Consider the following 230,686-nt stretch of genomic DNA (forward strand, 5'->3'; position numbering starts at 1 on the left):
AGCTGGGGAGCGCTCCGGCGGGAAGCGGCTGCCGTTCTCGCAGGCATCGGCGTGACGAAGCTGTCCGTCGACAAGCCGGCAGGCGAGCTGCCGATCTCTCAGAAGCAGCTCGTTCTGATCGCGCGAGCTTTGGCGCAGAAAGCAAAATACATCATCCTGGACGAGCCGACGGCCCCTCTCAGCCTGGAGGAAACCGAGAGCCTGTTCCGTACGATGAGAACGTTAAAGTCGGAAGGTGTCGGCCTGATCTTCATCTCCCACCGGCTCCCGGAAGTATTCGAAATCTGCGACCGGATCACTGTGATGAGGGACGGAACACGTGTATCGACCGTAGAAGCGTCCGCGACGTCCGCACCGCAGGTTGTAGAGACGATGCTCGGCAAATCGCTGGAGGAGGAGTTTCCGAAGCTTCAGGCGGATATCGGGAGCGTGTTGTTCCAGGCGGACAACGTACACGGATCGGGCAAAGTGCACGGCGTTGATCTGGAAGTACGCAGCGGGGAAATCGTCGGGATCGTCGGACTTGTCGGAGCGGGCAAGACGGAACTATCCCGCTTGCTGTTCGCCGCGGACCGGATCGATCAGGGGACGCTCCGTATGAACGGAACGGCGTTGAAGCTCAAGGAACCGCAGGATGCGATCCGCGCCGGAATCGTGCTTGTCCCCGAAGAGCGCAGACAGCAGGGGGTGCTGATCGGGGAGTCGGTCAAAGTCAACTTGACGCTGCCGATTCTGAAACGTCTTGCGCCGTCGGGCTGGATTCGGGGCAGAGCCGAATCGAAACATTCGGCACAGCTCGTCGAACAGCTCGGTGTGAAAACGCCGCATATCGAGCAGACGGTCGGTTACTTGAGCGGAGGGAATCAGCAGAAGGTCGCGATCGGCAAATGGCTGCCGACCGAGGCGAAGCTGTATATGTTCGACGAACCGACCAAAGGGATCGACATCGGCGCGAAAAGCGATATTTTCCGCTTGATCGGGCAGTTGGCCCAGCAAGGGAAAGGCGTGCTGTATCTGTCTTCGGAAATGAACGAAATCATCGGCATCTCGGACCGCATACTCGTCATGTGCGACGGCCGGATCGTCAAGGAGTTTAACCGAGGCGAGGCGACGGAAGAGCAAATTCTGCTGTTCGCAAGCGCCGGAAAGGAGCAGGAGGATGAAAAGTAAGTTATTGGATTTGTCTTTCAAGTACGGCGCTCTGGTCGTCATAGCCGGTGTATTCCTCTTTTTCTCGATAGCGAACGAAAACTTTTTAACCTACGGCAATATCGCCGATATATTGCGTTCGATCTCGATCGTGACGTTTATTGCGATCGGTGTGACGTTATCACAAATCGTAGACGGCTTCGACTTGTCGGTCGGCTCGACCGTCTCGCTGACGACTGTTGCGGCCGCGACGATGATGGTCTGGTTCGAGCAGCCGCTGATCGTCGTCATTCTCGTTCCCATCTTAATCGGCGCGGTCATCGGACTGCTTAACTCGCTGCTCATAATCCGCTTCCGGATTCCCGACCTGCTGGCCACTTTAGCGGTGATGTATATGGTCGGAGGCATTCAGAAGACGTATACGAAGGGATACGCGATCTACAACAACATGCAGATGACCGACGGGACCAAAGCGCCCGGGCAGTTTCTCGAATCGTTCAAGTGGATCGGCCAGGGAGAGCTGCTCGGCGTGCCGGTACCGGTCGTGCTGATGCTGCTGGCGGTGGCGCTCGTTCATATCTTCCTGAAATACACCCGCTGGGGCCGTCAACTGTACATTACGGGCGGCAACCGCGAAGCCGCGAGGCTGTCCGGCATTCCTGTGAACCGTGTCCGGATGATCGCTTATGTGCTGTCCGGCTGCTTTGCCGCCATTGGCGGGCTGCTGTACGCGGCCCGGGTCGGTTCCGGTCAAATCGATGCAGGCGCTCCGCTCCTGATGGAATCGGTAGCGGCGGTGTTCGTCGGATTCTCGGTGCTCGGCGCCGGCAAACCGAACGTCATCGGCACGTTCCTCGGAGCGGTGCTGATTGGCGTGCTGCTGAACGGGCTGACGATGCTGAACATGCCTTATTACGCGTTTGATATTATTAAAGGCGGCGTGCTGGTGCTTGCGCTCGCTATTACGTTTGTCCATCTGAATCGCCGCAGGGTGTAGAAGTTTACATGTTCTATATAAAGCGAGGAGCCGCCGCAAGCTGCGGCTTTTTGTGTTTGGGAAGACGCGAGAGCGCAGCCATTACCGAAAATAATCGTAGGCGTCCGCCGGGTGCGGTGTTACAATGGGGATGGATTATAACGGAAGACAGCGGTTACTACGAAAGGGGGACTCCCGTGGATCGACAAACGGTTCGGGCATGGGTGATGTACGACTGGGCCAACTCCGCATTCGCCACGACGATGATGGCCGCGGTGCTGCCGATCTTCTACAGCAGCGTAGCTGCGTCGACACTGCAGAACGAACAGCTGGCCACCTCGTATTGGGGGCTTACGCAATCGATCGCGATGCTGTTTGTCGCGGTGCTGACGCCTATATTGGGAGCGGTTGCGGACTATTCGGGCTACAAGATCCGATTTTTACGGATGTTTTCGTATTTGGGAATAGTGGCTTCGCTTTGCTTCGTATTTGTAGGCAACGGCGACTACGTATTGGCTTCGTTCTTATTTATTCTCGGAACGATCGGATTTACCGGAGGCAATTCGTTTTACGATGCGTTGTTAAACGATCTGGTCGTACCGGAGAAGCGGGATTACATATCGTCCAAAGGTTATGCGTTCGGTTATATCGGCGGGGGGATTCTTCTTGTGATCAACCTGCTGTTAATTGAAAAGTATCAATGGTTCGGACTGCCGGATAAAACGACGGGTACTTATATCTCCTTCGCTTCGGTCGCTTTGTGGTGGTATTTGTTCTCGCTGCCTCTGTTCCGCAAAGTAAAGGATAAAAAAACCGGAGGCAGTCACACGATCGGCCAATATACGGCAATCGGATTTACCCGCATCCGGGATACGTTTAAGCGGATCAGACGGTATCCGGAGCTGCTTAAATATTTGATCGCTTACTGGTTTTTCAATGACGGCATCAGCACGATTATTACGATGGCCACGATTTACGGTACGGAAATCGGCTTGGGTACGGGTCATCTGATCGGCGCGCTTGTCATTACGCAGTTTGTCGGCATCCCGTTCACGCTGCTGTTCGGTAAAATCGCGGAGCGGCTCGGCTCGAAGCGGTCGTTATATATTTCGTTAAGCGTTTACGTGCTGATTGTCTTGTTTGGTTACTTTATGAGTGAGACCTGGCATTTCTACGCGCTAGCGTTTATTGTCGGGATGGTGCAGGGCGGCAGTCAGTCGATCGCCCGTTCGATCTACAGCCGGCTCGTGCCGCAGGACCGTCCGGCGGAATTTTTCGGATTTCTTACGGTGTCCAGCAAATTTTCCGCGATTGTCGGACCGTTTGTCTTTTCGGTAGTCGGTTTGATGACAGGTTCGAGTCGGCTTGGCATACTGGCGCTGGCTGTCTTTTTCATCGTCGGAATCGCGATGCTGATGAAAGTGAATTTGCAAAAAGGCGCGGCAGAGGCGGCTACGGCGGAGGTTTGACGCTTGCAGCTTCGCTTCTTGTATAGCACCGCAACAGCAATCGGCCGATGTCCCTCCGGGGCATCGGTTTTTCGATTCGTTCAGACACTTATAAGCTCGTCACCTGTCAACCAGCGGAGATTGATCCGAGCCATAGCACGGGGAGAAGCCATAGGTAGCGGCGGGGGCATGAGCAAGCGCAAAGCCAAAAGCCAAAAGCCAAAAGCCAAAAGCCAAAAGCCAAAAGCCAAAAGCCAAAAGCCAAAAGCCAAAAGCCAAAAGCCAAAAGCCAAAAGCCAAAAGCCAAAAGCCAAAAGCCCAAACCCAAAACCGAATAAGAGCGGTTTGCAATCGGTTTATACCCTCTATTTTGTCCAAAACCCGCTTTTGGCGGAGAAATATAAGCGATCTGTACCCTCTATCTATTATGCCCGAAAATGGTACTCCCCTGCTAATTGGTTGAAATAAGGGTGCAAACCGCCTATATTAGCTGCTGCCCTCCGAAAAAGGCAAAATAGTGGATGCTAAAAACTCCTATTTGTTAAGGGTCAGCGGATTTACGTTTTCGCGAAGCTGGCCCCTAACGATTTTTGCTAGATGCGGTTGTTGGGTGAGACGAATTCGAATTTGGTTGTTTTGTAGCGAAGCGAAGCGATGCTTCTAATCCGGCAGTGAAGTGGGGAACAGGCGAATACATCCGCGATGCCGATCCTTCCTTGGGCAAGCAGCTCCGCCAGGATGCGGCTTTTATCATCTAGCCGTATTCCGGTGTTTATTGATCCACCCCAGCAATCCCATGGCGACGACGGCTCCGGCCAATCCAAGCGCCATATCTTTCTGGCTGTCGAACAGATCGCCTTGCATGCCCATGTAATCTTCGCCGGTTTGACCGCCGATCAGCGCGACGATCATCTCCAGTATTTCGAATAAAGCGCTGCAGCCGAAAACGATCGACACCGGAACGGCATACGACCACAATCCGCGCAGGTTCGCCTTCCGGACAAGCAGCTCGCGCACCGGATACGCCCACAGCAACCCGAAAGTAAAATGGACGACTCGGTCGAAGTAGCTGCGCTTCGTATGAAAAGCCGATTTCAGCCAAACGTCGAACGGGGTGTTCTGATACGTATAATGAGCCGCGTACGTATGGAGACAAAAAAAACCAAACAGCAGCAAATAAGAGAGGGTGCTCAGACGATACTTCCGGTAGGTGAACGCTAAAGCGAGCACGGCTGCGACGGGGAGCAAGTTTTCCATCAACCACTGCATCCGGTTCGTCGGTGAAAAGGCCATATATATCCAAAAAGCGGCGAAAACGGCAATGAGAAGCTGCAGCACCCGGTTTCGCAAAAACGGCAAATGCGGATTAAGCAGCAGAGGCGTGGAGCTGGGTCGTGCGTCTTTCGAACGAGGTGCGGTAAAATCCCGATCCATGGCTTAGGCTGCTCCTTCCTCCTGTGTTTTATTAGGTTAGGGAATCGCCGATCTGCTTTAGTGTGAACGATTGCGTGTAATTCATACATCCGCAACGGGACGGACTTTCATTCGTCATGAATCCAGCATATGCGGCAAAAAGAAAACCCCCTGTTGTCCGCCAAAGGGCCGATAACAGGAGGCTGATTCGATTCGTTTTTCGTTCCGCTGGGGCTGGGAAGTCAAAGCATCGGGCTTGCATGAACGATCTTATGGCCTTCGGAGCAAGGCTTGCCGGTCTCGTACGAGATATCGCCAAGCAGGGCTTCCAGCCTGACGCGAGCATGCACACGATCCGAAACTGCTGATCCCGCCGATCCGTCCTTTGCGATTGCCGATTCAGGCGCAATATAGTCCAGCGCCGCTTTCATCAGCGGCTCGCCGTCCTGGATCGCCAGCTCCCACAAGTCCCAGAAGCTTTCGGTATGACGCTCCTCCAGAATGGAGGGATGCCGCCATTCCTTCCGCGATTCGTTTAGAAAGTCGAGTAGGGGCACTTCCTTCTTGAACAGAAACGGTTCGATCTGACCGAATGTAATCTTCCGTTTGATCGCGGCCGGGTCGTGGAACAGCTTCTGGGCGCGAATCATATCGCGGTATGCATCGTCCCAGTCCCTGGCGGTGAACCGTCTGCCAAGCTCCGGATAGTGCAGCCGCGTCAATCGCTCGAACACTGCAGCAATCCCGCCGGGAAGTGCGCCGCCGGCGTCGATCTCTTTCCAAACGGGAGTGTTCCACGTCTCGATCCCGAGCCGTTGACGAGCGACCAGGGTATCGATAAAAATCTCGAACCGTTGATGGTCCCACTTCTTGAAGCCCGACAAATAAAACACGTACGGGTGCGCATTACGATCGAGAATATGATGGGTCAAAAAGCCAAGCGCGAACACCGTGTCCGGAGCGTTAAGCGGCATGCCCCTTACCGCTTCTAGCAGATCGAGCAGGAAAGGGCCGCATTGTCTGCTGTGCATGGCGCTTCCGAGCTCGGGCATGCCGGCCGTTTTCTGCCATGGGAGGAAGCGGTGATAAAATAAAAAGTCGGGTCCCTGGCAGCCCATATTGTAGACGCGTCGGAGCTCCGGAGAGGCGGATGCCGCCAGAAATCCGACAAGGTCCGCCAGCTCGCGGCCGAATATGAAATGAGTCCAAATGTTAGGCATAGGGAACGCTCCTTTGTTCCCTTATTGTATCAGTCGAGCGGAACGAGCTTCAAGGCGTTGCCGGAGTAAATTTTCCCGAGCACGTCGGCCGGCAGATCCAGGCTGTTCAGCACTTCCTGGTGGACGTTGTCGAAATAGTCCCGTCCGTACAGGATGCGGTCCTGGAACTCGGTCAGGAACGTTTTGGCGAATTCGGGATCGCGGCTGAACGCATTGGCCCCAGAACCGGCGGAGATGTCGCAGTACAGGTTCGGGTATTTGCGAAGCATCTCGCCCACTTTGCCGCCTTCGACTACTTTGCCTTTCGGATAAGCGACCTTGTCGAATTGATCGTCGCCGGAAATATGCGCCCAGAAGCCGGGAGCGTGTCCGAGGAAGGTCGTATCCGGGCATGCTTTGACCGCGCGCTCAAATGCGTCGATACCGCCGCCGTACCACCAGTTCGGACGCGGGTACTTGGAGCCGTGGTCGAATTCGTAGTCGATATGGACGATAACCGGAAGCCCTTTCTCCCCGCAGAAACGGAATAGGCGGATCGCATCCGGATTGTCGTACATCATCCGCAGCTTAATCTCGCCGTACACGCGGACGCCGTACAGCTTGATCGCATGATCGAGCTTGTCGATCGCATCCGGTCTTCGCGGGTCGGGAGCGTAGCCGAGAATGAACTTGTCGGGATATTGCTCGGCGTAAGAGACGCAGCGGCGGAACGAGATCGGACCGTCGGGCAGCCCGGCGTCGGGAATGCTTTTGTTGTAGGCGGGATTGTACTCGTCCGCCGGGCACTCCCAGCTAATCAGCCATGTTTTGTCGATGTTGTACTGCTTCATGTTGTCCAGAAAGCGGGTGACGTTGTACCCGTACCAGTCCGGATGGTTGTGGCAGTCGATAATCATAATCGAGCCCCTCGATTCTTATGTATTCGGAAAATGAATGTGGATCGGTATCATTGTAACAAGCCATATACAGGTATTCAACACTTATTCCAATTAAGTGCGCGATTAAAGACAGCTCCGCGATGCAACAGAGGCGGACAGAGTGGAGAAATCAAGCGTATAAAGATGGAAAGCAAGGGCAAAAGTGCAGTATAATGAGAGCGTTCTGAACGTACGTAAATTTCCGAAAGGTTGGTCGCACTCATGGCATTTATGCAATGCACCTTCTCTTCCGATACGCTTAGCATCGGCGTATCAATGAACGTCATTCTTCCCGATCCGAAACCCGGCCTGACGGACCGCAAAATTCCGACGATTTATTTGCTGCACGGACTGTCGGACGATCACACGGCTTGGACGCGTTATACCGCGATCGAGCGGTATGCGAGAACCAAAAACGTTGCCATCGTCATGCCTGCCGTCAACCGCAGCTTCTACACGGATATGGCAAGCGGGTATCCGTACTGGACGTTCGTCAGCGAGGAGCTCCCGGCCAAAGCAAGAGCGTTCTTCCCGTTGTCGGACAAGCGGGAGGATACGTTTGTGGCCGGTTTGTCTATGGGCGGTTATGGCGCCTTTAAGCTGGCGCTTCGCAGGCCGGATCTGTTTGCCGCCGCTGCGAGCTTATCCGGAGCTTTGGATCTCGCAGACGGACCTGAGCGCTGGAGCCGGGATTTCGGCTATATTTTCGGACAAGTGGACCGCATTCCCGAACAGGATGATCTATTTCGTCTCGCCGAGAAGGTAGCCTTGTCAGATGGACCTAAGCCCAAGCTGTACCAGGCCTGCGGGACGGAAGATTACTTGTATCCGCACAACCAGCGGTTTCTGGCCCATGCGCGGAACGTCGGACTCGATGTCACATACGAGGAAGGTCCCGGGCTACACGAATGGAGCTTCTGGGATTCGTACATCGGCCGCGTGCTGAATTGGCTTCCGATCCGTTCGGACTAAAGGCGCAACCGTTTTGGAAAGAGGAGGGGTTATCCCAAAGGGCTTGCTTGACAGGGAACGCCTATTCTTCAAACGAGAGGAACTCAAATTCCATTGTAAAGTGGAGATGGAGTTCCTTTTTCTCTGTGGAAATCAGTTCTAAGTGAGGTGTGAAAACCGCAAAATGACTTCCGAGGCAGCCCATTGCCATAGTAGATCAGAATAGGCAGGCTCAGATCTTCATCGTACTAAAGCGGAGAAGGGTCTCTTTCTCTTTCCTAGTCGAGTCAGCAAGCGTGTAAGTGCCGCGGGACGCTTTTCGGGCCATTCGACTTCCTGCCTTGCTTGAAACGGGGTAGAAACGCAATAGGAGCGGTTTGTGAGCCTGTCGATTAACTGTGGACAACCAAGTGGAAAGGGAAAAGATGACCTTCTGGCGAGTTTTGTCTGGAATCCCCTACCTTACAATCCTTATTCAATCAAGGGGTTCAGGTCAACCTGTTTGAGCAGAAGAAGGTAACTTTTCACTTGGAACGGCCTGCTATCACTTCTATACAATGAATCGACAGCCTCATTGGAGTCGAATTGTTCCCGCAGAACCTTATCAATGAGCAGTTGGAGCGATGGCCCATTCCTTTTACGCACAAACAAACGTGTGGGTTTGCACGTCAAGGAACCGCCCGGATCATATAATACCGGACGGTTTTTTCTTTCAGGCTGGCTTTTACCGTAAAGCGCGGACTACTCGTAACCGGGATCGGTTTTATCGCCAATTATTGCGTGTAACGCGTCTTGTCTTTGCGTTCCTTTTCGTTTTCCGGTTTCTCGGTCAAATCCAAGGCGAATTCCTCGCGATACTGGTCGAGTTGCGAAGGATGTCCAGCCGGGCCGTTCTTTTTCGGCCGATTGTTCCGTCCTGCCATCGGTGTTCACCTCCCGGTTTATGAGATGTTCCCGCTTCAGGCGGGAACTCTTATAGTGTCTCTTGCCGCTCCGATCTCATACGATCGGCGGATGTCCGCAAGTTTCCGGGAGAGGGATAATCCGGTATACTGGACGTAGATACGGAATCGGGAGAGGAAGGTAATAAGCATGGCGATAAGAATCGATCGTGAATATATAAATGACGTCCTGCTCAGGCTGTTGGCGGTGCCGAGTCCGTCCGGATTTTGCGGCCGCATTATCGGGCTCGTCGAAGAGGAAGCGAAGGCTCTCGGCTGTCTGGTCGAGCGGACCCCGAAGGGCTGTTCGATCCTTACCGTTCCCGGCAAAAGCGATGAAGTGCTCGGCATCTCCGCCCATGTCGATACGCTCGGAGCGATGGTCCGGTCCGTCAAGCCAAACGGAACGCTCCGGTTCACTCCGGTAGGCGGTTATATGATACAGTCGGTTGAGAACGAATATTGCCTCGTGCATACGCGCGACGGGCGGGAGTATGAAGGCACGGTATTGTCCGTAAAGCCTTCGGTTCACGTACACGGGGATGCCAGAGAGTTGAAACGGGAAGAGGCGAATATGGAAATTCGGCTCGACGAGCGTGTAGCAAGCAAAGAAGACGTAGCGCAGCTCGGGATTCAAACAGGCGATTACATCTCGTGGGACCCTCGCACGCGCAAGCTGGCGAACGGATACATCAAGTCGCGTCATCTGGACGACAAGGCGGGCGTGGCGGCCGTGCTGGCCATGCTGAAGGCGCTGAACAATTCGGGAACCGTCCCGGAGCGGACCGTGAAAGTGTTTATCTCGGTGTATGAAGAGGTCGGGCACGGATCGTCATCTTTGCCTGCGGATATCCGGGAGCTGATCGCCGTCGATATGGGGGCGATGGGGGACGATCTGGAATGCAAGGAAACCGACGTATCGATCTGTGCCAAAGATTCGTCCGGCCCGTACGATTACGAGATGACTACGCGGCTTATCGAACTGGCCAAGAAGGAGCGGATTCCGTTTGCCGTCGACATCTACCCCCATTACAGCTCGGACGCGACAGCGGCGCTTCGTGGCGGCAGCAACATCCGGGCAGCGTTAATCGGTCCGGGCGTACACGCCTCCCACGGCATGGAGCGGACCCACGAAGACGCAATTGCGAATACGGCCGTTTTGCTGCTCGCTTATTTAGCGCAGTAACGGCCGGTCGAACGGAAGAAGCGCTAATGCTTGTCAAGTAACTCCGGTGAAAGAACCACACTTCCGCAGCAATCCGTAATCCGATACTTTCTTCGCAATTTCTCCATAATTGTGCAAAATTTTCAGAACAAGCACAACCAGACCAGCCTCCAGCTGCCGCAAACTAAGCGGAGTTGGAGGCTGGTGATGTTTCCGCATACCGGCTGCATTACTCTTGTGTTACTTTTTGCAGCTTGGCCGGATTGTTGATCTTATACGGTACCGGATGTTTGGTCAGCTTCTTCGCTACGATCTTGCCTTCGAAGGTGAGAACGTCTCCGACTGCAAGGTCCAGCTTTTTCAGAGTGGCGCTGTGGCTGGACCAGGCGGAACCGAGCTCGATCTCGGGTTCGGTGATGGCTACCGCTTCATAAATGATAACTTCGTCGTCCGTATCGGAGAAATGGTTCGGCACCGTCGTAAACTCCATCACGGTGGCTTTCATTTTCACTTTTTCTTCCGGAAGTTGAATCTTTTCCTTTTTGCCTTTTCCTTTGGCTGCCGGCGCGGGCTTCGATTCCGGAACGGAAGCCGCCGGTTCTTCGGCCGCAGGCTCGTCCGGCGTTGACGCCTGAGCTTGTTGAACCTCCTGAGCTACCTGAGTTTCCTGAGCCTCCTGCACTTCCGCGGGCGCCGCCGCTGCCGGTTCTGCATCCTCGGCCTCGGTAGAGTCGTCCGACAAAGCCGTAACCCTCCGGCCGAACGTAGAAGCTTGCATTTCTTTCAGATACGAAGGGTGGATGCAATGCCGCTGCTTGTTGTCGAATTCGATGACGGCGGTAATCGGATCGGCCAATCCGATAATGCTGCAAGGGACATTCAGTCCGTTCCCTTTGTAATAAAATGTTTTGGCTTTCGCCGCTTTCTCCGAAAGCAATCCCCATGCCTTGCATTGCTCCACTAAAGCGGCTTCGTCCTCGAACGAATTAAAAGAACCGGGTTCGATTGTGAACGTATATCCTTGTCCCATCCTAAAACGCTCCTTTCTGTTAGGCCCGACGAATCGTCGGCATCTGACCGTCTGGTCGGGTCTGATCCGGTCCTACCGTCCCGGCTTTATTGGTCCGCTTCAAACGCTAAGCGAATCCGCTCCAGCATGCCCGGAGTCGCCACCGCATCGCAAGCGGCGCCTGCAAGCGCCTTGGCGCCGAGGATCATCCCGTCCAGCGCGCGGTTCATCATCGCGTGATCGCGAAATTCCGGCGTGTGCAGCATGAACGGCTCATCAACGACCTGCACGAACGGGTGGATCGCCGGACAGCGGCGGGATACGTTGCCCAGATCAAGCGAACCGTGGTCCTGTCCGGAAAATACGCGGTCGGCCCCAATTCCGAGCTCGTGCAGATTGGCGGTGAACGCCTCCGACAATGGTTCGTTCGTCCGCAGCTCGTCGTACGAATATTCGTAATTGCTCGTCTTGAGCGTGCACCCCGTCTGCAGCGCAGCGCCTTCGGCGCACCGGATCACTTTGCGCACGGTCTCGTCGGTGTAACGACGGTTCGCCGACCGTACGTAAAATTGGGCGCATGCATAGTCGGGTATGATGTTCGGGGCTTTGCCGCCGTCCGTGATGACGCCGTGGATGCGGGTATGGCTCTCGAGCTGCTGCCGGAGCGCGTTCAGGCTGTTGAACAGAAGGAGCACGGCGTCGAGCGCGTTTACTCCGTCCTGGGGATTGGCGGCGGCGTGCGCCGACTTGCCGTAATATTCGAACTGAAGCGCGTCCATCGCCAAAGAGGAGCCCGATTGCTCGTAGCGGTGGAACGGATGCGCCATCAGCGCCAGATCGACATCGTCGAACAGCCCGGCTTCGGCCATCGGCACTTTGGCGCCTTTGGTCTCCTCCGCAGGCGTGCCGTAGACGCGTATGGTGCCGCCGGTCGTATCGATCGCCGATTTCAGCCCGATCGCCGCCCCGATTCCCATCGTGCAAATCAGGTGATGGCCGCATGCATGTCCAAGTCCGGGTAGTGCATCGTATTCGCACAGAAAGGCGACGGTCGGTCCGGGCTTGTCCGATTCGTACGTAGCGATGAAGGCGGTATCCAGGCCGAGTATTCCGGTCTCGACGCGGAAGCCGTGCTGTCTGAGCGTATCTGTCAATTTCCCGCACGCCAGCACTTCCTCGTGGCCGAGTTCGGGATGTTCGCCGATGAACAGAGCGATTTCCTTAAGCGCGTCCGCGTGATGGTCGATCGTGTTCCAGATGGTCTGTTTCATCCTGGCTCCCCCGTTTCCAAAGCGTTATATCCCCATTGTAACAGGAAAGAGCGGCGCAGTGCGAACCGGGAGCCAGTCTCCGGGAAGAAAACTTTGCTTGGCGTCGGGGCCCAATCGGCGTTTCTTGAATATGGTATAGCAATGACGAAGTGTGGAGGTAGGTTTCATGAAGCGGGAGCTTGCGTATTTGGCGATTGGCGATTCATTGACGGCAGGAGTGGGAGCACTTCCGGAGCACAGCTTCGTACACCGGTATGCCCGGCTTCTTGAGACCGGCTACGGGCGGCAGGTGCGGACGGAAAATGCGGGGGTTAGCGGTGCGACGACCAGCGCAGTGCTCGAATTAGTCCGGACGAACGGGCAGGTGCGAGCCGCCGCGGAGCGGTCAACGATCATTACGCTGACCGCCGGCGGCAACGATCTGATTCAGGCGGCAAAGCATTATTTTTTCGATAGCGATACGCGGCATCTGATGTCTGCTTTAAAGACATATCAGCGCAATATCGACTCGATCCTGGAAACGATCCAAGCGATAAAAGCCGGAGGCGATCCTTACTTCGTCCGCGTGCTGGGGCTGTACAATCCGCTTCCGGAATTTGCCGAGGCGGCGTTTTGGGTCAATAAATTCAATGAGCATCTGCGTTCGTTTCATGCGGGCGACATTCATATTATCGAAGTGTACGATCAGTTTCTCGGCAAGGAAGACAACCTGCTCGCGGACGACCGGTTTCATCCGAATGCGGAAGGGTATCGGATTATTGCGGAAAAGGTGCATGCGGCCGGATATCCGCTTATCCCGGGGGTAACTGACGTTTGAACTCCTCGGTCAGCAGAGGTACGACCTCGAATAGATCCCCGACAATTCCGTAATCGGCGATTTTAAATATCGGCGCTTCCGGATCTTTGTTGATCGCGACGATGACCCGCGAACCGCTCATCCCGGCTACGTGCTGAATCGCTCCGCTGATCCCGCAAGCGATGTACAGCTCGGGCGTCACGACCTTGCCCGTCTGGCCGATCTGCAGCGCATAATCGCAGTAGCCGGCGTCGCATGCTCCGCGCGAAGCGCCTACAGCTCCGCCGAGCACATCCGCCAGCTCCGCCAGCGGCCGGAAGCCGTCTGCGCTTTTTACCCCGCGCCCGCCGGAGACGATCATTTTCGCCTCCGCAAGATCGGTTTTGCCCGCCGTTCGGCGGACGACCTCCCGGATGACGGTGCGCAGACCGACGCTGACCGGAGCTGGGACCGCTTCGACTGCGCAGCTGGCCGATTCCGGCTCCTCGGCGGCGCTTCGTTCCGTCTTGCATGGGAAATTGTTCGGCCGGATCGTGACGACCCATGGCTCGCGGAGAAAGATCCGTTTCTCGAAAGCTTTCCCGGCGTAGATCGGACGGGTAAAGGCGAGCGTGCCTTGCTCCGGCGTAATCGCGATGACGTCTGATATTTGCCCGGCGTCGAGCCGGGCGGCCAGCCGGGGGGCTAGATCTCTGCCCGCGGCGGTATGTCCGAGCACGACCGCGGCGGGCGGGTTCGCGCCGGCGATCTTCACTAGCGACTGCAGCAGCCGTTCGGAATGGACCGTCTCTCCTGCGGCCAGTTCCTCGGCGAAGATCCGGTCCGCACCGGCAAGGTGCAGCTCGCCGGTATGCGCTTGCGGGTGATGACCCGCCAAATAAACGGCAACGGTGCCGTCATCGCCTGCAACCATCCGGGCTGCGGCGACCGCTTCGAGCGATACTTGGCGAAGTGCGCCTTCACGCAGCTCGGCTACAACGAGTACATAACGGCTCACGGGGACACCTCCTTTTCGGATTCATAACACTTTGGCATCTTCGCGCAATGCCTGGAGAAGCGACCGGACGCGGTCGGGCGTCTCTCCGCCCAGCAGGCGGCCGGCCTGACGGGGAGCCGGGAGCCGGATTCCGATCGTTTGCGTATAAGGCGCCAGCTCGTTTTCGGATAAGCCCAGATCCGCAGCGGATAATCGCGAGAACGGTTTTTTCTTCGCTTTCATAATGCCTGGAAGCGTCGGATATCGCGGTTCGTTCAGTCCTTGCTGGGCGGTGATCAGAGCAGGCAGGGACAGCTCCACCGTCTCGTCGTCACCTTCCGCGTCGCGGACCGCGACCGCTCTCCCGCCGGGAGCCGGGTCGACCGTCAGCTTCGTGATTGCGCCGGCGTGGGGGAGATCCAGCAGCTCGGCGACGCGCAGCGCCACTTGGCCGGAGCCGCGGTCGACGGAGAAATGTCCAGCGATCACGAGGTCGAACGGCCTGCTGCGCAAATAGGCGGCGAGCAGCTTGGCGATCACCGCCTCGTCCGCACCGTCCGGCTCCCCGATCAGCACCGCTTCGTCGGCTCCCATCGCAAGTGCCGTCCGAAGCGCCTCCGCACACCGCTCGGTTCCGACGGACACGACCGTCACTTGGCCGCTGTGCGCGTCCCGCAGCCGGATCGCCTCTTCTACCGCATATTCGTCGTAAGGATTAATGACGAACTTGACGCCGTCCTCATCCACCGCATCGTCACGGACCCGCACTTTCTCCTCCGTATCGAACGTTTGTTTCAGCAATACAACCACATTCATCGGCTTACCCCTTTCCGTATGGGCTGCTGCGGCCGGCTGGCGGATTTGCGGCTGCGGAGCAGACGAGTATTGTTGTCATGGGACCAGCCCGGCCGAACATACATTGCAAGTAACGCGAATTCGCGTTTTGCGCTTCCTGCCTACCTGATTTATATGAAGCGAAGCCCGGGAATAATCCGGCCGGCAGGGCGAAAGCGGAAAGGAGCGTATGTATCTGTGGTCTGGAAAGTCGTCCATTTCGCTTTGTTTCTAGCTGCGACCGGTTATGGCGCGTTGCTGTTCGGGAAGGCGGTATCCCGCCGGATCGCTTACATGAAGCTGGGGCAGCCCGAGAGTCCGGCCCGCCTCGACCGCCGTCGTGCGCGCGAATGGGTCGCCCAGTTATTCGGACACCGCAAGCTGATGAAAGATCGCCGAAGCGGGATCATGCATCTCCTTGTTTTTTACGGCTTCATCGTCCTTCAGTTCGGGGCGGCCGACATCGTGCTGAAAGGGTTGTTCGGCATCCGGCTGCCTGTGCCCGCCTACGACCTGTTTGTGCTCTCTCAAGAGATTACCGTCGTGGCGGTCCTTGCGGCGATCGGTTATGCGGGGTATCGCAGGTACGGGGAAAAGCTGGCGAGGCTGAAGCGAGACTGGAAGCCGAGTATCGTTTTGTATTTTATCGGAGCCTTGCTGCTGTCGGTGCTGCTCGTATCCGCTTTCGAAAGGCTGTGGCACGACCTGCCCGCTTCGCCGCTCGCGCCGGTGGCATCGCTGCTTGCCGCAGCGATGAGCGGCCTGGCCGGGAGCGTAACCGCAGCGGTGCTTTATTACGCCGCCTGGTGGGCGCATTTGCTCATTTTGCTCGCCTTTCTTGTATATGTCCCCCAATCCAAACATTTTCATCTGCTAACGGCTCCGGTGAATCTGGCTTTGGCCCGCTCGTCTCCGCCGGGGAAGCTGCGGACGCTCGATTTGGAGGACGAGAATGCGGAGTCGTTCGGCGCGGGAGCGGTGGAGCAGTTTACGAGCAAGCAGCTGCTCGATCTGTACGCTTGCGTAGAGTGCGGCCGCTGTACGAACGTCTGCCCGGCTTCGGGGACCGGGAAATTGTTATCTCCGATGCATCTGATCGTCAAGCTGCGCGATCATCTGACCGAGAAGGGGGCGGCGGTTACTTCGAAATCGCCCTGGGTGCCCGCATTCGCTTTCCCCGGCCCCGCAGGTTCGGCCTCCGTGTTTCGGCCGGAAGAGCCGGACGGCCGGGCATGGAGCGGCGGCGGAATTACGGATATCGGCCCGACGATGGAGCTGCAGAAGAAAAGCTGGATCAAGGCGGGCAGCGGCGCGGAGGGAGAAAGCGCCGGGTCCGGGACGGCGGCTGCGATCGCTGATGTAAACTTGGTCGGCGACATCATGAGCCCGGAAGAGCTGTGGTCCTGCACGACGTGCCGCAATTGCGAAGACCAGTGCCCGGTCGGCAACGAGCATGTCGATAAAATTATCGATATGCGCCGGTATCTGGTGCTGACGGAAGGAAGCATGCCTCACGACGGCCAGCGCGCCTTGCAAAATATCGAACGCCAAAGCAACCCCTGGGGGATCAGCCGCGGCGACCGCGCCAAATGGCTGGAGGAAGTGAAAGGAATATGGGTTCCGACAGTCCGGGATTTGCCGGATTTCGACTATTTGCTGTTCGTCGGGTCGATGGGATCTTACGATAACCGGACCAAAAAGGTGACCGTCGCGCTCGTCAAGCTGCTGGCCCATGCCGGCGTCCGGTTCGCGATTCTCGGTGCCGAGGAGCGCAATTCCGGCGATACGCCGAGGCGGATGGGCAACGAGCTGTTGTTTCAGCAGCTGTGCCAAGAAAATATTGCGGTGTTCCAAACGTACAATGTGCGCAAAATTGTAACCGCCTGTCCGCATACGTACAATACGCTGAAGCACGAGTATCCCGAGTTCGGCCTGGATGACGGCGTCGAAGTGTTCCATCACACCGAGCTGCTCGCCCGGCTGCTGGAGGAAGGGAAGCTCGTACCGCAGCATGCGGTCCGGCAGCGGACGACGTATCACGATTCCTGCTACTTGGGGCGGTACAACGGCACCTACGAAGCTCCGCGGGATATATTAAGAGCGATACCGGGCTTGACTCTCGCCGAAATGGACAGATCCGGAGCTAACGCGATGTGCTGCGGGGCCGGCGGCGGTCTGATGTGGCTGGAGGAAAGCAGGGGCAAGCGGATCAACGTGGCCCGGACCGAGCAGGCGCTCGCCGTAGAGCCGGCCGTGATCGCCAGCGCTTGTCCGTATTGCCTGACGATGATGGAGGACGGTACGAAGCAGCTGTCCGCGGAGGATCGTGTCGCGGCGAAAGACGTCGCCGAGTTGCTGGCGGAATCGGTGTTCGGGCTGCGGAGTTAACAACGGGCGGCGTTACGGCGGCACGCGCCTTGGCGTTCCGGGAGAATCGCATCAAGCGTCCAAGAAGGAGGGACTTACCGTATGAGAACGATCCGAACGGTCGCCGTTATCGGCTCCGGCGTGATGGGGGCGGGGATCGCGGCGCATCTGGCGAATGCGGGCATCCATGTATGGCTGCTCGACTGCGTACCGGAACGGCTTACGCCGGAAGAGGAAGCGGCCGGACGAACGATCCGGCATCCGGACGTGCGCAACCGGCTGGCGAGAGAAGCGATCATCCGGCTGAAGAAGACGAATCCGGCTGTTTTTTTCGAAGAACGGTGTGCGGAACTGATCCGTATAGGCAACGTGGAGGACGATCTGCACCGGCTGAAGGAAGCGGACTGGATTATTGAGGCGATCACCGAACGGCTGGATGAGAAGCGGGAGCTGCTGAGACGGATCGAACCGGTTTGGACGCCGGGAACGGTCGTCAGCTCGAATACGTCGGGCATCTCGATCGCCGCGATGGCGGAAGCGGTCGGGCCGGAGCTGCGCTCCTATTTTCTCGGCACTCATTTCTTCAACCCTCCCCGGTATATGCCGCTCGTCGAAGTCATTCCGGGACCCGCGACGAAGCTCGACGTATTGTCCGGGATGAAGCAGTTTCTCGGCCACCGGCTCGGCAAAGGCGTCGTATTCGCCAAGGACACGCCGAATTTTATCGCCAACCGGATCGGCACCTACGGTTTGCTCGTCACGCTGCGGCTCATGGCTGAGCGGGGTTATACGGTCGGGGAGATCGACGCCGTAACGGGCCCTGCGCTCGGCAGGCCCAAAAGCGCGACGTTCCGCACGCTTGATCTGGTCGGCCTGGATACGTTCGTCCATGTAGCCAAAAACGTGTACGACCATGCCTCCGATCCGGCGGAGAAGGCGACGTTCGACACCCCGGAGCTGCTGGCGGACATGACCCGTCTCGGATGGCTTGGCGAGAAGGCGGGGCAAGGGTTTTACAAAAAAGTGAAGACTGAGGCGGGTTCCCGGATCTTGGAGCTGAATCCGGTGACTATGCAGTATGCGGAGGCTTCGCCGGTGAAGGCGGCGTCGCTGGAAGCGGCCAAAGCGGCCAAAGGGGCAGCGGCGAAGTGCAGGGCACTGCTCGGAGGCGAAGACCGGTATGCCGAGCTGGCCTGGGAAGTCGTTAAGCCGGTTCTCCTCTATGCGGCCGACAAAGCGGATGAAATCGCAGACACGATCGCCGATGTGGACAAAGCGATGCGGCTCGGCTTCAACTGGGAGCTCGGCCCGTTCGAGCTGTGGGACGCGATCGGGCTTGCCCGGTCAGCAGCGCGCATGGAAGCCGAAGGTGCGATCGTCCCGGACTGGGTGAAGCGGTGGATCGAGGCCGGCAACTCGACGTTTTACAAGCGGGAGAACGGCAGCAGGCGGTATGCCCACGCCGGGCAGTACGTACAGCTCGTGGACGATATCGAGCATCTTTCCCTCCGGGGCTTGAAGGACAAAGGGCGCACCGTGCTTTCCAATGGCGGCGCGAGCCTGATCGACATCGGCGAAGAGGTCGCTTGTCTGGAGTTCCATTCGCCGAGTAATGCGATCGGCAGCGATATTTTGACGATGATCCGCAAAAGCGTGGAAGAGGTGCGCCGCAATTACCGCGGACTTATAATTGCGAACGAAGGCCGCAACTTTTGCGTCGGGGCCAATCTGATGCTGCTCTTGATGGAAGCGCAGGAAGAAGAATGGGACGAAGTGGACCGGATTATTCGCGTGTTCCAGGAGGCGATGATGGAGCTGAAGACGGCCGGACGCCCGGTGGTCGCAGCGCCGCATCGGATGACGCTGGGCGGGGGAGTCGAAGTGTGCATGGCCGCAGACCGGGTGACGGCTTACGCGGAAACTTACTACGGCCTTGTAGAGGCCGGAGTCGGCCTGATCCCGGCGGGCGGAGGAACGAAGGAAATGGCGCTCCGTGCGGCGGAATTGACAGCGGCTGACGGCGACGATCTGCAGCCGGCCGTCAACCGCGCATTCGAAGTGATCGGGATGGCAAAAGTGTCCACGAGCGCTCCGGAAGCTGTACGTCTCGGGCTTATGCGAAGCGCGGACCGGACGGTGATGAACCGCGACCGGCTCGTGCACGAGGCGCGGCGCACCGTGCTGGAGCTGCACCGCGACGGTTATGCCCGCCGAAGCGGCGAGCCGGTCCGGGTCGTCGGCCGTGAAGGGAAAGCGGTGCTGCTGGCCGGAGCGCAGTCGATGCGGGAAGGCGGATACATCTCGGAGCACGACTTCAAAATTGCGCGAAAGCTGGCCCATGTGCTGGGCGGAGGAGACGTACCCTCGGGTACGCAGGTGACGGAAGCGTATATGCTCGATCTGGAGCGCGAAGCGTTTCTGAGCTTGTGCGGCGAACCGAAGACGCAGGCGCGTATGAAGCATATGCTGTCGGCAGGCAAACCGCTGAGAAACTGACGGGAGGTGGCTTCTATGGAGGAGGCGGTTATCGTATCGGCTGTCCGGACAGCCGTCGGCCGGGGACGCAAAGGCTCGCTTGCCCAGACGCGGCCCGAGGATATGGGCAAAACCGTGCTGCAGGCCGCTGTGGAGAGGGTTCCCGGTCTGACGAAAGAGCAGGTGGACGATATCGTGATCGGCTGCGCCATGCCCGAGGGCGAGCAGGGGCTTAATTTCGCCAGGGCGATGGCTTTGTATTCCGGGTTTCCGGTTACGGTGCCGGCGATTACGATCAACCGGTTCTGCTCGTCCGGCTTGCAGGCGATTGCGTATGCGGCCGAACGGATTCAGCTGGGGTATGCGGATACAATTATTGCCGGAGGGGTGGAGAGCATGAGTCGCGTCCCGATGACGGGCTTCAAGCCGTCTCCGCATCCGGAGCTGATCGCAAGTATGCCCGAAGCGTATATGGGCATGGGTCATACGGCCGAACGGGTGGCGGCCAGATACGGCATCACCCGGGAAGAGCAGGACCGGTTTGCCTGCGCCAGCCACGCGAAGGCGGCGGACGCACAAGCGGCGGGAACATTTAAAGACGAGATCGTCCCGGTCGATACGGCGGTTCGCGGATTCGATCTCGAACGGGGCGCATGGACGAAGCCGCTCCGCTTCGAGACGGACGAGTGCATTCGGGCGGATACGTCCATGGAGGTGCTGGCCTCTTTGAAACCGGCTTTCTCGGCCAAAGGAACGGTAACGGCGGGCAATGCGTCGCCGTTCAGCGACGGCGCGAGCTCCTTGACCGTGATGAGCAGGCGCAAAGCCGAGGCGCTCGGCCTGAAGCCGCTCGCGGCGTTCCGTTCCTTTGCGGTCGCCGGGGTGGCGCCGGAGCTGATGGGAATCGGGCCGGTCGAAGCGATTCCGAAAGCATTGCGACTCGCCGGTATTGGCCGGGACGAGGTGCGTTTATTCGAAATAAATGAAGCTTTCGCCTCGCAATGCATTCAGGTGATCCGTCAGCTCGAGCTGGACGAGGCGAAGGTGAATGTCAACGGCGGCGCGATCGCGCTCGGCCATCCGCTGGGCTGTACGGGCGCCAAGCTGTCGACGTCGTTAATCCGCGAGCTGGGAAGGCGCGGCGGCGGTTACGGCGTCGTCTCGATGTGTATCGGCGGCGGCATGGGGGCCGCAGGCGTATTTGAAGTTTATGAAGGCTGAAGGAGGAGCGGCGCATATGGCTACGGTGAAGGGCGGAAGCTTTGTCATCGAATCGGCGGACTGGAACAGCGTAACGACGCCCGAGGATCTGAGCGGGGAGCAGATGATGATCGCAGGAACGACCGAGCATTTTATCGAGAACGAGGTGCTGCCGCACGACGAGGCGCTGGAGAAGCTGGACTACGGCTTGACCGTCCGGCTGATCCGCAAAGCCGGGGAGCTGGGCTTGCTTGGCGTCGATATTCCCGAGCCATACGGAGGGCTCGGCCTGGATAAAGTGAGCTCGACGCTGATCAGCGAGAAGCTGGCGAGAGGATCTTCGTTCGCGTTGTCGGTCGGCGCGCATGTGGGGATCGGCACGCTGCCGATCGTGTTTTTCGGCACCCCGGAGCAGAAGAAGCGGTATTTGCCGGACTTGGCCGACGGTTCCAAGATCGCCGCTTACTGCTTGACAGAGCCTTCGTCCGGCTCGGACGCCCTGGGGGCGAGGACGACGGCGAAACTGTCGGAGGACGGGACGTATTACGAGCTGAACGGAACGAAGCAGTTTATTACGAACGCAGGCTTCGCCGATGTGTTTATCGTATATGCGAAAATAGACGGTAAGCAGTTCTCAGCGTTTATCGTCGAGCGTTCGATGGAAGGAGTCAGCATAGGACCCGAGGAGAAAAAGATGGGCATCAAAGGGTCGTCGACCTGTCCGCTTATTCTGGAGGGAGTTCGCGTCCCGGTAACCAATCTGCTCGGGGAGCCGGGCAAGGGTCATCTTATCGCCTTTAATATTCTGAATATCGGCAGGTTCAAGCTCGGCGCCGGCTGCGTCGGAGGAGCCAAGGAGGCGATCGCGCTAAGCGCGTCCTATGCGAACGAGCGGACCCAATTCGGCAAGCCGATATCGTCCTTTCCGCTGATCGGCCAGAAGCTCGCGGAGATGAATATCGTCACCTATGTGCTCGAAAGCATGGTATACCGTACGGCCGGGCTGATCGACGGGATTTTGCAGGACATCGATCTGAGCAGCGAGCAGGCCGGCGTACAGTCTGCCAAAGGTATAGCCGAATATGCCCTGGAATGCTCGATCATTAAAGTGTTCGGTACGGAGGCGCTGGACCGTGTGGCCGACGAAGGGGTGCAAATTCACGGAGGCTACGGGTTTATCCAGGAGTACAAAATTGAGCGTATCTACCGCGATTCGAGGATCAACCGGATCTTCGAAGGGACGAATGAAATCAACCGGCTGCTTATTCCTGGAACACTGCTGAAAAAGGCGATGAAAGGCGAGCTGCCGCTGATGGAGCGTGCCCAAAGCGTGCAGGAGAGCATGCTGGAGCCGGCCTCCACGCGGAGCGAGACGGACGACAGGCTCGGCGAAGAGAAGCGGCTGCTCGCGACGGCGAAGCAAATCTTTCTGCTGATCGGCGGGCAGGCCGTTCAGACGTACGGGACGGGACTGGAGGAGCAGCAGGAGGTGCTGTCGCGGCTGGCCGACATGATGATCCGGATCTATGCGATGGAAAGCGCGCTGCTGCGTGCGGAGAAAATAACGGCGAGATCCGGCGCGGTCAAAGGCGAGCTGGCGGAAGCGATGGCGAAGGTGTACGTCTGCGAAGCGTTCGCCGAGATCGAGCAGGCGGCCAAACAAAACGTCGCGGCGATGGCCTCGGGCGATCTGCTGTCGCTGCAGCTGTCGGTGCTGCGCAAATGGACCCGGCATACTCCGGTCGATACGATCTCGCTCAAGCGCCGGATTGCGGAAAGCGTCAAAACGGAGCAAAGGTATACGGTCATCCGCTAGGCGAGCAGGACGGGAGGGCCTGGATGCAAGAGGAACGGGATGCGTCCGGCGAGGCGGTTCTTCCGTCAAGTCTGCTTCGGAAGGAGACGGCATCATGAACGGCAACGTGGAGGAGTTGATCCGCAAGCTGGAGGAAGCGGCCAGAGGTACGTTTTGGGACGATATCGGGTGTGTTCTCGAGTTTGTGGCGCCGGGTAAAACAATCGTGTCACTGGAGGTACAGAGCCGGCATCTGAACGGCATCGGCATCTTGCACGGAGGCGTGCACGCTTCGCTGCTGGATAATGCGATGGGCATTACCGCGATAGTCGCCAGGCCGGGAGAAAAGGTGGTGACGACGAATCTGAATCTGCATTACTTATCGCCTCTCCGGCCGGGCAAAGTAACAGTTACCGCCGAACTGATCCATCAGTCGCGCAAAATTTTGACCGTTCAGGGGAAAATCGAGGACGCACAAGGGAATCTCGGCTCATGGGGAGTCGGTTCGTTCCGCGCGTCGGGCGGTACCGCTCCGGGTCAGGGCTGACGGGTGATCCTGCAAGGAGAAGCGAGCTGGAGCTTGGGCGATGCCAAGGAATTAGGCGTGCTTCTCCCCGTTTGCATGGCGCTGACCTTTCAACGGCGTTTTCCCTTGGCGGGACAGAAAGGTTGTACATGCGCACGAAAATTCCGTATATTCGTACATAAGACATCACTTTGCAGCGGCGAGTGCCGGACTTGCTTTCAACCAGCATAACGGCACAGAGAGGAATATACGGATGAAGAACATTCTGGTTACGGGCTACCGGGCGCACGAGCTTAACATATTCGATCAGAAAAACAAAGGGATCGCTTATATTAAAAAGGCGATCGAAGGAAGAATCCTTCCTTTAATCGAGGAAGGATTGGAGTGGGTGCTTACGCCGGGCCAATACGGCGTCGATCTTTGGGCGTGCGAGACCGTTATCGAACTGAAGAAACGGTATCCGCACTTGAAGCTGTCGATCATCGCGGCTTATCAAAATCCGGAAGAAAAGTGGAAAGAGGAGAAGCAGCAGTATTTTCACGATATCCTCAACAAAGTCGATTATTACGGGACGGTGAGCAACCAGCCTTACAACGGCGTTTGGCAGCTGACGGCGAGAGACGATTTGCTGCTTCGCAAAACGGACGGCATCCTGTTGTTCTACGACGAGGACGCAGCGGAAGGCAGTCCCCGATTTTACAAGCAAAAAGCGATGAAAAAACACGAAAAGGACGGGTACCGGATTTTGACGATCCGTTCGGACGATATTCAGAGTATCGCAGACGAGGAAAGATACAGCGGGTTTGATTCGTAGTTGACGGGAAGCAGAAGAAAAGCGGGCAAGTAAGCGGGGTTCTTTGGCCGACAGGCCGGGAAGCCCGTTTTTGTATTGTCAAAATATTCTTTCTCGCAATTACGCATAGAGTGTTATATAATAAAATCACATTAAATACAATCTGTATTAGTACAATTATTCCGAAAGGTGTGAAGGTCTCGAATGCTGCCATCCGTCAACCAGTTTTTCGATTCGCTGCCCAAAAAGCAATGTGCCAAATGCGGTACCGTCATGGAGGAACAATCGGAATGTTACATGCACGTCTGTACCGAATGCAGCGGGGAGAAAACGTATCCGCTTTCCTTTCAGCCCGATTCGAAAAAAGCGATTTAGTCCGTTCTGGGGTGGGTTGCCCTTGATCCGCCGATCAGGTAGGTTTGTTTTGCGTTTTGGATTTTTGAATGAATCATGAACGCGCCGCTTCTGTTTGCCGGCGCGAATGTGCAGATGAATATCCAACGGCCGAAAAAGCTTGAGAAATCAAGCTTTTTCCTTGTTCTCACACTGGTTTGAACCGCAAAAAAATCAACTTTGATCCATTGTGCCAAAACTTCTTCATTGCCGATCGGCGTTTCATATGATACATTTTTAATGTTTTTATGATTAATTAAATACAGGTAATATACAGATTTGAAATGTGTCTGGGATCAGGAACAAGATGGGTCTGACTAACCGAGGGGAGAGAAGTGGAATGACAAAAGCAGCCAAAATTGCGGTGTTGCGCGACCGGAATGCCATGCTTCTGCGGAACCAATATGGACAGAACGCGTTCGGATCGTTTGCCGGTGAAGTTTTGTCGCATGCAGGGATCGGTTATACGGAGCTTCATGAAGCGGCAGAAGCCGAAGCTTGCGATTGCGATGTAATTATTGCCGCCGTTTGCGCGGAGGACGACCTTACTGCAGCCGCGCTGACGGCGTATATGGAGCGGGGCGGCGTCGTGATCACGTGCGCAGGCTTGAATAAGCTGGGTACGACACTGGGCTATGCCAAAGAGGAGATCGGCGTCGGTTACGCAAACCTGAATACGCAAGCCGCCGGGCAGACGCCTCTGCGTTTTCTGGAAGCCGTTCCGTGGCGTGAGTTCAAGGAGAACAGTGCCGCTCCGGCCGAACAGACAGGATCGATCGTGAAGGAGCGTCCGGACGGAGCGGAGGCAGGTGCCGCTCTGCAGGTGTTCTCCATCGGAGCGGGCCGGCTGTACCGCTGGTCGGTCGACATCTGGGATACGATCGTCCGGCTGCAGCAGGGGAAAGCGCCTGTACTCGAAGACGGCGTTCCTGCGAGCGACGGGACCGGCGCGGTGAACGACAACATTTTGAAAGCCGACGATCAGATGGCTGTGGACTGGGAGCTGGACAGAGTCGTAACGGAAACGGGCATGCCGTATTTCCCTTACCCGTATGCCGATTTGTGGAAGGAAGCGTTCATCGGATCGATGCTGGAGGCGCTGGTCCAAGACGGGAAAACGATCCCTCTCATCGGTTATTACCCGGACGGCATCTCGCAGGTGCTCATGATATCCCATGACAGTGACCATAATAAGGACGAACACGCGGAAGCGACGATGGAGCTGCTGGCCGAAGTCGGCGTCCAGACGACCTGGTGCATGCTGGAGTCGGGGTATAGCGGACACATTTACGACAAGGTGAAAGCGGCCGGCCATGAGCTCGCTTTCCACTACAACGCGCTGGACAGCCAAGGCGGCAAATGGTCGGAGGAAGAGTTCGTCCGCCAGCTCGGATGGCTCAAGGAAGCAACGGGTATGGACCGGATTACGTCGAACAAAAACCACTACACCCGCTTCGAAGGCTGGGGGGAGCTGTTCGAATGGTGCGAGCGGCACGGGATCGCGGCCGATCAGACTCGCGGCCCGAGCAAAAAAGGCAATGTGGGCATGCTGTTCGGCACCTGTCACCCTTACTTCCCGATCGCATGGGCGAACGACGGCAATCGACATTACGACGTGCTCGAGATGAGCTTCTTAACCCAGGATCTGGAGCTTTCGAATCTGTCCGACAATTCCGTCATCCGTCCGTTTCTGGAGCAGGTGAAACGGGTAGGCGGAGTGGCGCATTTCCTGTACCATCAGATCCATATTTACAACTGGGAAGCCGTGCGAAATTCGATCCGCAAGCTGGTGTCGGAAGCGCGTCAACTTCAGTTTGAATTATGGACAGGAAAAAAAGTGAACGACTGGGAACGATATCGCCGCACCTTAAAGGCCGACTTAAGCGATGACGGAAAAGTCAGTCTCGAAGGGGCAGCGTCGGAGTGGGACATCGTCGTATACGTGCCCGTTACCGCAAGCGGCACAGGCGATCTCGGCGACGGGACGGTCGAGCGGTTCGGCGTTCCTTGCAGGAAAGAGGTAATCCGAATTTGAGCTTACCGGGTCTTTCGCTGCTTGTACAATAAAGACCTTTTAAAGACATATTTTGCGTCACGCAAACCTTGTAATCAGAATCCCGAACGAATATTATTAATGTATGGGATAGCTTTGTAAACGCTTTACCGTTTCGACACGAAACGCAATTCAAACAGGAGGAATGCAGGAGTGAAGACAGACCATGTTGCGGCAGGAAATTCGGACGGACCTGTGAGCTTAGCGCAAAAGTTCCGCTTCATTGGCAGAACAATCGTCCGTTACCGTTGGTTTTACCTGATGATGCTTCCAGGCATACTGTATTACATCATCTACCACTATATACCAATGGGCGGCCTGCTGATCGCATTTAAGAAGTACAACCTGGTCAAAGGGATTTGGGGCAGTGATTGGGCCGGATTCGACAATTTCCGAACCGTGTTCACGTCTCCGGACTTTTGGGATCTACTTCGAAACACATTAGTAATCAGCGTGTACAGAATCGTATTCAACATGCTGCCGGACTTATTGTTTGCGCTGATTTTGAACGAAATTCGACTGCAGTGGTTTAAGCGGGTCGTTCAAACGATCACTTACGGCCCTTACTTTTTGTCGTGGATAATCGTATACGGACTCGTATTCTCCTTCCTGGCTCCGGACGCCGGTCTGATCAGCACCTGGTGGAGAGATAATACGGGCGAGACACTGAATTTGTTAACAGACAAAGACTGGTTTAGGCCTATACTGATCATAACAGATATTTGGAAAAGTACCGGTTATGGCGCCATTATCTACCTTGCGGCTCTGGCTACGATCAATAACGAGCTGTATGAAGCGGCCGTCGTTGACGGAGCGGGACGCTGGCGACAGATCTGGCACATTACTCTGCCGGGTATCCGCGAAGTATTTGTATTGCTGCTTATTTTGCGTATCGGTCATATTTTGGACGCAGGCTTCGAGCAAGTGTATATCTTCTTGAACGCCCGTGTATACGAGGTTGGGGACATCATTGACACCTGGGTATTCCGGCGAGGGATCGAGCAACTGGATTTCAGCGTGGCGGCCGCGGTCGGTTTCTTCAAATCGATTATCGGATTTGTGCTCGTCGTCACTGCGAACAAGGTTGCGAAAAAACTCGGCGGGTCCGGGATCTGGTAGGAGGTCAAAACGATGTCATTCATACTCAAAAAGACAAAATCCGATTACGTTGTCGACTTTGTTATCTACTTGTCCATGACCTTGTTCGGTCTTGCTACGTTGTTCCCTCTATACTACGTAGTCGTAATGTCGATTACTCCGATCGCGGAAGTTTTGCGTAACGGCGGATTCGTCATCTGGCCGAATGAAGTAACCTTCGAAGCCTACAAATACATTTTCGAGAGCAACAGGATTCCGAACGCGTTGAAGATTACGGTAATCGTAACGGTAATCGGAACGTTCTGTAACTTGCTCGTTACGACGTTCCTGGCTTACCCGCTCTCGAAAAGGTTTCTGCCGGGGCGTAACTTCGTTCTCGTCGGAATCGTGTTTACGATGCTGTTCTCCGGCGGTCTGATTCCGCTGTACATCATCGTCCGGGCGACAGGCTTGCTTAACACAATATGGGCCCTTATTATTCCGGGACTCGTCTCGTCGTTTAACTTGCTGATCATGAAGACGTATTTCGAGAACTTGCCGGCCGAGGTGGAAGAAGCGGCCAAGGTCGACGGCTGCAGCGACATGCAGACGCTCTTCCGGATCGTCCTTCCGCTGTCGATGCCGATTATGGCGACGCTCGGCTTGTTCTACGGGGTTTCCCACTGGAACGCATACTTTGGCGGTATTATGTACTTGACCGACAAAGATCTGATGCCGATCCAGGTCGTGCTGCGGAATATGATCGTATCGCCAAGCGTCAGCTCGGAGCTGAACGTCAATGCGAGCGACCTGCAGACGCTGCCGCCGGAGACGATCAAGATGGCCACCGTCGTTGTGGCGATCATTCCGATTCTCATTATTTATCCGTTTCTGCAGAAATATTTCGTCAAAGGGATGCTGCTCGGTTCGATCAAAGGTTAATCGCCGGCAGCCGCTGCGACTTTACGGGGGAGGGGCTTCTAGCTCCTTTTTCCCGTTTCGGGACACAGCACCACGGACACCGGAACAGACTTGCGGTTCCGCAATGTTGACCAAACCGGACTCTTATCGGACTTTATGTTCGACAAGAGTCTTTTTTTCTATTTGGGAAAAGTTTTTCTTGATGGGAAATTGGCGCTGTGATACGATGATCGCGAAAACACTTTTTCCGGTCCGTCCGGCACCGGAATCTAACTATACCTTTCGGGGAGAGGATTCGAATGAGCACTATGGAGCAATGGGAGTCTCCAACCGTTCTGATCGATCTGGATATACTGGACAAAAATTTACGAGATACCGCAAATAACGCCTCCAGAGCCGGCGTGAAGCTGCGTCCTCACACGAAAACTCATAAAAGCGTCTGGCTGGCGAAGGAGCAAATCCGTTACGGAGCGGCGGGCATTACGGTCGCCAAGCTCGGGGAAGCGGAAGTGATGGCGGAAGGCGGCATCGACGATATTCTGATTGCGTTCCCGGTCATCGGGGCTTCGAAGCTGGAGCGGCTCGGCCGGTTGATGGAGAAGGCGAAAATTACGCTCAGCACCGATGATGAAGACGTCGCCAGACAGCTGTCGGAATTCGGCAAAAGCTTGAACCGGGACGTGCTTCTTTATGTCGATGTGAACACAGGTCTCAACCGCTGCGGTCGGGAGCCGGGCGAAGAGACGGCCGAGCTGGTCAAGCGGATCTCGCAGCTGCCGTACATACGCGTGACCGGCCTGATGACGCACTCCGGCCATGCGTACGGCCACAATACTCCGGATGCGATTCGTGAAGCGGCCAAGCAAGAAGCGGAAGCGCTGCTGATGACGAAACAGCTTCTGGAGAAGGACGGCATCGGAATCGAGAACATCAGCGTAGGTTCGACTCCGACTTCCAAATTCATCACTGACGTTGCCGGGATCGGCGTGACGGAGACGCGTCCGGGCGCTTACGTATTCGGCGACGGAGGCCAGTGGAAGATGGGGCTGATCTCCGAGGAGCAATGCGCGATGACGGTGGTTGCTACGGTGGTCGGGCGTCCGCGTCCGGGTACGATCATTATCGACGCGGGCTCGAAGACGTTAAGCAGCGACGTGAGCAAGTATCATCCCGGTTATGGCGTTATCCTCGGTCATGAGGGAGCCGTCATCGAACGGCTGAGCGAGGAGCACGGCATCGTTTCGGTTCCGGACCGGGATCAGTTCCAGGTCGGACAGCAGCTCCGGATCGTGCCGAACCACTGCTGTGTCGTGACGAATCTGCATGACCGGCTTGCCGGCGTACGCGGCGGCCGCTTCGAGAAATGGCTGACGGTAGATGCCCGAGGCAAAGTTCAGTAAGTCCAGGCAATGCGCGCACATTTTATTCTAAACTTTATACATTTGAAGGGATGATCCGTACCATGTCTATCGAAATTAAAGCTCCTAACGCTCCCCAGTTCCCGCTGCCGTTCTCCCATGCGCTCCGCGCCGGAGATTTCGTATACGTGTCCGGCCAAGTAGGCGTATACCCGGATACGAGGGAGCTTGTCGGAGACACGATCGAAGCCCAGACGGAGCAAAGCGTCCGCAACATCGAGACGATTCTTCAAGCGGCCGGCCTTACGCTCGATCATGTCATTAAAGTGAACGCTCATCTTACGAGCCTGGCTGATTCGCCGGCTTACAATAAAGTGTACGAAACGTTGTTCAGCAAGCCGTACCCGACCCGTACGACAGTGCAAAGCGGCCTGGGCAATTATAAAATCGAAATCGACGTCATCGCCTATGCGCCGACTCGTAGAGGGGAAAACGCCTGATGAAACGAAGCCTGTTATCCGAGAAGATCGGGCAATGGGTGGAGAGGAACAAGGCGGCATCCGCCGCCTTGGCTTCCGAGCTCGTCCGGATCCCGAGCGTTAATCATCCGCCATATGGAAATGAAGCCGCTTACCAGTCGTTTTTTGCAGATCGCCTTCGTTCGATCGGAGCGGAAGTATCGCAATACGAACTCGATACGGTACCGGGACTGCAGGAGCACCCCGCGTATATGAAAGGCAGGCAATATGCGAACCGCCCGAACGTTCACGGCAAGTTTTCCGGCACGGGAGGCGGCAGATCGCTTGTGTTCTCCGGTCATGCAGATACGGTATATGAAGGGGTCGAGCCTTGGGAGGACGGTCCGTTCTCCGGAGCGATCCGCGACGGCAAGCTGTTCGGACGCGGCTCTTACGATATGAAGGGCGGCATGGCGGCGGCACTCGAAGCAGTACGATGCTTGCAGGAATTGGATATACGGTTGGGTGGTACGGTATATATTGAAAGTGTCGTCGACGAAGAGCATGGAGGAGCCAACGGCACGTTAGCAGGCCGGCTGATGGGGATTAACCCCGATATGGCGATCATCCCCGAGCCGACGAATCTGATTCCGTACCCCGCGCATCTCGGCGGAGGAATCTGGAAGGCGGAATTTTCCGGCAAAAGCGGCATCGGCTTTAACGGGGAAGAGCTCATCAGCGCCCTGGACGCGACCGTATCCTTCGCCATGCTGCTCCAGAAGTTCAAGAAGCGGCTTAACGAACTTATCCAGCCTCATCCGTTGTGGAGCCATACCGACAGAGGCATCGACGTCGTCGTGCTGACGATCGTGTCCGGCGATACGAACCGGGAGCTTCAGGAGAAGCTGCCGGCCGACGGCAGGCTGAACTTCTGGATCGAAGGGTATCCGGGTATGACCGACACGCATATTCTCGACATGCTGTGGGAGTTTTACGAGAGCGAGCTGCCTAACTTCCCGATTTTGGCCAAATGCAGGCCGCAAGTGACTCCGCTTATCCGGTATTTGTCCGGCAGCGAGATGGCGGAGGGAGAGCAAACGGAGCGGTTTCTCGCCGCTGTCAGGCAGGCGGGGGCGATCGCTTTGGGACAGGAGCCCGGGCCTTCCCAAGGTTCTCCGTTCGCTTGCGACGGATTTATGTTTAACCTGCACAGTCCGACGCCGGCGCTGGTGCTCGGTCCTTCAGGGGCGAACGCGCATGCGGCCGACGAACAGATGGATCTGGACAGTTATTACAAGCTGATCCGCTGGTTCGCGGAAATCATGATCGACTGGTGCGAAGCGGAAGGGGAATAAAACGATGGCACATACAGGGAACAACGGACCGAAGAAGATCGGAGTCATCGGCGTCGTTCACGAAACGAATACATTTGCGCCCGGCACGACCGGGCTGGACTCGTTCGCCGGCGACTGGATTCAAGGGAAAGAAGCGTTTCTCGAACGGTATACCGGGACGAAAACGTCAATGGGCGGCGTCATCGACGCGGCTGCGGCGTTGGGACTGGAGCTGCTGCCGGGTTTGTACACCCAGGCTACTCCGAGCGGCATGGTGACCGACGAAGCTTTCGATGCGATCGCGAACGGCATGGCCGATTCGGTGCAGCCGGAGATCGACGGACTCGTCGTCATTTTGCACGGTGCGATGGTCGCCGTGTCGTATCCGGATGCGGAAGGCGAAATATTGCGGCGGCTTCGCACGAAGCTCGGCAGCAGCCTTCCGATCGCCGTAACGTTGGATCTGCACGCGAATATAAGCGGGACGATGGTCGCTCTGTCGAATATAATCGTCGCCTACGATACGTACCCGCATGTGGATATTTATGACCGGGCCGTGGAAGCGACCGGACTGCTGAAGCGCCGGCTCGACGGGGAGATCGAGCCCGTTCAGAAGCTGATTCATACGCGGATGCTCGTCGCTCCGCAAGCGATGCTGACCGATGCCGGGGCGATGAAGGAACTGATGGACCTCGCCTTCGAGCTGGAGAAGTCGCCTGGCATTCTCAATATATCGGTGGCTGGCGGTTTCCCCTACAGCGATGTGGCGGATGCGGGGATGACGTTCGTCGTAACGGCGGATAAGGACATCGCGGCGGCCGAACAGTGCGCCGAGCGGCTGCGGGCGGCGGCGTGGGAGCGTCGGGAACGGTTCCTCGTCCGGCAGACGGGCCCAGCCGAAGCGGTCGAACGGGCCGCCCGTCATCCGGAAGGGCCGGTTATATTGACGGAAAGCTCCGACAACGTCGGCGGAGGCTCTCCGGCCGATTCCACGACGCTGCTGCCACATCTGCTGGCCGCCTCGAAGAAAAGCCTGATCGTTCTCTGCGATCCGGAAGCGGTACGGATGGCGGCGAAGCTCGGCATCGGCAGCGAACTGAGCTGCAGCGTAGGCGGCAAGACGGACGACAAGCACGGCGAGCCGGTGCCGATTACCGGTACGGTCCGTATGTTGTTTGACGGAAATTACCGTCATGTCGGGGCTTATATGACCGGGCAGCATGCGCGCATGGGGCTGACCGCCGTCGTGCAATGCGGCAGCGTCACTGTGATGCTGACCGAGAAGCGGGTAGCCCCCTGGGACCCCGGACATGTCCGCTCCGTCGGACTCGATCCCGAGTCGTTCCAGATCATCGTAGTCAAATCGGCGCTCGCATGGAAAACGGCATTCGGCGACGTTGCCAAGCTGGCGATCGACGTCGACACGCCGGGATGCTGCACGGCGAACCTGCACCGCTTCCAGTTCGAAGCTTTGTACCGGCCTATATACCCGCTTGACGAGCTCGGATAACCGATAACCGGAGAGGAGAACGAACATGAAAACCTATGAGAAATCCCGTGCAAAACTGGCGGATGCGAAACAAGTGCTGGCAGGAGGAGTGGCGAGTACGCTGCGCGGCTCGATGAAGCCGACCCCGTTGTATGTGGAATCCGCATCGGGAGTTATCGTGAAAGATGTGGACGGCAATGAATATATCGACTATCAGCTCGCCTACGGACCGCTTATTTTAGGGCATGCCCATACAGGCTTTAACGCCAAAGTAAGTGAAGCCCTGGCTAAAGGAATCACCTACGGACTGCAGCACGACGGCGAGATCGAGCTGGCCCGCCGCTTGACGGAAGTGCTGCCGTGCGCGGACAAAGTGGTGCTGAGCGGCTCCGGCACGGAAGCGGTCATGCTGGCGCTTCGCCTGTCCCGCGCTTATACCGGGAAAAGCAAAGTCGTCCGTTTCCACGGCCATTACCACGGCTGGTCCGACTCGATCTTTACATCGTTCCCTAGCCCCGATATGATGCAGAAGGCGACTTCCGCCGCCGCGAACAGCGTGCCTCCCGGCACGAAAGGACAAAGCGAGCTTAGCTTGCAGGACGTTATCCTCCTGCCGTGGAACGATCCGGAGCAACTGGAGTCCACGCTGCGCGAGCATGCAGGCTCGATCGCCGCGGTTATTACGGAGCCGGTCATGTGCAACTCGGGCTGTATCCTGCCGCAGCCGGGTTACCTGGAGAAAATGCGAGAGCTGACCCGCGAGCTGAACATCGTTCTTATTTTCGACGAGGTCATCACCGGATTCCGGTTAAGTCCCGGCGGAGCTCATGGCCGGTTCGGCATGACGCCTGACCTGGTGACAGTCGGCAAAGCGCTTGGCGGCGGTATCGCGGTAAGCGCGGTCGGCGGCCGCAAGGAGATTTTCGAGCTGATCGACTCGGAGCAGGTCAGCCATCTCGGAACGCTTAACGGCAACGGCGTCGCCACTTCCGCCGCGCTTGCGGTGCTTGAGCTGCTGACGCAGAACGACGCGGCCGTTTATGGTACAATGGAGGGACATGCGGTTCAGCTCGCTTCCGGAATCCGTTCCTTGTTCGGCAAGCACGGGATGAGAGGAGTCGTCAACCAGATCGGACCGGTATTCCATATGATGTTTATCGACGAAGACGTCGTGACCCACTTCGATACGTTCCAGAAACGCAATGCCGCGCGTTATGCCAAGTTCGCGGAGCTGATGCTGGAGGAAGGCGTTCTGGTTCGTCCTAACGGCTTGTGGTATTTGTCCACCGTTCACGAAGCCGGGCATATCGAAGCGACGCTCGCGGCGATCGATCGCGTCTTCGCGAGACTGACGGAGGGGAACTGAAGATGAGACTATCCGGCAAAGTGGCGATCGTGACCGGCGGATCGCACGGGATTGGTCAGGCGGTTGCGATCCGGTTCGCGCGCGAAGGCGCGAAGGTTGCGTTATGCGGCAGAGGCAAAGCCGCTTTGGATGAGACGGTCGCGCTCATTCGCGAAGCGGGAGGAGAAGCGATCGCGTATGAGACCGACGTATCGAACAAGGCTCAGGTGGACCGCTTCATCGACGGAGTGATTGCCGAATGGGGCAAGGTCGACGTAGCCGTCAATAACGCCGGCATTTGCGAAGTCTCGCCTTTTCTGGACATTACGGAAGAGCAGTGGGACCGTCATCTGGCGATTAATCTCAAGGGCGCTTTCCTGGTCAGCCAGCGTGCCGCCCGCGAGATGGTCCGCCAAGGGACCGGCGGCTCGATCATCCAGATGTCCAGCGTCAACGGCATTCAGGCGGAATCGGATCAGGTGCACTACAACACGACTAAGGGCGGCATGATTAATTTGTCCATGTCGATGGCGCTGGAGCTTGCCGAGCGAGGCATTCGCGTCAACGCGCTGTGCCCGGGCTTTATCGAGACACGGCTGACCAAGCCGCTGATCGACAACCCGCCGGCCATCGCGGACTATTTGCGGACGGTACCGATGAAGCGGGTAGGGCAGCCTGAGGAGATTGCGGCGGCCGCCGTATTCCTCGCTTCAGACGAATCTTCCTATATGACCGGAACGAATATGGTTGTCGATGGAGGCCAGCTGATCAAGCTGTCTTAACCCGATAGCCGGCCGATATTCGGCGGACAAACCGGAATAGCGACTGATCCCAGCACCGGAAAGGGGCAACTATGAAAGACAACGAAAAGCAAACCGCTACCGTCAAATCCGCCGACCGGGTGCTCGATATTCTCGAACTGTTCGCCGAGCGGCAGGAGCCGATCAATTTATCCGAGCTATCCCGGGAGCTGGATCTCCCTGCGAGCAGCGCGCACAAGCTGCTGCAAAACTTGCTGGCGCGCGGTTATTTGGAGACGGAGAGCCAGGGCAAGACGTTCCGGCTCGGCTACAAGCTGTTCGAGATCGGCAGCAGGTACGCCCAGCGGACCGATCTGTCCGGCGAGTTTCAATATGCCGCGCAAAAAATCGTCGACGAGCTGAACGAATCGGTGTTTCTCACAATCCGCAATCACGACAAAGCGTTGTATGTAGCGGAGAAGCAAAGCACGCATCCGGTACGGTTCGTCTCCCATCTCGGCATGCAGCTGCCGCTTCACGCGACGGCGATGGGCAAGACGCTGCTGAGCGGAATGAACGACGAGGAGATCGGGAAGCTGTATCCGGATAAGCAGCTGGGACGGCTGACGGAGACGACGATTACCGATTTCGGCGAACTGATGAAGCAGATTGCCGCCATCCGTACCGAAGGCGTAGGAACGAGTTATGGAGAGTCGGTGCACGGCATCCGCTGTGTGGCGGCTCCGGTCTTCGGCACCGCCCAGAAGGTAACGGCGTCGCTCGGGGTATCGATCCCGGAAGCGAGATGGGAGCCGGAGCTGTGGGAGCGCATCGTGCAAGCCGTCCGTCAAGGCGCGAAAGAGATGAGCACCAGGCTGTATTATGTGCCGTAAACCGATGCGTATTGGCGGTTTAAAGACATGTTTCAGAACGTGTCTGTATAAAAGACTGAATTATGTCGTTTACTTGCCGCCCCGATTCCGCTACGATGGATATAGCCGATTTCTGTTGGCGATAGCCCGGGAGGAACAACAACGATGATTATCGACATGCATACTCATGTATGGGGCGGCCGGTACGATCTGCATACCCGGGAACTGCTCGAGAACTGCGAACGGTACAATATCGCGAAGATTTTCGTCTCCGGAATCGCGAGACAATACCCGGACGAATCCGAAGTCCGGCAGCATAATGCGGACGTGGTCAGATTCAAGCGCGAGCAGCCCGGCTTGGTGGAAGGGTATGTCTACGCGAATCCGCGCAATGCCGACGCATCGGAAGTTGTGCGCCGCGGCATCGAGAATGACGGGATGATCGGACTGAAGCTGTGGATTGCCGCTTATTGCGACGATCCGCTTGTATATCCGCTGGTAGAGCTTTGCATCGATTACAAGGTCCCGATCTTGCTGCACGCTTTTCATAAAGCGGTGAACCAGTATCCGGACGAATCTACCGGCGTGCACGTAGCCGAGCTCGCCAAGCGTTACCCCGAAGCGAAGCTGATTATGGCGCATCTGGGCGGCAATGCGTATCACGGGATCAAGGCGGTTCGCGATTATCCGAACGTGTGGACCGATTTTTCAGGATCGTTATTCGGACGCGAAGATATCGATTATGCGGTGGATCAAGTCGGCACGGACCGCATTTTATTCGGTTCGGACATGCCGGGCTGCTCGTTTCTGACGAATTACGCCCAGATGATGGAAGCGGATTTGACTGCAGAGCAGCGGGAAGACATTTTTGCAAACAATACGGTTCGTCTGTTCAACCTAAACGTCTGACTAGCCTCCCGCCTTCGAGCGGGACATGCCCGGTTTGTACGGACGGCCGCTACCAAAGGGGAGGAATTACGTTGAAACTCGTCACCATCCAGATCGACAACCAGAATCAATTGGGAGTAAAAACCGCGCGCGGCATTCTGAACATTACGGCTGCCGCCCGTTCGGGGACAAGCGGCTCCCTTCCGGCTACGATTCATGAATTGATCGAAGGCGGAGCGTCTGCCCGCCAGGCGGTCGAATCGTACGTTAGCGCAGCGGAAGCGGATTCCGGTGCGGAATGGTTCGATGCGGCATCGGTTTCTTACGGACCGTGCGTGACCCGTCCGGAGAAAATCATTTGCGTCGGTTTAAACTACCGGAAACACGCCGAGGAAACGAACGCCAAAATTCCGGAATTCCCGATTTTGTTCAACAAGTTCAACAATACGCTGAACGGCCACGGCCACGACGTCGAATTGCCCGTTACTTCGAAAGAAGTCGATTATGAAGCCGAGCTGGCGATCGTTATCGGACGCCGTACGAAACATGTGAGCGAGGAGCAAGCGCTGGACAGCGTGTTCGGTTATGCTTCCGCCAACGACATATCCGCGCGCGATCTGCAGCTGCGTACGAACCAGTGGATGCTCGGCAAAGTGTGCGACGGCTTTACGCCGATCGGGCCGGAGCTTGTAACCGCCGACGAGATCGCCGATCCGAACAATTTGAACATCCGGACGGTCGTGAACGGCGAGGAGCGCCAAAACTCCAATACGTCCGACATGATCTTCAACTGCAAGCAAATTATCAGCTACATTTCCCGCCACTTTACGCTGGAGCCGGGCGATATCATTTTGACCGGAACGCCGGAAGGCGTCGTGCTCGGATATCCTCCGGAGAAGCGCGTCTACTTGCAGCCGGGCGATGTCGTCACGGTCGAGATCGAGAACCTCGGCAGCGTGACGAACAAGATGGTGGCCGAGAACGTGTAACTCGGAACGTATAGAATAGATAGACGACAAGGGACCTTTACGGGTCCCTTTTTCGATAGCTCCGGATACCGCCTGCTCCATGATGGAAAGCGCCTTCAACCGAGGGTGCTTTTTTGGTTGCGGTGGACATATAAATGATAGCAATCGACGGAATCCGGGGAGGAGGCGTCGTCCTGATGGGCGCGTTCATCGTCATTATGCTGGGCTGCTTCGCGTGTTTCGGCGCAGTTTTTGGGATCGTATACCGATGGATCGGCAAGGACACTTACGAATACGACCACGAGTTCGTCTGGGACCGTCACCATGCCACGCTCGAACAGATGGAATTTGCCAGGAAGAACCACAAGCCGGAGCAGGAGGATCAGGCTGGTGGCGATACTAAGTGAAATGGAGGGGATACGTTGCTGCACATCGTAGTATGCATCAAGCAGGTGCCCGACAGCCGGGAAATCCGGATCGATCCGAAGACGAACACGCTCATCCGCCAAGGGGTGCCGAGTATCGTTAATTTCTACGACATGCACGGACTGGAGGAAGCGCTGCGGATCAAGGACGAACAGGGCGCCCGCGTTACGGTCGTGACGATGGGACCGCCGCCGGCGGAGAAAGGGTTGAAGGAATGCATCTCCCTCGGGGCGGACGAGGCGGTGCTTGTCACCGACCGCGGGTTCGCCGGGGCGGATACGCTCGCGACCTCGTATGTCGTCGCCAAGACGATCCGCAAAATCGAGGAGACGTGGGGGCCTGCCGATATCGTCTTTTGCGGCAAGCAAACGCTTGACGGCGATACGGGTCAAGTCGGTCCAGGCGTTGCGTGCAGACTCGATTTGGAGCAGCTCACCTATGTTGGTCATGTGGTCGATGTTAACCCGACGGACCGGACGGTAACGGTAAACCGGAATTTGGAGGACGGGGTGGAGACGGTCCGCACGAGGATGCCTGTGCTTATAACGGCGCTTAAGGAGCTGAACAAAGTGAGGCGGGCTTCGCTGCCGGGGATGATCCGGGCGGCTCGTTACAAGCCGGTCGTCTGGACGACCGCCGATTTCCCGGATTTGGACAAAACGAAGATCGGACTGAAAGGCTCGCCTACAATCGTATCCAAGACGTGGGTTCCGGAAGTGAAAGCCGTGCAGACGACGATAGTCGAAGGTGACGGGGAAGCGCAAATGGCCGAGCGGCTGGCGGATCTGCTCTGGGACAAGGCGCTCCCGGAGAAGCTGGGCTGGACGGCCGCCGGCCGATAGACGCAATAGTGGGTTAAACCTGTATTCGATAGGGAAAGGGGCAAAGTGCCATGTCAACGGAGCGGGCGGAAGAACAAATGCCCGATTGGTCCGCTTACCGCGGCGTCCTGATCGTCGTAGAGCAGCGGGACGGCGAAGCGAAGCCGGTCTCCTGGCAACTGCTCGGGGAAGGGAAAAAGCTGGCGGCGAAGCTGGACGTTCCGGTCAAAGCGCTCGTCATCGGTCACGGAGTCGGCCATCTCGCCCGCGAAGCCGGGTATTACGGAGCCGATGACGTCTATTGGTGCGATCATCCGGAATTGGCGAATTATCGGACACGCCCGTACAGCCGAGTCGTGCTGCAGCTGATCGAGGATGCCAAGCCGGAGATCGTCTTGTTCGGAGCGACGGCGACCGGCAGAGATTTGGCGGGCGCGATCGCGACTCATCTGCCGACCGGGCTGACGGCGGACACGACGGAGCTGGACGTTGAGCCGCCGCCGTCCCGTCTGCTGCTGGCGAGCCGTCCGGCCTTCTCCGAGAAAATGATGGCGACCATCTTGTGCAAGCAGTATCGTCCGCAGATGGCGACCGCCCGCGCAGGCGTATTCCAGGCGCTGCCCCGGGACGTCTCGCGCGAGGCGGCGATCGAGGAGATCGCGTTCCGGATGGAGCCTGGGGACATTGCCGCGGAAGTGCTCGATTTCGTCCGCGAAACGGGGAGAATCAATCTGGAGGAAGCGGAGATTATCGTAGCGGGCGGGCGCGGACTGGGAGGCCCGGAGCCGTTCGCGATGCTCCGGGAGCTGGCCGATACGCTCGGCGGAGTCGTCGGCGCCTCCCGGGCCGCCGTCGATGCCGGCTGGATCAAGCATGAGCATCAGGTGGGGCAGACCGGGCAGACCGTGCGGCCCAAGCTGTATTTTGCAATCGGCATATCGGGTGCGGTCCAGCATACGGTCGGCATGAGCAATTCCGAGGTCGTTATCGCGATCAACAAGGATGCGGAGGCGCCGATTTTCCAATTCGCCCATTACGGGATCGTAGGCGATCTATTCAAAATCGTACCGGCTATAACCGAGGAAATGAAGCGGCGCAAACAGTCGGTGCCGGCAATAACGGATCACACATCGCCGAATACGGGAAGGGGGAGCGGCTCATGACCGAAAAATTTAACGCCGTCGTCGTTGGCGCCGGCCCTGCAGGCGCGGCGGCGGCTCTGACGATGGCCCGTGCGGGATTGTCCGTCGTTTTGCTGGAGAGAGGCGAATTTCCGGGTGCCAAAAACTTGTTCGGAGGCGTATTATACAGGAAGCAGATCGAGGAGCTGGTTCCCGAATTCTGGAAGGAGCGGAACGCTCCCATCGAGCGGCATATCGTGGAACAGCGGCTGTGGCTGATGGGCGAGCAATCGGTCGTCACGCTTGGACATCGTAACGAAGCGTTCAAAGATCCGTACAACTGCTTCACGGGACTGCGGGTCCGGTTCGATCCGTGGTTTGCCGACAAAGCCGTGCAGGCGGGAGCGATCCCGGTGTATGAGACGGTGGCGACCGAGCTGCTGATCGAAGGGGGGCGCGTGGTCGGCGTCCGGACGGACCGCGACCAGGGCGACCTGTATGCCGATGTCGTCGTCATAGCCGACGGAGTCAACTCGCTGCTCGGCAAGCAGCTGGGCATTCATAAGGAATGGGCTCCCGACGAGGTGTCGCTGGCGGTCAAAGAAGTGATCGCGCTTCCCAAAGAAAAAATCGAGGACCGTTTCGGACTGGAGGGCGACGAAGGCGTCACGATCGAGTTTGTCGGACAAACGTCGCTTGGCATGGCCGGGATGGGCTTCCTGTATACGAATAAGGATACGATCTCGCTCGGGATCGGCGTGATGGTGAATCATCTGCGCGATAAGAAAGTGAAGCCGTACGCGCTGCTGGATGCGGTGAAGCAGCACCCGATGATCCGCAAATTGATTCAAGGCGGAGAGATGAAGGAATATTCCGGCCATCTTATTCCCGAGGGCGGTTATCATTCGATTCCGAAGTTGTCGGGAGACGGCTGGTGCGTAGCCGGCGATGCCGCCCAGCTGGTCAACTTCGTACACCGCGAGGGGACGAATCTGGCGATGACATCGGGCCGTTTGGTGGCGGAAGCGATCATCGAGGCGCACCATAGAGGCGATTATTCTGCAGCGTCGCTCAAACGGTACGACGAGCTGATCCGGGAAACGTTTGTCATGAAGGATCTGCGCAAATACCGGGGGATGCATCGTCTGCTGAAGGAGCAAAACCCCGAGCTTCTGTTCGACAAGCTGCCGAAAGCGGTAAACGAGGCGGCGTTCGAGATGCTGAGCATCGATGGGACATCAAAGGCGGATAAGCAGAAAAAAGCGGTCCGTCTGATCCGCGAAGCGGCGGGCGGCTCGATGAACCTGCTCAAGCTCGGCTACAAAGGATGGAGGGCGATGAACGGATGAGCGAATGCGGGGTTTCCGACCGGTTGTTTACAATCCGTTACAAGTGCGACGACAAATCGCATCTGATCATCAAGGAGAGGGACACGTGCCTGTCCTGCAAGACGAAGGACTGCAACTACTTTTGTCCGTCCGATGTGTACGAATGGGACAAAAAGCAGAAAATCACTACGGTGGCGTACGAGAATTGCATCGAATGCGGCACTTGCAGACTGGCTTGCCCTTCGCACAACATTCATTGGGTGTATCCGAAAGGCGGTTATGGTATCACCTATAAATACGGCTAGACAGCGGCAAGCAGCGGAACCCGAGCGGTTCCTTTTTTGTTTGGATCTCATTGGATCTCATTGGATCTCATTGGATCTCAAAAGCCCCCGGCACCGGCGGGACCGGCTGGATGCGGGTCCGCGTAGTGTCAGGGGCTGCGAGACGGCTATACGGATCAGGCGGCTGCACCCGGCATAGGCAGCACGTAAAACAGGATGGCGATAAAATGGCAGACGCTTCCTCCGATGACGAACGTGTGCCAGATGGCGTGATGGTACGGAACTTTGCGCCATACGTAAAAGATCGTTCCGACCGTATAAAAGATCCCTCCGCCGACCAGCCAGAGCAGCCCGTTCCAGGGAAGCTGCTCATACAGCGGCTTGATCGCAAATACGATGAGCCAACCCATGCCGATGTAAAACAGGGTGGACAGCATAATGAACTTTTTGACGAAAAACGCCTTAAAGACGATTCCCGCGACAGCGAGTCCCCAGACGATCCCGAGAATCGTCCAGCCGAGCGGGCCGCGAAGCGTGACGAGCAGAAACGGCGTATATGTGCCGGCGATCAGCAAATAAATCGCGGAATGATCGAGAAACTCGAAAATATCTTTTGTTTTGCCTTCCCGGAAGCTGTGGAGCAAGGTGGAGCATGTATACAGCAGGACAAGCGTCGTTCCGAAAATACTGAAGCTGACGATATGCCATACGGTGCCGTGCAGGCTGGCGAACACGACCAGCACAGCCAGAGCGGCTGCGCTTAGCAGCGCTCCGATGCCATGACTGATCGCATTGGCGATTTCTTCCTTAAGCGAATATTGCATGTCTGGACTCCCCGCTTCCGTTATTGATCTGGTATTCATTGTAACATGGCGGGCACCCGGATGGAAACCGGAGGAAGAAGGAACACCTCCAGTTAAGGCCCGAAACCGGAACAGTCTTGATGCGTATGAGATAAGGAATACCGAATTGTTGAAGACAAGGATGAGGAAAACGTGCGAGTATATGAAAATATGGACGGCGCTCCAAATAAACCGACTTTCCGCGATCTCCGCTTATGGCAGAAGGAACGGAAAGGAAAAGTGAAAGATTTGTCCTATCAGGTTCCGCATGCCGCCGTGTTGCCCGCAGAACTCCTTGCGCCGCCGGATCACGGACGGTTTTTCTGGATCGGACATTCGACGTTTTTGCTGCAGCTGGGCGGATTGAATATCGTTACCGATCCGGTCTGGGCGTCGCGGATGGGATTCGAGCGGAGATTGACGGAACCGGGCATCCCCCTGGCGGATACGCCCCCTGTAGATATCGTGCTGCTGTCACACAGCCATTACGATCATCTGCACATCCCATCGCTTCGCAAGCTGAAAGGAAACCCGATTCACCTGGTGCCCGAAGGAACCGAAGTGCTGCTTCGGCGCAAAGGATTATCCAACGTCAAACCGTTCGCATGGTGGGACAGCTGGAAGGCGGGAGCGGTCAGCTTTACGTTTGTGCCGGCCGAGCATTGGACAAGAAGAACGCTGTGGGACATGAACCGGACGCACTGGGGCGGATGGGTGATCGAAGCGGACAAGCGGGAGCAGGATGAGGAAGCGGTCGGCGGTCCGACCAAAACTACGATTTATTTTGCGGGAGATTCCGGATATTTCCGCGGTTTCGCCGAGATCGGCCGCCGTTTCCGGAACATCGATATCGCACTTATGCCGATCGGTGCCTACGAGCCGGAATGGTTCATGTCGCCGCAGCACGTTACGCCCGAGGAAGCGGTCCAGGCGTTCCGGGACGTAGGAGCCGATACGTTCGTGCCGATGCATTACGGAGCGTTCCGGCTTGCGGACGATACCCCCAAGGAAGCGCTGGACAGGCTGTACGCCTCCTGGAGGTCAAGCGGCTTGCATCCGGACAAGCTGCTCGTACCGAAGCTGGGAGAGCTCGTTCGCGTATAGGAAGCGTACGTCGCTCCGTGCGTTTAAGGGACCTGCTTGCGTGGGGCGGCCATCTTTTTGACGGTTTGATCTTTCGGAATCCGGTCCTTTTGGGAATCGGCCAATACCGTTTCTTCCAGAGCAGGAGTTTCCGCAGCTTGATCGATCGGGGCAAGGCTCGCTTGAACGGGGCTTTCCTCGGAAAGCTGCCGGACGGCCTGTTTTTTTATCTTTTGTCGCTTTTTTAACCAAGCCCAGCCGATGGCGAGTACGACGGCGATCCCGAGAAATACGTAAGTGAGGTAGCTGTTGATCAGCTGTTCCGCCGCTTTGCCGTAATAATAAAACAGGATGCCGACGATATAAAACTTGGCGGCACGCCCGATTGCGGCAAATGCCAGCAGGCGCCAAATCGAAAAATGGAGGGCGCCGGACAAAATCGTAAACACTTTGAACGGAATCGGCGTAAAGGAGCCGATCAGAATCGCGGCTTCGCCGTTTTTCTTGAACATGACGGTCGCTTTTTCGACCCATTCCTTTTTGACGAGTTTGGTCAGCACCGATTTGCCCAGCAATCTGCCGATCAAATACCCGATCGGGGTTCCGAGCAGACAGGCGATATAACCGACGGTCGCAAGCCATAGGGCGGAGGAAGGGTTCAATATGCTTAAGGAGACCTGGAGAAAAAACGCGGGGATCGGGAAAATGATCGCATCGATAAACGAATGGATAAACATTCCCCATATTCCGAAAGTCGATAAAAATTCAGTAATTCCATGCAGCATAAAGTAGTCTCCCATACTTTGAGTATCCAAACTCTATCATACGATAACGCTGGTCCGAACAAAAGAAGGCGTTCATATTCTTGCCGATTCTATAGATTGTACTGTACTTATTGTACTATAGTTCTCCAGTTACGAAACCGACTTTTGACGAGACGAAACCTGGACTTTAGTCGATAAAGCGCCCGGACCTATCACCGCAGGCAACGCGAATACCCGCTCCGCGGCTTGTTTCATCGGTAACAAAAGACACCGCCCTATACTTCTACGTTGGGCGGTGTCTTTTGTTTCATGTCATTTGTAAAAATGTGTGCAGATGTTTCCTTATACAGGCGAATATTTCGAATATTCATCGTCCATGCCGGCAATCAGCGGGGTCGGTTCTCCGGCGTGCAGCACCCACAACTCGTGGAGAGCGCGCGTGCAGCCCACATAAAGCAGTTTGGCGTCGTGCTCGTTGCCGCCGTAATGCGTCTCATCCGCGTCGATCAGAATAACGGCGTCGAATTCGAGTCCTTTGGCAAGATACACCGGGACGACGGATAAGCCGCCTTCGTACTTGTTCCGCTGCGAATCGATCAGTGTGGCCGAGATGTCCTCGCGAAGCAGCATCGTATGCACGTCCTTGCATTCGGCCTCGGTTCGGCCGATCACCGCCACGGTCGAGGCGGTTCCGCTCATCAGCTTGCGGACGGCGCGTACGATCGTCGAGGTCCGGGCTTCCGGCGCATGCCGCAGCACCTTGACCTTCTCGCCGCTGCGGAATACCGGGACCGCCTGCATAGCGTTCGGGATGCCGCCGGACAGGACGAGGTTGGCGAAGCGGATAATTTCCATCGTCGACCGGTAGCTTCGCTCCAGTGTGAAGTAGCCGCTTGCGCCGGAGTCGAACAAGCTGACGAACTCTTCCCAGGAACGGATGCCCTTGTAAGCATGTATCCCTTGGGACAGATCGCCGAGTATCGTAAAGGAGCTGTTACGGACATACCGGTTCAACACGGCAACCTGGAGGGGCGAGAAGTCCTGCGCTTCGTCGACGACGACGTGGTCGAAGGTGCGGTTTCCGTCGATGCCGTACAGCCGCTCGCTGATGTACAGCATCGGGGCGAGATCCTCCGGAAATACCCGGCGGCTCCGGTAAGCGCGCTCGGATTCGTCGGCCACCGGCGCCGGGATATCCAGACCGGGGAGGTTCCGGCGAACCGTTTTGTCGGCGGATTTGTCGGAGCCAGGCTGCAGGAACAGCGACCGGTAAAACGTAAAGGCGGTGTCATCCGGCCACAGCTTCAAGTACGTCTTCAGCTTTTGCGAACCTTTTTTCTTGCGGTCCTTGCGCACGTTCGGGTCGCGAGTCTCGTTCAGCTCCATTTCGAGCCAGCGCTTGATCCGGCCTTCGAGCCGTTCCTTCCGTTTCATAAGCGGATAATGCTTATATTCCTCGAAAAACCATTCCTTGATCTTCGCTCTGGGCAACCTGGCCCCCGGCCACGGATCGAAATCCCCGTCCGGCACGAAGCCGGTCTCGAATTCGTCCAGAGCGGCGCCGATCGCCTGCATGAAGCGGACCGAGCCCTTGAACCGGCCCGGCGCTTCGTCGTTTAATTCGGGTTTGTCGCCGCCGTAAGCGAACCAGCGCTCCAGCCGCTTGGCTTCGTCCGCCAGCGACAGCCGGTCGTCGAGCGTCTCGAGCGCCCAATCCTCGAACGTCGTCTGCTGAATATGTCCGACTCCGAGTTCCGGAAGAACCGAGGATATATAGTCCAGGAACATCCGGTTGGGCGCCAAAATAATCATGCGTTCCGCGCGGATCTGATCGCGGTATTGATACAGCAAATAAGCCAGCCGGTGAAGCGCGACGGTCGTTTTGCCGCTGCCGGCGACTCCCTGGATAATAAGCGCCGTATTTTTGACGGAACGGATAATCTGGTCCTGCTCCGCCTGGATCGTGGAGACGATATCCCGCAGCTTGTTGTCCTTGTTCTCACCGAGCCGGTACAATAAAAACTCGTCGGTGACGGCAGGATTGTCGCTGCTGCGGTCGTACGTGTCGACAACCCGCTGCAAAATTTGTTTGCGGATCACCAGATTTCGCTTCAAATAAACAAGCCCTTCGATCAGGCCGTCCGGCGCCTCGTACGAGGCGTTTCCTTCGCCGCCGTTAAACGAATAAAAGAGGCTCGCCACCGGCGCCCGCCAGTCGACGACCAGCGGCTGTCCGGACTTGTCGTCCTCCATCCCGAGCTTTCCGATATACAGGGGACGGGCATCCCGCTCCTTATCTTCCTGAAAGTCCAGCCTGCCGAAGTAAGGTTCGTCCGATGCGCCGGACATCGCTTTAATTTTGTCCTGCCGGATCGCGTCCAGAATCTGTTCGTTCACATCGTCGCCGGCATACCTCGGGACCGACTGAAGAGCCTGCAGTCTGCGATTGATCATACTTGAGGCTTGCTCCAGCTTATCCAATTCCTCTTGATAGGCACTTTGAATATCCAATTCAGTTACCTCCAACAATGGGTTTGCGTTCTTGAAAAAATAGAACTTCATACTACCATATCGCCGGACAAAAAGAAAATCCGGATTCGGTTATAACGATTCTTTCCGGCATTCATCCGGGCTCGGCAGGACTGCGGCTCTTAAAATCGTTTCCTATATTAATGAAGGGGCTGTGCGCCGCCATCCCGTGAACTTCCGGTGAAAACGGCCGCTTCTGCGGAAAAAAAGGCAGACAACCCGCTCCGGTTCGGCTACAATGGATGGGTAGATTGAAAATAGGGTAAATTTCATTAATCGGAGGGAATCCAACATGAAAATCGGATTAAGCACTTATAGCTTGGCAAGAGCGATCTCGGCGGGAGAAATGGACGTATTGGGCGCGATTCAATGGATCGCCGATAACGGAGGACAGCACGTGGAGATCGTGCCGGTCGGATTTACGCTGGAGAACAATTCCGAGCTGATCGACGCGATCGTGAACAAGGCGGCGGAAGTCGGCATCGACATTTCCAACTACGCGATCGGCGCCAAATTCGTTGATTTGGACGAAGCCGGCTACCGTGCGGAGATCGAGCGCGTGAAGAAGCATGTCGATATCGCGGCACGGCTCGGCGTCAAGCGGATGCGTCATGACGTAGCGTCGCGTCCGATTCCGGAGACGGGCACGGCGAAGTTCGAAGCCGATTTCGACACAATCGTGAAAGCATCCATCGAAATCGCAGACTATGCGAACCAATTCGGCATCGTTACCAGCATCGAAAATCACGGGTTTTTCGTACAAGCGACGGAACGCGTTCACCGGATTATCGAAGCGGTCAACCGTCCGAACTTCCGTCATACGATCGATATCGGCAACTTCCTGTGCGTCGACGAAGATCCGGTTGCGGCGGTCAAGAAAAGCCTGCCTTATGCTTCGATGGTTCATTTCAAAGACTTTTATGTCCGTCCGTCGTATCGCAATCCGGGTGAAGGCTGGTTATGCTCCACAAGCGGCAACTACTTGCGCGGCGCCGTCGTCGGCCAAGGCGATATCGACATCTATGAAGTGGTCCGCCTCGTGAAAGAGTCCGGCTACGATGGATACATCTCGATCGAATTCGAAGGCAAAGAGGAGTGCAAGTGGGGGGCCAAGGCAGCGATGGACAACACGTTCCGCATCTGGAACGAAGTATAAGCCGCGCGGGCAGCCTTGCCTGAATCTATGAAACATACCAAAATACCGGATTTGAACAATACCTTGTTAAAAATATCAAGCGTGTATTCCTCCCTGACGAAGTCGGAGCAAAAAGTGGCCGACGTCGTCATGAAGGAGCCGGAAGCGGCCGTCTTTTTCACGATAACCGATCTGTCGGAGAAGGCGAACGTGGGGGAAACCTCGGTCATCCGGTTTTGCCGGAAGCTCGGGTTTCGCGGTTATCAGGAGTTTAAGCTGTCCGTCGCCCAAAACTTGTCGACGCCTTCCCAGAATATCCACGGAGATATTGAAGACGACGACGAGATGAGCATCATCGTCAAGAAGATTAGCGCGATTAACGTGCAAAATATTCATAATACGACGACGCTGCTCGACGAGGACAGCTTGCGGCAGGCGATCGCGATTCTGAGCGAGGCGAGGAAGCTGTATTTCTTCGGCGTCGGCTCCTCCGGAATCACCGCGATCGACGCAAAGCACAGATTCATGCGGATCGGATACGAATGCGCGGCTGAGAACGATGCGCACATTATCGCGATGAACGCAGCGTTGACGAAGCCCGGCGACGTCGTGATCGGCATCTCCACCTCCGGCAGCACCAAAGATTTGGTCGATGCGATGGAAATCGCGAAGGGGCGCGGCGCAAACATCATTTGCCTGACGAGCCACGCCCGCTCGCCGATCACCCATTTTGCGGACGTGGTGCTGCTGACCGCATCCAAAGAAAGCCCGCTCCAGGGCGGATCGTTCTCCTCGAAGCTGTCCCAGATCCATGCGCTGGACGTGCTCTGCACGGCGCTTGCGATCGGTCACAAGGAGCGGACGTACGAGTCGCTGGAGCGGACGGCCAAGGCCGTTTTGAATAAGCTATATTAGACTGCAGACGGTTTTAACGCACTGCTGTGGCCAACATAAGCGATTTGAAGGACGGGGACTTTTTCCCGTCCTTTTTGCCGTTTCAGGAAAGCCGGACTACCGCCAGCCGGGTATGAGAACCCGTTATATGATCAAACTAATGGAAACGGTTTTACCCGATGGAGGAGGTCCATGATGAGTCGCCGGCATATGCAGGATAGACTGAGATTACGACAAGTGGAACCGAGACACGGCGAGCAGTTTAACGACTTGCTCCGTTACGTGTTCCAGGTGACCGACCGCGATTTGCAAACATTCGGATGGGAAAACCGGGAGATTGCGCAGTCGAAGCTGCCGATTCTCCGGCATGCGGATGTGCTCGGCTGGTTCGACGGGGACAAGCTGATTTCGCAGCTGGCCGTATACCCGTTTCAGGTGAACGTGTTCGGCCATATATACGAGATGGGCGGATTGACCGGGGTCGGGACGTATCCCGAATACGCCAACCGGGGGCTGATGAACAAACTGATGCTCCATGCGCTGAGCCATATGCGCGACCGGAAACAGTCGATCTCCTATTTGTACCCGTATTCGATCCCTTATTACCGGCGCAAGGGCTGGGAGATCATCTCGGACAAGCTGACCTTCGAGGTTCAGGACACCCAGCTGCCGAAGCTGAGGAGCGTGCCGGGCAATGTGGAGCGGACGCCGATCGAACATCCGGACATCAAGACCATCTACGATCATTTTGCGCTGCAGACCCACGGGGCGATGCTGCGCAACGAGCTGGCCTGGGAAGAGTATTTGCGCTGGGATCTGGACGATATGACCGCGGCGATCTACTTCGACGGCAATGACCAGCCGACCGGCTATTTGTTGTATTGGGTGGCGGAGGAAGTGTTCTATATAAAGGAAATGATCTTCCTGAACGAGGAGGCGAGGACGGGGCTGTGGAACTTCATAAGCGCGCATTTCTCGATGATTACTCGGGTGAAGGGGAGTATTTTCAAGGATGAGCCGCTCGCCTTTTTGCTGGACGACGGGGATATCAAGGAGACGATTGCTCCTTATTATATGGCGCGGATTGTCGACATCCGGATGTTCGTCGAGCAGTATCCGTTTCAGTTTCAGGAGAGGGACAGCACGCTTGTGTTCAAGCTGCACGACCCGATGCTGGAATGGAACCAGGGAACGTTTACGCTCACGGTCGATTGTTCGGGTAAAGGACGGCTGGACGAAGGAGGGACGAACCCGTCTGTCTCGTTCGACATCCCGACGCTGACGACGATGCTGATGGGGTACAAGCGGCCTACCTACTTATCGAAAATCGGGCGGTTCCAATCGGATCAGGCGAGCGTACATTTGCTGGAAAAGCTGATTATCCGGGAACGTCCGTACTTTTCCGATTATTTTTAAGAAATTTCCGAATCGATTGCGTCGCCAATAATACGCCGGAGCTTGCTCCGGTTATTTGCGCTGCATGAACCGCGTACAGTTTCCTACATCCGGTGGTGTCCCGCTCTAACAGCCTCCCGGTATTCGCTCGCTGTCTGTCCCTTAATATCGCGGAAGACACGGGCGAAGGTGCGGAACGAGTCGAAGCCGACCGAAGCGGCAATATCGGTAATGCTCATATTCGTATGGAGCAGCATCGTAACGGCGCTTTCGATACGAAGCTGGCGGACATATTCGAGAAACCCTTTGCCCGTATGCTCCTTGAACGAACGGCTGATGTGAGGCGCGCTCTGGCGGAAAGTCGAGGCCAGTTCTTCGAGCGTCAACCTCTCCGTGTAATGCATATGCACGTATTGCAGGATCGGAGACAGCTTTACTTTCTCCGTCTCGCTTCCGGAACCGGCAATCCGCTGGCCCGAGCTTTCCCGGACGAATAAGAGCAGAGCTTCGCTCAGCTTCAGCCGGATCATGTGACGCCGCCCGGGATAGTCCGGCTTGCCGTATTCCTCCAGGAGCTGCTCCATCGTAGTGCGCATCCGTTCGGCCGAAGAGCCGTCAAAATCGACGAACGAAGGCGAGGAGATTCCGATTCCGTATACGAGTCTGGAAAATTCGGGGTCCTCATGGACGCCGAACAAGATCGGCATATCGAACATGCAGCGGTATTTCGTAAAGGTCCGGTCCGGGTCGCTGTCCAGCTTGTGCATATGGTTGGGAAGCAAAAACGAAGCGGTGCCCGGACGAATCCGGTGCTCGACGCCATTGATCGACTCGGCGCCCGAGCCCTCCACGAAAAAAGACAATTCCGCGAAATCGTGATGGTGCAGGTGCGAATGGGCGACGGAACCGACGTTGATAAAAAACCGCTGCTGGCCGTCCGGAGTCATCGCAAGCCCGCCGATATGGTCCTGATATTCGGGAAGGATCGTCTTTCTCATGATGGCGCCTCCATAGGTTAAAAAGTGTCACGTGACGGTGACGATTCTGTCATACGTCCATTCAAGTTCTATTATATATTTACTTTGAAAAAAGGAAAGCGATTGCCTGAGACAACATTCGGTCGAAGCAAGCGTGCCGAATGGCGGCTCTGCGGATGGGGTGAACCGGTATGAAGATGATCATCATGACCGACATGGAAGGCGTAGCGGGAATTGTGAATCATGACCACTGGGTCGTCCCCGGGGGAACGTATTACGAAGACGGCAAGAAGCTGCTCACGCTGGAGACGAACGCCGCCATCGAAGGGTTCGCCGCGGGCGGAGCGACCGAATTTCTCGTCGTGGACGGACACGGCTACGGCGGGATCAATCATCTGCTGCTCGACCCGCGAGCCGAATATATGCGGGGGCCGTACCACGGCAACTACTTCTCGATGCTGGATTCTTCCTTTGACGCAATCGCCTGGATCGGGCAGCATGCCAAGGCGGGAACGCCCTTCGCGCAGATGGCCCATACCGGCTGGTTCAACGTCATCGATTACCGGATCAATGACGTATCGGTCGGAGAATTCGGCCAGCTTGCGATGTGCGGAGCTACGCTCGGCATCCGTTCGATCTTCGGTGCGGGCGACGAAGCGTTTGCGGCGGAGGCGGCGGCACTCGTCGGCGGGATCGAGACCGTATCGGTCAAGCGGGGGCTCATGCCGGGCAGCGGCGACGAATTTAATACCGAGGGGTACAAAGAACGCAACAACGGGGCGATACACGTCCATCCCGAAATCGCCCGTGACCGGATTCGTGCCGGAGCGGAACGGGCGGCACGCCGGTTTCTGGAAGATCCCGGGCAGTTTGCCTTGCTGCGAGTGGAGCCTCCGTACCGGCGGGAGATCCGGTTTCGCAGCGATGGTACGAAGGCAGCCTACACGCTGCGCGACGAGCATCCGGCCAGCTTGATCAGCCTGCTCGGCGGGAAATCTATGGGTCTGGACAGCTGAAAAGGGTTTGATCGTGCTTGTAAAGCTTTCACTACATTATAAGGAGTGTTTATACCATGAGCGAATTGAAACAGCTTGCGATTTTGGGCGGACCGAAGGCAGTGCCGCAGCCGACACAAAGTATGTTTAAGTGGCCGATCATTACCGAGGAGGACGAGGCGGCTGCCGTACAGGTGCTGCGCGACGGCGCGATGTCCGGTACCGATATTACGAAAAAGTTCGAGCGTGAATTCGCCGACTGGCTCGGTACGAAATACGCTCTCGGCTTCAACAACGGTACGAGCTCCTTGCTTGGCGCTTTTTACGGCTGCGGCATCGGCGTAGGCGACGAGGTCATCTGTCCGAGCGTCACGTATTGGGCGTCCGCGCTCCCGGCTTATTCGCTGGGCGCATCCGTCGTGTTCGCGGAGATCGATCCGGTTACGCTGTGTCTGGACCCGAACGATATCGAGCACCGGATTACCGAACGGACGAAAGCGATCGTCGTCGTTCATTACCTCGGCTACCCGGCCGATATGGATGCGATTATGGCGGTTGCCAAAAAGCACAACCTGAAAGTCATCGAGGACGTATCCCATGCCCAAGGCGGCTACTACAAAGGCCGCCGGGTCGGAACGATCGGCGACGTCGGGGCGATGTCCCTGATGGCGGGCAAATCGTTTGCGATCGGCGAAGGCGGCATTTTCGTTACGAACGATCTGGAAATTTACGAGCGTGCGATCGCGTTCGGCCATTACGAGCGGAACAACGCGGAGATTCAAACTCCGTACCTGCAGCCGAATATCGGTCTGCCGCTCGGCGGCTACAAGTTCCGGATGCACCAGGTCAGCTCCGCTGTCGGCCGCGTTCAATTGAAGTATTATGACGAGCGGATCGGCGAAATCGACAAGGCGATGAACTATTTCTGGGACCAGCTGGAAGGCGTTCCGGGGCTTAGAGCGCATCGTCCGGAGAAAGGTTCGAACAGCACGATGGGCGGCTGGTACGCGACGCACGGACATTATGTGCCGGAGGAGCTCGGCGGACTGTCGGTAACGCGATTCTGTCAGGCGGTTAGCGCCGAAGGCGTGCCGATCGGACCGGGCTGCAACCTGCCGCTGCACTTGCATCCGCTGCAGCATACGGCGGACGTATACGGTCACGGCAAGCCGACGATTATTGCGAACGCAAACCGCGACCTGCGTCAGCCGAAAGGCAGCTTGCCGGTATCGGAGACGATCGCAACCCGCGTCTACTCGTTGCCTTGGTTCAAACATTTCCGTCCGGAAGAAATTGACGGTTATGTCGAAGCGTTCCGCAAAGTTGCGCTTCAATATGAAGCTTTGCTTGCGAGCGACGAAGGCAATCCGGCGACGATCGGCGGCTGGAACTTCTTCCGCCAGCGCGCATAATATCTTCGTATACCGAAAAGCTTCCGCCCCGAGCTCGGGGAAGGGAGCTTTTTCGGCATTTCTTCGGCTGAAGCCCGCTTGCTCGAAATGGCAGCTTGGACGTGTCGGTTTTACTTTCGTTCTGGATACACTAAGGGCGTGTTCTTATTCCTGTAGGGATACAATTCATCCGTAACGCCGAGGAGGAATCGAATGTGGACGATACGCAATCGTACTTAGACAAGCTTCACGATACGCAGCGTAAGGACGAACGCAACCGGCGGACTCAGGGCAAAGGCAAGGCCGATCAGCGGCTGCCCGGCAAGCAGAAGAGCAAGGACAATTAACAGGCAGCAGGCAAGCAGGAACGACCGGCAGTTTCCGGTACATGTATGAGCCGACTATCATCTGACGGAGGTGACCCGCATCGTGCCCTATCATCGCCGCAAAGCTTATAAGGAACAGCAAAATATGTCGAGTATGAAGGAAGAAGCCCGCACGCTTCATGCCGATAAGGCGAAAGCTTTCCCGCCATCCGCGAACGGAATCGGCAAGCAGGAGTCCTAGAAACCGGAACAGACCGGCAAATGAGATCAACCCCGTATTTGACGAGCGACGCAAGTCCGCCCGCAGGTACGGGGTTTTGTTGGCGGCGATGCTTACTGATCGATAGAAGAAGGAGAAGTCTGATCAGCCAATTCCTTTAGCGACGTAATTTTGCCGTGAGGCTGCTGGTTCTGCTTGCGCATTTTCCATGCATTTTCTTTGCGCCGTTTGGATGTAGACATCGGAATATGCACCTCCACCCGTATCGTTGGCTTCTCCGGGCGATTTTATGTACAATGGGGGGGAAGCCAACAATTGGACGAAGGATGGTGAATTCGCGTGAACATTACATACTTGGGACATTCCTGCCTGTACGTGGAGAGCGGCGGGAAAAAGGTTATTATCGATCCGTTTTTGTCGGGTAATCCGTCTTCCGGAGTCTCGCCCAGGGAGATCGAGGTTGATGCCGTACTGCTCACCCATGCGCACGACGACCATTTCGGAGACAGTATCGAGATCGCGAAGCGCAACGACTGTCCGATTGTAGCCGTTTTTGAGCTGGCGATGCACTGTACGCGGCTCGGGGCAAAGGCCCATGCGATGAACATCGGCGGGTCGTATACGTTCGACGGCTTCACGGTCAAGTATACGCAGGCGTTTCACGGTTCCTCGCTTCGCGAAGGCGACAACTACTTATACGCCGGCCAACCGGCGGGCATTCTTTTGACGATGGGCGACAAAACCTTGTACCATGCCGGAGATACTTCGCTGTTCGGGGACATGAAGCTGATCGGGGAAATGAACCGGATCTCGCTTGCGGCGCTGCCGATCGGGGACAATTATACGATGGGACCGGACGATGCCGTATATGCGGCGCGCTGGCTGAATACGAAGCGGGTTATTCCGCTGCATTACAATACGTTTCCGGTGATCGAGCAGGATGCGGGACGGTTCGCCGCGATGCTGAAAGAGCACGGGATCGAATGTTATCCGTTGAAGAGCAAGGAAAGCATTTCGCTGTAAGTTAGCTTGATGATTGCTGTGGATGGAAGGTCTTTTGTCATCCCTTTGACGAAAGGCCTTTTCGCTTCCATGTACCGGGGCGGGAAAACGGTTCCGCAACCGCTGGGCGCCTGTGATATAATGAAGCGTAAATGCCTGTGCAACCGCTACTGGAACGGCAGCCGCCGAGGCAAAGGAGTCCTGATATTTCAATGATCATCGTACGCAATCTAACCCGAACATTACCCGAAGGCCAGACGATTTTGTCTAAAGTGAGCTTTCAGGTCGACAAAGGCGAATTCGTCGGCTTGATCGGAGCGAGCGGAAGCGGCAAATCGACGCTGCTCAGCTGTATCGCCCTCCAGCAAAGATGGACGGAAGGGCAGCTGATCGTAGATGGAACGGAGCTGTCCGACAAAAATGTGATGGACAAGCTCAAGCTGCGCAAGGACTGGGCGTACCTCGAGGAGCGTCCGGCCCTCAATCTCAAAAAGAACGCGCTCAAAAACGTATTCAGCGGGCGGTTTTTCCAGCTGCCGTTATGGCGCAAACTAACCGGTACGGTGTCTACCGAGGAGCATATCCGGGCGATGGACTACCTGGAGCGGGTCGGACTGATCGATAAAGCGAAGATGCTTCCCGCCGAGAAGCTTAGCGGGGGCGAACAGCAGCGTGTGGCAATCGCACGGGCGCTGGCGCAAGGCGCGAAAGTCATCCTTGCTGACGAGCCGACCAAGGGGCTGGACCCGGAATCGGCGGGTAAAGTGCTGCAGGATCTGCGCGCGCTGTGCAAGGATCAGGACTTGATCGTCATCTGCGCCATGCAGAATCTGGAGATGGCCGAGAGAAACGCCACCCGGCTGTGGGGCTTGTCGGGCGGGCGGCTCGTGCTGGACATCCCGGCCCGCAAATTGACGCAAAGAGAAAAAGACATGATCCTGTAACCTTCAAAAAACAGACATCGGAAAGGAAGCGACCAGATCAAGATGAATATGCTGCTGGATGGAAAAACGGCGCTCGTTACGGCGGGCAGCAAAGGACTTGGCAAAGCGAGCGCGCTTGAATTCGCCCGGGAAGGGGCGAACGTCGTCATCTCGAGCCGCAGCTCCGACCATTTGCGGCAAGCCAAGGAAGAGATCGAGCGGGAGACAGGCCGTGAAGTGCTGACGGTAGCGGCCGACGTTAACCGGAAGGAAGATATAGCGAAGACGGTTCAGGCTGCTATCGATTGGACGGGGCGGCTGGATGTGCTCGTGACGAACGCAGGCGGGCCTCCGGGAGGCGGCTTCGACCAGTTCGCGGACGAAGCGTGGGAAGCGGCATTCCAGCAAAACCTGATGAGCGTCGTCAGGCTGATCCGCGAAGCGCTGCCGCATATGAGACGGCAAGGGAGCGGACGGATCGTCAACCTGACTTCGGTGTCCGTCAAGCAGCCGATCCCGGATCTGATCTTGTCCAACGTCTTTCGCGCAGGCGTGTACGCCTTGACGAAAAGTTTGTCGGCCGAGCTCGGTCCGGATTCGATTCTCGTCAATACGGTCGGCCCCGGACGGATCGAGACGGACCGGATCGTGGAGCTGGACCGTCTGGCTGCACAGAAAAAAGGGACGTCCGAGGAAGAGGTTCGTGCGTTGCTGATGGGCCAAATTCCGCTGGGCCGTTACGGAACGCCGGAAGAATTTGCGAAAGCGATCGTATTTTTGGGATCATTCGCCAATACGTATGTGACCGGTCAAGCCGTGCTTGTCGACGGCGGTATGATTCGCGCGTTGTGATCGGAAAAGGCGTATCAAATATGGATTCAAGCAGAAATCCGCACGATTTTGCGGATTTTTTTTGCGTGGAACGGCTGTTTTTTGTAGAGAAGACGCGTCTGACAACTTGCCCGAAGCGGGTGCGCCGCATATAGATGGGGTATGCGATTGTGATCGACATCCAGGAGGTCGTTATCCCCATGAAGGTTTTGCAGCGAGTGGAAAAGGCGCTGGCAGCTCTGCGGCAGCCGACTGTCCGCGAATTGCGGGAAATGCTGTTGTCCTTGGCGTGTACGAAGGAGGAACTTGCCCCCTATGTAACGGAACCGGCCCAGCTCCTCTACGGCCGTAATGTCATAGGCCGGACGGAAGAGGCGGAAGTGATCGTGATCCATATTCCGGCTCGCACCGCAACGCGCATTCACGATCACGGCTGTTCCGCCGGCTGCGCGTTGGTGATCGAAGGAACGCTGCGGAATACGATCTACCGGAATGAAGGGCGGGGTGAGGCCGTCTGCGCGTCCTCCGAGGCGATTCTGCGCGAAGGTCAACTAATGGATGCTCCGCACGGTCAAATCCATCAGATGGCCAATCCGGCGTCCGGACGAACCGTATCCTTACATGTGTATGCTCCGCCGCTGTCGGGGACGAAAACGTATCGCGCCGCTGAGGAATACGTCCTGGATTATGTTATTTAATGGCGCTAATTATCCGAATCATATAGGCAGGAGTTTTCCGCAGACGCCGCGGAAGATGCTCCTGCCTTTCCCATTCTTGATTAATTTGTCCCGAGAAGATCCATTTTCACTAGTTTTTTGCAAAAGCGCGAGGCAGGGCAAACGAGGAGATGTGACGAAAATTTTTTGAAGTCGGGAATCTCAATCCCCATGCGAGATTGACGTTTTTCCTCTCTCCGTTTTCATATTTTCATACTTAAATAGGCGGCTGAACCGATTGACAAACACAATATCTTGATATAAATTAAATTCCATGAACTACATATTGTTCGTTCGGGTGCTTCACGCCCAACTGGGCGCGATAGCTTAATAGGGAAGTCCGGTGAGAAGCCGGCACGGTCCCGCCACTGTAAGGGAGTAGCTTCAGTCCTTGGCCACTGGCACATCTAGTGCCGGGAAGGCGGACTTGAAGTGCCGATCCCCGAGTCAGGAGACCTGCCCGATATCTTAGACACGTTACCTACGGTCGATAGGAAAGTGTCCGCATCGTCCTTGTGCTTGCAGGCGTTCTTTGGCATGCGCGCAAAAGGCGCATCCGGCACCGGGCTGTCGCAGATGCGTCTTTTTTAACAGAATCGGTGCGGAGCCGCTGCCTGCGGCAAGCGGATCTTCCCATCCGCAGAGACACTCGCGGGTCTAGGGTACATAGAGAGGAGAATCCAGATGTTGATCGCTTACGACTCCAGAACGGGAAATGTGAAACGGTTCGTCAGCAAGCTGAATTTGCCGGCAGTCAAGATTGACGAAGAAATGACTGTCGACGAGCCGTTCGTCCTCGTTACCTATACAACCGGATTCGGGCAGGCTCCGGAGAAAACGCTGAACTTCCTGAAACGGAACTCGGCCAAGATGATTGGCGTATGCGCGAGCGGCAACCGTAATTGGGGAGAAGGCTTCGCGCGGAGCGCGGACCGGATCTCCGACTTGTACGGCGTGCCGGTGCTGGCCAAGTTCGAACTGGCCGGAACGTCGCAGGATGTAGAGAAGTTCGTACGGGAGGTGAACGCAGTTGCGGCATATTGAGTTGAACAACATGTTGATGCAGCGCGATCAGGACGGCTTTTTCAGCCTGGATAAAGACCAGGAGGCGGTCGTGGCGTTTATGGAGGAAGTCGGCCGCAAAAGCGTTCGTTTTGCTTCGACGGCTGAGAAAATCCGTCATATGATCGACAACGACTTTTACGAAAATGTACTGGATACATACACGATGGAACAGGTTGAAGAAATCTATAACATCGCGCATCAATACCAGTTCGAATTCCCGTCCTACATGGCGGCATCGAAGTTTTACACGGATTACGCTTTAAAAAGCGACGACCGTTCCCTATATATGGAGCATTTCCCGGACCGTGTGGCGATCGTTGCGCTCCATCTGGCGCGCGGCGATATGGACGCGGCCCGCTCACTGACCGAATCGATGATGGAGCGCAGGCTGCAGCCGGCTACGCCGACCTTCCTGAACGCAGGCAAGAGCAGGCGCGGCGAAATGGTATCGTGCTTCCTGCTCGAGCTCGACGATTCGCTGAATTCGATCAATTACGGCATCGGCACGTGCATGCAGCTGTCCAAGATCGGGGGCGGCGTAGCTGTCAACTTGTCGAAGCTGCGCGGCCGCGGCGAGCCGATCAAGGGCGTCGAAGGCGCAGCCAAAGGCATCATGCCGGTGCTCAAGCTGATGGAGGACGCGTTCTCCTATGCCGACCAGATGGGGCAGCGCAAAGGCTCCGGAGCGGCGTACTACAACATTTTCGGCTGGGACGTCATCGAGTTTCTGGACAGCAAAAAAATTAACGCGGACGAGAAATCCCGCCTGAAGACGTTATCGATCGGCTTGATCGTGCCGGATAAATTTTATAAGCTGGCCGAGCAAAACGAGCCGCTTCACGTATTCGCGCCATACTCGGTATACCGGGCTTACGGCACCCATTTGGACGATATGGATATGGACGATATGTACGACGTGCTGATGGCCGACGGCCGCATACGTAAAAAAGCGGTTATGGGAGCCAGAGACATGCTCGTCAAAATCGCCACGATCCAGCTCGAATCGGGATATCCCTACATGATGAACCGCAGCAACGCCAGCCGCGCTCACGCGCTTAAAGATATCGGATCGATCAAAATGTCGAACCTGTGCACGGAAATATTCCAATTGCAGGAAACGTCGGAGATCGGCGACTACGGTCAAGCCGATATCATCCGGCGCGACATCAGCTGCAACCTGGCGTCTCTCAATATCGCCAATGTGATGGAACGGAAAAAGATCCGCGAGTCGGTGCATGAAGGGATGATCGCACTCACCGCGGTTAGCGATATGACTTTTATTTCGAATGCACCTGGCGTCGCGAAGGCGAACCGCGAGCTGCATTCGGTCGGGCTCGGAGCGATGAATCTGCACGGTTTCCTGGCCAAGAACAGCATTGCGTACGACAGCGTGGAGGCGATTGAATTTGCCCGGACGTTTTTCATGGCGATGAACTTTTATTCCATCGAGAAAAGCATGGATATCGCCCGCGAGAAAGGAATCGTGTTCGAGGGCTTTGAACGGTCCGAATATGCGAAAGGCACTTACTTCGACCGTTATGTGGAGAACGACTTCCGTCCCGTATCGGATAAGATCAAGCAGTTGTTCGAAGGGATCGCCCTTCCGTCGCCTCAAGATTGGCACAAGCTGAAGGAAGACGTAAGGAAGCACGGTTTGTACCACGCCTACCGTTTGGCGATTGCGCCGACGCAAAGCATCTCATATATCCAGAACGCGACATCGAGCGTTATGCCGATCGTCGAGCCGATCGAGACGCGCACGTATGCCAACTCGACTACGTATTATCCGATGCCGTATTTGAATCGGGATAATTTCTTCTTCTATAAATCGGCTTACAACATGGACCAGTTTAAGGTCATCGATCTGATCGCCGAGATTCAGACGCATGTCGACCAGGGCATCTCCACGGTTCTGCATGTGAACAGCGACGTGACGACGAGACAGCTTGCCCGTTACTATATATATGCCGCCAAAAAAGGGCTGAAGTCGCTGTATTACACCCGGACGAATCGTTTGTCCGTCGAAGAATGCGTCAGCTGCTCCGTGTAACAACGGGGTGGATGGACGGAAGGAGATCATGGGCTCATGAAAGAGGCAAAGGCGCATAAAGCCGTCAACTGGAACCGTCCGGACGACGATTTTACCAATACCTTTTGGAATCAGAACATTATGCAGTTTTGGACGGACGAGGAAATTCCGCTTTCCGACGACAAAATGTCGTGGATTACGCTGAATGAAGACGAACGCGAGCTGTATATGAAGGTGCTTGGCGGACTGACGCTGCTCGATACGGTGCAGGGCGGAGTCGGCATGCCGAAGATCATGGAGCATGTGGACGGCCTGCAGCGCAAAGCGGTGCTCGGATTTATGGGCATGATGGAGCAGATCCACGCCAAGTCATACAGCAGCATCTTCACGACGCTGGCGACGACCGAAGAGATCGACGGGGTGTTCCGCTGGGTGGAGAATAACCGCTTCTTGCAAACGAAAGCGGAGACGATCTCGCAATATTACCGCTCGATTGAGACGCGCAAAGATTTGTACTTGGCGATGGCGGCTTCGGTGCTGCTCGAGAGCTACTTGTTTTACAGCGGATTTTTCTACCCGTTGTATTTGGCCGGGCAAGGCAAAATGACGAGCAGCGGCGAAGTGATCGACCTGATTTTGCGAGACGAGAGTATTCACGGGTTATACGTAGGCGTACTGGCTCAAGAGGTATTCGCAGAGCTGGATGAAGACGAGCAGAAGGACGCGCTGGAGACGTTCCAAGGGCTGCTTCACTACTTGCACCGCAACGAGGAGCTGTATACGGAGCAGTTGTACGATGCGGTCGGACTAACTGAGGAAGTGAAGAAGTTTGTCCGGTACAACGCGAACAAAGCGCTGATGAACTTGGGACAGGAACCGGCCTTCCCCGAGGAGGAAGTGAATCCGATCGTCTTCAACGGAATCAGCACTCGCACGAAGCAGCATGATTTCTTCTCCAAGAAGGGCAACGGTTACGTGCGCACCATTCACGTCGAGCCGCTGTCGGACGACGATTTTAAGTTTTAATCCGGGAGCGGGACCGCCGGGAATGTGTCATCATCTTTCATCTTGATATACAAGGGCTGTTCGCATCGATTTGGATGTGGACAGCTTTTTTTATACGTATAATTTATAAAATTTCGTGGGTAGAAAGGCTTTTTTATCTGCCAGGAAGTTTAAGCTCTTTACCGTGCTAAATGAAGGGAAGGGGTTTCCTTCCTTGGCGTTAGAGAACGTAAACTCAGGTCCGATGACTAACGAATTGGATCACGCTTATGACTGAAAAACGACGTTTTTCCAGACGTAACGAATCCAGGGATCGTTATTGAACCGAAAGTGGCAAAAAACGAATCTGATTTGCGGAAATAACCATACTAGAGTTCGTTACAAATTCAAACGCCCCCATTCGGCTCTGATAACGGTTGCTGGGTTCGTTAGCGATACCACCGCAAAAAGACAACACGACTGAGGGCGAGCGGCTGGAGCAAAAGAAGGTGGTACCCATTCTCTTTCACGCGTTAGCGTATGGGTTTGTACGTCAAAGGACCGTCCGGAAGCTCACCGTACGTTTTTTTTTAATTGGCTCAGCATGGGATAACTATATTCGCCAAAGTGTTTAAGGCGCTAAAGCGAACCGGAACAATCTGAACCCAGAAAAGCTACCTCTTATGCCGGGGGATTCATCGTGGCAGGAACCGAATGAGAGCGGTTTGTACCCTGTAAAAATCGGTGAGAAGGGCGAATCCCCCGCCAGTTGGTGGAAATAAGGGGTGCAAACCGCCTCTATTTGTGTTAGTTTTTGGAAAAGGGGCTGAAAATTCTACGATGAAAACAACCCTCTACTTAACCCGTCACGGAGAAACGGAATGGAATGTGGAAGGACGGCTGCAGGGTCATCGGGATTCTGCGCTCACTCAGCTGGGAAAGCAGCAGGCGGAATGGCTGGGTGCGAAGCTGGAAAAGGTGCCGATCGATGCGATTTATTGCAGTTCGAGCAAACGGGCATCGGATACGGCCGATCGCATCCGAGGAACTCGCAATATCCTGTTAATCCCGATGGATTCTTTGAAAGAAATTCATTTAGGAGGCTGGGAGGGACAAAAACGGATCGATTTGGATCGTACGGATTCTGCGAGGCATTTTGCATTTTGGAACAAGCCGCATACTTATGTTCCTTTAACCGGGGGAGAAACGTTTGTTCAGTTATCCGAAAGGATTATTCCGGCTTTAACGGAACTTATTGCTGCCCACCAGGGCGGAACTATATTGATTGTTACGCATGCGGTCGCCTTAAAGATGATGATGGCTTACTTTCGAGGTGATCCGCTGGAGAAGCTGTGGCAGCCGCCATTCATCCACCCGACAGCCTTAAGCAAGGTCGTCCTCGATTCGGATCGCGGTGATACCGCAATAGAAATGCTGGGGGATACGTCTCATTACAGGGCAGTCCGTAAAGCGGTCGGTGCGGTTGTCTTTCAAGGGAATAAAGTCATGCTCGTTCATAAAGTAGCAAGCAGTTACGGTAAAATGGACGGAGTATGGGATTTTCCCAAGGGCGGAATCGAGGATTCCGATTCGAGTCTGGAGCAGGCGGTCCTAAGAGAACTGCAGGAGGAAACGGGCTCCGACTGTTTTAGGGTGGTCCAGCGGCTTCCGGAGCCTTTTACGTTTACGTTCGGAGAAGAAATTTGCGCTAAAATAGGTTATGAGCGTCAAGAAACGATCATGTTTATAGTGGAGTACTTGGGGAACGGTGACGATTGGAAGTTAACCGGCGGCGAGATTGACAATATAGCAATGGTGGACTTGGCTGATGTAGAGAGCCGACTATCCCATAAGGAGACGAGAGACTACTTTCGGAAATATGTCAAAGCCTCAACAAGCAATTCCGTCCAACCGAACCAGGTGGAGGTGAGGCCTGAATGTTGAAGTGGGAGCCGATAATGGTGTAGACGAAGCAGGGAACGTTTGAATTATTTTCCGCCGGGCAGGGGAAACCTTTGTGTGTCACTCATTTCTACTCGGCTTTTACAGACAAAGGTAATTATTTGGCCGATCTGTTCGCAGAACGCTCGTCTCTGCGGCAAATATGACGCTCACGTGATCCGCCGGTTTTACGCCAAATGTTTTACCGGCTGACGACAGGCAAGAGGGGAGACACCCACAACGGGTAACGATAGGAGCTGAGACATTTGAATCCGAAAGTCCGGAAAATCATCGACCGTGTCTTATGGGGGCTGCTTTTCCTATTAATCGTTTATTTGCTGGCCGTGATATGGGTTCAGACGAAGCCGATCGAAACGCTTCAGCGGACTAGCAGCTCCAAGTCGTTTATAAAACAGATGGTCGCCGGGCATTACGAGAAAGCGTTCGACGTCGCCTACGACCGAAAAGCGGTCCGACCCTCAACGGGCAGTGAATACGAGACGTCTCGTGCTGCATGGGCGGCTACGATCGAACTCACCTTGGTCTCATGAAATCCGTTCAGCGCAAATTCCTTCGCCGCCGCATGCAGCAGCCGGCTCCGGCTTTCTTTACCTTTATGACCTTTTTCTCGCGTCATACCGTGTTCTGCTCCTTTTCTTACCGTGATTATCGTTTAGGGTCGAAATAAGTTACTTCAAAGTAATGTTACTAATGAGTAAGTTATTAGATGGGATCTTTCCCTGTCAAGTAAAAAGTTGGAGGGGAGAGTCGGACGGGAGCCGGTCCTGTTGGGATAGGGGACAACAAACACCAAGGGCCGCGTGAACGGCATCATGCCGGCGCAGCCCTTGGCGGGAACGATTGATTATATGGTTCGTTTCGAGCTCGCAGCGGCGGTAAACAATTGCTGCGCGCAGTATTCGATAATATCGCTCCGGCGGACAATTCCGATAAAGTGCTCCCGGTCGTCAATCACCGGTACGAAGTTTTGCGCTTTAGCCTTCGATATCAAATCTTCCATGTTAGCCCCGATATACACCGGCTGGTTATGCATCCGCATCGGAATGGACGAGATCAGGTGGCGGTGCGCGTTATCGAACGTGACACCCTCGGTGTTCTTAAGAAACCAGAGCAGGTCCCCTTCTGTAATCGTCCCTATATAACGGCCTTCCTCGGACAAAACCGGCACCGCAGTATACCGGTGATACTCCATCCGCTCCAGCGCCTGCCGGAGTGTAGATTGGGCGGTCAAACAAATGACTTCGAGCTTCGGCACGAGAAAAAATGCAATATTCATTCGGATATCCCTCATTTGAAATGCCGATGTATGCACGAAAAACAGCGTGCAATAATGGCGGATTAATAGTCTTCCATGTTCTATTATATAAGACGATCGACCAAATCCCAAGGTTCGGCTTTCGAATAACCGGGAAGTCGGCTGGACAACCTACTACCTGAGGTGATCAGTATGGCCCGAAGAAGATCCAGACGGACGCCGATCGTGCCCGAGGCCGGGAAGAGCCTGGACGCATTCAAAGTAGCGGTAATGAAGAAGGAAGGGTATGCGGTCAGCCCGGAGCAGCCGGATCATGTGAAATTTGAGGTAGCCCGAACGTTAGGAATTCCGCTTACGTCCGGAGACAACGGACAATTGACGACCGAGGATGCTGGCAAGATCGGCGGACAAATCGGCGGCGCGATGGTTCGCGAGATGATTAAGATGGCCCGGGAGCAATTGAAGAAGCAATAGCCGCATCAATATAACGTTCCCCGCCAACCGGCGGGTTTTTGTTGTTGTGCAGGAAATGATTGACGCTCCGGAAGGTAACATTCCAGCCTACGCGCTCGTTTCCGGCCCATGCAGAGGAAAATTTCTGCAGCTGAGCAGGAATTTGTTTTTGCGCCTTTGCGAGGACAGGACCGTCATGCCTTCATTTTCCGTGCAGAGGAATCAAAAAATGTCCAGTAGGCTCTTTGAAATGGCATACGTCCGTTCCCGAAACCTCTTACACTGGTGTTGCAGAGGATCGACACCGCAATGGAAAGGGGATTGGATATGAATAATAAGCTTGCTATCGATGGAGGCGAGCGGGTTCGGAAGGAACCGTTCGCTTCGTGGCCCATTTATGGAGATTTGGAGCTGGAGCTGCTGAAGGAAGTGCTGGAGTCCGGCAAATGGGGAGGAGCCGGCGGCGCTGGCAAGCCGAATTACTCGCCGAAACTGCCCGAGATGGAGCGCAAATTTGCCGAGCTGCAAGGCTCCCGATACGCCGTCAGCGTCGTGAACGGTACCGTAGCGATTACGGTAGCGCTGCAAGCGGCCGGCCTTAAGCCGGGAGACGAAGTGATCGTCCCGCCGTATACGTTCATTGCTACCGCATCGGCTGCGCTTGCGTACGGGATCATCCCGGTGTTCGCGGATATCGAGGAGGATACGCTGCTCATCGACCCGGAACGGATCGAGCCGTTAATTACGCCGAAGACGAAAGCGATTATCGCCGTTCATATCGCCGGCGCTCCGGCTAATATGACCCGGTTGAAGGAGATCGCAGCCAAGCACAGCCTCGCATTGATCGAAGACGCCGCTCAAGCGGTAGGCGCGACGTGGGAAGGGCAAGGCGTCGGCGCGATCGGCGATGCCGGGACGTTCAGCCTGCAGTCGAGTAAAAACTTAAACGCCGGCGAAGGCGGAATCCTTACAACCAACAGCGCGGAGCTGTGGGAAAACGCGTGGTCGATCTGCAACGTCGGACGCGTGCCGAACGGAGGCTGGTATCAACACGACCGGTTTGGGCAAAATTACCGGATGACCGAGTTTCAAGCGGCTGTGGTGCTGGCCCAAATGACCCGTCTCGAGGAGCAGATGCGTACGCGCGAGAAAAATGCTTCGCTGTTAAACGGCCTACTCTCGCAAATTCCGGGTTTGCGGCTGCTCAAGCAGGATGCCCGAATTACCCGGCACGCCTATCATCTCTATATGTTCAAGCTGGATTCGGCGTTCGCCGAGCAGGCGGACAAAAACGAGTTTATCAAGCGGGTCAACGCAGAAGGCATTCCGCTCGCCGCCGGCTACATTCCGCTGAACCGCAATATTTCCATTTTGGAGATGACGGAGATGTGGACCGGACAAAAACGCGAATACGACTGCCCGGTCTGCGAACGCCTCTGCGCCAAGGAAGCGCTGTGGCTGGGTCAAAACGTGCTGCTGTCGGACGACAAAGCGATGCATGATGTAGCGGAAGCGATTGAAAAAGTGGTCCGTTCGTTTTAATCCTGCCGGGAAGAATGCCGAAAGCGGATGCGCCGAGTAAATGGGACTGGTGTTTGTAGGCCGAAATCTAGTACAATGAAGGAAAGCTCCTTTTGATATGATACAATTAGGAGACTTTTGCCGGATATCGGCTCCGTGCCGGTATGCCGCCTTATGAGAGAGAATGAATTACGATTAAGGGAGAGATTTCGGTTGAAACTGACGAACAAAATCGGCGTAATCGTTGACAGCTTCGGCATTGGCGTCCGCGAAGGCTTGAAAAAGGCGAAAGAGGTTGGCGCGGAAGGCGTCCAAATTTACGCGGTTAAAGGTGAAATGGACCCGGAGAATTTGTCTCCGGCGGCCAGACGCGAGCTGAAAAGCTACATCGATTCGCTCGGACTTGAAATATCCGCGCTGTGCGGCGACTTGGGCGGACACGGCTTTCAGGATAAAGAGGCCAACCCGGCCAAGGTGGAAAAATCGAAACGGATCTTGGATCTGGCTCAAGATCTTGGCACGAACATCGTCACCACGCATATCGGCATCGTGCCTCACGATCATAGCGGAGAAATATTCGACACGATGCAAGCGGCTTGCGAAGAACTCAGCCAATATGCGAGCAGCATGGGCGGTTATTTCGCGATCGAAACCGGACCGGAGACATCGGCTCATCTGAAAAGCTTCCTGGACACGCTGTCGAGCAAAGGCGTATCCGTCAACTTCGACCCGGCGAACATGGTCATGGTTACCGGCGACGATCCGGTGCAAGGAGTATATACGCTGAAAGATTATATCGTCCATACGCACGTGAAAGACGGCGTCCGCTATAAAGAAGTCGACCCTCGCGAGATCTATGGGGCAATCGGCTACGAGCCAATGGATCACGGCAAAATCGCCGAGATGGTCCGCTCCGGGGAAATCTTTAAGGAAGTTCCGCTCGGAGAAGGCAAAGTCGACTTCGACGCTTATTTCAAAGCGCTTGTTGATATTGGCTACACCGGATACCTGACGATTGAACGCGAAGTCGGCGACCAGCCGGAAGTGGATATCCGCAAAGCGGTAGACTTTATCAAACGTTTTAAATAAACAACGAAGAAGCTGGTTCCGGGTCAAGCCGGGATGCAGCTTCTTTTCGTTTCCGGCAGAAGGACAAACCGCTCCGGTTGTCGAACCTAGTAGACGTACAGAGAAAGGATGGTTTCATATGGGGAATGTATACCACGCGTTTGACCTGGATTATGAACTTTACGTTGAAGAGTCGTCAGCCCGGAGCTATCATGTAGTCATGAAAGTGTATGCCGAGGAACAACCGGTCGTCCTCCACGCCTACTCCGCCAAAGAGGCGGCGATCGCGGCTGCCCAAACGTTTCCGAAGCTGTACCGGACGGCTAGGCAGAAAGGGTTTGAGCTGAACGGGCAATATTTCGAGCATCCGTCAGGGAAATCGGTACATGTTTCATTTGCGATGGAACCCGGCGCGTCTGCCGATAAATTTATGAAAATATTGATCTGAACCGGTTTTGTCCGCCGAGCGGGAAGAGGATGCCGGTTTGGTAATCGATTCTTAATAACATTAAACATTAATGCAATTAAGGAAATGACGAACCGTCTTCGAGGCGGTTCTTTTTTGTTGTTTGGGAAATGGCGTGCTCCATGCAACGGTGTGCGTCCGAACTGGACTGAATGAATAGGATGTTGTTCTAGTGAATAGATAACCACGCTTAATTGGATGGTTGATATAGCGGTCCAATTGGCTCTTTTCAAAGCGTTTTACTATGATAAACTAAATTGGAGCGAACCATTATCGGAATATTTCGAGGGGGTGCCCGTATTCCATGAATATTATCATTGACCGGGCTAGCCCGATTCCTATTTATTTGCAGATCAAGCAGCAGATCCGCGACCGGATCGTGACTGGGCTGCTGCCCCCGGGATATCGGCTCCCTCCTGAACGGAAGCTTGCGGAGCGGCTGGACCTCAATCGCAGCACGGTATTGAATGCGTATCACGAATTAAAGGCGGCCGGACTGGTTGAATCGTTTGTCGGGCGCGGCACGATTGTCCTGGATACCGAGGAAACGGACGAAGGGGCCGGTGAAGTAACGGACTCCGCCTCGGCTCCGGCTTCGCTGTACTGGAAACCGATGCTGACCGCCAAGGCGGCTGCCGAAAGTTCATCGCTCATTCGCGACTTGCTGGCGCTCCCGAAGAGACAGGACGCAGTATCGTTCGGCGTCGGCGTTCCTTTGCCCGAACCCGAACTGCTGGAGGAGCTGCAGCAGATGGCGGGCCGGCTGTTCACCGAGGACGGCGGGGAGGTTATGCTGCATAGTCCCGTCGAGGGAAGGGCGTCGCTGCGCCAGGCGTTATGCGACCGGATGCGGGATCGCGGCATCCGTTGCTCGAAGGAGGAAGTGATCGTCTTATCAGGGGCTCAGCAGGGACTGGATCTGATCGCGCGGACGCTGCTCTCGCCGGGCGATTGCGTGCTGGCGGAGGAGCCGACCTACTTCAGCGCGCTTCAGACGTTTCGCGCTGCTGGAGCGACCGTGATCGGAGTACCTGTCGACGAGGACGGAAGGCTGCGACTGGATGCGATGGAATCGCTGCTTAGAAGCTACAGGCCGAAATTTATTTACGTCATCCCCTCGTATCAGAATCCGTCCGGTCGGCTCATGGATACATCCGTCCGAGAATCGCTTCTGCACCTCGCATATAGATACCGTACGCCGATCGTGGAGGAAGATCCGTATGGCGAGCTTGCTTACGGGGAGAAAAGCCCGCTGCCGATCAAAGCGATGGATGAGCATGCGCACGTGTTGTATATCGGCACGTTTTCCAAGCTGCTGGGGCCGGGCATGAGGATCGGATGGATCGCGGCGCCGAAGCCGATCCTGAAAGTGATGGGTCGAATGAAGCAACTGAACGACCTTCATACGAACTCGGTTGCTCAAAAGCTGCTGGAGGCGGCACTTCGCGAAGGCGCGGTCGATCGTCATCTCGCCCGAATCCGGACGCTGTACCGGGCAAGACGCGACGAGATGTGCGACGCTCTGAAGCGTTATGCGGTACCGGGGATGCAGTGGGATGTTCCGATGGGCGGTTTGTTTTTGTGGCTGCGGCTGCCGGGCTGTGTTAACGTTCAGGAGCTGGCGGTGCGGGCCGCGGATCGCGGGGTCGATTATATCCCGGGCGCGCCTTTTTTTGCCGAACAACCTAAAGGGTCCTATATCCGGTTAAACTTCGCACGTGCGGACATAGAACGGATCGGCGAAGGCATCCGGCGGTTATGCGCCGCGGTGGAAGACGCGACGGAAGGTCCGGAAGTTACCGGAGAGCGCGAACAGGAAGGAACGATACCGATCGTTTGAATCACTATACATGCGAGTTCAAAAAGTCCGGTTTTCAGCACCGAGAAGATGGGATGAAGCTAGGAAATGAGGAGCGGAGCGTAGTGGCAGCTACGTGAGCACCGGAGGTTCCGGCTGAATTCCATATTCGATGTCGAGCAGGCTTCCTGATCGGCTTCGTGATCAAAAGCGGACTTTTTGAACATTCTCTTATAATGCGAGTTCAAAAAGTCCGGTTTTCAGCACCGAGAAGATGGGATGAAGCTAGGAAATGAGGAGCGGAGCGTAGTGGCAGCTACGTGAGCACTGGAGGTTCCGGCTGAATTCCATATTCGATGTCGAGCGGGCTTCCTGATCGGCTTCGTGATCAAAAGCGGACTTTTTGAACATCCACCGGAATTGAATTTTCATAAATGGCAGGAGGCCCTTCATATGACTACGTCTTTACGATATGCAACCCGGATGGCTTCGATCAAAGCATCCGACATTCGCGAGCTACTGAAACTGACGGAACAACCGGAGATGATCTCATTTGCGGGCGGACTGCCTGCTCCCGAATTGTTCCCGCTCCAACGAATCGAGAAAATCGCTGCCCGTGTCATCCGCGAGCAAGGGATGCAGGCTCTGCAATATTCCACGACCGAAGGATATACGCCGCTGCGCGAGAAGATCGCCCGCCGGATGAACGGCAAGTTCGGCGTTTCCATGACAGCCGCAAATATTCTGATTACAGGCGGATCGCAGCAGGGACTGGATTTGACAGGGAAACTGTTTCTGGACGAAGGGGACGTCGTCTTGTGCGAAAGTCCTACATATTTGGGAGCGATTCAAGCGTTTACGACGTATCGCCCCAAGTTTGTGGAGGTGCAGACGGACGAGTTCGGGATGGACCCGGATCATCTGCGCAAGCTGCTACAGACGGTAGCGAAGATCAAGCTGATTTATGTCGTCCCGGATTTTCAAAATCCGACCGGCCGTTGCTGGTCATTGGAGCGGAGAGAGCAGCTCGTGCGACTTGCCGACGAGTTCGGGGTGGCCGTGATCGAGGATCATCCTTACGGCGATCTGCGGTTCGAAGGCGACCCTGTGCCCACCGTGTTGTCGCTCGATCGCGAAGGCCGGGTGATTCATCTCGGCACATTTTCCAAAACGTTCTGCCCGGGGTACCGGATCGGCTGGGTTGCGGGAGAACAAGAGGTGATAACCAAATATGTGCTGCTCAAGCAGGCGACGGATTTGCAATCCTCCACCGTCGTTCAGCGCGAGCTCGATCTGTATTTGAACGAATACGATCTTGATAAGGATATCGAAGGGATCGTGGACGTCTATCGAAAACGCAGGGACGTCATGATCGATACGTTGCGCGAGGAAATGCCGGAGGAAGTCCGGTTCTCGAAGCCGGCCGGAGGGTTGTTCGCTTGGGTCGAGCTGCCGGAGCGTCTTAACGCGAGGGATTTGCTGGAGCGCAGCTTGAAGCAGATGGTCGCATTCGTACCGGGCGGGTCCTGCTTCCCGAACGGCGGTCACGAAAATACGATGAGGCTCAACTTCTCCAATATGGACGAGGTACGAATCCGTGAAGGGGTCCGGCGACTCGGTCAAGTGATCCGGGAAGCGCTGGCGGTCGGGGTCGGCCGGTAACAGGCGGAAACCTAGGTTGCGATGAAGGTTTACGTGTAGCTGAGAGTAGCGTATGATAGGAATCAGGAATTAGAAGCTAACCGAAAGCATCGGGAGGATTCCGGGTCTTTGTAGACTCGGCATGCCTCCCTTTTTTGTTATCGATTCAGAATGTTTAAGTTCGCTAAAGCGTTAAAGCGAACCCAGACATTTTGAACCAAGATAAGTTACCGCTAACGCAGGGTCTTTCTTCATGGGAAAGGCTTGGTTTAGAAGCTTTTCTTATCGACGTTCTGGAATAATGTTACAATGGAGGGGTGAGCCTCTTGGAAATTTCCGTATTCATCCGAAATGATGCAACGCTCGCTGTGAAGTTCCTTGTTTTTGACAAGGAAGGGATCGGCCGGATCAGATCCATCCCCGGAAGACGATGGCACCCGGAAGAAACCGTATGGTCGATTCCGTATACGCTTCTGGCGGCCGAACAGCTTCTCGCCGCATTCGCCGGCTGCCGGATTCATATTGAAGACCGGTTGCTGGAGGAGTGTTATGTGCTTCAGGATTGGCTTGGTTCATAGGGACAAACTGTCCAACATCACTGTAGGCGGATTTCAAGAAGTAGCATTGGAAGGGGCAGCAGTCACTATGAAAGTGGAATTATAACGGTTCATGCATAAGGAGCGTTGACTTGAGAATGGAAGACCAATGGATAATCGCCAAGTACAAAATTTATAGAGATCGGTACAAGGTTGAGAAACGCTTGCAACAGACCGCGCTTCGAATCGATCATGTAGGCTCCACCTCAATACCGGGTTTGGATGCGAAGCCCATCCTCGACATCCAAATCTCAATCGGTAACTTAGGGGATACGGCGAAGTATGTGACTCCAATCGAGGAGGCCGGGTTCGTATTCAGAAGCGAAAATGCGGATTTGACGAAACGGTATTTTCGGGAAAGGCCGGGACACGTCAGAATGCACCTCCATGTAAGACAGGCCGGTAGTTTCGCGGAACAGATGACTTTACTGTTCAGAGACTATTTAAGACAACATCCGGAAGATTGCGTGCGGTATGCCGAGGAAAAACACCGGTTGATGCAGCTCTATAAGCATGAGCGGTCAAAGTATGTGGAAGGGAAAGGGCCGGTCGTATGGGAGATTTTGCAGAAGGCTCATCTCTGGTCGCAAACAACAGGATGGGAACCGGGGGAATCGGATATTGGAGAACGGTCTCTGGTCTCCCAGCCCGGAGACTGAACGTGCAGACGAGAAGCTGTCTCCATAAACTGGCGAACCGTATGAACTGGAACAAGTACAACCCGTCTATCCCATACGAGAAGGAGATCCCATGGACGACCAACAACTGCTGCAATTTTATTTGAACATGCGGGAACCGGAGGCGTACCAATGGAACATGTCGCCGAAGAGTCTGTATTTGGAGATGGAGACGCGGGATTTTTTGTTGAGACAGTTTGAGGCGGCTCCAGGTATGAAAGCTTGCAATATCGGAATCGGAGTTGGCGAATGGGACGATTATTTAGGATACTTCCTGCAAGGCAACGGGCAGTTGACGAGCATCGATATCGATCCGGGCATATGCGAGAGCTTTTCTTACAGGCAAAAGCGGGAGGGGCATCCGAATCCGTCGGCCGTTCGGTGTGATGACTTTTTAACTTGCCCGCTGCCAAGTATGGAGTATGACCTGGTAACGATGATCGGATCGGCCCTTAACGAGATCGGAGCATACCGGAAAACGTTCACTGCCATTTCCGCTATGTTGAAGCCGGGCGGACATTTGATGTATATGGATATGGTGAAGTATCACTGGAAAGAAGAGTTGCTCGATATCCTCGGCGAGTTGAAATGGAGACTGGAGACGATCGAGGAATACGATCGTTATCCGAGTATCCGCTTTTACTGTATGAAGCTTGTGAGAACGGAGTAAGGAAGATGATCAAATAACTCATGTAAGTGAACATGTAACTAACAATGACCGAAAGGAGGTGATCTGACTGATGTCTCATGTCATTGTAGCGGAATCCGGCCGAATACGATTTAGAAAAACAAACGAGGACGATTTGGACTTTGTTCAACAAACCGAACAACATCCGGAGAACCGCCCCTACGTTATTACCTGGCCGCGGGAGAAACATCTTGAAGCGATTAATAGCGAGAACCATCTTCATATGGTGATTACGGACCCGGAAGGCCGGTCGGTCGGTTATATCATAGCTGCAGGAATAACCAACCCGAATAACTGTGTAGAACTGACGCGAATCGCAATAACTCAAAAAGGGAACGGGTATGGTAAAGAAGCGATCCGCCTCTTTCAAACGTATGTGTTCGAGACTATCCGCGCACATCGGTTATGGCTGGACGTCAAAGCGCATAACCGCATAGCAAGGCTGCTCTACGAGAAAACGGGATTCGTGGTCGAGGGAGTGCTGCGAGATTGTGTTCAGGTTCAAGGTACTTATGAGTCGCTAGTTATTATGGGAATTCTCGAAAACGAATACATACGCCGCACCTAATTTCTTCAAGTTGGACCTTGTTGCCGATACAGGTTCAACTTATGTATATAGTTCATCATTTCCGCGATTCCTTGATATTGTGCGGTTAACCGGACATTCAGTTTGTCTAGAGCCAGCTGGAACGATTTTTCTACGCTCGCCAAGTTTTCCGTATCCAGGTCATGAAGCAGCTGTTTCATGCTGTCGATAAAAAAGACGGTTTTTCTCAAGCTGCTGATTACTATAAGTTTCCTTATTTCGCTGGAAGAGAACACCCGATATCCGTTTTGCATGTTTCTCTCCGACCGGATCAAGCCCTCCTTTTCCCAATGCCGGATCGCGGACGTCCGGACTCCGCAGATCTCCGCCACTTCCCCGATCGTCATCGCATCAGTAAGCGGTTTATTCCGATACTCGGAAAAATCGGTTTGCCTGAACAGGGTCAAGGTCGATTCCACTCGTTGTTTCTCGACATGGCTGTCATGCAGCTGCTGGTTGAGTAACCACAGACCTTCCACTTTACGGTCTACCTTCACTTCCCTCATCACTTCATAAACAACAGGAATGCCAAACCCTTTCAGCAGCGCCCGAATGGCGACGAAAGCTTGAATGTGAACAGCCCGATACCCTCTACGGTTGCTGTCCGTTCTCGGGACGTCGGGGATCAAGTCTTGATCCTCATACCTTCGTAAAGTTGTCGTGCTTACCTTTAATTGATCGGCAAGTTGCTTCGGCGTACAGACCGGTTCCATTCGCGGCTCACATCCTTCAAGTATAACCTTCAACTCCTACAACAATATTAAACGGGAACATTGCAGGCAAATCAAGTGGCCGGCCGAGCTAAACCGAAAGATTGCATCAATGTTATATGATAGGGGTGAGAAGTAGCAGAGGGAGTGGTGAAGGTGATCAAGCGGGTACAGCTGACGGACGGATCGGAGATTGAAGTCGGCCTGACGGGTAATGCTGCGGGCAGGACGGTGATGCTGCCTGTCGCCAAAAAAACGGTGACCGGCCAGGAAGCCGAACGATTGGCGATGTGGGGGATCGATCCGGAGTTCGGGCAACACTTTGTCGAAGGGCTTAACGATTCCTTTCGCGTGTTATATTTGGATTACGAAGGTCATTTGTTTTCCCATCCGAATCCGGAAGCTTTGACGGCGGAACTTATCGTGAAAGATTTATTGCGCATCGCCGACAGCATGAAGGTTGACCGCTTCAGCTACTATGGTTATTCCTGGCTCGCGCTTGTTGGCTTGCAGCTAGCCCTCCGGACCGATCGGCTCGATAGTTTCATCATGGGCGGTTTCCCGCCGTATGAAGGTCCGTACCGCGAAATGACGACGGTAACTGTCAAAACGTACGAACAGGCGCTGAGTAGCGAGCGGCAACATGCCGGGAGTCGGCCTGACGAACCGGCAAACGAGTCCTGGGATCCGGACCATATCGACTGGGATAACGTCCCCATTACGATCGATCCGAATGTTTTGAAGCAATTTATGACTTTGTACCAAAGCTTGGCTGATTTTGACGATCGGACCGTTCAGCACAAGCTGACCATTCCAAGGCTGGCCTTCGCGGGAGAACAGGATACGATCGTATACGGGAGCCGATTCGGTAATGTGACGGTGGATATCGCCGGACGGCTGGCCAAAAACAAAGAGCGTCTGGTAGAGCTGGGCTGGGAGATCGAGAGGATCGAGGGAAGCGGCATGGATCATTCCAAAGCGATGCAGCCGGCTGCCGTTTTGCCTTTGATCAAGCCATGGTTAATCGAAAAAGTAAGCAAATTCAGCAATCCGTAAGAAACGGACGAGCCGGAATCGGGTTATGATAAAAGGCGGAAAAATGCCGGAAGCGTGGCTGGGAAAAACTTGCGGATGAAAATGATCGATAATTGAAGTTTAATGGGAAGAGTCGAAAGTCCGAGTTCATCTTAAATAGGCAATTTCAGCGCTTGTCCGATGAGCGTATGAGGGAAAGAGGCAAGGCCGGCGGCCGATGCCCTATTGCGGGTTGCCTTTTTTGCCTTAAAGGAGTATCAAATTCATGATCAATTACGGGCTGCCGGATCGGCGGCTTTAGAGGAGTGTGGAACGTTTGGTTTCGGAACAAGGTGCCGGAAAAGCGCCGGGGTTGCTTAGCAACCGGTTTATACAAACTATTATTTTATCGAATGTGCTTCTGCAGATTGGCATATGGGTGCGGAACTTCGCCATATTGCTGTACGTTGCGGAGCGAACGAACAACGATCCGTACGCGATATCGCTGATCAGCGTGGCGGAATTTGCGCCGATTTTCGTCTTTTCCTTCATTGGCGGAACGTTCGCAGACCGCTGGCTGCCGAGAAGGACGATGATTTGGTGCGACTTGCTGTCGGCCGTATCCGTGTTCGTCGTCCTGTTTGCGATCCATTTCGGCTCTTGGCAGTCGGTGTACTTCGTGACATTCATTTCGGCGATTTTGTCGCAATTCTCCCAGCCGTCGGGCATGCGTCTGTTCAAGGAGCATGTCCCCGAGCAGCAGCTGCAGCAGGGAATGGCGCTGTTCCAATCGCTGATGGCGATATTTCTCGTGCTTGGGCCGATGCTGGGAACGTTTTTTTACAGCAGCTTCGGACTGGAAGTATCCGTCGCGGTGATGGGTTTCGTATTTTTGCTGTCGGCGCTGGTGCTCGTTCGGTTGCCTAAAGACAAGGTCAAGCCTGCGGCGGAAGCGGGAAAAGGACAGTTTCGCAAAGAGTTTGTGGAAGGGTTCAGCTATGTGTGGAAAAGCCGGGTGCTGCGGATGCTCGGAGTATCGTTTCTGCTCGCAGGGCTTGCCGTCGGTCTCGCTCAGGCGCTCAACCTGTTCATCGTAACGGAGCGGCTGGGCAAGCCGGAGAAATTTCTGCAGTACATGCTGATGGTAAACGGCGGAGCGATGCTGATCGGAGGCGGGGTCATCGCGGCGGTCTCCAAACGCGTCCAGCCGCAAGTCTTGCTGGCGATCGGTATGACGGCCAGTGCGCTGTGTACGGTGATCGTCGGATTTTCGACCAGCGTGCCGGTAACGCTGACTACCCAATTCGTGAACGGGCTCGTGTTCCCGTGTATCCATATCGGGATTAGTACGATGATCCTCAAATGGTCTCACGCCTCGATCGTCGGCCGGGTGAACGGGGTGCTCAATCCGCTGTTCATGGGGATGATGGTACTGTCGATGTCGTTTGCCGGCGCTTTGAAAAACGCGTACCCGCTCGTCTCGATTTTTACAGTTGCCGGGATCTTGTTTCTGATCGGCGCATTGGCGATGATTCCGATTATGAAATACAAGTCCTCCGAGTCCTCCGCGGAATCGCTCGACACGGCTTCCAGCGGTGCCTAAACGTTAACAAAAACCAGGTCGTAACGCTGGCGAATGCCAGAAACGGCCTGGTTTTTTATGATTTAACGCATAGTCATACGAGAGAGCATAGCTCGGAAGTCATCCGGTCGATCGGCTTGCCGGTCAGAGGGGACAGCTCGTACATAAACGATGGCCGGGGCTGTTCGGTAACATGTCTGCGGATCAGCTCGGCGCCGTGCAGCTCGTCCAGTCGAGCGGACAACATGCGGGGCGTGACGGCTTGCAGGGCGCGGCGGATATCCTGAAACCGGTCGTGCTGGTAATGGAGCGCGATCAGCACCGGCACGTTCCACGCTTTGGCGGACAAATCGTGCCCGATCTGCCTATCGGCCATCCGGATCGCTTGGGCCGCTTCCCGGTACAGCTTGCCTTTTTCCGTCAACCGGTATTCCGGCAGTAAAGGATGGCGTCGCTCATAGGGGGATAAATGATCGATGAGGCTCGCTTCGCTCATCTGCTTCAAATTGTCGCTGAGCCGCGCAGGTGTTATTTGCAGCTTGTTCTGAAGTGGCGTGAACCGCCCTCCGCTGCTTTCGAGGGAGAGCAGGATCGGGATGACCCATCGCCCCGACAGCTCCTGCGACAATTCGATTACTTTCCGTTCCTTGCTCAAAGCTCGACGAGCTGCTCCGAAAGCATCAGTGAATGTCCGTCCGGATCGGTAAACGTCGCCAGCTTGACGAAGTCCGGAATCGTCTCGATATCCCCGATAAACGTCACGCCTTGTTGCTTCAAGGTATGTACGGCGTCTTCCATGTTGCTGACGTCAAACACCGTCGACGAGGTGGAAGGAACGACTTCCTCCGCCTGGGAAAATCCGATTACGCATTGGTCGGTGTTCGTCTTGACCATAGCCATGCCGGAATCGGGATCGTGGAAAAGCAGTTCAAAACCAAGCTTCCCGGTATAAAACGCCAAGCTTTGCCCAATGTCTCTGACGTTATACCAGACCGTAAATCCTGGAACAAACATGAAATCATCCTCCTTTTCATATCGATAGTATATCAAGTATATTTTCGATAGTAAAGGAATTTTATAGAAGTTTTTTAGGTGGAACGTTCATCAGAGGTTTAGAAGGAACACTGCCCATACGGCGTTCTGTAGACGTGGAAAAGGTTATGCTACAATAAAGCTATGAACGCCGTGACGGCTGGAAGAACCGGAAGAAAAACTGGCTTTTTTTCGGAGATTCCGGCTTGAGCCGGACTGTTTAACGTTAATTATGGTAAGAGGTGTATAAAGATAGAGACGAAACTATACTCGGAAGCGATCCGAAACCATTGTCCCGGACTGAGCCTGGAGTCCGTAGAAGTGTTCGGTTCCGGGCAAAACAGCGACATTGTGCTGGTCAATTCACAGATGATATTCCGCTTTCCGAAATATGCGGAAGGAATTCGACAGCTGAAGCGGGAAGCGGCATTTTTGAACCGGATCGCGGGCCGGGTGCCGATCGAAGTGCCACGTCCGATCTATTCCAGCTTTGCTTCGCTAGAACCGGGACGCGCCTTTATCGGATACCGGAAACTGTCCGGCAAGCCGCTTGAAGCGGAAGTTTTGATGTCGGATTTGGATGAGCGGGGATGGCGGCAATTAGCGGGTCAATTGGGCGGGTTTTTAAAAGCGTTGCATGGGATAGAAACGGAAAAAATGAACGATGGGAGAAGTGACGATAACCTCTATTCGGAATGGTCGGAGCTTTATGATCGCATTCGAACGAAGCTGTATCGGTATATGAAGCCGGAGGCGAGGCTATGGACGGACCGTCACTTTACGGGATATCTTGGCGAGAAGAAGAACTTCGAGATTCGCCTGGCGGCCGTGCATGGCGATTTCGGCACTTCGAATATATTATACGATTCCGATAAACGGCGGATCAGCGGCATTATCGATTTCGGTTCGGCAGGGATCGGCGATCCGGCTGTAGACTGTGCGGCGCTGCTGGCCTCCTATGGAGAACAATTTCTCCAATTTGCGGCGGCCGTATATCCTGAAATCGACGGGATGATGGATCGTATCACGTTTTATCGCGGCACTTTTGCTTTGCAGGAAGCGTTGTTCGGACTGGAGCATGAAGATTCCGAAGCGTTTCACAGCGGACTTGCCGGCTATCGATAAGATGCGGGAAGATCCTGATTGATTCGAGATAACAAGGAAAGAACGAGCACCGGGAAGGGGTACCCGCCCGAGAGGCATGGCCAGCACGATAGCCGGCTTGCCGCCGTACGATCCGCTCCCGTATACTGATGGAAGTTAAGATGAGGAATACGTAGCTGCCGCTTGCACATAGATGGGGGAGAACACGTTGACCGCACGACTGCCAATCGAATCGGTACTGCCGGACGTTATAACACAATTGAATGAACGAGCAAGCGCCGTGCTGGTCGCTTTGCCGGGAGCGGGCAAGACGACCCGCGTGCCGTTAGCTTTGCTGGAAGCCGGTCCGGCGTGGCTGAAGGGCAAGCGGATTCTTATGCTGGAGCCGAGACGAATCGCGGCCAGATCGGCGGCGGCTTACATGGCCGCCTCATTGGGCGAGCCGGTCGGGCGCACGGTAGGCTACCGGGTGAGAATGGATACCCGCGTCGGACCCGGGACGCGGATCGAGGTCATTACCGAAGGGGTATTAACCCGGATGCTGCAGTCGGACCCGTCGCTTGCCGGGGTCGGGCTCGTTATTTTCGATGAATTTCATGAACGGAGCCTGCAGGCGGACCTTGGACTCGCCTTATGCTTGCAGACCCGCGCTTTGTTTCGGGAAGATCTGCGGCTGCTCGTCATGTCTGCGACGATTGACGCCCGGCCGGTCGCGACGCTGCTCGGCGATGCGCCGGTCCTCGCAAGCGAAGGGCGCGTCTACCCGGTACGAACCGAATATTTGAACCGTAAACCGGAAGGCAGACTGGAGGAGCTTGTAGTACGCACGGTATTGCGCGCGATGGCGGAGGAGTCCGGTGATCTGCTGGTCTTTTTGCCGGGAGCCGGAGAAATCCGCAGAGTCGAGCAGCTGCTCGGGCAGCAGCGTCTGGATTCGGCTGTGACGGTACTGCCGCTTCACGGCAATTTGCCGCAGGAAGCCCAGGATCGGGCGATTGCTCCGGGGAAGCCCGGCGTTCGTAAAATCGTGCTGTCCACCTCCATCGCCGAAACGAGCTTGACGATCGAAGGGACGCGTCTCGTCATTGACGGTGGTCTAATGCGGGTTCCGAGGTTTTCGCCGCAAACGGGAATGTCCAGGCTGGAAACGGTACGCGTATCGAAAGATTCGGCCGACCAGAGGCGGGGAAGAGCGGGGCGGCTTAGTCCGGGCGTCTGTTACCGGCTGTGGACGGAGCAGGAGGAACTATACTTCGACCCGCATCGCGTTCCGGAAATCGAACAGGCCGACCTCGCCCAGCTGGCGCTGGATCTCGCCGAATGGGGGACGACCGACCCCGGGGAACTGAGCTGGCTGAGCGAACCGCCGGCGGCCGCTTACCGGCAAGCTTGCGAGCTGCTCGCCCAATTCGGCGCGCTGGACCGCAACGGGGCGATTACCGCTCATGGCAGAAGAATGTCGGAAGCCGGTCTGCATCCCCGTCTCGCCCATATGACGATCCGCGCGATGTCGCTCGGCCTCGGGTCTACCGCGTGCGCCCTTGCCGCGCTTTTGCACGAACGGGACTTGTTCCGCAGAGGGGCAAGCGGCACGGCGTCGGCCGATCTCCGGCTCCGGCTGGACGCTCTGGAGCGGGCGAGAAACGGCGGCAAGCCGGATGAGGCGATGGCCCTGTTCGGTCTGCAGGCCGATTATGCGGCCGTCAAACGAGCGCTTGCAGAGGCGGACAACTGGAGCCGGGCGCTTGGCATAACCGGACGCGGACGAATCGACAGCGACGCGTGCGGTCTGCTGCTCGCGCTCGCTTATCCCGACCGGATCGGCCAAAGCCGGGGAGGGGGGAAATATGTGCTCAGCAGCGGTAGAGGCGCCGCTTTTGCCGAAGTTCAGGAACTATCGAATGCTTCGTACATCGTGGCGGCCGAGCTGGACGATAAAGGACCGGAGAGCCGGATTCAACTGGCGGCGCCCGTACAGCTAACCGAGCTGCTGCAGCGGTTCGGAGAGGATATCGCCGATGAGTCTGTCGTAGCATGGGACCAGACCGTACAAGCGGTGCGATCCCGCGTCAGGAAACGGCTCGGGGCGCTCGTGCTGAGCGATGCTCCTCAGTCCGGACCCGATTCGGAAGAAACGGTTCGCGCGATGCTCGAAGGGGTCCGGATCGAGGGATTAGGCATTTTGCCTTGGACGAAGACGGCAAGAGCTTTGCAGCAGCGAATTCTGTTCCTCAGACGGCACGACGAAGCTTGGCCGGACTTGTCGGACGAAGCGCTGGCGGAGTCGCTGCCGGAATGGCTGGCGCCTCACCTGGAAGGAATCCGGAGCCGCAGCGAATTGCAGCGGCTGAACTTGGCCGCCGTGTTCGAAGCGGTGCTGCCTTGGGAGAAGCGGAGGAAAATGGACGAGCTGGCACCGACTCACTTGATCGTCCCGAGCGGCTCGCGTCTGCCGATCGATTACGGAGATCCGGAAGCGCCTTTTTTGTCCGCGCGGCTTCAGGAGATGTTCGGCCTGACCGATACGCCCCGTATCGCGGGCGGGAGAGTAGCGGTGACGATTCATCTGCTGTCGCCCGCCCAGCGGCCCGTGCAGGTGACGCGGGATTTGTCCAGCTTTTGGAGGGAAACATATTTTGAGGTGAAAAAAGATTTAAAGGGCCGCTATCCGAAACATTATTGGCCAGACGATCCGATGTCGGCCGTTCCGACGAACCGTGTGCGTCCCAAAACGTAGAAACGCGGCGCAGCGCCGGGAAAGCCCGGTTTTCCTGTTATGCCCGTGGCAACGGATATTTATTCGAACATAACGAATCGGCTCTCCCGGCAGAGAGGGCCGATTTTTTGGGTCGTACGGGAATACAAGAGCTTCCATAATGCCGGTTCGCATGTCCGGATGCGGCGAGCAGCGAATCGTCAAACGGAACCGCGAGGATGCATTCATCGCATTCATCCTGCCGGAATCCATTCAGGGCTGTCTGCGGCAACTTCTCCCCAGTCTTTCAGGGAAGCGTAATCCCGCAAGCTTCCGGTGTAAATCAGCCGGACGTGTTCGGAGCTGCCCAGATCCCCCGGCGTGGTGAACTCCGGGCATTTCGGTACCAGCGACACCCCGCCGGCGCGAAACATCTCGGATACGAACTGGGAGCAGAAGTAAGCGTTGTCCCGGTTAAGCTTGATGTTGAATACGACCCCGAGCAGTCCCAAGGCGTTATATTTATAATCATCTCCACGCTTTTCCAGCTCGAGGACGGACTCGCGGATCCGTTCGTACGCTTCTGGACTTACTTCGCATACGTACACGGCACACGTCGTATTGCGCTGTTCGTCGAGGAATAGCGGGCTGCGTATGTTCTCTTTGACGAACCCGCCGAGAAACGGATTCGATTCATATTTCCGGCCAAAGCTGAATACATCCCGGAGCTCGGCGTCAAACGCCAGCGAAGCGTGATTAAACGGCTCCTTGGTATAGGATTTGATCAGCCGGGAAAACCAAGTTCCGGTATCGCTCAGAAGAATGTACAATCTCTTCTTGTCCTGCATCGATTATCGCACCTCTTAATTCTTTGTTGTATTCATTGTATGAGAGTGACCGGTTTTGCAAAACGGACTATTGACGGAAATCCATCTGGACTCAGGTCGGGGACGGACTCGGCCTGCTGTCTGCGGTCGACTCGTAGCCGGAGCATGAAAATCAAGTAAGAAACTGTATAAGGATGCGCTTACAGGCTGGAAAAAGCGAGTTGTCTTCTAAGATGACGGAACAAGCGGCTTGCGAAATGTAAGGCCATGAACGACGATTTCATGATATAGTAAAGGGTAGTCTGCATCATCGAGTAAACTCATAAGCTAAGGTAGACTTGCACTCCAATTGAAAACGGGCGGTGGTCCATATGAACGATCGAATCAACCCGGTCGGCTCAGAGCATGCTGCGTCCAGAGAAGCTTCCCAGCCCTCCGATTGGACGAAAGAAATCGAACTGCTGCAAGCCCGTCTCAAGGAGATTCGCAGAGCGGCCGCATCGGCGCCGTCCAATAGGGCGGGCGATCGTCCGGACGCCGGGCATCACCGGGCAGCGGAAGCGGGAGCGGGCAAATCGCTGCTCGAGAGTCTGGCCTACGCGCAAGCGGTCACGATCCGGCAGGAGCGTCCGAAAAAAAACGCCCGCAAGCCGTGGCGCACAGAGAGCGTCTACGAGCCGACGCTGGGCTCCGACATATTTCCCGACGGAGGCTGGAAGAACCGGGAAGATCGCGGCGACCGGTAAACGTCTTACCTTTAGTTTAAAAGCGAGGAACCGTCATGAAAATCGTTTTTTTCGATTCCGGCGTTGGAGGGCTTACCGTACTCCACGAAGCACGGCGCAAGCTTCCTGCGGAATCTTATTTGTACTATGCGGACACGAAAAACGTCCCTTATGGGATTCATACGAAAGAAGAAGTGTTCGGTTTCGTAAGAGCGTGCATCGACGACATTTTACGGACGGACGACGTCCGGGCGATCGTGATCGCCTGCAACACGGCGACGAGCGCGGCAGTCGACGACCTGCGCAAACGTTACGCGTTTCCGGTTATAGGGATGGAGCCGGCCGTAAAACCGGCTTTGCAGCTTGTACGCGATTCCGGAGCAAAAGTTTTGGTGACGGCGACGCCTTTGACCTTGAAAGAGGACAAATTTCAAAAGCTGCTGGGAACTTTGGAGGCGCAGGGCCGGGTCGATCCGCTCGGGCTGCCCGGACTGGTCCAGTTTGCCGAAGATGGTGTTTTCGACGGGCCGGAAGTTCGCCGTTATTTGCAGCAGCAGCTGTCCGGTTTCGATATGGAGCAGTATGGAGCGATCGTGCTCGGGTGTACGCATTTCGTCTTTTTTCGGCAAGCGATCGAAGCGCTCGTTCCGAGTCATGTAACGCTGATGGACGGCAATGCCGGGACCGTTAATCAATTAATCCGTGTGCTGGGGCTGGACGTTCTGCCGGACCGGACGAACGGAGAGTCGCAGGACATCGTCTTCCTGTCTTCCAAAGGAACGGAAGAAGAACGAAACCGCCTGGAGCGCTGCTTCAGAAGGCTGACCTGACTGGCAGCCTGCGTTTTTCCCGCCCGTAACCGGGCATGTTATCCGGCAGCCGGCAGCCTTATCCCCGCATCTCCGAGGTGGAATGCGGGGTTTTTGTACATGGCGGCTGTAAACCAAAAAGGGCTGCTTCCATTCGTTATATGGATGAATCCGTTTATTATCGCCAGAATGTTTAAGTTTACTAAAGTGGTAAAGCTTAAAAGCGTTGCTTCAAAAAAGCAAAATACGAGTTTCTGTACCAAGAATAGCTACCGCTTACGCAGGGTCATACATCGTGGAAAAGGCTTCGTTTAGAAGCTTTTCTTATTCGCTTATCCAGTTTAAAGCCGCCTGTCTTCTCCGGGCGGCTTTTCGTGTTTATTGAATTTAATCTAGACAAAATTAATGTTTGAATATAACATTATATATGTTAATAACGAACATTAAAGAAGGAAGCCGTTTTTTATTTGTGGATTCTTCTTCCAGGAGGTTACTATGTCTATACAATTGAAAAAGAAAGGTTTATTTGTCCGGGACGGTTTATGCTGCACCGCGGCCCGGGATTCGAGCGAGTGGAAGGGAGCGTGCCGGATATGACGAAGACGATTATACGTTTCGGGGTTATCGGCTGCGGTTTGATGGGCAAAGAGTTTGCAAGCGCGGCCGCCCGCTGGTGCCATCTGACGGGCGTCGAGTACGAGCCGCGGATTACGGCCGTCTGCGACGCCAATCCGGAAGCGACGAAGTGGTTCCGGGAGCTCGTTCCGAGCGTAACGAAAGCATACTCGGATTACCGGGAACTGCTCGCCGATCCGGATGTCGATGCCGTGTATTGCGCCGTTCCGCATAACCTGCATGCCGAACTGTACATCGATATTATTCGTTCAGGCAAACATCTGCTTGGAGAAAAACCGTTCGGAATCGACCGTGAAGCGAACCGGAGAATTGTGGCCGAGATGGCGGCGAGACCGGACGTCCTCGTCCGCTGTTCCTCGGAGTTTCCTTTTTTCCCGGGAGCATACCGGATCGGACAGTGGGTAAGGGAAGGCCGGTTCGGCAAAATCATCGAGGTGGAAGCGGGCTTCTGGCACAGCAGCGATCTCGATCCCTTAAAGGTGATCAATTGGAAGCGCCGCATCGCGACCAACGGCGAATACGGCTGTATGGGCGACCTGGGCATGCACGTCCTGCACTTGCCCTTGCGCTTCGGCTGGCGTCCGAACAGCGTCCGTGCCCTGCTGCAAAAAGTGGTCGAGACGCGTCCCGACGGCAAGGGCGGGTCTGCGCCTTGCGAAACGTGGGATAATGCGATCCTGGCGTGCGATGTAAAAACGGAAGACCAGCGTTTTCCGATGGTATTGTCGATGAAACGGATCGCGCCGGGTCACGCAAATACATGGTTCATCCGCATTAACGGAACCGAGCTGTCCGCCGAGTATTCGACGAAAAATCCGAAGCAGATCCGCTCTCTTCCTTATCAGCCGGGCGGCGAGCAGGCTTGGCACGAACTGGACGTTCCTTACCAATCCGCATACCCGACGATAACCGGAGGGATTTTCGAATTCGGATTCTCGGACTCGATTTTGCAGATGTGGTCGGCGTTTTGCGATGAGCTCGTTAACCGCGGCGGGATGAAGCAGCCGCTCTATTGCGCCACTCCGGAGGAGGCGGCGGAAAGCCATGAGTTGTTTACAGCCGCGCTGGAATCGGATCGCACCGGTCAGACGGTGTACATCGGCGGGAGGGATTCACTTGAAGCAGCCGGACAATCAGCGGGATAAAGGGCTTGCAGCTCCAAACGGTGCTTTAGCCTTTGAAGCGATCGTAGCCGGGCACATATGCCTCGATATGATTCCCGACATGGGCAATGCCGGGCTGGCCGCAATCAGCATACCCGGAGCTCTTGTTAATGTAGGGGAAGCGGTTATCTCGACAGGAGGGACGGTAGCCAACTCCGGGCTCGCCTTGAACCGGCTCGGCATCCGGACCGGTCTGATGGGCAAGGTGGGCGACGACCCGTTTGGCCGCCTCATTCTGGAGACGTTGCGGGAGCATGGGGAGAGCGTTACCGATGGGATGATCGTCAGCGCTGGCGAGCAGAGCTCTTACAGCGTGGTGATCAGCCCGCGGGGCTCGGACCGGATCTTCCTCCATTGTCCGGGAACCAACGATACGTTTACTGCGGAAGATGTGCCGCCGGATAAGCTGGAGGGTGCCCGACTGTTCCATTTTGGCTATCCGCCGCTGATGAAGAGAATGTATGAGGACGACGGAAGAGAACTGGAGAAGCTGCTTGCGAAGGTAAAGGCGAAAGGATTGACCGTATCGCTGGATATGTCCCGCCCCGATCCGGATTCACCGGCCGGCAAGGTGGATTGGAGCTCGATCCTGCGGCGGATTCTTCCTCATGTGGACTTGTTCATGCCCAGCTGGGAAGAGATCGTGTTTATGGTGGAAGGAGCGGAGAGCGGCGGCGGGGAGCTGGAGATGAATGCGGCGTCGCTGTCGTCCATTTCGGAGCGTCTGCTTGGCATGGGAGCCGCTGTCGTCGGGATTAAGCTGGGCGAGGAAGGGCTCTATGTCCGGACGTCCGGCAGCGCCGAGCGTTTGCAGCAATTCGGAGCGTGCCGCTTGAGCGATCATGCCGCATGGGCGGGAAGGGAATTGTTGTCCCCGTGCTTCCAGGCGACCGTGGTCGGTACGACCGGAGCGGGAGACTGTACGATTGCCGGTATGATCTGCGGGCTGTTGAACGGGCTGCCGATCGAATCGGCAATGACGGCGGCGACGGCCGTAGGAGCTTGCAGCGTGGAAGCTCTGGACGCATGCGGCGGCATCGTGCCGTGGCCGGAAGTGAAAGCTCGAATCGACGCCGGTTGGCAGCGGCGGTCTGTAGAGCTGACGCTCGACGGGTGGGGGATCGACCCTGTGCACGGGCTGTGGAACGGACCGCATGACAGACGCCGTGAAAGTTCGCTATAATAAGGGTGAAGCGACAATAACCGGTCCTTGGCGGACCGGCCTGACGGAGTGAAGCAGCATCCATGCGTCCGAACTTAAACGAACGGCAAAACGAAATTTGGAACGCGATCCAAAGGGATGGCGAAGTAAAAATAAGCGATCTGAAAGAAAAGTATGCCGTCACCGAGATGACGATCCGCCGCGATCTGGAGAAGCTTGAGCAGATCGGCCTTGTGCGCCGAACGTTCGGTGGAGCGATTCCGCTGACGCTTGACGTATCGCTGAAGGAGCGCGATACGGTGCACACCGACGAGAAGATCCGCGTCGGCCAAACGGCTGCAGAGCTGATCTTGCCGGGGCAGGCGGTATTTATCGACGCCGGCACGACAACGCTGCAGATCGCGAGGCATATGCGGCCGGACAGCTCGGTAACGGTGGTGACGAATGCGCTGAACGTGGCGTCCGTGCTGCTGGACAAAGGCATTCATACGATCGTAGCCGGCGGCATGCTGCTTGAGAAGACCGGCTCGATGGTCGGACCGATCGCGATCGGTACGCTCGGCTCGATGGCGTTCGATCAAGTGTTTCTCGGCACGACCGGCATTACGGTGGAGCACGGATTCAGCAACTCCAATTCGTTCGAGGCCGAGCTGAAGCGTCATGCGATGCGAAGGTCGTCGTGTATTAACATCGTAACCGATGCGAGCAAGTTCGGGGAACGGTACCTGCATTCGTTCGCCGCCCTCCTAGACGTGCACCGCATCGTTACGGATCAAGCTCCTCCGCCGCATATCGGAGAAGCAGCCGTTTCGGGCGGGGTAGAACTGGTCGTGGCTGCTCCGGAAGGGGGAGGGGCGAAGTGACGATGAACAGACGATGGATTACGAACGTGCGGATCGCCACGGAGTCCGCCATCCTGGAACGCGGGTCCGTTCTTATCGAGGACGGGCATATCGTTTCCGTGGCGGAGGGCCAGCCGGATTCATTCCACGGGGCGGACGGAACGGAACTGACGGACGGCAACGGGCTGCTCCTCATTCCGGGCATGATCGATGTGCATATTCACGGAGCGTCCGGTTACGACATGATGGATGGCACAAAACGCAGCGTCGAGGCGGTGTCCTCGGCTTGCGCGGCTGCCGGCTGTACTTCCTTTTTGGCGACTTCGGTCAGTTCGAGCCTCGAAGATCTGCTGAGCATGATCGGTAAGGTCAAGGAGGCTGCCGGTCATGAGCCGGGAGCCCGGATTGTCGGTATCCATGCAGAAGGCCCGTACTTAAACGTCAAGCGCAAAGGCATGCAAAACGAAGCGTTTCTGCGCCACCCCGATATGGCGGAGATGGAGCGGATAATCGGCCATGCGGACGGCCTGATGAAAATGGTGACCGTCGCACCGGAGCTGCCGGGCGGCATGGAGATGGTAGAGGAACTTCACCGCCGCGGCATCGTCGTGGCGCTCGCCCACTCCGACGCCACTTATGACGAAGCAAGCGAGGCGTTTCGCCGCGGGGCGAGCCACGTAACCCACTGCTTCAACGGGATGCGGCCGATTCATCACCGCGACCCGGGGCTTGTCGCCGCAGCGTTCGATCAGCCCCACGTCAGCTTGCAGGCGATCGTGGACAACGTTCATCTGCACCCGGCGGTCGTGCGGCTCATGCACCGGGTCAAAGGCGCGGAAGGAGTCGTGCTGATCACCGACGCTTTGCAGGCGATGGGTTTGGGAGACGGCACCTATACGTTCGGCGGTCATGAGGTGACGGTTGCCGGCGGCGTCGCTACGCTGCAGGACGGAACGCTCGCCTCCAGCACGGTGACGATGAACGAGGCGCTGCGCAACACGGTACAGCTGGGTATCCCGCTGCACGATGCCGTCGCGATGGCGTCCCGGACGCCGGCCGTCATACTCGGCCTGACCCGCAAAGGCATTATAGCGCCAGGGGCCGATGCCGATCTCGCGCTGCTGGACGAACAGTTTGGCGTCGTCTGGACGATGGTCGGTGGCCGGTTCGTCTACGAGTCGGGGGCGAGGTAATCCGAGTCCGAGTTGCGATTCTCTATTGTCCGATACAGATATGCTCACGAAAAGCGTCAGGGGACACGGTTCCCTGGCGTTTTTTTTGAAATAATTGGTGCATTCCGCAGACCGGTTTGAGATAATGAAGCTGACAAATTCCGGAATAGGCGGTGACGGGTGTGGAAGGGAATACAGAAGCGGTGTTGTTCGATCTGTTTGAAACTCTCATCTCCGAATATGAAGGAGGCGTCCGGAAGGTCGACCGGACAGGCCGGAACGACGCGGCCCGGCTCGGGCTGGAGCACGACGTTTACCGCAGGGAATGGGGCGCCAGGCACCGCGGGAGAATGACGGGCGAGTTCGCCGATTACAAGGCTGTGATGAGACATATTCTGGAGGGGCAGCATGTAGCGATTAACGAGCAAGTTATGCAAGAGATGTATGAGGAGCGAGTTGCGGAGAAGAAGGCTGCCTTCACCGGTATCGATCCAGAAGTGATCGCCCTACTGGACAAGCTGAAGCGCGAAGGGATCGCGACCGGACTCGTCAGCAACTGTACGGAGGAGGAAGTGCGCGGTTGGCAGACGAGCGGACTGGCCCCCTATTTCGACACCGTTCTGTTCTCTTACGAGGTTGGATATGCCAAGCCCGATCCGGCGATTTACCGGCTGGCTTGTGAGCGGCTGAACGTCAAGCCGGAGCAGTGTCTATTTATCGGCGACGGGGGTTCCGACGAATTAAACGGTGCGAGCCGCGCCGGGATGAGAGCTTGTCAGGCCGTATGGTACTTGCCGGAGTCGATGCGGGAGAAAACTTATGGCAGCCCGCAGCTGGTACGGCCGATGCAGGTTTTGCAAGCGGTTGCCGGACAACTGGAGTAATCCTGGCAACAGCGGTTCAGGCGTGACGCCGGCTTTCGACCGGCCTGTATATCCGGCAGCATGAGAAGAAATCCCGATTTACAGTTTCAGTAACGGGGAGGAATGGGTTGTGGAGTGTGAATTACTGATTGAAAACGGGATTCTTATCGACGGAACCGGAAGCCGTCAATATGCGGGCGGCATAGCTGTAGATCAGGGGAAAATTGTCGCGGTAGGGGATACGGCAGGAATTCAGGCGGCGGAGCGGCTCGATGCGCAAGGTTGTGCGATAGCGCCGGGGTTTATCGACGTACATGTCCATTCCGAGAAGGAGCTCGTAGGCGGGCCGGACCGGTGGGCAGGCATCCGGCAGGGGGTAACGACGCAGTTGATCGCCCCTGACGGCTTCTCCTGGAGCCATTTGGACGGAGCGCTTCGGAAAGAAATGCGTCAATATTTGGAAGTGTTTTACGGCGATACGCCGGCCGAATGGGGCGGGGCGACGGTTTCCGAGTTTTTGACGCTGTTCGCCGGGAAGCTTCCGAGCCATCTGGCGCTGCAAGTGCCGCATGGAGCGATCCGGGCGTCGGTCATGGGCTGGTCGACCGCGACGGCGGATGACGGTCAGCTGGCCGGAATGAAGAAGCTGGTGAAGGAATGGATGGAAGCGGGGGCCAAGTCGTTTTGCACCGGACTAGAATATGAGCCGACGGTCCATGCGGATCTGCGGGAGCTGGTGGAGCTGTCCAAGGTGACCGCAGAGTACGGCGGCGTGTATGTTGCCCATCAGCGCGGCAATTCCGGCCATACCCCGTTCGGGACGGACGAAACGATCGAGATCGGCAAGCGGGCGGGCATTCCGGTTCATATATCGCACTTTACGGTGGACGATGTCCAAGCGGGGAACGTCCGCCGGGCGGAAGCCGAAGGGGTCGATCTTTCATTCGATATGTATCCGTATCCTGCGGGATGTACGCACCTGCTCTATTATTTGCCGCCGTGGGCGCAGGCCGGTTCGCCGTCGCAGGTTAAGGAACGGCTGGCCAGCGGCCGGGACCGCGAGCGGATGTCCGGCTATTTAAGTCAAGCGTTCCCTCCCGAGCGGCTCCGCTGCGCTACTGTAAAGGCGGAACGGTATAAGCCGTATACCGGCATGATGCTGGCGGATATTGTTAAACAGACCGGCATGCCGCTGCCGGAGCTGATCTGCGACATGCTGCTGGAATCGGATTTGCAGGCGCTGTTCATTTATCACTGGGACCCGGTCCGCGAACCGTTTCTGGAGCACACCTACAAGCATCCCCGCCATATGGTGTCGACCGACGGCATCTTTGTCAGCGGATCGCCTCATCCGCGGGGGTACGGCACTTATCCGCGCATTCTCGGCTCGTTCGTCAGGGAGAAAGGCTGGCTCTCTATGGAAGAGGCGGTCCGGAAAATGTCCGGGTATCCGGCGGAACGATTCGGCTTGCATGACCGGGGGAGACTGGCGCCCGGCAAAGCCGCCGATCTGGTCATCTTCGACCCGGCCGTCATTCGCAGCGACGCTACGTTCGAGAACCCGCGCATAGCCCCGGAAGGCATCGCTCATGTGCTGGTGGCCGGAACATTTGTCGTCCGGAACGGAGCGGTGACCGGAGCGCTGCCAGGGCAAGTAATCGGCAGCTGATTCCGGAGGAACGCTAATAAGTATGGAGTTACCGTCATCCATCAACAGGCATAGCCCCTGATCGGTCAAATCTTCAAAAAAGCTCCGAATGCCGGCGGGTCCGGTATTCGGAGCTTCTGACGGTTGCCCGTTTTACAGACAATCCGTATAATGGCACAACAGGATGCCTAATTCGTCCGTGCCGGTGTCTTCGTCTTCATGCCTGCTGGTGCAGCTGCAGGTTCATGCGGACCGTCAGCACCTCGACACATCCCATAGCTTCAGGATCGCATGGTCCATTATGGTAACCGGCTCGCTAGGCACTTTGGCGAGATCGAAGCCGGGTATTAACTCGGCCGGTTTGACCGGTTCCGGCCGGTCGACAAGTCCGCTCCAGAAGGCCAGCCAACCGACGAGCCGCTCGGGCGGAATGCCGGCTGAACGCATGCGGGCGATCACCATCGTATCGTCCCGCTTGGCCAGCCTGCGGCCGTCCGGTCCGAACAGCAAGGGCACGTGGGCGAATTTCGGCGCGGTCCAGCCCATTGCCTCGTATAACAACAATTGTCGAGGCGTGGAATCAAGCAGATCGTCTCCCCGCAACACATCGGTGATCCGCATGGCCGCGTCGTCGACGACGACGGCGAGCTGGTAACTGAATATGCCGTCGGCCCGCTTCACGACGAAATCGCCCCCGGCGCCGGGCGGATAGAAGCGCGGCCCTGCGATCGCATCGACGAAATCGACCGGTTTGTCCGGCAGGGCGAAGCGGAGAGAGGGCGGCTTGCGCGCGGCTCTCGCTTCGCGCTCCTCCCCGGTCCGCTGGCGGCATATGCCCGGGTAGGCCGGGCCTTCCGAGTCCAGGCCGTGCGGCGCGCTGGCGATCGCCGCCAGCTCCGCTCGGCTGCACGTGCACGGGTACAACCAGCCGCCGCGCTCCAGCCGCTCCACCGCCTGCTCGTAAAGCTCCGCGCGAAGGCTTTGCTCGTACGGTCCGTACGGTCCGCCGCTGCCCGGCCCTTCATCCCAATCGAGGCCAAGCCAGCGCAGGTCGTCCTGGATGGCGCGGGCCAGCTCGGGCCGGGACCGCGGCTTGTCGATATCTTCCATCCGCAGCACGAATTGTCCGCCTGCGGCCCGCATTTGCAGCCAGGCCAGCAAGGCGGTACGGGCATTTCCGATATGCATAAGGCCGGAAGGAGTCGGGGCGAAGCGTCCACGTCTCAATGTCTCGTCACCTTCATTCATCGATTGGAATAATCGGCCGGATCGATGCAGCTGCCCGATCTTCGGTCGGCCCAGATATACGAATCAGAACGGTTGAAAGTTTATACGCAGATCGAGAGATACGTTAGTTTGGTATAATAGTTTGAGCATACCTCGCGTCATATGCACAGTCAAGCTCGGCTCGGTACTCATTTGCTCCGGGGTCCGACACTCGACTATAGCTGAGCATAACCGTTTCAAGATAACGAGTAGCAAGAGGGAATGATGATTAAAAAAAGCTCGCTTAGGACTTTTGCGGTATTGCTGATCCTGGTAACGATCAGTTGCGGTGCGACGATCCGGAATTCCGAGATAACCCCGGCTGCAATCGGCGGTCAAACGGAATTTTTGTCGGACGGATATTTTTATGAACTTGATGTCAGGTTCGAACAAATCAAAGCGGAACACCGCAAATGGTATCTGTTCGATCGGTCCGGGAAAATAGCCGCACAGGCCGTTGCCGCTCAAATGATGGACGACTTGAAAAACGACCCCGACGCTTTGCGTAAACATAAAAACTTCATACGTTACTTTGAAACAATCGACCGTATGGCTAGAAAAATAGGCCAAATTTCGGAAGAACTGCACTATTTTCGAAATACGTTGAACGCATACAGCGATGCGCCTTTCAAACTGGACGATATGATTACGCTTGCCGCCGAAGGGGAATGGAGGCTCTTTAGCGCGAAGTACCACAAGTACGATTTTGGCGGCTTAAACGGTGCCTATAACGTGAAGTTCGTCTCGGCGGACGGCCGGTTCGAGGCCGTGTATAATGCGGAGAACGGAGAAATCGTCGCAGATCCGGTTAATATGGGGACCTACAACTATGCGCCCGGTTCTATACACCCGGTGAAGTATTACCGGCACTATACACTGGATAAAACTCCATGGACGAAGTGGGGAAATACGAAAGAAATGGCGTACCGGGACATCGCCGCCTTGGAGTCCAAGCATGGAACGAAAATTTCCAATCAGAATGACAAAACGGTAGAAAGCCGGATACAAGACAGAAAATCAAGCCGATCAGACGGAAACCGCTGAAGGAATCGGAACGCCGTCTCCTCCTCTCGGTAGATACAAAACAACTGGAAGCTTGTGGAATGGAGGTTCGTTATGCCTTTTTTGAAACGTATCGTCTTGGACTGGGACCGGCTGGAAGAAAGCGAGAAGCGCGGATTTCCTTTCGATTTGCCTGCGATCCGATCCTTAAGCGGGTTGGACTTTCCGTCCAATGTTACGTTTTTTGTCGGGGACAACGGTTCCGGCAAGTCGACGCTGCTGGAGGCGATCGGCGCCGCTTGCGGCTTCAGCGTAGTTGGCGGGAAGGACCTGGTTATCGGCAAGGAGAAGGACGATTTGTCGCTGTCGTCGATCCTGAAGCTAATCTGGCAGCCGAAGGTGACTAGCGGCTTTTATTTCCGTGCAGAGACGTTTGATACGTTTGCGGCTTATATCGACGAATTGTCCAAGGAGCCGTTCGGTTCCAGAGCCTACGAGCCGTACGGAGGGAAGTCGCTTAACGAACGATCGCACGGTCAAGGTTTCCTCACCTTTTTCGAAAACCGGATGACCGGCAGGGGACTTTATGTGCTGGACGAGCCGGAGTCGGCCTTGTCTCCGCAAAACCAGCTCGCTTTTATGAGGATACTATGGGAGCTGGCCAGCGTAGACCGGGGGCAGTTTATTATCGCTACGCATTCTCCGATTTTGTTGTCGTTTCCGGGAGCGAGGCTGCTGCATTTTACGGATCGTTCGGTTGCCGACATTGATTACGAACAGACCGAACATTACCGGCTGACGCGCGACTTTTTGAATAACCGGGAGAGATACTTTCGCCTTCTGTTCGAAGAATAGAACCGTTGGCGATACAAGCAGATCGAGATTAGAGAAAGGGGAGTGCGGGACCACATGCGGGTCATGAGCTATAATGTGCACGGTGGAATCGGGATGGACGGCCTATACGACTTGGAGCGGATCGCAAGGACGATCGCGCAGGCGGATGCGGATATCGTCGGACTGCAGGAGGTTGACGTTCACTTCGGACAGCGGAGCCGGTTCGAGCATATGGCGGACCTTCTTGCGGATCGGCTGGGCATGTCGGTTTATTTTGCCCCGATCTACGTATTGCCGCCTTCCGAAGGCCGGGAGGAGGAGCGCCAGTTCGGAGTCGCTCTGCTCAGCCGGCTGCCGATCCGGAAGACGGCCAATCATAAGCTGACGCGTCTGTCGACCCAGGAGGCGTCCGCTCTGCCGGAGCCGATGCCGGGGCTGCTTGAGGCGGTGCTCGGCGCGGCCGAAAGGCAGCTGCGCGTGTACGTCACCCACCTGGATTATCGCGCCGATCCGGCGATCCGCAGGATGCAGATCGGGGAAATGCTTCAGCTTGCCGGCGTCCATACGGACCCTGTGCTGGTGCTTGGCGATTTTAATGCGCGACCGGATGCGCCGGAGCTTGCCCCGCTGTTCTCGGCGTTTCCAGACAGCTGGACGGCAGTCCGGGCAGATGTGGGACATACGTTCCCTGCAGATCAGCCGGATCGGAAGATTGATTATATTCTGGCCAGCGTTCATATGCGGACGATACGGACGTACACGATCCCGGGAACGGCTTCCGATCATTTGCCGATTGTTGCGGATATGGAGTTTGCGGACAGGGCGGACGAAGAAACCGTAGAGACCGAGGAGGTGAAAGGCTGATGAATGTGACGTTTCTTTCTTCGGAATTATACCGGGTGGATGGACTCCGGATCAGCGGGCTGCAAGACCGGACCTACTGCGTCTTTGATCTGGAAGGAACGGGCATCGATTATACGAAGGAATATATTACGCAGATCGGCGCGATTCGAATCGAACGGGGGACGACCCTGGAGGGAGGCCGCTTCTCTTCGCTCGTCCGCTCGCCGAAGCCGATTCCTCCTGCAATCGAACGTCTTACCGGTATAACGAACGCCGATATGGCTCGTGCGCCCGGGTTTCCGGAAGTGTATGCGGATTTTGTCCGCTTTGCGGAGGACGCCGTGCTTGTCACCCAAGCGGGTTACGAATACGACATGAATCTGCTGCAAAAACAGTGCGGCATGAGCGGCTTGCCCATGGCCGATAATCCGGTTATCGATACGAAAGCGATGTTCACCCATATTCATCCCGAGATCGATGCCGTCGTATCCACCGATTTCCTGCTGAACTATTACAGCATCGACGCCGATGACGTTCCCCGGCATGACGCGTTGGGCGACAGCGTCCTGATCGGCCGGATTCTGCTCCGGATTCTTGAAGAGTACCGGGAACGCGGCCTGGACGAGCTCGACCTGACCCGGGGGTTGACGGTCAGAAGGTTCCGGCTTCCGCCTTTTGCGACGGCAGATACGGATCAAGCCGGGGCGGCTAACGGATAGCCGCTAACGGTAAACGGTTAAAGACTAGCGGCGGACGATTGACGACTGACGCTAACAGCTACCGGCTAGCAGCTCAACGGCTGATGGCTAACAGCTACCGGCTGACGATTGACGATTGACGACTGACGACTGACGGTGCGCCGGGGGAGCGGCAGCCTCCGGCTTTGGCCGGGTGGGTTCGCCCCTAAGGTGTGACTCCTAAGGGACACGATTAGCGGGAAACGGTTCGTTATTCCGGACCAGGACGGACATTCCGGTTGATCTTAACTTTATTGCTTGAAATGGTCGGACGGTTCGGCCTTTACCTGATAATCGGGTAAAGGCTTTTTTCGTTTAATAAATCACGCTAGAAAGTCAATCTCCTCACCGTGGTAAAGCGGGAAAGCAATCCGTTTGCTTTTCGAGTCAGCAAATGCTGCAAGCCGCTTTGGGTCGATGTTACCCTGCTTCAGCGGGGAGGAAAGGAATCGATTAGAAGCGGTTTGTAGCCTTTATTTTTTGCGTATCCGCCAGGATGGAGGAAATAAGAGCGTTTTTTTTGGAGCTTCTAAAATCGGCAAAAAGGGTGCATCCCCCACCAGTGGGTTGAAATAAGGGGTACAAACCGCTTTTATTCGTTTCGTTTTTTGGAAAAGGCCGAAAAAAAAGAGTGCATAAGACTCTTATATAGTTTAGAGCCCGCGTGCGCATACGTTTTGGCGAAAGGGAACACATCCTTCCCGCAAGCAAGATGTTTTCGGGCCGCATCCAGAGCCTGGCGGGTCCTCCCCTAAACCTCATCAACCAGCGGCTGAAGCGAAGGTACTCATTCCCTCCGATATACAAGCGTACGGGTTTGCACGTCAATGGACCATCGGGGTGAATCTCTGACGGTTTTACTTATCGTTACAGAAATTTTGCTAGAGAGGTAAAGCTTTAAAGCGTTGTTTCAAAAAAGTAAATGTGAGTTTATGTACCAGAATAGCTGCCGCTTACTCAGAGTCATTCATAGTTATTCATCGTAATAAAGGCTTCGTTAAAATGAACCGGCATCGGCGGCCAAGGAGCGGCTTTCGTAGAACGTGCCCAATTATCGGGGAAAAAAGAAAAGAAAAAAGAACGCGGATACGAGGAGCAAGGAGCAGAGCGGTAAGGAGCATTCTTCCAGTAATTTGACTCGTAAAATTACAAGTTGTTGTCCATCTAACTCGTTAAATAACAATTGACAGCGCTTTACTTCCCTTATACACTCAAATTATAGAGAAAATATAACAGAAAAACCATATTGTGACTCATAAAATAATTGATTTTATGAGTCGGTATAAAATGCGCAGGAACTCCTGCAACAGCGGAGGTGATCGCAGGCTGAGCTGAAGCGAATCGATGGTTGACTATACAGAGCCGGGGTGCATCACGTTGAGAAAAAGACCGACCAAGGAACAATTCGGACAACAGCTGGAACAGTTCGCAAAGGAATTGCGTGAAGAAATGATAACGGGAAAGTGGGCTCCTGGAAGCTTCCTGCCGCCGGAGAAATCGCTGGAAATCCGGTTCGGGCTGAGCAATCACTCGATCCGGCTCGGGCTGGAGCAGCTGGTGCAGGAAGGGTGGATCGAGAAAATTCCGAGTGTAGGGAACCGGGTCGTCGCCGACCGCCCTCCTGTCCATCTGACGGTGGCCTGCAACCACGTCATGCTGCGGAATTTGAAGCTAGCCGGGCTGATTGAGCAATTTCGGCGTTTGTATCCGTGGATAACGGTGGAAGTCCGGTCCTGGAGCGGTTCGGTCCCCGGAGTGGATCTGACGGAGCGCGTGCTCACGGACGATCTGGCCCTGATGGATAACTTTCAGTTTCAGCAGCTATTGGAGCGCAAGCTCACTCACGTCTTCGAGCCTTTTGCGGGCTCCTATGATTTATATCCGCAATTCGCAGCCCATTTCAGCGCGGAAGACCGGCTGCTGCTGCTGCCGATCGTATTGTCGCCGCTCGTGCTTTGCTACAATAAAGCGCATTTCCGGGATAGCGGCTTGGCGGAGCCGAACGGCAGCTGGACCTGGGACGATCTGATCCGGCATGCGGAGCTGCTGTACGACGGCAGGGGGCGGTACGGGTTCGCCTTCCATATCCAATCGATGTACAGGTGGCCGCTGTTTCTGATGCAGAGCGGCGAGAGGTTCGAGTGGGACGGGGCGCAGCTCAGGGATATACGCGGCTCCCGGCTGCTGGACGGCTTGAAGCGGTGCAAGGACATTTTGCATAACCGGAAGGCAGTCCCGCTATATTTATCGGAAAACAACGACGATATCGACCGGATGTTCATGGAAGGGAAGCTGTCCATGGCGCTAAACACTTACATGGGTTTGAACGGCTGGACCGAGAGGCAGATCGAATACGATATATCGCCAGTCCCTTATATGGACAGTCTGAGAACGCTTCTGATTACGCTTGGGGTTGGGGTAAACGGCAGTTCCGCGCACAAAGCGGAGGCGAAGCTGTTCGCGGATTATCTGGCATCGCCGGAGGCGCAGTCTTACCTGTATCAGCACACGCTGAGCGTGCCCGGGCTGGCGACTTTGCCGATGAAGCAGACGGAACGGTCGGTTTATTCCCCGGACCGGTATATGCTGTTCCGCGAAACGATGGGGTCGTTTCGAACGCATGCGGAGCTGAACATCTCGTCCGCCGCTTTTGTATCGCTGGCCAATCTGCTCAAGCCTTACTGGGCGAATATGATCGATGAGGACGAGTTGTGCGACAGGTTAAGCGAAGCATTGCGTACGGAAGCTTACTGAATGGAGGAGAAGAAAATGGGAGTCCGAAAAAAGGTTGCCTCGCTTGCGGCTGTTTTAGTCGTAGGTTGCTCCAGTTTAATTGTAAGCGCTTGCTCTAATGACAAGGTAGCCCCCTCTGCCGCAGGCCCGGAGGCAAGCAAGCCGCCGGAGAAAAAAGAGCCGGTGGAGCTCGTGTTTTACTCCCAGGTCCCGGACTACGACGAGTCGTTCATGGAGACGTTCGGAAACAAAATCCAGGCCAAGTTCCCTCATATGACCGTCAAACATCTGAAGGCAGGGAGCAATAAGATTGACAGTCTGATTACGAATGGCGATACGATCGATGTCATGTTCATGTCGATCGGCCAGGCCGATACACTCATTCAATACGGTTTGCAGAACGATATTTCGGATATGATCTCCAGTCAAAAATTCGATCTGAATCGGCTGGAGACGACGGCGGTCGAGCTGCAGCGCTCCTTCGCAAGCGGCGGCATGTACGGGTTGCCGGTATTTACGAATACGCTGGGGCTGTTCTACAACAAAGACCTGTTCGCCAAATTCGGCGTAACCCCGCCGAAGGACGGCATGAACTGGGACGAAGTGTATGATCTGGCGAAACGGATGTCCCGCACGGACGGGGGGGTCCAATATTACGGCCTCGCGATGTCGTCGTCGGCGAACTTCGCCTTGAACCAGTTCGGCGCTTCGTATATCGATCCGAAAACGAGGAAGGCGGCCTTTACGTCCGAGCCGTTCCGGAAAACGATGGAGCTGCTGGCGGGCGTCTCGAATATTCCGGGCAATGGACTGACCGCGCAAAACTGGGCGCTGGGCAATCAGCAGAAGCTGTTCCCGGAAGGCAAGGCGGCGATGTTCCTGCATTTCGTCGTATACGGACTGTCGTTTTACAAAGATACGCTGAACTGGGACGTCGTCTCGTATCCGCAGCTCAAGGATAAGCCGGGCATGGGTGCGCAGACTTATCCGACATATTTCTACGTCACCAAAACGAGCAAGCATAAGGAGCAGGCTTTCGAGGCGATCGCTTATTTGACGTCGGAGGAGTTCCAAAATCATCTGGCCCGCAAAGGGATGCTGCCGGTGCTCAAAAACCGCGTGGCCGGGATGGCCGAGTTCGGTCAAGAGGTGCCCTACCTGAAAGACAAAAACGTAAAGGCGCTGCTTCCGGAGAAGTTCGCTCCGTCGCAATTTACGTCCGTGGATGTGGTGAGGTCGCAGTCTCCGGGCCATGCGTTCTTTTTCAATGCGTACCAGAAAGCCGTTCTCGGGCTGGAGGATATGAACACGGCTCTGCGGAGCGAAGGGGAGAAGCTCGATCAGAAGCTGGCGGAGCTGTTCAAGTAATGTGAGCGGTCAGCACTACCGCACTTTCCTAAATTAGGAATGAAAGAAGGATGAGGCATGGGAAAACGGTTTAAAGTCCAAACCTTGGTCTGTCTCGTAATCGCTCTTTTTCTGTCATCGGTGGTGTTCCCCGCTCCGGCCGCGCATGCAGATTCGTCAGGCGGAGGCCAAAGCGCCGCAGTCCCCCAGCCGATTCGTTACGACTCCGACAAGTGGGCTGTGCTGCCGGAGTGGAATTCGGCTCCTGTGATCGACGGCCAGATGAACGAATGGATGTGGGGGCTCGCCCCAAGCCTCAAAGATTTCAAGACGGCTTATTACGGCCATTTCTTGTCGCAGGATGCGGAATACCGGGTCGCGTACGACGATAACCAGCTGTATATCGGCGGAAGTATCGCCCGCACGGAAGCGGATACGCTGGCGTTTATCGAGGTTCTTCTTCGTCCGGCCGCTGGTGGTAACGATTTTTATACGGTGAAAATTCCGCTCCCGACCGCGCAGGCTCCCGTCTTGACGACGATCTGGAATCCGTCGCCCGACGTGACCAATTTATCGGCGGATGAGGGCAAGCACGTGATCCAGTCGTTTACGCACGCTACGTCGATGCAGGAGGACAGACGAGTCGTCGAAGCGGCCGTTCCGCTCTCCTCGATCGTGCCGGAGGGCGTGTCCGCAGGCGACGAGTGGCAAATGAACATTATGCATGTGCACAATCTGTACACGCAGCCGCTTAGCTCCTGGGTGGGGGTCCGGCAGTCCGACCATTGGCATGAGAGCGGTCCTGGTGCGAGGATTCGCGCAAGTGTAATCGATCAGGACCGGATGGGAAGCATTTATTTCTCAAGTTTTCCGAGGGTGATCGTGGAGGCTGGAAAGGTGATGCTACCCTGGCATCCGAAGGAAGCGAATACGGAGCTGCTGTACCTCGGGTATACGGAGAAAAGGCTGGTCTTGACGCTGCCCGCGCTTCAAAGCGGAGGACTCGGCCAACTAGGCAGCCAGGCGCTGAAAACGTCCACGGTCGAGCTGATGTGGAAGGAGCCCGGCAAGTCTTGGCAAAGTCTGGGCGATCATACGTGGAGTGAGGACGGAAGCTCCTTCCTCCTGGATTTCCAGCATCCGGCTCCGCTGGCTAGCGGAACGTACCAGCTGAGAATGGTGCTCTCGCCCAAGCTGGCGTTTCTAAAAGGAATCGCCACGCTGACGTTCGACCGGGATGCGCTCGTATCGGCGGGCACAGCCGCGTTCGCCGCCGGCGGAACGCCGGGACCGGAAAATCGTGCCGTCAACGTCCCGTGGAGCGAGCCGTCGGCCGAGGTTCAGCGCATTAAGGCGCTTATTCCGCCGCAGCCCGGATTCGTCTTCGTCGGCTTGCCGGAGATGCCGGAATTGTATCCGGGCGGCGGACTGTACCAGCTCTCTGCAGACGGACTCAGACTGACGGCTCCGCGAACCGGGACCGTGTACCCGAACGACCAGTTTAAGGAAGACAAGGAGCTAGTGCTCACGAACGCGAAAGGCGAAACCGTCTCGATCCCGTACTACGAGGATGCCACCGGCAAACGTTATTTCATAACGGCGCATCTGTGGTATTTGCAAAAATCCCGGGCGATCAGCCAGGCGGCCGCCCTTGCGAAGGTGGACCCTTTGGGCGGAGCGCGTCTGCTGTACGAATTCGCCAAAGCGTACGAAGGCTACAATCCGACCGTCGACCGGGTGGCGGGCAATCTGCACGCGAACCTGTCGGCGGACAAACGGTCAGGTCCGCCGTACGCCTACTGGGGCGGCATATGGGACCGTTGGTGGTACAACGATCTGCCCCAACTGACTCCGCTGATTAAAGCTTACGCAGAGCTGAAGCAAACGAATGTGTTCGATCTGCTCGAGGCGGAAATCGGGGAAGATGTGGAAGAACGGGTCGTACAGGGTCTGATCGTTCCGTCGGCGGATTTCGTGCTGACGTATCCGGACTATCTGGGCAATATGTCGTTTCAGCCTTGGAAAGGGCTGATCGAGGTAGGCAAGGCGCTCGGGGAGCCGGACTATATCCACCGGGTTGTCGAGCTGATCGAAAGTCTCGTGACCCGGATGTTCCTGTCGGACGGCTACTGGCAGGAAGTGACGCCGAGCTACCACCTGCAGACCGTGAACGGCTTGAAGCAGGTGGCGGATCAATTAAAGGGCTGGAGCGATCCGACGGGTTATGTGTCGCCTCGCACCGGCATCCGGTTCGACAATCTCGACATGGAGCAGCAGTACCCAATCATCCGGCGGGCGGTGGAAAACGGCAACAAGCTCGTCTATCCGGACGGGAAAGTGCTGCCGGTTACCGATACGTGGGCAAACGGCAAGCCGGCCGATCCGATAATCAACGGAGGCTCCTTCCTGCTGCCGGCGGCAAAAATCGGCCGACTGACCGGGGGAACGGGTCCGGGGCAAACGCAGCTGTACATGGGCTTTCAGCCGAAATACGGTCATGCGCATCTCGATCCGCTCAATCTGAGCTTGTACGCGCAAGGCCAGGAGCTGCTGCCCGATCTCGGCTATACGCACAATACGTTTTACCGCTGGTTCGCGCTATCCACGATGGGACATAACACGGTCGTAGTTGACAGCGCGAATATGGTGAACGGCGCCCAGGCGAAGCAAGGCGGCAACGTCGAGGCTTTTGTAACGGAGGGCGGCTTATTCCAGGCGATGCGCGCCGATTACGCTTCGGCGTATGGTGTGACGGAGGAGTACAGCCGGGAGCCGTGGTTCGTGCCGTTCGCGGACGGAAGCGGGGAGCAGGGCTACGTGCTGGATCTGTTCCGCGTCAAAGGAGGAAGCCGTCACGAATATACGCTGCAAGGAGACGCTAATCGCGATGCGGAATTTGCGACGGATTTGCCGCTTACCGATTACGGCCCGTATTTGCTGCCTCCGGGAACGAATGTGGTGCAACCGGTAAGCAACAGCGACAGCGGTAGCGCGGAAGGCCATTATCCGGGTTATATATACGTCCGTGACGTGAAGCAGGCGCAGCTGGATGAAGACCGGTATGAACTGACGATGGTGACGAATACCGGCGGCGAGGAGCAGGCGAAGCTGAACATAACCGGATTGCTCGAGCCGGGCAGCAACGAGCTGTATTTGGGACGGTCCCCGTCGCTCCGCTCGATTCGTCTTGGAGGCAGCGGCAGGGACAACAACGACGAAGCGGTGAAGTACACGATGCCGAAGCTGGTGCTGAGGCGGGACGGAACGAATCTGCAAAGCACATTTATGACCGTGATGGAGCCTTACCGCGGGAAACAAGCCCGGATCGAAGCGATCGACCGGCTTTCTCTGGATCAGGCGCCTGAAGGCGCGGCGGCGGTTCGTGTCACCTACGGGGATACGACGGACATCCTGCTGAGCAATCCGAATCATCCGGAGCAGCCGCTCTCGAGCGGCGATGTGACGATGGTCGGGGAGATGGGCTTAATCCGGCTTATCAACGGGGAAGTGCGGGAGATGTCGCTAGTGGGCGGCACGCTGCTTAAGAAGGGCGATCAGCAAATCGCCGGATCGGGTTTGGCTATGACGGGCAACGTCAGCGGTACGAAACGGATGGCGAAGGGCGACGCCTACGATGCGCTCGTAGTGGACGCCGCTGTACCGGAATCGGCGGCAGGCCAAACGGTCATCGTGAACCACCCCGACCAAAGCGCTACCGGATTTAAAGTCCGGCAGGTGCTGCGGGAAGGATCGCAGTCGGTCGTTGTGCTCGCCGAGCACGACCCGGGTTTCGAAATAATGGCGGACGGTTCGTCCCGGCAAGCCTTTTATCCCGGCCGCACCTGGACCGCGAATCATACGTTTTCCTTGACCGGCACGGTAAGCGCCCAAGTTTACGGGGGGCCGCCTGCGTTGACCAGCTCGGTCACCGGCGCGGTATACGGAATGGACGGCAGACCGGTGGCGGGGGCGACGGTTCATGTGACTGGTTATACGAACCTTGCGGCGGTTACGGATGCCGGCGGAGCGTTCACGATCCCCCATATTCCATCCGGAACTCAGCGGGTGACGGCGTTCGGGGGCGGGTATGCCAAGACGGTATCGGATGCGATCGTTGCGGCTCCCGGTCAGACGGCTCATGTTACTCTTTTTATGGAGAGTCTGTCACCGGAGCTGATTGAAGTTACGCCTGCTTTGCTGTTGGAAGGTGATCCGGTGCAGGCGACAGGCAACAGCAACGGGTACGTCCATCTGGTGCCTGCGGATACGCCGCCGACCAAGGAAGCGATCGAAACGGTGACTGCGAGCGTGTACGGGACGAGGGCGCTGTCGTCGGCGAACGTGCCGGCAGTTCTAAGCACGGGAGCGATAAGCGGCGGCAAATACAAAGTGTACCTGATCAACGACAGCGGTCTGGTGTCTCCGGGCCGAGAAATTATCGTCCTGCCCTTCAATCTGGCGAGGATGGAAGACACAAGCCCGTACATCTCTTATGTCGGCAAATGGGAACGGTTCAACTTGTCCAGCTATTCCGGCGGTACCATGATGCTGGGCCGGGAGAAGGGAGCCTATATGGATATTCCTTTCTACGGGTCATCGGCTAAGCTAATAGCTGATCTGCATACCGCCAGAGGCAAAGGAAACATATACGTAGACGGCGAATATGCCGCCACGATTGATTTCTACAGCTCTCCGATCCGCTATAAGCAGGAAGTGTTCGATACCGGACCGCTGGAGGAAGGCATTCACACGATCCGCGTTGAGGCGCTATGGGAGAAGCATCCGAGCTCGACCGGCTACAACGTTTCCTTTGATGCGCTGCAAGTCACCCAGTCGGAATTCCAGCTTACGGGAGTAACGGCAGGACCGCTCGTACAAGGCGAGCAGGTAGCTGCAACGAGCTCAAGGAACGGTTCGTTGTATCTGGTGCCGGCCGATACGGCAGCCGCTCGCAGCGCGATCGAACAGGCGGGTGCGGGTACGGCCGGGCGGACGTCCCCGGCGGCGGCAGGCATTCCGGGATCGCTGAATACGAGCGGATTACCTGCCGGCTGGTATAAGGTGTATGCGATCGATGCGCACGGCAAAGTATCCCTCGGATCGGCAGCGATCGCCATCGTAGATTCGCAGCTGCAAGCTTCCGTTATGGAAGATCATGATCCGATGGTGAGGTATACGGGAGATTGGAGAACGTACACCTACGCGGCTTATTCGGGCGGTACGATGAAGCTTGCTTTCGAGAAAAACGCTTATGTGGAAATTCCGTTTTACGGCACATCGGCTGTACTGGTCACCGATCTTCATACGGCGCGCGGCAAAGGCGCGGTGTACGTTGACGGCGTATTTGCAGGGAATATCGACTTTTACGGCTCGCCGATCCGCTACAAGCAGGACGTGTTCCAGACGGGGGCGCTGGCGGAAGGGGCGCATGTTTTGCGGATCGAGGCGTTGTGGCAGCACCATGCCAGTTCGACGGGTTATACGATACCGTTTGACGCGTTAAAGGTATCGGCGAACTAGAAAACGGCGCAGCCTGTTTTGCGGCTTTGTGTGAGACAGGTTGAAGCCTCCCCCAAAAGCAGGTCGGCCGGCTGCCGCAACGAACTTGCTTTTGGGGGAATTTCAGACAGGAGAGGATCGGGATGTCGAAGAGATTGCTCTCCGCAATCGGGGGATGGCTCATGATCGGTATCATTCTCGCAACAGCGATCGGATCGTATAGCGACCGTACGGACGGCAGACGGCTGCCGGACGGCGCCTTCCAACCTTACACGGATAAATGGGCGATCGTTCCCCCGGCGGGGCAAGCTCCGTCGATAGACGGAAACCGGGACGATCCGGCCTGGAGCGGGGCGGCCGTGCTCGGAGACTTCAGGACCGCCTACTATGCCCGCTCGCTGTCCCGTGCCGTAGAGTACCGGGCTGTTTACGACAAAGACTATTTGTACATCGGCGGATGGGTTGCCCGTTCGGAAGCGGATACGCTGTCGCATATCGAAGTCATCGTCCGGCCTGCTGGCCGGGATGACGGTTTTTATGTCGCGCGTATACCGGTGGCTGCCAATGCGCCGGTCGCTTTATCCACGATCTGGAATCCGTCTCCGGATGTCACGAACCTTTCCGCCGATACGGGCAAGCGGATGATCCGCTCGTTCCGCTACGCCGTATCGGGGCAAGAAAGCGGCGGAAGCGGCGCCGGACCAACGGCGGACCGGGGGCCGGCCGCAAGCGATCTGTTGATCGTGGAGACGGCGATCCCGTTCTCCGAATTGCTGCCTGCCGGCGGCCAGTTTGCCGAAGGCGACGAATGGCAGCTGAACATCGTGCATGTGCACAATCTGTACACGCAGCCGCTCAGCTCCTGGGTGCCGGTCCGTCAGTCGGATCATTGGCATCAGAACGGGGCGACGGCCAATCTGCGCGTCAGTCTGATGGACCAGGATCGGCTGGGCAGCATCTTCCTGGGCCGGCTGCCGGATCGACTGGCTGCTGAGCCGGGAAGTATCGCCGCATGGCGTCCGGAGGATGCGCTGTTGGTGGATAACGGTTTTACCGCCAAACAGTTGAGGTTCACATGGAAGGAGGCGAAGCTGTCCGCATCCGACATGCAGCTGTACTGGAAAGAGCCCGGAGGCTCGTGGCGGCAGTTGACTGACGCGGATGTCAGCCGAAAAGGCTCTGCGTATACGGTGGACTTCCGGCATCCGGCTCCGAAGAACAGCGGACTGTATCATCTGCAGCTCGTACTGGCGCCTGCCGCGTCCTCCGGCCGGACGGCGGTGCTGACCTTCGACCGCGACATGCTGGCCGCCTCCGGCGATGCGAAGTATGCCGCTTCCGCTCCGGCGAACGGCGCGGCGAAGGATTCATCGGCCGAGCCCGTCCCGTGGAGCGAGCCGTCGGCGGAGGTTCAGCGGATTAAGAGGCTGATACCGCCGCAGCCGGGGTTTATCTTCGTCGGTTTGCCGGAGATGCCGGATTTGTATCCGGGCGGCGGACTGTACCAGTTATCTGCGGACGGGCTCAAGCTGACGGCGCCCCGCACCGGTACGGTCTATCCGAACGACCGGTTTAAGGAAGACAAGGAGCTTGTACTCACGAATGCGAAAGGCGAAACCGTCTCGATCCCGTACTACGAAGACGCTTCCGGCAAACGTTACTATATAACGGCGCATCTGTGGTATTTGCAAAAATCCCGGGCGATCAGCCAGACGGCGGCGCTCGTGAGGACCGACCCGCTGGGCGCGGCGCGTCTGCTGTACGAATTCGCCAAGGCGTACGAAGGCTACAATCCGACCGTCGACCGGGTGGCGGGCAATCTGCATGCGAACTTGTCGGCGGACAAACGGTCGGGTCCCCCGTACGCGTACTGGGGCGGCATATGGGACCGCTGGTGGTACAACGATCTGACCCAGCTCACTCCGCTCATTAAGGCGTATGGACAGTTGAAGCGTACGAATGTGTTTACTCTTCTAAACGAGGAAGCCGGAGAAGACGTAGAAGAACGAATCGTGCAGGGCCTGATCGTTCCGTCCGCGGATTTCGTACTGACGTATCCGGACTATCTGGGCAATATGTCGTTTCAGCCTTGGAAAGGGCTGATCGAGGTAGGCAAGGCGCTCGGGAAGCCGGACTATATCCACCGGGTCGTCGAGCTGATCGAAAGCCTCGTGACCCGCATGTTCCTGTCGGACGGCTACTGGCAGGAGGTGACTCCGAGTTACCACCTGCAGACGGTGAACGGCTTGAAGCAGGTGGCGGATCAGCTCAAAGGCTGGAGCGATCCGCCGGGTTACGTATCGCCACGTACCGGCATCCGGTTCGACAATCTCGATATGGAGCAGCAGTTCCCGATCATCCGCCGGGCGGTGGAGAACGGCAACAAGCTCGTCTATCCGGACGGGAACGTACTGCCGGTCACCGATACGTGGGCAAACGGCAAGCCGGCCGATCCGATAATCAATGGCGGCTCGTTCCTGCTGCCGGCTGGCAAAATCGGCCGTCTGGCCGGAGGCGAAGGACCGGGTCAAACCCAGCTGTACATGGGCTTTCAGCCGAAATACGGTCATGCGCATCTCGATCCGCTTAATCTGAGCTTGTATGCGCAAGGCCAGGAGCTGCTGCCCGACCTCGGCTATACGCACAATACGTTTTACCGCTGGTTCGCGCTATCCACGATGGGTCATAACACGGTTGTGGTCGACAGCGCGAATATGGTGAACGGCGCACAGGCGAAGCAAGGCGGCAACGTCGAGGCTTTTGTAACGGAGGGCGGCTTATTCCAGGCGATGCGCGCCGATTACGCTTCGGCGTATGGGGTGACGGAGGCGTACAGCCGGGAGCCGTGGTTCGTGCCGTTCGCGGACGGAAGCGGGGAGCAGGGCTACGTGCTGGATCTGTTCCGCGTCAAGGGGGGAAGCCGCCACGAGTATACGCTGCAGGGGGACGCAAACCGCGATGCGGAATTTGCGACGGATATGCCGCTTACCGATTACGGTACGTATTTGCTGCCTCCGGGAACGAAAGTCGTGCAGCCGGTGAGCAACAGCGACAGCGGCAGCGCGGAAGGCTTCTACCCCGGTTATATCTATATCCGGGATGTGAAGCAGGCGCAGTTGGACGGCGATCAATACGCGGTGACCCTCGTAACGGAACGTAACGGGATTCCGCAATCGAAGCTGAACATTTTCGGGCTGCTGGAACCGGGGGATAACGAGCTGTATCTTGGGCGTTCCCCTTCGCTTCGGTCCATCCGCATGCTTGGCAGCAGCAAGGACAATAACGACGAAGCGGTGAAGTACACGATGCCGAAGCTGGTGCTGCGGCGCGAAGGCGTGAACTTGAGCAGCACCTTTACGACCGTGATGGAGCCGTACAGCGATCGGGCTGCCCGGATCGAGACAGTCGAGCGGCTGCCGCTGGACGGGGCGCCCGAGGGCGCTGTAGCGGTCCGAGTCACCTACGGGGATACGACAGACATCCTGCTGAGCAATCCGAATCACCCGGAGCAGCCTCTGACGACCGGCGATGTGACGATGGTTGGAGAGATGGGCCTGATCCGGCTGACGGGCGGAGAAGTGCGGGATATGTCTCTTGCAGGCGGCACGCTGCTTCAAAAAGGCGATCGGAAAATGACAGGTCCGGGCACCGTATCCGGCACGATCCGCGATACATGGCGCAAGGCGAAGGGCGATCCGTTCGATGCGTTTGTGACTGATCAAGATGTACCGGAACAGGCGAAAGGCCGCTATATCCTTATCCGTCATCCGGAGGGGAACAAAACCGGCTTTAAAATCGGGGACGTGCGCCGCCAGGACGGGAAGACGCTGATTGTTCCGGCGGAGCACGACCCGGGGTTCGAGATGGCGGAGGACGGCTCGTCGCGTCAAATGTTTTATCCCGGACAGTCGTGGACGGGGCCGGGAATGCATACGTTTGCCATACCGAATATCGAGCGGTTGAATCGCTGATAGGAAGTTCGGCGGTTCGCCTCTGCACAGAACCGTCTTCACTGGATCGGCCGGGGGAGTCAGCGCTGCTGGCGGCTTCCGGCCGTTCTCAACACTACTGGGAGAGAGGGAGCGAGATTATGAGACCCTACCGGGCAGTCGTCATTGGAGCGGGAAAAATTGCGGGCATTCATTTGCAGACGCTGCAAGAAAACGGAAGAACCGAGCTTGCGGCCGTAGCGGACATCGACCCCCGCAAGGCGGAGTCGGTCGCTTCCGCGTACGGAATTCCCGTGTATACAGATTATAAAGAGATGGTGCTGACGGAGAAGCCGGATATTGCGGTCATCACGCTGCCTCATTTCCTGCACAAGGAATCTGCCATATGGTGCGCCTCTTACGGATGTCATGTGCTGGTCGAGAAGCCGATGGCGATGAATGTCCGGGAATGCATCGAGATGAACGAAGCGGCGCGCGCCAGCGGCATTATGCTCGCGGTCGGACATATGCAGCATTATTATCCGGTGAACCGGAAAGCGAAGGAGATTATCGAGTCGGGGAGGCTCGGAAAGCTCGTGATGATGATCGACCGGAGATGGAGCGATTATTTTACCGAAGACCGCCCGTCCTGGTTTCTGAACAAAGCGCAGTCCGGAGGCGGGATCGTCATCAATATCGGCAGCCATTCGATCGACAAGCTGCAATGGTTGACCGGCAGCCGGGTAACGAGCGTTAAGGCGAGCCTGACGTATCTCGGAGACCGGGGAGATGTGGAGGGAAGCGCCAGTCTCCAGATGAAGACCGATTCGGGCGTTGCCGCGAACCTATCGCTGAGCGGTTACCGCAACGTGATGACGAACGAAACGGAGCTGCTGTTTACGGACGGTCAATTAAAAATTGAGGGCAGCCGCAAACTGTGGATCAGCGACAAAGACAACAAATCGTTTGAACTGATCGTTACAGATCATCAGCCCGGCGCGTTCCAGGCTCAATGGGACGACCTGCTGGATGCGATCGATAACGGTCATGAGCCGGGAATATCCGGCCGATACGGCCAAAGCGTCGCTGCCGCGGTCGCCGCGGTGTACCGCTCTCACGAGACCGGCACGGAGCAAGCCGTCGAGGAGGCAGAAGCACGGATCGTTTAGATCCGTGCGGATTTGCCTGCGATCGTTGCGGCCCCAATCGAGACGACCGCACTAGAATCAGCCTTCTGAACAATTTGCAACGCATTCGAACGCCATCCCCTCTCTATACTTCCTCCCCTCCCTTGTGCTAATGTAGTAGCTAACTTACAGCAAGGGAGGTCCGCCATGTCCGTACGCTCCAAAATTATCGTATCCTATACGCTCGTGCTCGTCGTGACGATCCTGATTTTTATTACGACGGCTTTTTTGGTCGCCTTGGCGGTCACGGGCGACGCGAGAAGCTTCAAGCCGTTTTATACGATCCATTTTACGCTGCAGCCTTTAACCCCGGAGCAGGAAAGCTTGTACATGGATTTAAAATATATCGCGAAGACGAGCCCCGAGAAGTTGTACGATGACAGTCTTCAGAAAGATTACGAGTTTCAGCTCCGCGTAGCGAAATCGACGCTGCTGATCCGCAAGGAAGGCGATGTCGACTTCGCCTCACCGCAGCTGGAAGGAACCGGCGTGGAGCGGGTGCTGCCCGATTACGAGCTGGACAATATCCGGATCCGCAGCTCGGTCAACATCGGAGACCGGTTTTACGGCTACGCCAAATACGACTTCGTCCTGCCCGATCAGTCCCGGGGGAGCTTGTTCGTGATCCGCGAGCTCAGCCCGTTTGCGGCTTTGACCAGCAAATTGCTGCCTTTGCTTATCTCGCTGCTGTTTGTCGTATTGGTGCTGGCGAATGTGATGCTGTATTTCTTCATCACCAGGCGGATCATCAAGCCGCTCGATACGCTGCGTATGTCCGCCGCCCGGATCAAGGAGGGCGACCTGGATTTTCGGGTCGAGGCCCAGTCCCTGGACGAGATTGGCCAGCTCAGCCAGCAATTCGAAGATATGCGCCGCAAGTTGAAGGAATCGGTCGATTTGCAGCTCCAGTACGAGGCCAACCGCAAAGAATTGATCTCCAACATTTCCCACGATCTGAAAACGCCGATTACGACGATCAAAGGGTACATTGAAGGGATACGCGACGGCGTGCCGAACACGAAAGAAAAGATGGACAAATACGTCGATACGATCTACACGAAGGCGGTAGCGATGGACCGGCTGATCGACGAACTGTTTCTGTACTCGAAGCTTGATTTGAAAAAGGTGCCGTTCGATTTCGTCCGGACCGACCTGCGGGCGTTTATCGACGGTCTCGTGGGAGAGCTGCGTTTCGAACTGGAGCAGCAAGGGTTTCAGGTGGAATGGGCAGGCAAGGGCGGTGCTCCGGCATTCGTCCTGCTCGATCCGGACAAGATGAAGCGCGCCATTGTGAATATTGTCGAGAACAGCATCAAATTCTGTGATAAGCCGGACAAAAAAATTCGGTTTACGTTGACGGAGGAAGCCGGCAAGCTCAAGCTGACGATCGAGGATAACGGGCCGGGCATAGCTGAAGATGCGGTCCGCTCCGTATTCGACCGGTTTTATCGAGCCGATTCGTCTCGCAATATGCGGACCGGGGGAAGCGGTCTCGGGTTGTCGATCGCCAAGCAAATCGTGGAGGGCCATCAAGGTTCGATCGGCGTGGAAAGCGAACCCGGTGAAGGCACGGTTGTTTCAATCACATTTCATGTTTGCGAAGAAACGTAGGAGTCGATCACGATGAAGCACATATTGATCATTGAGGACGAGACGAGCATAGCTGAGCTTCAGAAAGACTATTTCGAATTAAACGGTTTTCGCGTCGACATGTGCCATACCGGCCGCGAAGGGCTGGAGAAGGCGCTGCAAGGGGATTACGATCTGATCGTGCTCGACTTGATGCTGCCGGGGATCGACGGTTTTGAAATATGCCGGAGCATCAGAAGCGCCAAAGAAGTTCCGATCGTCATCGTGTCGGCGAGGAAAGAGGAAATCGATAAAATACGCGGCTTCGGCACGGGCGCCGACGACTACATGACCAAGCCGTTCAGCCCGGGCGAGCTCGTCGCCCGCGTCAAAGCCCATCTGTCCCGTTACGAAAGACTGGTCGGCAAAAAACGGGCGGACGACGAGATCCGTATCCGCAATCTGACGATTCAGACGGCGTCGCGCCGCGTGTTCGTAGCGGAACGGGAAGTAACCTTTACGGCCAAGGAGTTCGATCTGCTTACGTTTCTCGCCGTTCATCCGGATCGGGTGTTCAGCAAGGACGAGTTGTTCGAGCGAATATGGGGGGCCGATTCGCTGGGCGACAACAACACGGTAACAGTCCATATCCGCCGCATCCGCGAAAAAATCGAGTCCGACCCGTCCGCGCCGCAGTTCATCGAGACTGTATGGGGCGCGGGTTACCGGTTCTCCGTCTGACAGAGGTTGTTCAAAAAGTCCACTTTTGATCACGAAGCAGATCAGGAAGCCTAATCGACATCGAGTTTTGAACTCGTACTAACAGTTAATAAATATTTAATCTCCGGTTTCTTTCGAGTTTAGAATTGTCCGTTATGATGAATGCATGAAGTCGCAATCATTATAAACCGGGAGGAATTCGAAATGAAGAAACCGCTTATGACTCTTTTCGCGGCCGCTGTCATCGGCTCCGCGTCGCTTATTCCATATCATGCCCAAGCTGCAGCTGTTGACACGACAATCGTGGCCGCGCTCAGCGATTTGTCCGAAGCAGGCTCCTACCGCAGCGCGATCGAAGGGTTAATCAAGCTGAACGTGCTGTCCGGCTACGAGGACGGAACCCTGAGACCGAACCGCGAGCTGAGCGGCGCCGAGATCGCCAAAATGGCGGTAACCGCGTTCGGCCTGCAGCCGAAGCCAGACGGAGCTCCGCTGCCTTCCGACATTGCCGAATCGGACTGGTACGCGTCGTATGTACAGGCGTTTCTCCATAACGGACTGAAGCTCGGCACGAACGGCAAGTTCGCGCCTGCAGCGCAAGTGACTCAGCAGGATCTCGTATCGATTGTGGCGGCATCGCTTAATAAAAAACCGTCGATCGTCCAACAATGGGTGACCGATTATACCCCGGGCAAGGCGGTAACCCGCGGGGAAGCGGCGCAGCTGATCTGGAAGTCGATCCCGCACCTTCCTTCCGCGAATGCGGAAGTGACGAGCGTGAAGGCGCTCAACCCGGTAACGCTTGAGGTTACGTTCTCCGCGCCGCTTACGGCGGCTGACGTTAACCTGGATCAGGCGAAGAAAAACTTCAACTTCGACAACGATATGGCGCTTCTGAATGTGCCGCAATTAAAAAACGGAGCCGTCTCCACGTATATCGTTCCCGTCACGGTACAAGCGCCAGGGAAAACGTATACGATGTCGTATAAAGGCAAAACCGCCGGTACGTTCGAAGCGGTAACGAACAAAATTCCGACCGGTACGGCCCGTCAGGTGACCAGCGATACGTTCGAGATCGAAACCTTGCTAAAAGACGGAACGGCGGACTATGGTTATGTGGTGGAAGCTTACTACGGCAGCCGCAACGGCCAAGAGCTTACTCTAGACGAAAATAACCGGGCGAACGGCAAAACGTATGCGATCATCTCCTCGCTGCGGGACAAAACTGTAACGATCACGCCGGAGGGCGGACAACCGATCGAGGCGAAGTACGTGCCGTTTACGCAGGCGACCGACGGACGTCAAGCTCCGAAATACCGGCTGCCAGCCGGCGAAACATTAAAACCCGGCGTAACCTATACGGTATCGTCCGACTGGTCGACGATTGCAGAGCCGACTTTCAAGGCCGAATCGGCGGCTCCGCTAGTGATCCAGTCGGCAACCGCGATAAACGAGACGTCGGTCGAGATCGTGCTGAGCGCCGATCCGCAGGACGAGCTGTTCGCGCTTCGCAGCGTGACACTTACCGCCGAAGACGGAACCGCGGTTACCGCGATGTACAAGTTCCAAAGCCGTAAAGGTGCGGCGGGTACATTCGATTTGACGAACGGAGCAAAGCTTGCGCCGAACACGACTTATAAAGTGACGGCTTCGGGCGATTGGGCTTCCGCCGATCAGGTGACCGTTACAACGAAGTAAGGATAAGCATACAACCGACCGGACAACGTTCGGGAAGAAGGATCTCCTCGGAGGTCCTTTTTCAACAGAATGAGGAGGCGGGTCAGTTGGACATCTGGCATAAAATAGGGATTATTACGCTGCTATCCGTCATGCTGGCGGGTTGTCAGACAGCTCCGGCACCAAGCGGACCGGGCGGCGGGGAGCGGATTGAGGCGGAAGCTCCGCAGCCGCCGAATGAAACGCCAACGCTGCAACAGCCAAACGAAACGCCCGCACCGCCTGTGGCGGCACCACAAGACGAAAGGAGCGCCGGCGAAATGAGCAAACAGCTGATCGAAGCGGCGGAACGCGGGGAAACCGGCGTTGTCAAAACATTACTCTTGCAAGGCGCGGCGATCGACGCCCGGGACGACAGAGGCCGCACCGCCGTTATGGCGGCTACGCACGGCAATAAGCCGGAGACGGTAAAAGCGCTGATCGGGGCTGGAGCGAACATCCATATTCAGGACGACCGGCAGGACAATCCGTTTCTGTACGCCGGAGCCGAAGGGCTTCTGGAAATTTTGAAGCTGACGATCGAGGCGGGGGCGGATACGAAACTGACTAACCGGTACGGCGGCACAGCCTTGATTCCGGCGGCCGAACGCGGCCATGTGGACATCGTGAAGGAGCTGTTGACGATGACGGATGTGGACGTCAATCATATCAACCGGCTCGGCTGGACGGCTCTGATGGAAGCCGTCGTGCTGGGCAGCGGGGGCGTCAAGCACCAGCAGATTGTGCAGCTGCTGGTCGATTATAAAGCGGACGTGAACATTCCCGACAAAGACGGAGTAACCGCTCTGGAACACGCCGCCAAACGGAAGTATAAGGAAATCGAGCGTATTCTGATCGGGGCCGGGGCGAAGAAGTAATCATTCGGGTCGATCACTGTCGGAACGGACGCGGCAAAATAAAGACGCAGCCATCATCGCTTGCGAGAAGCGGTGGTAGCTGCGTCTTTTGTCGGTTAGGCCGTCGTTGACGGTATTTTTATACGGCCGGCAGGGTGTTGCGTCTATTCGTTTCTGGTGTTGATTCTCTTCCTCAGTTTGTTTGCGATTCCGTCTATGCCCCATCCGGCAATCAGCCAGAACAGCAGTGTAATCAAGTAATAACCGGCCAGCGGAATTCGGACGTACGATCGTACCGTTACGCTTGCTTCATGCAACCAAAGCGGCGGACTTGTCAGAAATAACACGATGTTGTAATCGTCGGCACCCGATAGATTAAACAAAATGACAGCGGCGTACACGACCGGAAGCCAAAACTTCGCTTGCTTGAGCATGTTTGGGCCCTCCCCGAAAACCGGTATTCGATCAAGGCAGGTCCGGAAGCAGCCGGGCGACCAGCGCGTCGCCGTTGCTAGCGACTTTCACTTCCGCATATTTCGCCGTCCGTTCCACGTCCATGCCCGTTCCTTCCGGAACGAAGAAATGCTCGATGCCGTATTCGATCGTCCGCCAGCTTCTCCATTTGCCGTTCAGCACCACTTCGCCCGGCTGGAGCGCATAGGACTTGTCGTACAGCTGTTTGAACTGATGCGCGCCGGAAGGCGACTTGGCCAGCACAACGGATACTTTGCCGCTTTCCTCCGGCGTATTGCCGGTCCAATCTCTTCCGAACGGCTCGGAAACGGTATACCGCAGCTGTACATAGTCTCCTTGCAGCAAAGAGCGCGGGTCCAGAGGAAGGAGCTCCAGATAAACGGTCTCTCCACGCGCCAGTATCGTTTCGCTCCGGCCGATCTGGACCGACAACAGCATCAGGCAGGCGACGACTACAGCCGCCATCCAGAACGAGCGGACACGCGGTCGGATATCAGACAACCGTTCCTCGGGAGCGTTCCGGAATTTCCGTTCCAGCCAGTAGGTGACCAGCAGGAGGAGGCAGCCGATGAGCGCGAGGCTCCACGACTTATGCAGCAGCTTCCACGCGGTATCGTAATATTTCCAGAAGACGAACAACGTCCAAAATCCGAAGGTGACCCGGTATGCCGCCCTTTCGCCCAACCGATGCGCACCGACGATACAGGCGAGCAGAACGATAAAATAGAGCAGATCGTACTCGTAACGTTGTGAAGCAAAAGTCAGCAGCAGGAACAAGGTCAAAAACGAGTAATACCCGCACCAGCGCATGGCGGACCGGAACGTGCCGACCGGTACGAAGCGATGCAGCCAGGAGATAACCGGCATGACGCAAGTCAGGAGAAGCAGCACCTGCACGGTATCGTCAAGCAGCATAAACAGCCATAGTCCCGCGATCGTAACGGCTGCCGCAAAAAACATCGAACGTTCTGCCAGTCCTGTCGCGAATGTGAACATCAGAGCGCAAACAACCAGGTAGACGAGAAGGAGCAGCGTAAATTCGTCGAACAGGGCGGAGCCTACGCCGATGCATAATCCGATCGAAAATAACGAGTAGCGGATTACCGGATTCAGCTTGCGCGCGGCCATCATGGCGATCGTCAGAAACAACCCGGCGCTGTTTAATACGTTTAACGGCTCATCGAGATCGAAGACGAGGATCAGAAAACCGATCAGGCTGACGGCCCCGATCACCGTTCCGACGAAAATAGCGGTTATCGAAAGCACTCTGACGATCCAATGCCGGAGCGCTTTGCCGTTTTCCTTCTGTTCCTCATCGCCCTCGGCATCGTCCGGAGGAACGAGTGATTTGACGTATTGTATCCATTTCGCGCTGCCCCATATAAACAGCCCGGCGAACAGAAGCGACAGGATGAAAAACGATTCGCCGGCTTCGAAATGAAGAAGCAGCTCGATATATTTCATAATGAGATACACCGACACGAACAATCCGGTTCCGAGCAAATACGGCTGGTTCGCTTCCCGGATGAAAAGCCGGACCCATACGGCGAACAAAACAACCGCCGCAACATTGAATATCTGTGCGTAATCCTCGAACGCAAACGAGTTGGAGAGCAGGATGACGATCCCGTTTAATACCGTAAAAGCGGTCGCTGCCAGAAATGCGCCCCGGAGCCGGTTCGTCCGGACGAGATAGTAAAGCAGTCCGTTAATGAAAGCGAGCAGAGACAAGATGCCGATCGCTTCAACGTCCTCGTAATCGACAAAACCGGTATTCGGAAAAAAGTACAGCCAGTAGGCCAGCGTACCGAGAATATAAGCGAGTACGGTGAATGGTTGCCAATTGACCTGTAAGGCGAATACGATCGATGCTGCGCACCAGACGGCGTACAGGGCGTAACTGTCGGCATGCGAATTGTACGTTTGCCCGATGACCAAAAGCGCGACGCCGAACGTGATGCAGCAGGAGAACAGGGAGAGCCGGCTTAGAAACTGCCGTCCCGGACGTCCGGCCAAATAGACGGACAAGCCGTACAAGGCCGCAAGCAGAATCATGATCGGGGCAAACTTTTGCCAGCGGTCCAGCGAGCCCCAATTGGAGGCGAAGAAATAGACGAGAGAAGCGAGCAGCGAGCTGCAGCCGAGCGTGTATCCTGCATTGTAGCCGAAGGATTGGGTTTTCATGGCGATTCCTCCCTGAAGCTTTAGTGGAGTAACATATCAAGTCCTCTTGATCTTATTGTATCCGCTTGGCTCCGGATTTCTAAGTACTAACTTTCCCTAGTACCTGGTCATAATCGATGCTTATAAATTACCCGGAAACAGCAGTTTGACACAAGGCGCGAAGCAATTTCCGCCGCTTTCGGCCGATAGGCAGTCACCCTTGGGCGATTAGCGTAATATGATGGTTGTAGAATAAAAACGTCTGCGAGGTGTACGAATGGCTGTCGTCAAAGCAAGGGCCAACGATATCGATCTGCTTGCAAGACTTCTGCGCGCCGAAGCGGAAGGGGAAGGCGAGCAAGGCATGATGCTGGTCGGCAATGTGGGCATCAACCGGATCCGGGCGAACTGTTCCGATTTTAAAGGGCTGCGGACGATCCCGCAAATGATTTACCAGCCCCACGCCTTTGAAGCGGTTCAGCACGGATATTTTTATCAGCGGGCGAGAGACCGCGAGAAACGGCTGGCGCAACGGTCGGTTAACGGGGAGCGGAGCTGGCCGGGCAAGTTCAGCTTGTGGTACTTCAGACCGGAGGGCGATTGCCCGCCTACGTGGTACAATCAGCCTCTTGTCGGCCGGTTTAAGCTGCACTGCTTCTACGAGCCCAAGCCGGGCGAATGCGATAATATTTACAATACGTTCTAGTTACCGGCAGGGTTCTCGGCCGGCTGGTATGCCGCCTTTGCTGACAAGGGCGGCTTTTTTGCGTCCGCATGCAGCCGGCGGCAGGGAAGTCGGCCGCTCGTGAAGAATACCAAAGATGTCCGTAATGGAACAAAACAGGATCAAAGGTGGATCGGAATGAAAAACAAGCTGCAAGGAATCGCAATCGGCATTATCATCGGCGTCGTATTCTCCCTCACTTTCGTATCGGCGTCCGGAACGAGCACATCGATCGACGTGTATTTTAAAAATTTGCGTTTTTTGTTTGACGGCGTCGAGAAGAAAACGGAGCAAAGCAGCTTTATCTACGAGGGGACGACTTATGTGCCGATCCGTTTCGTCAGCGAAGCGCTGGGCTTGCCTGTCAAATACTTCGGCGAGACGGAAACGATCCGGATCGGGCGAATTTACGACGCTCCTCCGGCAATGACAATCGATCAAGAGCAAACGTACGAGGCGACGATCACAACGACCAAAGGGAGCTTCAAGGTGGAGCTGTTTGCGAAAGACGCCCCGAAAACGGTCAATAACTTCGTTTTCCTGGCCAAGGACGGATTTTACGACAATGTCTTGTTCCATCGCATTATCCAATCGTTCGTCATTCAGACCGGCGACCCGACCGGAACCGGAAGAGGCGGACCGGGGTACGAGTTCGAGGACGAGCTGGACAACGGCCACAAATATGAGATCGGGACCGTCGCGATGGCGAACGCCGGAGAGGATACGAACGGCAGCCAGTTTTTCGTCTGTTCGGGGGCGAACTGCGATAATTTGAATAAAAATCCGAACTATTCGATCTTCGGCAAGGTGTCGGAAGGCATGGAAGTCGTTACGGCCATCGCCGCCACGCCGGTTGAACTGTCGGCATACGGTGCCAGCAAGCCTACGGAAGAGGTTCGCATCGAGAAAATCGAAATCGCGGTAAAACCGCAGTAGACGTCTTGTTGAAAATGAATATCATTGTCATTATAATAGAAAAGAAGCAAGCTGACTTGGGTGAGGAGTGAAGCCATGTTTTTTGAGACGATAACCATTACGGTGAAAGAAGGGACGTCAGGGCTGGTCGTCGACCGTTTCAGCGGACCGGGACATATCGAGAAGTCGGAAGGTTTTATCGATATGAGCATTACGGTGAAGAAGACCCGGCGAGGCGACGAGGAAGTCATGATATTGATCCGCTGGGAGTCTGAAGCGGCGTGGAAAGGCTGGGAGACGAGCGAGGTTCATATCGAGGGCCACCGTCAGAGCAGAGGCCAGCCGAAGCCGGACCACATTATCGACCGGACCCATAGCCTGTATGAGGTAAAGGCGGTAAAGGGCTACGCAGGCGGCCAATAAAACGGAGTCTCCTCCGTTGCCGCACTGCACGGCATATATAACGTATAAGAGGAAATCCTTGCTGAGCCGCTGTAACGCGCGCCAAGCAAGGACTTTTTTATATCCGGAAAACGTGCCTGTTCATAAGTTCTATTGTAGGATGACTGTCCATATAGTAAAATAGTAGCAGGACCTTTTACTTATTGATAAGGGAATGATGCCGGGTGAGTGTACAAGTGGATCATTGTCCGAACTGCGGCTCCGTCTACCGGAAAAATTTCCGCAACATATGCAGCGATTGCAGCGCCGCTCAAGATTCGTATTTGAGCCGCTGTCTCGATTATTTATGGAAATATCCCGATTCGGCAACCGAAGAAGTAAGCCGCATGGCGAAGGTTCCTTTGGCGTCCGTTCATAGCTTTATTAAAGAAGGCCGGATCTCGTGGTTTTACCGCAAGCTTACCTATCCGTGCGAATGCTGCGGCGCCCCGGTGCGGGAACGCAGGTTATGCGGATCGTGCAGCGCTCCTTTGCAGGAGATCGCGCGCCAGCTGCAAGCGAGAGTCATTCCGCTGCAGCCGGGAAGCGGCTATATGATGAACAATCGGAGAAAATAACGGAAACAAGTGTCACTTTGAACAAGCGGGCCCTCATATGATGGTTAATATTCGGTATGAGGGGGAAGAACTGCGATGGCATCTTGTCTTCCATGGAAATACAAAAACGTGACGCCTGCTGTGTTCCGCTCGCTCCAGACGCTGGGGAAACAAAAAGGCATTACGATTCCGAGCACGCCCTCGGGAACGTTTACGGTAAAGGTTGCAGGGATGCAGGTTAGCTTCCAATACGCCTGGGACGGAAAAACCGGTCAGCTTATGCTGAAGTGCGTATCCAAGCCTCCCCTGCTGGGCTGTTCGACAATCAAAGGGTTTGCCGATAAAATCGTTGCCGAAAGCGGCGGGAAATCGGAATAATCCAAAAGTGATGGAACGTGCGCAGGAAGCGAAGCTCAACCGTAACCATCTTGTATGGTTATGGTTTTTTTGTTTTTCATCGCAGAAACGATTTCGACTTGAAGCTTTTCATAAGGAAAGACAAGCTGTGAATCGGATTGAGCCCGTTTTCGATTTGTGAAATAGAGGGAACCGGCAGCTAAAAGGCATCTAAAAAAGCCTCCCTCCTGCAACAGGAAGAAGGCTGAAAGTTTGTGGTTGATTTCGATTGGAAACTATGTTATTATCGAGGGTATAGCTGATTGGGATCATCAAATTTTCATTACTGTTCTACTTTACAGTACCATATGCTAAATTAATTGTCAATACCGGAAATGGAGAACGATCCCAGTTCCTAGTTGACAAGATGAACTATCCAGGTTGGGGGGAGCCGTATGACAGACAACGATCGTCAACCGGGACCGGAGACAGCGATTACGCTGGAACAGGTGAAAGAGGGATTTGCTTCTTCCGGGGAAGAGACGAACTTCGCAGACGACCTGACACTGCCGCCGGGCACGAATATCAACGATCCTGTTCGTATGTATCTGAAAGAAATCGGGCGCGTTCAGCTCCTTTCTGCCGAAGCGGAAATCGACCTTGCCCAAAGAATCGTCCAAGGCGACGAAGAAGCGAAGCAAAAGCTGGCCGAAGCGAATCTTAGACTCGTAGTCAGCATCGCCAGACGGTATGTCGGCCGGGGCATGCTGTTTCTCGACTTGATTCAGGAAGGCAACATGGGGCTTATGAAAGCGGTCGAGAAATTCGACTATTCTAAAGGATTCAAATTCAGCACTTATGCCACATGGTGGATTCGTCAGGCCATTACCCGCGCTATTGCCGATCAGGCCCGAACGATCCGGATCCCGGTACATATGGTCGAGACGATCCATAAGTTTATCCGGGTGTCCAAGCAGTTGCTCCAGGAGCTCGGCCGCGAGCCGACGCCCGAGGAAGTGGCGAAAGCTATGGATCTTACGGCCGAAAAGGTCAGGGAGATTATGAAGATCGCCCAGGAGCCGGTTTCTCTGGAAACGCCGATCGGCGAAGAAAACGATTCAAACTTAGGGGACTTTATCGAAGATCATGATGCGCTGGCACCGCCGGATGCGGCTGCCTTCGAATTGCTGAAGGAGCAGCTGGAAGACGTGCTCGATACGCTCACCGAGCGGGAGGAGAACGTGCTTCGTCTGCGCTTCGGCCTGGATGACGGGCGGACCCGTACGCTGGAGGAAGTGGGGCAGGTGTTCGGCGTTACCCGCGAGCGGATTCGCCAGATCGAGGCGAAGGCGCTGCGCAAGCTAAGACATCCGAGTCGCAGCAAGCGTCTGAAAGATTTTTTGGAATAAAGGATATGCTTGTATAAATAGGTAGGCGACCCGCACATTGGTGCGGGTTTATTTAATTAGGGTGCAGGAGAACGTAGGAGTGTACATAAGTGTACATAAGAGCGGTTTGTAGCGTTTATTTCGCCCGAAATCGGCTTGGCTGGGGAAATAAGAGCGGTTTGTTTGGGACTGCTAAAATCCGCGAAACGGGTGCATTAACCATCCGTTGGTTGAAATAAGGGGTGCAAACCGTGTGCAAACCGCCTCTATTCGTCCCGGACATCCCCAGATGCCGACAATAGAGGGTCCCATCGACTCTTATTTTGCTCCCCTTGGGGCCCGGATCGAAGTATCGGCTTCGCCCGCGAAGTGGACGATGCGCATCTCGGAATGCCCGGAGGAAACGGCATTTACGCGGCGCAGGTGAAAGCGGCGATCCGGCGGATGATAGGCCGCGAATAACAACGAAGTGGGGAGAACCTCCAAAACCTTAGGCATTGGCCGGGATTGGAGGTTTTTTTGTGCTGCCGGAATGACTGGTATTACGGGAAAAGAAAAAATGTTGCAATGAGCGGGTTCGGATGATTGACAACTGCCGAACTGTGATGTACTGTGTATATAGATATAAACACATGTACACATACACAGTATATCACTTACGTGAACCGAGGAGGATTTTCGCATGATTATGGAGTATTTGGATAAGTGGTCTTATTTGGCAGTATTCGTCCTGTCGGCCCTGCCCTGGGTTGAATCGGCGATCGTCGCGTTTTTCGCCGTTATGTTGGGGCTTAACCCTGTAGCATCCGGAATTCTTGCGTTTTTGGGCAATTGGCTCGTCGTCGTTCTGGTCGTGTTTCTATTCGACAAGCTGAACGTATGGCGCAACCGCAGAAAGGGAGCCGCTCTGAATGAAGAGGCCGACAGCAAGAAGAGAAAACGCGCCTATCATATTTTCGTTAAGTACGGTCTGCCCGGACTTGCCGTTATCGGTCCGCTGTTTATCGGAACGGAGATTGCCGCCGCTTTCGCTATGGCGTTTAAAGCCCCGCGTGGAGCCGTCATGTTCTGGATGACGATCGCTTTGGTGTTCTGGACTGTGGTTGCCTGTGTTGCCGCTTATTTCGGGATCGATGCGGTCGGCTTTATCCGCGGAACCGTTTAATTGGAGGGATAGTCATGTTGCGCGATGCTTGGCCGATAGCCTGGTATGAATTCAAGCAGCGTTATCTTTCGCTGGCGATGAATATGTTTGCTTCCCTGCTGATTGCGCTTGTGGCGGTAGAGGCGCTGATGCGGTTTGAAAGGGACGACTTGTCACTGGATAACGTTCTGACGTTTTTGAATGTCGCAGATTTGCTGCTGCTTGCCGCTCTTCCGGCGCTCGGAGCGCTTTCGTTCTCCAGAGAATACATGTCCTGGAATTCGCTGACGGATGAACCGTTTCTGAAAAGGCTGCGGTTTTATCGGATGTGGGCGATCCCGCTGCCGGTTATTGCCTGGAGCCGCATGCTGTATATGCTGCTTTGTTTTGTAGTCTCGATGGCCGTATTTGTTATCGTATTCGTTGCCGTGGGCTGGACGGTGCTATCGGATACTAGACCGATTGTTCATTTGTTGTCGTTCGCGCTTGTCTGGACCGGTTATGCGGCCGCGATTTGCGGCTTGCATCCTTTTCTGGAGTACGGGGCGAAGGCCAAGATGATCCACCTGGTCTCCATTGGAATGGTCATAGTCATTATCGGAGCGGATCTGCTGCTGAACTACTTGCTGAATAAGCCGGTTTTTTTACACGTGCTCGAAATGGTGAACGGGAATCCGTTCTGGTCTGCCGTTATCTCCCTGTGCGCGGGCGTTATCGGCATCATCGCATTTCAGCGGGGTCTTGTTCGGCGGCTGGAACGTATCGATCTTCCCTGAGAAAGGAGGCGACGGGCCATCCGACTGCCGATACAAATATCCGAACAAAGCCGGGAGCCGATTTATCATCAGATCGAGCAGCAGCTCCTTTCGTTTATCGTCAGCGGTCAGCTAAGGCCGGGCACGCTGCTTCCTTCGATCCGGGCGCTCGCAGGCGATCTGGCCTGCAGCGTCATTACCGTCAGCAGAGCCTACCAGAACCTGGAGCAGCAGCGGTACATCCAGACAATACAAGGCAAGGGGACGTTTGTCGCGGAGATGGAGGCTAAGCAGCAAAGGCAGGTGGCGGATGCCAGCTTGTACCAGGCGTTCCGGACCGCCGTCGAGATGAGCTTCAGGCTGCAAATGGACCCGGATACGACCCGCAAAACGTTTGAGCAGGTGCTGGAAGATATGTTGAAGGAAAGGGGGAAGCAAGGATGAACTCGACGATTGCGCTCCGGACGGAGCGGCTGGTGAAGCGGCGTGCCGATTACTGTCTTGGACCGGTCGATCTGACGCTGGAGCATGGATACACCTACGCGCTGGTAGGCCCGAACGGAACCGGCAAGACGACCTTGCTGACTTGCTGCATGAACTTGACGCGGCCAACTTCCGGTAAGGTAGAGCTGTTTGGACGCTCCTACGAGACCGGGGAAGCGGAGAGCCGAACCTATGCCGCATTCGTCCCGGACCCTCTCGAAGGATGCGAATCGTTTACACTGCTGGAGATGGAGAAGTTTATCGGCAGGTGGTACGAGCGGTGGGACGGGGAGGACTACCGCAGACGTGCGGAACGGTTTCGAATCCCGCTTCACAAACCGTACGGCCGGTTGTCGCAAGGAGACCGCAAGAAGGCGGCCTTGACGCTTGCGCTCAGCACGAGAGCGCCGCTGCTGCTGCTGGACGAACCAACGAACGGGCTCGATCTGGCAAGCCGCAGCCAGTTGAAGCAAATGCTCGTAGAAGATTCCGAGACGATGGAACGCACCGTCCTGATGTCTACGCATTCCGTAGAGGATATCCGCCAGTTTGCCGATTATATATTGCTGCTAAAAGAGGGGCGGGTAGAAGGGCCGTACGACAAGGACAGCTTGTCAATGTCCTGGCGGAGATTGTGGCTAGCCGGCACGGCGCCTCTCGATATGTCGGCGGTACCGGGGGCGGTAGAGTGGGTTGAGGCCCCCGTACCGTACTTGATCACCCGGGACCGGGATGCTGCGCTGACCTATTTGGAGGAGAAGGGCGTTCAAGTGACAAGCGAACAACCGCTGCCTTTGGACGAACTGCTGGAACGGCTGCTCAGCTGTAAAATCAGCTTGTAAAATCTATGAAAACAGCTTCCAAAACTTGCTTTCGCGGTTTTCGTATGGTATAGATGGATACGAGACCAACTGGGAGGCTAAGGATGCAAAGCTGGATTACGGACTTTATGAGCGAGTACGGTTATATCGGCATTTTTCTGATGATAGCGCTGGAAAATTTGTTTCCTCCGATTCCGTCCGAGGTAATTCTGACCTTCGGCGGATTCATGACCACTTATTCGGAGCTTACGGTAACAGGCGTTGTCGTAGCGGCAACGGCAGGAAGCATCGCGGGAGCTATTGCTCTTTACGGCATCGGGCGCCTGCTGCACGTAGATCGGCTGGAAGCGATCATTGACCGCTGGGGACGGCTGCTTCGCGTGAAGAAGGAAGATTTGCATAAATCGGCCGCCTGGTTCGACAAATACGGGTACCGCACGGTATTTTTCTGCCGGATGATTCCTCTGATCCGCAGTCTCATCTCGGTTCCGGCCGGTATGGCCAAGATGAAGTTCGGTCTGTTCCTGCTGTTCACCACGATCGGGACCTTGATCTGGAACGTGGTGCTCGTCTCGGTAGGTGCTGCCGTCGGGGAATCGTGGGGAGATATCGTCGGTTTCATGGACGTATACTCTAATGTCGCTTATGCACTGATTGCCGTCGCGGGTCTGACGGTCATCTACTTCTGGATTCGCAGAATGAGGAAGAAAACTTCATAGAATGATATAGGATCACAAAAGCAGAGAACCGCCGGTGTTAACAGCCGGGCGGTTTTTTTGCTTAGAGTTTGGGGGTAAGAAAAAATAATCCGCTCGCATGAAAAGCTGCCTCTTACAAGGGGCACTCGTTGTAGAAAAGGCTTTGTTTAGAAGCTTTTCTCAGTTAGCGGACACGTTTTGACCCGCAGGAATCGTTCCGTAACGAACAGTGGAATATCGCCGAATTATTAGCCATACATCAGTTTGAGAACATTGATGAGCTCCATAATGTAGATTACTATAATCTTAATTTGTAAAGAAGCGGGGACATTGGAAGGGGGCGGTGGGAAGTTGGTTTACGTGATAGTTAACTTGTTTCTCGTTTCGGCTTTCACCTTGTCGATTCGGAGAGCCGGTGTTTCCAGACCTTGTTCGAAAGCAATTGCCGCAGCGCTCGGGCTTTCGATAGTGGCGGTTGTCTGTCTAGCGCAAAACTATATGAACAATCAAGTTCCCGGAGCGCAAGACGGGATCGGCATTACAAATCCGGTCGCTTATTGGATCATCGGCGAGGATCGTTGGTCGATAGAAAAATTCAGGTTGGCGCTCGTACATTCCGTTGGCTTGATGCTGCTGCTCATTGCTGCTTATCCAGCGGTTTCTTGGAGAGAAGCGCGCATGAACCGGAAATAGGTAAAAAACGCTGCTGGCAAGTCGGTAGTTCGGAACCGACCGCCCTTGCGGCGTTTTTGTATGTTTGTATAGGATAGTTTGAGGACGGAGCAGCGTATAAGATATGTTTACAGCCTTTATTTTGTCCGAAACCCGCTTGAATGGGGAAATAGGAGCGGTTTGGAACTGTTAAAATCGGTGAAAAGCGTGCAGCCTGCCTGCCCTCACATCGTCACGTTGCGAAACAACGGGCTGGAAATGACGTGCAGTAATAAACAATTACACAATCCGTAATCGGGTCGCACACGTCACTCCCAGCGAAGGCTGAACACAAACCGCCCGCAAGAAAGCTGTTCGGGCTGCAAAGGAAGTCGCGGCAGTAGCTGCTGCTGCCGCCCAAACGATCCACATAAGGAGAGAGCGTCCGCAGCAAAAGCATTCCATTCTTTCCCGCACATCCTCGTATGAATTAGCGCGCACCGTTAAAGGACCGTCCCGGCCGTGTTCCTTGACCGGCTAAAACGGACCGGCGCAAAGAAATTACCGCAGCAGAGCCGGATCGATCTCCGGCACGAGCCCTTCCTTGGCGGCCCGTGTAAGCAAAGCGATAATGGCGGCATACCCGTCTTCCCCTAAATTGGCCGTAAACTCGTTTACATACAGCTCGATATGCGCCTGCGCGACTTCCGGCGACATCTCCTGGGCATGCTGCATGACGTAACTCCGCGACGCGTCCGGGTTCGCCCACGCGTATTCGACCGAAGCGCGGGTCCAGCGCGCGATCGCATCCAGATCGAGCGAACGGCGGGCGATAATCGCTCCGAGCGGGATCGGAAGCCCCGTATCGGTCTCCCACCAGCTGCCGAGATCGCTCAGCATGTTTAACCCATAGGACGGATACGTAAAGCGGGCCTCGTGAATGACCAGACCGGCATCGATCCGGCCGTCGCGGACCGCCGGCATAATCTCGTGAAACGGCATTACGACAATGTCCTTGACGCCGCCGGGCACTTGCTGGGCCGCCCACAAGCGGAACAGTAAATACGCGGTGGACCGTTCGCTCGGCACGGCTACTCGCCGGCCGGCGAGTTCGGCCGGAGCCGTAATGCCGCGATCGCCTCCGGCGGATAATACGAGAGGGCCGCAGCCTCTGCCGAGCGCGCCTCCGCAAGGCAGCAAAGCGTAGTCGTTCAGCACCCAGGGGAGGGCGGCGTACGATATTTTAAGCACCTCCGGTCCGCTCGAAGCGGCGGCCAGATTGTTGGTGATGTCGATATCCGCATAGGTGACATCGAGCGCGGGCGCTCCGGGCAGCAAACCGTGTGCCCATGCGTGAAAGACGAATGTATCGTTCGGGCAAGGCGAATAAGCGATCTTCATGGCAGTACCTCCGTTAGTAGGGCGCCGGCAGACTCCAGCGCCTTCATGGCGTCTTTGATATTCCAGGCGGAGCGGTCGCGGGGCCCGACCGGATTGGAGATGGCACGGATCTCCAGCACAGGCAGTCCGCGGCCGGCAGCCGCGACCGCGACGCCGTAACCTTCCATCGCTTCGGCAGCCGCCCCGGGGATGCGGCGGACGAGTCTGTCCGCCGTCTCGGCCGTACCGGTAACGGTGCTCACAGTCAGGACCGCACCTGTCGTTACCCGATGTCCGGCGGCGTGCAATGCTTCGGCTAGGCGTGCGGATAATTCGGGTTCCGCAGCAATATGCGAGGAACCGAATCCTAGCTCGTCCACGCTGATAAAACCGTCGGGCGTCTCGGCGCCGAGATCGGCGGCAATCAGAGCGTCGGCTATGACGAGCGACCCGACAGGCGCCCGCCCGGCAAAACCGCCGCCGATTCCGGCGCTGATGACCAGACGATAGTCAGCCGCTGCAAGCGCTGCTGCCGTTCCCGCTGCTGCGGAAGCCGGTCCGACGCCCGCCGCGGCCAGAACGAACCGGTTGTCGCCGCCCAGTCCGCGCTGCAGCGCTTCTTTTTCCGCCTCGACGGCGGTTATGATCAGATAAGGCTTTTCGGTGCTGGAATTAAAATAAAAATTCGGAGCTTGGCTCATCCGGTAACCTCCTTGACTTGCGGATACAACCCTGTCCTATACAAACTTATCCCGAATAGGCCGCTGTTGTAAAGAGGCGCCGGGATTTCCCGGACCTGCATAACCGTCCGCCCTGCGACAAACACTACCTTTAATTCTACAGGTTTGGCAAGGAAAAGGAGGCCGCTTCGTGAAAGGTGCAATACGTTACTGCTTGGGTGTGGGACTGGTGGCAGCTGCATTGACGGTATCCGGCTGCGCGAACCAGAAAACGCTGAAGGTTGGAATCGAAAGCGATTTTCGCCCGTTCACTTATACGGAAGGCGGGGAAAACAAAGGGTTCGAGGTCGAACTGTGGGAAGAGATTGCGAAGAAGGGAAATATCAAATACGAGCTTGTCCCGATGGAGATGGGGAATATGTCCACAGCGCTCAAATCCGGTGACGTTGACCTCGTCATTGCCGGCATGACCGTTAATAAAGCGCGCAAAGACAATTTGGCTTTTTCCGATCCGTATTTTCAGACCGGGCTCGTAATGCTGACGGCGCAGGATAATACGGACATAACAGGCAAAGATAAACTGAAAGACAAGACGGTGGCGACGAGAATCGGCTCCACGGCTTATACGTACGCAGGCATGCTGCCGAAACTGAAGGAGGTTCGGGGTTATCCCGATATCAATCAGGCGTATGAGGATTTGGCCAACAAAAAAGTCGACTGCGTCATTTTCGACGAGCGGAACGCTCACGATTATATCCAAACCAAAGGCCAGGGCAAAATCAAAATCGTCGGTGACGTTCTGAACAAAGAAAGCTATGCGATCGCCGCCAAGAAACGTAACAAATATATCGGCAACATTAATAGCGCCATCGAACAAGTATCCAAAAACGGCACCTACGAAACGTTATATATGAAATGGTTCGGCAGCAAGCCGAAAAAGCTGCCCGGCCAATAGCCGCAGCCGGCAATCGGCGGCCCGCTCTTCGCAGAGACGGGCTGTTTGTGTTGTCGAGATCCACTTGTCAACTAATGCTCACATTTGCAGGCCATTTATAGCCCGTTATAGTCATTTTAAAATCGCCCTGCTCGGATATGATAGATAGGTAAGCAGCAAATAAGACTAGCCCGAAGGAGTCGGCCGACATGACAATCAAAGGGTCTGTAAAGATGACGGCGTTGATGCTCGTATTTCTCGTTGGCGTATTAACCGCCTGTTCGGGAAGCGATATCCGTTCTGTCGATCCGGCGGATGTGGAAGTGGGATTAAAGTCCGATCCGTCGCCTGCAAAAGCGTCCCAGCCGGTAACGCTGACCGCGACGTTCGGCGGTGTGGAGCCGGCCGAATGGGCGAAGGCGGTGCTCGAAATCCGGGTCGACGGCAGCATGAAGCTGGTGGATGCGCCGAAGACGCCCGAAGGGGGCTACTCCGCCAAGTTCACGTTCCCGAAGGCGGGGACCTATGAAATCTACGTGCATCTGTATCAGGGAGATTTTCACGTAACGAAACTGAAAAAGCTGGAAGTATCATGAGGATATCCGCAATTGGCAAAGTTCTTGCGATTGTATGCCTGTCGGTTGGACTCGGAATCGCTTCCGGGGAGCGGACAAGGGCAGCCGACGCGGCGATGGAAGCAGCGAATATCCAGAGGCTGCTGGACGAGGCGCGTGCCGGAGAGACGGTGCGGATTCCGCCGGGCACGTACGAAGGCTCGATCGTCATCGGCAAGCCGCTTCGCATCGAGGCGGACGGGGACGTAACGATCGTCGCGAGGTCCGGCAAGCCGGCCGTGCATATAACTGCCGACGGCGTTCAGATCGACGAGTTGAAGCTGGTCAACGAATCGTCCCGTGATTCGTCCGCCGTACTCGTGACAGCCAATGACGCCAAGCTGTACGGGCTAAAAATCCGGACATCGGCTTTTGGCATCAAGCTGGAGGGAGCGAACCGCTCCGAGATCCGCAATGCGGATATTACATGGGGCGGCCCGGAATCGGCGAAGCTGACCGAGAAGCGGAACGGAATCGACTTATACAAGTCGGACGACAATGTAATGACAGGCAACACGATATCCTCGATGCATGACGCGATCTACTTGGAGAGCAGCAACGGCAACAAGATCGAGAGCAATCAATTGGAAAAGTCCCGCTACGGGGTTCACTGCATGTATGCGGACCGTACGACGATACGCGGCAATACGGGAATCTACAATGTAACCGGCGCGATGATCATGAGCGTCAAAAACTCCGAGCTGTCCGGCAACTCGTTCGCGAAGCAAAGCGAAAACGTTCACTCGCAAGGCATATTGATGTTCGACGTGCAATCGACGCGCGTAGTTGACAACGCGGCGGAAGGGAACCGCGTCGGGATTTATGTCGAACAGTCGCAGCACAACGAGTTGTCCGACAATGTGCTTACAGGCAATTTTATCGGCTTTCAATTGCTAGACTCCGAGAATAACCGGATTAGCGGAAACGAGCTGATCGGCAGCGTGGTGGATGCAGAGGCGAGGGACAGCCGGAACAATGTAGTGTCGGGCAATTACTGGGATTCGTTCCGCGGAATCGATACGGACGGGGACGGGCGCAGCGATACAGCGTATGCAATCAATCCGTTTTTTCAGGCATTGGCGAAGGCTAAGCCAGCGTATCAATTGTTTTTTCAGTCGCCGGGAATGACATTTCTCGAAAGTTTGTTTCAGGGCGGCCGCCAGGAGTGGACGACGGATCCCGCACCGCTTATGAAGCCGCCTTCTTACGGAACGAAGGCAGGCGAAGCGCCGTCTGCGGCGGCCACGGGCATTCTGGCGTCGTTATTGCTGGCCGCGTCGGTGGTAATCATTTATTATACGGGGGTTAGACGATCATGATTATGAACAAAAAAACCGGAATTACGGCGCTTGCGATCATTCTAGCAATGCTGATGCTTGCCGCTTGCGGAGGGAAAACCTATGAAGCGGTCCCGATTCAAGAAGGGGTCGACAAATGCGAGATTTGCAACATGCTGATCAAGGACGACGAATTCGCGGTGCAACTGCTGACCAAGGAAGGGAAAGTTTACAAGTTCGATGATATCGGCTGCATGAACGAATGGAAGACGAAAAACGCCTCCGAACCGATCACGATTGAGTTCGTGCGGGATCATACCAGCAAAATGTGGATCGATCTGGAGAAAGCGTATTTCGCCTATGACGCTTCGTTCAAGACGCCGATGGCATACGGGCTCGTCTCGTTCAAGGACAAGGCTTCGGCCGAGAAGTATATCAGCGAGCAGGGCAAAGGCAAACTGCTGAGCGCGGCGGATCTGAAATCGCATGCTTGGGAACGGAACAAGGCGGGCATGGACATGCATCGTGGCGAAGGACATGAGCAGAAAGCCCATACCGAAACGGATAAGAAAGGAAGCTCGCATTGAGCCACGCCATCCATGTTGCGCTGCGGGAAGTCAAGATCGGATTCCGCAATCCTTGGGCCTATTCCTTCATGGCCCTTTTTACCGTATTCAGCCTCGCGCTGCTGCTCATCCAGGCGCAAAACGTTGTACGCGGATACTCCGCTGCGACGGGGACGATGCTGAGTCTGATTTTGTACTTGCTGCCGCTAATGACGCTGCTGCTCGGCTCGTTCTCCCTGACGGCGGAGAAGGAGGAAGGGAGCTGGCAGCTGCTGTCTACGTATCCGATGAGCACGTTCTCGTTCATCTCCGGCAAATATGCCGGCCTTGCCGTCGTCCTGCTGACGATCGTCGCCTTCGGCTTCGGGGTTACCGGCTTGCTCGGCGCGATAGCCGGCCAAAGTTTCGACGCCGGCACGTACGCGCTGTTCCTCGTGTTCTCCGCCGGGCTTATCTTGCTCTTTTTGGCTGTCGCTCTGGGGATCGGGACGATTGCGGGCAACCGTTGGCAGGCGCTTACGTATGCGGTGGCGATCTGGTTTTTCGCGATAATCGGCTGGCAGGCGCTGCTGATTGCCGGACTCGGCATGCTCCCCTATATGTGGATCAAACCTGCGGTTACGGTGCTGACCTTCCTGAATCCGGCCGAGCTCGTCCGTCTGTTCGTCGTCGTCAAGCTGGGCGGCGGAGCGGTGCTCGGACCGGAGTATTATAATTGGGTGCAGTGGATTCGGGAGCCATCCGGCACATGGGCATTCCTTGGCATATGCCTCGTCTGGATCGTGATCTCGATCGGACTTGCGAACCGGATCTGGGAAAGGGGGCGTGCACGTGGATAAGCCGATGGTCGTATTGACAGATGTGGCGAAAACGATTGGCAAGCAGACGATCGTGCAGCAAGTCCAGCTGAGTGTGCAGCCCGGTCAGGTGCTCGCGTTATGCGGCGGGAACGGAGCCGGCAAAAGCACGATTCTCCGGATGGTGGCGGGAATGATGCAGCCCACCTCCGGGACGATCGAAGTGAACGGGATCAAGTGGAAGGAGAACCGGAGACGATACGCCGAGCAGATCGGTTATATGCCGGACGATTACCGGTTCGGTCCCGGGCTGACCGCCATGGAGACGCTGACGTTCTGGGCGTCGCTGCGCGGACTGCCGAAGAGCAGGGCGGAGGAAGTGCTCGCCGACGTCGGATTAACCGATACGGGACGCAAGCCGGTCGCATCGTTCTCCAAAGGGATGCGGCAAAGGGTGTTGTTCGCGCAAGCGCTGCTGGTGCGCCCGCCCGTGCTGATCATGGACGAGCCGACCAACGGGCTGGACCCGTACTGGATGGATTCGTTCGTCAAGCTCGTGCAGGCGGCGGGAGAGGCTGGCCAAGCGGTTATTTTCTCGACGCACCAGCTGGAGATTGCCGAGGCGTTAGCCCAGCGGGTAGCTTTCCTGCGTCAAGGCCAGATCGAGCTGGAGGGAGCGGTGGAGGACATCCGTACACGGCTCGGATCGAAGGGGCTTCACGACGCGTTCGCTTCCATGTTCGGCATTCAGAGGGCGGCGAATTGACCGCTGGCTTGCTCCGCACGTAGCGCGGCCCGGCATCTGCGATACCGGGCTGCCGTTGGTTTCCTCGATTTATTTATGTTCGGCCAGCCATAACGACAGGTTGGCAATCTCCTCTTCCTTCAAGGAGCTTTTGAATGCGGGCATTCCGCCTTTGCCGTTCAGGATCAGCTTGTACAGCTGCTGCTCGGTAAATTTGGTTCCCGCCTTCTGCAGGTTCGGGCCGATCTTGCCCTGGAGCTGGTCGCCGTGGCACGATAGGCACGATTGCTTATACACCGTCTCGGCAGCGACTTTGTCCAGCGTAACGGCAGGTGCGGCGATTTGCGGTTCCGGCTCCGCTTCGGGTTTCGGCTGGGCCGACGTTACGATCAGCAAAACGAGCCCGAAGGTGCAGGCACCGAAAAACAGTACGGCCATAATCCATTTTTGCATGTAGACAACCTCCTTTCAACCGTACAATACCAGAGCGGACCTCCGCTTGTATATAGCTCCAAATAGTCATGCCCGGCGCGGAAGGCATGGCGGTTTACATTTAACGAATCCCTTCCAAGGAGAGACGGGCCTATGTCCTATAAGCAAATCAAATGGCTGATTCTGATTTTGCCTACCGTCACGATCGGGCTGTGGGAATATATCCGGCACCAGTTTCTGCTGCCGTATATTTCGATGGATCTGGGCAATCTGCTCGCTCCGGTGATCGTATTTCTGGTGACGATGATTTTCCTGACGCAGCTATTCTCGATGCTGGAGGATATGCAGGAGGAGCTGAAGGAAGCCCGCGCCGCCAAAGCTGCGCTCGAGGAACGCGAGAAAATCGCACGCGAGCTGCACGACGGGATCGCCCAGTCGCTGTTTCTGCTATCGGTCAAGGCGGATCAGCTCGACAAGCGTTACGCCGGGGAAGCCGCCGACATCCGGGGTTTCAAGCAGACGGTCTATGAAGTGAACGGGTACGTCCGGCAGGCGATCGCGAACTTGCGTTACCCGGCTGAATCGGATTCGCTCCCGTGGATGGATATGCTGAAGTCGCTGGCCGCGGATCTGACGATGAATACAGGGATCGGCGTCGAGTGGAGCTGGGAGCTGCCCGAGGACAGGCTGACGGCGAAGGAAAAGGTGGAGCTGTTCGCGTCCATACGCGAGGCGCTGCTGAACGTGCGCAAACATTCGAAGGCCGAACGGGTACGGATCGACGCTGCTGAACGTGGCGGGGGCTGGGTGTGCGCCGTCAGCGACGACGGCCAGGGATTCGAGGGAGATCCGCTGAGGCGCGATAACAAATTCGGGCTCAGCATGATGAAGGACCGCGCCGACGAGATGGGCTGGATTTTTGAGATCGTCAGGGAGCAGGGAGAGACGGTAGTCCGCATACGAAAGGGGGAAGATGGATGACTCAGCCGTTTCGGGTATTGATCGTAGACGACCATAAGCATGCCCGGGAAGGGATTCGAACGATTCTCGAACTGGACCCGGCTTTCGATATCGTGGCGGAAGCGCAAAACGGCCGGGAGGCGATGGAGCTGACCGACCGGTATATGCCGGATATGATCCTGATGGATATCCATATGCCGGAGATGGACGGCCTGGAGGCGACCAAGTGGATCAAGGACAAATACCCGTATATCAAAATCGTCATGGTGACCGTATCCGATGACATTACCCATCTGTTCGAGGCTTTAAAGAAAGGGGCGCAGGGGTATTTGCTGAAAAATCTGCATCCCGAGGAATGGCACCATTACTTGCGGGCGGTAGCGGTGGACGAAGCGCCGCTTAGCCGCGAGCTTGCACTGCGGATTTTGCACGAATTTTCCCAACGCAAAGAACCGGCAGCCGTTCAGACGCCGCTGACGGCGAGGGAGCAGGAGATTCTTGCCCTCGTCGCCAAAGGGATGTCGAACCGTGACATTGCCGGCAGACTGGACATCTCGGAGCATACGGTCAAAAACCATTTAAAAAACATTTTGCACAAGCTGCATCTGGACAACCGGGTACAGCTCGCGAGATATGCGTTCGAGAAAGGGATGATCAAGAAATAGAGGCCCGGCATTGCAAGGAGACGTTATTCCTGCAGCCGCAGCCGCGGTTGACGGTCAGCTCGCCGCCTCGTCATCCCCCGACTCGACCGTGACGTTCCCCCACGCCCCCCAGACGAACACGCCGGCGACGGCTGCCGCGACGACAAGCAGCGGGGCTCCCATTATGAGAAACGAGATCATACGGCAACGCTCCTTCCGTTACGTTTAATGCTTGCTTCGTTTGCCCTGGACGTACGACGCGTCGAACAGAAACAGCCGCAGCAGCAAATACAACGACGGTATCAGCAGCAGCAGTCCAAGGACGAATACCGTAATCAGCCCGGCTGCCATCGCGTCGCTCGTAACATGATCGTGGATCGTCAGGTACGGATACAAAATGTACGGCAAATGAGCCGCCCCATAGCCGAAAAAGGCGAAAGCGAATTGCAGCATGACGAACAGAAACGCCCAGCCGAGCCGGATTCTCCGTGCGACCAGCGTAACCGCGATTACGAAGCAGATCAAGGAAGCCGCGAACATCCACGACAGTGACAACATGTTCTCGTAATGCTCGTAGTTGTGGCTGCGTATGGCGAAGAAGACAAGCAAGCTGCTGAAGATCGTCGGCACGCTCCAGGCCAGGGCGTAGGTGCGGACAATCTCGAACGCTTGGCGGTCTCCGGCTTTATGGGCGTAGTAGCTGAGAAACATCGCGGAGATGTACAGCACGCTGACAAGTGCAAGCAGGACGACGGCCCATGAATAGGCGCTGCCGAACAATGCTGCGAACAGGAAACGGACTTCGCCGGTGCCGGTTACCTCGATGTATCCGCCCTCGGATATCGTAAGCACAGTGGACAGCGAGGCCGGAATCAGCAGTCCGCTGGCGCCGTACAGCAGCATATAGACCCGGTTGGAGCGGGAGCCGTACGTGCTGAACGCGTAATAGGAGCCGCGGATCGCCAGCAGCACGATCGCAATGCTTCCCGGAACGAGCAGAGCCGTACCGAAATAATAAGCCGTATCCGGGAAAAAGCCGACGATCCCGACAAAGAAAAAAACGAGAAAAACGTTGGTCACTTCCCATACCGGGGACAAATAACGTTCGATGACGTTGTGAATCAGATGGCGGGTACCGGTGACAGAGCTGTAATAGCTGAAAAATCCGGCTCCGAAATCGATGGAAGCGACGATCAAATAACCGTACAGAAATAGCCACAATACCGCAATGCCCAGCGTTTCGTAGCTCATACCGGATCGCCTCCCTCCATGCCGAGCGCACGCAGCTCGTCCTCCGCCCGGTTGGAGCGGAACATCCGGCTTAATACGCGGACCGTCGTGATGCCGAGCACGAGATATAATAGCGCAAATACGATCAGCATCGTATCGACGTGCCCGGACGTCGTGGCGCCTTCGGTGGTCCGCATAATCCCCCTCAATATCCAGGGCTGACGACCCACCTCGTTCAAGATCCAGCCGTGCTCGATCGCCAGCATCGCCACCGGCGCCGCGACGACGATCAGCGCCAGCAGCTTGCGGCTGCGATACAGACGCCCTTTCCCTCGCCACATGTACCAAAGAAACAGCAGTACGACAAGCGTCATGTAAGCGACGTACATCATTTTAATATCGAATATATAATGGGTCCACAGCGGAGGCTGCTCGTCCTTCGGAATGTCGTTCAATCCGGTTACTTCCGCACTCGGGATGCCGTGGGCCAATATGCTGAGCGCATAAGGGACGGTCAATCCGTACTTCACCTCGTTGTCGTCGCCCAGCACGCCGCCGAACAGCAGAGGCGCATGTCCGGTTGTCTCGAAATGCCACTCCATCGCCGCCAGCTTCTCCGGCTGGTAGTTCGCCAAATATTTGCCGGACAAATCGCCGATCAGGGCGGTGGACATCGTAAATACGGCCGCGCAGCCCATCGTCAGCTTTAATGCTTTTTTGTAATAAATGTGCCGGCGTCCTTTCATCAGTGACCAGGCCGCGATCGCAGCGAGCACGAAGGCACATGTGACGAAGGCGGAGGAGAGCACGTGCGCCACCTTGGTCGGCATTGCCGGGCTGAGCATGGCGGCGATCGGATGAACGCTCGTTATCGTACCGCCCTCCATCGTTAAGCCGACGGGGTAGTTCATAAAAGCGTTGACGATCGTAATAAACAAGGCGGAAGCCGACGAGCCGATGACGACCGGGACGAGCAGCCAGATATGAGCCGTTTTGCTCTTGAACCGGTCCCAGGTGTATAAGTATATGCCGAGGAAAATAGCTTCGAAGAAAAACGCGAACGTCTCCATAAACAGCGGCAGCGCAATCGATTGGCCTGCGACGCGCATAAAGCTCGGCCACAGCAGGCTGAGCTGCAAGCCGATGGCCGTTCCGGTAACGACGCCGACCGCCACCGTGATCACATACCCGCGGGCCCAGCGGCGGGCGAGCAGCAGGTAGTGCGGGTCGTTTCTGCGGATGCCGGTCCATTCCGCTAGCGCGATCAGCAGCGGGACGCCAACTCCCAAAGTGGCAAATAAAATATGAAAGCCGAGGGTAAGTGAGGTCAGCAGTCGGCTTAGCAGGACAGGATCGTAGATCGTTCCGGACATAACAATACTCCCTTCATTACTGCATCTTGAGCGTATTCAGGCGAACAGGTGGCGGGATAGCGAGAGCAGCATAAGTGCAGCGACAATAAGGCACAGGATGATTAGCCGCTTCTCTTGCTTGGCGATGCGCCGATCTTGATTGGAATCCGGCATGGAGAGCCTTCCTCTCTTGGAAGATATACGGGAACGAAACGTCTCTCCAGATTATTACCGGGAAGCGAAATCTTATGCATTCACAAGAAATTAACAATCGCCGGGATTGATGGGGTTCTTGGCGATCTTCTATAATGGAGTAAGGGAAGATTGGGAAACAAGCGGAGGCAGGATACATGGCAGGCAGCAGCAAGAGCGGCGCACGAAATTCGTGGCTGGAAGTATTAAAAGTGTCCTTGAAGCTGGGACTCACTTCATTCGGCGGCCCGGCCGCCCATTTAGGGTATTTTCATGGGGAATACATACGTAAACGGAAATGGATGGACGAACGCAGCTATGCGGACCTGGTCGCCTTATGCCAGTTTCTGCCCGGACCTGCAAGCAGTCAGGTAGGAATCGGAATCGGTACGGTCCGTGCAGGGCTCGTTGGCGGGATCGCCGCATGGATCGGCTTTACGATGCCGTCCGTTATCGCTTTGGCTTTGTTCGCGATGCTGCTCCAGTCGTTCGATCTGGCGAGCGAGGGCTGGATACACGGCTTGAAAATCGTAGCGGTAGCGATCGTCGCTCATGCAATAGCGGGGATGGGGCAAAAGCTGACGCCGGATCGCAGCAGAATCACGATTGCGGTAGCCGCTGCGGTCGTCACCCTGCTTGTTCCGAATGCAGCCGGTCAAACGATCGTGCTGCTGCTGGCTGCCGCGTGCGGCTGGATCTGGTTCCGCCGGCAGGCGGAAGCGGATGTACCGGTTCTGGACGTTCCGGTAAGCCGGCGAACGGCTGTCGTCTGCCTGGTCCTTTTCTTCGGACTGCTTGTTGCGCTTCCGCTGCTTCGGGGATGGATCTCCTCACACTGGCTGGCCGTCTTTGACAGCTATTACCGGTCCGGGTCTCTCGTATTCGGAGGCGGGCATGTCGTTCTCCCTCTCCTGGAGAAAGAGACGGTGGCCGCGGGCTGGGTGTCGAAGGAAGCGTTTCTTGCCGGTTACGGGGCAACACAGGCTGTGCCGGGTCCGCTGTTTACGTTCGCTTCTTATTTAGGGGCTATCGACGGGGGGTGGATCGGGGCGGCGGTTGCAACGTTCGCGATATTCCTTCCAGCGTATTTGCTTGTCACCGGAACGCTTCCGTTCTGGAATGTGATGCGGACAAGTCCCGCGCTGCAGGGAGTACTCGCCGGAGTGAACGCTGCGGTCGTCGGGCTGCTGCTGGCGGCCTTGTATGACCCGCTCTGGACGTCGGCGATCGGCTCGGCCGCCGATTTCGCGCTGGCCGCGGTTCTGTATACGATGCTCGCTTATTGGAGAGTTCCGCCATGGATCGTTGTCGTAACAGGGGCACTGGGCGGGATTGGACTGGCTGTGCTGCAATAACTGGTAAAAAAACGATGGGGTTGTCCCAAAGGTGTCAATGTCAGCATGACTTGGGAACGTCCCGCTGTACAAACAAAAAGGCCCCAAATTCCACTGTAAGGTGGAGGCTGAGGTCCTTTTTGGGTGGGATACCTGTCTGGCAATTAAGGCTTAAACGTTTGTCTAACTATCCCTTTACCGTCTTTTACTTCTACTTTGGCATAAGCTCCGTTTATGAACGTAATCTGAGGCGGCACATGACCGCAATCGATATCGTAAACGACCGGAACCTGCAATTCGTTTGCCAGATCGTCATAAACATCCTTCGTCCTATCGGATCGAAAACATGACAGCCAAATAAGCTGTTACGGTAAACGAGACGCCGAAGCATACGGCCGCCCATGGCGAGTTGCGTTTCCCCGACCGGAAAATGAAATACAAAAACAATAGCGATAAAGCGGCCAAGCCGATCCCCAGCGGCTGGAAGCCGAGCCCCACTTGCATGTCGACGCTGACGCCATCGCCGTGAATCATGCGGAACAACGCGGAAGGAACGGGAAGCTCGGGATTTTCCGGGTCGTCGTGCGGCGGTCTTTGCATGCCCATAAACGCCGTAGCGGCAAAGACGAGCAGGAGGATGACGCTTTCCGCTCGAACCCATTTGCGCGGATCGAAGATCGGGTTCGTACGGACTTTGCGTTTGAACCAGAAGCCGTTCAAAATCCCGAACGCTACGACCGGGACGATCAGCAGATGTTTGATCAGCATCGCCTGGCCGTACGAGACGACCCAGCTATTCGTATAGTCGGGCACAATAAAGGCCATCATGACGAATCCCGCGCCGACAATGACGAGCACACTGATGATCGCCAGCGGATGGAACCAGCGTAAAAATTCGCCCCAGCGGGCGGTGCCGTGAGCGAACCATCCTGCCGCGAGCAGCAGTCCGATCCAGACGCTCGCCGCCGTCAAGTGAAACGATTGGGCGAGAAAGCCCCACGACTCAGATTGTCCGGCGGCGTGGCTGGCCCATCCGTAAGAAAACAGCAGCCCGAGCGTCAATAAAGCCGCCGCCGCGTTCGCCAGAGGATAACGGGCCGGATCGCGGAACGACAGCAGCGCAAGAAACAGCGTGCACAAAATAAACATCCAGACCCACGCTTTGCCGAATTCCAGATCGAGCAGCACGTCGTCGAAAATCTCCCAGAACGGCCCGGCGAATTGAGTCAGAAAGATCGTGTTTTTGATGACCGGCACAAACGATAATACCGCAATCCCGATCACCGCATTGAACAAAAGAGAGCCCGGTATTCGGATATCGGGCTTGGCAGAGAGGGGAACGAAGTTCAGCAGGATCGCTCCGCAAACCAGGGCGAAGCATATGTACAGCAGCGTTTCCGAGATGTATACGATCATAGTCGGTTTTCACTCCAATGGATAGAGACGGCTGTTTGCCGTCAGCTTGGCATAGGTGTCGGGGTCGGTTTGGCATATCCCTTCTGGTACGTCTCGTCGATGATCTGCCGGATTTCCTTAACGGACTTGCCTTGCTCCTTCAACTGATACGATGTGACGGCAATCTGCATACAGACGCCGCAGCGCGTTCCGTGGTCGTCCCATACGACCGAGCCGTCGCTGTTGATTTCCTGGATAAAGCAGTCCTCGTTGCTTTTGTGACCGACGCTTTCGCCGCAGCCGCAGTAACACGGCATCGACCGCAGCACATCGGCAGCCTGCGCCGCTACCCGGTAAGCAATCCGGATCTCCTCGCGCTGCTTGTCCAGAAAGGAAGGAAGCTGCTGAAGCGAAGCGGTTTTCTCCTGAATATCCCCGGATACGACCTTGCTGTGATCGTGACCGTCGTGCTCTCCGGCCGATGACGGCTTGCCCCCGCCGCCGCAAGCGGCCGTGACGAACAGGGATGCGGCGGCGATCAGAACGCCGATAGTTCGTTTCTTCATCCTGCACCTCGTTATTAGTAAGGAATGAGTTAGGAATCGTACAACTCTCATCATATCATACAAATGATATCTGATCGTATGCTCATATGACAAAAGTTCGAAAAGTTGTCCATCCTTTGCAGAGGGGAAACCAGCCTGTTTTGGTATACTGGGAACGTATTCCCGGATCAACCGGGGAAAAGAATCGATGAGGAAGGAACAAATGAAGATGAAACAAACGATGAGCCTATTCGCCCTGCTTGTCCTGCTGCTTGTGCCGTCTGCGGTGTATGCCCATACGGGGCTCCAATCGTCCTCTCCGGCGAACGGGGCGACGGTAACCGAGCCTCTGAACGAAATCAGGATGGTGTTTAACACCGAGATCGGGTCGCTAAGCTCATTCGAGCTGCGTGCCGCGGATGGGACGTCCATCAAAATTGCCGACCGTAAAGTGGACGGGTCCACGATGAGCGGGAAGCCGGAAGGCGTCTTGACCGACGGAGAATATTCGGTCGTTTGGAAAATCGTAGGCAGAGACGGTCATCCGGTCGAAAATAAATTCGCGTTTACGATGAAAGCTTCCGGACAAAATCAAGCCCAGCAGCCGCCGGCACAATCTCCTAGTTCCGCCGATCCGGTAAAGCAGCCTGGAACGGCCGCACCTCCGGAGAAGGCGGACGGTCCCGTGTTGGTGATGGGAGCCGTAATCGTGCTTGTAGCGGTCATCCTGATCGCTGTACTCGTTATCTTCAAGATGAAAAAGGGGAGCGGACGGACTTGAGTCTGGCGGCTCCCCGGCTTTGCCGGCCATCTTGTCCGGCAAAGTTCATGTACGTTTGACACGAAACCAAACGGTGTCGTATAATCAAATGCGAAACCAAAAGGTTTCGTATCGGAACGCCAAGTTTGTCTGATCCAAGCCAAATAAACGATTTATCCAGGAGGAATCGAATGATGAGTGATCTTACACCGGAATCCATCTCCGACATTCGCAAAACGCTGGTGTTGAACGCGCCGATCGCCAAAGTATGGGACGCCGTGGCCACAGCCGAAGGAATCGCGGCCTGGTTTATGCCTAACGATTTTAAGCCGGAGATGGGGTACGAATTTCATTTGGAGGCCGGTCCTTTCGGCCGTTCGCCATGCAAAGTGACGGAGATCGACCCGCCGAACCGGCTGACGTTCCATTGGGGCGAACAATGGTCGGTTACGTTCGAACTGGCCGACCAAGGAGACAAAACCGAGTTCACGCTCGTTCACTCCGGATGGGATCTAAACAAAGTAACCGAATTCGGCGAAGCTCATACGATTGTGCGCGACCGGATGAACAACGGCTGGACGGGCATTGTGCAGAAGCTCGGTGCTTACGTCGGGTCCTGAGATGACCGGTACTTCGCCGAAGCATGATGTGTTCCAGGCGATTGCCGATCCGACGCGACGCAGACTGCTACATTTGCTGGTAGATCAGGAGATGCCGGTTACCGTAATCAGCGGCCATTTTCCGATGTCCCGGACTGCGGTGTCGAAGCATCTGCGCGTATTATCGGATGCCGGGCTCGTCAAGGAGAGGAAGGTCGGGCGGGAGACCCGCTACAGGATGGAGCCCGAGCCGCTCCTCGAACTGAAGCGGTGGCTGGCCTTTTATGACCGGTTCTGGGATAACAGGTTATCCATACTGAAACATCTGGTCGAAGCGGATGGCGTGAACGAACTGGGCACTGCGGTCAAGCCGGTCAAACCTCAGGCTGTGGACCCGTTATCGTCGGATTGAACGGACAATGGAGCTTATTTTCATTTGGCGCGCTTTATCTGTCTTCGGGTTATTCGTTTCCGGCAGCCGCATCCTGCCATTATGCCGGCAACGCCTTTCGCCAGATAGGGGGCGGGAGCGGCCGGCTTTAATCCGGGCAGACGGAACGTGCCGATGATTTTCGGAACATCGTCGTTAACCATTCTTCTCATCAAGCGGATCGGACGTCCGAATTTTACGTAGTCGTAATCGGATTTATCTTTGTTGAGAAATTCATCCGGAAGCTCGCCGGGCGTGCTGTAGGCAAACAGCCGGCCGCTCCGTTCCCCGATCAAAATAAACGGGGAACTGTCATAGCCTTGCCTAATCCATTCCCGGCGGGACATCTTGAAGACGGAGATTGTCAATACGTCGCCATACGTTTTGCCCCGGTACTTGAAGAGAAAGCGAACGTCGTATTCGGTTTCCCCGCCGCTTCTTGATCTGTCGATTACGGTATACGGTCTCCACCAGCCGGGTATACGAACCGTGAAGCCATACCGGGGATCCTTATAAAGATAATCGAGTTTCGGTTTCATCGAGAGTTTTCTCCTGTCTGTCCGACAAGCGGGCGAGCTCGTTCGGAGCTTGAATTGTTCTTCCAACAGGATATGCGGCAGCAGCGGATCGGTTCGTCGGCAGGAAGAGCGGCGTTGCCGCTGCGCAAAAAGAAGAGCTCTGATTCCGTCCGGGCAGGACGGAGCCGGAGCTCCTCTTCGGTTTGGCGAGGCGAAAACAGCGGGATTACCCGGTGTCTTTCTGTTTTTCTTTATTCTCGCGTTTGAAGCGTGTTTTTAATTTTTGATACAGCAGGTAGATCGATTTCGATTCTTTCGTCAATAAAGGTCCTAATACAGCAAGTATTAGCACATATAATACGGCGAAGGATTGGATGGCCGGCATCAGTCCTCCGGCTTTTCCAATATTAGCCATTATGATCGAAAATTCACCCCGGGATACGAGCGTAAAGCCGACGTTCAGCGATGCGCGCGGGGAAACGCCGGATAGACGTCCGGCAATCGCTCCTGCGAGCAGGTTGCCGATGATCGTCAGGACGACGGCGATTAATGCCATGCCGACTGCACCGCCCAGCGTTGCCGGCTCGATAGTCAGTCCGAATCCGAAGAAAAAGACGGCGCCGAAAAAATCGCGGAAAGGCAATACGTGATGTTCGATCCGCTTCACATGGGCGGATTCTCCGAGCACCAGTCCGATCATTAACGCTCCGATCGCTTCCGCTACATGGAGCGTCTCCGAGAAACCGGCCACGAGAAACAGCATCGTCATCACCATGAGCAGAAATAGCTCGGAGGATTGGATATTAAGCGCAATATCAAGATATTTGATCACTTTTCTTCCTATGATCAAAAAGACGACGATAAACAGGAGGGCCGATAAGGAGATCAGCACGACTCCGCCGAGCGAGGTCGCCCCGCTCAAGACCAGACCGGTCAGGATGGAAATATGGACGGCTATGAACAAATCGTCAAACATGATCATGCCCATGATCAATTCCGTCTCCGGATTGGCCGTTCGCTTCAAATCAACGAGCACCTTGGCGACGATGGCGGTGGAAGAGCTTGTCATAATCCCGCAGACGACCAGCGTTTCCTTAAGTGGCAAATCCATCATCCAGCCAAGCAGAAGGCCGGATACGAAGTTCAGCCCGACATAAAAGGAACCGCCGACGAGAATCGCTTTGCCGGACTTGAGCAGCCGGGCGACGGAAAATTCAAGCCCCAAATAAAACAGCAAAAATAAAATACCGAGACGCCCCATGAAATCGATAAACATCGAGCTCTCGATAAATCTCAGGTCGATAATCCAAAAATGCGGTGCGTGCGGGCCGACGGCCATCCCGACCAGAATATAAAAGGGGATGACGGAAAAGCGCAGCTTGGTGGATATGAATCCGACAAGTGTGATCAGGGCAACGGCAAGACCCACTTCGAAAATAAGCATATCCATACGTTACAAGCTCCCGTTCAATAGCAGCTGCTTAAGTTCCTTTAAATGCATCCGTTCCCCGGCTACGACCAAGGTCGATCCGGCTGCAAACATATACTCCGGCCCGGGATTCATACATTTTTGATGATTTTTCTCAATGACGGCGATGATCGTTGCCCCTGTTCTCCGCCGAATATCCAATTCCCCGATCCGCTTCCCGATACATAACGACAACGGCTCGATCCGTACCCATTCGATCAGCAGGCCGTCCAGCATCATTTCCTGCGTTTCCAACTGTTTCGGCTTGTAGGTAATTCCGGATAAGATCCCGGACACCGTCCGTGCCTCCTCATCATCAAGCGTAATCATCGATGTGACCTCGTCGGGGTCGTCCGGATTCAAGTGATACAGTTCGCGACGGTCGTCATTATGAATAACGATAACGAGCTTGTCGCCGCTGCGGGTATCCAGGCAAAATTTACGGCCGATCCCCGGCAAGTCCGATTCTCTAATGTTCAAGATGCGCCCCTCCTTTCCTGATTGCTGGAGAAGCGGTACATCTCGTGATGGAAACTATGGGTCATTGTACGAAACGCCTCCTATGCAAGTTTTGTGAACAACAGCTGCGCAACTGCTTGAGTACTCCAAGACAATCTCCTCCTTGAGATGTTGTACGAATAGACCTCCCGGAAGAGGTCTACTTCAAATCTTACCAGACGACAGAAATAAGTCCAGTACTTAGCGGCAGTTTATTGCTGATGTCACCAGAATGTAAGATGTCCCGTTGATCATCCAAATTATACGTTCAAGCAAGCGAAAGTGGAGATGACGGATGAAGCTGTTACAAGCGATAGAGATAATGAACCGGCAGGGCGGTTGGATCAAGGTAATCTCATGCGGAGGGATGGAGTGCCCATTCCGGACAAGCTTTGCTATAATGGGACAATGAGCAAGTCCAGAATCGAGGTGCAAAGCTTGGGTTACGTCTTTTTGCTGCTGGCTACACTGTCCTGGAGCTTTGTCGGCGTATTGGTCAAAACCGCTTCCGGGATGGTGGACAGCACGACGATTACATTTTTGCGTTTCGCACTCGGGGTCGTATTTCTCGGGATATTTATACTTGTGAAGCAGCACAAGCTGCCGATGCGATTCGATTTCAGATGGATCTGGATTGCGGCGATCGGCAAGAGCTGCAATTACTTTTTTGAAAACTTGGGGCTTTCGCTCGGGTATTCGTACGGCAATATTCTCGTCGTTCCCGTCCAGACGATCATACTGCTGGCCATTTCCATGATCGTGTTCAAGGAACGGCTCACGGTGCGGGGCTGGATCGCGGCCGCCCTGTGCCTGACGGGAGTGCTGTGCATCAGTTGGAACGGCAAACCGCTTTCCGGGCTGCTCGGCGACAGCGGTTCGCTGATTACTATCTTGTTTGTCGTCTCGGCAGTCGGTTCGGCGTTTCACGTATTGGGCCAAAAAAAACTGACTGCCCGTATGGATTCCGGCGAAATGAACTTCTCGATATTCGTCGTATGCTCCGTGCTTATGACCGTCCCGCTGCCGATGCAGGCGGAGATGACCGGAGAGTTCACACTCGCTCCGATCGCGGCTTTGCTGGCGCTGGGTCTCATTACCGGGATGAGCTTCTACTGGTTCTCCCAAGCGCTGCGTCTCGTCTCGTTCCCGATTGCGATCATCGTCAGCAATACGGCGGTCTTGTTCGGCATCTTGTGGTCCGGTATCATACGCCACGATCCGATTACGGTATACATTATCGCCGGAGCGGCCGTCTTCACCGTAGGTCTGGTCGTACTGAACTGGCCTGCGCGAAAGCCCGCTGTCGTGCGCTCCGGGAAAGAAGCGGCGTTGTAAAACGCTGAGTTACTACTAACTATAGAAGAAAGAATACCATTTCTTGTAGGATGGAGGGTGACGGTATGGAGGATCGAAATACCATTTTATATTTTGTCAGGCACGCGCAATCGATATACGTCGAGGGCAGCGAGCGGACGCGGGGATTGACGGAGCAGGGAAGGCTCGATGCGGAGCGGGTCAAGGATCTATTGACCGGCGAGCAGCCGGATGTATTCGTGTCGAGCCCTTATAAGAGAGCGGTCGAGACGATTCTCCCATTGGCGAAGGCATGCAACTGCGAGATTAATCTTGAGGAAGACCTGCGCGAACGTACGCTGTCGGCAACGGATATGGGCCAGGACCGTTTTTTCGAGGCGAAGCGGACCGTGTTCGAGCAGCAGGACTTTGCCTACCCCGGCGGCGAATCGAGTAGCGAGGCACGGCGTCGGGCGAGTCCCGTTATCGCGGATTTGCTGAAGCGGCATGCGGGCAAACGAATCGTGATCGGCACGCATGGCGACATTATGACTTTAATGATGCAGACGTACGATCCGTCCTGCGATTTCGAGTTTTGGCAAAACACGACAATGCCGGACATTTACAGGCTTGAATTTGACGGGCAAGGTGAGCTGATCGGGAAAAGAAGATTATGGAGCTGAGGAGGTCTGACATTGATCCGATTATGTACGATGGACGATGCGGCGACGATTTATGAGATCATTAATGATGCCGCGTCAGCCTATAAAGGGACGATCCCGGAGGACCGGTATCGGGAGCCGTATATGCCGGTGGAGGAACTGGAGGCGGAAATCGCGGACGGCGTCTTGTTTTGGGGTGTCGAGCGGAACGAAAGCTTAGTCGGTGTGATGGGCATTCAGGACAAGGGAGAGGTGGCGTTAATCCGCCATGCTTATGTCCGCACGACCGAGCGGAACGGCGGGATCGGTACCCGGCTGCTATCGCACTTGATGGGCCAGACGGAGAAGCCAGTGCTGATCGGAACTTGGGAAGCGGCGGAGTGGGCGATCCGGTTTTATCAGAAAAACGGATTTGCGCTCGTGTCTCCGGCAGAGAAACGAATCCTGCTTCAGCGGTTCTGGAACGTGCCGGAACGGCAAGTCGAGACGTCTGTCGTTCTGTGCGACAGCCGGTGGAGCTCGAATTGAGCATCGAAATACTATCATATATCATGCTTTATATCGGACCGGAGGAATTATGCCAATCGTTCATGTGGAGATTGTAGTGCGCAGCGACATGGAAAGCTGCTTCGATGCTTCAAGGGATATCGGCTTGCATACGAAAACGGTATGGAAACATACGCGGGAACAAGCGATAGCAGGTGTGACGTCCGGGCTGATCGGCTGCGGTGAGACCGTAACGTTCGAGGCGACGCACTTCGGCATCCAGCAGCGGTTAACTTCGAAGATCGTAGAATTCGATCGGCCGTACCGGTTCGTTGACCAGATGCAAAAGGGAGCGTTTGCTTATCTTCGGCATACCCACGATTTTATAGAGCATCCGGAAGGAACGCTGATGAAGGATACGCTGGAATTTCATTCTCCGTACGGTATCATCGGAAAGTGTTTCAATTTCGTCGTACTGGAGCGGTACATGACCAAGTTTCTCGCGGATCGGAGCCGCTGTTTAAAGGAACAGATCGAGTCGGGCTTGTGGCGGCGGAGCTGACTACATAAAACCCTCCGAGAATCGTATGCCCGGAGGGTTCGAATGAAGAGCCGTTAGCTAAGCTGCTTCTGTCTGGTTTGGAGCAGAATCGTTAAGCTGACGAGAGTTACGAATATCGTCGCTCCCATATCGGACAAGATGGCGATCCAAAGCGTCAGCCAGCCGGGTATGGTGAGCAGAATCGCCAGCAGCTTCAAGCCGAGCGAGACGGAGATGTTGAACTTGATAACCCGGTTCACTTTTTTAGAAATGCGGATCGCTTCGGGCAGCTTACACAAATGGTCCTGCATCAGGACGATGTCCGCCGTCTCGATCGCGCTGTCTGTCCCTTTCCCCATAGCGATGCCAAGCTGGGCGGCGGCCAGAGCCGGAGCGTCGTTCATGCCGTCCCCGATCATCGCTACGCGGCCGTGCTGTTCAAGCTCCTTGATCTTTCCCACCTTATCCTCCGGGAGGAGGTTGCTGTAGTAACTGCAGACGCCTACGGCAGCCGCCACCTTCTCAGCCGTTTTCCGGTGATCTCCGGTTAGCATGACGGTTTCGCGGATGCCGGCCCGGTGAAGGGCGGCGATCGTATGGCGGCTTTCCTCGCGAACCTTGTCGGCGATTCCGAATATACCCAGAATTTGATCCGCATCCGCCACCAGCACGAGGGTAAGTCCTTCGTTTTTTAACTCCTCGATCGAAGCGCGTATGGGGTCGTTTAGTGTAACATGATCGATCGCTTTTTCGCTGCCGATCCAGTATGCCGTTCCTTCGACCTTTGCGGTTAAGCCTTTTCCGGTCTGATTTTGCATCTCCTCGGCATCGGGCGGCACCATGCTTAATCGATCCAGTTCCTTCATGATGGCTTTGGCCAGAGGATGGGATGACGATTTCTCCATGGCCCCCGCAACCCGGTAAAACCGTTCCTCGTCGTATACGACCGTACGCTGCACATGCGGCTCGCCTTTCGTAAGCGTACCGGTTTTGTCGAAGGCGAGGATGTCGATTTTGCCGAGCTGCTCCAAAAACACGCCGCCTTTGACGAGAATACCGTTCCGTGCGTTCCGCGCAATCCCCGAGATGATCGCAATCGGCGAAGACAAGATCAACGCACACGGGCAACCGACGATTAGTACGGCCAAGCCCTGGTACAGCCATTTTCCCCAGTCGCCCCCGAGCATCAGGGGAGGGACGACGATCACAAGTGCGGCGATGATCATAATAAGCGGTGTATAGATTTTGGCGAATTTGTTAATGAACAGCTCTGTTGGAGTTTTCGTCTCCTGCGCCTCTTCGACCAAATGCAATATTTTCGCAAGCGACGAATCGCTGTAAGGTTTGTCAATGCGAACCCGCAGGACGCCGTCGTTATTGAGACTGCCTCCGAATACGAACTCGCCGGCCGTTTTCTCGATCGGCATCGATTCTCCGGTAATCGCCGCTTCGTTGACAGAGCTTCTTCCTTCCGCAATCGTCCCGTCGGACGGAATTTTCTCGCCGGGTTTTACCAGAACGATATCGCCCACCGCCAGCGCCTCGATCGGGATGACCGTTTCTACGCCGTTGACCACTTTGACGGCTTCCTTGGGAGCGACTTGCAGCAGCGTTTCCATCGTCCGCCGGGCTTTCTCCATGCCCATGCCTTCGAGCAGCTCGTTCAACCCGAAGAGAATGGCTACCAGGGTAGCTTCCTTCCATTCGCCGATTGAAACCGCTCCGATTAAGGCTACCGTCATTAACGTGTCGATATCGAACCGGAGCCGGAACAAATTTTTCAAGCCGCGCATAAACGTGGTATACCCGCTCAAAACGGTTGCGAGCAAATACATACCGATCAAATACGGTTCGCCGATCTGTCCGCCGAGCAGCAGGGCGGCCGCATACAAAGCGCCCGATGTGATCAACAGCCCCCAAATTCGCGAATGGGACCCGCCATGCGAATGGTCGTGCCCGTGCGAATGATCGTGATCATGATGATCATGCCCGCGCGAATGATCGTGGCTGTGATCGTGACCATGGGAGTGATCGTGCCCGTGACTATGCAAATGTCCACCGGCTGCGTGATTTTGATCGTGTTTATGCGGTCTGGGCTGCGGCCTGATCAAGGCGGCGCCGTCCGTTTTTAATATTTGTTCGACCTTGGCGAGATCGATTTGCGGATGAAGCGTAAGTTTGCCGGAGTTGTAGCTAAGCTTGGCATCGCTGCCGTGCTCCAGCCGCCGGATTTCATCCTCGAGTCTTTGGGCGCAGCCCCCGCAGGAAAGTCCCTTTACTTTGTACTCGGCCATGACGAAACCTTCTTTCCGATAACATATGATTATATGTTCATATGATATGTCGCATTTCGTTTTTTGTCAAACCTATATTTCCCACAATGCGGCAATACTAATTGATTAAAAACGTTGTTTCTGTTGCGATGCCCAAAAAATGTATAATAGGATGAATACCAGAAGAAACAGGGAACTGAACACTGATGGAGGAATAAAAGTGGGAGACGAAGCAGATCGCGATACGGGATTCAGCATAACAGATGATTATAACGACGAGGATTACGACTATGTAGCGGAGAGTTTGTACGAGTATAACGTCAGGGAGACCGGAGGGCTGCTGAAGAAGCCGGCTCATGACATTCATCTGTTTTTGCGGGACGAGTCCGGGCGGGTGGCCGGAGGGATTTTTTGTGAAACATTTTCTTACTGCATGTACATCGACGTTTTTTGGATCGACGAGTTATACCGGAGTCAAGGTTGCGGCAAGAGGCTGCTGCTCGAAGCGGAGAGAGCCGGCAAGGCGATGGGCTGCCTGTTTTCGCACACGTCCACCTTTTCGTATCAGGCGCCTGAATTTTACAAACGGATGGGATATGAGGTGTTCGGCGTGTTGGACGAGTACCCGGACGGGATCAAGCAATTTTTTCTGAAAAAACGGTTATAGGTACGGCTGCGGCATAATTCCTTACCTAGATTTTTTTAGAATAACCGAACGATTTCACTAAAAAAAACCAATATAGTGTAAGCAAAAGGAGGGAGGAGAGCGCAATCGATCCGACACCGGAATTAATCGATCGGGTGCTGAATGGGGATGGCCGTGCCTTTGAGCAGTTGTACAATCTAACGATCCGTAACGTATACCGGACCTTATATTTCTTATGCGGTGCGGACCGCGGCGACGTCGAGGATATCGTCCAAAACGTATATTTGGAGCTGTACCGCTGTCTGTCGAACTACAACAAGGGCAGCTCATTCACGGCGTGGTTGTCGGGAATTACTTTGCGGCAGCAGCAAGCTTATAAACGGCAAAAGTGGAAGGAACGGCGCAGGAGGGAGCGGCTCTGCTCGGTTCGAGACACGGACCGGATCATCGCCGCGGACGGGACATCCCATTCGCCGGCCGAAGAAATCAAGGGGCAGCTGGACCTGTTGTCGGATAAGCTTCGGCAGGTGATCGTCCTGCATTATCTAAGCGACCTGACCCAACAGGAAGTGGCCGATCTGCTGGGCATCCCGGTCGGCACCGTCAAGTCGAGACTCAATCTGGCATTAAGACGGCTAAGGGAACTGGGAAGGAGGGATCACGATGCGCAACCGGGACGAGCTGATTCGGTCCATACTCGACAAAGCAGCCGCCATTGAACCGCCTCCGGAGCTTAAAGGGAAAGTGATGCAGCTGGTGCTGCGCAGCGGCAGCGGAAATCCCGTATCCGCGATACGTGTCGATTCCTGGGACGAGTCCGATCCGATGGACCGGATCTTGCAGCAGTTGAAGCCGGGCATGGGAATTGCAGTGTATATAGCCGGTACGGCAGACGGTGCAGTCAGCCAGCAAACCTGCTACAAACCGGTCGAATGGACGGGGAGTCTGAACGGGCTTCTGGCGGCAGCCGCGCCGTATGATCCTCGATTGCCAGCAGGTGCCAACTTGATCCGAGCAAGTGTGATGTACGGATTCGATAACTTAACCGATGACGAAATAGCGGAAATGATCGAACGGAGCGAACGGACCGGACAGCGGATAGTCGTCAGAGACCTGGTTCCGAACGATCGTCTTGTAGGCGTACAATTGGATTACATGTACGGAGGCAAAACATTTGAGTTTCACATCCTGACGACAACCAAAAGCCGGATACACGTGCCGGATATACAAGGTCATCGCATTGAACGGATGGCGGTTAACGGACAAGAGGGCCTTTACTTGTCGGACGGGCATCAGAATCAATTAATCTGGGTTGAGGAAGACTCGGCTTCCGGTTATCCGCTTCAATATGAGATTCGAGCCCGCCAAGCGGAGAAAGAGTGGCTGCTGGCGATCGCCGGATTATGCACGATCAGGTGATCCGGTGAAAAGACGGTGACTTCGCCAAAACGGCAAAAACCGATTGCAGAACCAAGCCGCGGCCGGTTCCGTAATCGGTTTTTTTGCACAGCCGGGAACGTTCCGTTCGCGGGACCGCACCCGTGAAGCCATCAAGAGCCTGTCGAACGATAATGCCTCACGCCGAAATGCCACACCAGCAAGCACGGGATTATGAAAACAACCCCGGCTAAAGGGGAGATCATGTAGAGCAGATCGCTGCCTTCGGTTTTACCGAGAATGTACAGCATCGGCAAGTAATTGATACATGCGAACGGGATGACGAATGTAAAAAAACGGGACACCCACTTCTCGTAAATATTGAGCGGATATTGGGCCATCTCTCTGCCGCCGTCCGTAAAAATATTGGCTACCTCCAGCCCCTGGATCGTCCAAAAGCATAAAGTGGCCGCGAGGATGAAAATTCCCGTAAACACGAGAACGCCGCAAGCGATCATCAGGATCAGCGTAACGATTTTCCACACGGTCCAATCGACGGGCAGGCTAGCAATCGCCCAGATCAGCACGATCAAGCTTTGGGTCAGCCGTCCGACCCGGGTGAATTCGAATTTGGAGCCCATCACTTGCACGACGGTGCTTCTCGGGCGGACGAGCAGCCGGTCGAAGTCGCCTCCCGCGACCAGGGAGGAGAACGTATCGAAGCCCCGGGCGAAACATTCGCTGATGGCAAAGGCGATATGAGTGACCGCGAAGATCATCGCCACCTCGAAAAACGTCCATCCCTTCAACTGGCCGAACCGTTCGAACAGAAAGTACAATCCCGCGAACATCATAAACGGGGTGAGACACTGGCCGACGGTCAGCATCCAGAACGACGCGCGGTACTGCATCTGTGACTTGAACAAGATGACCATATATTTGAAATAAAGCTTCATCGCCCGCTCAACCTCCTTGTACGATAACTTTCCGCATCGCCCGGCTCAGCAGCCATTTGCCGAGCGCGACCAGCACGAGCAGCCAGCCGATTTGCGTGGCGATCCCGATCAGCGCCTGGTCATGCGGGATGTGACCGGTATACACCCGGAACGTAAAGTCCGCCGTCAGATGAAACGGGAGCAGGTACGTGACTTCCTGCAGCCAGGTTGGCATGAGCGGAATCGGGATAATGCGCCCCGAGAAAAATTCGCCGACGATTCCGAATATAATCATCGAGCCGGTAGGCGACATCGTAACGAATACGGAAATGTAGATGAGCATCGAAATCGCCACGACAAGCAGCAATCCGAGCATCATCGTAATGAGGAAATAGATAAGGGCGGCGCCGTCATTCGGCAGCGACAAGCTGTAGGGCTCCGGTATAAAAAAGACGACGGCCAGTATCGGAAAACAGCGAAGCATCGCGCTGGACAGACGCTGCGCGATCAGCTTGGAATACCAAAATTCATAGATGCCGGCCGGCCGGCACAGCTCATAGGCGATATTGCCTGTCGTAATAAGCTGAAACAGCTCGTTGTCGCGGGACCATAACATGACGAGCGCCAGAAAGGCCTGCTGCAGCCAGATATAGGTAACCAGCTGCGGCAGAGACATCGGCTGCACTTCAACGGACTGGCTGTAAAAAGCGGAAAATATCATAATAAAGACGAAACCGAAGAAAAATTGGGTAGCGACTCCAGCCAGCGCGGCCGCCCGGTATTGCATCCCGTTTTGCAGCCGCAGCTTTAATACGGACGAGTACGGCTTCATATTTGATACTCCCGGTACAGCTGCACGATGATCTCTTCGACCGGGTACGCTTCCACGGCGAGATCGAGCAGTTCGACTTGAGCGGATAGCTGGCCGATAACTTCGGAGATGTTCGCTTGCTCTGTATTCACGCTTAGCGTTGCCCGTTCGGGCGTCCAGGAGACGATCTCGGTTCCCGGAATGTCCGGACGTACGGAAGTTTCCCGGTAATCGGCGGTGATCGTTTTGCGCGTGCCGAACCGGTTTCTTAACGAGCTCAATTTGCCGTCGAACAGCAGGCTGCCCTTGCCGATCAGCAGAATCCGGTCGGCCAGCGCTTCGATATCGTTCATATCGTGGGTTGTCAGGATGACGGTCACGCCTTTTTCTTTATTGATCGTTTTGATAAACTGTCTGACGGCGATTTTGGAAATTGCATCAAGCCCGATGGTCGGTTCGTCGAGAAACAAAATTTGAGGGCTGTGCAGGAGGGAGGCGGCGATTTCGCATCGCATCCGCTGGCCGAGGCTCAACTGCCGAACCGGCGTCCGAACGATACTATGAAGCTCCAGCGTATCGACGAGCAGCTCGACGTTTTCCTTATATTCCTTTTGCGGCACTTTGTAAATATCCCGGAGCAGCTCGAAGGAGTCCATCACCGGAACGTCCCACCATAATTGAGTCCGCTGGCCGAACACGACGCCGATGTGCTTCACATACGGCACGCGCTCCTTCCATGGCGTATACCCCATGACGCTGCAGGTGCCGCCGTCCGGCACGAGAATCCCGCTCAACATTTTGATTGTGGTTGACTTTCCGGCGCCATTAGGTCCGATATACCCTACGATTTCACCCGGTTGAATCGTAAACGATACGTGGTTTAAGGCGTGGACTTCGGTAAACTCGCGGACGAACAACGATTTGGCCGCCTGCATCAGTCCGGTGGAACGTTTGGCGACTTTAAACGATTTGTGCAAACCTTCTACGGATATCACTGACCTCATGCCTCCTTTATGGAACAATGGATTTTTTGCAGCACATCCTATTGTCCGCAAGGGAAGCGGCCGGGGCAAGGGGGAAGATGAGTATAATTATTTTCCCTTTGAAGGCTTCGCGTACTTGCATTAGGGCGGAGCAAGTAAGGAAGCAGACACGTCTGCGGGTCTTTGATATCATGAGGAATAGATGGGGAGTCGAGAACAAGGCGAGCGGGTGAGGTTACGATGGAGGAACGGATTCGGAAGCTGCTGAAGGAGCTCCGTCAGCGAGTGGAGTTTGATAGGCATGAAGTGGTGGCGAAAGGGCACTCGGATGCGGTGAAGCTTGCTTTATTCCGGGAAGAACAGCCGGTCTATTTACTGCGGATCTATAGAGTGGACACTTACAGCCGCCGCAAGAACGAACACGATTTCATCAAGAGGCACTTCACCAACGGGGTTCGCTGCCAAGAGCCGATCGCGCTGGAAGCTTGGCCCGAGCTGCAGCTATGCGGACTGCTGCTGACTTATTTGGAAGGGGAGAGCGGGGAAGTCGTTCTGCCGGGACTGTCCTCTGAAGAGCAATACTTGCAAGGCGAAGCAGCAGGGAAAGAGCTTCGGAAGATCCATCAGGTTGTTCCCGATACGGAGATAAACGGGTTTGAGCGCAGGTACACCAAATATTTGGACAAAAAAAGGAAGGTCGGCGAGCTTGGCCTTCGCTTCCACAAGCAATCGGAGCTTGAAGCTTTCATCGAGCGGAGCTTCGGTCTGCTTCGCGACAGTCCGGTCTGCTTTCAGCATGACGATTATCATCCGTCGAACTTGATTTTCCGGAACGGTCGACTGAAGGGGGTAATCGATTTTAGCCGGTTTGACTGGGGCGACCCGTGGGAAGAGTTTTTTAAGCTGCCCAAATATACGTGCGCCGTCAGCCGATTATTTGCTGCGGGTCAAATCAGCGGCTACTTCGATGGAAAAATCCCCGATCGTTTCTGGGAGAAGTACAATTTGTTCGTGGCCCTGAATCAGCATGCTACTTTGCTTGGGAGCTCGTCAAACGGCAAAGTTCAACAAGCGCTTGAAAAAATCGAATCGACGATAGAAGGCCATGATTTTGCCGGCGGGGGACCTCCGATCTGGTTTTGGGAGACGAGTAAGTAAATGATCAGATTCGGCTTATGGTGCGTCCTTACCGGGTTCCGGGTGCTCGCTTCGCCTCGAAATTCATACAAGGCTTGCCGGACGAGGATAGCACGGTAACGCTTGGCATTTGCGGCGACTTGAAGCCGAACGCTTTGCAGCCTTTCGGAAATTGGGGGTCCCAGGTGACATAAAAGTGGACGCATTTCATACAATCGATCCGTTTGAGGTCTGACATAGGCTCTCCTTAATAACTTGGTCGGTATTATTATAACGTACCGGACGAAAAAAGAGAGCATAGTTTATTCTAGCGATAATAGGGAAACGTGTGCCGGGAGCCGCGAAAGGACCGAAAGCGAATAGGAGCGGTTTGTACCCTTTATTTTGTCCGAAATCGGTGTGTACGGGGAAATAAGAGCGATTTGAAGCTTCAATTATGCGCGAAAGGGCAATACACCTTACCGATGGATGAAATAAGGAGGGCAAACCACCTTTATTTGCTTCTGTCTTCCATTTGTGCCGAAAATAGAAGGCGCCAACATCGCTTATTTATTTGTTCGGTGAAGAGAACATACGATAAACAGATTGGTGCATCCATAACATTAAATATTGCGAGATATCGCGCCTATTGCCTTCAAGCGGACAAATCCGAAAGGAAGGTGCCGGAATGAACGAAAGACAGAACGAAAGACAGAACGAAAGGCAAAACGAAAGAAGTAACCGCAGCGGCATGGCAGACGGCATATACGGACCCAGCATTCAGGTGGACCCGCTGTTTCCCTATTACGCCAACCGGTCTGCGGATAGTATCGCCGAGGAAGTTTTACTGGCGGGGTACCGGATCGTACACTATTTTGTAGTCAACGAAAACAACATAAACGCCGAACTGATCCGGGCGTTCCATCGGCGAGGCATGTTCGTATGGGCGCTTGTGCTCGGCAACGGGACGTTTTCCACGGAAGGGTATCCGAAGGAGTGGACGCAATGGGAGATGAAGCTGCTGAAGCCGGTCGAGGACGGCTACCGGCGATTCTCTTATTTCAGCACGGACTATGTGCGGTGGAAAAAAAACACGATCGCGGAGCTGCTGGTGCGACATCCTTTCGACGGGATCGAGATTGCCGAGCCTTATTTTCCGGAATGGGACGGCATCCGCAGAGGCGTATATGGAGATGTGGGGCCGATGGCACAGGAAGCGTTTATGGGGCGGTATGGCTGCCGGATGCCCGATTTTGTCAACCGATTATCGCCGCGATATTACAAGCGAGATACCGCGACTTATACCAAATGGGTGGAGTTTCGGGTGGATGCGGTAAACGGGTTCGTTGACGAGATGATCAACGGGGAAGGGGGCGCCCGCGACGTACGCCCGGATATCCGGACCGCGACCTGGTCGCTGGCCGTAGACGACGGCCCGGATTCTGCGTCCCGGCTGAGAGAAATGCAGGGATTGGACGCTCCTGCGATGATCGCCCGTGTGCGTCCCGATCTGCATATGCTTCAGACGCATTGGCCGGATTGGGTGAAGGCCCGCCTGCCGGGCGATTACATCCGCAGCTACGAGCCGTTCGTACGTGATATCCGCGCATCGCATCCCTTATTGCCGCTTGGCGTTCAAGCGGATATCGGCTCGGCGAAGACGATGATTAAGGACCGGGGATGGCTGCATACGTTTGCGGGTACGTCGAATCAACTTGGTTACGCGACTTGGACCGCGTACGAATATCATATCGGCGGGACGATGTACGAGACGAGGCCGGTTCCATGGAAAGCGGTCCGGATCTCGTTATCCGAGGTGATGATCTCATTTAATAAACGGATCGATCCCGATAGCTGCAGGAATCTGCAGCAGTTATTTGGAGTATATGTGGCTGGGGAGCATAGACCTGCCGGTATCACCCGCCTGCAGACAGACGGCAATCGGCTCTTCGTACGTTCTCCGATATTCCCGGCGGGCCCGTTCGAATTGCTGATCCCGGGTATCCGGGATACGCCGGAGCTGTGGCTGTTCAAGGACTACAAGGCGAACGAGGCGGCACCGGGATCACGGGTTTCCGTACCTGCGTGTCTGGTATAGGCAGGCGGTGCGATCGATTTTCAGAAAAAAGCTTCGGCTTCCTCGTAACCGGGTGGTATAATAATCAGGATCATGAACTATAGGAGGAATATTCCAATTGACGCCACATCAACAACCCCTTAGTTTCGGCCGGATGCTGGACCGCAGCTTCCAACTGTACCGACGCCATTTCGCGAAATTCGCCCTGCTCGCGTTGATGATGTACGGTCCTTTGTATTTGATGTATTCCTGGATATTTGCCGATACGAATCCGAGCTTTTCGTTTGACAATTTCGGCAGCTCCTTCACCGCTCCAATCGACAACGAGATCGGCGAGAACATCAGTGTTGGAGCTATATTGTTTTTCGTGTTTTTGTTGCTGCCCGTCACATTCCTCATCCTTACGCCGGTCGCTTTCTCTACGTCGGTATTTCTTATCGGGCAAGTGTACGACGGGGATTCGCCGGATCTGCGCACAGCCTTCAAACTAACGTTCCGCCGGTTTTGGCCGCTATTCGGCAACAGCGCGCTGTTTGGTCTTATTATGCTTGGCATCTACCTGGTGCTCGTCTTTGCAATCGTCATGCTTGTCGTCGTATTGGTTTTTGTATTTGGAATTATGGGCGGATTAACGTCCAGCGCCGGTTTCAACGGCAGTGCTGGATTTATTTTTGCCGCGGTCGTGATGTACATCGCTGTCATTCTGCTCGTTTATGCGGCCATTTCGTTTTTCCTGATCCGCTGGGGCTATTTCATTCCGGCGGTGACGGTTCAAGGGGAAGGAATCGGACTCGGTCCGAGCTGGCGGCTGACGAAAGGCAGCTTCTGGAGGTTGTTTTTCGTATACCTGGTGCTTAGCTTGGTCATGACGGCTTTTTCGTTTTTGAATTTGCTGCTGATCGGCTTCATTCCGTTCACGATTTTGCAAGTGCTTTTGTCTGCGCTGTTTTATATTTTGCTCTCGCCGCTGATTTTGTCCGTGTATGCTGTCAGTTATTACGATATGACGGTGCGGACGCAAGGCAAAGATCTGGAATCGATGCTTACCCGGATGCGTGATGCGGAGCCGGATGGAGGGGTCCGAACTGTCGAGTGAACGAGCGATAACGCCTGCCGAGATGGCCGCCGACCGGGAGAAGCTGAATGAAATATTGTCGGGAAGCGAATACGGGGCGTACCGGACTATGGCGGCAGAAGGGGAAAATGCGCTCAAGCGGCTGTTCCTCAAATTGTGGGAGGCGATCCGGGGGTGGCTGCCCGATACGGCGGTCCCCCGTACGTTTGCCGACGTGATCGCTTATGCGGTAATCCTTGCCGGACTGGCTCTGCTTATCTGGCTCCTTATATGGATTGGCCGTTCGCTGGCCGGCAACCGTACCGTTCTGCGTAAAATCGGGCTATCGGAGAAGGAGCTGAGAGGAGCTTCTTCCAGCCGGTATATGGAACAGGCGCTGCAAGCGGAACGGTCGTCCGACTACAAAGAATGCTTGCGGTATCTGTTTCTCGCACTGCTGATCGATGCGAACGAACGCGGATGGCTGCGGGCGGAACGGTGGAAAGCGAACGGCGAATACGCGCTGGAGCTGAAGGCAAGCAAGCCGGAGCTGCTTCCGCTGTTCCGCAGCACGGCAAGCTTGTTTGAGCGTGTCTGGTACGGCAGCATGGAGGCGGATCGAGATTCGGTCGTCCGTCTGCGGCTGGAGATCGAAGCAAGGCTGACGGCGGGGGAGGCGGATGGATATGCTACGGGCGAATAGCGGAGGGGGCAGACTCAAACCGTGGTCCCCGCTGGCGGTTCTGGCCGCGGCCGTCGTCCTGTTCCTCGCAGCCGGCTTGTTTCTTGTCCGGGAGAAGGCGCCGGATCAGGCTCCGTATCTATCGTTCTCCGCCGATCTGGACGGAACGAAGGCAGCTGCCGAGATGATCGAAGGAGTCGCGGTCGACGTGCGCCAGTGGCGGCAGCCTTGGACGCAGCTGCCGGGGACGGTGACCGGAGGCGTGCTGGCGGCGATTCAGCCGGCGGCCGGCGGTATCGACCCGAAAGAACAAGATTCGGTTCTTCAATGGGTGGAGCGAGGGAACCATCTGTTGCTATTTCAGCAGCGGCCTGACGAATGGGCCGGCATGAACGGGGAGCAATTGGAGAAAACTCCGGAGACCGCAGACGGTGCGTTTCCCGTCAAACGGCTTTGGCCCGGATCGCCAGCCGTCGAAGCGTTAACGGACAAGCCGGTTACGAGATACAGACTGCAGGGAGCGGAGCCGTCGGAGCAGCTGCTGACCGACGATTTCGGCACGCTGGCGGCGAGCCGCGGGTATGGCGAAGGAACGATTACGATCGTTCTGACGCCGGAATGGCTGCGCAACGATACGATCGACCGGCACGGCCACTTCGAGCTTGTATGGCCGATTCTGCGCGGGCTGTCCGCCGGACGGACGGTATGGATCGACGAGTATCATCACGGGATTACGTCCAAGCCCGGCCTGTTCGCCGTATACCCCGGCTGGCTGCTGGCCGTTTACGCTCAGCTGGCGCTGGCGTTCCTCGGCTGGCTCTGGATTCGCGGGAAACGGTTCGGCCCGGTCCATACGCCGAGGGAATGGATCGTGCGGCGCGGGGACGAGACGCTGCTGGCGGTAACCGGCTGGTTCCGGAAACGCCGGCTGAACGGGCATCTGCTTCGCGAGCAGGAAATGTACGTCAGACAACGGCTGCAGGACCGGTATGGAGTACGAGCGCAAGCATCGATCTCCGAATGGGTGGAAACGGTGCGTTCCCGCTCCGGAGAGCGGGCTGCGTCGGAACTGCAGGTTATCCTGGAGAAGTTGGAGAGTTTGTCGGGTTCGGACAGCGTTCCGGATCGCGAATTTTTGCAAGCAAGCGGAAAAATCGCTGAATGGATCGAGAAGCTGGATAAGGAGAGATCGCGATAACTATGGAACGACTGATCGCAAGCATGGAACAGACGATTATCGGCCAGCCGATGAACGTCCGTCTTCTAATAACTGCACTGCTCGCCGGCGGCCATGTGCTGCTGGAAGGGGCTCCCGGACTGGGCAAGACGAAGCTGGTCCGGACGCTGGCGGAGAATATCGAGGGCGAGTTCAAGCGCATCCAGTTTACACCCGATATGATGCCGAGCGATATATCCGGCAACGTCGTCTGGAACGCGCGTACGAGTGAGTTCGATACAGTTCGAGGGCCGGTATTTGCCCATCTCGTGCTCGCCGACGAGATTAACCGGGCCGGGCCGAAGACGCAAGCAGCCTTGCTGGAAGCGATGGAGGAGCGGCAGGTAACGATTCATGGACACACTTACCCGCTGCCCGATCCGTTCCTCGTCGTCGCCACTCAGAATCCGGTGGAGTACGAAGGAACGTATCCGCTGCCGGAAGCGCAAATCGACCGATTTATGTTCAAGCTGACGCTGGATTATCCGTCCGAGGAAGCGGAAACGGCGATTCTGCGCGGACATGTTCCCCTTTCTGTGCAAAGCCCGGATAAGCCGGTTCCGGTAAGTACGATTGAGGAGATTCGAAGCAAACGTGCGGAAGCGGCGGGTGTAATCGCGGAGGAAGCGGTGCTTGGCTATATCGCCCGGATCGTCAGGCGGACCCGCGAGCTGTCGTCCGTGCGGCTCGGGGCGAGTCCTCGTGCGGGGATTGCGGTGCTCGCGGCCAGCAAAGCATGGGCCGTGCTGGAAGGCCGCACCTATGTCACGCCGGACGACGTGAAGCTGGTGGCTGTTCCTGCGCTGCGGCATCGGCTGATCTTGTCGCCGCAGGCGGAATTGGAGGGGATGAGCGGTGACGAAGCCGTCCGGGAAGCGCTCGCGTCCGTTCCGGTCCCTCGTTGACCGGCTGATCTGGCAATTCGTGCTGCCTTCCCGTCGTGCGGTTGCGGTGCTGCTGACCGGCGCTGCGATTATCTCCGCAGGTTATGCCTGGGGCGGGGGGATGATCTGGTTTTGGCTTTATAACGGGCTGTTCGCCGCCGTATCGATCGTCGATCTGGCCACGCTGCCGAAGCGGCGGGATCTCGCCGTCCGCCGTGTACTGCCGGACCGGGCCGAGCACAAGCAGCCGTTCGATGTTCGCATCGACGTATCGTTCAGCCAGGCTCCGCGGTTCCCGGTATCGGTCGAAGTCGCGGACGATCTGCCCCTGACCTTCCGGGAGCACGCTCCGTTGAAGGGACGGTTCGAAGGAGAAGATTTGCAGCTGCCGTATACGACCGAAGCGTCGGAACGGGGGGATTTTCCGCTGCGTTACATATACGTCAGATATGGCGGCATCATCGGGCTCTGGTACAAGCAGGCGAGGGTGGAGGCGGAGCAAGTCGTGAGCGTCTACCCGGACTTGTCCAATGTCCGCGGGGTGATGGCTTCCATGCAGGACAGTCTCGTGCTGGACGGGCGCAAGCTGCATCGCAAGACGGTGTCGGGCATGGAGCTGCACGCGATACGCGAGTATTCGCCCGATGACGACCCGCGCACGATCAACTGGGCGGCTACGGCGCGGGCGGGCCGGATGATGACGACGATCCGGCAGCCGGAGAAGGGCAAAATCGTCACGCTGATGATCGATTGCGGGAGGATTATGACCGTCGAGCTGGACGGCCGGACCGTACTCGACCGGTCTCTGGAGGCGGCGCTGACCTTGGCGGCCGTCGCATTGCGGCAAGGCGATCAGGTTGCAACGCTCGCTTTCTCCGGCAGCTTGAAAGCGTACGTCCCTCCCGGGGGCGGAATGGCGCATTTGCAGACGATTCTCGAAGCTTTGTACAATTTGAAGGGCGACTCTGCGGAGACGAATTACGCCCGAGCTTTTGACCACCTGCTGCGCGTACAGCGTAAGCGAAGCTTGATCGTGCTGTTCTCGGATATGGAAAATTATTTGTTCGAAGAGGAGCTCGCCCCCTATCTGCTGAAACTGCGGCGGATTCATCCAGTCGTCCTGCTGTCGCTGCAGGACCCGCTTCTGGCCGGATGGGCCGGAAGCGAAATCCGGACGGTGCAGCAAGCTTACGTGAGCAGTACGGCTCAGTCGTTCGAGCTGAAACGGAGACGGTTCGCCGCCCGGATGTCCGGGATCGGCGTTCCTGTCCTGGATGTAGCCGCCGACAGGCTGGCGCTGGCGGCGGTGAATCATTATCTGGAACTCAAATCGAGGGAGTCGATCTGATTGCGCTTCAGCCTGCCGTAGACGTAGTAGGCTGCCAAAGCGAGCAAGGTGAGCAAGGCGAACGCGTATTTCATCTCGAGGCTGAGGGCCGAAGGGGTAATATATCCTTCAATGATACCGGCGATGACGAATAATGGAACGGTTCCGAGCAGCAGCTGCACGGACTGCTTGGCCGAGCGGAGCAGCTGCAGCCTCCATACGTAACGGCCGGGTACGAACATCCGGTAACCCATATACAGGCCGGCGCCGCCGGCGATAAAGATCGCGGCCAGTTCAATGACCCCATGAGGCAGGATGTATGCCCAAAATAAATAGGTTTGTCCGGCCTTCCAGTATACGGCTGCAAGCGCACCTATGAGGATGCCGTTGTAAGCAAGCAGGTAGACGGTCCAGATGCCAAACGTAATACCGCCGGCGAACGCGAGAATCGCGACCCGAATATTGTTGGTCATGATCTGGGTGGACAGGACGGAGTGGGGCGCGTCTTCGAGCCCTTTGCCTGTCTGCGACGGATCGATATGACCGGCGATTTGCTGCGGAAGAATGGCGTACAGATTTTGTTCGTCCAACAGGACGGAGGCAAATCCGGAGACCCCTCCGAATAGAAATAAGAGGGCGGCCGCAACGATAAACCACTGCCTTTCCCGGATCAGCCGTATAAAGTAAGTTCCGAAAAACTGTTTCAGCTGTCCGCTGCTTTTATGCTGCTGCCTGTACATCATATGATGGGCGCGGGTGACGAGCTGATTCAAATAAGCGGTAAGCTCGCCGCCGGGATCTTCGGTCTGCATCACGGCCAGATGCGAGGAAGCTTGCTTGTACAGAACGGTTAGCCGGTCAATGCTCTCCGCGCTTACCCGGCCCGGGGATTTGTCGAACAGCTCGATCAGTTCCTCCAGCTGCTTCCAATTCCCGCGGTGACGCAGCAGCTTTCGTTGTAGGTCCATATGTAGTTCCTTTCGTTCATTCCATTTTTAGAATTCAAAGATGAAATTGTATGCTATAGCAATCCAATACTCTAATGCTACCATATTAAGGCTCCAAAAGGGAGATCGAGGCAACATGAATCAAACGTTTCAAAGGGAAATGGATGTCGTAACCCCCGAGCAGGTCCGCCTGAAATTTCAGACGGCAGGAATTGGCAGCCGGGCGGGGGCGCAGGCGATCGATATGCTGCTGCTCGGACTCGTTATTTTGCTCGTGTACGCGTTGTTCGGCGAAGTGCTTATCCGGACGGGAGAGAGTCTGCTGACGGAATACGCGCTGGCGGGGGCGATCGCCCTTGCCTTCCTGCTGCAGTACGGATATTTTACGGTTACCGAATACGTTGCCGGCCGGACGATCGGCAAGCGGATCGTCGGCCTTCGGGTGCTGCAGGACAACGGTCAACCGGTTACGGTATTGTCGTCGCTGATTCGCAATCTGCTTCGGATATTCGACTTTTTGCCTGTCGGTTACACGCTGGGGGCGATAGTCAGCTTCCTCCATCCTTCCGATAAGCGGCTCGGCGATTTGCTGGCCGGCACCGTCGTCGTCTACGATACGGCAGGAGAGCGGGGACGACGCAACAAACGGACGAACAAGGTGATCGAGCGCCGAAGGGTGAATCTACCGGCCTTTACGCTGGATGAGCGTTGCAAACGGCTCGTCGGCCGCGAGGATTGGCAGCTGCTGCGCACGTTTATCGACCGGCTGGAATGGATGGACAGTTATTCGCTGAGGACGATTGCGCCTCAGATCGTCGCTCATTTTACCGCCAAGCTGGAGCTTGCGCCGGGCGAATTGCCGGCATTGCCACCGGAGGACGTGCTTGTCGCTTTGTATGAACAGCTTCGGGAAGACTGGGAGCTGTGAGCTAATCGGCTTCAACTGGCACAATGGGTTCATTCAAAAAAGCGTTAATCTCCATAAAAGATTTAAGGCTTACTTATGCAAATCAACTACTAATTTGTTTTTTGTTTGGCAGAGGGTCTACCTTTATCAACCAGTCGATAAAGTAAAAAACCTATACCGGCACCAAGAGTATTCAGGATCAGGTCATCAACATCAAAAGAAAGGAGTGAGTGGAATCCGACAGCGGAGTAGATTAGGTATCGTAAGTGTTTTGATCCTTGCGACGGTGCTTTGGACTTATCTCGAATGGGTCCGGCCGCCGGTCAATCAGTTGGCGGAGCGGAGCATTCGCGAACAAGATCCGTCCTATCAGGAAATGATCCACCTCCAGGCATGGGGGGATCAACTGGTCGTTTATTACCGGACGAACGATAAAGTAGCGGCGGTCTTGCTTCACAAGAAGATGCTTGGCTATGAAATCGCCGGGTATTTATTAAAAAATGAATTGAACGAGATGCAGTCAAAAGCCATCAGCTGGAACGGCAACGGAGGAGACGGCAAGGAGCACCCTAATCTGCTGCACGGGATCGTTTACGATCCGGCGGTCACGCAAGTTATTTTGATTAGCGAGCGCAGCAAGGGAGCGACGATTATTAGAAACGGCTCGACGACGATATGGTTTTCGATTCTGGATGATCAGCCGCAATTGCCTATAACGATTCGCGCAACGGATAAAAACGGAAAACCGTTATACGAAACCGGCGTTATGGAGCACTGGGGCGAACAGAAGCGCCTGTAAGAGCCCAGATAAGCAGTGACAGACGGTCAGCGGGAGGGAGGAGATGATCAGCTTGAACAGCAACATACGTTTATTCGATCCGACATCCATCCGTGAGATGTACTGGCCGTCCGCCGAGGACGGGGACTACGCCAGGCGTTACATCGCCTCGTTGCTGGAGCAGCGGGTAGACCGGCTCATTCCAAATGTGAATACGAGCCTGCATGTGCTGCAAGTCGGCGATGCTGTGCTGCCCGTTACAGTGAACGATAAAGAATACGGCAACTCCTACGTTTGTTCCCCATACACGCACTATGTGAGCTACGCCAGAGAAGAGCTGTACGTGCTGAACTCGCGATTCGCGCGGATTGCGTTAGGGGGCTTGCTTCACGCACTGGGGTTTTTGATGCGGTTCAGCCGGATTAACCGGACGGTCCATATCAATAATTGGCTGTTATCGACCAACCTGTACGGTCCGCTACCGGACAGCGGGGTGGAGCAAGCCGTCCGGCTTCTGCTCCGTGAATATCCGGGGCATTCGCTGGTTTTCCGCTCGTTGAACCGGACGACGAACGGCCCGCTGATCGATCTGCTCGCAGGGCTCGGTTTTCGGATGGTGCCCAGCCGGCAAGTGTATTTGCTCCATCCGTCTGATCCGGCGGCGACGAATTCCAAAGCCCGCTGGCTGGTGAAGCGGGATTACGGCCTGCTGGCAAAACACGGATACGAGACGGTCGGTCCGGACCGGCTGACCGAAGCGGATATGCCTCGTCTGGCGGAGCTGTACCGCCTTCTGTATCTGGATAAATACTCCACCTATAATCCGCAGTTTGGAGCGCCGTTCCTGGAGCTGGCCTGGAGACAAAAGCTGCTGGAGCTGCACGCCATCCGCCACATCGATACGGGCCGGATCGATGCGGTGCTCGGCTTTTATTGCCGCAGCGGCGTAATGACAACTCCTGTGTTCGGCTATGATACGGCTTTGCCCCAGGAGACAGGACTGTACCGGATGCTGTCGGCCGTCTTGATCGGAATCGCTGGACAGAGAGGGCTGCTGCTCCACGAAAGCTCGGGCGCTCCCCAGTTTAAGCGGAATCGCGGGGCGGTTGCGGATATCGAATACAGCGCCGTCTACGACCGGCACCTGCCGGCCCGTCAACGGATAAGCTGGGCGCTGCTGGACAAGCTGTTGAACGGGTTCGGCACGGAACTGCTTCAAAAATATAAGCTGTAGACGATCGCGATTTGACCATGCGCAGCCGAATGTGTTTTTACGCGCCAAAAGGACCTCAACTTCCACTGCAAAGTGGAGGATGAGGTCCTTTTCTCAAGGAAAAGCGGTTCTGAGCAAGGCTCAAAAAATCGCAAAACGACTTGGAGGCAGCTCTTTCTTCATGTCCGGTCAACCGGTTGTTCCGCAGGCTGCTCGTACAGACTGGAGTGGTTTTGGAACCAGTGGAACAGGTGGGTGACGATTACTTTCAGAACGGCATAGCCCGGAACGGCGAGGATGATTCCCAATATTCCAAACAGTTTGCCGGCGGTCAAAATGACGAAAATAATTGTAATTGGATGGATATGCAAGTTTTTTCCCATAATTTGCGGCGAAATAAATTTACCTTCGATCAGCTGCACGATCGTCCATACGATGATCATCTTAAGCAGCATAATAGGCGAGGTCACGATCGCTATGATCAGAGCGGGCGTAATCGCGATAGCCGGTCCCAGATACGGAACGATACTGGTCGAAGCGGCGAAGATGGCGAGGACGAGCGAATAGTCCAGCCCGATAATCAGGTAACCGATATAAAGCAGAACGCCGATGCAAAAGCTGACGATGATCTGGCCCCGGATATAGGAGCTGATCTGATTGTTCATCTCGGTCATCACTGTGTACGTCTGACCGCGCAGAGAGGTCGGCACGAACTTAAGGATAAACTGCGGCAGCTGCTTCCCGTCCTTCAACAAATAAAACAGAATAAACGGAACCGTCACGATGGCGAGAATCACTTCCGTTACCGCGCCTACAAAAGCGCCGATGCTCGTCCAGGCGTTATTGACGATCGCGGTCAGCCGGCCCGTTATTTTCTCGATATAACTTACGGCATCAAAGTTGATCGATTGCTGGATTTGTGCGAAATACCCGCTGCCGATGAGCCGTTCGAATTGGACCTGCACTTCCCTGCTGTATCTCGGTACGTTTTGAATCAAACTCTCGACTTGTCCGCGAATGAACGGAACCACGATAACGAATAAGAGAGTGATGATCCCAATAATAAGCAAATACAGAACGAGGATCGAATAAACCCGCTTTACTTTTTTGCTTTCCATATAATCGACGATGGGGTTAAGCAGGTAAAAGACGACTCCGGTAAGCAGAAGCGGGAGCAGCACCGACTTGATCAGCGCAATGAAAGGAAGAAAAATAAAAGAGACTTTCGTAAACACCATAATGTTTAATCCGATGAGCAACAAAACGAGCAGGACCAGGACGAACCGGTTGTTCAAAAAAAACAGCCTGAACCTGTCGCTCCAGTTGGTTGGACTTTTCATACCACCGCATCCTTCCGTAACGAAAACCACAGTCGCTATAGCCATTACTAGGTCAATTGAGGTACCCGATGAAAAATAGCATATCGAACACGAAAAACAGAGTCAAGTTTCGAAGGGACAAGACAAGCGATTTTGATGAAAAAGTTCATTCTGATGCCGATTCGGTAGCGTCTGCAAATTTGCCGGAATAGAAGCAGCGTAAAAATAACGAAAATTGCAGCTTATTAAGCCGATAGGCCGATAGATAATAAAAGTGATTTTTCCGGAAAACGGACCGGTTGCAAATCGACTGCGATCTTGTTGACTCTTAACTCAACATGTGATAGGATGGGAATTGTTGGAACGGCATGTTTCTATGCCCAAAATGTTGAGTTGAAAATCAACTCTAATATAATCCCGCACATTGGGTTTATAGAATAAAATCCTATTGGTGGAGGTAGGCCGGATGATGGATAATCGGAACCGGAACAGGAATAGCAATGATAGGGAAACGAACACTCAGGCTGATATGGAGCGTGTCGAGTTTCACGTAAGATGCGCTCTGGAAGGAGAAGCGGCAGCTCTATCAAGGACGACGCAAAGAAGGATCGAGCAAGCTGCGCTCCGCGGACAGAGTTCGATCGGGCTGGTCGGCTATAACGGAATCCACGCCTTTATCGAAGCGGATAAAGCTGCGAAGTCTTTGGGCATCAAGCCGATTTTCGGGATCCGGGTGGCGCTCCTGACGGAATTGGGACGTACCGTTCGCTGCTGTATCTACGCGAGAAACGGGAGAGGCAAGAGACGATTATTTAACCTCATCTCGCTCTCGAACGGTTTCAATGGCGATTCGGGACTCGCTTTATCGTTAGGCACGCTGGAAGCCGGTCGGGGAGATCTCATCTTGTTAAGCGAACCAGATGATGCGGAACTGCTGGATACCATCCGTCGAGGGACGATTGCAGAAGTGAAGGAGCTGGCCTGTTGCTTCGACGTTTTGACGATCGGAGCTTGGCACTCCGATCTTGGAGGTCCGAACGGCCGGTTCTATTCCCGCCAGGAATGGGAGGAGATCGTCCGCAGCGTCTGCGACTACGGAGAGGGGTCAGGACAGCCTGTAATCGCCGTGGATCAGCGAAAGATAGTGCATCAGGAAGGGGATTCACACGACCTCCAGGCCTCCGAAATGATCCGCGAGTTCGGCTACCTGGGTGCAGATAACGCATACGCTGTCGTCGTTGACAATACGAGAGAACTGGCCGCCAGGTTCGAAGCTTTCGAGCTGATTCCCCAAGAGCTGTTCCTGCCTAGACTGGAAGCCGAAGACGAGCATATACGTACGTTAAGTTACGACGCGGCCCGAGCCCGGTACGGCCATTCGATCCCGCAACCGATTCAGAACCGGCTGGACAAGGAACTGTCTTCCATCTGCAAATTCGGATTTGCTTCGATCTATCTGATCGCGCGAAGCGTCGTGAACCGGTCCAAGGGCGACGGGTACCCGGTTCTCCCGCGCGGCTCCGTCGGGTCGTCCCTTGTCGCTTATTTTCTCGGGATTACGGATACGAACCCGCTGCCTCCCCACGCTTTGTGCGGAACGTGCCAACAGGTCGAGTGGATCCCGCAAGATGAAGCTTGTAGCGGATTTGACGGACCGGACCGGTTATGCCCCCGGTGCGGGGGTGGAATGCGGGGCGACGGGCACAACATTCCATACGAGATGTTCCTCGGATTTCACGGCAATAAAGTGCCCGATATCGATCTGAACGTAGCCGGCGAGTATCAGAGGCAGGCGCAGTCCGGGGTAAAAGAGCTGCTTGGAGAGAATAACGTCCTTCTGGCGGGAAGAAGCGACGGAACCCCGCATCCGTCAGGGCTTCTGCTTATTCCGGGCGGGATGGCCGCCGAAGATTGTACACCCGTCCGGGACGCCTCAAGCGACGGCAGGCCGGGATGGAGCAAGTCGTATTTCGATTACCGGCATTTGGATCATACTGTACACAAATTCGATATCCTTGGTCACGACGGTCCGTCCATGATGAAGCTGCTTCACACCTCTACAGGCATCGATCCGGAGACGATCCCGATGAACGACCGGCGTGTGTTAAGTATGTTCCGCTCTACCGCAGCGCTTGGCGTAACCTCTGAGCAGCTCCTTTCTCCGGTCGCTACATACGGCTTGCCCGAGATGGGGGTGCCCGTCGTCCGGAGAATGCTTGAGGAGACAAAGCCGGACACGTTCTCGGATTTAGTTCAAATCTCCGGATTTTCTCACGGTACCGGCGTATGGGAAGGTAACGCTCAAGAGCTGATCCGGACAGGAACCTGTACGCTGCCAATCGCGATTGCTTGCAGGGACGACGTGATGCTAACGCTAATCGCCTATGGGCTGGAGGGCGAAGCCGCCTTCAAGATCACGGAAAACGTGCGGAAAGGGAAAGGGATCGACGAGGCGGAAGCCGCACATATGCGTGCGAACCACGTTCCGGAATGGTACATCGATTCCTGCCGGAAGATCGGCTATCTGTTCCCGAAAGCTCATGCGGTGTCTTACGTGATGTCTGCCATTCGCCAAGCGTTTTATAAACTGTACTATCCTCTGGAATATTACGCGGCCTATTTTACCGTAAAGCGTTCCGCCTTGGAATTATCCATCTGTCAGGATGGATATGAAGCGATAAGAAGCCTGCTGCTGGAGCTGCCCGAACCGGACCGTGGCCGCACCCTGGAGAGCCCTCTACCCAGCAAGCGCATTCTGGAAGTCGCGCTAGAGATGAGCGCAAGAGGAATCCGGTTCGTACAAGGGACTTCCGGCGCCGGCGAATGGTTCGTAGAGGGAATGAACCGTCGTATACGAGTTGACGCTTCGGGAGCTTTAGAGCAATTGAACGTATAATCGCGAAGCAGAAGCCGTTTCCTCCCGTTGGGGGAACGGCTTTCCGTCTCAGCTAACTCATATCGATCTGACTGCTAAGGTGACATACATTGCGTGTGGACCGGAAATCGCTGACTAGGCGGCAACTCTTCGGATTGAAGCAATCGTCCCAGGGCAGCCGGCAAGAAAAAAACTGGCAGCCTATGAAGCATCTGAATCTGGATATGCACAGTCTACGGGTTCTTTCCGAAGGTCTATAATGACATCGCAATGCTCCCCGCTAACAATCCTGAATTACTAACTTTCCGGTCGTCAGATCCTCATTCACAAATGCAAAAATCGTTGGCGAGCCTCCCACCAGCAAGCAAAAAGGCTTGAAATTCGCATGCAATTGCAGCAGCAACCGCCAGTTACTATCATCAGGCCAACCATCGCCTTGGAAAAAAAAGGGTACACCTCCGATTTTATCGCCGTCAACTTCATCGCTATAGGCGTTCTGCTCATCCTTTGTAAGCGAGATGTAGGACTTGGAAGCGAGAAATTCCGGGTCTTGCGCTTCTTGCAGCTGAGGGATGCCTTCATAAGATTCACCATTGTCATCCCACAGCGATGGTCCGTTAACCAATGGGGCTGTATCGATCAGAATCGCACCTCCCGGCTGGAGAATGATCGCATTTTCACCGCCATCCGGGTCGATAATATCAGGATCAAAGAAGCCTTCTTCCATATTTTGCGCATGTGTAACAAAGAGATAGGCCATTTGAGGAACAGAAACGTTTGGGGTGGGGAATAGTTGCGGATTCAGCTCTATCTGGCCAATAAACATCATCGGGCGCTTGTCCCATCCGCTGCTAAGCGGCCATTGCGGTTCTGTTAGCCACACGGGCTGTCCTCCGAATTTCGTTATGGGAGTCTGGACCGGTTCACTGACGCGGGTAAAACGCTCGATCTTGAATTTCTTCATGAATTAATCACATCCTTTGATTTTGACACCGTCCAGTATCGTATTTCCCCAAACGGGGAGCAAGCCAGTCTCTCCCGTAAAGCGGCTTCCGGCTAACGAACCGTTATGAAAGAATGCTTTATCAAAGCTGCATTCCTCAAACCGGCAATGCAACAATAATGCGCCACGAAAATTGGCTTCGGAAAAACGGCAGCGTATGAACGATACATCGTTCGCAATCGCTTTACTTAAATTACAGCCCGTAAAATCGCAGTCGTTAAATTGCTTGCTGATTCTGGCACTATTCAGCTTGGCTCCTCGGAAAGAACAGTGGTTGAATGTATGAGTCACGTATCTGCTATCCAGCTTGACCCCGTCAAAGCAACAGTTTGTAAATGTTGAGGTGTTCAAGCTTGCAGAACAATCGAAACGTGCATAAGACAGATCGGCGCCCTGCACGGTCAGGTATTGTAAGGTCTCGGTTAGGGCAACTCCCCGATAATCCTCTAGTCCAGCATCCGTTTGTCCATAGGGGGACGATGGAAAGGAGCGGTCTTTTTTATGCAGGTTATGTTTGCCTGTAACAGAAGCCAACAATCGATTCACTTCAGCGAGCTGGTTGTCGTCCCATCTTGCAATGAGCGACTTCTTGTTCAACATAGAACCTCCTCCTATTTCACTGGCGTTCCATGAATTAACCAGTGTGATGCCGCCAGGATGTTATAGATCTGCTGAGACGATTCAATCTAATGAATAGTTCTTATGGCGATTATAAGTAATAGCGATGCCTTTGCCAAGAAAGTTTCTTTTTATAAAAAAAAGGCTCTAGAGACTATGGGGGCAAATATCGGTGAAAGCTTGGCTTATCCCTCTCTTACTCGTTGCCCTACTTGATTTTATATACCCGTACCAATAAACTAACATATAGGCCAATGAGGATAGGATCATGTATGAAACAAGCCGGCCGCCCGGAGGAGCAGGAAAGTGGAGCAGATTATTAGCAACGACTATATGCTGAAAAATATGGCGTGTTATAAAATAAAAGATTACGTAGCCGCGAACCGACTTAAGCCCGGGGACAAGCTCCCGACTGAAAGAGATTTGGCCTTGGCCTTGGGGGTGAGCCGTCCGGTCATCCGTGAAGCTCTCGGAACGCTGGAAGCGCTTGGCTACATATACAAGAAGCGTGGAAAAGGAATATTCGTAAAAGAAGCCGACCTTTCTTCTTTATTTCAAGAAATGCTGTTTTTGTGGAGCAATGTAGACAACCAGTCTGACAATCTTCTTGAATTCAGAATCATTCTCGAGCAAGCGGCGGTTGCGCATATCGTAGACCGGGCCGGGACGGGAGATGTGGAATTGGAGAGGATATCCGGCATGGTCGATGAGGCGGAGCGTGCGTCGCAGACGAAGAAAGAATTCGCAAAGCATGAGTACAACTTTCACCGGGAGCTGCTCAGCATGACAGGGAACCCCATCTTCATGCAGTTGACCGATGTGATTCATAAATATTTCCAAATGGTGGAATTGAAAAACAAGGACAATGACAGCACGGACGGAGTAGAGGGAAGCATCCGGGATCATCGGGCGATCGTCGAGCTTTTGAAGAACAAAGATAAGAACGGTGCGGCCAACATGATCCGGAGCCATCTATTGAAGCCGCTTGGAGCAAAGCGAGTGGAGTAGGGAGCACCGGAACATGCAGCAATTCCATTCAAGTCCCCCGGCAGATCAAAAAAATAGGTTGAATTTAGTAATATCATGTATTATATTAGGTAATACCATAGTATCTATAGGAGGGGGTGAGCGAAGCGCATGAACACCTTGATCCGGAAATTGCTTAATGATACTGCAATAGAGAAAATCAAAGCAAGATTTCGTCGGGCACAATCTTCAACCGGGTGATCTGATTCACGAAGGGATTATCGAACTTCTTAGCGTAAGCCAAACCGTTGTCGGGGAAGCGTTGAAAGACGAAGTCATCAGCAAGTTTTTCGAAAGTTCGTCATAAACGGCTTTCCGATTTAGGTGGCCGTAAAACGCCGGACGATCATAGACGGATTACGCAGAGCATGAAGGAGCAAGATGTCGGGCTAGCAAAGGAGCGTAGTTGAAACATCTCAGCCAAACAGAACTTTGATGGAACCAGAAAAGGAAATGGTGTTTAGCAAGTCAGCCCCGGTTATGGCATACGCTAACTGTTCTGGGTTGTAGCCGATTCGGCGGAGAAGGAATTAGATACACGATATCCACGATATCCTTTCTATTAGGTATTACCATACTATATTAAGAAGAACTGAACTATTGCATGGATAGTTTTTTGAAATTAGGTATTACCATAGTATATTTAAAGGTGGTAAAACGGATTACCTTCAGTAGCATTTTGCTCGCGGTGTGGAACAGGTTCCCGAATTTCTATACGCAGGTCCTTGCTAGCAACAAAGGGGGACGCAGGGACGCACGCTTTAATAACCGGCATCAGCAGAGACGACTGTCAAATGTGGAACCGATTTTCTTACTTGTAGAAGGCCGGCTGGCCCGGCTCGCGGATACGCAAAGTCGGCTTGTCCGAGTTTAAGGTTTTAAAAAGAGAGGAGAATGGGTGTTGGAGACGAATACTAGCAACAAGCTGAGGGGCGTTATTTGCCCGATGATAACGCCGCTTGATGAACACGAGAATATCGATGAGGCCGGAGTGCGCAATCTGGTTTCCCGGTTAATCGACAAAGGCGTGGACGGTATATTTCTGCTTGGGAGCATGGGAGAATTTCCGATGATCGTGGAGGAGGAGAAGGCAAGGCTTATTCAGATTACCGTCGACGAGGCAAAGGGAAGAGTTCCCGTCTTGGCTAACGTATCCGCGGAAGGACCGCGGAAGACGGAGCGGATGATGCGGCAGGCCATAGACGTGGGCGCGGACCATGTCGTGCTCGTTCCCCCTTATTTCTATAACGTGCGGGACGAGAGAGAAATCAAACAGTATTACATAACGATGAGCAGAAATTCGGATAAACCGCTTGTTATCTATAACATCCCGGCGTATACGAACAATCCGATCCCGCCTGGCATGGTAGTCGAATTAAGCGAAGAACCGAACATCGTCGGCATCAAAGCCGATCTCTTCGCGAACTTGCCCATGGTCAGACAGCTCAGAGGCCGAGACGATTTTGCTATCCTGCACGGAAACGAAGGGACGCTCGACTTGGCGCTCGAGCTTGGGGCAGATGGGATTATCCCGGGCATTTCGAGTCTGGCGGTTGACCGCTGCGTAGAGCTGTACCGGAAAGCGAAGGAGGGCGATACCCGCGCTGCCGGCAAGCAGCAGCTGGAGCTTGCGAATATACAGGAAGCCGTATTCGGCAAGAAAGCCGCACATTGGGGAACAGGGCACAAATATGCTCTTTCGCTTCTCGGGCTGTGCCAGCCGTTTGTAGCCACTACGCTGCTTCCGCTTGACGAGCGGCAAAAGGAACGGATCGCTGCAGTCATGTCGGAGTATGGAATATCATGATGACGGAATTTACGGCGCATATTGTCATTGTCGGAGGAAGCACAGGGGGCTGCGCTGCTGCGCTGGCCGCTGCGCGCATGGGGCAGAACGTAATTATCACCGAGGAAACGGACTGGCTTGGAGGGCAATTGACGAGCCAAGCCGTTCCGCCCGACGAGCATTCGTATATCGAACAGTACGGTGGTACCCGCAGCTACAGGCGTTACCGTGACGGGGTCCGGGCTTATTACAAAACTCATTTTCCTTTGTCTGTAGAGGCTCGGGCGAACAGCCGCTTCAATCCCGGCAGCGCGTTCGTAAGCGCGATCAGTCACGATCCGAGAGTCGGCGTCGCGGTCATACAAGAGATGCTTGCTCCGTACGTGCATAGCGGACAAATCAGACTTATGATGCATCACCGGATCGTCTCGGCCGAGCCGGACGGCGACCGGGTACTCTCGGTTACGGTCGAACATGCTCCGTCGGGCGAGCGGGCGATTTTGACCGCCCCCTATTTTCTGGATGCGACCGATTGCGGCGATATGCTGCCGCTTGCCGGAATCGAATATGTAACCGGTGCGGAAAGCATGGGCCAAACCGGGGAACCGCACGCGCTTCCGGGTGATCCCGATCCGGCGGATATGCAGGCCATCACGTACTGCTTCGCGATGGATTATAGAGCCGGGGAGAACCATACGATCGACAGGCCGCGAGACTACTCCTTTTGGCGGGACCATCGTCCCGGCTTTTGGCCCGGCAACCAGCTCAGCTGGGTCGCGCCGAATCCGCGGACGCTTGAGTCGCAGCAGTACACGTTGTTCCCGAATGGCGATTTGTTCTCGTTATGGTTATATCGACGCATGATTGCTAAAAGCAATTTCGTCCCGGGAACATTTGAAAGCGATATCACCCTCGTCAACTGGCCGCAGAACGATTACTGGCTAGGTCCGGTCATCGACGTAAGCGAGGAACGGAAGCGCGCGAACTTGGACGCGGCCAAGCAGCTAAGCCTTTCGCTGCTCTATTGGATGCAGACGGAGGCGCCCACGCATGACGGCAAGACCGGTTATCCGGGCCTGCGCCTGCGCAAGGATGTCGTCGGTACGCAAGACGGCCTCGCGATGGCGCCGTATATCCGCGAATCACGCCGCATCCGGGCGGAATTTACGGTCATTGAGAACCATTTGAACCCGCAATTCCGAAAAAGCGATCGTTCCGAGACGTATTTCGATTCGGTCGGGATCGGTCACTATGCGATCGATCTGCATCCGAGCACGGGCAACCGAACGTTTATCGACGTGCCGAGCATGCCGTTTCAAATCCCGCTCGGAAGCCTAATCCCGGTGCGGATGAACAATGTGCTCCCGGCGTGCAAAAATATAGGAGTTACGCATATTACGAACGGATGCTACAGGCTGCATCCGGTGGAATGGAATATCGGAGAAGCGGCCGGAGCTTTGGCGGCGTTTTGTGTGCAAAAAGGGTATTCCCCGCGGCAAGTCCGAAACGACCCGGATAAGTTAGAATCGTTCCAGCAGCTTCTTGTGCGCGAAGGAGTGGAGTTGCAATGGCCGGCATCCGCTACATGATCGGAAGTCCCCGCACGGCCTTAAGTTTCATTTGGTGAAATAGCTTAAGAGACCGGAGATTATACGATATATGAATAAGGGAGGCAAAAAAATGGCTGGAAAGAATCGCATGCTTTTGTTCATGATCGGATCCACGATGATTCTGCTGTCTGCCTGCGGAAGCGGTTCCACGATTAAACCGGATCCGGATACCGCCGGGCAGGAAGTTTCTTTAACCCCCGAGGCGGAAGCCGCGCGTGTGGCGAACAGCAAGCTGGAGCTTACGTTCTTGTATCCTCCGTCGGGTACCGAGGAGATCTTCAAGGCGAGGTTCGGTGAACAAATCCAGAAGAAATTTCCGCAATACACGCTGAAATTCATACCCAGACAGTCGGACAATTATTCCGGATTGCTTGCCAGCAAAGATCCGATCGATATTGTAATCGTCTCTCTGAATAACACGGGGACGTATTTGACGGATCTGGGGCTGGAGAGCGACATTAGCGATTTGATCAAAAAGTACAATTATGATTTATCGAGAATCGAGCCTTCGCTGATTGATATACAAAGGCGAATGGCGAATGGCGGCATTTATGGCCTGCCTCTTGGTACTGGTGCAATGGTCTTTCTTTACAACAAGGACTTGTTCGACAAATTTGGCGTTTCTTACCCGCGTGACGGTATGACCTGGGATGAGGTGTATGACCTCACGCGCAGAATGACCCGTACCGATGGCGGTATCCAATATAAAGGAATGATATTCGGATTTGCTTCCGTAATCCGCAGCAACCAGCTGTCCGCTCCATATTTTGACTCGAAGACGGGAAAAGCGATGTTCACTGATAATAACTTTGTTCAGATGTTCACGAATGTTGCAAGATTTTATAAAATCCCGGGAATGGAAATCCCGAATAACAAATACAGCGATCAAGCGGATCAATTTTTAAAGGATCAGACTGTTGCGATGATGATCAATACGGGAGGGATGGTTGCACGAACGGCAGAAGCGCTGAAAAACTGGGATATCGCGAGTGTACCGACGCTTAAAGAAAAACCGGGCTTGGGCATGCAAGCGGGTCCTGATTATTTGTATATTACAAACAGAAGTGCGCAAAGGGATGCGGCCTTCCAGGTACTTACCTATATCGCTTCGGATGAATACCAGGAATGGATGGCCCGAAATTTGGCATTCGTACCTGCGTTGAAGGATTCGAAAAAGGCTATGCAAAACTTTGGAGCGGGTCTGCAAGGTATTCAGGGCAAAAATGTTCAGGCTATTGTCTCTCAACCATATGCTCCCCTGACCTTGGCATCGCCGTTTACCGCTAATGCAAACACCGAGATGAACAATGCGCTCAACGCCTTTAGTGCCGGAAAAGACGTCAATACCGCGCTTAGAGAGGCGGCCGAGCGTATCGATAAACGGATTGAACAGGAGATGAAGAAATGAGCGATTCCGAATTCACCGTAACTTGGCATTCTCCTGCCAATCCGCCATTTCGCATCAACGGCTTCGCCTGGTACGGGGAGGAGGGCAAATACCGCAGATTGCCGCAAGCTCCGCGTGTCGCCATTCCCCCGGCCGTGGACAAATTCGCGAATTGTGCGTCGGGAGGGCAGATCCGGTTCCGAACCGATTCGTCGGGCCTGGCGCTGAGAGTCAAACTTAGCGGTTTGGCCGATCTGAACCATATGCCTGCGACGAGCCAGTGCGGTTTCGACTGTTATATCGATATCGGGGAGAGGCAGTTGTTTCACAGCTCGTCCCGCTATGATCGCACGAAGCAGGATTACGAAATCGTCATGTATCAGAAAATGGAGCGCCGGCTTCGCGACGTGACTTTGTACTTCCCGCTTTATCAAGGAGTGGAGGAGGTTAGCGTCGGGCTGGACCGGGACGGGATCATAGCCGAGCCGGCGGCTTATGCGAGCGATAAGCGAGTAGTTGTGTACGGAACTTCCATTACGCAAGGTGCAAGCGCGGCGCGTCCGGGGATGTCCTATACGAATATTCTCAGCCGGAGAATTCCTCTTGAATTTATCAATTTGGGGTTCTCCGCGAGCGGACGCGGGGAGCCGGAGGTGGCGATGCTCGTCGGTGATATTCCGAACCCCGCCTGTCTCGTGCTCGATTATGAGGCGAATTGTCCGCGTCCGGAGCATCTCGAGAAGACGCTGCCTGAATTTATCCGGATTTACCGGGATGCCCATCCTGACGTGCCGATTCTCGTAGTATCCAAAATCCGCTACGCGCGCGAACTGTTCGACGACGCGCTGCTGAACAAGCGGCTGAGCATGCAAGCGATCCAGCGTGAAACGGTCGAGCGGTTGAACAGGCATGGAGACCAGAATGTGTTTTTTTATGACGGCTCCGGACTGCTGGGCGATCATTTTCACGAATGTACGGTTGACGGTGTCCATCCAACCGATCTTGGCTTCATGCGGATAGCCGACGGTTTGACCCCGGTACTGCAAAAGCTGCTTGAATAGGAAAGAGGAAACGGTTAAATTCAGAAGTCGCGATAAAGATGATCCGAGCGTATTGATCGTTAACGGACAAACTACTGGTGCGGAAGTTAGGTCGGATACGCTTGTTCTCGAAGACGGGATCATCCGATTTGCCGACCCGAGGGAACTGCTTCCTGGGGAAATTGCCGATCGTACGGATATCGAGGTGGATGCTCGCGAAGGCTGGCTGCTTTCAGGATTTATCGACGTCCATGTCCACGGCGGCTGCGGTCACGATTTTAGGTGATGCGATAGAAGAAAATGGTTGACTTTATTAATTCATTCCATTAACTTGGTAATACCATAGTATATAAGAGGAGGTGGAAATGGCTAATGGATATGCTGGTTCGGAAATCGCTGAAGGACGTTGCGATGGATCAAATTAAACAATACATCATGGAACATAATCTGCAGGCAGGAGATCCTTTTTTGAACGAGAAGGAGATTATCGATCTGCTTGGGGTTAGCCGAACGGTAGTCCGTGAAGCATTGAAATCACTGGAGACAATCGGGATCTTGAAGCTGAAACCCGGGGACGGCATTTTCGTCAGTGATGCTTCTTTGGGGCCGATCATGGATCAGTTCTACTTTCGATGGTTCGGCAATCAGCAGACAATGCTGGAATTGCAGGAAATCCGTTTAATCCTTGAGACTTCGGCTGTCGAGCTTGTTATAGTAAGAGCGGAACCGGGCATGCTGGCAGAACTGGACAGATGGAACGATCAGATGGAGCAATCGATCCTTAAGGCTGAGCCGATTATCGATATAGATATCGGATTCCATCGTTCGCTGTTTAAATTAACAGGCAACAAGGCCTTTTACGAAATGAGCGAAGTCATCAGCAAATTTTTCACGGAGGTCCGCAAAAAGCGCCTTTCCTCCTCTGCAAATGGTCACACGACACTGGAGGACCACAAACTAATCACTCAGATGATTAAGGAAAAAAATATTGCACAAGCGAAAGTGTGCATGATGATGCATCTGAATAAGTCAAGAGCACTGAAAGAGTAAATCTAGTCATGAAGGTAATACCATGGTAGATATAAAGCTAGGTGTCGGAGACATTGTAATTTTCTGCGGCTAAAACTGCAAAGAGTACATGTCGTTTCAGTAGGTAATACCATACTATATTTAATGTGGAGCGAGGGAGTGACTCTTAGGAAGATGGAGAAAAAGGGAAAAGTCGTCTTGGATTTGGGGCCAGCAGAGGAGAATCCTCGAAATAGCGAGGGAGCCTTCATAGACCTGAAGGATGGCCGCATCATGTTCGTATACAGCCGGTTTATAGGACAATCGAATGCCGACGATGCGCCTTCGTGCATTGCTTGCCGGTACACCAGCGATGGAGGCGATACTTGGTCGGACGATACGATTATTGCCAAGGCCGAGGAACATGAGGCGCACAATATTATGAGCGTGTCCTTGCTGCGCATGATGAACGGGGATATCGGATTGTTTTACTTTGTGCGTAAAGCCAGAAACAATGGAAGGCTCCATCTGAGACGTTCTGGGGACGAAGGAATCACATGGAGCGAAGCCCGTTGCTGTATACCCGGACTCGGTTATTACGTGACGAATAACGACAGGGTCGTCAGACTAACCGGCGGTCGATTGATCATTCCGACATCTTTTCACAAGATGGCTGGCGAAGTGGCCGACTATAACGTACCGAATTACAAAAATGATTCGAGAGGCATTGCTCACTATTTTTTATCCGACGATGACGGACTTACCTGGAGAGAAGCGAAATCATTCTGTGCCCTTCACGCTCCTCATTCCAAAACGGGATTGCAAGAGCCGGGGGTAATCGAGTTGAGAAATGGCGTGTTATGGTCATGGGCCAGAACGGACATGGGCTTTCAGTACGAGATGTTCTCGATGGATCAGGGCGAGACATGGAGTCAAGCTGCTCCATCGCAATTTTCTTCGCCCCGTTCGCCTCTATCCATGAAAAGAATGCCCCACAATGGATATCTGCTTGCCGTCTGGAATCCGATACCTAATTACCAGACACGGGCAATCGGTAAAAAAACGGGAGGACGAACACCCTTAATAGGCAGTGTAAGTGCAGATGACGGGCGAACCTGGGGAGAGTTTTTCTATTTGGAGACGGAGGAGGACAGAGGAGGTTACTGTTATACAGCCATCCATTTTGTCGGAGATGCCGTTATGTTGGCTTATTGCGCGGGAGTACCGGAGGATGGGAGTCTCTTGGCCAGATTGAGGATCAGAAAAGTCCGCTTGTCTGAAATTGCAATTCCCTAACCGGTGAGATCGCTGTTTCTATGGATGATGACGGTGACGGGGCCATTAATCGAGTATCCAGGAGGAATCGACCTATGGAACGCAAGCTCAGCAGAAGAAATGTATTGGCGTTGGGAGCGGCAGGCGCTGTTGCAGTTACAGGGACCTTGTTAAGTAAAGGAAACGCGCTGGGAAGCAGTGTGACGGAGAGCGTATACGGCGATTGCAATGATATCGAAAACGCAGCGTGCATTCGAGAAATTGCCGAAGAGGTTGTACAGGAGTATACGCAGCCATTTACGACACAATTGGCCGATATGCAGAAGAGATTAGGGTTAGTAGTTAATGTGAAGGATTTTGGTGCAGCCGGTGATGGAGTAACTGATGATACAGCAGCTCTTCAAAACGCTTTTAATCATCTGGCAACTCTACCAACCAATAATAGGAAAGTACTGTACATACCGTCCGGGAAGTATATGTTTACGTCATTAGTTGTCAATGTATCAATGCTGACAGTGAAATCAGACGGTTTTTACGGTGTGTCGTTGGCTTGTACGGATACGACTTCTACTCCGGCCATTCATATCAAAGGGGCATCGTGGCAGTTTGACGGCATTAACCTCGAAGGGGTTGAGGGCGATGTAGTCGGTATGGGGAAAACAGGAATCCTCTTTAAACGGGACGTAGGGAAATACCCTGACATTGACAGCGAGTTCATCAACTGTAGAATCAATAATTTTAACATTGGCGTCGAGTTTTGGGGTAGAGGTTTGAAAATGCAAGGATGCTTAATGGCGAATAATGGATATTGTGTCAACCTGGAATGGATGAATGTTGGGGATTATTTACCTGCAAAAGACCCTAATAACCCGACTCAACAAGACATTACAGGTTTCCGTCATTACAGCTTTATTGGTTGCCGTTTCCATTCGGAAGTACATGGAGCTATTAAAAACACAGGTGTTAACGCTTCCAAGATTAACGGAATTGTGGTTGTGGGCTGCAACATGGACATCGGAAAGGTCTTATGGACAGGTGTGCTTAGGGATGCCCTCTTGGCTTCCAACAGTATCACCCAGACGCCATACAATGCATTTGATCTGCATAGCGGTTCAAGGGATTACTTGATTGCCGATACCATCATCGCAGGCGAAACGTTGTCGGAACCTGACCGAACACCTGTCAACTTTATCATCATCCGCGGAAATCATCAAAACGGGGTATTCCGAAATCTGCTGTTGAAAAATTGCCGGCAGCACGGAATTAACGTTCGGAACGATGGGGTTTCTACAAATATGGTGTTTGAGAATATTACTTTCGTAGAACCTTGTTTAACCGGCGGGGCTTACAACCCCATCACATTCGTAGGTCCGAGTCATACTGCAGTTGTCCGCAACATTACCTTCCAACGCACAGGCGCACTATCAGGAGTGATAAAAACTACAGATGCTGCTGCTGATATTCAAGTGGATGGCGTTTATAAATTTGGAAATGCAACTCCAACCATGACAGGAGCCGGAACCAAAAATGTGAAACGATTCCACGTGATCGACGGGGTTGACCGCATTGATTTAGTCGGTTCTGGTTCTCCGGAAGGGGTTGTGACAGCTCATGTTGGTTCTACTTATAGACGAGTAGATGGGGGAGCGGGAACCACCTTTTATGTGAAAGAAACAGGGTCAGATCATACAGGGTGGGTTGCTAAATAGTAGGGGCTATCATGAACGATAAAATGATGCGATATGTCGATTGGGTCAAGGAGAGCAAACAATGAAACCAGGAAAGGGTCTAAAAAATCGCGGTCTTATCGTATCGTGCCAGGCGCTGGAGGACGAACCGCTTCATGGCGGAGATACGATGACGAAGATGGCCATAGCCGCCGAGCTGGCCGGGGCGGTCGGTATTCGTGCGAACGGGGTTCACGATATTCGCTCGATTAAGCAAGCGGTGAAAGTGCCGGTGATCGGCTTGATCAAAAGACACATTCCCGGATCAGCTATCTTTATTACGCCAACGCTTGAAGAGGTACATGACATCATCGCGGCGGGTGCCGATGTAGTGGCGCTCGATGTTACCGACCGGGAAGGGAGACTGGAGCGGGCGGCCGAACTCATTCAAGCCGCTCATGCGGCGGGGGTATCCGTTATGGCCGACGTTTCCACATTCGAGGAAGGTCTCGCTGCCGCCCGACTTGGCGCCGATTACATCGGTACGACTTTATCGGGATATACGTCATACAGCGGTAAGTCTGAAAGTCCCGATCTATATCTGGTTCGAAAATTGAGCGAGGCTACTAAAGCGCCTATCATTTCCGAAGGACGAATATGGACACCGGGCGAGGCGACTATGGCAATGGAGGCGGGGGCGGCATTTGTGGTCGTCGGAAGCGCTATTACCCGTCCGCAGCTTATTGCTGCGCGTTATGCAGCGGCCATTCATCCCTTTACGGTCTAAGATCAGGAGGCTATTGAATGTGCCAAATCGTGCATGACCCGGATTCGATTTATGCGATTGGCGTCGATATCGGCGGGACGAAAATCAATGCCGGCTTAATCCGGGAGAACGGCGAGATCGTATGGAATTGCAGTGTAGAGACGTTAGCAGGTCAAGCAAACCCCGCCGATCGAGCGATTGACGCAATCACGAATGTTCTGAAATTCTTGAATCATAGCGGTATAGAGCCGCGACTGAAAGGAATCGGTGTCGGCAGTTCAGGCCAAATCGAGTGGAGAACAGGAAATATCCGATTCGGCACAGAGCTTATACCCGGTTATGTCGGCACTCCATTGAAGCAAATGCTGGAAGACGCTTTCGGGCTTCCCGTCTTGGTGGATAATGATGTCAATGTGCTGTGTCTGACCGAAAAGGTACTCGGCACGGGGCGAGGTGTTAATCATTTATTATGCCTGGCCCTCGGCACCGGAGTCGGTGGGGCCTTGATGATCGATGGCCGCATCTACCACGGCGCTTGGGGGGGAGCTGCGGAAGCAGGCCATATGTCGGTCGATTATAAAGGGCTGCCCTGTTTGTGCGGAGGGGCCGGATGTCTCGAGCAATATGCATCCGGAACGGGAATTGCCGCGCGGATGCGCCGAAGGCTTTCGGAGCAAGGCGTCCCGGATGAGACGATCACGGCAAGAGATGTAATGGCCCTCTGGCAGGCAGGCGACGGGATCGCTACGGAAATCATGGATGAAACGTTTGCCGCTTTGGGAACGGCGCTGGCCTCGCTAATTCATCTGTTCAACCCGGAGGTTGTCATTATTGGAGGCGGTGTTGCGGAGGCGGGAGAGAGGTTCATCAACCGCGTTCGCGAAGAGGTTCACAGGAGGACGATGCGATCGTTTTTGGAGAGGCTGCGTATTGAACCGGCTTACCAGGGGAATTTAAGCGGAATGATCGGCGCGGCTCTGCAAGTGTGGGAGTACGATATTTGCGGTCATCGGAAAATGTAATCATTAGGCAACCTTAGTCCGAAATTCAACTGGAAAGCCGAAAACCTCCTTAACGGAACGTTGGAGTAGAGGATAGAAATAACGGACATGTTGCATGAAGATTTTGCTGCCGCTTTTGAACCGCACGGTATCACAGTCGCCTACGACGGGATGATTTTGCACATTTGATTGGATTCGTGCGAATCGCTCATTTCCGAACTGCAGAATGCGGTGCGGCGCTATCCGGATTAAGGAGTTTTTTCGTTAACGGGGAAACCCCGTGATTGAATAGAGTTGACAGTAGCCGAATCTTTCCGTATAATCCCAATAAATTGAATATTCAAACAAAGCTATGAAGAGAAAGAGTACCTGACGAACGTCTTATACAGAGAGCTCCGGTTGCTGAGAAGGAGCAAAGAATACGTCCGGGAATATGGTCTCAGAGCTGCGCATCGAAGCCTTGACGGGCCGTAGGCTGCGCCGGGTCCCGCACCCGTTACCGTGCTAGGGTATACACGCCTGTTGTAAACGGATGCGTCGTACCTGAAGAGGTTTATGCCGCGAGGCATTAATAAAATTGGGTGGTAACGCGTGAGTCCAACTCTCGTCCCTTTGGGGATGAGAGTTTTTTGTCGTTTTTACACAAAAAGGAGGTAGTTAGGATGGCAAATGTATTTATCGGCGGCGCATGGCCTTATGCCAACGGTTCGCTGCACCTCGGCCGGCTGGCGAGCTTGTTACCCGGGGATGTGCTGGCAAGGTATTACCGGGCAAAAGGGGAGCGGGTGCTCTATGTGTCGGGAAGCGACTGCCACGGCACGCCGGTCGCCGTGCAAGCGAATCAGGAAGGCGTCACTCCAGACCGGATCGCGGACCGGTATCACCGGGAATTTCTCGATTGCTTCGAGCGGCTCGGCTTTACGTACGATCTCTACACCCGAACCGACGATCGCTTTCATCATCAGGTCGTCCAGGAGCTGTTCCTGAAGCTGCTGGAGAACGGACATCTGTACAAAAAGACCGTGTCGCAGACGTATTGCGAGACCGACGAAAGGTTTCTGCCGGACCGCTACGTGGAGGGGGAATGTCCGGTATGCGGGCAGCGTGCGCGGGGCGATCAATGCGAAGCGTGCTCCACGATTCTCGATCCTGCCGATCTGATCGGCAAAACGTGCAAATTGTGCGGAAATCCGCCGATTGAGAGGGAGACCGAGCATTACTATCTCGCTCTTTCCCGGTTCCAGGAAGCGCTGGCCCGCTATGCGGAACGTGCTCAAGGCTGGAAGGACAACGCAGTGCAGCTGACGCAGCGTTACTTGAAGGAAGGGCTGCTCGACCGGGCGGTGACCCGGGATCTCGACTGGGGCGTCGACGTGCCGCTGGACGGGTTCGAGGGGAAGAAAATTTATGTATGGATCGAAGCGGTATGCGGTTATTTGTCGGCGAGCAGGCAGTGGGCGGCCGAGACAGGCGGCGATTGGGAATCGTTCTGGGCGGACGACGGGGAAGAGATTACCGCCTATTACGTCCACGGCAAAGACAACGTGCCGTTCCATACGATTATCTGGCCAGCGCTGCTGCTCGGAGCCGGCGGGCTTCATCTGCCCGATCGGATCGTTTCCTGCGAATATATGACCCTTGAAGGGAAAAAGTTTTCGACCAGCCGCGGCTGGGCCGTCTGGGTTCCTTACTTGCTGAGCCGCTATCACCCGGACTCCATCCGGTACTTCCTCCTTGCCAACGGGCCGGAGAAGCGCGATTCGGATTTTTCGTGGAGAGAGTTTATCCACAGCCATAACGGCGAGCTGCTGGGCGCTTTCGGCAATTTCGTCAACCGGACGCTTGCTTTCATAGCGAAATTGATGGAGGGGACCGTGCCTGCAGGCCAAGTTCCGGCAGACTGGTCCGGCCGGATCGGGTCGTTATACCGGGAGGCCGGGGAGCGGATCGGCAGCGGGAACCTGAAAGAAGCTCTGGAAATCATATTCGCAACCGTCCGCGCCGCCAACAAATATTATGATGAGCGAAAGCCTTGGGCCGAGTGGAAAGAAAACAGGTCCGGCTGTAACGATACGATATTCACCTGCGTCTTTATCATTGCGAATTTGGCAAACGTCCTGCAGCCTTTTTTACCTTTCTCGTGCGACCGGATTCGAACGTTTCTGTCGCTGGAGCCGCCGAGCTGGGAACCGGTGACCTCTCCGGCCGGCCGGACGATAGGCGATCTCGGTCATTTGTTCGAGCGGATCGAGCCCGGGCGGATCGAGGAGGAGACGCTGCGTTTGGGTGGCTTGTAAAAAAAACGTCGAAAACCGACCGGCGGATCAAGTACAATAGAAACTGGACGCAGGGAGGGATTGCGGATGATTTTATCCGTTCAGGACAGAGAAATGTTATTGGCGGAATTAAATGCGGAGCAGCGGCATTATTTGTCGGAGCAGATGGTCCGAAGCCGCCGTACCGTATTTGCCAATGAGATGGCCAGGGAGAAAGGGTATCATATCCCCGAGCACGCGGACCCGGAAACGATCGAAGTGCTGCTGGACGATTGGCTGTATACCGGCTATATCGATGCGGGAGCCGTCACTCCGGACTTGCGCTGCGAATGCGGGAGGCCCTTGAGATACCAGCATCATGTAACCCATAAGGTCACGGGCGAAGAGAAAAAGTTCGGGATCGAGCATCTGAAGGAGCATCTCGGCATCGACGCTTCCATCGTGACGGCTATTAAGCAGGGCTTCGATGCGATCGACTATGAGCTGGATGAGATCCTAATCAAGATCCGAAGCGGCTGGAAGCCCGAACCGGAATTGCTGGCCAACCCGCCGGCTTCGCTTCCCGAAGAGATCCGGATGCATCAGAAGCTTGGGCTGCCTTTACTGGAAAGACACATCCGGAAACTTCGCCAGTTGCGGTCCGAAGGACTGAAGCCGAAAATATTGCCGCCGCTGCCGCAAGCGACGCCTCCTTCCGGGACCGGCGTGTCCCGCCGGGAAGTGAAGGAGAAAGAGAAGGTCGACGATCTGTTCAGCTGGTTCGAGGAGACGGAGGAAGAGCCGGAGCAGCCCGGGCAGCAGGCGGAGCCGGTATCCGCAGCTTCCGCCATTTCGGTGCAGAGCTTGCCGCCCTATCTGCAGCAGAAGGTGGAGAGCTATGTCCGGGACGACGTGCGAAGCGCGCGGGTTATCTGCGAGCTGCTGATCCGGGAGCACGGAGCCAGCGAGGCGAGATTCGCGACAGGGAAACCGATGATTTATTTGCCCGTCTGCCTGTATATCGAACGGGTATTCCCTGACGCCAAAATAGAACGACTGTACCAGGACGACCGCTGTTATACCGTGTAAAACCAAGGAGCGGGGTTGGTTTAACAGACGAACAAATGGTATATTGGAATATAGCTGAATCAGGAAGGAGGACCCTCTCATGATCGATCATATCGTCTTAGTCAAATTCGGAGAATCAACCTCCCGGGAGCAGCTGGAAGAAGTCGTAACCCGGTTCAAGGCGCTGCAGGGGAAGATGCCGGGAATTGCCGATATCCAGGCCGGCATCAGCTTCACCGGCAAACATCAGGGCTACCAGCTGGCGCTAACCGTGCGCTTCGAAAATCGTGCCGCTCTCGAAAACTACGGGCCTCATCCGCTGCATCAGGAAGTGGCGGCCTATATCCGTGAAATTGGCAGAGTGGACAGCATCGTAGTCGACATCGAGATTTGATTGTGCCGGATCAGACGCCGTCCGGCGGGGCAGGCGGCCGGCAGTCTTGCAAGTGATTGCTTGGAGGGGAAAGCATGCTGAGAACGATCATTATCGACGACGAGCTGCCGGCACTGGACTGGATGAAGAGACTTCTGACCGGCAGCGGAAGCGTCGAGCTGGCGGGCGTGTACACGAATCCGATGGATGCGCTTGAGCAGCTCGGATCGGAGCCGATCGACGTCGTCTTTCTTGATATCGAGATGCCTGACATTAACGGTCTGGAGTTTTCCGGTCATATTGTGGAAATCAGTCCCTCGACCGACATCGTGTTTGTAACCGCCTACCATCAATATGCGCTTGAAGCCTTCGAACGCCATGCGGTCGATTACGTGCTGAAGCCCGCCTCCCCTGACCGGATCGGCGCCACACTAGCGAAACTTGCAGCCAGACGGCGCCAATCGGCCGGACCTGCTGTGAAAAGCGGCGGAGCAGGCGAAGGCATCCGCTGCTTCGGCCGATTCGATTGGCTACGGGACAATGAGCCGGGCGGAGCCGTCAAGTGGCGGACGACCAAAGAGCGCGAACTGGCGGCGTTTCTGGTCCATAATGGCAACGAGTGGGTCCAGAAGGAGAAAATACTCGATGCGCTGTGGGGGCAGGATCATATCGATCAGTCCCGGGCGTATTTGTATACTTGCATCTACACGCTTCGGAAAAAGCTGAGCGCCATGGGGCTCGAGCGGCTGCTGCAATCCGAGCAGAACGGATACCGGCTCGACGTGGCGAGCATCGGCTGCGATGCGGCCGAGTTTTCCAAAGTATGCGAAGGCGAGCAGCCGGTCGATGCGGCATCGATTGCAAAAATGGTGCGGGCCGTCTCCTTGTACCGCGGAGATTATCTGGAGGAAGACGGCTATTTTTGGGCGATGCAGCTGCAGGAACGATACCGGGAGCGATACATCAGCCTGCTGAAACGAATGGCCGCCTATTATGCCGGTGTGCAATCGTATTTGCAAGCTATCGAATGTCTGCGCAAGATTACGGACAAAAATCCGTTTCTGGACGATATCAACGAGCTGATGATCCGATATTACGCCAGATTGGGCGACAGATTGTCGATGATCCGTCATTATGAGAAATTTACGAAACAATTGAAGCAGGAGCTTGGCATCGAACCGCTCCAACGAACGGTATTGTTATACGAGCATTTGCGCAGCGGCCTCTCCGACGACACATTTTCGTTGTGAGAGGTTTTTTGGCATGCGGTTTCAGCTGGATCATTTTTATAGCCAGGAAAGGATGTGTTGACCATTTTAATCGGATTTATCGGAGATATTCATGGAAGGGTTTACCATGCGATGGCTGTCGGTCGGACGACCCTCGCATTTCTAGGCGGGATTCAAACCAAGGAGCCGGATCGAAGGTCGATCGCAGTCGAAGCCCATAAGCAGTTGGACAGTCGGGGGATTGGAGAAATCGATATATTGGTAACCCACGACGCTCCATACGGAGTAGGGACGAATTATTATGGAGAGACCCAGGGCTCCTTGCTCATATCGGACCTTGTGAAAAGGCTGCAGCCCAAGTATGTAATGGCGGGACACTATCATCATAGGATCGGTCCGAGAGTATATGGCTGTACGACCTATATGGGACTTAACGTATTGGTGAATTTGAGAGAGGACGGGGAACGCAGGACCGTTCAGCCGGCCAGCCTGGCCGTGCTCGATACGGCTACCGACAACCACTACTTTGTGATGGAGGATTGGTTGGCTTTATTCGATAAAGATTTTGATTTTAGCCGATATGTGGATCATGTTCGTAGAGGCGAGCAGAAAAGAGGGTACGACGGGTTAAAGGATACGAGCGGCCTGTCATGAATAAAGAGGGCTGCCCGAATACGAGATCCGGACAACCCCCGTTATTTGTTCGTTACCAGCTAATATCAGGATCATCCAGATCCAGCTCGATCGGAGCCGGTCTGGATGGAGATTGAACCACGATCTTATTCGTCTCCGGACGGACGGCAACGACCTTCACTTGGCCGTAAGCGGTCGTGATTGTACCGCCAGGGGAAGGGAAGCCGGATTTCCCGCTCTCATAGTTGTGGGTCTCGAAGCGGAGACAGCACATTAATCGTCCGCATAAACCGGATAGCTTGACAGGATTGAGAGACAGCTTCTGATCCTTGGCCATCTTAATCGACACGGGCTCGAATTCGCCCAGAAAGGTCGAGCAGCACAGTATACGGCCGCACGGCCCGATTCCTCCTATTAGCTTCGCTTCATCCCTGACGCCCACCTGTCTTAATTCCACCCGCGTACGCCGGTACAGGCTAACCAAATATTTGACCAGCTCCCGAAAATCGACCCGGCCTTCCGCCGTATAATAAAAATACATTTTACTGCGGTCGAACGTATATTCGATCTGAAGCAGCTTCATCTTTAATTGCTTGAATCTATCGGTTAAAGAGGCCAAATCCTGCATGGCCTCGACGCTGTTTCCCTTCATCCGGGCATAGTCGTCGTTCGTCGCTATCCGAATGATCTTCCTTAACGGTTGGACGATATCGCGTTCCTTCACGTCTTTGGAAGGAAGCACGACCGTTCCGAATTCGACTCCATGCGAGGTTTCCACGATTACGTTAGCGTGTACCCCGAATTCGCTGCCTGCGGGGTCAAAATAATAAATTTTACCGGCCGGCTTGAATCGGACGCCAACTACCCGATACAAGATGTGTACCACCGCCTTCTCTGTAATTTAGAATGTTGAAGCGTTTATACGCCGCAATTATGATAGCCCGAAAGTCGCAGCAGGATCAGGTCAGGTTCCCCGAAAATAAGCGACTTAGGGAAAGTTTACCATATCGTCTCCTAAAATCAAGCACTTGCGACGGAGGCATGAGGCGTTCGGGTTCTACAAAAGTTGGAACTACAACAATCCCGCACACCTGGATACGATGATAGGTGCAGAGGACGCAATCTGCGGATACCACAAACAGAGAGGAACGGGTACCGACATGGGCGTGAAGGGGTTAGGGCTTATTCTTGCGGGAGCCGTCTTGCTGTTGTTTTCGGCTTGGCCGCTTTATTTGATGGGTCAAGAGTTGTTTTTGGAACGAAAGGTGAGGCAGCAAGCTGACATCGATCGGATTTATGTGAATTTTCTTGAATTGGGCAAAGTCGAAATATTAGGTAGAGGCGTTCCCATACCTGTAACCCGCATCTCCGTCCGGAATCGGGTAGAAGCAGCCGGCGAAAGCCGCGAGCCGCTGTCATACGTTGACTACTACAGGTATATGGAGAATGCCGCTTCGGAAACGGTCCGGTATACGAGGGAATACACGTGGGAAAACCAAGTGATTCGAATCGAGGACGAAACCGCGCCGGGTGAGCTCAGTTCGGATAGCCGCAGCCGCTCGCCGCTGCGGATTACGATCAATCAGAACGATTGGAGCGTATCCGACCCGGTTGAGGTGAGGCCTTACTTTTTGGATGAGAACCGGTATCACGGTTATTTTGGAATGCTGACCGTCCGGCACCGCGACCGCGATCAGCTTGTACTCGTACAGCGTATATCGGAGATTGGAGATTTTCATGTGCCGTCACTGGCATGGCGGGTGCTCTCCATCGCTGCGGACGGTCAAGTCCGGGAGGATCGGTTCGAGTACGGCGAACGGGCGGACGATCCGATTCGGGTGAAGTACATTCAACAGTCATCGGCATCGCCGATTTCATTCGGCTACCGATCGAATATGTTGCATGTGTGGCCTTCGTTATGGTTTCCCGTTCTGTATCCGTGGGCGACCGGCGGGCTCGGGCTCCTGCTTCTGGCCGCGGGGGGAACTGTACGATGGGCGGCCCGGCGAAACAACAAGTCGGCCCGTCATAAGCAATGATCCGAGAGACGGTTCCTGCATCCCCGTATCCGGCCCATTGTTGTAAATATTCAAGATCGTACGTTCGCAGAAGGAATCGCTCCCCCCTGCATCGAATGAATTCAGCAGGCAAGAACTGCCAACAATAGGGCTCTTATCAGGATAGCATGAAAGAGAGAGCCTTGCAGGGACGGTAATCGTATGGAACTGTATCATTATTATGAAGCTGAGCGGGGACCGTTCCGGAACTTATCCGGTTTGAACCGCTCAGAGGCCCGGCTGATCATGGAGGAGCTGAGAAAAGACTCCGACTTGTTCGCCAGCCGCCGCCCGGACGGCTATATGGACATTCGCCGGGAGCTGGAAGCAAAGGCCAGGGCGATGTTTATTCAGAAAGGCGGAATGCCGGTTCTTTCTTATCCCCACTATATGACCGTTGGAGAATGTGCATGGATCAAGGAATGGTATAGAGACGGGCGGGAAATCCGCATTCCCTTAGGCGAGTTTGCAGAAAGCTCGATCAGCTTCACCTACGGAGATTTATTCCCGACGATGCGCTATAAGGACGGCAAACCGTACAGGGAGAACGTCTACACGAAGCGGGAGATCGAAGAACTCATCGCCCGGCACGGGTTGCCTCAGCAGTGGAATCCGGACGGCAAGGGCGGGCCGGAACGGTATATCGAAGTGCAGGTATGGGACGATGCGGTGCTGAGGAACTACATGCTGCTTGAATCGTGAATAGGTTCCGAGACGCTGGGGTATTCGGATATTTACTTTTTCAGCAAACAATTCAAGAAATACAGCGGTATACCGCATCCACGCTCCGGGCGAAGGCGCTGCCTGCAGAGCCTCGTACCGGACGGAGAGCAACTAAATCGATAACTGGAACGTTCCAGAAGAAAGGCAGGCAAACCAAAATGAGTCAAACCGTAAACCGTTTGGAAAAACAAATAACCAAGCCGATCCAGCTTCAATATTTATTGCACTTGCCGCAATCGTATGATCCCGAATCGTCCGAGCGCTGGCCGCTGATCCTGTTTCTGCACGGCGCCGGCGAGCGGGGAGACGATATCGAGAAAGTAAAAATACACGGCATCCCGATGCTGGCGGAACGCGATCCGTCCTTCCCGTTCATCGCCGTATCGCCGCAATGCCCCAAAAACGCTTATTGGCACCAAAAGCAGGACGGAGTGATGGCGCTCCTGGACGAAATCACGGCCAACTATAACGTCGACGACAAACGGATCTACCTGACCGGACTCAGTATGGGCGGATACGGCACGTGGAATCTCGCCTGCGACTATCCGGACAAATTCGCCGCGATCGCGCCGATTTGCGGGGGCGGAGATCCGTACCGGGCGAAGCTTTTGGCAAAAACGCCGGTATGGGCGTTTCACGGGGCCCAAGATACGATCGTGCTGATCGAGGAGTCCGAACGAATGGTCGAGCAGCTTCAGGCGTGCGGATCTGATGTACGCTTTACGGTGTATCCCGAAGCGAAACATAATGCCTGGGCCGAGACGTACGAGAATCCGGAGTTGTACGAATGGATGCTGAGCCATTCCCGCTGATTGCCGGCTTGCCGCAGTATCCGTTCCTAGCCCCGCAGTCCTACTAATCTTCCTAAAATATAGGCGAATTGGTAGTGGATTTATAACTGCGACTAGTATTAATATATAACGATACCCATAATGGGCAGGGAGGAAACTGCAAATGTCCGAAGTAAAACTAACGATCGATTACGACCAATATGAAGAAAACGTGAAAATGACCGAACTGCTCGAGCAATTGGCGAACAGCCCGGAAGCTGCGGGTCTGACCAGTCTGGTTATCGGCGATTGGGGCGGCTCTTACGAGAACGATTCTAGCGATATCGTGGAGACTTTGGTTCGTTTAAACGGCCGCTTTCCGAAGCTCCGCAAACTGTTTATCGGCGACATGGGGTATGAAGAGTGCGAAGTGTCCTGGATCATGCAATCGAATATCGGACCGGTCCTGGCCGCCTATCCGGAGCTGACGTCGCTGACGATCAAAGGAAGCAGCGGATTGGCGCTCGACCCGGCCCGACACGAGAAGCTGGAGGAGCTGGTCATCATCTGCGGAGGTCTCGGCTCGGACGTCATAACGAGCATAAGCAACGGATCATTTCCGCAGTTGAACAAGCTTGAGCTTTACTTAGGGGTCGACAACTACGGCTTCGACGGATCGCTGGATACGATCCTGCCGTTAATCGAACCGGGGAAATTCCCGAAGCTTACTTATCTGGGCCTGAAAGACAGCGAGATTCAGGATGAAATCGCGATCGCGGTTGCCGACGCGCCGATTCTCGACCAGCTGCATACGCTCGATCTGTCAATGGGCACGCTGTCGGACAAAGGGGCAGAGGCGCTTTTGCAAAGCGAAAAAGTGAAAAAGCTGCAACATCTGGACCTTAGCTACCACTTTATGTCCGATAAGATGATGCTGATGTGGAAACAGTCGGGTCTGAACGTTAATACGAGCGACCAGCAGGAAGCTGACGACGATGAAGACTATCGCTTCCCGGCTTTGACCGAGTAAGATGGACCGTTTGATCCTAATCGGCAATCCCGGCAACCGGCGCACGGAAGGATTGCAGGAGGCCCGCCGAAAACTCGGAATGCCGCCGGCCGTCGTCGTTCCTTATCTTGATCTGCTTCGCGGCCGTACGTCGCTGGAGCAAACGGCCGAGCTGGCGGAGCTTCGAGGCAACCGCTCTCCGGTGCTGCGCCTGGACGCGCCCGGCGAGCTGTTCGAGGTGGAGCGTGAGCTCATCGCTCTCGGAGCCCCGGATGCGCCAGCCGAGCTTGCCGACGACCGGCTGCTGCCCTACGGGGCATGGAACGACCCGCAGCCGCTGCCGGTCAAGGCGGCGCTGTCGATTCAAGAGCAGCGGGGACGGCTGTACCATCCGTCCCAATGGTTTCGCGGCTACGGCCGTCTGCTTGCGATGGTGGAGAAGAGGGCGAAGGAACTGTGGCCGCACGGACGGTGGATGAATGCCCCGGACGATATTGCCGCCATGTTCGACAAACGGTACACGCACCGTGTATTAACGGCTGTGAACGTCCCCGTTCCCAGACGGCTCGCTCCCCCCGAGCAACTGCCGGATTACGAAGCGCTCCGCGAAATGATGAGCCAATGCCGGCTGCACCGCTTATTTATTAAATTGGCTGCGGGATCAGGCGCTTGCGGCGTGATCGCTTATCAGACCAATCCGGTCACAGGCGCCGAGCTGGCGGTAACGACGATCGGCGTGGAATCCTACAATACCCGGCCGCCGGCTTATTACAACGCAGTGAAGCTGCGCCGGTATACCGGGAGACAGGAGATCCGGTCCATCATTAATTGGCTGCTGGCGCACGGAGCTCATATCGAGCAATGGATCGCCAAAGCGGCGTACATGGGACATTCCTACGATATCCGTCAGCTTGTCGTAGACGGGGAAGCTTGTCATCGGATCGCCCGTGTCAGTCCGACTCCGATTACGAATCTGCATTTGCGAAGCCAAAGAAAAACGCTGGACGAGGTCGGATTAATTTCCAGTGAACAAGATACGGTGAAGGATTGTGCGGAGCGGGCGCTGGCTGCGTTTGACGGCTCTACGGTGGCCGGTGTCGATGTGCTGCTTGATAGCCGATCGAAGAAACCTTACATAGCGGATGTAAATCCCTTCGGCGATTTGCTGTACCGCGTCGAATACAACGGCTGCGATCCGTACGAATGGGAGATGCGCCGGCTGAGGGAGACATTTTCGCCGCTTTCCCCGATGGGCAAGGAACGGTTCGAACCGGCAGAGAGGAAGAACGAGTATTGATCAACATGAATGACATCGTCGGCAGCCACGACATTTTAATGATTACGCTGGATACGCTGCGATACGACGCCGCCGTACTGGAGGAGAACCATTGTCCGAATTTGTGCGGAGGCGGGTCCTGGGAGAAGCGTCATACCCCCGGCAGTTTCACCTATGCGGCGCATCATGCTTTTTTCGGCGGATTTCTGCCTACACCGGCGACAACGAACAAAAAAGACCATATCCGGCTGTTCCACTCCAAACATACCGGCTTGCCCACTCACCCGAATACGTGGCTGTTCGATACGCCGGACATCGTCTCCGGGCTCAAGGCGGAAGGCTACCGGACGATCTGCATCGGCGGAGTGATCTTTTTTACGAAGAAGGTGCCCTTAGCCAAAGTGCTGCCCGGTTATTTCCAGGAAAGCTATTGGCGCATGACCTTCGGCGTGACGAACCCCAGGTCCACGGAACATCAGGTCAATCACGCCCTGAAGCTGCTGGAGCGCGCGGGGATGGAGGAGAAGCTGTTTCTGTTTCTCAACGTGTCCGCCATTCACGGGCCGAATCATTACTTTGTTCCGGGGGCAAAGAAAGACTCCGTAGATACGCAGCGCGCCGCGCTTCGTTACGTGGACGGGCAATTGGGCCGGCTATTCGAGGCGATGCGTTGCCGGGAAAGGCCGGTTTTTTGCCTCGCATTCTCCGACCACGGCACCGCTTACGGCGAGGATGGTTATGAGGGACACCGGCTAGCCCACGAGGTCGTCTGGAACGTGCCGTACCGCGAGTTCGTGCTGTAAGCGTCAATGGTTTCATACAGCCGGCAACTACTAACTTCCATTATATGTATAGATGACTGCTTGCACCATTACCCGGAAAGGATGTGGCCCTTTTGTTCGAATCTTTTGCTGCCCGCTCGGGAAGCGCAGGCGGCGGTCCGGATGAGATCCGCGGCTGGAAGGAGAGGTTGATCTCCGATCCTTACCGGTCTTATTTATATTCGTACCCACATAAGACGGCTTACTCGGAGCTGGAACCGAAGCGGTCTTTGCCGGAGCTGTGGCGGGACGAGCCGGCGGAGAGCTTCTTTCTGTATATGCATATCCCGTTCTGCGGGGCGAGATGCGGCTTCTGCAATTTGTTCACGCTGCCGGACAAACGGGCGGACGTCCACGAGACTTACGTAGATGCGCTGCACAGACAAGCGGTTCAATGGGCCCGATTCGTCGGCCATAAGCCGTTCGCCCGGTTTGCGATCGGCGGGGGGACGCCTACGCTGCTGGAGCCGCGTCTGCTGGAGAGGCTGTTTGATATCGCCGAAAACGTGATGGGGCTGAATCCGCAGCAAGCGTCCATCTCTGTTGAAACTTCGCCCGAGACAGTTACGGCGGAGCGGCTGCGAATTTTGAAGCAGCGGCAGGTCGACCGGGTAAGCATGGGTATTCAAAGCTTCGTCGAGTCGGAAGCCGCAGCCGTATATCGGCCGCAAGGCCCGGCGGAAGCGGAACGCGCGCTGGAGCTGCTGAAGAGGGAACAGTTTCCAATCCTGAATGTCGATCTGATCTACGGTCTTCCCGGCCAGACGGTCGATTCCTGGCTGTACTCGCTGGACCGTGCACTTCAATACGCTCCTGAGGAGCTGTTTATTTATCCTTTATATACGCGGGACCATACGATCGTGAAGCCGGAGGATGTGCGAAACAGCGGCGAAGATATCCGGATGGCCTGTTACGGGGCGGCGAGGGAGAAACTGCTGGCGGAAGGCTACACCCAGTATTCGATGCGCAGATTCGCAAAGCCCGAAGCCGTTTCCGACAAAACGGTGCTGTCTTACGGCTGTCAGGAGGAAGGAATGGTCGGGCTTGGCTGCGGCGCCCGATCCTATACCCGATCGGTGCATTACGCTTCCCGCTACGGGGTCAGCCGCCGGGCGACGGCAAGCATCATAGCCGATTACGTCGCGGCGGAGCGTTACGATACGGCGGATTACGGGTTCGTGTTGTCCGAGGCCGAGCAGAAGCGGAGATATATATTGAAGGCCGTCCTGCATCGCGAGGGGCTGGATCTGGGGGCTTACGAGAACCGGTTCGGGAGCCGAACGCTGGACGATCACCCTGAGCTGGAACGGCTGCAGCGTGCCGGGCTGGCCGTACTCGAACGAAACGTATTCCGGCTGACGGACGAAGGGATGGCGTATTCCGACGCGATCGGCGACTGGTTCATCTCCCCGGAGGTGCGGAAGCGGATGGAAGGATACGTGCTGGTATGAAGGCGACCTTGTACTTCCGGGGCAGCCTGACCTCCTGCAACTATGATTGTCCGTATTGTCCGTTCAGCAAAAATATCGATACCCGGGCAACGCTGGCCAGAGACCGCGATCAAGTCATGCAGTTTGTCGACTGGGTACGCGGACGGGCCGGGAAAGGCGACCGGCTGTCGGTGTTCTTCAACCCTTACGGCGAAGCGCTGATTCACCGGTGGTACCGGGAGGCGATCACCGAGCTGTCCCATCTGGATCATGTAGAGAAAGTGGCGATCCAGACGAATTTGTCCGCCAAGCTCGATTGGACGGAGAAGCTCAATCGAGACAAGGCCGCCTTCTGGGTTACGTATCACCCGGGGCAGACGAAGGAAGCGAACTTTCTCGACCAGTGCATGCAGCTGCACCGCCGGAACATTCCGTTCAGCGTAGGCTCGGTAGGCGTGCGCAGCGCCTTCGGGGCGATCCGGTCGCTGCGCCAGGCTTTGCCGGACGATGTCTATCTGTGGGTCAATGCGTACAAAGACAAGAAAGACTATTACTCCGCCGAAGACCTGATCTTCCTGCGTACGATCGATCCGCTGTTCGACTACAATGTGTCGGATTACGACAGTATGGGTAAACCATGTGAAACGGGCAACAGCGTTTTTTATGTTCAGGGGCCGGGGATCGTGAAGCGCTGCTACAAAGACCGGCAAGTGATCGGACATCTGTACCGGGACGGACTGGAAGGGTTGTCCGAACAACGCGCTTGCCGGATGAAATGCTGCGACTGCTATATCGGCTACATTCATATGCCGGAGCTGAAGCTCGATCGGGCGTACGGCGGCAGGCTGCTGGAGAGGATCGCTTCTCCGGCGGTTCTCGCGGAGACGCAGATCAGTCCGTCCTAAAGCAGGAGGCTCAGGCCTCTCCTGTTGAAACGTCCTCCTCCCGAATGTATAATTTCCTTGTTATCAGAATCGAATGACGCTTGTTGTTGTCGGCTCCTGACTACAATTGCCCATTCAACAAGGAGGAGAAGACGCCATTACCATGACATTCGGAGCACGTATGCTCAAGACGGGAATTGCCGTCACCTTGGCCTTATACATCAGTACATGGCTGCAGTTTTCTCCCCCTGTTATTGCCGCCATCGCCGCGATTTTCGCCGTACAGCCTTCGATCTACCGGTCTTGGCGCTATTTTCTGGAGCAGGTGCAGACGAATACGCTAGGAGCCGTGATCGCGATGCTGGCCGGCACTTATTTTTCAAAGGAACCGATCGCGATCGGGGTCGTCTGTATCCTGGTCATCATGCTGTGTATTAAGCTGAAGATGGAAGAGACGATCGGCCTGACGCTGGTCACGGTCGTTGCGGTGATGGATGCATCGGGGCAATGGGGATTTGCGTTGAACCGTTTTTTGCTGAGCATGATCGGAATTGTATCGGCGTTTGCCATCAATATCGTCTTTTTACCGCCAAAACCGAAAGAGCAATTTACCGACCAGGTTCATACGGTGTTCGGCAAGCTGTCGCTGCTGCTGCGGACAGCGGTATCCGACGAGATGAAGGAGAAAGTGTTCCGCAGCCAGAAGCAGGGACTCGCGGACAGCCTGAATTCGCTGAGCGGCAAGTACAAGCTGATTGAAGAGGAAGTCAAAAAGCTGAAGCGCGCCAAATACCGGCAGACGCGCCAGCTCGTCGTCTACAAGCAGATGCTGTATACGCTGCAAAAAGGCTACGAGGTGCTGGAGGCGGTGGAGGAGCATTTTTTCCAGGCCGACCGGACGGATGATATGAACAAAAGGTACGACCGGCACATGGAGAAGCTGATCAAGTTCCATGAGCATGTGCTGCTTAAGTTCGAAGACAAGCTGAAGCCGGAGAGCTGGAAATCGGATTCGGTCGTAGAGGCGAACGATCTGTTCATGAAGCACGCTACGGACGGTTACGCCGAAGAACGGGAAGGGGCTTTGCGGCTGTTTATCGTTGCTGCGGCCATGTACGATTACGGTCATCAGACGGCACGGCTGGACCGGCTCGTGGAGCATGTGGACTCGGAGGAAGACGAATAAGGGCGATTTGTACCCTCTATTTTGTCCGAAATCCGCTTGGACGGGGAAATAAGAGCGGTTTGGGGTTGTTAAAATCGACGAGAACGGTGCAGAGCCGGCCAGTTGGTTGAAATAAGGGGTGCAAACCGCCTCTATTCGTCCCCGACATCCCCATATGGGAGGGGTTCCCCTTACTTGGCATTAGAGAACGTATACTCAGGTCCGATGACTAACGAATCGTATCGTTCTTATGGCTGAAAAACGATGTTATTTCAGACGTAACGAATCCGGGTATCGTTATCGAACCGAAAGCGGAAAAAAACGATCCGATTTGCGAGGTATAACCATACAAGAGTTCGTTACAAATTCAAACGTCCGCATTCGGTTCCGATAACGAATGCTAGGTTCGTTAGCCATACCGCCGCATGAAGACAACAACGACTTTAGCGAGCGGCTGGAGCGAAGGTACCCATTCCCTTCGATGCGCATAGGTATGGGTTTGCACATCAAGAACCGTCCGGACTTCAACTTGTACCGGACGGTTTTGTTTTATCCAAGCAAAAGCAGCTCCCGGATATCCGCCTCCGTAAACGACGACAAAGCTTCCTGCCCCGGCCGAATGACATCCTCGATCAGATGCAGCTTTTTTTGCTGGAGGTCGTACATTTTCTCTTCCACGGTGCCTTGGGCGAGCAGCCGGATGATCTGCACCACTTTTTTCTGCCCGATCCGGTGGGCGCGGTCGGCTGCCTGCTGTTCCACAGCGGGATTCCACCACAGATCATACAGAACGACGGTGTCCGCTCCGGTCAGATTCAGCCCGGTGCCGCCGGCCTTCAGTGAGATGAGGAACAGATCGCGTTCTCCTTCGTTGAAGCGGCCGCACAGCTCGACGCGCTCGGCAGGCGGAGTCGAGCCGTCGAGATAAAAGAACGGAATCCCCCGCGCCCCAATCTCCCGCCCGATCAGTCCGAGCATCTCCGTAAACTGGGAGAACAGCAGGACCCGTTTGCCCGCGCTTTGGCATTCCTCCACAATGTCCAAGAGCTGCTCGAATTTGGCCGAAGAGCCGTTGTAGTTTTCCACGAACAGCGCAGGGTGGCAGCACAGCTGGCGAAGCCGTGTTAAGCCCGCTAATATTTTGATCCGGTTTTTGTGAAAACTGGCTTCGCTCAGATGCTTCAAAGCTTCCTTCTGGAGTTTCGCCAAATAAGCGGCATACAGCTTTTTCTGCTCGGGCTGCAGTTCCGACGTATGCAGCGTTTCGATTTTCTCCGGAAGCTCCGTTAGTACGTCGCTCTTCAGCCGGCGGAGCAGGAAGGGGCGGATCTTCTTGGCTACCGTGCTGCGGGAAAGCTCGTTGAACGCCTTTCTTCCCGCGAACAAGCCCGGAAATACGACATCGTACAACGTCCACAGCTCCTCCAGCCGGTTCTCGACAGGCGTTCCGGTCAGTGCGAACCGGTAGGGGGCTTGCAGCTGTTTGACCGCATGCGCCGTCTGGGTCGTGTGGTTTTTGAAAAATTGGGCTTCGTCCAAAATCAGCGTATGAAACGACCGCATCGTGTACGCCTCGATATCTCTGCGCAGCAGCGGGTAGGAGGTAATGATCACGTCCAGACCTGTTGCGTTTTTCCAAAACTTGTTCCGCTCCGCTTTGCTGCCGTCGGCGATTGCCGCCCGGATGTCCGGAGCGAACTTGTGCAGCTCGTTATGCCAGTTGTACACGAGCGAAGCGGGGCAGACGATGATCGCCGGCAGCTCCTGAGCCCGGATCTCGGGCAGCATCGAGACGAGGAAGGCGATCGCCTGAACCGTCTTGCCGAGCCCCATCTCGTCGGCCAATATGCCGCCGAAACGGTAATGGGCCAGCGTCCTCAGCCACTGATATCCGTAGTGCTGGTAATCCCGCAGCACGGGGGCGAGGTTGTCCGGCACCGGGAAGTCCAGATGGTCCGGATTGCGCATGTGTGTAAGAAGGCGCCGGAGCGTTTTGCCCAGACGAACCGCATGGCTCTGCCGGTCGGTGTCCATCAACTGGAGACCGCGAACGACCGGCAGCCGGAAGGTCGTACCGTCCGCCTCTCCCATCCGGACGCCGAGCTCGTTCATGCAGCGCACGATTTCCTGAAATTCCTCGGATTCAAGCGGCAGCAAAGCCCCATCCGGCATTTTGTGATACCGGCGTTTCTCCTCCAGCGACTGGAGCACTTTACGGATTTCCGCTTCGGGAATCGTTTCAATATCGAACCGCGCCTCCAACCAGTCGACTTTGTCATTGACATCCACTGTAATCTTGGGCGGAACATGAACCGGATAGATCCGTTCCTTCACGTTGGAGGTGGCATACACTTTAACCAGCTTTTCAAGCCGGGGCACGGTATGAACCAGGAAATCGTACTCGCCGTCCTCGTCGTCCATCCGGTAGCCGCTTTCCGTCTGGACGAAGGACGACTGCTCCATTAGCTCGAGGATTTGGCGCTCCAACTCGCCGTCCCGCACCAGAATCCGGTCGGAGCTTCGTTTGGCCGACCATGACTCCAGCGGGTTGATCGTAATGTCCCCGTAATGGAATTCCAGGGCGGCCAGCATCTTCTCCTTCACCCGATCCAGGTACAAGCTCGCTTTCAACGGCGTCTTTACGAACTTCTCGGATACGGCTTCCGCAATCTGAACGCGGCCGAGCTTCATTAAGCCGGGTACGGCTCTGTCCATCATCGATTCCAGCTGAACCGGAGACAAGGGAAGCTGCCGTCTGCCGGCGTCGCCGAACATCTGCTTTAGCCCGGATAGCCGGCTGCATGATTCGGACGGCAGCTGCAGCAGCTTGCCGTTTGTAAGAACAATCCCATAGGATTCCAGAACGGTAACGTCGTCCAAGCCCGTTACTTCCAGCTCGTAGGCGTGATTCCCGTTTCCGGTCTGCCGGAAGTCAAAGTGCAGCGGCACCGGCTCATCGGACAGCTGCAGCGGATGGACGGAACCGTCGGGATGTTCAATAAGCACGGACGTCTCCGCACGGGTCAGGAGCGGCAGCAGACTGTCCCAGGAGAGCGGAGGGAGGAGCAAGGTCCGGTCTGTCTGGTGCTTGCTGCGGACGGGGAATACGTTCGAATCCCGATACAGTTGCTCGTTTTTGGCAATATCGGTTAATTGCCGGATGATCGACTCGTCTTCTTTTTTGAACCGGTGGATCTCCGGATCGTACGTGAACAGTTTAGCGAACGGATACGATTTCCCCTTATCGAGCTGTTCAAGAAATTCCCTCATTCTCTGAACGATATAAAGCCGTTCCGGCCCCACTTTCATCTCGATGCCGAAAAGCTGTTTCCGGTAGCCGTAGGGAAGCAGCGTACATATAAACTCGACATGGAGCGGCTCCCTCGGATCATGCAGCAGCCCGCTGCCGGCGGATCGTGCCGGCTGTGTGCGGAACAGCCCGAGCATGCTCTCGACCAGCCGGGCTTCTTCGCGGGGCGTTCCGGTAAGTAGGTTCTGCACTTGCGGCTGCAAGCCGTCTGCATCCGCAGTGGACTCGGGCCGGTCGCTGCGCTGGATCTCGATCAGGCACAGCAGCGCGGCCGCGATATGTTTGCAATGTTTGCGGTAAGAGCCGAGCGTTGGGCAGGAGCAGCTTGCCGCAATCGTTCCGGACGGATCGTCCAGCCTGACGGATACTTCGCTTCGGCCTTTGTCCGTTACGACCGCTTCGAACAATTGCCCGGGCTGGTACCGAACGACGGACACTTTCCCCGACTGGAAGTCGGCTTTTCCTTTATGGTAGGCCATCCGGCCGCACATGGATTCCACAATTTTATTATGAAGCGACATGCTCATAACCGCCATCATCCTTTGAATGAATCGTTGCCGCCATTCGAGCGGCAGAGGTGCGATACTAGAATAGTGTACAATGTTTCCGGTTTTTAGTCGAACGTATGATCGATTCGGCTCGCGGCCATCCCCGAATACGAGGTTGGGCTTTCTTTTTAGGCCGAAGTCTATTAGAATCCCAAGATAGTCTATTATTTTATATATCATTTGAGGAGTAACAACATCATGTGGAGAAATCGCAACGTTTGGATCGTCCTCGTCGGTGAATTTATCGCCGGGTTAGGGCTCTGGATGTCCATTATCGCCAATCTGGAGTTTATGCAGCAAAAAGTACCGTCCGATTTCCTGAAATCGTTAATTTTATTTTCCGGTTTGCTCGCCGGCGTACTATTCGCACCGCTCGCCGGCCGGATCATCGATACGAATCCGAAAAAAACGGTGCTGCTCTTGTCGGGGGCGGGCCGGCTCGTGGCGGTTGGCTTTATGTTCATCGCCCTGTATTTCGACTCGGTGTGGTGGATGGTGCTTTTTGCCGTGACGCTGCAAATATCGGCTGCGTTTTATTTTCCCGCGCTCCAGTCGGTCATTCCGCTGATCGTCCAGGAGAAAGATCTGCTCGCCCTGAACGGCGTTCATATGAATGCGGGAACGATGGCCCGGATTCTGGGCACTACGCTCGCAGGGATTATGCTGACGCTGATGAGCCTGCAGGGGCTGTATATCGTTTCGTTCCTCGCTTACGCTACGCTTCTGCTGACCACCTGGTTTCTCGACGTGCCGGAGAACGGGAAGCAGCAGGCTCGGACAAACCGGGAAGAAGAGTCATCGGTCCCGCCAGCCGAAACCGGTGCGGACGCGCCCGGTAATGGAGGTTTCAAATCGCTTATACCGGTATTGCGCCGGCAGCCGGTGATCGTCGCCGTATTGCTGCTGTCGGTCGTGCCGACGCTGTTCATCGGGGCGTTTAATTTGATGGTCATTAATATAAGCGAGCTTCAGCAAAGCGCGCAAATCAAAGGGCTGCTTTATGCTGCGGAAGGAATCAGCTTCATACTCGCCGGTTTTCTCGTCAAAAAGGTGGCGGACCGGGGCAAACCTTTGAACCGATTGTTCCTGTTCGCCGCAGTTGTAGCTGTTGCCCAATGTTTGCTCTATTTTGCCGATTCTCCGGTATGGTCGCTCCTATCGTTCGCTTTATTTGGCCTGGCGGCAGGCTGCTTTTTTCCGGTGGCGTCCACGATCTTTCAAAGGCAAATGCCGAAGCCGTATCATGGCCGGTTTTTCTCGTTCCGGGCAATGCTGGACCGCGTTATGTTCCAGGTCATCCTGCTGAGCACGGGTCTGCTCTTGGATACGATCGGCTTGCAGCGGATGGTGCTTGTATACGGGGGACTGTCGTTTGTTCTGGTAGCTTTGTTTGCGTGGCGTGAATCCCGGGCACCGGGAAGAGGCGGGGACGGGAAAGCCGGAGAGCTTGTCTGAGAGAAAGAGAGAAAGCAAGTTAGTCTGCCGCCTCCGGAACTCGTATAGGTCACATGGATCTTGAAAGGAATTGATAAATATTGAATCAGGGCCGAACCCTTGGGGGATCGGCCTTTTTGGCGTCTAAGGACAGACGGCGACGGCCTCCGGAGCGGGCGGAGCAGGTTTACGTTCTACGCTTTTGGTAATAGATAAGGGGAGATGCCGGCATACAGAATAGGAGGACAACGTCATGAACGATAAAGCCCAGTCTGCTATCCTGTCGACGAACCTTTCCGATAATTTGGCATTGATCCGCAGCCTGCTGAACGAGCCAAGCGATCTGTTCGTGAAAGTCATCAAGAGCGGAGACGGTCCTGCCAGCTTCGCGGTAATTTGCCTTTCCGGCCTTTCGGATACCGGTCTCATTCACGATCATATTATCCGGCCCATCCAGCAGAGCAGGCTGTCCAGCGAAGAATGGATGCCGCTGCAGGACGACAATGCGCTGCTGGATGAACTTGAGAACAAGCTGCTCGCCGTGCAAATTATTCGCCGTGAGCGCTGCTTGCCGGAAATCGTGCCGTTTCTGCTGACGGGTGATACGGTGCTGATCGCCGAAGGAACCGGACAAGCTCTTGTGATAAGCAGCCGAAGCGGCCCGGAGCGCAGCGTCGAAGAACCTCAAACGGAAGCGTTAGTCCGCGGGCCGAGAGTGGGATTTACGGAAAATATCCAGACCAACGTATCGCTGATCCGGCGAATGATTACCGATCCGCAGTTGAGCTTCGAAACATACACCGTCGGGCAGCGGTCCAAACAAACGCTGTCCGTGATGTATATTAAAGGGATCATTCATCCGGATATCGTAAACGAAGTGAAGCGCAGACTGGACTCGATCGGGATCGACATGGCGCCCGAGTCGGGTACGGTCGAGCAGTGGATCGAAGACAGCTTCCTGTCGCCATTCCCGCAAATCCTGCATACCGAGCGGCCGGATAAGGTCGTAGCCGCGTTGTTCCAAGGAAAAGCGGCGATTCTGCTGGACGGGACTCCGTTCGCGCTGGTCCTGCCGACGACGTTTATCTCGCTCGTCCAATCACCGGAAGATTATTACGAACGGTGGATGATCGGCTCGTTAATCCGTTTGCTCCGTTATGCGGCCATTTTAATCTCGTTGTTTCTTCCGGCGATTTATATCGCATTGATCTCGTTTCATCAAGGGATGATCCCGTTTAAGCTGGCGTCATCGATCGCCGCGTCTCGGGAAGGCGTGCCGTTCCCGGCCGTCATTGAGGCGATACTGATGGAAGCAACGCTGGAGCTGCTTCGGGAAGCGGGAATCCGTCTGCCGAAGCCGATCGGCCAGACGATCGGAATCGTCGGCGGTCTCGTTATTGGCGAAGCCGCCGTGCAGGCCGGAGTCGTCAGTCCGATCATGGTAATCGTGGTCGCTGTTACCGCCATTTCATCGTTTACGATACCTTCCTACAGTGCGGGGATCGCCTTCCGGATGCTGCGGTTCGCGACGATGATCGCCTCTGCTATATTAGGTCTGTACGGAATCGTTCTGATGTTTATTATGATCACGATCCATCTGCTGAGACTGTACAGCTTCGGAGTCCCCTATTCGGCTCCGTTCGCTCCTTCGCTCCGAGGCGACTGGCAGGATTTATTTATCCGGGCGCCGATTACGGTTTTGACGAGAAGACCCCGGTTTATGCAGACCCGGGATGAGGACCGCGTCGATCCAAACGGTGGGAAACGATGAAAAACTTCGAATACGGAGATAAAGAAATCGGACAAAAGGAAGTTGCGTACGCGGTCAGCAACATGGTGATCGGGCTCGGTATTCTGACGCTGCCCAGCACCATCGTGGCGGCGACGACCTCCTCGGACGGATGGATGTCCATCCTGCTCGGCGGGCTGATCGCCCTTGGCTGTGCATGGGGTATCGCCAAGCTCGTCATACGGTTTCCGAAGATGAACTATTTCGAGATAACGGCCAAGCTTACGAATCCGGCTGTTGCTTCGATTGTCACGCTGTTGTTTGCCTTGTATATGTTTTTGTTTGTCAGCATCGAGGTGAGGGGCGTATCCAGCATATCCAAGCTGTATTTATTCGACACGACGCCCGTGGAAGCGATCTGTTTCTTTTTTTTGCTCGTGCTGCTGTACGGAGTGGCCGGTCCGAGCGTGTCGCTGCTGCGGCTGAATCTGCTCTATTTACCGATCATCGTGTTCATTGTGCTGGCGGTGCTGATCATGAGCCTGGGGGACTTCAATATTCGTCTGCTGAAGCCGGCGTTTGTCACCCCTTGGTCCGAGATTGCCATAGCGGCGAAAGAAACGTCGATCTCGTTTCTCGGCTTTGAGATTTTGCTGTTTTATAACGTCTTTGTCAACAAGCCGCAAAAAACCGTAAAATCGGTATTGCTCGGCCTACTGGTGCCGCTTGTCATTTACGAGCTGGTCCTGGTGTTTGTGATCGGCGTGTTCGGTTCGGTTGTTGTCGCTAATACGATGTATCCGCTGGCAGAGATGGCCAAGCAGATAGAAGTGCCGGGCGGATTTTTCGAGCGGTTCGAGTCGCTGTTTTTTGCGGTATGGGTTATGTCGCTGTTTTCGACGGCCGCTATGGCGCTTGACATAACGCTGCTTGCGCTGCGGCAGGTTTTTCGCAAAACGAGCCGGATGACGTTCATCATCGGGATGGCCCCTCTGCTGTTCCTGATCGCGATGCAGCCGAAAAACATCGTCGAGGTGCGGATGTTCTCTACGTGGGTAAGCTATATGGGAATCGGGATCGCCTGGATCGTACCGGTGATGCTGCTGCTGATGGCCAAGCTTCGGGGGGTGAGAGGAGATGCATAACCGGGTACTTGTCGTTGTGCTTACGATCGGCTCGATGCTGCTGTTGCAAGGCTGCTGGGACCGGGTCGAGATTGAGCAGCGGGGTTTTGTCGTAGGCACGGCTCTGGACGATGCGGAGAACCATAAGGTGGCCCTGACGTTTCAGTTCGCCGTCCCAAGCGCGATGAAGGGGAAAGGGACGGACGCCAAGGAGGGCGGCGGCAAGCCGTTCATCAACATCACGTCAGAAGCGAACAGCGTCTTTAAGGCGGCCCGGATCATGTCCAACGAGTTCAGCCGTCCTCCGTACCTGGAGCACAACCGGGTCATTATCATCTCCGAGAAGCTGGCCCGCAAAGGACATCTGGGCGAGGTGATCGACCTGTTCATGCGGGACCCGGAGACGAGACGGGCGGCCAAAGTGATGATCGCCGAGGGGGAAGCGCGGCAATTGCTGGAAAGCAATCCGTTCATCGAGACGCTGCCGGTGCAATATATCGATATGACGGCGGAAAACCCCGAGAAAAGCGAATCGATCACCCCGCCTACCAATATCGGCCAGGTGCATGCATATCTGCTGCAAAACGCCAGTTTCGCGCTGCCCAAGGTCCGGTCCTTGGATAACAAAGTCGTAACAAGCGGCGCAGCGATCTTCGAGGGGCATACGCATCTGCTGAAAGGATTTCTGAACGAGGACGAGGCGACGGGCCGCAACATATTGACAGGTACGCTAAAGGCAGGGGCTCTGGAGCTTATAGTTAAGGACCAAGTGGTTGTGTTCGAGGTCAAGCAAATGAGAAGAACGATCAAGGCAAGCGTTGCAGATCCGCGCCGTCCGGTTTTCGATGTGTACGTTACCGTCGAAGGCAACATAAGCGAGTCTCACCTCGGTCAGTCGCTGATCGATCCGGACATTATGGCGGAGACGGAGAAAAAAGCGGAGCAGAAGCTTATCGATTTAACGACGGACGTTACGAACAAAGTCCAGAAAGTATACAAGGCGGATATTCTCGGGCTAAGCGAGTACTTGCATCAGGAACATTACCAAGTATGGATGGCGCTGAAAGAAAACTGGGAGCAAGGCGAGCAGATTTTCTCGAAATGCCCGATCCGGGTCCATGCGAAAGTGAAGCTGCATGTGGTCGGTTCGATTTTGAAATCGGAGTAATAAGGAAGGGGCGGGAGATGGAGTTTTGGAGCGATCGGATTCCTTCGCTGAGTGTTCTGATTTACGCGCTTCTGTCTATGGTTATTCCGTGGGTCGTCTACGCCGTGAACCGCTGGCTGCACCAGATGGCCGATCCTCCTTGGAAAAAGGAGCCGGAACGGAGGGAGGAGAAGCCGTAAGTCGAGTGTGATATAGATGTTTTCTATGGTAGAGATGCGTCATTCCGATTTCATTTATTTCATGACCCCCGCTATAATCGAGCTATACCCACAGCGATTGGCAGGAGGCGGTCATATGGCAGGCAGTTCGTTTGGAGAAATGCTACGAATCACTACGTTCGGAGAATCCCACGGGGAAGCGGTTGGCGTCATTATCGACGGAGCGACGCCGGGCGTCGAATTAAGCGAGTCGGACATCCAGACTCAGATGGATCGGAGAAAGCCGGGACAATCGTCCGTAACCTCTCCCAGAAAAGAGTACGATGTGGTGCATATTCTGTCGGGCGTGTTCGAAGGGAAAACGACTGGCACCCCGATCTTCGTCATCCTTCATAACACAGATATGCGTCCGGAAGCATACGACGATATCCAATACTCGTTTCGTCCCGGTCATGCGGACTTTACGTATTGGCAAAAATACGGAATCCGCGATCACCGGGGGAGCGGAAGGGCTTCCGGACGGGAAACCGCCGGACGGGTCGCGGCCGGGGCGGTGGCCCGCAAGCTGCTTGCGAACCGGGGCGTGAGCCTTGTCGCATATACGAAAGAAATCGGCGGCATCCGCTGCGAATCGTTCGTGGAGAGCGAGATCGAGCGCAATGCGGTGCGGGCGTGCGACCCGGAGGCGGCTGGCGAGATGATCCGCAAGGTCGAAGCGCTCGCCTTGAAGGGAGACAGCTGCGGCGGCATCGTGGAGTGCCGGATCCGCGGAGTCGTTCCCGGCTTGGGCGAGCCGGTGTTCGACAAGCTGGATGCGGAGCTGGCCAAGGCGATGCTGTCGATCGGCGCGATCAAAGGAATCGAGTTCGGCGCCGGATTCGCCGCAGCGGGCATGCTCGGCAGCGAGCATAACGACCCGATGGACGCCAGCGGCTTCCTGAGCAATCATTCCGGCGGCATCGTCGGCGGGATCAGCACCGGTCAGGAGATCGTCTTCCGCGTCGCGGTCAAGCCGACCTCTTCGATATCGGTTCCTCAGCGGACCGTACGGATCACCGGCGAGGAGCAGACGATCGTTACGGAGGGCCGGCACGATCCGTGTATCTGTCCGCGAATCGTTCCCGTCGTCGAAGCGATGGCATGCCTCGTCATTGAAGATCATTACAAGCGTCTTGCGGCTATGCGCGACTAGTTTATGTCGTGAACGGCTGCGAGGCTTTTTTTAACGTGCGCGTCTAGCCAAGCTAGGCACAACTAGCAAATGTTTAAAATTCCTGTAGGTGCTAAGAAATCGCTTTTGAAAGAAAAGGAGCGCCTCTGGTAATATGGGTTTGCAACGGGTCAGTGCCCTTAATAGCCCATCATCCAAGGAGGACGCTGGGGTGGGACCGAATAGGAGCGATTTGCAGCCTTTATTTGGTCCGAGAACCGGCTCGGGCGCGGAATAAGAAGCTGCTAATATCCACGAAATGGGCGCAGTCCCATTCAAAGGGCGTAAATAAGGGGTACGAACCGCCTTCTATTTGTCTCATTCCTCCCAAGATGCCGAAAATAGGAGGTGCCAGAGACTCTTATCGGGTTAGGTAGTCTGTAGGCAATTCGTCTCAGCGAAGCCCAATGCGGTCGGTTCGCAAGAATAAACCAAATAGCGATTTGGACCGATTGCAAAATGTGGCTTAAATAAATGACCGATTTGGCTAGAAATGGATGAGGGGAATTTTGTATAATTTAATATGTAAGCGGATACAACGGCCGTTATATACAGGTAATTTCCGTGTCTGTCTATGACATCCGCCACTGTCAATAAGTCCGGGGAAAGGAGAGGGGATACAGAACCGTATACAACTTGGGGGGCCGCATGCAGCCTGGCAAGCAGACTGTACGACAGCGGCGGCAATCGGAGGAGCCAGGTTACGCTGTGCAGATATTAGGTGTCTGGTCGCCGGGAGGGGCAACTCCTGCTGCCGAATCCGTCCTTGTACTTGTACAGAGGCGGAGCTGACGGGGTGTCCTCAATCCGGACCGCTATCGCCGAATGGCTCGGAACGCATGGCAAGAGCCGATATCGTACAGGGAATTTGCTGCCGGCAATCTGATTGGTTTCGCGAAAACACTCCATGTCAGTCCGAACAATCCATGGATCGGAGAGGAGCGTTATGATGACCGTTCGCTTACGGCAAAAAATGATTGCGCTTGCGGCTATCGTCAGCTTATTGGCAGCTCTGCTGCCTGCGGCCGTGTGGGCCGATTCGCCTGCCGGCACGGAGGCCGGGACAGGGGCGATCGTTAACGGCGGCTTCGAAGAAATTGCAAACGGCAAACCGAGCGAATGGGTCGGCTTCGGCTCGGGAGCCGTCTACGAGTCTGTGTACCAACCTGTTCACGGGGGCAACTTCAGCGTGAAACTGACGGACAACTCACCCCAGGGAGGGAATGGCATTCGCAGCAGCTCCATTCCCGCCGTCCCCGGCAACCTGTATAAAGCTTCCGTCTACGGGCGAAATGAATCGGGAACTTCCCAGCTGTATCTGGAGTTCTGGAACGCAGCCAATCAGCGGATCGACGTGAAGATCGCCAACGTTCCGGCTGGCGCGCAATGGAACGCCGTTGAGATTGTAGCCGAAGCCCCCGCAGGAGCGGTAGGCGCCAACGTGCTGCTCTATCAGCATCAGTCGAACGTAGGGGTTGCTTATTTTGACGATGCTTCCCTTCAGGAGGTGCCGCTAGTCATGCCTTATAACGGCGGATTTGAAGAAGTGGCGGGAGGCAAACCGGTCGGTTGGACAAGCCTCAGCCCGTCATCGGTGTATAGCTCCGATTCAACTACGGTTCACAGCGGCGTGTACAGTCTGAAGATGGAAGATCCGAGCACGACGTCGGGTCCCGGTCTGAGGAGCGGCAGCATGCCTGTAATTGCGGGCAAGCTGTATGAAGCGTCCATGTATTCGTATAACGAATCCGGGGTCTCGCAGATGTATCTGGAGTTCTGGAACAGCTCCAACGTGCGGATTCTTACGAAAATCATTACCAATTCCGCGATCGGCTCCTGGGAAAAACTCGAAATTCAAAGCGAAGCGCCCGCAGGCGCGACCTATGCTACGCTGCTGATGTATCAGCATGTAGGCAATCAGGGAACGGCTTATTTCGACGACGCCATGTTCCGGTTGGCCCCTCCCGAGCCGGTAAGGGAATTTCCGCTTCTGAACGCAAGCCATCCGAGATTGTACTTCACCCCCGCGGATCTTCCTTCCTTGCAGTCAAGAGCCCAGGATACGGTCCATGCCCCTTTCGGCAGAACCGGCAAGCAGCTCTGGGACTCGATCAAAAGCACAGCAGACGCTTATTTGACCGAAACGAGCTTCTCCAGAACGTATTATGCCGGCAAAGTCGTGACCTTCCCGCTACCGCCGGTACAGCCGGGACCGATCGAGAATCCGCCGGGATTTACATCGCCGTATCCGTATTGGACGATGATGACCCGCTCGATTCAAGAACGGCTGGAGACGCTTAGCCTCGCTTATGCGGTGTCCGGCAATACGGCCTATGCGGACAAGGCCAAATCGTACGTGCTGTCGCTCGCCGGCTGGAACAGCTGGACCGACCCGACCTACCCGTGCGGCGGGGAAACGTGTCTCGATACGTCTCACCTGACATTCGGAGTCAGCATGGCGTTCGATATTTTGTACGACGTATTCACCGAAGCGGAGCGCACGCAGGTTATGACGGCGCTGGAGAATAAAGGTCTGATCCCGCTTTATAAGGATGCCAGAAACAAGCTGGACCATAATATCCAGTCGCTCCGCGCGGCGGCGCTGGGCAGCGGGGCGGCGGTGCTGCTCGGGCACAGCCCGAACGCAAACGCCTACTTGACGAGAGCGATGAATTATTACCAGTGGTATCTGGACGAGCGGATGACTTCCGGCCAGCAGGAAGGCTTGCTGTATACGAGCTATGCGATGGACAATATGATTAAGGCGTTCGATCACATTAACCGCGTCACCGGCGTTCAAGAGCTGGCCGATCATCCGTTCATCAACGATTTCCTCGTCCGCTGGATCGTGTATGCCCTGGCTCCAGGCGGAGGCGGACTCGCGAATTTCTCGGATTCCGGCGCGGCGAACTATTTCGGCTTGACTATGAACGTCATCAACGCCTGGCTGAACAACGGGCAGGCCGGGTGGTATTTGCAGGAAACGGGCGCGGCTGCCAGCGGCAACGACGGCTTCCTGTACTTCCGTCCGAACGCCGTGATCACATCTCCCGACGAATGGCCGGCATCCGCCGTTCTGGACGAGATCGGCTGGGCGCTGCTTCGAAGCGGCTGGGAAGCCGACGATATGCTGTTCGGGATGGTCGGCAACAATTCGAATCTCGGTCACAACCATTTCGACCAGAACAGCTTCCAGATTGCGACAAACCGGACATGGATCGCCGGCGACGCCGGGTATCAAGACTACGTAGCCGGTCCGGCAAACGATCTGACCGTCCGGCTCGGGCACAGCACCATTCAGGTGGACGGCCAAGGGCAGACGGTCCGGGGCAGAGGTTCCTTGACGGAAGGGCTTCTCGCTCCCACCTATGATTACATCAAAGGGTCTGCAGCCGGCGCGTACGGCAATCCCAAGCTCGACCGATTCGACCGCCACGTCGTCTACTTGAAGCCGGATACGTTCGTGCTGCTGGACGAACTGGAGGCGGACGCCCCCCATGTGTACGATTGGGTGCTGTTCAACGGAGCGCTGAACCATTTCGAGGTAAACGGCCAGGAGGTGCAAGCCGGCCAGACGACGCAAGGCAACGGATTGTACGTGCGCAGCGGCGGAGCCGAGCTGGCTGCCAAGTTTTTGGCCGATACGACATTGCCGATCACGGTCACCCAGCATCCGGGGGCGGAATCGTACGGCTACTATACGAAAGTAGGCAGCGGCGCGGCAACCGCCGATCACCGGTTCCTGACCGTGCTAAAGACCCGTCCGTACCAGCCGCAAGGTCTGTTCGACGAGTCCAACCTGCTGCCGCTCACAGACAGCTCCGGCCGTGAAGTGAAGCTCGTTCAAGCGTCGGGCAGCACCGTTATTTTCTATCGCGGAGCCGAGACCGGCGACTACATGACCGTCACCGTCAACGTTCCGGAAGACGGCACCTATGCGCTGAAAAGCCGATTTTTAAAATCGCCCATGTACGGCATCGTCCAAACATACGTCGACGGACAGCCGGCCGGCGGAGCGTTCGACGGTTATGCTCCCGATGTGACGGGGCCGGTTACGGCCGATCAAGGCAATCTTCAACTGACGGCCGGAACGCATACGATCCGGTACGAAGTAACCGGCAAAAATGCGTTGTCGGGCAACTACTTTATCGGCCTTGACGCGGTTACGCTGCTGCCTGCCAATTCTCCCGAGCTGGAGCAGTTGGAGGTTAGCGCGGCGATGGTTACCGGCACGAACGGTGTCGGAGCGAGCGTCGACCGGGAAGACGGAAGCGGCGTGCGTGATCTCGTCGTGTTCCGCACCGGAAATTCCGGTTTCACCGTCGGCGTTGTGACCGGCGATGCCGAGCAAGCAGTCGTAAGTTATAACAGCAATGACGATATCGTCGGATTTAAGATGACACGGGGAACCTCGCTGCTCTCCGGCAGCAGCGTCCTGTTAGCGGGCAGTTCGGCGTTCAGCGCCTCGTTCGATACGAGCAGCGAGACGTTGGAGACTGAAGGGATCGTAGACACCGCCGCCGCGCAAAACATCAGCATCCATGCGCCGGCCGACGCTCTAATTTATGTGGACGGTCAATTGCTGGGCCAAGGCAATTACACGGTCAACGAGCCGGCGGGGACAGTCGACCTGGCATTGACGGCGGGACGTCATCAGGTGCGGATCGTGTCGCTCTCGGCACGGATCGACGCGATGATCGAATCGTGGGGACTCACTCCTCCGGCTTCACAGATCGTCTCGAATACGGTTCGACAGATGCTGCATCACTGGAATCGGGATAATACCGAACAAGCGATAGCGCGTCTGGAGCGGCTCCAGGATCATCTGAATAAACCGCCGCTGTTAGCCGCATTGCCGCAGGAGATCCGTTCGAAGATTCAGCAGACGGTCCAGGAAATGATCGGTCTACTGGGTGGCTGACCCCTATATCGCAACGCGGAAGGAGAACCGGGCGCCGCTTGAGCCGTAAGGCTTGAGCGGCGTTTTGCTTGACGCGCGTACGGGGAATTTGTCGGAGTGTGGCGAATTTTTTATCGGGAATAGGTCCTAAGCTCCCTATGTTTGGAAGAAATCGTATGGTAAAATCCACAACGGATAGGGAGGAGATAAAAATATGAAAAAACAGACAAAATTGAAAAAAGCGGCAACCTCTGTACTGCTGGTACTTTGCGTAGCCGCTTTGGCCGCATGCGGTCAAAAACCCGCCGAGCCTGCAGGCCAGACGCCTGCGGCATCAAATGGTACGGAAGCCTCGTCGCCGGCGAAGACGGGCGAGACTCCAAAACCGGCGGAAACGCCGAAAGCCAGCACAGCTTCGGAAATCTTTATGAAGTCGATGGAAGTAACGGCCAAGTTGGACAGCTATACGGTAAACATGAACGCCAAGCAAAATATCGAGCAAGGCGCTAACAAAATGGACATTCAGTCCAAAATCGATATGGATGTCGTCATGAAGCCGCAGATGTCGTTTAAACAAACGATGTCGATGAACATGATGGGCCAGGACATGAAGATGGAGATTTATATGACCAAAGACGGCATCTTCATGAAGGAATCGACGACCGGACAATGGATGAAATTGCCTCAAGAGCAAATCGACCAGGTGATGGGCGCACTGTCCAGCGAGCAGCTCGATCCGGCCAAGCAGTTCGAGAAGCTGAAGGAATTCGCCAATGACTTCACAATGACGGAAAGTGGCGATACGTACACGGTCGTGTTGTCGGCGAACGGAGATAAATTCAACGATTTTATCCAAAAAGAGATTCAAAACAATATGGGCAGCGATCCGGCGATGCAAGAAGTTGTGAAGCAGGCAGCGTCCGGCATGAAGATTACGAAGATGGAGTATTCGTTTACGATCGACAAAAAGACGTACTATCCGAAAAACATGAAAGTGAACATGGATTTCGACATGGACGTTCAAGGCCAGAAGATGCGCATGATTCAAGCGATCGACGGCACGTACGCCAACTACAACGGCGTCAAAGAAATTACGGTTCCGAAGGAAGCGCTGGAAGCCCCAGCAGCCCCAGCAGCCGGCTAAACGCCGGTCCCGGACAGCTTTGCGGTGAAGTCGTGAGAAACGGCTCCGCAAAGCTGTTTTTTTTGAAAGGACGGAAGGTGTAAGTTCTCCACTGGGGTAAAGCGGAGAAGAAGGCTCCTTCCTTGTCGAGTCAGGGCTAGCAAGAGTCGCTCAGCGAGGGCTGGAGCGCAGGTACCCTTCCTCTTCCACGCACCACTGTATGGGTTTGTATTCCAAAAAGGACCGTCCGGCTTTCATTTTCACCGGGCGGTTTTTCTATCGTCGTGCAGCCTGTCCGGTGACGGGAAGGCAGTCAGCTCCGAACCAAAAGCCCTAATATGGGGCAAAACAGGGGGCCATAAAACAAATTACCGCTTGATTCGTATAAGCCTATGGGATACGATTTGGCTTATTATTGATTTATCAGGGAGCCGTCAGTGATTCCCGATTTATAATCGGACCCAAATGGGATAAGATGAGGATGATAGCAGAATCGGAGGGAATCGCAACTTGGAGACGTTCGCTTGTTTATATATTGTTAGAGGGGAGCCCTTTCAACCCGGGACATGCTTAAATTTGACGGCGGAAGAAACCGTGGTCGGAAGAGCTTCGGCTGCCAATTCCCCGGACGTTGCATTTACGAACACGTTTATTTCCCGCAACCATTTTGTTATTCGCAAGGAACGGCAGAAAGCGGTATTGTACGACTCGGGAAGCCGTCACGGCACCGAGATAAACGGAGTCAGAGCGGTTGCCCATACGCCTTATCCTTTGGAGACAGGGGATATGATCAAGCTGGCCAAAGGATTAACCGTCATTCAATTCTCGTATTCGTTCGGCGATCAGACGCTGGAGATGGAGCCGATCCGTCTGGCCGAGCCGGGAGACCTTCCGTCGGTTCAGCCCACAGTAGATTGGGAGAAGCGGGAATGCGTCATCGACGGTAAACGGATAGCGATGTCGGAGAAGGAATATTTGTTCCTGCAACTGCTGCAGGATCATTCGGGGCGTCTCGTATCCATCCCCGTCATCAAGCAGGCCGTATGGCCGGATCGCAACCCCGGTCCCGACGGAAGCCCCGACGTTACGATGGACGAGCTGAACGCCCTTATATACCGGATTCGTAAAAAGTACGGGAGAGACACGTTTCCGATCCGTGCGGTACGCGGGAGCGGATATATTATGGACAACCAATCGACATAGGACATATGAGAAGAGGGTGGAGCGGCAATGCGATATATACAGATCGAACCTGCCGGCAAACTTCAAGGCGTTATTCAAGTACCGGGCTCCAAAAACAGCTCGCTTGCCTTGCTTGCGGCATCTTGTCTGGCGGACGATATTGTCACGCTGGAAGGCGTCCCCTACAATGAGGACGTGAAGGTCATCAAGCAGATCGGCAAGGAGATCGGGCTGAAGCTGAACCGGCACGGAGACGGGCGGATCGAGCTGGACCCCCGGTATATTCACAGCGCCGTGATCGATCCGGGGAGAGCTTCCTCGTACAGAGCTTCATATTACTTCGCCGGTGCCCTGCTGGCCAAATTCGGACAAGTTACGATCGGTTATCCGGGTGGCGACAATTTCGGATCGCGCCCGATCGATCAGCATATCAAGGTGTTTCAAGCGATGGGAGCCAAGGTCGTCTTCCAGGAGGAGGGCTACCGGGTGGAAGCCACCGAGCTGCACGGCGCGGATATTTATTTCGATACGATCACATGCGGCGCTACGATCAACGCGATGCTGGCCGCTGTCCGGGCGAAGGGCCGGACGCATCTGTACCATGCGGCTGTTGATCCGGAGGTTGTCGACACGGCTGCATTTCTGTCCCAGCTGGGCGCAAAAATCGTCGGAGCCGGCACCGGCCGTATCCGGATCGATGGCGTACCGTACCTGAACGGCGGGCATCACACAGTCATTCCGGACCGGCTCATTGCCGGCACGTTCCTGATGTCGGCAGGAATCACGGGCGGACAGGTGACGGTGGATCAGGTCATTCCCGAGCACTTGGGGTCCTGCATTGCCAAGCTGAAGGAGATCGGGCTGACGATCGAGACGACGGACAGCCGTATAACCGCTTACGGTGCCGATACGATCAAGCCAGCGCGTATACGGGCGTCGATGTACCCGGGATTCGCCACCGACCTGCAGCAGCCGATGACCGCGCTGCTCGTCATGGCCAAAGGGAAAAGCGTAGTGACCGAATCCGTCTTCCCGGACCGGTTCAATCATATTCCGCAGCTGAGGCGGATGGGCGCCGATATCGAACTGCGCAAAGAAACCGCAACGATTCGCGGCGGCCGGCCGCTTCAAGGCAACTGGGTGCATGCGACCGATGTGCGCGCAGGGGCGTGCCTGCTGCTCGCCGGACTCGCTGCAGAAGGAACGACGCGTATTACGGGCGTCGAGCATCTGGAGCGCGGATACGCCGATGTTATCGGCAGCTTCCGTTCGTTAGGAGCGCAGCTTAGCTTTATGGAGCAGACTGTGGAGCCGGGCTTCGGCTCGCACATCGGCTAGAGAAGGCTCCATGTGTCCTTCAGGCGCGTAGAGATTCGAACAGGCACACGTATCATGCTATCCCCAAAGTGTCGGATGACAGGGGAACGTCCCGACTTTCAAACAAAAGGACCTCAAATTCCGTTGCAAAACGGAGGCCGGGGTCCTTTTTAGTCGTGAAAAAGCCGTTTCGGGCGGGCACTAAATTGCGAAAGGACTAAGGGAACAGCCCCTCTGCTACGGAAAAGTAACCGCTTTTGAAGAAGAGGAGATGGCATAATTTGAATTGATTTATGGGTATATAGGTGTTAAGATTTGCATATGGGTCATTAAATGTCCTATAGGGACATAAATTGTCCCATCACTTATAAAACTCAACGTAAACTATATCCGCTTCTCCACAAATAGCAGGAGGTATTCCGATGGATTATCCCGAACTGGTATTACCCCGGCTGCGTTATCAATATTGTCCAATGTGCCGCACGAAGCTGATCCGGGGCGTGTTAGGCGACGACGGGATTGAGCGGGTGAGCTGCCCGTCATGCCGCTGGACGCATTATCCGTCGAATGCGCTTGGGGTTGTGATCCTGATAACAACAGATCATGGGATTGTCGGGTTATTGCCGCCGGACGCCCCGGCTTCATTTCCGGGCGCGCTGCCGGGCGGTCACGGAGAGTACGGCGAGTCGCCGGAGGAAGCGGCTGTACGGGAAGCCTATGAGGAGACCGGACTGCACGTAGCGATCACCCAATTGTTAGGCTGGGAATTTGCGAGAAACGAATCGTATCCGGGGCCGATGCTTAACTTTTATTTCGAAGCGAAAGCGGTTGGCGGCGTATTACGGGGAAGTGAAGAAGGTAGAGCAGCGGTATTCGAACTAGACCGGTTTCCGTCCGTCTCGCCCAAGCGGGGCGGAAGCACCCGGACGTTGAAACTGTATAAGGAAAAGCTCGATCAAAGGAAGCTCGGCGATGCGGACAGCTAGCGCGTAGTCCGGACCGAAACCGAAACCTTGGGATGCACGCGGCGGCAGAGCGGCGGGCATGCTTCGACGGGCTCCTTCGAATTGATCTAGCACCGGGGAGCCCGGAACCGCGACGACGATCGATGATGGACCCGGTTAGCTTGACAGGGCGGTTACGAATTGTCGGGCCTTCGGGAAGTGCGTTCCAGGCGAATCGGTCTCTGAATTTCCGCATAATTATCGTCGATATCCGATTGGATCGACTTGATCAGGTGAAGCGCATAACTTCGTTCATACTGGTCGGGAATGGATTGAATGATCTCCTCCAGCTGTTTAAACCTCGTTTCCGTGACGAACCTCATCATCGGTCCCCCTCTGGTCGTTCTTCCTTACATCGTTCGTTCGGCCCTTCCCGTTTCAGTCGAATGCTGTTCATCTTTCTATTCTACCCGTATCCGTTCGGTAAAGAAAGGGGACGTGGGAGAGCCGAGCAATACTTGCCGGGAATCGAGATTATGAACTTGATAGGATAGACATGCCGTGAAAAAATTTTACACCGCGATGACAAATTCGGGATTGTGCTTTAACAAATGATCCTTATAATAGAGATTGTAAGTAGTTAATAAAACAAATTGATTTATTAATTAAAAGGGGGCGTTTGATATTTTGGTTTCGACCGCGCGATACCGGAAAAGGTGAATCAGACCTTCCGACCTGCCGCGCTGAGCACAAAAAGGCACATCGCAAAGAAGCACGGCAACTGGGTATCTATGCATGAGAGCAGCAGATGAACGTATACACTGTAGAAGAGTCCAGGACCGGACCCTCCGAGTTTTCCGAACCATCCATAGCTGGGGATGTTCCTTTCCTATTCAAATCATTTAATTTATAATACGAAAGGAAGAAGTACCGAACCGGAGGAAAATATGCAAGCTAACAAACCGACAAGCAATAAACTGTTGAAATCGATTAATCAGCAAAAGGTTCTGCGCCTTATCTTCACAGACGGCCCGATCTCCCGGGTGGAGCTGGCGGAGAAGACGGGACTGACCCAACAAACGATTACGAATATCGTGAACCGGCTGCTGCAGGATCGGATCGTGCTGGAGATGACACCGACTACAAGCAGCGTCGGCCGCAAGCCGGTCCCGCTCGTCATCGACGGAAGCAGCATGTACGCGATCGGGATCGAGGTGGCGGTCCAGTATATCCGCGGCTCGCTGATGGATTTTCAGAACAAACGGATTTTTGAAGTCAAACGGGAGAAGATCGACCGGGAAGGTTATCCGCTAGCGTATATGATTCAAGTTGTGGACGAACTGCTGCAACACGTGCCGGATCAGAGCCGGCTGCAAGGAATCGGCTGCAGCATTCAAGGGCTCGTCGACTCCAAGCAAGGGATTGTGCTCTATTCTCCGGGGCTCGGCTACCGTGATTTCCCGCTTAGAGACCGGCTGGAGGAGAAGTACGGGCTGCCGGTGCTGCTCGATAACGACGTTAATTTGCTTGCGCTCGTGGAGAACCTGAACGGAAGGCTGGCCGCATCCCAGAACAATATGACGCTGAAGCTGGATTACGGGATCGGCGGAGCGATCGTAGCCAATAACCAGCTATGCTCCGGCGCGAATCATGTGGCTGGGGAATTCGGACATTACAAAGTCGTTGTCGGCGAATATGCCGTAAAATGTCACTGCGGCGGCAAAGGCTGTCTGACGACGATCGCTTCGATCAGCAGCTTGCGGCGGTCCGGCTGGAAGCTGGACGAGTTCCGGACCCGTGTGCTGGAGCGGGAACCGGAGGCGATAGCGCGATTCGGTTCGATAATCGACGGAATCGGCCTCGCGCTAAGCAACATGATAACGATGCTGAATCCCGAGCATGTGCTCGTAACCGGCGCTCTTGTAGATGCGTTCAGGGACACGCTGATCGATGCCGTCAAAGAACGGATCGCAAGCTCCGTCCCGGATACGTGCAAAGGAGTCGAAATCATATGCCTGCCGGAGACCCCGAATGAATCGATATCGGCGGCCGGATTGGTCATGAACGACTTTTTCGAAGTGCCGCTGGAGCAGCTGTCTCTGTAGCGAACGGGGGAGAGGATGCCGGTACGTGTCGTCTTCCTGCGTCCCCCTTAATGAGGCGGAGCTGCGCGTTCTTCTTTTTCAGTAATTACTAAATCAAATATATTAATCAAATAAGGGTGATTCCGATGCTGTCTCATAAAAAGATTGCAACGTACGGCACCGCGCTGCTCGCCGTTTCCATTGCTTTGTCGGGCTGCAGCCAGTCCGGCAGTGACGGTACTCCGTCCGCCGGAACGACGGAGCCGGGCGCTCCGCAGACCGTTCCCGAGTTAAACATCACGGAGCCGGTTACCGTCAAGCTATACTCCCACTACGCGGCGATCAACAACGAGAACGATCTGAACGCATTGTTCAGCACCGTCAACCAGAAGCATCCGAACATCAAGATCGAGCTGATTAAAGGAATTACGCTGAACGATATGATTGCAGCCGGCGAAGTTCCCGATCTGATCGCTACGACGCATTTTTATATGAACGGACTGCTGCCTCTCGGGGTTGCCAGCGATTTGAATGCATTCGTCAAAACATACAAAGTGGATCTCGGCCAGTTCGAGCCCCAAGCCGTCAATGCTGTGAAAAGTTATGGCAAAAACGGCGAATTGTACGGGATTCCGTATACGTTAAATTACGGGGTGCTGCTTTACAACAAAGAGATTTTTAACAAGTTCGGGGTTCCGTTCCCGAAAGACGGCATGACCTGGGAAGAGGCGATCGACCTGGGCAAAAGGCTGACCCGCAAAGACGGCGAAACACAGTTTATCGGACTCGATCTCGGGACCGACCGGACGCTTGCCCGCGGCTATTCGCTCGGAACGGTCGACAAGCAGGGTAAGGCGGCTTTCGATTCGGACGGCTACAAGAAGATGTTCGGACTTATGAAATCGGTTTATGAGATACCGGGGATGATCGGCGATAAGAACAAATATACATACGGTGTCGATTACTTGATCAAGGATCAGAAGCTGGCCATGTTCCCGTCCTGGTTGGCAGCGATTACAAGCCGGCTGAAGACGGCGGAAGAAGGAGGGCAAACGTTTGATTGGGACGTCGCCGGACACCCGGTATTCTCGGATAAGCCCGGCGTGGGCAGAGAGATTGAGTTCCAGTCGCTGATGGTGCCGCCGACGGCCAAAAACAAAGAAGCCGCCTACCGCGTCATTTTGACGATGATCGGAGAAGAGTCGCAGGAGGTGATGAACAAAGACCGGAATTTGACGATCCTGAACAAGCCGGAGCTGCGCACACAGTATGCTTCAACGACGAACATTTTCAAAAACAAAAACTTATCGGGTGTATTCTCGGTGAGACCGGCCGAAGCGCCAATCGCCTCGGAGTATGATAGCGAAAACTACAAGTTTTTGCGCGAGGCTACGGAAAGCATGATCTTTGGCGGTGTGGATATCAACTCCGCGCTCCGTACGGCGAATGAGAAAGCGAACAAACACATTGAAGAAGTGAAGGCGAGATAATACGAGGTTGGGGCTCCCGGGCGGAGCCCCGCATTTGCATCACTGCATTCGCAAATCTTACAGGGAAAGAGGGATATCATGACCGCATACCGGTTGCTGGCATTGGATATGGACGGCACGTTGTTAACCGACGACAAATTGATTACGAAAGAAGCGGCCCATTGGATCCGGCTTGCTGAAGAAGCCGGGGTGACGGTAATGTTCGCTACCGGGCGCGGGATGCAGACGGCGGGCTCGTTTTGGGAGGAGCTTGACTTGTTGTCTCCGATGGTTCTGCTGAACGGTGCGGAGATATGGGAAGGGCCGGGGCGGCTGCATGAACGGACGTTTCTCAGCAGGGAAGATATCCGCAAGCTTCACGAATTGGCGGTTGTGTCGGGGGCGCGCTTCTGGGGCTACAGCGTCGAAAGCTTGACCGGCAGCAAGCATTGGAGCGACGAGATGTTCGACCGGGATTGGATGAAGTTCGGCATCCATCATCAGGAGATTGACGTCATCGAACCGCTGCGGGAAAAGGTGCGAAGCTGGGGGCATCTGGAGGTTACCCGGTCGGCGGATACCAACATGGAAATATCGGTACGGGGCGTCAGCAAGGCGTCCGGCGTAAAGAAAGTATGCGGGCTACTCGGAATTACGATGGACCAGGTGATGGCGGTCGGTGATCAGCATAACGATATGGAGCTGATCCGCGCAGCGGGACTTGGGATCGCGATGGGCAATGCGGACGAAGCGTTGAAGCGGGCCGCCGACGGGGTGACGGATACGAACGAGCGCAACGGAGTGGCGAAGGCGATACAGAAATATATTTTCCAATTGGACCCTTCAGAGTCGCAAGCGGGATAAGGGGAGGGGCTGACGGCAGCGGCAGTCCCGAGAGCGGCCCGCAAGGAAACGAGCCCGGCAGCAACACCGGAACGAAAGCCTCTATAACCACTTTGCAGTAGGAGCGGAGGCTTTTTTGTGCTTGGCCTGCAGCTTGTCCGCCTCATATATACGAATCCGATTAACAGCTATCCTAATTAATAAATCAGTTGGCAACCAAGTATATATTATGTAAAATATATAATGTAATGAGGTAGTCGGCGATCCCAACCTGCCCAGCCGCCCCGAGACAAGCCGACGCAACCTGCAGTGTACATTAGGCGAGTCCACCATAGCCAGGGAGCTGATCGGATCGTGAGGACCATCAAAAGAGCGGTGCATATCGATTTTCATACGATGCCGGACATACCGGATTTCGGAGAACGGTTCGATGCCGTCCAGTTCGCGCGTACACTTGCCGATGCGCGGGTCGATTTTATCAATTTTTTTGCCAAATGCAATATCGGCTTTGCGTATTATCCGACGAAGATCGGTATCCCGCATCCGCATCTCAAGTTCGATATGCTGGGTCAGGTCGTCGAGGAGTGCCGCAAGCTGGGGATTGGCGTTACCGCGTATTTTAATGTAGGCCTCGACCACGAGATGGCGCGCATGCGCCGGGACTGGACGGTCGTCAACGAGGACGGACAGATTATATACGGGGACAGAACCGCCAACTTCTTCCGCAACATGTGCTTCCATTCCGGTTATCGCGACTATATGCTGGCGATGATCCGCGAGGTTCTGGAGCAGTATCCGGTGGAGGGCGTATTTCTGGACTGTATGGTGGTGCGCCCGTGTCACGGGAACGAATGTCTGGAGACGATGCGCGAGAAAGGGATGGACCCGCTCGATCCCGGTCAGGTGCGGGAGTTTGCCCGCGAAGCGCTGCTCGAGTTTTGCCGGGACGTCAAAAAGCTGGTCGGGGACGATAAATTTTTATATTTGAACGGACTGAGCACGCAAGAAACGAAGGGGCTGCGGACTCATTGGGAAATCGAATGTCTCCCGGGCGCCTGGAGCTACGACTTCTTTCCGGCGCAAGCCGCGTATATCCGCAACTTGGGGCAGCAGGTGTTCTACATGACGGGGCGGTTTCATGCGAACTGGGGCGATTTCGGAGGACTCAAAAGCAAGGCGTCGCTCCAGAACGACTGCTGGGATGCGATCATGAATGCGATGCCGACCTCGGTCGGCGATCATATGCATCCGCGGGACGGACTGGACGAACCGGTGTACCGGATGATCGGAGACGTCTACCGCGACATCGAACGTTACGAGCCTTGGACCGACGAGGCGGCGGCTGTTGCGGATATCGCCGTACTGACCCGGACGGACGGACATCTTCACGGCTGTCATGCGGGAGCGGTCCGTATGCTGGGCGAACTGAAGCTTACGTACGACATTATCGACGAAGAGATGGAGTTTGACCGTTACAAGCTCCTTATTATGCCGGATCAGATAACGGTCACTCCGACGCTGCGGGCGAAGCTGAAGGTTCATCTGTCGGCCGGCAAAGGGATAATCAGCTCCGGACACTCCGGGCTGGACGAGGCTCACACCGGCTTTGCCCTGGAGGAGTGGCAGTTGGGCTATGAAGGGAAGGATGCGTCGAACGCCTCTTATTTCCGGATGAAGGAGAATACGGGGGACGACATACCCGATATGCCTTGCTCGATGTACGGAACGGGAATCCGGATGAAGCTCGGAGAGGGCTCCCGGACGATTGCGGACTACGTGCAGCCTTATTTTAACCGGCGGTGGGACGGTTTCCATGGTTCCTTCTATA

At 55.3% G+C, this 230,686-nt stretch carries 209 protein-coding genes, 2 pseudogenes, 1 riboswitch and 1 other annotated feature (2 of these 213 running past the window's edge); of the genes and pseudogenes, 166 read left to right on the forward strand and 45 right to left on the reverse strand.

What is annotated here, in order from left to right; all coding sequences use genetic code 11:
• From PV433_RS19340 to PV433_RS19355, 4 genes are all read left to right on the forward strand, one after another.
• Window positions 1-1,170, forward strand: partial view of a sugar ABC transporter ATP-binding protein gene (locus PV433_RS19340; RefSeq protein ID WP_332073698.1) — the 3' portion only. 348 nt of this gene lie to the left of the window's left edge; only the last 1,170 of its 1,518 coding nucleotides appear in the window; the start codon falls outside the window, past its left edge; the stop codon is at window positions 1,168-1,170.
• The gene (locus PV433_RS19345) at window positions 1,160-2,146 is read left to right on the forward strand and encodes an ABC transporter permease (RefSeq protein ID WP_190930783.1); all 987 of its coding nucleotides are present in this window, start codon (window positions 1,160-1,162) and stop codon (window positions 2,144-2,146) included. Before PV433_RS19340 ends, PV433_RS19345 begins: the two co-directional genes overlap by 11 nt.
• A 176-nt stretch (window positions 2,147-2,322) precedes the next feature.
• The gene (locus PV433_RS19350; protein ID WP_332073699.1) at window positions 2,323-3,594 is read left to right on the forward strand and encodes an MFS transporter; all 1,272 of its coding nucleotides are present in this window, start codon (window positions 2,323-2,325) and stop codon (window positions 3,592-3,594) included.
• A 168-nt stretch (window positions 3,595-3,762) separates the two neighbouring features.
• Window positions 3,763-4,041, forward strand: coding sequence for a hypothetical protein (locus tag PV433_RS19355; protein WP_332073700.1), 279 nt, complete (start codon window positions 3,763-3,765; stop codon window positions 4,039-4,041).
• 282 nt (window positions 4,042-4,323) lie between these two features.
• On the opposite strand, the gene PV433_RS19360 is transcribed toward PV433_RS19355, so the two are convergent.
• The 3 genes from PV433_RS19360 to PV433_RS19370 all read right to left on the reverse strand — a co-directional run bounded on the left by PV433_RS19360 (window position 4,324) and on the right by PV433_RS19370 (window position 7,102).
• Entirely contained in the window at window positions 4,324-5,007 is a 684-nt protein-coding gene (locus tag PV433_RS19360; protein WP_332073701.1) for a DUF2238 domain-containing protein, read from the reverse strand.
• Window positions 5,008-5,228: 221 nt separating this feature from the next.
• Window positions 5,229-6,206: a zinc dependent phospholipase C family protein gene (locus PV433_RS19365; RefSeq protein ID WP_332073702.1), complete on the reverse strand. Its 978-nt coding sequence runs from the start codon at window positions 6,204-6,206 to the stop codon at window positions 5,229-5,231.
• A 29-nt stretch (window positions 6,207-6,235) separates the two neighbouring features.
• Window positions 6,236-7,102, reverse strand: a complete 867-nt coding sequence (locus PV433_RS19370; protein WP_332073703.1) for an amidohydrolase family protein — start codon at window positions 7,100-7,102, stop codon at window positions 6,236-6,238.
• 243 nt (window positions 7,103-7,345) lie between these two features.
• On the opposite strand from PV433_RS19370, the gene PV433_RS19375 reads away from it, so the two are divergent.
• Window positions 7,346-8,095 (forward strand): alpha/beta hydrolase, encoded by a 750-nt coding sequence (locus PV433_RS19375; RefSeq protein WP_332073704.1) that lies wholly within the window; start codon window positions 7,346-7,348, stop codon window positions 8,093-8,095.
• Between the two features lie 752 nt (window positions 8,096-8,847).
• Here the strand turns inward: PV433_RS19375 and PV433_RS19380 are convergent.
• The gene (locus PV433_RS19380) at window positions 8,848-8,997 is read right to left on the reverse strand and encodes a hypothetical protein (protein WP_332073705.1); all 150 of its coding nucleotides are present in this window, start codon (window positions 8,995-8,997) and stop codon (window positions 8,848-8,850) included.
• A gap of 169 nt (window positions 8,998-9,166) precedes the next feature.
• Here PV433_RS19380 and PV433_RS19385 point away from each other — a divergent pair, with 169 nt between their 5' ends.
• Window positions 9,167-10,201, forward strand: coding sequence for a M42 family metallopeptidase (locus tag PV433_RS19385; protein ID WP_332073706.1), 1,035 nt, complete (start codon window positions 9,167-9,169; stop codon window positions 10,199-10,201).
• Between the two features lie 208 nt (window positions 10,202-10,409).
• Here PV433_RS19385 and PV433_RS19390 read toward each other — a convergent pair whose 3' ends face one another.
• Together PV433_RS19390 and PV433_RS19395 are read right to left on the reverse strand one after the other, a co-directional pair.
• A complete protein-coding gene (locus PV433_RS19390) occupies window positions 10,410-11,210 on the reverse strand; it encodes a hypothetical protein (RefSeq protein ID WP_332073707.1) in 801 nt (266 codons plus the stop codon).
• Window positions 11,211-11,296: 86 nt separating this feature from the next.
• On the reverse strand, window positions 11,297-12,460 hold the full coding sequence (locus PV433_RS19395; RefSeq protein WP_332073708.1) for a M20 family metallopeptidase: 1,164 nt from the start codon (window positions 12,458-12,460) through the stop codon (window positions 11,297-11,299).
• A gap of 166 nt (window positions 12,461-12,626) precedes the next feature.
• On the opposite strand from PV433_RS19395, the gene PV433_RS19400 reads away from it, so the two are divergent.
• The gene (locus PV433_RS19400) at window positions 12,627-13,277 is read left to right on the forward strand and encodes a GDSL-type esterase/lipase family protein (RefSeq protein ID WP_332073709.1); all 651 of its coding nucleotides are present in this window, start codon (window positions 12,627-12,629) and stop codon (window positions 13,275-13,277) included.
• Here PV433_RS19400 and PV433_RS19405 read toward each other — a convergent pair.
• Window positions 13,252-14,253 carry an electron transfer flavoprotein subunit alpha/FixB family protein gene (locus PV433_RS19405; protein WP_332073710.1) on the reverse strand — a complete coding sequence of 334 codons (1,002 nt, stop codon included), beginning with the start codon at window positions 14,251-14,253 and terminating at the stop codon, window positions 13,252-13,254. The two genes, PV433_RS19400 and PV433_RS19405, sit on opposite strands and share 26 nt — an antisense overlap.
• A 21-nt stretch (window positions 14,254-14,274) precedes the next feature.
• Entirely contained in the window at window positions 14,275-15,048 is a 774-nt protein-coding gene (locus PV433_RS19410) for an electron transfer flavoprotein subunit beta/FixA family protein (RefSeq protein ID WP_332073711.1), read from the reverse strand.
• 216 nt (window positions 15,049-15,264) lie between these two features.
• Here PV433_RS19410 and PV433_RS19415 point away from each other — a divergent pair, with 216 nt between their 5' ends.
• The 24 genes from PV433_RS19415 (at window position 15,265) to PV433_RS19530 (ending at window position 42,119) form a co-directional block, all read left to right on the forward strand.
• Window positions 15,265-17,454: a (Fe-S)-binding protein gene (locus PV433_RS19415; protein ID WP_332073712.1), complete on the forward strand. Its 2,190-nt coding sequence runs from the start codon at window positions 15,265-15,267 to the stop codon at window positions 17,452-17,454.
• Window positions 17,455-17,535: 81 nt separating this feature from the next.
• On the forward strand, window positions 17,536-19,929 hold the full coding sequence (locus PV433_RS19420; protein WP_332073713.1) for a 3-hydroxyacyl-CoA dehydrogenase/enoyl-CoA hydratase family protein: 2,394 nt from the start codon (window positions 17,536-17,538) through the stop codon (window positions 19,927-19,929).
• A gap of 15 nt (window positions 19,930-19,944) precedes the next feature.
• The gene (locus PV433_RS19425) at window positions 19,945-21,129 is read left to right on the forward strand and encodes an acetyl-CoA C-acyltransferase (RefSeq protein ID WP_332073714.1); all 1,185 of its coding nucleotides are present in this window, start codon (window positions 19,945-19,947) and stop codon (window positions 21,127-21,129) included.
• 16 nt (window positions 21,130-21,145) lie between these two features.
• Window positions 21,146-22,924 carry an acyl-CoA dehydrogenase family protein gene (locus PV433_RS19430; protein ID WP_332073715.1) on the forward strand — a complete coding sequence of 593 codons (1,779 nt, stop codon included), beginning with the start codon at window positions 21,146-21,148 and terminating at the stop codon, window positions 22,922-22,924.
• A gap of 94 nt (window positions 22,925-23,018) precedes the next feature.
• Window positions 23,019-23,450, forward strand: coding sequence for a PaaI family thioesterase (locus PV433_RS19435; protein ID WP_332073716.1), 432 nt, complete (start codon window positions 23,019-23,021; stop codon window positions 23,448-23,450).
• 232 nt (window positions 23,451-23,682) lie between these two features.
• On the forward strand, window positions 23,683-24,243 hold the full coding sequence (locus PV433_RS19440; RefSeq protein ID WP_332073717.1) for a DUF1273 domain-containing protein: 561 nt from the start codon (window positions 23,683-23,685) through the stop codon (window positions 24,241-24,243).
• A gap of 183 nt (window positions 24,244-24,426) precedes the next feature.
• On the forward strand, window positions 24,427-24,597 hold the full coding sequence (gene yhfH, locus PV433_RS19445) for a protein YhfH (protein WP_190930800.1): 171 nt from the start codon (window positions 24,427-24,429) through the stop codon (window positions 24,595-24,597).
• Between the two features lie 358 nt (window positions 24,598-24,955).
• Window positions 24,956-26,650, forward strand: a complete 1,695-nt coding sequence (locus tag PV433_RS19450) for a hypothetical protein (RefSeq protein ID WP_332073718.1) — start codon at window positions 24,956-24,958, stop codon at window positions 26,648-26,650.
• 171 nt (window positions 26,651-26,821) lie between these two features.
• Entirely contained in the window at window positions 26,822-27,787 is a 966-nt protein-coding gene (locus PV433_RS19455; protein WP_317891282.1) for an ABC transporter permease, read from the forward strand.
• Window positions 27,788-27,799: 12 nt separating this feature from the next.
• Window positions 27,800-28,687: a carbohydrate ABC transporter permease gene (locus tag PV433_RS19460; RefSeq protein ID WP_190930802.1), complete on the forward strand. Its 888-nt coding sequence runs from the start codon at window positions 27,800-27,802 to the stop codon at window positions 28,685-28,687.
• Between the two features lie 278 nt (window positions 28,688-28,965).
• The gene (locus tag PV433_RS19465; RefSeq protein WP_332073719.1) at window positions 28,966-30,066 is read left to right on the forward strand and encodes an alanine racemase; all 1,101 of its coding nucleotides are present in this window, start codon (window positions 28,966-28,968) and stop codon (window positions 30,064-30,066) included.
• Between the two features lie 62 nt (window positions 30,067-30,128).
• Window positions 30,129-30,524 carry a RidA family protein gene (locus PV433_RS19470; protein WP_332073720.1) on the forward strand — a complete coding sequence of 132 codons (396 nt, stop codon included), beginning with the start codon at window positions 30,129-30,131 and terminating at the stop codon, window positions 30,522-30,524.
• Window positions 30,524-31,837 carry a M20/M25/M40 family metallo-hydrolase gene (locus PV433_RS19475; RefSeq protein WP_332073721.1) on the forward strand — a complete coding sequence of 438 codons (1,314 nt, stop codon included), beginning with the start codon at window positions 30,524-30,526 and terminating at the stop codon, window positions 31,835-31,837. The genes PV433_RS19470 and PV433_RS19475 overlap by 1 nt, the downstream gene beginning before the upstream one ends.
• A gap of 4 nt (window positions 31,838-31,841) precedes the next feature.
• Window positions 31,842-33,326 carry a M81 family metallopeptidase gene (locus PV433_RS19480; RefSeq protein ID WP_332073722.1) on the forward strand — a complete coding sequence of 495 codons (1,485 nt, stop codon included), beginning with the start codon at window positions 31,842-31,844 and terminating at the stop codon, window positions 33,324-33,326.
• 25 nt (window positions 33,327-33,351) lie between these two features.
• Window positions 33,352-34,671 (forward strand): aspartate aminotransferase family protein, encoded by a 1,320-nt coding sequence (locus PV433_RS19485; RefSeq protein ID WP_332073723.1) that lies wholly within the window; start codon window positions 33,352-33,354, stop codon window positions 34,669-34,671.
• Window positions 34,672-34,673: 2 nt separating this feature from the next.
• Window positions 34,674-35,432 (forward strand): SDR family NAD(P)-dependent oxidoreductase, encoded by a 759-nt coding sequence (locus PV433_RS19490; RefSeq protein ID WP_332073724.1) that lies wholly within the window; start codon window positions 34,674-34,676, stop codon window positions 35,430-35,432.
• Between the two features lie 71 nt (window positions 35,433-35,503).
• The gene (locus PV433_RS19495) at window positions 35,504-36,283 is read left to right on the forward strand and encodes an IclR family transcriptional regulator (protein WP_332073725.1); all 780 of its coding nucleotides are present in this window, start codon (window positions 35,504-35,506) and stop codon (window positions 36,281-36,283) included.
• A gap of 144 nt (window positions 36,284-36,427) precedes the next feature.
• Entirely contained in the window at window positions 36,428-37,171 is a 744-nt protein-coding gene (locus PV433_RS19500) for an amidohydrolase family protein (protein ID WP_332073726.1), read from the forward strand.
• Window positions 37,172-37,242: 71 nt separating this feature from the next.
• Window positions 37,243-38,139, forward strand: a complete 897-nt coding sequence (locus PV433_RS19505) for a fumarylacetoacetate hydrolase family protein (RefSeq protein ID WP_332073727.1) — start codon at window positions 37,243-37,245, stop codon at window positions 38,137-38,139.
• A 134-nt stretch (window positions 38,140-38,273) separates the two neighbouring features.
• On the forward strand, window positions 38,274-38,525 hold the full coding sequence (locus tag PV433_RS19510) for a hypothetical protein (RefSeq protein WP_332073728.1): 252 nt from the start codon (window positions 38,274-38,276) through the stop codon (window positions 38,523-38,525).
• 15 nt (window positions 38,526-38,540) lie between these two features.
• Window positions 38,541-39,386: an electron transfer flavoprotein subunit beta/FixA family protein gene (locus PV433_RS19515; protein ID WP_332073729.1), complete on the forward strand. Its 846-nt coding sequence runs from the start codon at window positions 38,541-38,543 to the stop codon at window positions 39,384-39,386.
• 50 nt (window positions 39,387-39,436) lie between these two features.
• Window positions 39,437-40,528 carry an electron transfer flavoprotein subunit alpha/FixB family protein gene (locus PV433_RS19520; protein ID WP_332073730.1) on the forward strand — a complete coding sequence of 364 codons (1,092 nt, stop codon included), beginning with the start codon at window positions 39,437-39,439 and terminating at the stop codon, window positions 40,526-40,528.
• Window positions 40,525-41,835, forward strand: a complete 1,311-nt coding sequence (locus PV433_RS19525) for an FAD-dependent oxidoreductase (protein WP_332073731.1) — start codon at window positions 40,525-40,527, stop codon at window positions 41,833-41,835. The genes PV433_RS19520 and PV433_RS19525 overlap by 4 nt, the downstream gene beginning before the upstream one ends.
• Complete coding sequence (locus tag PV433_RS19530) at window positions 41,832-42,119, forward strand: ferredoxin family protein (RefSeq protein WP_332073732.1); 288 nt, start codon at window positions 41,832-41,834, stop codon at window positions 42,117-42,119. The genes PV433_RS19525 and PV433_RS19530 overlap by 4 nt, the downstream gene beginning before the upstream one ends.
• Before the next feature lie 155 nt (window positions 42,120-42,274).
• On the opposite strand, the gene trhA is transcribed toward PV433_RS19530, so the two are convergent.
• Window positions 42,275-42,922, reverse strand: coding sequence for a PAQR family membrane homeostasis protein TrhA (trhA, locus tag PV433_RS19535; RefSeq protein ID WP_332073733.1), 648 nt, complete (start codon window positions 42,920-42,922; stop codon window positions 42,275-42,277).
• Between the two features lie 189 nt (window positions 42,923-43,111).
• Here trhA and PV433_RS19540 point away from each other — a divergent pair, with 189 nt between their 5' ends.
• Window positions 43,112-44,044 carry an MBL fold metallo-hydrolase gene (locus PV433_RS19540; protein ID WP_332074012.1) on the forward strand — a complete coding sequence of 311 codons (933 nt, stop codon included), beginning with the start codon at window positions 43,112-43,114 and terminating at the stop codon, window positions 44,042-44,044.
• Window positions 44,045-44,067: 23 nt separating this feature from the next.
• Here the strand turns inward: PV433_RS19540 and PV433_RS19545 are convergent, their stop codons facing one another.
• Both PV433_RS19545 and PV433_RS19550 read right to left on the reverse strand, forming a co-directional pair.
• The gene (locus PV433_RS19545; protein WP_332073734.1) at window positions 44,068-44,808 is read right to left on the reverse strand and encodes a YqaA family protein; all 741 of its coding nucleotides are present in this window, start codon (window positions 44,806-44,808) and stop codon (window positions 44,068-44,070) included.
• Between the two features lie 321 nt (window positions 44,809-45,129).
• The gene (locus PV433_RS19550) at window positions 45,130-47,349 is read right to left on the reverse strand and encodes a HelD family protein (protein ID WP_332073735.1); all 2,220 of its coding nucleotides are present in this window, start codon (window positions 47,347-47,349) and stop codon (window positions 45,130-45,132) included.
• Window positions 47,350-47,608: 259 nt separating this feature from the next.
• Between PV433_RS19550 and PV433_RS19555 the strand changes: the two genes are divergently transcribed.
• The 3 genes from PV433_RS19555 to PV433_RS19565 all read left to right on the forward strand — a co-directional run bounded on the left by PV433_RS19555 (window position 47,609) and on the right by PV433_RS19565 (window position 50,761).
• A complete protein-coding gene (locus PV433_RS19555; protein WP_332073736.1) occupies window positions 47,609-48,472 on the forward strand; it encodes a sugar phosphate isomerase/epimerase family protein in 864 nt (287 codons plus the stop codon).
• A 27-nt stretch (window positions 48,473-48,499) separates the two neighbouring features.
• The gene (locus PV433_RS19560) at window positions 48,500-49,366 is read left to right on the forward strand and encodes a MurR/RpiR family transcriptional regulator (RefSeq protein WP_332073737.1); all 867 of its coding nucleotides are present in this window, start codon (window positions 48,500-48,502) and stop codon (window positions 49,364-49,366) included.
• Between the two features lie 174 nt (window positions 49,367-49,540).
• Window positions 49,541-50,761, forward strand: a complete 1,221-nt coding sequence (locus tag PV433_RS19565) for a GNAT family N-acetyltransferase (RefSeq protein ID WP_332074013.1) — start codon at window positions 49,541-49,543, stop codon at window positions 50,759-50,761.
• Window positions 50,762-50,844: 83 nt separating this feature from the next.
• Here the strand turns inward: PV433_RS19565 and PV433_RS19570 are convergent, their stop codons facing one another.
• Complete coding sequence (locus tag PV433_RS19570; RefSeq protein ID WP_332073738.1) at window positions 50,845-51,738, reverse strand: AraC family transcriptional regulator; 894 nt, start codon at window positions 51,736-51,738, stop codon at window positions 50,845-50,847.
• Between the two features lie 170 nt (window positions 51,739-51,908).
• Here PV433_RS19570 and PV433_RS19575 point away from each other — a divergent pair, with 170 nt between their 5' ends.
• From PV433_RS19575 to PV433_RS19590, 4 genes are all read left to right on the forward strand, one after another.
• Entirely contained in the window at window positions 51,909-52,733 is an 825-nt protein-coding gene (locus tag PV433_RS19575) for a M55 family metallopeptidase (RefSeq protein ID WP_332073739.1), read from the forward strand.
• 56 nt (window positions 52,734-52,789) lie between these two features.
• Window positions 52,790-54,124, forward strand: coding sequence for a DegT/DnrJ/EryC1/StrS family aminotransferase (locus PV433_RS19580; RefSeq protein ID WP_332073740.1), 1,335 nt, complete (start codon window positions 52,790-52,792; stop codon window positions 54,122-54,124).
• 194 nt (window positions 54,125-54,318) lie between these two features.
• Window positions 54,319-54,450 carry a DUF4023 family protein gene (locus tag PV433_RS19585; protein ID WP_332073741.1) on the forward strand — a complete coding sequence of 44 codons (132 nt, stop codon included), beginning with the start codon at window positions 54,319-54,321 and terminating at the stop codon, window positions 54,448-54,450.
• 82 nt (window positions 54,451-54,532) lie between these two features.
• Entirely contained in the window at window positions 54,533-54,670 is a 138-nt protein-coding gene (locus PV433_RS19590; RefSeq protein WP_332073742.1) for a hypothetical protein, read from the forward strand.
• Window positions 54,671-54,762: 92 nt separating this feature from the next.
• Here PV433_RS19590 and PV433_RS19595 read toward each other — a convergent pair whose 3' ends face one another.
• Window positions 54,763-54,891: a DUF6254 family protein gene (locus PV433_RS19595; protein WP_332073743.1), complete on the reverse strand. Its 129-nt coding sequence runs from the start codon at window positions 54,889-54,891 to the stop codon at window positions 54,763-54,765.
• Window positions 54,892-54,988: 97 nt separating this feature from the next.
• Between PV433_RS19595 and PV433_RS19600 the strand changes: the two genes are divergently transcribed.
• The 9 genes from PV433_RS19600 (at window position 54,989) to PV433_RS19645 (ending at window position 64,691) form a co-directional block, all read left to right on the forward strand.
• Complete coding sequence (locus tag PV433_RS19600; protein ID WP_332073744.1) at window positions 54,989-55,672, forward strand: metal-dependent hydrolase; 684 nt, start codon at window positions 54,989-54,991, stop codon at window positions 55,670-55,672.
• Between the two features lie 191 nt (window positions 55,673-55,863).
• A complete protein-coding gene (locus PV433_RS19605; protein WP_190930827.1) occupies window positions 55,864-56,595 on the forward strand; it encodes a phosphonate ABC transporter ATP-binding protein in 732 nt (243 codons plus the stop codon).
• A gap of 42 nt (window positions 56,596-56,637) precedes the next feature.
• Window positions 56,638-57,426 carry an SDR family oxidoreductase gene (locus PV433_RS19610; RefSeq protein WP_332073745.1) on the forward strand — a complete coding sequence of 263 codons (789 nt, stop codon included), beginning with the start codon at window positions 56,638-56,640 and terminating at the stop codon, window positions 57,424-57,426.
• Between the two features lie 179 nt (window positions 57,427-57,605).
• Window positions 57,606-58,103: a cysteine dioxygenase gene (locus PV433_RS19615; protein ID WP_332073746.1), complete on the forward strand. Its 498-nt coding sequence runs from the start codon at window positions 57,606-57,608 to the stop codon at window positions 58,101-58,103.
• 297 nt (window positions 58,104-58,400) lie between these two features.
• A riboswitch (cobalamin riboswitch) is annotated at window positions 58,401-58,599 on the forward strand.
• 206 nt (window positions 58,600-58,805) lie between these two features.
• A complete protein-coding gene (gene nrdI, locus PV433_RS19620; RefSeq protein ID WP_332073747.1) occupies window positions 58,806-59,165 on the forward strand; it encodes a class Ib ribonucleoside-diphosphate reductase assembly flavoprotein NrdI in 360 nt (119 codons plus the stop codon).
• Entirely contained in the window at window positions 59,152-61,236 is a 2,085-nt protein-coding gene (gene nrdE, locus PV433_RS19625; protein WP_332073748.1) for a class 1b ribonucleoside-diphosphate reductase subunit alpha, read from the forward strand. The genes nrdI and nrdE overlap by 14 nt, the downstream gene beginning before the upstream one ends.
• A 36-nt stretch (window positions 61,237-61,272) precedes the next feature.
• Complete coding sequence (nrdF, locus tag PV433_RS19630) at window positions 61,273-62,241, forward strand: class 1b ribonucleoside-diphosphate reductase subunit beta (protein ID WP_332073749.1); 969 nt, start codon at window positions 61,273-61,275, stop codon at window positions 62,239-62,241.
• A gap of 798 nt (window positions 62,242-63,039) precedes the next feature.
• Complete coding sequence (locus PV433_RS19635) at window positions 63,040-64,143, forward strand: histidine phosphatase family protein (protein ID WP_332073750.1); 1,104 nt, start codon at window positions 63,040-63,042, stop codon at window positions 64,141-64,143.
• A gap of 263 nt (window positions 64,144-64,406) precedes the next feature.
• Window positions 64,407-64,691, forward strand: coding sequence for a hypothetical protein (locus PV433_RS19645; RefSeq protein ID WP_332074018.1), 285 nt, complete (start codon window positions 64,407-64,409; stop codon window positions 64,689-64,691).
• Window positions 64,692-65,005: 314 nt separating this feature from the next.
• Here the strand turns inward: PV433_RS19645 and PV433_RS19655 are convergent, their stop codons facing one another.
• Window positions 65,006-65,437, reverse strand: coding sequence for a CBS domain-containing protein (locus PV433_RS19655; protein WP_332073751.1), 432 nt, complete (start codon window positions 65,435-65,437; stop codon window positions 65,006-65,008).
• 171 nt (window positions 65,438-65,608) lie between these two features.
• Between PV433_RS19655 and PV433_RS19660 the strand changes: the two genes are divergently transcribed.
• The 10 genes from PV433_RS19660 (at window position 65,609) to PV433_RS19705 (ending at window position 74,892) form a co-directional block, all read left to right on the forward strand.
• Complete coding sequence (locus PV433_RS19660; protein ID WP_332073752.1) at window positions 65,609-65,890, forward strand: alpha/beta-type small acid-soluble spore protein; 282 nt, start codon at window positions 65,609-65,611, stop codon at window positions 65,888-65,890.
• Window positions 65,891-66,196: 306 nt separating this feature from the next.
• Window positions 66,197-67,411 (forward strand): DegT/DnrJ/EryC1/StrS family aminotransferase, encoded by a 1,215-nt coding sequence (locus PV433_RS19665; protein WP_332073753.1) that lies wholly within the window; start codon window positions 66,197-66,199, stop codon window positions 67,409-67,411.
• Between the two features lie 192 nt (window positions 67,412-67,603).
• Window positions 67,604-68,479, forward strand: a complete 876-nt coding sequence (locus PV433_RS19670) for a sugar phosphate isomerase/epimerase family protein (RefSeq protein ID WP_332073754.1) — start codon at window positions 67,604-67,606, stop codon at window positions 68,477-68,479.
• A 118-nt stretch (window positions 68,480-68,597) separates the two neighbouring features.
• Window positions 68,598-68,906 (forward strand): hypothetical protein, encoded by a 309-nt coding sequence (locus tag PV433_RS19675; RefSeq protein WP_190932392.1) that lies wholly within the window; start codon window positions 68,598-68,600, stop codon window positions 68,904-68,906.
• 322 nt (window positions 68,907-69,228) lie between these two features.
• Window positions 69,229-70,764 carry a MocR-like pyridoxine biosynthesis transcription factor PdxR gene (gene pdxR, locus PV433_RS19680; protein WP_332073755.1) on the forward strand — a complete coding sequence of 512 codons (1,536 nt, stop codon included), beginning with the start codon at window positions 69,229-69,231 and terminating at the stop codon, window positions 70,762-70,764.
• A gap of 411 nt (window positions 70,765-71,175) precedes the next feature.
• Window positions 71,176-72,384 carry an aminotransferase-like domain-containing protein gene (locus PV433_RS19685; RefSeq protein ID WP_332073757.1) on the forward strand — a complete coding sequence of 403 codons (1,209 nt, stop codon included), beginning with the start codon at window positions 71,176-71,178 and terminating at the stop codon, window positions 72,382-72,384.
• Window positions 72,385-72,689: 305 nt separating this feature from the next.
• On the forward strand, window positions 72,690-72,941 hold the full coding sequence (locus PV433_RS19690) for a hypothetical protein (RefSeq protein WP_332073758.1): 252 nt from the start codon (window positions 72,690-72,692) through the stop codon (window positions 72,939-72,941).
• 116 nt (window positions 72,942-73,057) lie between these two features.
• Window positions 73,058-73,618 (forward strand): GrpB family protein, encoded by a 561-nt coding sequence (locus PV433_RS19695; protein WP_332074014.1) that lies wholly within the window; start codon window positions 73,058-73,060, stop codon window positions 73,616-73,618.
• Window positions 73,619-73,709: 91 nt separating this feature from the next.
• Window positions 73,710-74,306, forward strand: a complete 597-nt coding sequence (locus PV433_RS19700; protein ID WP_332073759.1) for a class I SAM-dependent methyltransferase — start codon at window positions 73,710-73,712, stop codon at window positions 74,304-74,306.
• A gap of 70 nt (window positions 74,307-74,376) precedes the next feature.
• Entirely contained in the window at window positions 74,377-74,892 is a 516-nt protein-coding gene (locus PV433_RS19705) for a GNAT family N-acetyltransferase (protein WP_332073760.1), read from the forward strand.
• A gap of 5 nt (window positions 74,893-74,897) precedes the next feature.
• Here the strand turns inward: PV433_RS19705 and PV433_RS19710 are convergent, their stop codons facing one another.
• Window positions 74,898-75,623 (reverse strand): MerR family DNA-binding transcriptional regulator, encoded by a 726-nt coding sequence (locus PV433_RS19710; protein WP_332073761.1) that lies wholly within the window; start codon window positions 75,621-75,623, stop codon window positions 74,898-74,900.
• 153 nt (window positions 75,624-75,776) lie between these two features.
• Between PV433_RS19710 and PV433_RS19715 the strand changes: the two genes are divergently transcribed.
• Both PV433_RS19715 and PV433_RS19720 read left to right on the forward strand, forming a co-directional pair.
• Entirely contained in the window at window positions 75,777-76,676 is a 900-nt protein-coding gene (locus PV433_RS19715) for an alpha/beta fold hydrolase (protein WP_332073762.1), read from the forward strand.
• Between the two features lie 295 nt (window positions 76,677-76,971).
• On the forward strand, window positions 76,972-78,237 hold the full coding sequence (locus tag PV433_RS19720; protein WP_379214012.1) for an MFS transporter: 1,266 nt from the start codon (window positions 76,972-76,974) through the stop codon (window positions 78,235-78,237).
• A 73-nt stretch (window positions 78,238-78,310) separates the two neighbouring features.
• Here PV433_RS19720 and PV433_RS19725 read toward each other — a convergent pair whose 3' ends face one another.
• Both PV433_RS19725 and PV433_RS19730 read right to left on the reverse strand, forming a co-directional pair.
• Window positions 78,311-78,871, reverse strand: a complete 561-nt coding sequence (locus PV433_RS19725; protein ID WP_332073764.1) for a winged helix-turn-helix transcriptional regulator — start codon at window positions 78,869-78,871, stop codon at window positions 78,311-78,313.
• A complete protein-coding gene (locus PV433_RS19730) occupies window positions 78,868-79,230 on the reverse strand; it encodes a VOC family protein (protein WP_332073765.1) in 363 nt (120 codons plus the stop codon). Before PV433_RS19730 ends, PV433_RS19725 begins: the two co-directional genes overlap by 4 nt.
• A gap of 339 nt (window positions 79,231-79,569) precedes the next feature.
• Here PV433_RS19730 and PV433_RS19735 point away from each other — a divergent pair, with 339 nt between their 5' ends.
• Window positions 79,570-80,373 carry a phosphotransferase family protein gene (locus tag PV433_RS19735; protein WP_332073766.1) on the forward strand — a complete coding sequence of 268 codons (804 nt, stop codon included), beginning with the start codon at window positions 79,570-79,572 and terminating at the stop codon, window positions 80,371-80,373.
• A 187-nt stretch (window positions 80,374-80,560) separates the two neighbouring features.
• Window positions 80,561-83,089: an ATP-dependent helicase HrpB gene (gene hrpB, locus PV433_RS19740; protein ID WP_332073767.1), complete on the forward strand. Its 2,529-nt coding sequence runs from the start codon at window positions 80,561-80,563 to the stop codon at window positions 83,087-83,089.
• 212 nt (window positions 83,090-83,301) lie between these two features.
• On the opposite strand, the gene PV433_RS19745 is transcribed toward hrpB, so the two are convergent.
• Window positions 83,302-83,895, reverse strand: coding sequence for a hypothetical protein (locus tag PV433_RS19745; RefSeq protein WP_332073768.1), 594 nt, complete (start codon window positions 83,893-83,895; stop codon window positions 83,302-83,304).
• A gap of 350 nt (window positions 83,896-84,245) precedes the next feature.
• On the opposite strand from PV433_RS19745, the gene PV433_RS19750 reads away from it, so the two are divergent.
• The 8 genes from PV433_RS19750 to PV433_RS19785 all read left to right on the forward strand — a co-directional run bounded on the left by PV433_RS19750 (window position 84,246) and on the right by PV433_RS19785 (window position 92,915).
• A complete protein-coding gene (locus PV433_RS19750) occupies window positions 84,246-84,620 on the forward strand; it encodes a hypothetical protein (protein ID WP_332073769.1) in 375 nt (124 codons plus the stop codon).
• A 35-nt stretch (window positions 84,621-84,655) separates the two neighbouring features.
• The gene (murI, locus tag PV433_RS19755; RefSeq protein WP_332073770.1) at window positions 84,656-85,429 is read left to right on the forward strand and encodes a glutamate racemase; all 774 of its coding nucleotides are present in this window, start codon (window positions 84,656-84,658) and stop codon (window positions 85,427-85,429) included.
• Window positions 85,430-86,001: 572 nt separating this feature from the next.
• Window positions 86,002-87,189: a Gfo/Idh/MocA family protein gene (locus PV433_RS19760; protein WP_332073771.1), complete on the forward strand. Its 1,188-nt coding sequence runs from the start codon at window positions 86,002-86,004 to the stop codon at window positions 87,187-87,189.
• Entirely contained in the window at window positions 87,089-88,390 is a 1,302-nt protein-coding gene (locus PV433_RS19765) for a carbohydrate kinase family protein (protein WP_332073772.1), read from the forward strand. The genes PV433_RS19760 and PV433_RS19765 overlap by 101 nt, the downstream gene beginning before the upstream one ends.
• Window positions 88,391-88,452: 62 nt before the next feature.
• A complete protein-coding gene (locus PV433_RS19770; protein WP_332073773.1) occupies window positions 88,453-89,232 on the forward strand; it encodes a DeoR/GlpR family DNA-binding transcription regulator in 780 nt (259 codons plus the stop codon).
• A gap of 2 nt (window positions 89,233-89,234) precedes the next feature.
• Window positions 89,235-90,404, forward strand: a complete 1,170-nt coding sequence (gene nagA / locus PV433_RS19775) for an N-acetylglucosamine-6-phosphate deacetylase (RefSeq protein ID WP_332073774.1) — start codon at window positions 89,235-89,237, stop codon at window positions 90,402-90,404.
• Window positions 90,405-90,565: 161 nt separating this feature from the next.
• Complete coding sequence (locus PV433_RS19780; RefSeq protein ID WP_332073775.1) at window positions 90,566-91,267, forward strand: HAD family hydrolase; 702 nt, start codon at window positions 90,566-90,568, stop codon at window positions 91,265-91,267.
• A 109-nt stretch (window positions 91,268-91,376) separates the two neighbouring features.
• Complete coding sequence (locus PV433_RS19785; RefSeq protein ID WP_332073776.1) at window positions 91,377-92,915, forward strand: N-acyl-D-amino-acid deacylase family protein; 1,539 nt, start codon at window positions 91,377-91,379, stop codon at window positions 92,913-92,915.
• A 234-nt stretch (window positions 92,916-93,149) separates the two neighbouring features.
• Here PV433_RS19785 and gluQRS read toward each other — a convergent pair whose 3' ends face one another.
• Window positions 93,150-94,121 carry a tRNA glutamyl-Q(34) synthetase GluQRS gene (gene gluQRS / locus PV433_RS19790; protein WP_332073777.1) on the reverse strand — a complete coding sequence of 324 codons (972 nt, stop codon included), beginning with the start codon at window positions 94,119-94,121 and terminating at the stop codon, window positions 93,150-93,152.
• 261 nt (window positions 94,122-94,382) lie between these two features.
• Here gluQRS and PV433_RS19795 point away from each other — a divergent pair, with 261 nt between their 5' ends.
• The 13 genes from PV433_RS19795 (at window position 94,383) to PV433_RS19855 (ending at window position 117,154) form a co-directional block, all read left to right on the forward strand.
• A complete protein-coding gene (locus PV433_RS19795; RefSeq protein ID WP_332073778.1) occupies window positions 94,383-95,204 on the forward strand; it encodes a hypothetical protein in 822 nt (273 codons plus the stop codon).
• Window positions 95,205-95,276: 72 nt separating this feature from the next.
• The gene (locus PV433_RS19800) at window positions 95,277-96,017 is read left to right on the forward strand and encodes an AAA family ATPase (protein ID WP_332073779.1); all 741 of its coding nucleotides are present in this window, start codon (window positions 95,277-95,279) and stop codon (window positions 96,015-96,017) included.
• A gap of 54 nt (window positions 96,018-96,071) precedes the next feature.
• Window positions 96,072-96,860, forward strand: a complete 789-nt coding sequence (locus tag PV433_RS19805; protein WP_332073780.1) for an endonuclease/exonuclease/phosphatase family protein — start codon at window positions 96,072-96,074, stop codon at window positions 96,858-96,860.
• A complete protein-coding gene (locus tag PV433_RS19810; RefSeq protein ID WP_332073781.1) occupies window positions 96,860-97,558 on the forward strand; it encodes a 3'-5' exonuclease in 699 nt (232 codons plus the stop codon). Before PV433_RS19805 ends, PV433_RS19810 begins: the two co-directional genes overlap by 1 nt.
• A gap of 1,395 nt (window positions 97,559-98,953) precedes the next feature.
• Complete coding sequence (locus tag PV433_RS19815) at window positions 98,954-100,330, forward strand: extracellular solute-binding protein (protein WP_332073782.1); 1,377 nt, start codon at window positions 98,954-98,956, stop codon at window positions 100,328-100,330.
• A gap of 15 nt (window positions 100,331-100,345) precedes the next feature.
• Window positions 100,346-101,677, forward strand: coding sequence for an ABC transporter substrate-binding protein (locus tag PV433_RS19820; RefSeq protein ID WP_332073783.1), 1,332 nt, complete (start codon window positions 100,346-100,348; stop codon window positions 101,675-101,677).
• A gap of 57 nt (window positions 101,678-101,734) precedes the next feature.
• Window positions 101,735-107,176 (forward strand): carboxypeptidase regulatory-like domain-containing protein, encoded by a 5,442-nt coding sequence (locus PV433_RS19825; RefSeq protein WP_332073784.1) that lies wholly within the window; start codon window positions 101,735-101,737, stop codon window positions 107,174-107,176.
• Window positions 107,177-107,298: 122 nt separating this feature from the next.
• On the forward strand, window positions 107,299-111,126 hold the full coding sequence (locus tag PV433_RS19830; protein WP_332073785.1) for a heparinase II/III domain-containing protein: 3,828 nt from the start codon (window positions 107,299-107,301) through the stop codon (window positions 111,124-111,126).
• Window positions 111,127-111,245: 119 nt separating this feature from the next.
• Window positions 111,246-112,253 (forward strand): Gfo/Idh/MocA family protein, encoded by a 1,008-nt coding sequence (locus tag PV433_RS19835; protein ID WP_332073786.1) that lies wholly within the window; start codon window positions 111,246-111,248, stop codon window positions 112,251-112,253.
• 165 nt (window positions 112,254-112,418) lie between these two features.
• The gene (locus tag PV433_RS19840) at window positions 112,419-113,882 is read left to right on the forward strand and encodes a sensor histidine kinase (protein WP_332073787.1); all 1,464 of its coding nucleotides are present in this window, start codon (window positions 112,419-112,421) and stop codon (window positions 113,880-113,882) included.
• 12 nt (window positions 113,883-113,894) lie between these two features.
• Entirely contained in the window at window positions 113,895-114,581 is a 687-nt protein-coding gene (locus PV433_RS19845) for a response regulator transcription factor (protein WP_332073788.1), read from the forward strand.
• 183 nt (window positions 114,582-114,764) lie between these two features.
• Window positions 114,765-116,258 (forward strand): S-layer homology domain-containing protein, encoded by a 1,494-nt coding sequence (locus PV433_RS19850; protein ID WP_332073789.1) that lies wholly within the window; start codon window positions 114,765-114,767, stop codon window positions 116,256-116,258.
• Window positions 116,259-116,344: 86 nt separating this feature from the next.
• Entirely contained in the window at window positions 116,345-117,154 is an 810-nt protein-coding gene (locus PV433_RS19855; protein WP_332073790.1) for an ankyrin repeat domain-containing protein, read from the forward strand.
• A gap of 143 nt (window positions 117,155-117,297) precedes the next feature.
• Here the strand turns inward: PV433_RS19855 and PV433_RS19860 are convergent, their stop codons facing one another.
• Both PV433_RS19860 and PV433_RS19865 read right to left on the reverse strand, forming a co-directional pair.
• On the reverse strand, window positions 117,298-117,567 hold the full coding sequence (locus PV433_RS19860) for a hypothetical protein (protein WP_332073791.1): 270 nt from the start codon (window positions 117,565-117,567) through the stop codon (window positions 117,298-117,300).
• Between the two features lie 31 nt (window positions 117,568-117,598).
• Window positions 117,599-119,791, reverse strand: coding sequence for a GDYXXLXY domain-containing protein (locus PV433_RS19865; RefSeq protein WP_332073792.1), 2,193 nt, complete (start codon window positions 119,789-119,791; stop codon window positions 117,599-117,601).
• 256 nt (window positions 119,792-120,047) lie between these two features.
• Here PV433_RS19865 and PV433_RS19870 point away from each other — a divergent pair, with 256 nt between their 5' ends.
• The 13 genes and pseudogenes from PV433_RS19870 to PV433_RS19930 all read left to right on the forward strand — a co-directional run bounded on the left by PV433_RS19870 (window position 120,048) and on the right by PV433_RS19930 (window position 128,725).
• On the forward strand, window positions 120,048-120,476 hold the full coding sequence (locus PV433_RS19870) for a cell wall hydrolase (protein WP_332073793.1): 429 nt from the start codon (window positions 120,048-120,050) through the stop codon (window positions 120,474-120,476).
• Window positions 120,477-120,632: 156 nt separating this feature from the next.
• The gene (locus PV433_RS19875; RefSeq protein WP_332073794.1) at window positions 120,633-121,430 is read left to right on the forward strand and encodes a peptidylprolyl isomerase; all 798 of its coding nucleotides are present in this window, start codon (window positions 120,633-120,635) and stop codon (window positions 121,428-121,430) included.
• Between the two features lie 75 nt (window positions 121,431-121,505).
• Window positions 121,506-121,832: an antibiotic biosynthesis monooxygenase family protein gene (locus PV433_RS19880; RefSeq protein ID WP_332073795.1), complete on the forward strand. Its 327-nt coding sequence runs from the start codon at window positions 121,506-121,508 to the stop codon at window positions 121,830-121,832.
• A gap of 203 nt (window positions 121,833-122,035) precedes the next feature.
• The gene (locus PV433_RS19885) at window positions 122,036-122,428 is read left to right on the forward strand and encodes a flagellar protein (protein WP_332073796.1); all 393 of its coding nucleotides are present in this window, start codon (window positions 122,036-122,038) and stop codon (window positions 122,426-122,428) included.
• Between the two features lie 75 nt (window positions 122,429-122,503).
• Window positions 122,504-122,785, forward strand: coding sequence for a hypothetical protein (locus tag PV433_RS19890; RefSeq protein ID WP_190928380.1), 282 nt, complete (start codon window positions 122,504-122,506; stop codon window positions 122,783-122,785).
• 413 nt (window positions 122,786-123,198) lie between these two features.
• Window positions 123,199-124,152 (forward strand): RNA polymerase sigma factor RpoD, encoded by a 954-nt coding sequence (gene rpoD / locus PV433_RS19895; RefSeq protein ID WP_190928382.1) that lies wholly within the window; start codon window positions 123,199-123,201, stop codon window positions 124,150-124,152.
• A gap of 661 nt (window positions 124,153-124,813) precedes the next feature.
• Entirely contained in the window at window positions 124,814-125,296 is a 483-nt protein-coding gene (locus tag PV433_RS19900; protein WP_332073797.1) for a small multi-drug export protein, read from the forward strand.
• 14 nt (window positions 125,297-125,310) lie between these two features.
• Window positions 125,311-126,051: a hypothetical protein gene (locus tag PV433_RS19905; RefSeq protein ID WP_332073798.1), complete on the forward strand. Its 741-nt coding sequence runs from the start codon at window positions 125,311-125,313 to the stop codon at window positions 126,049-126,051.
• A gap of 96 nt (window positions 126,052-126,147) precedes the next feature.
• Window positions 126,148-126,243: pseudogene (locus PV433_RS34180) on the forward strand (GntR family transcriptional regulator); the annotation flags it as partial.
• Between the two features lie 66 nt (window positions 126,244-126,309).
• Window positions 126,310-126,474 (forward strand): hypothetical protein, encoded by a 165-nt coding sequence (locus PV433_RS19915; RefSeq protein WP_332073799.1) that lies wholly within the window; start codon window positions 126,310-126,312, stop codon window positions 126,472-126,474.
• On the forward strand, window positions 126,471-127,355 hold the full coding sequence (locus PV433_RS19920; RefSeq protein ID WP_332073800.1) for an ABC transporter ATP-binding protein: 885 nt from the start codon (window positions 126,471-126,473) through the stop codon (window positions 127,353-127,355). Before PV433_RS19915 ends, PV433_RS19920 begins: the two co-directional genes overlap by 4 nt.
• A gap of 83 nt (window positions 127,356-127,438) precedes the next feature.
• Window positions 127,439-128,053 carry a DedA family protein gene (locus PV433_RS19925; RefSeq protein WP_332073801.1) on the forward strand — a complete coding sequence of 205 codons (615 nt, stop codon included), beginning with the start codon at window positions 127,439-127,441 and terminating at the stop codon, window positions 128,051-128,053.
• Window positions 128,054-128,383: 330 nt separating this feature from the next.
• Window positions 128,384-128,725: a hypothetical protein gene (locus PV433_RS19930; RefSeq protein WP_332073802.1), complete on the forward strand. Its 342-nt coding sequence runs from the start codon at window positions 128,384-128,386 to the stop codon at window positions 128,723-128,725.
• Window positions 128,726-129,244: 519 nt separating this feature from the next.
• Here the strand turns inward: PV433_RS19930 and PV433_RS19935 are convergent.
• Together PV433_RS19935 and PV433_RS19940 are read right to left on the reverse strand one after the other, a co-directional pair.
• Window positions 129,245-130,084 carry a 1,4-dihydroxy-6-naphthoate synthase gene (locus tag PV433_RS19935; RefSeq protein ID WP_332073803.1) on the reverse strand — a complete coding sequence of 280 codons (840 nt, stop codon included), beginning with the start codon at window positions 130,082-130,084 and terminating at the stop codon, window positions 129,245-129,247.
• Window positions 130,081-130,764, reverse strand: a complete 684-nt coding sequence (locus tag PV433_RS19940) for a futalosine hydrolase (protein ID WP_332073804.1) — start codon at window positions 130,762-130,764, stop codon at window positions 130,081-130,083. The genes PV433_RS19935 and PV433_RS19940 overlap by 4 nt, the downstream gene beginning before the upstream one ends.
• 169 nt (window positions 130,765-130,933) lie before the next feature.
• Between PV433_RS19940 and PV433_RS19945 the strand changes: the two genes are divergently transcribed.
• The 6 genes from PV433_RS19945 to ccmA all read left to right on the forward strand — a co-directional run bounded on the left by PV433_RS19945 (window position 130,934) and on the right by ccmA (window position 135,697).
• A complete protein-coding gene (locus PV433_RS19945) occupies window positions 130,934-131,698 on the forward strand; it encodes a transporter substrate-binding domain-containing protein (protein ID WP_332073805.1) in 765 nt (254 codons plus the stop codon).
• A gap of 188 nt (window positions 131,699-131,886) precedes the next feature.
• Entirely contained in the window at window positions 131,887-132,273 is a 387-nt protein-coding gene (locus tag PV433_RS19950) for a hypothetical protein (protein WP_332073806.1), read from the forward strand.
• Window positions 132,270-133,610, forward strand: a complete 1,341-nt coding sequence (locus tag PV433_RS19955; RefSeq protein WP_332073807.1) for a right-handed parallel beta-helix repeat-containing protein — start codon at window positions 132,270-132,272, stop codon at window positions 133,608-133,610. The genes PV433_RS19950 and PV433_RS19955 overlap by 4 nt, the downstream gene beginning before the upstream one ends.
• The gene (locus PV433_RS19960) at window positions 133,607-134,155 is read left to right on the forward strand and encodes a nitrous oxide reductase accessory protein NosL (RefSeq protein WP_332073808.1); all 549 of its coding nucleotides are present in this window, start codon (window positions 133,607-133,609) and stop codon (window positions 134,153-134,155) included. The genes PV433_RS19955 and PV433_RS19960 overlap by 4 nt, the downstream gene beginning before the upstream one ends.
• Window positions 134,152-134,973: an ABC transporter permease gene (locus PV433_RS19965; protein WP_332073809.1), complete on the forward strand. Its 822-nt coding sequence runs from the start codon at window positions 134,152-134,154 to the stop codon at window positions 134,971-134,973. Before PV433_RS19960 ends, PV433_RS19965 begins: the two co-directional genes overlap by 4 nt.
• On the forward strand, window positions 134,966-135,697 hold the full coding sequence (ccmA, locus tag PV433_RS19970) for a heme ABC exporter ATP-binding protein CcmA (RefSeq protein WP_332073810.1): 732 nt from the start codon (window positions 134,966-134,968) through the stop codon (window positions 135,695-135,697). Before PV433_RS19965 ends, ccmA begins: the two co-directional genes overlap by 8 nt.
• A 69-nt stretch (window positions 135,698-135,766) precedes the next feature.
• Here the strand turns inward: ccmA and PV433_RS19975 are convergent, their stop codons facing one another.
• Window positions 135,767-136,129 (reverse strand): c-type cytochrome, encoded by a 363-nt coding sequence (locus tag PV433_RS19975; RefSeq protein WP_332073811.1) that lies wholly within the window; start codon window positions 136,127-136,129, stop codon window positions 135,767-135,769.
• 132 nt (window positions 136,130-136,261) lie between these two features.
• On the opposite strand from PV433_RS19975, the gene PV433_RS19980 reads away from it, so the two are divergent.
• Complete coding sequence (locus PV433_RS19980) at window positions 136,262-137,089, forward strand: sensor histidine kinase (protein WP_332073812.1); 828 nt, start codon at window positions 136,262-136,264, stop codon at window positions 137,087-137,089.
• On the forward strand, window positions 137,086-137,733 hold the full coding sequence (locus PV433_RS19985; RefSeq protein WP_332073813.1) for a response regulator transcription factor: 648 nt from the start codon (window positions 137,086-137,088) through the stop codon (window positions 137,731-137,733). The genes PV433_RS19980 and PV433_RS19985 overlap by 4 nt, the downstream gene beginning before the upstream one ends.
• 54 nt (window positions 137,734-137,787) lie before the next feature.
• Here the strand turns inward: PV433_RS19985 and cydS are convergent, their stop codons facing one another.
• Genes cydS through PV433_RS20000 form a run of 3 tightly spaced genes read right to left on the reverse strand, consistent with a single transcriptional unit; the run spans window position 137,788 to window position 140,315 of the window.
• The gene (cydS, locus tag PV433_RS19990; RefSeq protein ID WP_332073814.1) at window positions 137,788-137,913 is read right to left on the reverse strand and encodes a cytochrome bd oxidase small subunit CydS; all 126 of its coding nucleotides are present in this window, start codon (window positions 137,911-137,913) and stop codon (window positions 137,788-137,790) included.
• A gap of 24 nt (window positions 137,914-137,937) precedes the next feature.
• Window positions 137,938-138,963 carry a cytochrome d ubiquinol oxidase subunit II gene (locus PV433_RS19995; RefSeq protein ID WP_332073815.1) on the reverse strand — a complete coding sequence of 342 codons (1,026 nt, stop codon included), beginning with the start codon at window positions 138,961-138,963 and terminating at the stop codon, window positions 137,938-137,940.
• Window positions 138,960-140,315 carry a cytochrome ubiquinol oxidase subunit I gene (locus PV433_RS20000; protein ID WP_332073816.1) on the reverse strand — a complete coding sequence of 452 codons (1,356 nt, stop codon included), beginning with the start codon at window positions 140,313-140,315 and terminating at the stop codon, window positions 138,960-138,962. The genes PV433_RS19995 and PV433_RS20000 overlap by 4 nt, the downstream gene beginning before the upstream one ends.
• A 329-nt stretch (window positions 140,316-140,644) precedes the next feature.
• Here PV433_RS20000 and PV433_RS20005 point away from each other — a divergent pair, with 329 nt between their 5' ends.
• Complete coding sequence (locus PV433_RS20005; RefSeq protein WP_332073817.1) at window positions 140,645-141,841, forward strand: chromate transporter; 1,197 nt, start codon at window positions 140,645-140,647, stop codon at window positions 141,839-141,841.
• 143 nt (window positions 141,842-141,984) lie between these two features.
• Here PV433_RS20005 and PV433_RS20010 read toward each other — a convergent pair.
• The 3 genes and pseudogenes from PV433_RS20010 to PV433_RS20020 form a co-directional block, all read right to left on the reverse strand.
• Window positions 141,985-142,146: pseudogene (locus PV433_RS20010) on the reverse strand (LD-carboxypeptidase); the annotation flags it as partial.
• A 4-nt stretch (window positions 142,147-142,150) separates the two neighbouring features.
• On the reverse strand, window positions 142,151-143,236 hold the full coding sequence (locus PV433_RS20015; RefSeq protein WP_332073818.1) for a copper resistance D family protein: 1,086 nt from the start codon (window positions 143,234-143,236) through the stop codon (window positions 142,151-142,153).
• Window positions 143,237-143,277: 41 nt separating this feature from the next.
• Window positions 143,278-143,781, reverse strand: coding sequence for a PCYCGC motif-containing (lipo)protein (locus PV433_RS20020; protein WP_332073819.1), 504 nt, complete (start codon window positions 143,779-143,781; stop codon window positions 143,278-143,280).
• A 202-nt stretch (window positions 143,782-143,983) separates the two neighbouring features.
• On the opposite strand from PV433_RS20020, the gene PV433_RS20025 reads away from it, so the two are divergent.
• The 3 genes from PV433_RS20025 to PV433_RS20035 all read left to right on the forward strand — a co-directional run bounded on the left by PV433_RS20025 (window position 143,984) and on the right by PV433_RS20035 (window position 145,531).
• Window positions 143,984-144,541: a copper resistance CopC family protein gene (locus tag PV433_RS20025; RefSeq protein ID WP_332073820.1), complete on the forward strand. Its 558-nt coding sequence runs from the start codon at window positions 143,984-143,986 to the stop codon at window positions 144,539-144,541.
• A 173-nt stretch (window positions 144,542-144,714) separates the two neighbouring features.
• Entirely contained in the window at window positions 144,715-145,140 is a 426-nt protein-coding gene (locus tag PV433_RS20030) for an SRPBCC family protein (protein WP_332074015.1), read from the forward strand.
• Window position 145,141: 1 nt separating this feature from the next.
• Window positions 145,142-145,531, forward strand: coding sequence for an ArsR/SmtB family transcription factor (locus tag PV433_RS20035; protein ID WP_332073821.1), 390 nt, complete (start codon window positions 145,142-145,144; stop codon window positions 145,529-145,531).
• A gap of 20 nt (window positions 145,532-145,551) precedes the next feature.
• Here the strand turns inward: PV433_RS20035 and PV433_RS20040 are convergent, their stop codons facing one another.
• The 3 genes from PV433_RS20040 to PV433_RS20050 all read right to left on the reverse strand — a co-directional run bounded on the left by PV433_RS20040 (window position 145,552) and on the right by PV433_RS20050 (window position 148,018).
• The gene (locus tag PV433_RS20040) at window positions 145,552-146,088 is read right to left on the reverse strand and encodes a hypothetical protein (RefSeq protein ID WP_332073822.1); all 537 of its coding nucleotides are present in this window, start codon (window positions 146,086-146,088) and stop codon (window positions 145,552-145,554) included.
• Window positions 146,089-146,293: 205 nt separating this feature from the next.
• On the reverse strand, window positions 146,294-147,517 hold the full coding sequence (locus PV433_RS20045; protein ID WP_332073823.1) for a cation:proton antiporter: 1,224 nt from the start codon (window positions 147,515-147,517) through the stop codon (window positions 146,294-146,296).
• A 3-nt stretch (window positions 147,518-147,520) separates the two neighbouring features.
• The gene (locus PV433_RS20050) at window positions 147,521-148,018 is read right to left on the reverse strand and encodes a cation:proton antiporter regulatory subunit (RefSeq protein WP_332074016.1); all 498 of its coding nucleotides are present in this window, start codon (window positions 148,016-148,018) and stop codon (window positions 147,521-147,523) included.
• A 423-nt stretch (window positions 148,019-148,441) separates the two neighbouring features.
• Between PV433_RS20050 and PV433_RS20055 the strand changes: the two genes are divergently transcribed.
• From PV433_RS20055 to PV433_RS20070, 4 genes are all read left to right on the forward strand, one after another.
• Entirely contained in the window at window positions 148,442-149,368 is a 927-nt protein-coding gene (locus PV433_RS20055) for a DMT family transporter (protein ID WP_332073824.1), read from the forward strand.
• A gap of 65 nt (window positions 149,369-149,433) precedes the next feature.
• Complete coding sequence (locus tag PV433_RS20060; RefSeq protein ID WP_332073825.1) at window positions 149,434-150,009, forward strand: histidine phosphatase family protein; 576 nt, start codon at window positions 149,434-149,436, stop codon at window positions 150,007-150,009.
• Window positions 150,010-150,021: 12 nt separating this feature from the next.
• The gene (locus PV433_RS20065; RefSeq protein WP_332073826.1) at window positions 150,022-150,516 is read left to right on the forward strand and encodes a GNAT family N-acetyltransferase; all 495 of its coding nucleotides are present in this window, start codon (window positions 150,022-150,024) and stop codon (window positions 150,514-150,516) included.
• Window positions 150,517-150,565: 49 nt separating this feature from the next.
• The gene (locus PV433_RS20070) at window positions 150,566-151,036 is read left to right on the forward strand and encodes an SRPBCC family protein (RefSeq protein WP_332073827.1); all 471 of its coding nucleotides are present in this window, start codon (window positions 150,566-150,568) and stop codon (window positions 151,034-151,036) included.
• Between the two features lie 53 nt (window positions 151,037-151,089).
• On the opposite strand, the gene PV433_RS20075 is transcribed toward PV433_RS20070, so the two are convergent.
• Window positions 151,090-153,309, reverse strand: a complete 2,220-nt coding sequence (locus PV433_RS20075; RefSeq protein ID WP_332073828.1) for a heavy metal translocating P-type ATPase — start codon at window positions 153,307-153,309, stop codon at window positions 151,090-151,092.
• Window positions 153,310-153,508: 199 nt separating this feature from the next.
• On the opposite strand from PV433_RS20075, the gene PV433_RS20080 reads away from it, so the two are divergent.
• The 3 genes from PV433_RS20080 to PV433_RS20090 all read left to right on the forward strand — a co-directional run bounded on the left by PV433_RS20080 (window position 153,509) and on the right by PV433_RS20090 (window position 155,353).
• Complete coding sequence (locus tag PV433_RS20080; protein ID WP_332073829.1) at window positions 153,509-153,955, forward strand: GNAT family N-acetyltransferase; 447 nt, start codon at window positions 153,509-153,511, stop codon at window positions 153,953-153,955.
• A gap of 134 nt (window positions 153,956-154,089) precedes the next feature.
• Window positions 154,090-154,653 (forward strand): sigma-70 family RNA polymerase sigma factor, encoded by a 564-nt coding sequence (locus tag PV433_RS20085; protein ID WP_332073830.1) that lies wholly within the window; start codon window positions 154,090-154,092, stop codon window positions 154,651-154,653.
• Window positions 154,598-155,353, forward strand: a complete 756-nt coding sequence (locus PV433_RS20090; protein WP_332073831.1) for a hypothetical protein — start codon at window positions 154,598-154,600, stop codon at window positions 155,351-155,353. Before PV433_RS20085 ends, PV433_RS20090 begins: the two co-directional genes overlap by 56 nt.
• Before the next feature lie 131 nt (window positions 155,354-155,484).
• Here PV433_RS20090 and PV433_RS20095 read toward each other — a convergent pair whose 3' ends face one another.
• The 3 genes from PV433_RS20095 to PV433_RS20105 are packed head-to-tail and all read right to left on the reverse strand — an operon-like array spanning window position 155,485 to window position 158,052.
• A complete protein-coding gene (locus tag PV433_RS20095) occupies window positions 155,485-156,267 on the reverse strand; it encodes an ABC transporter permease (protein WP_332073832.1) in 783 nt (260 codons plus the stop codon).
• Window positions 156,268-156,274: 7 nt separating this feature from the next.
• Window positions 156,275-157,078 carry an ABC transporter permease gene (locus PV433_RS20100; RefSeq protein WP_332073833.1) on the reverse strand — a complete coding sequence of 268 codons (804 nt, stop codon included), beginning with the start codon at window positions 157,076-157,078 and terminating at the stop codon, window positions 156,275-156,277.
• The gene (locus PV433_RS20105) at window positions 157,075-158,052 is read right to left on the reverse strand and encodes an ABC transporter ATP-binding protein (RefSeq protein WP_332073834.1); all 978 of its coding nucleotides are present in this window, start codon (window positions 158,050-158,052) and stop codon (window positions 157,075-157,077) included. Before PV433_RS20105 ends, PV433_RS20100 begins: the two co-directional genes overlap by 4 nt.
• Window positions 158,053-158,280: 228 nt before the next feature.
• On the opposite strand from PV433_RS20105, the gene PV433_RS20110 reads away from it, so the two are divergent.
• A complete protein-coding gene (locus PV433_RS20110) occupies window positions 158,281-159,198 on the forward strand; it encodes an aminoglycoside phosphotransferase family protein (protein ID WP_332073835.1) in 918 nt (305 codons plus the stop codon).
• 28 nt (window positions 159,199-159,226) lie between these two features.
• On the opposite strand, the gene PV433_RS20115 is transcribed toward PV433_RS20110, so the two are convergent.
• Window positions 159,227-159,415 (reverse strand): uracil-DNA glycosylase, encoded by a 189-nt coding sequence (locus PV433_RS20115; protein WP_332073836.1) that lies wholly within the window; start codon window positions 159,413-159,415, stop codon window positions 159,227-159,229.
• Window positions 159,416-159,844: 429 nt separating this feature from the next.
• Between PV433_RS20115 and PV433_RS20120 the strand changes: the two genes are divergently transcribed.
• The 6 genes from PV433_RS20120 to PV433_RS20145 all read left to right on the forward strand — a co-directional run bounded on the left by PV433_RS20120 (window position 159,845) and on the right by PV433_RS20145 (window position 166,417).
• Window positions 159,845-161,254 carry an N-acyl-D-glucosamine 2-epimerase gene (locus PV433_RS20120; protein WP_332073837.1) on the forward strand — a complete coding sequence of 470 codons (1,410 nt, stop codon included), beginning with the start codon at window positions 159,845-159,847 and terminating at the stop codon, window positions 161,252-161,254.
• 97 nt (window positions 161,255-161,351) lie between these two features.
• A complete protein-coding gene (locus tag PV433_RS20125; RefSeq protein WP_332073838.1) occupies window positions 161,352-162,329 on the forward strand; it encodes a hypothetical protein in 978 nt (325 codons plus the stop codon).
• Window positions 162,304-162,990, forward strand: coding sequence for a DUF4129 domain-containing protein (locus PV433_RS20130; RefSeq protein WP_332073839.1), 687 nt, complete (start codon window positions 162,304-162,306; stop codon window positions 162,988-162,990). The genes PV433_RS20125 and PV433_RS20130 overlap by 26 nt, the downstream gene beginning before the upstream one ends.
• Complete coding sequence (locus tag PV433_RS20135) at window positions 162,974-164,167, forward strand: DUF4350 domain-containing protein (protein WP_332073840.1); 1,194 nt, start codon at window positions 162,974-162,976, stop codon at window positions 164,165-164,167. The genes PV433_RS20130 and PV433_RS20135 overlap by 17 nt, the downstream gene beginning before the upstream one ends.
• 2 nt (window positions 164,168-164,169) lie before the next feature.
• Window positions 164,170-165,090, forward strand: a complete 921-nt coding sequence (locus tag PV433_RS20140) for an AAA family ATPase (RefSeq protein ID WP_332073841.1) — start codon at window positions 164,170-164,172, stop codon at window positions 165,088-165,090.
• The gene (locus tag PV433_RS20145) at window positions 165,041-166,417 is read left to right on the forward strand and encodes a DUF58 domain-containing protein (RefSeq protein ID WP_332073842.1); all 1,377 of its coding nucleotides are present in this window, start codon (window positions 165,041-165,043) and stop codon (window positions 166,415-166,417) included. Before PV433_RS20140 ends, PV433_RS20145 begins: the two co-directional genes overlap by 50 nt.
• Here PV433_RS20145 and PV433_RS20150 read toward each other — a convergent pair.
• Window positions 166,384-167,364: a stage II sporulation protein M gene (locus PV433_RS20150; protein ID WP_332073843.1), complete on the reverse strand. Its 981-nt coding sequence runs from the start codon at window positions 167,362-167,364 to the stop codon at window positions 166,384-166,386. The genes PV433_RS20145 and PV433_RS20150 overlap by 34 nt on opposite strands.
• Window positions 167,365-167,479: 115 nt before the next feature.
• Here PV433_RS20150 and PV433_RS20155 point away from each other — a divergent pair, with 115 nt between their 5' ends.
• The 3 genes from PV433_RS20155 to PV433_RS20165 all read left to right on the forward strand — a co-directional run bounded on the left by PV433_RS20155 (window position 167,480) and on the right by PV433_RS20165 (window position 170,262).
• Window positions 167,480-168,271: an RDD family protein gene (locus PV433_RS20155; RefSeq protein ID WP_332073844.1), complete on the forward strand. Its 792-nt coding sequence runs from the start codon at window positions 167,480-167,482 to the stop codon at window positions 168,269-168,271.
• A 250-nt stretch (window positions 168,272-168,521) separates the two neighbouring features.
• The gene (locus PV433_RS20160) at window positions 168,522-169,049 is read left to right on the forward strand and encodes a hypothetical protein (RefSeq protein WP_332073845.1); all 528 of its coding nucleotides are present in this window, start codon (window positions 168,522-168,524) and stop codon (window positions 169,047-169,049) included.
• A 43-nt stretch (window positions 169,050-169,092) separates the two neighbouring features.
• Complete coding sequence (locus PV433_RS20165) at window positions 169,093-170,262, forward strand: GNAT family N-acetyltransferase (RefSeq protein ID WP_332073846.1); 1,170 nt, start codon at window positions 169,093-169,095, stop codon at window positions 170,260-170,262.
• 158 nt (window positions 170,263-170,420) lie between these two features.
• On the opposite strand, the gene PV433_RS20170 is transcribed toward PV433_RS20165, so the two are convergent.
• A complete protein-coding gene (locus PV433_RS20170; protein WP_332073847.1) occupies window positions 170,421-171,581 on the reverse strand; it encodes an AI-2E family transporter in 1,161 nt (386 codons plus the stop codon).
• 445 nt (window positions 171,582-172,026) lie between these two features.
• On the opposite strand from PV433_RS20170, the gene PV433_RS20175 reads away from it, so the two are divergent.
• Window positions 172,027-174,456 (forward strand): hypothetical protein, encoded by a 2,430-nt coding sequence (locus PV433_RS20175; protein WP_332073848.1) that lies wholly within the window; start codon window positions 172,027-172,029, stop codon window positions 174,454-174,456.
• A gap of 259 nt (window positions 174,457-174,715) precedes the next feature.
• Here the strand turns inward: PV433_RS20175 and PV433_RS20180 are convergent, their stop codons facing one another.
• Complete coding sequence (locus PV433_RS20180; RefSeq protein WP_332073849.1) at window positions 174,716-175,399, reverse strand: hypothetical protein; 684 nt, start codon at window positions 175,397-175,399, stop codon at window positions 174,716-174,718.
• 3 nt (window positions 175,400-175,402) lie between these two features.
• The gene (locus PV433_RS20185) at window positions 175,403-176,038 is read right to left on the reverse strand and encodes a pentapeptide repeat-containing protein (RefSeq protein ID WP_332073850.1); all 636 of its coding nucleotides are present in this window, start codon (window positions 176,036-176,038) and stop codon (window positions 175,403-175,405) included.
• Window positions 176,039-176,362: 324 nt separating this feature from the next.
• Here PV433_RS20185 and PV433_RS20190 point away from each other — a divergent pair, with 324 nt between their 5' ends.
• From PV433_RS20190 to PV433_RS20265, 16 genes are all read left to right on the forward strand, one after another.
• Entirely contained in the window at window positions 176,363-177,064 is a 702-nt protein-coding gene (locus tag PV433_RS20190; RefSeq protein WP_332073852.1) for a FadR/GntR family transcriptional regulator, read from the forward strand.
• A gap of 919 nt (window positions 177,065-177,983) precedes the next feature.
• Window positions 177,984-178,889 carry a dihydrodipicolinate synthase family protein gene (locus PV433_RS20195; RefSeq protein WP_332073853.1) on the forward strand — a complete coding sequence of 302 codons (906 nt, stop codon included), beginning with the start codon at window positions 177,984-177,986 and terminating at the stop codon, window positions 178,887-178,889.
• A complete protein-coding gene (locus PV433_RS20200) occupies window positions 178,886-180,457 on the forward strand; it encodes an FAD-dependent oxidoreductase (RefSeq protein ID WP_332073854.1) in 1,572 nt (523 codons plus the stop codon). Before PV433_RS20195 ends, PV433_RS20200 begins: the two co-directional genes overlap by 4 nt.
• 70 nt (window positions 180,458-180,527) lie before the next feature.
• On the forward strand, window positions 180,528-181,886 hold the full coding sequence (locus tag PV433_RS20205; RefSeq protein ID WP_332073855.1) for an ABC transporter substrate-binding protein: 1,359 nt from the start codon (window positions 180,528-180,530) through the stop codon (window positions 181,884-181,886).
• Window positions 181,883-182,926 carry an SGNH/GDSL hydrolase family protein gene (locus PV433_RS20210; RefSeq protein WP_332073856.1) on the forward strand — a complete coding sequence of 348 codons (1,044 nt, stop codon included), beginning with the start codon at window positions 181,883-181,885 and terminating at the stop codon, window positions 182,924-182,926. Before PV433_RS20205 ends, PV433_RS20210 begins: the two co-directional genes overlap by 4 nt.
• 52 nt (window positions 182,927-182,978) lie before the next feature.
• Window positions 182,979-183,191 carry a hypothetical protein gene (locus PV433_RS20215; protein ID WP_332073857.1) on the forward strand — a complete coding sequence of 71 codons (213 nt, stop codon included), beginning with the start codon at window positions 182,979-182,981 and terminating at the stop codon, window positions 183,189-183,191.
• An 86-nt stretch (window positions 183,192-183,277) separates the two neighbouring features.
• Window positions 183,278-183,955 carry a FadR/GntR family transcriptional regulator gene (locus tag PV433_RS20220; RefSeq protein ID WP_332073858.1) on the forward strand — a complete coding sequence of 226 codons (678 nt, stop codon included), beginning with the start codon at window positions 183,278-183,280 and terminating at the stop codon, window positions 183,953-183,955.
• Window positions 183,956-184,207: 252 nt separating this feature from the next.
• Window positions 184,208-185,209, forward strand: coding sequence for a sialidase family protein (locus PV433_RS20225; protein WP_332073859.1), 1,002 nt, complete (start codon window positions 184,208-184,210; stop codon window positions 185,207-185,209).
• A 74-nt stretch (window positions 185,210-185,283) separates the two neighbouring features.
• Window positions 185,284-186,897 (forward strand): glycosyl hydrolase family 28-related protein, encoded by a 1,614-nt coding sequence (locus PV433_RS20230; protein WP_332073860.1) that lies wholly within the window; start codon window positions 185,284-185,286, stop codon window positions 186,895-186,897.
• 61 nt (window positions 186,898-186,958) lie between these two features.
• A complete protein-coding gene (locus tag PV433_RS20235; protein ID WP_332073861.1) occupies window positions 186,959-187,642 on the forward strand; it encodes an N-acetylmannosamine-6-phosphate 2-epimerase in 684 nt (227 codons plus the stop codon).
• A gap of 17 nt (window positions 187,643-187,659) precedes the next feature.
• A complete protein-coding gene (locus tag PV433_RS20240) occupies window positions 187,660-188,643 on the forward strand; it encodes an ROK family protein (RefSeq protein ID WP_332073862.1) in 984 nt (327 codons plus the stop codon).
• A 322-nt stretch (window positions 188,644-188,965) separates the two neighbouring features.
• Window positions 188,966-189,237 (forward strand) — a binding site (T-box leader).
• A 47-nt stretch (window positions 189,238-189,284) separates the two neighbouring features.
• Window positions 189,285-190,919, forward strand: coding sequence for a methionine--tRNA ligase (gene metG, locus PV433_RS20245; protein ID WP_332073863.1), 1,635 nt, complete (start codon window positions 189,285-189,287; stop codon window positions 190,917-190,919).
• Between the two features lie 66 nt (window positions 190,920-190,985).
• Window positions 190,986-191,966 (forward strand): DUF3895 domain-containing protein, encoded by a 981-nt coding sequence (locus PV433_RS20250; RefSeq protein ID WP_332073864.1) that lies wholly within the window; start codon window positions 190,986-190,988, stop codon window positions 191,964-191,966.
• 79 nt (window positions 191,967-192,045) lie between these two features.
• Window positions 192,046-192,339 carry a Dabb family protein gene (locus PV433_RS20255; RefSeq protein WP_332073865.1) on the forward strand — a complete coding sequence of 98 codons (294 nt, stop codon included), beginning with the start codon at window positions 192,046-192,048 and terminating at the stop codon, window positions 192,337-192,339.
• Window positions 192,340-192,413: 74 nt separating this feature from the next.
• On the forward strand, window positions 192,414-193,568 hold the full coding sequence (locus PV433_RS20260; protein WP_332073866.1) for a response regulator: 1,155 nt from the start codon (window positions 192,414-192,416) through the stop codon (window positions 193,566-193,568).
• Window positions 193,569-193,625: 57 nt separating this feature from the next.
• The gene (locus PV433_RS20265) at window positions 193,626-194,201 is read left to right on the forward strand and encodes a metallophosphoesterase family protein (RefSeq protein ID WP_332073868.1); all 576 of its coding nucleotides are present in this window, start codon (window positions 193,626-193,628) and stop codon (window positions 194,199-194,201) included.
• A 52-nt stretch (window positions 194,202-194,253) separates the two neighbouring features.
• Here the strand turns inward: PV433_RS20265 and PV433_RS20270 are convergent, their stop codons facing one another.
• Window positions 194,254-195,054 (reverse strand): PSP1 domain-containing protein, encoded by an 801-nt coding sequence (locus PV433_RS20270; RefSeq protein ID WP_332073870.1) that lies wholly within the window; start codon window positions 195,052-195,054, stop codon window positions 194,254-194,256.
• Between the two features lie 286 nt (window positions 195,055-195,340).
• On the opposite strand from PV433_RS20270, the gene PV433_RS20275 reads away from it, so the two are divergent.
• The 9 genes from PV433_RS20275 to PV433_RS20315 all read left to right on the forward strand — a co-directional run bounded on the left by PV433_RS20275 (window position 195,341) and on the right by PV433_RS20315 (window position 204,336).
• Window positions 195,341-196,219 carry a hypothetical protein gene (locus PV433_RS20275; RefSeq protein WP_332073871.1) on the forward strand — a complete coding sequence of 293 codons (879 nt, stop codon included), beginning with the start codon at window positions 195,341-195,343 and terminating at the stop codon, window positions 196,217-196,219.
• 180 nt (window positions 196,220-196,399) lie between these two features.
• Window positions 196,400-196,939, forward strand: coding sequence for a hypothetical protein (locus PV433_RS20280; RefSeq protein WP_332073872.1), 540 nt, complete (start codon window positions 196,400-196,402; stop codon window positions 196,937-196,939).
• Between the two features lie 179 nt (window positions 196,940-197,118).
• Window positions 197,119-197,772, forward strand: a complete 654-nt coding sequence (locus tag PV433_RS20285) for a prolyl oligopeptidase family serine peptidase (protein ID WP_332073873.1) — start codon at window positions 197,119-197,121, stop codon at window positions 197,770-197,772.
• Between the two features lie 142 nt (window positions 197,773-197,914).
• Window positions 197,915-198,760, forward strand: coding sequence for an STM4015 family protein (locus PV433_RS20290; RefSeq protein WP_332073874.1), 846 nt, complete (start codon window positions 197,915-197,917; stop codon window positions 198,758-198,760).
• A gap of 1 nt (window position 198,761) precedes the next feature.
• Window positions 198,762-200,036 carry an STM4014 family protein gene (locus PV433_RS20295; RefSeq protein WP_332073875.1) on the forward strand — a complete coding sequence of 425 codons (1,275 nt, stop codon included), beginning with the start codon at window positions 198,762-198,764 and terminating at the stop codon, window positions 200,034-200,036.
• A complete protein-coding gene (locus PV433_RS20300) occupies window positions 200,033-200,818 on the forward strand; it encodes an STM4013/SEN3800 family hydrolase (protein WP_332073877.1) in 786 nt (261 codons plus the stop codon). Before PV433_RS20295 ends, PV433_RS20300 begins: the two co-directional genes overlap by 4 nt.
• Before the next feature lie 92 nt (window positions 200,819-200,910).
• A complete protein-coding gene (locus PV433_RS20305) occupies window positions 200,911-202,287 on the forward strand; it encodes an STM4012 family radical SAM protein (RefSeq protein WP_442951551.1) in 1,377 nt (458 codons plus the stop codon).
• The gene (locus tag PV433_RS20310) at window positions 202,284-203,171 is read left to right on the forward strand and encodes an STM4011 family radical SAM protein (protein ID WP_332073878.1); all 888 of its coding nucleotides are present in this window, start codon (window positions 202,284-202,286) and stop codon (window positions 203,169-203,171) included. The genes PV433_RS20305 and PV433_RS20310 overlap by 4 nt, the downstream gene beginning before the upstream one ends.
• 142 nt (window positions 203,172-203,313) lie before the next feature.
• A complete protein-coding gene (locus PV433_RS20315) occupies window positions 203,314-204,336 on the forward strand; it encodes an FUSC family protein (RefSeq protein WP_332073879.1) in 1,023 nt (340 codons plus the stop codon).
• A gap of 528 nt (window positions 204,337-204,864) precedes the next feature.
• Here PV433_RS20315 and PV433_RS20320 read toward each other — a convergent pair.
• On the reverse strand, window positions 204,865-208,152 hold the full coding sequence (locus PV433_RS20320; protein ID WP_332073880.1) for a DEAD/DEAH box helicase: 3,288 nt from the start codon (window positions 208,150-208,152) through the stop codon (window positions 204,865-204,867).
• Window positions 208,153-208,371: 219 nt separating this feature from the next.
• On the opposite strand from PV433_RS20320, the gene PV433_RS20325 reads away from it, so the two are divergent.
• From PV433_RS20325 to PV433_RS20375, 11 genes are all read left to right on the forward strand, one after another.
• Window positions 208,372-209,628, forward strand: a complete 1,257-nt coding sequence (locus PV433_RS20325; RefSeq protein WP_332073881.1) for an MFS transporter — start codon at window positions 208,372-208,374, stop codon at window positions 209,626-209,628.
• 232 nt (window positions 209,629-209,860) lie between these two features.
• A complete protein-coding gene (locus PV433_RS20330) occupies window positions 209,861-211,378 on the forward strand; it encodes a spore germination protein (RefSeq protein WP_332073882.1) in 1,518 nt (505 codons plus the stop codon).
• Complete coding sequence (locus PV433_RS20335; RefSeq protein ID WP_332073883.1) at window positions 211,375-212,481, forward strand: GerAB/ArcD/ProY family transporter; 1,107 nt, start codon at window positions 211,375-211,377, stop codon at window positions 212,479-212,481. The genes PV433_RS20330 and PV433_RS20335 overlap by 4 nt, the downstream gene beginning before the upstream one ends.
• Window positions 212,474-213,628: a Ger(x)C family spore germination protein gene (locus PV433_RS20340; RefSeq protein WP_332073884.1), complete on the forward strand. Its 1,155-nt coding sequence runs from the start codon at window positions 212,474-212,476 to the stop codon at window positions 213,626-213,628. The genes PV433_RS20335 and PV433_RS20340 overlap by 8 nt, the downstream gene beginning before the upstream one ends.
• A 17-nt stretch (window positions 213,629-213,645) precedes the next feature.
• Window positions 213,646-213,807, forward strand: a complete 162-nt coding sequence (locus PV433_RS20345) for a hypothetical protein (RefSeq protein ID WP_332073885.1) — start codon at window positions 213,646-213,648, stop codon at window positions 213,805-213,807.
• Window positions 213,808-213,922: 115 nt separating this feature from the next.
• On the forward strand, window positions 213,923-214,978 hold the full coding sequence (gene aroC / locus PV433_RS20350) for a chorismate synthase (RefSeq protein WP_332073886.1): 1,056 nt from the start codon (window positions 213,923-213,925) through the stop codon (window positions 214,976-214,978).
• Between the two features lie 964 nt (window positions 214,979-215,942).
• Window positions 215,943-219,917, forward strand: a complete 3,975-nt coding sequence (locus tag PV433_RS20355; protein ID WP_332073887.1) for an FIMAH domain-containing protein — start codon at window positions 215,943-215,945, stop codon at window positions 219,915-219,917.
• Between the two features lie 193 nt (window positions 219,918-220,110).
• Window positions 220,111-221,040: a DUF6612 family protein gene (locus PV433_RS20360; RefSeq protein WP_332073888.1), complete on the forward strand. Its 930-nt coding sequence runs from the start codon at window positions 220,111-220,113 to the stop codon at window positions 221,038-221,040.
• A 573-nt stretch (window positions 221,041-221,613) separates the two neighbouring features.
• A complete protein-coding gene (locus tag PV433_RS20365; RefSeq protein ID WP_332073889.1) occupies window positions 221,614-222,222 on the forward strand; it encodes an FHA domain-containing protein in 609 nt (202 codons plus the stop codon).
• A gap of 27 nt (window positions 222,223-222,249) precedes the next feature.
• A complete protein-coding gene (gene murA, locus PV433_RS20370; protein WP_332073890.1) occupies window positions 222,250-223,539 on the forward strand; it encodes a UDP-N-acetylglucosamine 1-carboxyvinyltransferase in 1,290 nt (429 codons plus the stop codon).
• 401 nt (window positions 223,540-223,940) lie between these two features.
• Window positions 223,941-224,504 (forward strand): NUDIX domain-containing protein, encoded by a 564-nt coding sequence (locus PV433_RS20375; protein WP_332073891.1) that lies wholly within the window; start codon window positions 223,941-223,943, stop codon window positions 224,502-224,504.
• 152 nt (window positions 224,505-224,656) lie between these two features.
• Here the strand turns inward: PV433_RS20375 and PV433_RS20380 are convergent, their stop codons facing one another.
• Window positions 224,657-224,845: a hypothetical protein gene (locus PV433_RS20380; protein WP_332073892.1), complete on the reverse strand. Its 189-nt coding sequence runs from the start codon at window positions 224,843-224,845 to the stop codon at window positions 224,657-224,659.
• 564 nt (window positions 224,846-225,409) lie between these two features.
• Here PV433_RS20380 and PV433_RS20385 point away from each other — a divergent pair.
• The 4 genes from PV433_RS20385 to PV433_RS20400 all read left to right on the forward strand — a co-directional run.
• Window positions 225,410-226,567 carry an ROK family transcriptional regulator gene (locus PV433_RS20385; protein ID WP_332073893.1) on the forward strand — a complete coding sequence of 386 codons (1,158 nt, stop codon included), beginning with the start codon at window positions 225,410-225,412 and terminating at the stop codon, window positions 226,565-226,567.
• A gap of 125 nt (window positions 226,568-226,692) precedes the next feature.
• Window positions 226,693-228,036, forward strand: coding sequence for an ABC transporter substrate-binding protein (locus PV433_RS20390; RefSeq protein ID WP_332073894.1), 1,344 nt, complete (start codon window positions 226,693-226,695; stop codon window positions 228,034-228,036).
• A 78-nt stretch (window positions 228,037-228,114) separates the two neighbouring features.
• The gene (locus tag PV433_RS20395) at window positions 228,115-228,879 is read left to right on the forward strand and encodes a Cof-type HAD-IIB family hydrolase (protein WP_332073895.1); all 765 of its coding nucleotides are present in this window, start codon (window positions 228,115-228,117) and stop codon (window positions 228,877-228,879) included.
• 333 nt (window positions 228,880-229,212) lie between these two features.
• A protein-coding gene (locus PV433_RS20400; RefSeq protein WP_332073896.1) for an alpha-amylase family protein crosses the window boundary here: on the forward strand, window positions 229,213-230,686 show its 5' portion. It continues 455 nt past the right edge of the window; the window shows 1,474 of its 1,929 coding nt (coding positions 1-1,474); it begins with the start codon at window positions 229,213-229,215; its stop codon lies beyond the right edge, outside the window.

It is taken from the genome of Paenibacillus sp. GYB004 (genome assembly GCF_036577605.1).
GTDB lineage: Bacteria > Bacillota > Bacilli > Paenibacillales > NBRC-103111 > Paenibacillus_AB > Paenibacillus_AB oceani.

Coding starts and splice junctions, on each gene's coding strand:
- PV433_RS20315 (WP_332073879.1), top strand. CDS start 203,314: ATGACATTCGGAGCACGTATGCTCAAGACGGGAATTGCCGTCACCTTG.
- PV433_RS19860 (WP_332073791.1), bottom strand. CDS start 117,567: ATGCTCAAGCAAGCGAAGTTTTGGCTTCCGGTCGTGTACGCCGCTGTC.
- PV433_RS20375 (WP_332073891.1), top strand. CDS start 223,941: ATGGATTATCCCGAACTGGTATTACCCCGGCTGCGTTATCAATATTGT.
- PV433_RS19850 (WP_332073789.1), top strand. CDS start 114,765: ATGAAGAAACCGCTTATGACTCTTTTCGCGGCCGCTGTCATCGGCTCC.
- pdxR (WP_332073755.1), top strand. CDS start 69,229: ATGAATATTATCATTGACCGGGCTAGCCCGATTCCTATTTATTTGCAG.
- PV433_RS20355 (WP_332073887.1), top strand. CDS start 215,943: ATGATGACCGTTCGCTTACGGCAAAAAATGATTGCGCTTGCGGCTATC.
- PV433_RS19940 (WP_332073804.1), bottom strand. CDS start 130,764: ATGAGCCAAGCTCCGAATTTTTATTTTAATTCCAGCACCGAAAAGCCT.
- PV433_RS20180 (WP_332073849.1), bottom strand. CDS start 175,399: ATGAAGAAATTCAAGATCGAGCGTTTTACCCGCGTCAGTGAACCGGTC.
- PV433_RS19430 (WP_332073715.1), top strand. CDS start 21,146: ATGGCTACGGTGAAGGGCGGAAGCTTTGTCATCGAATCGGCGGACTGG.
- PV433_RS19375 (WP_332073704.1), top strand. CDS start 7,346: ATGGCATTTATGCAATGCACCTTCTCTTCCGATACGCTTAGCATCGGC.
- PV433_RS19560 (WP_332073737.1), top strand. CDS start 48,500: ATGAAACATACCAAAATACCGGATTTGAACAATACCTTGTTAAAAATA.
- PV433_RS20360 (WP_332073888.1), top strand. CDS start 220,111: ATGAAAAAACAGACAAAATTGAAAAAAGCGGCAACCTCTGTACTGCTG.
- PV433_RS20230 (WP_332073860.1), top strand. CDS start 185,284: ATGGAACGCAAGCTCAGCAGAAGAAATGTATTGGCGTTGGGAGCGGCA.
- nrdI (WP_332073747.1), top strand. CDS start 58,806: ATGTTGATCGCTTACGACTCCAGAACGGGAAATGTGAAACGGTTCGTC.
- PV433_RS19490 (WP_332073724.1), top strand. CDS start 34,674: ATGAGACTATCCGGCAAAGTGGCGATCGTGACCGGCGGATCGCACGGG.
- PV433_RS19520 (WP_332073730.1), top strand. CDS start 39,437: ATGTCAACGGAGCGGGCGGAAGAACAAATGCCCGATTGGTCCGCTTAC.
- PV433_RS19685 (WP_332073757.1), top strand. CDS start 71,176: ATGACTACGTCTTTACGATATGCAACCCGGATGGCTTCGATCAAAGCA.
- PV433_RS19545 (WP_332073734.1), bottom strand. CDS start 44,808: ATGCTGCATGGAATTACTGAATTTTTATCGACTTTCGGAATATGGGGA.
- aroC (WP_332073886.1), top strand. CDS start 213,923: ATGGCAGGCAGTTCGTTTGGAGAAATGCTACGAATCACTACGTTCGGA.
- PV433_RS20040 (WP_332073822.1), bottom strand. CDS start 146,088: ATGAAACCGAAACTCGATTATCTTTATAAGGATCCCCGGTATGGCTTC.
- PV433_RS19565 (WP_332074013.1), top strand. CDS start 49,541: ATGAGTCGCCGGCATATGCAGGATAGACTGAGATTACGACAAGTGGAA.
- PV433_RS19825 (WP_332073784.1), top strand. CDS start 101,735: ATGGGAAAACGGTTTAAAGTCCAAACCTTGGTCTGTCTCGTAATCGCT.
- PV433_RS19400 (WP_332073709.1), top strand. CDS start 12,627: ATGAAGCGGGAGCTTGCGTATTTGGCGATTGGCGATTCATTGACGGCA.
- PV433_RS19835 (WP_332073786.1), top strand. CDS start 111,246: ATGAGACCCTACCGGGCAGTCGTCATTGGAGCGGGAAAAATTGCGGGC.
- PV433_RS19615 (WP_332073746.1), top strand. CDS start 57,606: ATGAAGGTTTTGCAGCGAGTGGAAAAGGCGCTGGCAGCTCTGCGGCAG.
- PV433_RS19435 (WP_332073716.1), top strand. CDS start 23,019: ATGAACGGCAACGTGGAGGAGTTGATCCGCAAGCTGGAGGAAGCGGCC.
- PV433_RS19810 (WP_332073781.1), top strand. CDS start 96,860: ATGAATGTGACGTTTCTTTCTTCGGAATTATACCGGGTGGATGGACTC.
- PV433_RS19530 (WP_332073732.1), top strand. CDS start 41,832: ATGAGCGAATGCGGGGTTTCCGACCGGTTGTTTACAATCCGTTACAAG.
- PV433_RS20285 (WP_332073873.1), top strand. CDS start 197,119: ATGAGTCAAACCGTAAACCGTTTGGAAAAACAAATAACCAAGCCGATC.
- PV433_RS20330 (WP_332073882.1), top strand. CDS start 209,861: ATGAACGATAAAGCCCAGTCTGCTATCCTGTCGACGAACCTTTCCGAT.
- PV433_RS20020 (WP_332073819.1), bottom strand. CDS start 143,781: ATGAAGAAACGAACTATCGGCGTTCTGATCGCCGCCGCATCCCTGTTC.
- PV433_RS19805 (WP_332073780.1), top strand. CDS start 96,072: ATGCGGGTCATGAGCTATAATGTGCACGGTGGAATCGGGATGGACGGC.
- PV433_RS20380 (WP_332073892.1), bottom strand. CDS start 224,845: ATGAGGTTCGTCACGGAAACGAGGTTTAAACAGCTGGAGGAGATCATT.
- PV433_RS20205 (WP_332073855.1), top strand. CDS start 180,528: ATGAATAAGGGAGGCAAAAAAATGGCTGGAAAGAATCGCATGCTTTTG.
- PV433_RS20135 (WP_332073840.1), top strand. CDS start 162,974: ATGCTACGGGCGAATAGCGGAGGGGGCAGACTCAAACCGTGGTCCCCG.
- PV433_RS19830 (WP_332073785.1), top strand. CDS start 107,299: ATGTCGAAGAGATTGCTCTCCGCAATCGGGGGATGGCTCATGATCGGT.
- PV433_RS20035 (WP_332073821.1), top strand. CDS start 145,142: ATGACCGGTACTTCGCCGAAGCATGATGTGTTCCAGGCGATTGCCGAT.
- PV433_RS20175 (WP_332073848.1), top strand. CDS start 172,027: ATGATGGATAATCGGAACCGGAACAGGAATAGCAATGATAGGGAAACG.
- PV433_RS19635 (WP_332073750.1), top strand. CDS start 63,040: ATGAAAACAACCCTCTACTTAACCCGTCACGGAGAAACGGAATGGAAT.
- PV433_RS20390 (WP_332073894.1), top strand. CDS start 226,693: ATGCTGTCTCATAAAAAGATTGCAACGTACGGCACCGCGCTGCTCGCC.
- PV433_RS19765 (WP_332073772.1), top strand. CDS start 87,089: ATGAGTTGTTTACAGCCGCGCTGGAATCGGATCGCACCGGTCAGACGG.
- PV433_RS19770 (WP_332073773.1), top strand. CDS start 88,453: ATGCGTCCGAACTTAAACGAACGGCAAAACGAAATTTGGAACGCGATC.
- PV433_RS20055 (WP_332073824.1), top strand. CDS start 148,442: ATGAGCAAGTCCAGAATCGAGGTGCAAAGCTTGGGTTACGTCTTTTTG.
- PV433_RS19465 (WP_332073719.1), top strand. CDS start 28,966: ATGAGCACTATGGAGCAATGGGAGTCTCCAACCGTTCTGATCGATCTG.
- PV433_RS19580 (WP_332073740.1), top strand. CDS start 52,790: ATGAGCGAATTGAAACAGCTTGCGATTTTGGGCGGACCGAAGGCAGTG.
- PV433_RS19900 (WP_332073797.1), top strand. CDS start 124,814: ATGATTATGGAGTATTTGGATAAGTGGTCTTATTTGGCAGTATTCGTC.
- PV433_RS19360 (WP_332073701.1), bottom strand. CDS start 5,007: ATGGATCGGGATTTTACCGCACCTCGTTCGAAAGACGCACGACCCAGC.
- PV433_RS19595 (WP_332073743.1), bottom strand. CDS start 54,891: ATGTCTACATCCAAACGGCGCAAAGAAAATGCATGGAAAATGCGCAAG.
- PV433_RS19370 (WP_332073703.1), bottom strand. CDS start 7,102: ATGATTATCGACTGCCACAACCATCCGGACTGGTACGGGTACAACGTC.
- trhA (WP_332073733.1), bottom strand. CDS start 42,922: ATGCAATATTCGCTTAAGGAAGAAATCGCCAATGCGATCAGTCATGGC.
- PV433_RS19890 (WP_190928380.1), top strand. CDS start 122,504: ATGGCATCTTGTCTTCCATGGAAATACAAAAACGTGACGCCTGCTGTG.
- PV433_RS19795 (WP_332073778.1), top strand. CDS start 94,383: ATGATGATTAAAAAAAGCTCGCTTAGGACTTTTGCGGTATTGCTGATC.
- PV433_RS19450 (WP_332073718.1), top strand. CDS start 24,956: ATGACAAAAGCAGCCAAAATTGCGGTGTTGCGCGACCGGAATGCCATG.
- PV433_RS19500 (WP_332073726.1), top strand. CDS start 36,428: ATGATTATCGACATGCATACTCATGTATGGGGCGGCCGGTACGATCTG.
- PV433_RS20225 (WP_332073859.1), top strand. CDS start 184,208: ATGTTCGTATACAGCCGGTTTATAGGACAATCGAATGCCGACGATGCG.
- PV433_RS20155 (WP_332073844.1), top strand. CDS start 167,480: ATGAATCAAACGTTTCAAAGGGAAATGGATGTCGTAACCCCCGAGCAG.
- PV433_RS19745 (WP_332073768.1), bottom strand. CDS start 83,895: ATGCAGGACAAGAAGAGATTGTACATTCTTCTGAGCGATACCGGAACT.
- PV433_RS20385 (WP_332073893.1), top strand. CDS start 225,410: ATGCAAGCTAACAAACCGACAAGCAATAAACTGTTGAAATCGATTAAT.
- PV433_RS20110 (WP_332073835.1), top strand. CDS start 158,281: ATGGAGGAACGGATTCGGAAGCTGCTGAAGGAGCTCCGTCAGCGAGTG.
- PV433_RS20325 (WP_332073881.1), top strand. CDS start 208,372: ATGTGGAGAAATCGCAACGTTTGGATCGTCCTCGTCGGTGAATTTATC.
- PV433_RS19460 (WP_190930802.1), top strand. CDS start 27,800: ATGTCATTCATACTCAAAAAGACAAAATCCGATTACGTTGTCGACTTT.
- PV433_RS20320 (WP_332073880.1), bottom strand. CDS start 208,152: ATGAGCATGTCGCTTCATAATAAAATTGTGGAATCCATGTGCGGCCGG.
- PV433_RS19955 (WP_332073807.1), top strand. CDS start 132,270: ATGAGGATATCCGCAATTGGCAAAGTTCTTGCGATTGTATGCCTGTCG.
- PV433_RS20335 (WP_332073883.1), top strand. CDS start 211,375: ATGAAAAACTTCGAATACGGAGATAAAGAAATCGGACAAAAGGAAGTT.
- PV433_RS19695 (WP_332074014.1), top strand. CDS start 73,058: ATGGAAGACCAATGGATAATCGCCAAGTACAAAATTTATAGAGATCGG.
- PV433_RS19980 (WP_332073812.1), top strand. CDS start 136,262: ATGTCCTATAAGCAAATCAAATGGCTGATTCTGATTTTGCCTACCGTC.
- PV433_RS19440 (WP_332073717.1), top strand. CDS start 23,683: ATGAAGAACATTCTGGTTACGGGCTACCGGGCGCACGAGCTTAACATA.
- PV433_RS19380 (WP_332073705.1), bottom strand. CDS start 8,997: ATGGCAGGACGGAACAATCGGCCGAAAAAGAACGGCCCGGCTGGACAT.
- PV433_RS20070 (WP_332073827.1), top strand. CDS start 150,566: ATGCCAATCGTTCATGTGGAGATTGTAGTGCGCAGCGACATGGAAAGC.
- PV433_RS19425 (WP_332073714.1), top strand. CDS start 19,945: ATGGAGGAGGCGGTTATCGTATCGGCTGTCCGGACAGCCGTCGGCCGG.
- PV433_RS20150 (WP_332073843.1), bottom strand. CDS start 167,364: ATGGACCTACAACGAAAGCTGCTGCGTCACCGCGGGAATTGGAAGCAG.
- PV433_RS20060 (WP_332073825.1), top strand. CDS start 149,434: ATGGAGGATCGAAATACCATTTTATATTTTGTCAGGCACGCGCAATCG.
- PV433_RS20260 (WP_332073866.1), top strand. CDS start 192,414: ATGCTGAGAACGATCATTATCGACGACGAGCTGCCGGCACTGGACTGG.
- PV433_RS19550 (WP_332073735.1), bottom strand. CDS start 47,349: ATGAAGTTCTATTTTTTCAAGAACGCAAACCCATTGTTGGAGGTAACT.
- PV433_RS19800 (WP_332073779.1), top strand. CDS start 95,277: ATGCCTTTTTTGAAACGTATCGTCTTGGACTGGGACCGGCTGGAAGAA.
- PV433_RS19925 (WP_332073801.1), top strand. CDS start 127,439: ATGCAAAGCTGGATTACGGACTTTATGAGCGAGTACGGTTATATCGGC.
- nrdF (WP_332073749.1), top strand. CDS start 61,273: ATGAAAGAGGCAAAGGCGCATAAAGCCGTCAACTGGAACCGTCCGGAC.
- PV433_RS20075 (WP_332073828.1), bottom strand. CDS start 153,309: ATGGCCGAGTACAAAGTAAAGGGACTTTCCTGCGGGGGCTGCGCCCAA.
- PV433_RS20165 (WP_332073846.1), top strand. CDS start 169,093: ATGATCAGCTTGAACAGCAACATACGTTTATTCGATCCGACATCCATC.
- PV433_RS20255 (WP_332073865.1), top strand. CDS start 192,046: ATGATCGATCATATCGTCTTAGTCAAATTCGGAGAATCAACCTCCCGG.
- murI (WP_332073770.1), top strand. CDS start 84,656: ATGAAAATCGTTTTTTTCGATTCCGGCGTTGGAGGGCTTACCGTACTC.
- PV433_RS20310 (WP_332073878.1), top strand. CDS start 202,284: ATGAAGGCGACCTTGTACTTCCGGGGCAGCCTGACCTCCTGCAACTAT.
- PV433_RS19390 (WP_332073707.1), bottom strand. CDS start 11,210: ATGGGACAAGGATATACGTTCACAATCGAACCCGGTTCTTTTAATTCG.
- PV433_RS19950 (WP_332073806.1), top strand. CDS start 131,887: ATGACAATCAAAGGGTCTGTAAAGATGACGGCGTTGATGCTCGTATTT.
- PV433_RS20395 (WP_332073895.1), top strand. CDS start 228,115: ATGACCGCATACCGGTTGCTGGCATTGGATATGGACGGCACGTTGTTA.
- PV433_RS19880 (WP_332073795.1), top strand. CDS start 121,506: ATGTTTTTTGAGACGATAACCATTACGGTGAAAGAAGGGACGTCAGGG.
- PV433_RS19985 (WP_332073813.1), top strand. CDS start 137,086: ATGACTCAGCCGTTTCGGGTATTGATCGTAGACGACCATAAGCATGCC.
- PV433_RS20250 (WP_332073864.1), top strand. CDS start 190,986: ATGATTTTATCCGTTCAGGACAGAGAAATGTTATTGGCGGAATTAAAT.
- PV433_RS19385 (WP_332073706.1), top strand. CDS start 9,167: ATGGCGATAAGAATCGATCGTGAATATATAAATGACGTCCTGCTCAGG.
- metG (WP_332073863.1), top strand. CDS start 189,285: ATGGCAAATGTATTTATCGGCGGCGCATGGCCTTATGCCAACGGTTCG.
- PV433_RS19975 (WP_332073811.1), bottom strand. CDS start 136,129: ATGCAAAAATGGATTATGGCCGTACTGTTTTTCGGTGCCTGCACCTTC.
- PV433_RS19355 (WP_332073700.1), top strand. CDS start 3,763: ATGAGCAAGCGCAAAGCCAAAAGCCAAAAGCCAAAAGCCAAAAGCCAA.
- PV433_RS20090 (WP_332073831.1), top strand. CDS start 154,598: ATGCGCAACCGGGACGAGCTGATTCGGTCCATACTCGACAAAGCAGCC.
- PV433_RS19345 (WP_190930783.1), top strand. CDS start 1,160: ATGAAAAGTAAGTTATTGGATTTGTCTTTCAAGTACGGCGCTCTGGTC.
- PV433_RS19655 (WP_332073751.1), bottom strand. CDS start 65,437: ATGAATATTGCATTTTTTCTCGTGCCGAAGCTCGAAGTCATTTGTTTG.
- PV433_RS19840 (WP_332073787.1), top strand. CDS start 112,419: ATGTCCGTACGCTCCAAAATTATCGTATCCTATACGCTCGTGCTCGTC.
- rpoD (WP_190928382.1), top strand. CDS start 123,199: ATGACAGACAACGATCGTCAACCGGGACCGGAGACAGCGATTACGCTG.
- PV433_RS19870 (WP_332073793.1), top strand. CDS start 120,048: ATGGCTGTCGTCAAAGCAAGGGCCAACGATATCGATCTGCTTGCAAGA.
- PV433_RS20120 (WP_332073837.1), top strand. CDS start 159,845: ATGAACGAAAGACAGAACGAAAGACAGAACGAAAGGCAAAACGAAAGA.
- PV433_RS20185 (WP_332073850.1), bottom strand. CDS start 176,038: ATGTTGAACAAGAAGTCGCTCATTGCAAGATGGGACGACAACCAGCTC.
- PV433_RS20095 (WP_332073832.1), bottom strand. CDS start 156,267: ATGAAGCTTTATTTCAAATATATGGTCATCTTGTTCAAGTCACAGATG.
- PV433_RS19540 (WP_332074012.1), top strand. CDS start 43,112: ATGGACGGCGCTCCAAATAAACCGACTTTCCGCGATCTCCGCTTATGG.
- PV433_RS19610 (WP_332073745.1), top strand. CDS start 56,638: ATGAATATGCTGCTGGATGGAAAAACGGCGCTCGTTACGGCGGGCAGC.
- yhfH (WP_190930800.1), top strand. CDS start 24,427: ATGCTGCCATCCGTCAACCAGTTTTTCGATTCGCTGCCCAAAAAGCAA.
- PV433_RS20140 (WP_332073841.1), top strand. CDS start 164,170: ATGGAACGACTGATCGCAAGCATGGAACAGACGATTATCGGCCAGCCG.
- PV433_RS20235 (WP_332073861.1), top strand. CDS start 186,959: ATGAAACCAGGAAAGGGTCTAAAAAATCGCGGTCTTATCGTATCGTGC.
- PV433_RS20210 (WP_332073856.1), top strand. CDS start 181,883: ATGAGCGATTCCGAATTCACCGTAACTTGGCATTCTCCTGCCAATCCG.
- nagA (WP_332073774.1), top strand. CDS start 89,235: ATGAACAGACGATGGATTACGAACGTGCGGATCGCCACGGAGTCCGCC.
- PV433_RS19470 (WP_332073720.1), top strand. CDS start 30,129: ATGTCTATCGAAATTAAAGCTCCTAACGCTCCCCAGTTCCCGCTGCCG.
- cydS (WP_332073814.1), bottom strand. CDS start 137,913: ATGATCTCGTTTCTCATAATGGGAGCCCCGCTGCTTGTCGTCGCGGCA.
- PV433_RS20295 (WP_332073875.1), top strand. CDS start 198,762: ATGGACCGTTTGATCCTAATCGGCAATCCCGGCAACCGGCGCACGGAA.
- PV433_RS19995 (WP_332073815.1), bottom strand. CDS start 138,963: ATGAGCTACGAAACGCTGGGCATTGCGGTATTGTGGCTATTTCTGTAC.
- PV433_RS20100 (WP_332073833.1), bottom strand. CDS start 157,078: ATGAAGCCGTACTCGTCCGTATTAAAGCTGCGGCTGCAAAACGGGATG.
- PV433_RS20275 (WP_332073871.1), top strand. CDS start 195,341: ATGGGCGTGAAGGGGTTAGGGCTTATTCTTGCGGGAGCCGTCTTGCTG.
- PV433_RS20290 (WP_332073874.1), top strand. CDS start 197,915: ATGTCCGAAGTAAAACTAACGATCGATTACGACCAATATGAAGAAAAC.
- PV433_RS19555 (WP_332073736.1), top strand. CDS start 47,609: ATGAAAATCGGATTAAGCACTTATAGCTTGGCAAGAGCGATCTCGGCG.
- PV433_RS20045 (WP_332073823.1), bottom strand. CDS start 147,517: ATGGATATGCTTATTTTCGAAGTGGGTCTTGCCGTTGCCCTGATCACA.
- PV433_RS19525 (WP_332073731.1), top strand. CDS start 40,525: ATGACCGAAAAATTTAACGCCGTCGTCGTTGGCGCCGGCCCTGCAGGC.
- PV433_RS19495 (WP_332073725.1), top strand. CDS start 35,504: ATGAAAGACAACGAAAAGCAAACCGCTACCGTCAAATCCGCCGACCGG.
- PV433_RS19750 (WP_332073769.1), top strand. CDS start 84,246: ATGAACGATCGAATCAACCCGGTCGGCTCAGAGCATGCTGCGTCCAGA.
- PV433_RS19760 (WP_332073771.1), top strand. CDS start 86,002: ATGACGAAGACGATTATACGTTTCGGGGTTATCGGCTGCGGTTTGATG.
- PV433_RS19920 (WP_332073800.1), top strand. CDS start 126,471: ATGAACTCGACGATTGCGCTCCGGACGGAGCGGCTGGTGAAGCGGCGT.
- PV433_RS19605 (WP_190930827.1), top strand. CDS start 55,864: ATGATCATCGTACGCAATCTAACCCGAACATTACCCGAAGGCCAGACG.
- PV433_RS19570 (WP_332073738.1), bottom strand. CDS start 51,738: ATGAGAAAGACGATCCTTCCCGAATATCAGGACCATATCGGCGGGCTT.
- PV433_RS20130 (WP_332073839.1), top strand. CDS start 162,304: ATGGAGGGGTCCGAACTGTCGAGTGAACGAGCGATAACGCCTGCCGAG.
- PV433_RS19660 (WP_332073752.1), top strand. CDS start 65,609: ATGGCCCGAAGAAGATCCAGACGGACGCCGATCGTGCCCGAGGCCGGG.
- PV433_RS20345 (WP_332073885.1), top strand. CDS start 213,646: ATGGAGTTTTGGAGCGATCGGATTCCTTCGCTGAGTGTTCTGATTTAC.
- PV433_RS20220 (WP_332073858.1), top strand. CDS start 183,278: ATGGATATGCTGGTTCGGAAATCGCTGAAGGACGTTGCGATGGATCAA.
- PV433_RS19960 (WP_332073808.1), top strand. CDS start 133,607: ATGATTATGAACAAAAAAACCGGAATTACGGCGCTTGCGATCATTCTA.
- PV433_RS20280 (WP_332073872.1), top strand. CDS start 196,400: ATGGAACTGTATCATTATTATGAAGCTGAGCGGGGACCGTTCCGGAAC.
- PV433_RS19915 (WP_332073799.1), top strand. CDS start 126,310: ATGGAGGCTAAGCAGCAAAGGCAGGTGGCGGATGCCAGCTTGTACCAG.
- PV433_RS19485 (WP_332073723.1), top strand. CDS start 33,352: ATGAAAACCTATGAGAAATCCCGTGCAAAACTGGCGGATGCGAAACAA.
- PV433_RS19705 (WP_332073760.1), top strand. CDS start 74,377: ATGTCTCATGTCATTGTAGCGGAATCCGGCCGAATACGATTTAGAAAA.
- PV433_RS19480 (WP_332073722.1), top strand. CDS start 31,842: ATGGCACATACAGGGAACAACGGACCGAAGAAGATCGGAGTCATCGGC.
- PV433_RS20015 (WP_332073818.1), bottom strand. CDS start 143,236: ATGATCGTATACATCTCGGAAACGCTGCTGTACATATGCTTCGCCCTG.
- PV433_RS20340 (WP_332073884.1), top strand. CDS start 212,474: ATGCATAACCGGGTACTTGTCGTTGTGCTTACGATCGGCTCGATGCTG.
- PV433_RS20170 (WP_332073847.1), bottom strand. CDS start 171,581: ATGAAAAGTCCAACCAACTGGAGCGACAGGTTCAGGCTGTTTTTTTTG.
- murA (WP_332073890.1), top strand. CDS start 222,250: ATGCGATATATACAGATCGAACCTGCCGGCAAACTTCAAGGCGTTATT.
- PV433_RS19820 (WP_332073783.1), top strand. CDS start 100,346: ATGGGAGTCCGAAAAAAGGTTGCCTCGCTTGCGGCTGTTTTAGTCGTA.
- PV433_RS19865 (WP_332073792.1), bottom strand. CDS start 119,791: ATGAAAACCCAATCCTTCGGCTACAATGCAGGATACACGCTCGGCTGC.
- PV433_RS19365 (WP_332073702.1), bottom strand. CDS start 6,206: ATGCCTAACATTTGGACTCATTTCATATTCGGCCGCGAGCTGGCGGAC.
- PV433_RS20115 (WP_332073836.1), bottom strand. CDS start 159,415: ATGTCAGACCTCAAACGGATCGATTGTATGAAATGCGTCCACTTTTAT.
- PV433_RS19475 (WP_332073721.1), top strand. CDS start 30,524: ATGAAACGAAGCCTGTTATCCGAGAAGATCGGGCAATGGGTGGAGAGG.
- PV433_RS19710 (WP_332073761.1), bottom strand. CDS start 75,623: ATGGAACCGGTCTGTACGCCGAAGCAACTTGCCGATCAATTAAAGGTA.
- PV433_RS19395 (WP_332073708.1), bottom strand. CDS start 12,460: ATGAAACAGACCATCTGGAACACGATCGACCATCACGCGGACGCGCTT.
- PV433_RS20025 (WP_332073820.1), top strand. CDS start 143,984: ATGAAGATGAAACAAACGATGAGCCTATTCGCCCTGCTTGTCCTGCTG.
- PV433_RS19875 (WP_332073794.1), top strand. CDS start 120,633: ATGAAAAACAAGCTGCAAGGAATCGCAATCGGCATTATCATCGGCGTC.
- PV433_RS19420 (WP_332073713.1), top strand. CDS start 17,536: ATGAGAACGATCCGAACGGTCGCCGTTATCGGCTCCGGCGTGATGGGG.
- PV433_RS19730 (WP_332073765.1), bottom strand. CDS start 79,230: ATGTTTGTTCCAGGATTTACGGTCTGGTATAACGTCAGAGACATTGGG.
- PV433_RS19700 (WP_332073759.1), top strand. CDS start 73,710: ATGGACGACCAACAACTGCTGCAATTTTATTTGAACATGCGGGAACCG.
- PV433_RS19665 (WP_332073753.1), top strand. CDS start 66,197: ATGAATAATAAGCTTGCTATCGATGGAGGCGAGCGGGTTCGGAAGGAA.
- PV433_RS19410 (WP_332073711.1), bottom strand. CDS start 15,048: ATGAATGTGGTTGTATTGCTGAAACAAACGTTCGATACGGAGGAGAAA.
- PV433_RS19675 (WP_190932392.1), top strand. CDS start 68,598: ATGGGGAATGTATACCACGCGTTTGACCTGGATTATGAACTTTACGTT.
- PV433_RS20005 (WP_332073817.1), top strand. CDS start 140,645: ATGGCAGGCAGCAGCAAGAGCGGCGCACGAAATTCGTGGCTGGAAGTA.
- PV433_RS19935 (WP_332073803.1), bottom strand. CDS start 130,084: ATGAAGATCGCTTATTCGCCTTGCCCGAACGATACATTCGTCTTTCAC.
- PV433_RS20200 (WP_332073854.1), top strand. CDS start 178,886: ATGATGACGGAATTTACGGCGCATATTGTCATTGTCGGAGGAAGCACA.
- PV433_RS20240 (WP_332073862.1), top strand. CDS start 187,660: ATGTGCCAAATCGTGCATGACCCGGATTCGATTTATGCGATTGGCGTC.
- PV433_RS19575 (WP_332073739.1), top strand. CDS start 51,909: ATGAAGATGATCATCATGACCGACATGGAAGGCGTAGCGGGAATTGTG.
- PV433_RS20000 (WP_332073816.1), bottom strand. CDS start 140,315: ATGTCCGGAACGATCTACGATCCTGTCCTGCTAAGCCGACTGCTGACC.
- PV433_RS19845 (WP_332073788.1), top strand. CDS start 113,895: ATGAAGCACATATTGATCATTGAGGACGAGACGAGCATAGCTGAGCTT.
- PV433_RS19510 (WP_332073728.1), top strand. CDS start 38,274: ATGATAGCAATCGACGGAATCCGGGGAGGAGGCGTCGTCCTGATGGGC.
- PV433_RS20030 (WP_332074015.1), top strand. CDS start 144,715: ATGAGTGATCTTACACCGGAATCCATCTCCGACATTCGCAAAACGCTG.
- PV433_RS19905 (WP_332073798.1), top strand. CDS start 125,311: ATGTTGCGCGATGCTTGGCCGATAGCCTGGTATGAATTCAAGCAGCGT.